Origin of the sequence: Yoonia sp. BS5-3 (assembly GCF_038069655.2) — a bacterium.
Lineage (GTDB): Bacteria > Pseudomonadota > Alphaproteobacteria > Rhodobacterales > Rhodobacteraceae > Yoonia > Yoonia phaeophyticola.
Window position 1 is genome coordinate 2,356,353 of record NZ_CP150951.2, and the last position, 228,420, is coordinate 2,584,772.

221 protein-coding genes, 4 tRNA genes, 1 other RNA gene, 3 pseudogenes and 1 riboswitch (2 of these 230 running past the window's edge) are annotated in these 228,420 nt (G+C 56.8%); of the genes and pseudogenes, 126 read left to right on the forward strand and 103 right to left on the reverse strand.

What is annotated here, in order from left to right:
* From nuoN to AABB29_RS11960, 11 genes are all read left to right on the forward strand, one after another.
* Positions 1–963, forward strand: the 3' portion of a protein-coding gene (nuoN, locus tag AABB29_RS11910) for an NADH-quinone oxidoreductase subunit NuoN (protein WP_341366701.1). 474 nt of this gene lie to the left of the window's left edge; the window shows 963 of its 1,437 coding nt (coding positions 475–1,437); its start codon lies beyond the left edge, outside the window; it ends in the stop codon at positions 961–963.
* A gap of 27 nt (positions 964–990) precedes the next feature.
* Entirely contained in the window at positions 991–1,755 is a 765-nt protein-coding gene (locus tag AABB29_RS11915) for a biotin--[acetyl-CoA-carboxylase] ligase (RefSeq protein ID WP_373636526.1), read from the forward strand.
* Between the two features lie 13 nt (positions 1,756–1,768).
* Positions 1,769–2,542 carry a type III pantothenate kinase gene (locus AABB29_RS11920; RefSeq protein ID WP_341366698.1) on the forward strand — a complete coding sequence of 258 codons (774 nt, stop codon included), beginning with the start codon at positions 1,769–1,771 and terminating at the stop codon, positions 2,540–2,542.
* On the forward strand, positions 2,539–4,203 hold the full coding sequence (locus tag AABB29_RS11925) for a ribonuclease J (protein ID WP_373636527.1): 1,665 nt from the start codon (positions 2,539–2,541) through the stop codon (positions 4,201–4,203). Before AABB29_RS11920 ends, AABB29_RS11925 begins: the two co-directional genes overlap by 4 nt.
* A 399-nt stretch (positions 4,204–4,602) precedes the next feature.
* Entirely contained in the window at positions 4,603–4,884 is a 282-nt protein-coding gene (locus AABB29_RS11930; RefSeq protein WP_341366697.1) for a hypothetical protein, read from the forward strand.
* Positions 4,881–5,252 carry a response regulator gene (locus AABB29_RS11935; protein WP_341366696.1) on the forward strand — a complete coding sequence of 124 codons (372 nt, stop codon included), beginning with the start codon at positions 4,881–4,883 and terminating at the stop codon, positions 5,250–5,252. Before AABB29_RS11930 ends, AABB29_RS11935 begins: the two co-directional genes overlap by 4 nt.
* The gene (locus AABB29_RS11940; protein ID WP_341366695.1) at positions 5,245–7,365 is read left to right on the forward strand and encodes a chemotaxis protein CheA; all 2,121 of its coding nucleotides are present in this window, start codon (positions 5,245–5,247) and stop codon (positions 7,363–7,365) included. The genes AABB29_RS11935 and AABB29_RS11940 overlap by 8 nt, the downstream gene beginning before the upstream one ends.
* Entirely contained in the window at positions 7,358–7,825 is a 468-nt protein-coding gene (locus AABB29_RS11945) for a chemotaxis protein CheW (protein WP_341366694.1), read from the forward strand. Before AABB29_RS11940 ends, AABB29_RS11945 begins: the two co-directional genes overlap by 8 nt.
* Entirely contained in the window at positions 7,822–8,694 is an 873-nt protein-coding gene (locus tag AABB29_RS11950) for a protein-glutamate O-methyltransferase CheR (protein WP_341366693.1), read from the forward strand. Before AABB29_RS11945 ends, AABB29_RS11950 begins: the two co-directional genes overlap by 4 nt.
* A 25-nt stretch (positions 8,695–8,719) precedes the next feature.
* Complete coding sequence (locus AABB29_RS11955; RefSeq protein ID WP_341366692.1) at positions 8,720–9,106, forward strand: response regulator; 387 nt, start codon at positions 8,720–8,722, stop codon at positions 9,104–9,106.
* The gene (locus AABB29_RS11960; RefSeq protein WP_341366691.1) at positions 9,103–9,453 is read left to right on the forward strand and encodes a hypothetical protein; all 351 of its coding nucleotides are present in this window, start codon (positions 9,103–9,105) and stop codon (positions 9,451–9,453) included. The genes AABB29_RS11955 and AABB29_RS11960 overlap by 4 nt, the downstream gene beginning before the upstream one ends.
* 900 nt (positions 9,454–10,353) lie before the next feature.
* On the opposite strand, the gene AABB29_RS11965 is transcribed toward AABB29_RS11960, so the two are convergent.
* From AABB29_RS11965 to infA, 4 genes are all read right to left on the reverse strand, one after another.
* Positions 10,354–10,539, reverse strand: a complete 186-nt coding sequence (locus AABB29_RS11965; protein WP_341366690.1) for a DNA gyrase inhibitor YacG — start codon at positions 10,537–10,539, stop codon at positions 10,354–10,356.
* Positions 10,539–11,573, reverse strand: coding sequence for a ribonuclease E/G (locus tag AABB29_RS11970; RefSeq protein ID WP_341366689.1), 1,035 nt, complete (start codon positions 11,571–11,573; stop codon positions 10,539–10,541). Before AABB29_RS11970 ends, AABB29_RS11965 begins: the two co-directional genes overlap by 1 nt.
* Entirely contained in the window at positions 11,570–12,175 is a 606-nt protein-coding gene (locus AABB29_RS11975; RefSeq protein WP_341366688.1) for a Maf family protein, read from the reverse strand. Before AABB29_RS11975 ends, AABB29_RS11970 begins: the two co-directional genes overlap by 4 nt.
* A 75-nt stretch (positions 12,176–12,250) precedes the next feature.
* Positions 12,251–12,469, reverse strand: a complete 219-nt coding sequence (gene infA / locus AABB29_RS11980; RefSeq protein ID WP_007205486.1) for a translation initiation factor IF-1 — start codon at positions 12,467–12,469, stop codon at positions 12,251–12,253.
* Between the two features lie 139 nt (positions 12,470–12,608).
* On the opposite strand from infA, the gene AABB29_RS11985 reads away from it, so the two are divergent.
* A complete protein-coding gene (locus AABB29_RS11985; RefSeq protein ID WP_341366687.1) occupies positions 12,609–13,397 on the forward strand; it encodes a DUF5765 domain-containing protein in 789 nt (262 codons plus the stop codon).
* Here AABB29_RS11985 and AABB29_RS11990 read toward each other — a convergent pair.
* The 3 genes from AABB29_RS11990 to AABB29_RS12000 form a co-directional block, all read right to left on the reverse strand.
* Positions 13,354–13,824: a low molecular weight phosphatase family protein gene (locus tag AABB29_RS11990; protein ID WP_341366686.1), complete on the reverse strand. Its 471-nt coding sequence runs from the start codon at positions 13,822–13,824 to the stop codon at positions 13,354–13,356. The two genes, AABB29_RS11985 and AABB29_RS11990, sit on opposite strands and share 44 nt — an antisense overlap.
* A 1-nt stretch (position 13,825) precedes the next feature.
* On the reverse strand, positions 13,826–14,305 hold the full coding sequence (locus AABB29_RS11995) for a UPF0262 family protein (RefSeq protein WP_341366685.1): 480 nt from the start codon (positions 14,303–14,305) through the stop codon (positions 13,826–13,828).
* A 68-nt stretch (positions 14,306–14,373) separates the two neighbouring features.
* Complete coding sequence (locus AABB29_RS12000; RefSeq protein WP_341366684.1) at positions 14,374–14,919, reverse strand: winged helix-turn-helix transcriptional regulator; 546 nt, start codon at positions 14,917–14,919, stop codon at positions 14,374–14,376.
* Positions 14,920–14,958: 39 nt separating this feature from the next.
* On the opposite strand from AABB29_RS12000, the gene AABB29_RS12005 reads away from it, so the two are divergent.
* Positions 14,959–15,327, forward strand: a complete 369-nt coding sequence (locus tag AABB29_RS12005; RefSeq protein ID WP_341366683.1) for a VOC family protein — start codon at positions 14,959–14,961, stop codon at positions 15,325–15,327.
* An 18-nt stretch (positions 15,328–15,345) separates the two neighbouring features.
* Here the strand turns inward: AABB29_RS12005 and hisD are convergent, their stop codons facing one another.
* Positions 15,346–16,656 carry a histidinol dehydrogenase gene (gene hisD, locus AABB29_RS12010; protein ID WP_373636528.1) on the reverse strand — a complete coding sequence of 437 codons (1,311 nt, stop codon included), beginning with the start codon at positions 16,654–16,656 and terminating at the stop codon, positions 15,346–15,348.
* A 153-nt stretch (positions 16,657–16,809) separates the two neighbouring features.
* Between hisD and AABB29_RS12015 the strand changes: the two genes are divergently transcribed.
* On the forward strand, positions 16,810–17,082 hold the full coding sequence (locus tag AABB29_RS12015; RefSeq protein ID WP_373636529.1) for a YrhK family protein: 273 nt from the start codon (positions 16,810–16,812) through the stop codon (positions 17,080–17,082).
* A 329-nt stretch (positions 17,083–17,411) separates the two neighbouring features.
* Complete coding sequence (locus tag AABB29_RS12020; protein WP_341366680.1) at positions 17,412–17,675, forward strand: hypothetical protein; 264 nt, start codon at positions 17,412–17,414, stop codon at positions 17,673–17,675.
* Between the two features lie 56 nt (positions 17,676–17,731).
* Here AABB29_RS12020 and AABB29_RS12025 read toward each other — a convergent pair whose 3' ends face one another.
* The 3 genes and pseudogenes from AABB29_RS12025 to AABB29_RS12035 all read right to left on the reverse strand — a co-directional run bounded on the left by AABB29_RS12025 (position 17,732) and on the right by AABB29_RS12035 (position 19,619).
* Entirely contained in the window at positions 17,732–18,211 is a 480-nt protein-coding gene (locus AABB29_RS12025; protein ID WP_341366679.1) for a DUF2948 family protein, read from the reverse strand.
* Positions 18,208–19,475: pseudogene (gene murA, locus AABB29_RS12030) on the reverse strand (UDP-N-acetylglucosamine 1-carboxyvinyltransferase). Before murA ends, AABB29_RS12025 begins: the two are co-directional and overlap by 4 nt.
* Before the next feature lie 6 nt (positions 19,476–19,481).
* Entirely contained in the window at positions 19,482–19,619 is a 138-nt protein-coding gene (locus tag AABB29_RS12035; RefSeq protein WP_341366678.1) for a hypothetical protein, read from the reverse strand.
* 87 nt (positions 19,620–19,706) lie between these two features.
* Here AABB29_RS12035 and AABB29_RS12040 point away from each other — a divergent pair.
* Positions 19,707–19,781 (forward strand) — tRNA-Thr (locus tag AABB29_RS12040).
* Positions 19,782–19,934: 153 nt separating this feature from the next.
* Here AABB29_RS12040 and AABB29_RS12045 read toward each other — a convergent pair.
* Entirely contained in the window at positions 19,935–20,453 is a 519-nt protein-coding gene (locus AABB29_RS12045; RefSeq protein WP_341366677.1) for a hypothetical protein, read from the reverse strand.
* Between the two features lie 226 nt (positions 20,454–20,679).
* Between AABB29_RS12045 and AABB29_RS12050 the strand changes: the two genes are divergently transcribed.
* The gene (locus AABB29_RS12050) at positions 20,680–20,913 is read left to right on the forward strand and encodes a hypothetical protein (protein ID WP_341366676.1); all 234 of its coding nucleotides are present in this window, start codon (positions 20,680–20,682) and stop codon (positions 20,911–20,913) included.
* Positions 20,914–21,020: 107 nt separating this feature from the next.
* On the opposite strand, the gene AABB29_RS12055 is transcribed toward AABB29_RS12050, so the two are convergent.
* Entirely contained in the window at positions 21,021–22,208 is a 1,188-nt protein-coding gene (locus AABB29_RS12055) for an NAD(P)/FAD-dependent oxidoreductase (protein WP_341366675.1), read from the reverse strand.
* Positions 22,209–22,424: 216 nt separating this feature from the next.
* Between AABB29_RS12055 and ileS the strand changes: the two genes are divergently transcribed.
* Both ileS and AABB29_RS12065 read left to right on the forward strand, forming a co-directional pair.
* The gene (gene ileS, locus AABB29_RS12060) at positions 22,425–25,352 is read left to right on the forward strand and encodes an isoleucine--tRNA ligase (RefSeq protein WP_341366674.1); all 2,928 of its coding nucleotides are present in this window, start codon (positions 22,425–22,427) and stop codon (positions 25,350–25,352) included.
* A 216-nt stretch (positions 25,353–25,568) separates the two neighbouring features.
* Complete coding sequence (locus AABB29_RS12065; RefSeq protein WP_341366673.1) at positions 25,569–26,027, forward strand: methylated-DNA--[protein]-cysteine S-methyltransferase; 459 nt, start codon at positions 25,569–25,571, stop codon at positions 26,025–26,027.
* A 53-nt stretch (positions 26,028–26,080) separates the two neighbouring features.
* Here the strand turns inward: AABB29_RS12065 and AABB29_RS12070 are convergent, their stop codons facing one another.
* The 6 genes from AABB29_RS12070 to fsa all read right to left on the reverse strand — a co-directional run bounded on the left by AABB29_RS12070 (position 26,081) and on the right by fsa (position 31,129).
* Complete coding sequence (locus tag AABB29_RS12070) at positions 26,081–26,815, reverse strand: DUF4157 domain-containing protein (RefSeq protein ID WP_373636530.1); 735 nt, start codon at positions 26,813–26,815, stop codon at positions 26,081–26,083.
* Positions 26,816–27,055: 240 nt separating this feature from the next.
* A complete protein-coding gene (locus tag AABB29_RS12075; RefSeq protein WP_341366671.1) occupies positions 27,056–27,754 on the reverse strand; it encodes a CDP-alcohol phosphatidyltransferase family protein in 699 nt (232 codons plus the stop codon).
* An 85-nt stretch (positions 27,755–27,839) separates the two neighbouring features.
* Complete coding sequence (locus tag AABB29_RS12080; protein ID WP_341366670.1) at positions 27,840–28,763, reverse strand: tyrosine recombinase XerC; 924 nt, start codon at positions 28,761–28,763, stop codon at positions 27,840–27,842.
* Positions 28,760–29,455 (reverse strand): DUF484 family protein, encoded by a 696-nt coding sequence (locus AABB29_RS12085; RefSeq protein WP_341366669.1) that lies wholly within the window; start codon positions 29,453–29,455, stop codon positions 28,760–28,762. Before AABB29_RS12085 ends, AABB29_RS12080 begins: the two co-directional genes overlap by 4 nt.
* A 139-nt stretch (positions 29,456–29,594) precedes the next feature.
* Positions 29,595–30,038, reverse strand: coding sequence for a hypothetical protein (locus AABB29_RS12090; RefSeq protein WP_341366668.1), 444 nt, complete (start codon positions 30,036–30,038; stop codon positions 29,595–29,597).
* Between the two features lie 437 nt (positions 30,039–30,475).
* The gene (gene fsa / locus AABB29_RS12095; RefSeq protein WP_341366667.1) at positions 30,476–31,129 is read right to left on the reverse strand and encodes a fructose-6-phosphate aldolase; all 654 of its coding nucleotides are present in this window, start codon (positions 31,127–31,129) and stop codon (positions 30,476–30,478) included.
* Between the two features lie 146 nt (positions 31,130–31,275).
* Here fsa and AABB29_RS12100 point away from each other — a divergent pair, with 146 nt between their 5' ends.
* Both AABB29_RS12100 and AABB29_RS12105 read left to right on the forward strand, forming a co-directional pair.
* On the forward strand, positions 31,276–33,492 hold the full coding sequence (locus AABB29_RS12100; RefSeq protein WP_373636531.1) for a primosomal protein N': 2,217 nt from the start codon (positions 31,276–31,278) through the stop codon (positions 33,490–33,492).
* Between the two features lie 154 nt (positions 33,493–33,646).
* A complete protein-coding gene (locus AABB29_RS12105; protein ID WP_341366666.1) occupies positions 33,647–35,194 on the forward strand; it encodes a methyl-accepting chemotaxis protein in 1,548 nt (515 codons plus the stop codon).
* Positions 35,195–35,486: 292 nt separating this feature from the next.
* Here the strand turns inward: AABB29_RS12105 and AABB29_RS12110 are convergent, their stop codons facing one another.
* From AABB29_RS12110 to AABB29_RS12120, 3 genes are all read right to left on the reverse strand, one after another.
* Positions 35,487–37,610, reverse strand: a complete 2,124-nt coding sequence (locus AABB29_RS12110) for a VWA domain-containing protein (protein WP_341366665.1) — start codon at positions 37,608–37,610, stop codon at positions 35,487–35,489.
* Positions 37,607–38,143, reverse strand: coding sequence for an RNA polymerase sigma factor (locus tag AABB29_RS12115; RefSeq protein ID WP_341366664.1), 537 nt, complete (start codon positions 38,141–38,143; stop codon positions 37,607–37,609). Before AABB29_RS12115 ends, AABB29_RS12110 begins: the two co-directional genes overlap by 4 nt.
* A 72-nt stretch (positions 38,144–38,215) precedes the next feature.
* Positions 38,216–38,686 carry a GNAT family N-acetyltransferase gene (locus AABB29_RS12120; protein ID WP_341366663.1) on the reverse strand — a complete coding sequence of 157 codons (471 nt, stop codon included), beginning with the start codon at positions 38,684–38,686 and terminating at the stop codon, positions 38,216–38,218.
* Between the two features lie 12 nt (positions 38,687–38,698).
* Between AABB29_RS12120 and AABB29_RS12125 the strand changes: the two genes are divergently transcribed.
* The gene (locus AABB29_RS12125; protein ID WP_341366662.1) at positions 38,699–40,396 is read left to right on the forward strand and encodes a hypothetical protein; all 1,698 of its coding nucleotides are present in this window, start codon (positions 38,699–38,701) and stop codon (positions 40,394–40,396) included.
* 10 nt (positions 40,397–40,406) lie between these two features.
* Here the strand turns inward: AABB29_RS12125 and AABB29_RS12130 are convergent, their stop codons facing one another.
* The gene (locus tag AABB29_RS12130; RefSeq protein WP_341366661.1) at positions 40,407–41,879 is read right to left on the reverse strand and encodes an NAD-dependent succinate-semialdehyde dehydrogenase; all 1,473 of its coding nucleotides are present in this window, start codon (positions 41,877–41,879) and stop codon (positions 40,407–40,409) included.
* 68 nt (positions 41,880–41,947) lie between these two features.
* On the opposite strand from AABB29_RS12130, the gene AABB29_RS12135 reads away from it, so the two are divergent.
* Entirely contained in the window at positions 41,948–42,736 is a 789-nt protein-coding gene (locus AABB29_RS12135) for an alpha/beta hydrolase (protein ID WP_341366660.1), read from the forward strand.
* Positions 42,737–42,833: 97 nt separating this feature from the next.
* Complete coding sequence (locus tag AABB29_RS12140; protein WP_341366659.1) at positions 42,834–43,145, forward strand: hypothetical protein; 312 nt, start codon at positions 42,834–42,836, stop codon at positions 43,143–43,145.
* 51 nt (positions 43,146–43,196) lie between these two features.
* Here the strand turns inward: AABB29_RS12140 and AABB29_RS12145 are convergent, their stop codons facing one another.
* Positions 43,197–43,826: a ribonuclease T gene (locus AABB29_RS12145; protein WP_373636532.1), complete on the reverse strand. Its 630-nt coding sequence runs from the start codon at positions 43,824–43,826 to the stop codon at positions 43,197–43,199.
* 136 nt (positions 43,827–43,962) lie between these two features.
* Here AABB29_RS12145 and AABB29_RS12150 point away from each other — a divergent pair, with 136 nt between their 5' ends.
* Positions 43,963–44,721 (forward strand): cell cycle transcriptional regulator TrcR, encoded by a 759-nt coding sequence (locus AABB29_RS12150; protein WP_341366658.1) that lies wholly within the window; start codon positions 43,963–43,965, stop codon positions 44,719–44,721.
* Between the two features lie 41 nt (positions 44,722–44,762).
* On the opposite strand, the gene AABB29_RS12155 is transcribed toward AABB29_RS12150, so the two are convergent.
* The 7 genes from AABB29_RS12155 to AABB29_RS12185 all read right to left on the reverse strand — a co-directional run bounded on the left by AABB29_RS12155 (position 44,763) and on the right by AABB29_RS12185 (position 51,941).
* A complete protein-coding gene (locus AABB29_RS12155; RefSeq protein WP_341366657.1) occupies positions 44,763–45,557 on the reverse strand; it encodes a hypothetical protein in 795 nt (264 codons plus the stop codon).
* Positions 45,554–46,870, reverse strand: coding sequence for a hypothetical protein (locus tag AABB29_RS12160; protein ID WP_341366656.1), 1,317 nt, complete (start codon positions 46,868–46,870; stop codon positions 45,554–45,556). The genes AABB29_RS12155 and AABB29_RS12160 overlap by 4 nt, the downstream gene beginning before the upstream one ends.
* Before the next feature lie 94 nt (positions 46,871–46,964).
* Entirely contained in the window at positions 46,965–47,558 is a 594-nt protein-coding gene (gene recR / locus AABB29_RS12165; RefSeq protein ID WP_341366655.1) for a recombination mediator RecR, read from the reverse strand.
* A gap of 77 nt (positions 47,559–47,635) precedes the next feature.
* The gene (locus AABB29_RS12170) at positions 47,636–47,980 is read right to left on the reverse strand and encodes a YbaB/EbfC family nucleoid-associated protein (RefSeq protein ID WP_341366654.1); all 345 of its coding nucleotides are present in this window, start codon (positions 47,978–47,980) and stop codon (positions 47,636–47,638) included.
* A gap of 58 nt (positions 47,981–48,038) precedes the next feature.
* The gene (locus AABB29_RS12175; protein WP_373636533.1) at positions 48,039–49,787 is read right to left on the reverse strand and encodes a DNA polymerase III subunit gamma/tau; all 1,749 of its coding nucleotides are present in this window, start codon (positions 49,785–49,787) and stop codon (positions 48,039–48,041) included.
* Between the two features lie 62 nt (positions 49,788–49,849).
* Positions 49,850–50,212: a DUF202 domain-containing protein gene (locus AABB29_RS12180; RefSeq protein WP_341366653.1), complete on the reverse strand. Its 363-nt coding sequence runs from the start codon at positions 50,210–50,212 to the stop codon at positions 49,850–49,852.
* Between the two features lie 46 nt (positions 50,213–50,258).
* Complete coding sequence (locus AABB29_RS12185; RefSeq protein ID WP_341366652.1) at positions 50,259–51,941, reverse strand: tetratricopeptide repeat protein; 1,683 nt, start codon at positions 51,939–51,941, stop codon at positions 50,259–50,261.
* Positions 51,942–52,169: 228 nt separating this feature from the next.
* Between AABB29_RS12185 and AABB29_RS12190 the strand changes: the two genes are divergently transcribed.
* A complete protein-coding gene (locus tag AABB29_RS12190) occupies positions 52,170–53,660 on the forward strand; it encodes an ankyrin repeat domain-containing protein (RefSeq protein WP_341366651.1) in 1,491 nt (496 codons plus the stop codon).
* A complete protein-coding gene (locus tag AABB29_RS12195; RefSeq protein ID WP_341366650.1) occupies positions 53,647–54,132 on the forward strand; it encodes a protein-tyrosine phosphatase family protein in 486 nt (161 codons plus the stop codon). Before AABB29_RS12190 ends, AABB29_RS12195 begins: the two co-directional genes overlap by 14 nt.
* A 290-nt stretch (positions 54,133–54,422) precedes the next feature.
* On the opposite strand, the gene AABB29_RS12200 is transcribed toward AABB29_RS12195, so the two are convergent.
* From AABB29_RS12200 to AABB29_RS12210, 3 genes are all read right to left on the reverse strand, one after another.
* On the reverse strand, positions 54,423–54,821 hold the full coding sequence (locus tag AABB29_RS12200; protein WP_341366649.1) for an HIT family protein: 399 nt from the start codon (positions 54,819–54,821) through the stop codon (positions 54,423–54,425).
* On the reverse strand, positions 54,821–55,852 hold the full coding sequence (rsgA, locus tag AABB29_RS12205) for a ribosome small subunit-dependent GTPase A (protein WP_341366648.1): 1,032 nt from the start codon (positions 55,850–55,852) through the stop codon (positions 54,821–54,823). Before rsgA ends, AABB29_RS12200 begins: the two co-directional genes overlap by 1 nt.
* A 392-nt stretch (positions 55,853–56,244) precedes the next feature.
* Positions 56,245–57,135, reverse strand: a complete 891-nt coding sequence (locus AABB29_RS12210) for a LysR family transcriptional regulator (RefSeq protein ID WP_341366647.1) — start codon at positions 57,133–57,135, stop codon at positions 56,245–56,247.
* A gap of 98 nt (positions 57,136–57,233) precedes the next feature.
* Between AABB29_RS12210 and AABB29_RS12215 the strand changes: the two genes are divergently transcribed.
* Positions 57,234–57,731: a lactoylglutathione lyase family protein gene (locus tag AABB29_RS12215; protein WP_341366646.1), complete on the forward strand. Its 498-nt coding sequence runs from the start codon at positions 57,234–57,236 to the stop codon at positions 57,729–57,731.
* A gap of 293 nt (positions 57,732–58,024) precedes the next feature.
* Here the strand turns inward: AABB29_RS12215 and ffs are convergent.
* Together ffs and AABB29_RS12225 are read right to left on the reverse strand one after the other, a co-directional pair.
* Positions 58,025–58,123: signal recognition particle sRNA small type (gene ffs, locus AABB29_RS12220), an RNA gene on the reverse strand.
* A 38-nt stretch (positions 58,124–58,161) separates the two neighbouring features.
* The gene (locus AABB29_RS12225; RefSeq protein WP_341366645.1) at positions 58,162–60,033 is read right to left on the reverse strand and encodes a bifunctional 2',3'-cyclic-nucleotide 2'-phosphodiesterase/3'-nucleotidase; all 1,872 of its coding nucleotides are present in this window, start codon (positions 60,031–60,033) and stop codon (positions 58,162–58,164) included.
* A 91-nt stretch (positions 60,034–60,124) separates the two neighbouring features.
* On the opposite strand from AABB29_RS12225, the gene nudC reads away from it, so the two are divergent.
* Positions 60,125–61,075, forward strand: coding sequence for an NAD(+) diphosphatase (gene nudC / locus AABB29_RS12230; RefSeq protein ID WP_341366644.1), 951 nt, complete (start codon positions 60,125–60,127; stop codon positions 61,073–61,075).
* A gap of 87 nt (positions 61,076–61,162) precedes the next feature.
* Positions 61,163–61,627, forward strand: coding sequence for an SRPBCC family protein (locus AABB29_RS12235; protein ID WP_341366643.1), 465 nt, complete (start codon positions 61,163–61,165; stop codon positions 61,625–61,627).
* Positions 61,628–61,652: 25 nt separating this feature from the next.
* Here the strand turns inward: AABB29_RS12235 and AABB29_RS12240 are convergent, their stop codons facing one another.
* Entirely contained in the window at positions 61,653–62,495 is an 843-nt protein-coding gene (locus AABB29_RS12240; protein ID WP_341366642.1) for a prephenate dehydratase, read from the reverse strand.
* 123 nt (positions 62,496–62,618) lie between these two features.
* Here AABB29_RS12240 and AABB29_RS12245 point away from each other — a divergent pair, with 123 nt between their 5' ends.
* From AABB29_RS12245 to AABB29_RS12265, 5 genes are all read left to right on the forward strand, one after another.
* Complete coding sequence (locus tag AABB29_RS12245) at positions 62,619–63,137, forward strand: c-type cytochrome (protein ID WP_341366641.1); 519 nt, start codon at positions 62,619–62,621, stop codon at positions 63,135–63,137.
* Between the two features lie 172 nt (positions 63,138–63,309).
* Positions 63,310–65,229, forward strand: coding sequence for an extracellular solute-binding protein (locus AABB29_RS12250; protein ID WP_341366640.1), 1,920 nt, complete (start codon positions 63,310–63,312; stop codon positions 65,227–65,229).
* A gap of 9 nt (positions 65,230–65,238) precedes the next feature.
* Positions 65,239–66,312 carry a microcin C ABC transporter permease YejB gene (locus AABB29_RS12255; protein WP_341366639.1) on the forward strand — a complete coding sequence of 358 codons (1,074 nt, stop codon included), beginning with the start codon at positions 65,239–65,241 and terminating at the stop codon, positions 66,310–66,312.
* Entirely contained in the window at positions 66,312–67,478 is a 1,167-nt protein-coding gene (locus tag AABB29_RS12260) for an ABC transporter permease (protein ID WP_341366638.1), read from the forward strand. The genes AABB29_RS12255 and AABB29_RS12260 overlap by 1 nt, the downstream gene beginning before the upstream one ends.
* On the forward strand, positions 67,475–69,076 hold the full coding sequence (locus AABB29_RS12265) for an ABC transporter ATP-binding protein (RefSeq protein WP_341366637.1): 1,602 nt from the start codon (positions 67,475–67,477) through the stop codon (positions 69,074–69,076). Before AABB29_RS12260 ends, AABB29_RS12265 begins: the two co-directional genes overlap by 4 nt.
* Positions 69,077–69,161: 85 nt before the next feature.
* Here the strand turns inward: AABB29_RS12265 and AABB29_RS12270 are convergent, their stop codons facing one another.
* The gene (locus AABB29_RS12270) at positions 69,162–69,416 is read right to left on the reverse strand and encodes a hypothetical protein (RefSeq protein ID WP_373636535.1); all 255 of its coding nucleotides are present in this window, start codon (positions 69,414–69,416) and stop codon (positions 69,162–69,164) included.
* Between the two features lie 248 nt (positions 69,417–69,664).
* Here AABB29_RS12270 and AABB29_RS12275 point away from each other — a divergent pair.
* Together AABB29_RS12275 and AABB29_RS12280 are read left to right on the forward strand one after the other, a co-directional pair.
* Positions 69,665–69,865, forward strand: a pseudogene (locus tag AABB29_RS12275) (nucleotidyltransferase domain-containing protein); the annotation flags it as partial.
* Positions 69,866–69,961: 96 nt separating this feature from the next.
* Complete coding sequence (locus tag AABB29_RS12280; RefSeq protein WP_341366636.1) at positions 69,962–70,264, forward strand: hypothetical protein; 303 nt, start codon at positions 69,962–69,964, stop codon at positions 70,262–70,264.
* 66 nt (positions 70,265–70,330) lie between these two features.
* Here the strand turns inward: AABB29_RS12280 and AABB29_RS12285 are convergent, their stop codons facing one another.
* A complete protein-coding gene (locus AABB29_RS12285; protein WP_341369095.1) occupies positions 70,331–71,761 on the reverse strand; it encodes a D-alanyl-D-alanine carboxypeptidase family protein in 1,431 nt (476 codons plus the stop codon).
* A 360-nt stretch (positions 71,762–72,121) separates the two neighbouring features.
* Between AABB29_RS12285 and clpS the strand changes: the two genes are divergently transcribed.
* Genes clpS through AABB29_RS12300 form a run of 3 tightly spaced genes read left to right on the forward strand, consistent with a single transcriptional unit; the run spans position 72,122 to position 74,283 of the window.
* Positions 72,122–72,463: an ATP-dependent Clp protease adapter ClpS gene (gene clpS / locus AABB29_RS12290; protein WP_341366635.1), complete on the forward strand. Its 342-nt coding sequence runs from the start codon at positions 72,122–72,124 to the stop codon at positions 72,461–72,463.
* A 21-nt stretch (positions 72,464–72,484) separates the two neighbouring features.
* Positions 72,485–73,456: a class I SAM-dependent methyltransferase gene (locus AABB29_RS12295; RefSeq protein WP_373636536.1), complete on the forward strand. Its 972-nt coding sequence runs from the start codon at positions 72,485–72,487 to the stop codon at positions 73,454–73,456.
* 20 nt (positions 73,457–73,476) lie between these two features.
* Positions 73,477–74,283 (forward strand): SDR family oxidoreductase, encoded by an 807-nt coding sequence (locus tag AABB29_RS12300; protein WP_341366633.1) that lies wholly within the window; start codon positions 73,477–73,479, stop codon positions 74,281–74,283.
* Between the two features lie 25 nt (positions 74,284–74,308).
* Here AABB29_RS12300 and AABB29_RS12305 read toward each other — a convergent pair whose 3' ends face one another.
* Complete coding sequence (locus tag AABB29_RS12305) at positions 74,309–74,695, reverse strand: hypothetical protein (protein ID WP_341366632.1); 387 nt, start codon at positions 74,693–74,695, stop codon at positions 74,309–74,311.
* A gap of 100 nt (positions 74,696–74,795) precedes the next feature.
* Between AABB29_RS12305 and hemF the strand changes: the two genes are divergently transcribed.
* Positions 74,796–75,674 carry an oxygen-dependent coproporphyrinogen oxidase gene (gene hemF / locus AABB29_RS12310; RefSeq protein WP_373636537.1) on the forward strand — a complete coding sequence of 293 codons (879 nt, stop codon included), beginning with the start codon at positions 74,796–74,798 and terminating at the stop codon, positions 75,672–75,674.
* Here the strand turns inward: hemF and AABB29_RS12315 are convergent, their stop codons facing one another.
* Positions 75,675–76,043, reverse strand: coding sequence for a hypothetical protein (locus AABB29_RS12315; protein ID WP_341366631.1), 369 nt, complete (start codon positions 76,041–76,043; stop codon positions 75,675–75,677).
* Positions 76,044–76,085: 42 nt separating this feature from the next.
* Positions 76,086–77,120 carry a uroporphyrinogen decarboxylase gene (gene hemE, locus AABB29_RS12320; RefSeq protein WP_341366630.1) on the reverse strand — a complete coding sequence of 345 codons (1,035 nt, stop codon included), beginning with the start codon at positions 77,118–77,120 and terminating at the stop codon, positions 76,086–76,088.
* A gap of 92 nt (positions 77,121–77,212) precedes the next feature.
* Here hemE and hemC point away from each other — a divergent pair, with 92 nt between their 5' ends.
* The gene (gene hemC, locus AABB29_RS12325; protein ID WP_341366629.1) at positions 77,213–78,148 is read left to right on the forward strand and encodes a hydroxymethylbilane synthase; all 936 of its coding nucleotides are present in this window, start codon (positions 77,213–77,215) and stop codon (positions 78,146–78,148) included.
* A 43-nt stretch (positions 78,149–78,191) separates the two neighbouring features.
* Here the strand turns inward: hemC and AABB29_RS12330 are convergent, their stop codons facing one another.
* From AABB29_RS12330 to AABB29_RS12345, 4 genes are all read right to left on the reverse strand, one after another.
* Positions 78,192–79,607, reverse strand: coding sequence for an FAD-binding oxidoreductase (locus AABB29_RS12330; protein ID WP_341366628.1), 1,416 nt, complete (start codon positions 79,605–79,607; stop codon positions 78,192–78,194).
* Between the two features lie 112 nt (positions 79,608–79,719).
* Positions 79,720–79,796: transfer RNA gene (locus tag AABB29_RS12335), tRNA-Met, on the reverse strand.
* Between the two features lie 108 nt (positions 79,797–79,904).
* Positions 79,905–80,915, reverse strand: a complete 1,011-nt coding sequence (locus AABB29_RS12340) for a cytochrome d ubiquinol oxidase subunit II (RefSeq protein ID WP_341366627.1) — start codon at positions 80,913–80,915, stop codon at positions 79,905–79,907.
* 5 nt (positions 80,916–80,920) lie between these two features.
* Positions 80,921–82,309 carry a cytochrome ubiquinol oxidase subunit I gene (locus tag AABB29_RS12345; RefSeq protein ID WP_373636538.1) on the reverse strand — a complete coding sequence of 463 codons (1,389 nt, stop codon included), beginning with the start codon at positions 82,307–82,309 and terminating at the stop codon, positions 80,921–80,923.
* A gap of 184 nt (positions 82,310–82,493) precedes the next feature.
* On the opposite strand from AABB29_RS12345, the gene uraH reads away from it, so the two are divergent.
* A complete protein-coding gene (gene uraH / locus AABB29_RS12350; protein WP_341366625.1) occupies positions 82,494–82,838 on the forward strand; it encodes a hydroxyisourate hydrolase in 345 nt (114 codons plus the stop codon).
* A gap of 6 nt (positions 82,839–82,844) precedes the next feature.
* Here uraH and AABB29_RS12355 read toward each other — a convergent pair whose 3' ends face one another.
* The 10 genes and pseudogenes from AABB29_RS12355 to AABB29_RS12400 all read right to left on the reverse strand — a co-directional run bounded on the left by AABB29_RS12355 (position 82,845) and on the right by AABB29_RS12400 (position 94,165).
* Positions 82,845–83,810 carry an aldose epimerase family protein gene (locus tag AABB29_RS12355; protein WP_341366624.1) on the reverse strand — a complete coding sequence of 322 codons (966 nt, stop codon included), beginning with the start codon at positions 83,808–83,810 and terminating at the stop codon, positions 82,845–82,847.
* Positions 83,807–85,711, reverse strand: coding sequence for a beta-galactosidase (locus AABB29_RS12360; protein ID WP_341366623.1), 1,905 nt, complete (start codon positions 85,709–85,711; stop codon positions 83,807–83,809). The genes AABB29_RS12355 and AABB29_RS12360 overlap by 4 nt, the downstream gene beginning before the upstream one ends.
* A 21-nt stretch (positions 85,712–85,732) precedes the next feature.
* Positions 85,733–86,554: an SMP-30/gluconolactonase/LRE family protein gene (locus AABB29_RS12365; protein ID WP_341366622.1), complete on the reverse strand. Its 822-nt coding sequence runs from the start codon at positions 86,552–86,554 to the stop codon at positions 85,733–85,735.
* A complete protein-coding gene (locus AABB29_RS12370) occupies positions 86,551–87,156 on the reverse strand; it encodes a 2-dehydro-3-deoxy-6-phosphogalactonate aldolase (RefSeq protein WP_341366621.1) in 606 nt (201 codons plus the stop codon). Before AABB29_RS12370 ends, AABB29_RS12365 begins: the two co-directional genes overlap by 4 nt.
* 4 nt (positions 87,157–87,160) lie before the next feature.
* Positions 87,161–88,060, reverse strand: coding sequence for a 2-dehydro-3-deoxygalactonokinase (locus AABB29_RS12375; RefSeq protein WP_373636539.1), 900 nt, complete (start codon positions 88,058–88,060; stop codon positions 87,161–87,163).
* Positions 88,057–88,815: an SDR family oxidoreductase gene (locus tag AABB29_RS12380; protein WP_341366620.1), complete on the reverse strand. Its 759-nt coding sequence runs from the start codon at positions 88,813–88,815 to the stop codon at positions 88,057–88,059. The genes AABB29_RS12375 and AABB29_RS12380 overlap by 4 nt, the downstream gene beginning before the upstream one ends.
* Positions 88,812–90,896, reverse strand: coding sequence for an alpha-galactosidase (locus AABB29_RS12385; protein ID WP_341366619.1), 2,085 nt, complete (start codon positions 90,894–90,896; stop codon positions 88,812–88,814). The genes AABB29_RS12380 and AABB29_RS12385 overlap by 4 nt, the downstream gene beginning before the upstream one ends.
* 3 nt (positions 90,897–90,899) lie before the next feature.
* Positions 90,900–91,747: pseudogene (locus AABB29_RS12390) on the reverse strand (carbohydrate ABC transporter permease).
* A 103-nt stretch (positions 91,748–91,850) separates the two neighbouring features.
* On the reverse strand, positions 91,851–92,807 hold the full coding sequence (locus tag AABB29_RS12395; RefSeq protein WP_341366618.1) for a sugar ABC transporter permease: 957 nt from the start codon (positions 92,805–92,807) through the stop codon (positions 91,851–91,853).
* A gap of 98 nt (positions 92,808–92,905) precedes the next feature.
* Positions 92,906–94,165 carry an ABC transporter substrate-binding protein gene (locus AABB29_RS12400; RefSeq protein ID WP_341366617.1) on the reverse strand — a complete coding sequence of 420 codons (1,260 nt, stop codon included), beginning with the start codon at positions 94,163–94,165 and terminating at the stop codon, positions 92,906–92,908.
* 175 nt (positions 94,166–94,340) lie between these two features.
* On the opposite strand from AABB29_RS12400, the gene AABB29_RS12405 reads away from it, so the two are divergent.
* The 3 genes from AABB29_RS12405 to AABB29_RS12415 all read left to right on the forward strand — a co-directional run bounded on the left by AABB29_RS12405 (position 94,341) and on the right by AABB29_RS12415 (position 97,637).
* Positions 94,341–95,144, forward strand: a complete 804-nt coding sequence (locus AABB29_RS12405) for an IclR family transcriptional regulator (protein ID WP_341366616.1) — start codon at positions 94,341–94,343, stop codon at positions 95,142–95,144.
* 3 nt (positions 95,145–95,147) lie between these two features.
* Entirely contained in the window at positions 95,148–96,209 is a 1,062-nt protein-coding gene (locus AABB29_RS12410; RefSeq protein ID WP_341366615.1) for a sn-glycerol-3-phosphate ABC transporter ATP-binding protein UgpC, read from the forward strand.
* Between the two features lie 279 nt (positions 96,210–96,488).
* Complete coding sequence (locus tag AABB29_RS12415) at positions 96,489–97,637, forward strand: CapA family protein (protein ID WP_341366614.1); 1,149 nt, start codon at positions 96,489–96,491, stop codon at positions 97,635–97,637.
* Between the two features lie 14 nt (positions 97,638–97,651).
* Here AABB29_RS12415 and AABB29_RS12420 read toward each other — a convergent pair whose 3' ends face one another.
* From AABB29_RS12420 to AABB29_RS12465, 10 genes are all read right to left on the reverse strand, one after another.
* Entirely contained in the window at positions 97,652–98,524 is an 873-nt protein-coding gene (locus AABB29_RS12420; protein WP_341366613.1) for a DmsC/YnfH family molybdoenzyme membrane anchor subunit, read from the reverse strand.
* The gene (locus AABB29_RS12425; protein ID WP_373636540.1) at positions 98,524–99,285 is read right to left on the reverse strand and encodes a 4Fe-4S dicluster domain-containing protein; all 762 of its coding nucleotides are present in this window, start codon (positions 99,283–99,285) and stop codon (positions 98,524–98,526) included. The genes AABB29_RS12420 and AABB29_RS12425 overlap by 1 nt, the downstream gene beginning before the upstream one ends.
* Positions 99,282–99,455: a hypothetical protein gene (locus AABB29_RS12430; RefSeq protein WP_341366611.1), complete on the reverse strand. Its 174-nt coding sequence runs from the start codon at positions 99,453–99,455 to the stop codon at positions 99,282–99,284. Before AABB29_RS12430 ends, AABB29_RS12425 begins: the two co-directional genes overlap by 4 nt.
* The gene (locus AABB29_RS12435) at positions 99,452–102,274 is read right to left on the reverse strand and encodes a molybdopterin oxidoreductase family protein (protein ID WP_341366610.1); all 2,823 of its coding nucleotides are present in this window, start codon (positions 102,272–102,274) and stop codon (positions 99,452–99,454) included. Before AABB29_RS12435 ends, AABB29_RS12430 begins: the two co-directional genes overlap by 4 nt.
* A 64-nt stretch (positions 102,275–102,338) precedes the next feature.
* The gene (locus AABB29_RS12440) at positions 102,339–103,100 is read right to left on the reverse strand and encodes a sulfite exporter TauE/SafE family protein (RefSeq protein WP_341366609.1); all 762 of its coding nucleotides are present in this window, start codon (positions 103,098–103,100) and stop codon (positions 102,339–102,341) included.
* Positions 103,097–104,161 carry an acetate kinase gene (locus AABB29_RS12445; protein ID WP_341366608.1) on the reverse strand — a complete coding sequence of 355 codons (1,065 nt, stop codon included), beginning with the start codon at positions 104,159–104,161 and terminating at the stop codon, positions 103,097–103,099. The genes AABB29_RS12440 and AABB29_RS12445 overlap by 4 nt, the downstream gene beginning before the upstream one ends.
* The gene (locus AABB29_RS12450) at positions 104,158–105,093 is read right to left on the reverse strand and encodes a phosphate acyltransferase (protein ID WP_341366607.1); all 936 of its coding nucleotides are present in this window, start codon (positions 105,091–105,093) and stop codon (positions 104,158–104,160) included. Before AABB29_RS12450 ends, AABB29_RS12445 begins: the two co-directional genes overlap by 4 nt.
* Positions 105,094–105,106: 13 nt before the next feature.
* On the reverse strand, positions 105,107–105,856 hold the full coding sequence (locus AABB29_RS12455) for a sulfite exporter TauE/SafE family protein (RefSeq protein WP_341369094.1): 750 nt from the start codon (positions 105,854–105,856) through the stop codon (positions 105,107–105,109).
* Positions 105,853–107,625, reverse strand: a complete 1,773-nt coding sequence (xsc, locus tag AABB29_RS12460) for a sulfoacetaldehyde acetyltransferase (protein WP_373636541.1) — start codon at positions 107,623–107,625, stop codon at positions 105,853–105,855. The genes AABB29_RS12455 and xsc overlap by 4 nt, the downstream gene beginning before the upstream one ends.
* A 155-nt stretch (positions 107,626–107,780) precedes the next feature.
* A complete protein-coding gene (locus AABB29_RS12465; protein WP_341366606.1) occupies positions 107,781–109,241 on the reverse strand; it encodes a PLP-dependent aminotransferase family protein in 1,461 nt (486 codons plus the stop codon).
* 177 nt (positions 109,242–109,418) lie between these two features.
* Here AABB29_RS12465 and AABB29_RS12470 point away from each other — a divergent pair, with 177 nt between their 5' ends.
* A complete protein-coding gene (locus AABB29_RS12470) occupies positions 109,419–109,739 on the forward strand; it encodes a hypothetical protein (protein ID WP_341366605.1) in 321 nt (106 codons plus the stop codon).
* A 79-nt stretch (positions 109,740–109,818) separates the two neighbouring features.
* Here the strand turns inward: AABB29_RS12470 and AABB29_RS12475 are convergent, their stop codons facing one another.
* Complete coding sequence (locus tag AABB29_RS12475; RefSeq protein ID WP_341366604.1) at positions 109,819–111,201, reverse strand: aminotransferase class III-fold pyridoxal phosphate-dependent enzyme; 1,383 nt, start codon at positions 111,199–111,201, stop codon at positions 109,819–109,821.
* A gap of 478 nt (positions 111,202–111,679) precedes the next feature.
* Here AABB29_RS12475 and AABB29_RS12480 point away from each other — a divergent pair, with 478 nt between their 5' ends.
* The 9 genes from AABB29_RS12480 to AABB29_RS12520 all read left to right on the forward strand — a co-directional run bounded on the left by AABB29_RS12480 (position 111,680) and on the right by AABB29_RS12520 (position 121,457).
* Entirely contained in the window at positions 111,680–112,687 is a 1,008-nt protein-coding gene (locus AABB29_RS12480) for an ABC transporter substrate-binding protein (RefSeq protein WP_373636543.1), read from the forward strand.
* 112 nt (positions 112,688–112,799) lie between these two features.
* Positions 112,800–113,603, forward strand: a complete 804-nt coding sequence (locus AABB29_RS12485; protein ID WP_341366603.1) for an ABC transporter ATP-binding protein — start codon at positions 112,800–112,802, stop codon at positions 113,601–113,603.
* Between the two features lie 104 nt (positions 113,604–113,707).
* A complete protein-coding gene (locus AABB29_RS12490; RefSeq protein ID WP_341369093.1) occupies positions 113,708–114,937 on the forward strand; it encodes an ABC transporter permease subunit in 1,230 nt (409 codons plus the stop codon).
* A gap of 130 nt (positions 114,938–115,067) precedes the next feature.
* Positions 115,068–117,296, forward strand: a complete 2,229-nt coding sequence (locus tag AABB29_RS12495; RefSeq protein ID WP_341366602.1) for a heavy metal translocating P-type ATPase — start codon at positions 115,068–115,070, stop codon at positions 117,294–117,296.
* A complete protein-coding gene (gene cueR, locus AABB29_RS12500; RefSeq protein WP_341366601.1) occupies positions 117,293–117,691 on the forward strand; it encodes a Cu(I)-responsive transcriptional regulator in 399 nt (132 codons plus the stop codon). The genes AABB29_RS12495 and cueR overlap by 4 nt, the downstream gene beginning before the upstream one ends.
* A gap of 62 nt (positions 117,692–117,753) precedes the next feature.
* On the forward strand, positions 117,754–118,431 hold the full coding sequence (locus AABB29_RS12505; protein WP_373636544.1) for a hypothetical protein: 678 nt from the start codon (positions 117,754–117,756) through the stop codon (positions 118,429–118,431).
* A gap of 216 nt (positions 118,432–118,647) precedes the next feature.
* Positions 118,648–119,301: a protein-L-isoaspartate O-methyltransferase gene (locus AABB29_RS12510; protein WP_341366599.1), complete on the forward strand. Its 654-nt coding sequence runs from the start codon at positions 118,648–118,650 to the stop codon at positions 119,299–119,301.
* 62 nt (positions 119,302–119,363) lie between these two features.
* Positions 119,364–120,728, forward strand: coding sequence for a TolC family outer membrane protein (locus AABB29_RS12515; protein ID WP_341366598.1), 1,365 nt, complete (start codon positions 119,364–119,366; stop codon positions 120,726–120,728).
* 69 nt (positions 120,729–120,797) lie between these two features.
* The gene (locus tag AABB29_RS12520) at positions 120,798–121,457 is read left to right on the forward strand and encodes a hypothetical protein (RefSeq protein WP_373636545.1); all 660 of its coding nucleotides are present in this window, start codon (positions 120,798–120,800) and stop codon (positions 121,455–121,457) included.
* A gap of 3 nt (positions 121,458–121,460) precedes the next feature.
* On the opposite strand, the gene AABB29_RS12525 is transcribed toward AABB29_RS12520, so the two are convergent.
* Complete coding sequence (locus tag AABB29_RS12525; protein WP_341366595.1) at positions 121,461–122,912, reverse strand: cobyric acid synthase; 1,452 nt, start codon at positions 122,910–122,912, stop codon at positions 121,461–121,463.
* Positions 122,913–122,964: 52 nt separating this feature from the next.
* Between AABB29_RS12525 and AABB29_RS12530 the strand changes: the two genes are divergently transcribed.
* Positions 122,965–123,546 carry a cobalamin biosynthesis protein CobQ gene (locus AABB29_RS12530; RefSeq protein ID WP_341366594.1) on the forward strand — a complete coding sequence of 194 codons (582 nt, stop codon included), beginning with the start codon at positions 122,965–122,967 and terminating at the stop codon, positions 123,544–123,546.
* Between the two features lie 58 nt (positions 123,547–123,604).
* On the opposite strand, the gene AABB29_RS12535 is transcribed toward AABB29_RS12530, so the two are convergent.
* Complete coding sequence (locus tag AABB29_RS12535) at positions 123,605–123,928, reverse strand: DUF6280 family protein (RefSeq protein WP_108385809.1); 324 nt, start codon at positions 123,926–123,928, stop codon at positions 123,605–123,607.
* 220 nt (positions 123,929–124,148) lie between these two features.
* On the opposite strand from AABB29_RS12535, the gene efp reads away from it, so the two are divergent.
* Complete coding sequence (gene efp, locus AABB29_RS12540; RefSeq protein ID WP_341366593.1) at positions 124,149–124,712, forward strand: elongation factor P; 564 nt, start codon at positions 124,149–124,151, stop codon at positions 124,710–124,712.
* Between the two features lie 44 nt (positions 124,713–124,756).
* Complete coding sequence (locus AABB29_RS12545) at positions 124,757–125,803, forward strand: serine hydrolase domain-containing protein (protein ID WP_373636546.1); 1,047 nt, start codon at positions 124,757–124,759, stop codon at positions 125,801–125,803.
* Between the two features lie 20 nt (positions 125,804–125,823).
* Here the strand turns inward: AABB29_RS12545 and AABB29_RS12550 are convergent, their stop codons facing one another.
* The gene (locus tag AABB29_RS12550) at positions 125,824–126,555 is read right to left on the reverse strand and encodes a folate-binding protein (RefSeq protein ID WP_341366590.1); all 732 of its coding nucleotides are present in this window, start codon (positions 126,553–126,555) and stop codon (positions 125,824–125,826) included.
* A complete protein-coding gene (locus AABB29_RS12555; RefSeq protein WP_373636547.1) occupies positions 126,548–128,338 on the reverse strand; it encodes an ABC transporter ATP-binding protein in 1,791 nt (596 codons plus the stop codon). Before AABB29_RS12555 ends, AABB29_RS12550 begins: the two co-directional genes overlap by 8 nt.
* 129 nt (positions 128,339–128,467) lie before the next feature.
* Between AABB29_RS12555 and AABB29_RS12560 the strand changes: the two genes are divergently transcribed.
* Complete coding sequence (locus AABB29_RS12560) at positions 128,468–129,643, forward strand: aminotransferase class V-fold PLP-dependent enzyme (RefSeq protein WP_341366589.1); 1,176 nt, start codon at positions 128,468–128,470, stop codon at positions 129,641–129,643.
* A gap of 61 nt (positions 129,644–129,704) precedes the next feature.
* Here AABB29_RS12560 and AABB29_RS12565 read toward each other — a convergent pair whose 3' ends face one another.
* The 4 genes from AABB29_RS12565 to AABB29_RS12580 all read right to left on the reverse strand — a co-directional run bounded on the left by AABB29_RS12565 (position 129,705) and on the right by AABB29_RS12580 (position 132,911).
* Entirely contained in the window at positions 129,705–130,376 is a 672-nt protein-coding gene (locus tag AABB29_RS12565; RefSeq protein WP_341366588.1) for a hypothetical protein, read from the reverse strand.
* The gene (locus AABB29_RS12570) at positions 130,366–131,448 is read right to left on the reverse strand and encodes a GSCFA domain-containing protein (protein ID WP_373636548.1); all 1,083 of its coding nucleotides are present in this window, start codon (positions 131,446–131,448) and stop codon (positions 130,366–130,368) included. The genes AABB29_RS12565 and AABB29_RS12570 overlap by 11 nt, the downstream gene beginning before the upstream one ends.
* Before the next feature lie 112 nt (positions 131,449–131,560).
* A complete protein-coding gene (locus AABB29_RS12575; protein ID WP_341366587.1) occupies positions 131,561–131,746 on the reverse strand; it encodes a hypothetical protein in 186 nt (61 codons plus the stop codon).
* Between the two features lie 49 nt (positions 131,747–131,795).
* Positions 131,796–132,911 carry a pyridoxal phosphate-dependent aminotransferase gene (locus tag AABB29_RS12580; protein ID WP_341366586.1) on the reverse strand — a complete coding sequence of 372 codons (1,116 nt, stop codon included), beginning with the start codon at positions 132,909–132,911 and terminating at the stop codon, positions 131,796–131,798.
* A 102-nt stretch (positions 132,912–133,013) separates the two neighbouring features.
* On the opposite strand from AABB29_RS12580, the gene AABB29_RS12585 reads away from it, so the two are divergent.
* The 3 genes from AABB29_RS12585 to AABB29_RS12595 all read left to right on the forward strand — a co-directional run bounded on the left by AABB29_RS12585 (position 133,014) and on the right by AABB29_RS12595 (position 135,482).
* Complete coding sequence (locus AABB29_RS12585; RefSeq protein ID WP_341366585.1) at positions 133,014–133,172, forward strand: Tat pathway signal protein; 159 nt, start codon at positions 133,014–133,016, stop codon at positions 133,170–133,172.
* 376 nt (positions 133,173–133,548) lie between these two features.
* Positions 133,549–134,760: a hypothetical protein gene (locus AABB29_RS12590; protein ID WP_341366584.1), complete on the forward strand. Its 1,212-nt coding sequence runs from the start codon at positions 133,549–133,551 to the stop codon at positions 134,758–134,760.
* Positions 134,761–135,008: 248 nt separating this feature from the next.
* A complete protein-coding gene (locus tag AABB29_RS12595) occupies positions 135,009–135,482 on the forward strand; it encodes a hypothetical protein (protein ID WP_373636549.1) in 474 nt (157 codons plus the stop codon).
* Positions 135,483–135,673: 191 nt separating this feature from the next.
* On the opposite strand, the gene AABB29_RS12600 is transcribed toward AABB29_RS12595, so the two are convergent.
* The gene (locus AABB29_RS12600; protein WP_341366582.1) at positions 135,674–138,835 is read right to left on the reverse strand and encodes a valine--tRNA ligase; all 3,162 of its coding nucleotides are present in this window, start codon (positions 138,833–138,835) and stop codon (positions 135,674–135,676) included.
* A gap of 156 nt (positions 138,836–138,991) precedes the next feature.
* Positions 138,992–139,369 carry a hypothetical protein gene (locus AABB29_RS12605; RefSeq protein ID WP_341366581.1) on the reverse strand — a complete coding sequence of 126 codons (378 nt, stop codon included), beginning with the start codon at positions 139,367–139,369 and terminating at the stop codon, positions 138,992–138,994.
* A 273-nt stretch (positions 139,370–139,642) separates the two neighbouring features.
* Between AABB29_RS12605 and AABB29_RS12610 the strand changes: the two genes are divergently transcribed.
* From AABB29_RS12610 to AABB29_RS12620, 3 genes are read left to right on the forward strand one after another with little or no spacing between them, the layout of a single operon-like run.
* Entirely contained in the window at positions 139,643–141,943 is a 2,301-nt protein-coding gene (locus AABB29_RS12610) for a xanthine dehydrogenase family protein molybdopterin-binding subunit (protein WP_341366580.1), read from the forward strand.
* Complete coding sequence (locus tag AABB29_RS12615; RefSeq protein ID WP_341366579.1) at positions 141,930–143,006, forward strand: DUF2235 domain-containing protein; 1,077 nt, start codon at positions 141,930–141,932, stop codon at positions 143,004–143,006. The genes AABB29_RS12610 and AABB29_RS12615 overlap by 14 nt, the downstream gene beginning before the upstream one ends.
* A 5-nt stretch (positions 143,007–143,011) precedes the next feature.
* Positions 143,012–143,386: a DUF4440 domain-containing protein gene (locus AABB29_RS12620; protein ID WP_341366578.1), complete on the forward strand. Its 375-nt coding sequence runs from the start codon at positions 143,012–143,014 to the stop codon at positions 143,384–143,386.
* Here the strand turns inward: AABB29_RS12620 and AABB29_RS12625 are convergent.
* Together AABB29_RS12625 and metF are read right to left on the reverse strand one after the other, a co-directional pair.
* Positions 143,383–143,868: a PaaI family thioesterase gene (locus tag AABB29_RS12625; protein WP_341366577.1), complete on the reverse strand. Its 486-nt coding sequence runs from the start codon at positions 143,866–143,868 to the stop codon at positions 143,383–143,385. The two genes, AABB29_RS12620 and AABB29_RS12625, sit on opposite strands and share 4 nt — an antisense overlap.
* Before the next feature lie 40 nt (positions 143,869–143,908).
* Positions 143,909–144,775: a methylenetetrahydrofolate reductase [NAD(P)H] gene (metF, locus tag AABB29_RS12630; RefSeq protein WP_341366576.1), complete on the reverse strand. Its 867-nt coding sequence runs from the start codon at positions 144,773–144,775 to the stop codon at positions 143,909–143,911.
* 93 nt (positions 144,776–144,868) lie between these two features.
* Here metF and AABB29_RS12635 point away from each other — a divergent pair, with 93 nt between their 5' ends.
* Positions 144,869–145,774, forward strand: a complete 906-nt coding sequence (locus tag AABB29_RS12635) for a LysR family transcriptional regulator (protein ID WP_341366575.1) — start codon at positions 144,869–144,871, stop codon at positions 145,772–145,774.
* Here the strand turns inward: AABB29_RS12635 and AABB29_RS12640 are convergent.
* The gene (locus AABB29_RS12640) at positions 145,716–147,725 is read right to left on the reverse strand and encodes an EAL domain-containing protein (RefSeq protein ID WP_341366574.1); all 2,010 of its coding nucleotides are present in this window, start codon (positions 147,723–147,725) and stop codon (positions 145,716–145,718) included. The two genes, AABB29_RS12635 and AABB29_RS12640, sit on opposite strands and share 59 nt — an antisense overlap.
* 162 nt (positions 147,726–147,887) lie before the next feature.
* Between AABB29_RS12640 and AABB29_RS12645 the strand changes: the two genes are divergently transcribed.
* Positions 147,888–148,676: an inositol monophosphatase family protein gene (locus tag AABB29_RS12645; RefSeq protein ID WP_341366573.1), complete on the forward strand. Its 789-nt coding sequence runs from the start codon at positions 147,888–147,890 to the stop codon at positions 148,674–148,676.
* Between the two features lie 2 nt (positions 148,677–148,678).
* Here AABB29_RS12645 and AABB29_RS12650 read toward each other — a convergent pair whose 3' ends face one another.
* Together AABB29_RS12650 and putA are read right to left on the reverse strand one after the other, a co-directional pair.
* Positions 148,679–149,413 carry a rhomboid family intramembrane serine protease gene (locus AABB29_RS12650; protein WP_341366572.1) on the reverse strand — a complete coding sequence of 245 codons (735 nt, stop codon included), beginning with the start codon at positions 149,411–149,413 and terminating at the stop codon, positions 148,679–148,681.
* Between the two features lie 31 nt (positions 149,414–149,444).
* Positions 149,445–152,903 (reverse strand): bifunctional proline dehydrogenase/L-glutamate gamma-semialdehyde dehydrogenase PutA, encoded by a 3,459-nt coding sequence (gene putA / locus AABB29_RS12655; protein WP_341366571.1) that lies wholly within the window; start codon positions 152,901–152,903, stop codon positions 149,445–149,447.
* 113 nt (positions 152,904–153,016) lie between these two features.
* Between putA and AABB29_RS12660 the strand changes: the two genes are divergently transcribed.
* The 6 genes from AABB29_RS12660 (at position 153,017) to AABB29_RS12685 (ending at position 156,570) form a co-directional block, all read left to right on the forward strand.
* Positions 153,017–153,481 (forward strand): Lrp/AsnC family transcriptional regulator, encoded by a 465-nt coding sequence (locus AABB29_RS12660; RefSeq protein WP_373636551.1) that lies wholly within the window; start codon positions 153,017–153,019, stop codon positions 153,479–153,481.
* A 45-nt stretch (positions 153,482–153,526) separates the two neighbouring features.
* Positions 153,527–154,066: a hypothetical protein gene (locus tag AABB29_RS12665; RefSeq protein ID WP_341366569.1), complete on the forward strand. Its 540-nt coding sequence runs from the start codon at positions 153,527–153,529 to the stop codon at positions 154,064–154,066.
* Between the two features lie 220 nt (positions 154,067–154,286).
* A tRNA-Leu gene (locus AABB29_RS12670) sits at positions 154,287–154,373 on the forward strand.
* Positions 154,374–154,815: 442 nt separating this feature from the next.
* Positions 154,816–155,448, forward strand: coding sequence for a hypothetical protein (locus tag AABB29_RS12675; protein ID WP_341366568.1), 633 nt, complete (start codon positions 154,816–154,818; stop codon positions 155,446–155,448).
* A 449-nt stretch (positions 155,449–155,897) separates the two neighbouring features.
* Positions 155,898–156,023, forward strand: coding sequence for a hypothetical protein (locus AABB29_RS12680; protein WP_341366567.1), 126 nt, complete (start codon positions 155,898–155,900; stop codon positions 156,021–156,023).
* A 58-nt stretch (positions 156,024–156,081) separates the two neighbouring features.
* Positions 156,082–156,570, forward strand: coding sequence for a hypothetical protein (locus tag AABB29_RS12685; protein ID WP_341366566.1), 489 nt, complete (start codon positions 156,082–156,084; stop codon positions 156,568–156,570).
* Here the strand turns inward: AABB29_RS12685 and AABB29_RS12690 are convergent.
* Genes AABB29_RS12690 through AABB29_RS12700 form a run of 3 tightly spaced genes read right to left on the reverse strand, consistent with a single transcriptional unit; the run spans position 156,567 to position 159,294 of the window.
* Complete coding sequence (locus AABB29_RS12690; RefSeq protein WP_341366565.1) at positions 156,567–157,169, reverse strand: hypothetical protein; 603 nt, start codon at positions 157,167–157,169, stop codon at positions 156,567–156,569. The two genes, AABB29_RS12685 and AABB29_RS12690, sit on opposite strands and share 4 nt — an antisense overlap.
* On the reverse strand, positions 157,169–157,741 hold the full coding sequence (locus tag AABB29_RS12695) for a TadE/TadG family type IV pilus assembly protein (RefSeq protein ID WP_341366564.1): 573 nt from the start codon (positions 157,739–157,741) through the stop codon (positions 157,169–157,171). Before AABB29_RS12695 ends, AABB29_RS12690 begins: the two co-directional genes overlap by 1 nt.
* Positions 157,741–159,294, reverse strand: a complete 1,554-nt coding sequence (locus AABB29_RS12700; protein WP_373636552.1) for a pilus assembly protein TadG-related protein — start codon at positions 159,292–159,294, stop codon at positions 157,741–157,743. The genes AABB29_RS12695 and AABB29_RS12700 overlap by 1 nt, the downstream gene beginning before the upstream one ends.
* A gap of 342 nt (positions 159,295–159,636) precedes the next feature.
* On the opposite strand from AABB29_RS12700, the gene AABB29_RS12705 reads away from it, so the two are divergent.
* The 8 genes from AABB29_RS12705 (at position 159,637) to rpoD (ending at position 171,012) form a co-directional block, all read left to right on the forward strand.
* A complete protein-coding gene (locus AABB29_RS12705; protein WP_373636554.1) occupies positions 159,637–161,076 on the forward strand; it encodes a Glu/Leu/Phe/Val dehydrogenase in 1,440 nt (479 codons plus the stop codon).
* Positions 161,077–161,208: 132 nt separating this feature from the next.
* A complete protein-coding gene (locus AABB29_RS12710) occupies positions 161,209–161,808 on the forward strand; it encodes a short chain dehydrogenase (protein ID WP_341366561.1) in 600 nt (199 codons plus the stop codon).
* A 98-nt stretch (positions 161,809–161,906) separates the two neighbouring features.
* On the forward strand, positions 161,907–163,160 hold the full coding sequence (locus tag AABB29_RS12715) for a sarcosine oxidase subunit beta family protein (protein WP_341366560.1): 1,254 nt from the start codon (positions 161,907–161,909) through the stop codon (positions 163,158–163,160).
* A gap of 11 nt (positions 163,161–163,171) precedes the next feature.
* Positions 163,172–163,435, forward strand: coding sequence for a sarcosine oxidase subunit delta (locus AABB29_RS12720; protein ID WP_341366559.1), 264 nt, complete (start codon positions 163,172–163,174; stop codon positions 163,433–163,435).
* A complete protein-coding gene (locus tag AABB29_RS12725; protein WP_341366558.1) occupies positions 163,432–166,332 on the forward strand; it encodes a sarcosine oxidase subunit alpha family protein in 2,901 nt (966 codons plus the stop codon). The genes AABB29_RS12720 and AABB29_RS12725 overlap by 4 nt, the downstream gene beginning before the upstream one ends.
* Positions 166,325–166,858 (forward strand): sarcosine oxidase subunit gamma, encoded by a 534-nt coding sequence (locus tag AABB29_RS12730; RefSeq protein ID WP_341366557.1) that lies wholly within the window; start codon positions 166,325–166,327, stop codon positions 166,856–166,858. Before AABB29_RS12725 ends, AABB29_RS12730 begins: the two co-directional genes overlap by 8 nt.
* 78 nt (positions 166,859–166,936) lie before the next feature.
* A complete protein-coding gene (gene dnaG, locus AABB29_RS12735; RefSeq protein ID WP_341366556.1) occupies positions 166,937–168,901 on the forward strand; it encodes a DNA primase in 1,965 nt (654 codons plus the stop codon).
* A 131-nt stretch (positions 168,902–169,032) separates the two neighbouring features.
* Positions 169,033–171,012, forward strand: a complete 1,980-nt coding sequence (gene rpoD / locus AABB29_RS12740) for an RNA polymerase sigma factor RpoD (RefSeq protein WP_341366555.1) — start codon at positions 169,033–169,035, stop codon at positions 171,010–171,012.
* Positions 171,013–171,059: 47 nt separating this feature from the next.
* On the opposite strand, the gene AABB29_RS12745 is transcribed toward rpoD, so the two are convergent.
* Positions 171,060–171,494 (reverse strand): hypothetical protein, encoded by a 435-nt coding sequence (locus AABB29_RS12745; RefSeq protein ID WP_341366554.1) that lies wholly within the window; start codon positions 171,492–171,494, stop codon positions 171,060–171,062.
* Between the two features lie 161 nt (positions 171,495–171,655).
* Here AABB29_RS12745 and AABB29_RS12750 point away from each other — a divergent pair, with 161 nt between their 5' ends.
* Positions 171,656–171,934 (forward strand): HlyU family transcriptional regulator, encoded by a 279-nt coding sequence (locus tag AABB29_RS12750; RefSeq protein ID WP_341366553.1) that lies wholly within the window; start codon positions 171,656–171,658, stop codon positions 171,932–171,934.
* Here the strand turns inward: AABB29_RS12750 and AABB29_RS12755 are convergent.
* Positions 171,931–172,317: a hypothetical protein gene (locus tag AABB29_RS12755; protein ID WP_341366552.1), complete on the reverse strand. Its 387-nt coding sequence runs from the start codon at positions 172,315–172,317 to the stop codon at positions 171,931–171,933. The genes AABB29_RS12750 and AABB29_RS12755 overlap by 4 nt on opposite strands.
* Before the next feature lie 294 nt (positions 172,318–172,611).
* Here AABB29_RS12755 and AABB29_RS12760 point away from each other — a divergent pair, with 294 nt between their 5' ends.
* The 5 genes from AABB29_RS12760 (at position 172,612) to ribD (ending at position 176,670) form a co-directional block, all read left to right on the forward strand.
* Positions 172,612–172,875, forward strand: coding sequence for a hypothetical protein (locus AABB29_RS12760; RefSeq protein WP_341366551.1), 264 nt, complete (start codon positions 172,612–172,614; stop codon positions 172,873–172,875).
* 44 nt (positions 172,876–172,919) lie between these two features.
* The gene (locus AABB29_RS12765; protein ID WP_341366550.1) at positions 172,920–173,324 is read left to right on the forward strand and encodes a secondary thiamine-phosphate synthase enzyme YjbQ; all 405 of its coding nucleotides are present in this window, start codon (positions 172,920–172,922) and stop codon (positions 173,322–173,324) included.
* A 7-nt stretch (positions 173,325–173,331) separates the two neighbouring features.
* Positions 173,332–174,954 carry a sulfotransferase gene (locus AABB29_RS12770; protein WP_341366549.1) on the forward strand — a complete coding sequence of 541 codons (1,623 nt, stop codon included), beginning with the start codon at positions 173,332–173,334 and terminating at the stop codon, positions 174,952–174,954.
* A gap of 160 nt (positions 174,955–175,114) precedes the next feature.
* Positions 175,115–175,582: a transcriptional regulator NrdR gene (gene nrdR, locus AABB29_RS12775; protein WP_373636555.1), complete on the forward strand. Its 468-nt coding sequence runs from the start codon at positions 175,115–175,117 to the stop codon at positions 175,580–175,582.
* On the forward strand, positions 175,579–176,670 hold the full coding sequence (gene ribD, locus AABB29_RS12780; RefSeq protein ID WP_373636556.1) for a bifunctional diaminohydroxyphosphoribosylaminopyrimidine deaminase/5-amino-6-(5-phosphoribosylamino)uracil reductase RibD: 1,092 nt from the start codon (positions 175,579–175,581) through the stop codon (positions 176,668–176,670). Before nrdR ends, ribD begins: the two co-directional genes overlap by 4 nt.
* A gap of 9 nt (positions 176,671–176,679) precedes the next feature.
* Here ribD and AABB29_RS12785 read toward each other — a convergent pair whose 3' ends face one another.
* Together AABB29_RS12785 and AABB29_RS12790 are read right to left on the reverse strand one after the other, a co-directional pair.
* Positions 176,680–178,692, reverse strand: coding sequence for a capsular polysaccharide biosynthesis protein (locus AABB29_RS12785; RefSeq protein WP_341366547.1), 2,013 nt, complete (start codon positions 178,690–178,692; stop codon positions 176,680–176,682).
* A 48-nt stretch (positions 178,693–178,740) separates the two neighbouring features.
* The gene (locus tag AABB29_RS12790; RefSeq protein ID WP_341366546.1) at positions 178,741–180,036 is read right to left on the reverse strand and encodes a capsular biosynthesis protein; all 1,296 of its coding nucleotides are present in this window, start codon (positions 180,034–180,036) and stop codon (positions 178,741–178,743) included.
* Positions 180,037–180,186: 150 nt separating this feature from the next.
* Between AABB29_RS12790 and AABB29_RS12795 the strand changes: the two genes are divergently transcribed.
* The 5 genes from AABB29_RS12795 to nusB all read left to right on the forward strand — a co-directional run bounded on the left by AABB29_RS12795 (position 180,187) and on the right by nusB (position 183,781).
* The gene (locus AABB29_RS12795; RefSeq protein WP_341366545.1) at positions 180,187–180,783 is read left to right on the forward strand and encodes a riboflavin synthase; all 597 of its coding nucleotides are present in this window, start codon (positions 180,187–180,189) and stop codon (positions 180,781–180,783) included.
* A 74-nt stretch (positions 180,784–180,857) separates the two neighbouring features.
* Entirely contained in the window at positions 180,858–181,415 is a 558-nt protein-coding gene (locus AABB29_RS12800; RefSeq protein ID WP_341366544.1) for a hypothetical protein, read from the forward strand.
* A 232-nt stretch (positions 181,416–181,647) separates the two neighbouring features.
* Positions 181,648–182,778, forward strand: coding sequence for a 3,4-dihydroxy-2-butanone-4-phosphate synthase (gene ribB, locus AABB29_RS12805; protein ID WP_341366543.1), 1,131 nt, complete (start codon positions 181,648–181,650; stop codon positions 182,776–182,778).
* Positions 182,778–183,317 carry a 6,7-dimethyl-8-ribityllumazine synthase gene (locus AABB29_RS12810; RefSeq protein ID WP_341366542.1) on the forward strand — a complete coding sequence of 180 codons (540 nt, stop codon included), beginning with the start codon at positions 182,778–182,780 and terminating at the stop codon, positions 183,315–183,317. Before ribB ends, AABB29_RS12810 begins: the two co-directional genes overlap by 1 nt.
* Positions 183,314–183,781, forward strand: coding sequence for a transcription antitermination factor NusB (gene nusB / locus AABB29_RS12815; protein ID WP_341366541.1), 468 nt, complete (start codon positions 183,314–183,316; stop codon positions 183,779–183,781). The genes AABB29_RS12810 and nusB overlap by 4 nt, the downstream gene beginning before the upstream one ends.
* A 368-nt stretch (positions 183,782–184,149) precedes the next feature.
* Here nusB and AABB29_RS12820 read toward each other — a convergent pair whose 3' ends face one another.
* Together AABB29_RS12820 and AABB29_RS12825 are read right to left on the reverse strand one after the other, a co-directional pair.
* The gene (locus tag AABB29_RS12820; RefSeq protein WP_341366540.1) at positions 184,150–184,650 is read right to left on the reverse strand and encodes an aggregation factor core; all 501 of its coding nucleotides are present in this window, start codon (positions 184,648–184,650) and stop codon (positions 184,150–184,152) included.
* Between the two features lie 256 nt (positions 184,651–184,906).
* Complete coding sequence (locus tag AABB29_RS12825; protein WP_341366539.1) at positions 184,907–185,056, reverse strand: hypothetical protein; 150 nt, start codon at positions 185,054–185,056, stop codon at positions 184,907–184,909.
* 350 nt (positions 185,057–185,406) lie between these two features.
* Between AABB29_RS12825 and AABB29_RS12830 the strand changes: the two genes are divergently transcribed.
* Positions 185,407–185,835: an MmcB family DNA repair protein gene (locus AABB29_RS12830; protein WP_341369091.1), complete on the forward strand. Its 429-nt coding sequence runs from the start codon at positions 185,407–185,409 to the stop codon at positions 185,833–185,835.
* Here the strand turns inward: AABB29_RS12830 and AABB29_RS12835 are convergent.
* Positions 185,822–186,013 (reverse strand): DUF6324 family protein, encoded by a 192-nt coding sequence (locus tag AABB29_RS12835; protein WP_341366538.1) that lies wholly within the window; start codon positions 186,011–186,013, stop codon positions 185,822–185,824. The two genes, AABB29_RS12830 and AABB29_RS12835, sit on opposite strands and share 14 nt — an antisense overlap.
* 169 nt (positions 186,014–186,182) lie before the next feature.
* On the opposite strand from AABB29_RS12835, the gene AABB29_RS12840 reads away from it, so the two are divergent.
* From AABB29_RS12840 to AABB29_RS12895, 12 genes are all read left to right on the forward strand, one after another.
* Positions 186,183–186,259: transfer RNA gene (locus AABB29_RS12840), tRNA-His, on the forward strand.
* A gap of 96 nt (positions 186,260–186,355) precedes the next feature.
* Positions 186,356–187,378, forward strand: a complete 1,023-nt coding sequence (locus AABB29_RS12845) for an RluA family pseudouridine synthase (RefSeq protein WP_341366537.1) — start codon at positions 186,356–186,358, stop codon at positions 187,376–187,378.
* Positions 187,379–187,416: 38 nt separating this feature from the next.
* Positions 187,417–188,049 carry a TerB family tellurite resistance protein gene (locus AABB29_RS12850; RefSeq protein WP_341366536.1) on the forward strand — a complete coding sequence of 211 codons (633 nt, stop codon included), beginning with the start codon at positions 187,417–187,419 and terminating at the stop codon, positions 188,047–188,049.
* Positions 188,050–188,245: 196 nt separating this feature from the next.
* Positions 188,246–189,142 carry an RNA polymerase sigma factor RpoH gene (rpoH, locus tag AABB29_RS12855; protein ID WP_373636557.1) on the forward strand — a complete coding sequence of 299 codons (897 nt, stop codon included), beginning with the start codon at positions 188,246–188,248 and terminating at the stop codon, positions 189,140–189,142.
* Positions 189,143–189,257: 115 nt separating this feature from the next.
* Positions 189,258–190,211, forward strand: coding sequence for a hypothetical protein (locus AABB29_RS12860; RefSeq protein ID WP_341366534.1), 954 nt, complete (start codon positions 189,258–189,260; stop codon positions 190,209–190,211).
* Positions 190,212–190,274: 63 nt separating this feature from the next.
* Positions 190,275–191,255 carry a Gfo/Idh/MocA family oxidoreductase gene (locus tag AABB29_RS12865; protein WP_341366533.1) on the forward strand — a complete coding sequence of 327 codons (981 nt, stop codon included), beginning with the start codon at positions 190,275–190,277 and terminating at the stop codon, positions 191,253–191,255.
* Positions 191,256–191,258: 3 nt separating this feature from the next.
* Positions 191,259–191,552, forward strand: coding sequence for a DUF4389 domain-containing protein (locus AABB29_RS12870; protein ID WP_341366532.1), 294 nt, complete (start codon positions 191,259–191,261; stop codon positions 191,550–191,552).
* A gap of 100 nt (positions 191,553–191,652) precedes the next feature.
* Entirely contained in the window at positions 191,653–193,131 is a 1,479-nt protein-coding gene (locus AABB29_RS12875) for a hypothetical protein (RefSeq protein WP_341366531.1), read from the forward strand.
* A 179-nt stretch (positions 193,132–193,310) separates the two neighbouring features.
* A complete protein-coding gene (locus tag AABB29_RS12880; protein ID WP_341366530.1) occupies positions 193,311–194,195 on the forward strand; it encodes an alpha/beta hydrolase in 885 nt (294 codons plus the stop codon).
* Between the two features lie 673 nt (positions 194,196–194,868).
* Positions 194,869–195,882, forward strand: coding sequence for a ligase-associated DNA damage response exonuclease (locus AABB29_RS12885; RefSeq protein WP_341366529.1), 1,014 nt, complete (start codon positions 194,869–194,871; stop codon positions 195,880–195,882).
* Complete coding sequence (locus AABB29_RS12890) at positions 195,879–197,468, forward strand: ATP-dependent DNA ligase (protein ID WP_373636559.1); 1,590 nt, start codon at positions 195,879–195,881, stop codon at positions 197,466–197,468. Before AABB29_RS12885 ends, AABB29_RS12890 begins: the two co-directional genes overlap by 4 nt.
* A gap of 337 nt (positions 197,469–197,805) precedes the next feature.
* A complete protein-coding gene (locus AABB29_RS12895; protein ID WP_341366528.1) occupies positions 197,806–198,147 on the forward strand; it encodes a hypothetical protein in 342 nt (113 codons plus the stop codon).
* A 194-nt stretch (positions 198,148–198,341) separates the two neighbouring features.
* Here the strand turns inward: AABB29_RS12895 and AABB29_RS12900 are convergent, their stop codons facing one another.
* A complete protein-coding gene (locus tag AABB29_RS12900) occupies positions 198,342–198,713 on the reverse strand; it encodes a VOC family protein (RefSeq protein WP_341366527.1) in 372 nt (123 codons plus the stop codon).
* A 214-nt stretch (positions 198,714–198,927) separates the two neighbouring features.
* Between AABB29_RS12900 and AABB29_RS12905 the strand changes: the two genes are divergently transcribed.
* From AABB29_RS12905 to AABB29_RS12920, 4 genes are all read left to right on the forward strand, one after another.
* Positions 198,928–199,905: a YHYH protein gene (locus AABB29_RS12905; protein WP_341366526.1), complete on the forward strand. Its 978-nt coding sequence runs from the start codon at positions 198,928–198,930 to the stop codon at positions 199,903–199,905.
* A gap of 148 nt (positions 199,906–200,053) precedes the next feature.
* On the forward strand, positions 200,054–201,871 hold the full coding sequence (locus tag AABB29_RS12910) for a M3 family oligoendopeptidase (protein WP_373636561.1): 1,818 nt from the start codon (positions 200,054–200,056) through the stop codon (positions 201,869–201,871).
* 205 nt (positions 201,872–202,076) lie between these two features.
* On the forward strand, positions 202,077–203,291 hold the full coding sequence (locus AABB29_RS12915; protein WP_341366524.1) for a threonine ammonia-lyase: 1,215 nt from the start codon (positions 202,077–202,079) through the stop codon (positions 203,289–203,291).
* A 3-nt stretch (positions 203,292–203,294) separates the two neighbouring features.
* On the forward strand, positions 203,295–204,413 hold the full coding sequence (locus AABB29_RS12920) for an aminotransferase (protein WP_373636562.1): 1,119 nt from the start codon (positions 203,295–203,297) through the stop codon (positions 204,411–204,413).
* On the opposite strand, the gene AABB29_RS12925 is transcribed toward AABB29_RS12920, so the two are convergent.
* A complete protein-coding gene (locus tag AABB29_RS12925; protein WP_373636563.1) occupies positions 204,410–205,282 on the reverse strand; it encodes an alpha/beta fold hydrolase in 873 nt (290 codons plus the stop codon). The two genes, AABB29_RS12920 and AABB29_RS12925, sit on opposite strands and share 4 nt — an antisense overlap.
* Positions 205,283–205,365: 83 nt before the next feature.
* Complete coding sequence (locus tag AABB29_RS12930; RefSeq protein ID WP_341366520.1) at positions 205,366–205,656, reverse strand: SCP2 sterol-binding domain-containing protein; 291 nt, start codon at positions 205,654–205,656, stop codon at positions 205,366–205,368.
* Between the two features lie 166 nt (positions 205,657–205,822).
* On the opposite strand from AABB29_RS12930, the gene AABB29_RS12935 reads away from it, so the two are divergent.
* The 6 genes from AABB29_RS12935 (at position 205,823) to AABB29_RS12960 (ending at position 211,288) form a co-directional block, all read left to right on the forward strand.
* Positions 205,823–206,290 carry a tetratricopeptide repeat protein gene (locus tag AABB29_RS12935; protein ID WP_341366519.1) on the forward strand — a complete coding sequence of 156 codons (468 nt, stop codon included), beginning with the start codon at positions 205,823–205,825 and terminating at the stop codon, positions 206,288–206,290.
* 29 nt (positions 206,291–206,319) lie between these two features.
* Positions 206,320–209,076: a helicase-related protein gene (locus AABB29_RS12940; RefSeq protein ID WP_341366518.1), complete on the forward strand. Its 2,757-nt coding sequence runs from the start codon at positions 206,320–206,322 to the stop codon at positions 209,074–209,076.
* Entirely contained in the window at positions 209,073–209,444 is a 372-nt protein-coding gene (locus AABB29_RS12945) for an RNA-binding S4 domain-containing protein (RefSeq protein ID WP_341366517.1), read from the forward strand. The genes AABB29_RS12940 and AABB29_RS12945 overlap by 4 nt, the downstream gene beginning before the upstream one ends.
* A 190-nt stretch (positions 209,445–209,634) precedes the next feature.
* Complete coding sequence (locus AABB29_RS12950; protein ID WP_341366516.1) at positions 209,635–209,985, forward strand: hypothetical protein; 351 nt, start codon at positions 209,635–209,637, stop codon at positions 209,983–209,985.
* 250 nt (positions 209,986–210,235) lie between these two features.
* The gene (fdxA, locus tag AABB29_RS12955) at positions 210,236–210,571 is read left to right on the forward strand and encodes a ferredoxin FdxA (protein WP_341366515.1); all 336 of its coding nucleotides are present in this window, start codon (positions 210,236–210,238) and stop codon (positions 210,569–210,571) included.
* Between the two features lie 210 nt (positions 210,572–210,781).
* A complete protein-coding gene (locus AABB29_RS12960) occupies positions 210,782–211,288 on the forward strand; it encodes a CarD family transcriptional regulator (RefSeq protein ID WP_341366514.1) in 507 nt (168 codons plus the stop codon).
* A 116-nt stretch (positions 211,289–211,404) separates the two neighbouring features.
* On the opposite strand, the gene AABB29_RS12965 is transcribed toward AABB29_RS12960, so the two are convergent.
* Positions 211,405–211,995: a hypothetical protein gene (locus AABB29_RS12965; protein WP_341366513.1), complete on the reverse strand. Its 591-nt coding sequence runs from the start codon at positions 211,993–211,995 to the stop codon at positions 211,405–211,407.
* Positions 211,996–212,005: 10 nt separating this feature from the next.
* Positions 212,006–213,268 carry a phosphoribosylamine--glycine ligase gene (gene purD, locus AABB29_RS12970; protein ID WP_341366512.1) on the reverse strand — a complete coding sequence of 421 codons (1,263 nt, stop codon included), beginning with the start codon at positions 213,266–213,268 and terminating at the stop codon, positions 212,006–212,008.
* Between the two features lie 171 nt (positions 213,269–213,439).
* Here purD and AABB29_RS12975 point away from each other — a divergent pair, with 171 nt between their 5' ends.
* Both AABB29_RS12975 and xseA read left to right on the forward strand, forming a co-directional pair.
* Entirely contained in the window at positions 213,440–214,030 is a 591-nt protein-coding gene (locus tag AABB29_RS12975; RefSeq protein WP_341366511.1) for a hypothetical protein, read from the forward strand.
* Positions 214,031–215,521: an exodeoxyribonuclease VII large subunit gene (gene xseA / locus AABB29_RS12980; protein WP_341366510.1), complete on the forward strand. Its 1,491-nt coding sequence runs from the start codon at positions 214,031–214,033 to the stop codon at positions 215,519–215,521. It begins immediately after the preceding gene.
* On the opposite strand, the gene AABB29_RS12985 is transcribed toward xseA, so the two are convergent.
* The 4 genes from AABB29_RS12985 to AABB29_RS13000 are packed head-to-tail and all read right to left on the reverse strand — an operon-like array spanning position 215,522 to position 218,142.
* Positions 215,522–216,346 (reverse strand): aminoglycoside phosphotransferase family protein, encoded by an 825-nt coding sequence (locus AABB29_RS12985; RefSeq protein ID WP_341366509.1) that lies wholly within the window; start codon positions 216,344–216,346, stop codon positions 215,522–215,524. It abuts the gene before it with no gap.
* Complete coding sequence (locus AABB29_RS12990; protein ID WP_341366508.1) at positions 216,343–216,753, reverse strand: hypothetical protein; 411 nt, start codon at positions 216,751–216,753, stop codon at positions 216,343–216,345. Before AABB29_RS12990 ends, AABB29_RS12985 begins: the two co-directional genes overlap by 4 nt.
* Positions 216,732–217,118, reverse strand: a complete 387-nt coding sequence (locus AABB29_RS12995) for a hypothetical protein (RefSeq protein WP_341366507.1) — start codon at positions 217,116–217,118, stop codon at positions 216,732–216,734. The genes AABB29_RS12990 and AABB29_RS12995 overlap by 22 nt, the downstream gene beginning before the upstream one ends.
* The gene (locus AABB29_RS13000) at positions 217,111–218,142 is read right to left on the reverse strand and encodes an alkane 1-monooxygenase (RefSeq protein WP_341366506.1); all 1,032 of its coding nucleotides are present in this window, start codon (positions 218,140–218,142) and stop codon (positions 217,111–217,113) included. The genes AABB29_RS12995 and AABB29_RS13000 overlap by 8 nt, the downstream gene beginning before the upstream one ends.
* Before the next feature lie 125 nt (positions 218,143–218,267).
* Between AABB29_RS13000 and AABB29_RS13005 the strand changes: the two genes are divergently transcribed.
* The 5 genes from AABB29_RS13005 to AABB29_RS13025 all read left to right on the forward strand — a co-directional run bounded on the left by AABB29_RS13005 (position 218,268) and on the right by AABB29_RS13025 (position 223,649).
* Positions 218,268–219,965: an NAD(P)H-dependent oxidoreductase subunit E gene (locus AABB29_RS13005; protein WP_341366505.1), complete on the forward strand. Its 1,698-nt coding sequence runs from the start codon at positions 218,268–218,270 to the stop codon at positions 219,963–219,965.
* Between the two features lie 70 nt (positions 219,966–220,035).
* Positions 220,036–221,232 carry a signal recognition particle-docking protein FtsY gene (gene ftsY / locus AABB29_RS13010; protein ID WP_341366504.1) on the forward strand — a complete coding sequence of 399 codons (1,197 nt, stop codon included), beginning with the start codon at positions 220,036–220,038 and terminating at the stop codon, positions 221,230–221,232.
* Complete coding sequence (locus AABB29_RS13015; protein ID WP_341366503.1) at positions 221,229–222,080, forward strand: hypothetical protein; 852 nt, start codon at positions 221,229–221,231, stop codon at positions 222,078–222,080. The genes ftsY and AABB29_RS13015 overlap by 4 nt, the downstream gene beginning before the upstream one ends.
* The gene (locus AABB29_RS13020) at positions 222,077–222,979 is read left to right on the forward strand and encodes a DMT family transporter (RefSeq protein WP_341366502.1); all 903 of its coding nucleotides are present in this window, start codon (positions 222,077–222,079) and stop codon (positions 222,977–222,979) included. Before AABB29_RS13015 ends, AABB29_RS13020 begins: the two co-directional genes overlap by 4 nt.
* Before the next feature lie 58 nt (positions 222,980–223,037).
* Entirely contained in the window at positions 223,038–223,649 is a 612-nt protein-coding gene (locus AABB29_RS13025; RefSeq protein ID WP_341366501.1) for an inner membrane-spanning protein YciB, read from the forward strand.
* Here AABB29_RS13025 and AABB29_RS13030 read toward each other — a convergent pair.
* On the reverse strand, positions 223,646–223,933 hold the full coding sequence (locus AABB29_RS13030; protein WP_341366500.1) for a hypothetical protein: 288 nt from the start codon (positions 223,931–223,933) through the stop codon (positions 223,646–223,648). The two genes, AABB29_RS13025 and AABB29_RS13030, sit on opposite strands and share 4 nt — an antisense overlap.
* A 102-nt stretch (positions 223,934–224,035) precedes the next feature.
* A complete protein-coding gene (locus AABB29_RS13035) occupies positions 224,036–224,743 on the reverse strand; it encodes a glutathione S-transferase N-terminal domain-containing protein (protein ID WP_341366499.1) in 708 nt (235 codons plus the stop codon).
* Between the two features lie 605 nt (positions 224,744–225,348).
* On the opposite strand from AABB29_RS13035, the gene AABB29_RS13040 reads away from it, so the two are divergent.
* From AABB29_RS13040 to folE2, 3 genes are all read left to right on the forward strand, one after another.
* Positions 225,349–226,266 (forward strand): type IV pili methyl-accepting chemotaxis transducer N-terminal domain-containing protein, encoded by a 918-nt coding sequence (locus AABB29_RS13040; protein ID WP_341366498.1) that lies wholly within the window; start codon positions 225,349–225,351, stop codon positions 226,264–226,266.
* A gap of 75 nt (positions 226,267–226,341) precedes the next feature.
* Positions 226,342–226,419, forward strand: a riboswitch (SAM riboswitch).
* Positions 226,420–226,473: 54 nt separating this feature from the next.
* The gene (gene metZ / locus AABB29_RS13045; RefSeq protein ID WP_341369090.1) at positions 226,474–227,652 is read left to right on the forward strand and encodes an O-succinylhomoserine sulfhydrylase; all 1,179 of its coding nucleotides are present in this window, start codon (positions 226,474–226,476) and stop codon (positions 227,650–227,652) included.
* A gap of 286 nt (positions 227,653–227,938) precedes the next feature.
* Positions 227,939–228,420: the beginning of a GTP cyclohydrolase FolE2 gene (folE2, locus tag AABB29_RS13050; protein WP_341366497.1), read on the forward strand. 622 nt of this gene lie beyond the right edge of the window; 482 of the gene's 1,104 nt are visible here — the first part of the coding sequence; its start codon is at positions 227,939–227,941; its stop codon lies beyond the right edge, outside the window.

The following is a 228,420-nucleotide window of genomic DNA, read 5'->3' on the forward strand; positions in this document are numbered from 1 at the left end:
AAATACTTTGTCCTTGGTGCCCTGTCTTCTGGTTTGCTGTTATATGGTGCATCGCTGACTTATGGTTTTGCGGGCACGACCCTGTTCAGCGGCATTATTGAGGCAACAGCCCATCACCCATCCATCGGTCTGCTTTTTGGCCTGGTGTTCTTGATTGCCGGTTTCGCCTTTAAGGTCTCCGCCGCCCCGTTCCATATGTGGACGCCCGATGTTTACGAAGGCTCGCCCACGCCGGTCACGGCATTCTTTGCGACAGCCCCTAAAGTGGCCGCGATGGGCCTGTTTGCCCGGGTCGTGCATGATGCCTTTGGCGGGATTGTCGGGGACTGGCAGCAGATCGTCGCCTTTCTGTCTGTTGCATCTATGTTCCTTGGCGCGGTCGCTGCAATTGGGCAGACCGATATCAAGCGCTTGATGGCCTATTCCTCGATCGCCCATATGGGATTTGCACTGATGGGCCTCGCCTCGGGGACAGCCTTTGGGGTGCAGGCCATGCTGATCTACATGGCCATCTATGTCACAATGAATATTGGGACCTTCGCCTTTATTCTGACGATGGAACGGGACGGCCGCCCAGTGACCCATATTGATAGTCTCAAGATGTATTCCAAACGTCAGCCCTTGCGCGCGCTGGCCATGCTGGTGCTGCTGTTCAGCTTGGCAGGTGTGCCGCCCATGGTTGGCTTCTTCGGCAAATTTTACGTGTTGCGTGCAGCCTATGATGGCGGGCTGGCTTGGCTTGCCATCCTCGGCGTGATCGCATCCGTGATCGGGGCCTTCTATTATCTGCGGATCGTCTATTTCATGTATTTCGGTGAAGAGGGTGAAGGCATCGATGGCAAGGCGACACCAGTGCTTTGGACATTCATGATGGGTGCTGCTTTGATGATGTTGCTTGGGGTGGTGAACCTGTTTGGTATCGAACCCGCTGCGGCAGCCGCGGCAGCAGCGCTTGTTAACTAAGCGTCCCGCCATAACAGGCCAGGTGTGATGGCCCTGCCAGACCAGACGGACCATGCGCAATGGCCGCAGGACTACGCCCGTGTTGTACTTGCTCGCACCGATAGCACAATGGCCGAGGCTGCCCGACGCGCCTCTGATCTGGTCCAGCCGACGTGGATTATGGCCGAAACGCAAACGGCCGCGCGCGGGCGACGCGGGCGCCCTTGGGTCGTCCCGCCGGGCAACTTGAATGCGACGCTGATCTTCAAACCGGATGTGCCACCAGCGGAGGCGGCAAAACGTTCATTTTTGGCGGCCAATGCGCTGTTTCAGGCGCTGTCCGTTTATGTCCCGGCTGAGAAGCTTGCCCTGAAATGGCCCAATGATGTGCTGCTGTCCGGCGGTAAAGTAGCGGGCATCCTGCTGGAAAGCAGTGGTCAGGGCCCGCGCGTTGATTGGCTTTCCATCGGGATCGGGGTGAACCTCATGCACGTCCCGGAAGGCGTCACGGGCGCAAGCTTTGCCCCGACCAGCCTGAAGGCGGCTGGGGGGTGGGATGTCACGCCGGAGGATTTTCTGAATGTCCTGGCTGCGGCTTATGCGCAGCAGGAAATGCAATTGGCCGCGCATGGTTTTGCAAATGTCCGCGATGCGTGGCTGTCCAAGGCCGCCCGCCTGGGTGAGCTGATTACCGCCCGGACCGGGCGCGACGACATCACCGGCATCTTTGAAAGCATCGACGATGATGGCAATTTGGTGCTACGCACAACGACCGGTATGCGGGCCATTGCCGCAGCGGATGTGTTTTTCTAGGGGGGAAGGGGCCATGCTTCTGGCCATTGATTGCGGCAACACCAATACGGTCTTTTCCATCTGGGACGGCGAGGCGTTTATCGCGACCTGGCGGACCAGCACTGAGTGGCAGCGCACGGCGGATCAGTATTATGTCTGGCTCTCGACCCTGATGCGCTTTCAGAACATGGATGCGCATATCGATGAGGTCATCATCAGCTCGACCGTCCCGCGTGTGGTTTTTAACCTGCGGGTCTTTGCGGACCGTTATTACAATTGTCGACCACTGGTTGTCGGGAAATCCGATTGCCTGCTGCCCGTTGATCCGCGCGTGGACGAAGGAACCCAAGTGGGGCCTGACCGGCTGGTCAACACAGCAGGGGCCTATGACCGGCACGGCGGCGATTTGATTGTGGTCGATTTCGGGACAGCCACCACCTTTGATGTCGTCGCCAGTGACGGGGCCTATGTCGGCGGTGTAATTGCGCCGGGGGTGAACCTGTCACTTGAGGCGTTGCACAATGCAGCCGCAGCACTACCGCACGTCGATATCTCTAAGCCGCAACAAGTGATCGGCACCAATACTGTGGCCTGCATGCAATCTGGAGTCTTTTGGGGTTACATCGGCCTCGTCCGTGAGATATGCGCGCGGATCAAGGCAGAACGCGGCGTGCCCATGCAGGTGATCTCGACCGGGGGGCTGGCCCCGCTGTTTCAACAGGCCGAGGCGCTGTTTGACGCTTTCGAAGACGATCTGACGATGCACGGGCTGACCGTCATCCAACAATATAACAAGGACAATGCATGAGTGACCGCCTGATCTATCTGCCTCTTGGGGGCGCTGGCGAAATTGGCATGAATGCCTATGTCTATGGCTATGGGGCACCGGGCGCCGAACGGCTGATTGTCGTTGATCTGGGGGTGACCTTCCCCGATATGGACGGCTCGCCCGGGGTGGATCTGATCCTGCCCGATATTGCCTGGCTCGAAGAGCGTAAGGCCCAGATCGAAGGTATCTTTATCACGCATGCGCATGAGGATCACGTGGGCGCTGTGGGGCATTGTTGGGAGCGTCTGGGCGCCCCTGTCTATGCCCGGCCCTTCACTGCCAACATCGCGCGGCGCAAGCTGGGCGAACATGGGCATCCCGAAGGCGTGGTGCAGGTGGTGGACACCTATCCGCATCAGATCGATTGCGGGCCGTTTAAAGTATCCTACCTGCCGATCAGCCATTCCATCCCGGAAAGTGCTGGGCTGGTGATCGACAGCCCTGATGGGCGCGTGCTGCACTCGGGCGATTTCAAGATTGATGAGACGCCTGTTGTCGGCGATCCTTGGGATGAGGCGCTCTGGACCGAAGTGTCCAAAGACGGGGTCAAAGCACTAATCTGCGACAGCACCAATGTGTTTACGCAGGCACCCGGGCGGTCCGAGACAACAATCGCAGAACCCATCACCGCCCTGATGGGCGAGGCCAAGGGCATGGTCGTCGCGACCACCTTCGCCAGCAATATCGCGCGGCTGAAAACGCTGGCATTGGCGGCGCAGGCGGCGGGGCGCTCTGTCTGCCTGCTCGGCCGGGCCATGCGGCGCATGGTCGAAGCGGCCACGCAAGAAGGCATATTGGACGGTTTCCCCGCAACGGTCAGCCCGGAGGATGCGCAAAATATCCCGCGCGAGAACCTGATGCTGCTGGTCACCGGAAGCCAGGGCGAACGGCGCGCGGCCTCCGCCCAACTGGCGCAGGGGTCCTATCTGGGGCTGAAGCTGAAGGAAGGGGATACCTTCCTCTTCAGTTCCAAGACGATCCCCGGCAATGAACGGGGGGTCATTCGGATCATGAACCAGCTGTCCGAGATGGGCGTTGATGTGGTCGATGATGCGGGGGGTAAATACCACGTCTCGGGCCATGCGAACCGGCCTGATTTGCAACGGATGCATCAGATCGTAAAGCCGCAGATTTTGGTGCCTATGCACGGCGAACACCGGCACCTGCGCGAGCATGTCAAACTGGGCAATGCAGGCGGGCTGACGGGTATAGTAGCTGTGAACGGGATGATGATCGACCTCTCTGGTAACCAGCCCACCGTCGCCGAATATATCGAAACCGGGCGGACTTACTTGGATGGATCGGTGCAAATCGGCGCGCTCGACGGGATCGTGCGCAATCGCATCCGCATGGCGCTTAACGGGCATATGATCGTGACATTGATCATCGACGAAGATGGTGATCCCCTGGGCGAGCCTTGGGTCGAAATCAACGGGCTGCCCGAGGTCGGCTCGTCGAACACGCCATTGGCCGAAGTGATCGAAGAAGACCTCAGCCAGTTCCTGGGGCGCGCAGATGACAAGACGCTTATAGACGACGACAAGCTGGAAAAAGAGCTACGCAGCATCGCGCGGCGGTCTGCACAGGGTGAGATCGGCAAGAAACCCGAAGTGACGGTGATTGTGAGCCGATTGGGCTAGGATCCGCGACTAAAATGCTATCTCGACTGTCTGCTCTCGTCTTGAAAGTCGGGCTGGATTCTGTTCGGCCAATCAGGTTTTTGGCTGGTTCGTCAACTGATTTTCCGAGGAACGATTTGTCAATGCTGCACGTCTGATTGCGCGTTAAGGCTCAAGCAGTGTGGAGGTGCCACATCGACACGAGACCCTCGAAGGCCTGAGATAGACTAAGCCTTTTCAGATCGTCGCCCACGGTGGCCGCGTGTATTTGGGGGGCTTCGTCATGCCGGACGCCCGCAAAATAGCTCAAATGCGAATAATTCCGAAAATGGAAGGGCTTTTTTAAGGAAGCTGCGCGTAAACCTGTGCCTACGAACCAGCCCGGGCCATTCGGCGTAAGTATCAAAGGCACTTTGACACATGACGACCACTTCGACATTTGAATTGGAACCTCAGCGCGGCAAAGACGCGCCTGACGATCTGCTGGCGTTTCTGCGCGACAACCAGGGTGGGTCCGTGGAAATAAACCTGCAGAATGTCACAACACTCTCCGGTCCCCAAATTGAACTGCTTCTCATTGGCCATCGTCAGTGGCAATCGGAAGGCCACGGATTTGCGCTGACCGACACCAGTCCTGAGTTGATCGCACGCATGATCGGTTTCGGTCTTCCACCGCAATTGTTTTCTAAGGAAATTGAATGAATACTAGTGTTCTTGCAATTGATGACTCGCGGACCATTCGGATGCTGCTCCAACAGGTTTTGGAGCAAGCAGGTTTTGATGTCGAATGCGCCGAAGATGGTGTTGAAGGGGTCGCCAAATTTGATGAGCTGAAGCCAGATGTCGTCATCACGGATATTAACATGCCGAATATGGATGGTTTCGGGGTAATTTCACGCCTTCGCGGCGACGAAGTGAAGACAGCTGTTCCGATCTTGGTTTTGACCACCGAAAACTCCGCAGAGCTTAAGACACGGGCCCGGGACTTGGGTGCAACTGGGTGGATTGTCAAACCTTTTGACGATGTTGCCTTGGTCCAAGTGCTGCATAGGGTGACCGGTCATGGGTGAGAGTGATGACATCCGCGCAATGTTCTTCGAAGAGTGCAATGACCTTATGGAAGCGCTTTTTGAAGGGTTAAAACTGCTGGAAGACAATACCCCGGAGCCGGACACGGTCAACGCGGTCTTTCGTGCGGTACATTCCATCAAGGGTGGCGCTGGTGCATTCAAACTTGATGATTTGGTGTCCTTTGCCCATAAATTTGAGACCGTCTTGGACGAGCTGCGCGCTGACCGATTGTCCCGCGACGATGCTCTGGTTCAGACGATGTTGCGTGCAGCTGATCATCTTGCCCATTTGGTGGAAGTGTCCCAGTTCGACGGTGAGATAAATTCTGAGCGTGGAGAGGCGCTGTTAGAAGAACTAGATTTCTATGTGGCAGGCGAAGAGGACGAAGAAGAGGTTGCCTTCGAGCCGATGACATTGAACTTCGGCGGTATTGATATCGAGGCGCCGTCAAAACCAACGGTAAGCGTTCGTTTTCAACCCTTTGAAAAACTATACTTTAATGGTCATGATCCGCTCTTGTTGATCGACGCACTGGGTAGTCAGGGCGAGCTGTCAATTGAGATCGATCTGGACGCACTTCCTGCTCTCGACGAATATGCATCGGAAACTCCAACGCTGACGTTTTTGTTAACGTTCACTGCTGACGATCCAGAAACCGTCGTCGACGAGGTGTTTGAATTTGTTGACGGGATTTGCAGGTTGGAGGTCGTCCGAAACGACGGTGATGACGGCGGCGACGGTGGTTCTTCATTAGAAGCGGATCTTAGTCCCGAACCGCCGGAACAAGACGAACCAGCGCAGGCGAATCCTACAGAGATAGAGCAAGGTTCGAAGGTTGCTGCTGAGCCTTCTACAAAGGCTAAAAATATCGTGCGGAACGATGCGGTCGCTGTCCAGCCCACGCTACGTGTGGAGTTGGACAAGGTGGATCGATTGATCAACACGGTTGGAGAACTCATCATCAACCAGGCAATGATCGCACAACGTATAGACATGCTTAATTTGCCAGGTGACGGTGATTTGGAATCCGACATGGCCGATTACAAATTGCTGGCAAGAGAGTTGCAAGAAGGTGTGATGTCAATTCGTGCCCAACCTGTCAAATCGCTGTTTCAACGTATGGCGCGCATTACTCGCGAGGCAGGAGATGCTACAGGAAAATCCGTACGTTTCGTCACCCATGGTGAAAATACTGAAGTGGATAAAACCGTCATCGAGCGTTTGGCGGATCCGCTCACACATATGATCCGTAATGCGGTGGATCACGGCTTGGAGGACCGTGAAGGTCGTCTCGCCGCTGGAAAGCCGGAAACCGGACAAATCTCTCTATCCGCCAGCCACAAGTCTGGTAACGTGATGATCGAAGTTGTGGACGACGGCGCGGGGCTGAACCGTGACCGGATATTGGATATAGCAATTAACAAAGGGCTCGTATCGCGCGACTCCGATCTGACCGATCCAGAAATCGACATGCTTTTGTTTTTACCAGGTTTTTCGACCAATGATGAAGTATCAGAGTTATCTGGTCGCGGCGTTGGTATGGACGTAGTTAAGACAGCGGTTCAGGCTTTGGGTGGGCGTATATCGATAAACTCCACGCCTGGGAATGGTACCAAGTTTTCAATTGTTCTACCTCTCACGCTAGCTGTCATGGATGGCATCGTGATTTCGGTGGCGGGTGAAACTATGATCGTCCCGATTACGGCCGTTGTCGAAACGCTCCGGCCTAAGGAGTCGGAGGTTTTTCGGATGGGGGTTGATCAAGATCTGTTGATGATCCGTGGTGAGTACGTACCTATTGTTGATGTGCGAAAGAAACTTGGTCTTGCTGATAGTCAAGACCAGCAAGAACAACTCGTATTAGTTCTTGTGGAAAGTGTTGATCATTCTCGTTGCGCCCTTTGTGTCGATGCAATTCACGATCAGCGTCAGGTTGTCATAAAAGCAGTTGGAGGAAACTACGGCGAGATCCCTGGCGTATCGGCAGCGACGATCTTGGGAAACGGAAGGATTGCTCTAATTCTTGATACTGACCATTTAACGAAAGTTGAAACGATATCGCCCCCCCTCCCGTCTAACAGCAAACAGGATGTGAAAGTAGCCCATGCTTGATACTGAAGGTAACCGCCGAGAGGGCGGTCTTGAATGCGTTTCGTTTACCGTTTGCGGCCAAGTTTATTGTCTAAATATTATGATGATACGCGAAATTCGCCGGTGGGCATCTGTGACGACGTTGCCACATGCCGACGCACATGTTTTGGGGGTAATCAACCTTCGCGGCAATGTAATTCCTGTTTTCGATCTGGCGGTGCATTTCGGTCTTGGGAGGACTGAACCTGGACCCCGTAACGTTGTCATTATTGCTGATGTTGAAGGCGCGACTTCGGGGTTGCTGGTTGAATCCGTTTCCGAAATTCTAACCGTGGACCCGATCGACATACAGGATCCACCGCGTTTCGAAAAGGACGGACATTCGAGCTTGATTGAAGGTGTCATCTCCGTCGGAGAAGAGATGGCACAGCTCATAGATTTACGTCATCTTTCGCATGCCCGAGGGGACGCGGCAGCATGAATGAACCAACGGTAATTCGTCCGCACGAAACCGACCTCGAACTACGGCAGGTTGACTTCGATGCTATCGCTGAAATCGCGCATCGAGAATTCGGATTGAGCTTATCTCCGTCGAAACGCCAACTGGTTCAGTCACGGCTCTCGCGGCGTGTAAGAGCGCTAGGTTTAGCTAATTTCGCAGACTATAGATCGTTACTTGAGGGCCCAAATAGGGGCACGGAACAGACTGAGTTACTATCCGCGCTCACAACAAATGTGACCAAATTTTTTCGCGAAATACATCATTTTGAGCGTTTGCGAGACGATATTATGCCTGATCTCGTCTTGCGAGCGCGGAAGGGTGAACGAATTAGAATTTGGAGCGCGGGTTGCTCGTCCGGGCAAGAACCATATTCAATTGCGCTAACAGCCCTAAAGTGCGATCCAAATATTGGTGCTACCGATTTCAAAATACTTGCTACCGATATCGATCCCGCCGTTTTGTCAAAGGCACAGGCTGCATTGTACCGTGACGAAGAAATTGAAGGAGTTCCGCAAAGTCTGTTCCGGCCGCAGGATATTTCACATAACCCAGACGGCAAAAGTGGCGAATTTACAGTTTCATCAGATGTTCGTTCCCTAATCACTTTTGGTGTAATTAATCTGATTTCTAAGCTGCCATTCTCAGGTGGGTTCAACGTGATTTTCTGCCGAAATGTTGCAATTTACTTTGATCGAAGGACGCAGCAAGAAGTATGGAGGAAGTTTGCAAATCTTCTCCCCGAAGGAGGCAGTCTCTTCATTGGCCATTCCGAACGCATCAATAAATCAGACAATGCAGATTTGGAAACAGACGGAATCACAATATATCGAAAGTTGAATGCGATCTGATTTCGCATGCAAAGGATACGAAAGAATGAGCCTAAAACAGTCACTGCAAATCATGGTCGTTGATGACATGGCGATTAGTCGTGCATTAATAACCAATGCGCTCGAAGAGATGGGCATTATGAAGTACCGCGTAGAAAATGACGGCATGACAGCACTGGAAAAACTGGCGGCTCATCCGTGCCATCTCGTAATTTCGGATTACAATATGCCAAAACTCGACGGTTTGGGCCTGCTGAAGGGATTGAGAGAATACCCAACCACAAAGGGCATAGGCTTTATACTGATAACTGGAAATGCGACCAAAGAAATTGTATCCACCGGACAGAAATATGGGATGAATAATCTGATCCGAAAGCCGTTCAGTACTGCACAATTGCAGCAATGCATCGAAAAGGTGGTTGGTCGACTATGATCGAAATCGGGCCAACAACCGACCAGCAAGAAAGTAGCTTTGTACCAGACACTTTACACCTGGACTTGTTGTTGGCTCGGGCAGCCGGTGAGTTGGAGCGCATGTCTTGGATAGTTGATGAGTTAGAAGACAACTTTCTTACTACTTCGAAATTTCAACCTGAGACAGATAAAATTAAGGCTCTGCAGTCCGTTGATATGTTGGTGCAATCCGTGAATGCTTTGGGAGCTTTTTTGACAGAGTTAGCACAAGGTAATGACCCGCACGACGTCAAAGTCGGCACTGCATTGTCATTGATCCCGCTGCAAGACATGCGGGAACGATTTATCAATGGAAACACCGGGTAGATTACAGTTGAGACCGGCGGCAACTTTCGCAGACTAATTGCCGACGAATGTAACATCAATGGAATCTCAGGCCAGTGGCGTCTTGAGTTTCAGGCTGGATACGGAGATATACGAAAAATAGACGTTCCGGTGGAGCTGTGATCCTGCCCACATCCTGTGCTGCAGAAAATATTTGCTTCAATTGTCTTCCGTTCGCAAGCGATAGAGTTCTTTAGGCCAAAGCAAAGTGCGGCCGGTTTGGATACATAAGTCGTGTATGCGTTAAAGGCTCGTCATCGCGGTTTTTGTTTGTTTCTCTAGGGTCAGGACCCATTAATCTTACACCGTCAGCGCCGATTTTACAAAATGTCAGTGGTTTGCGGCGTGCGGCCATAGTGTTCTACGGCCAAGCGGCGCACGCCGCTGAGATGAAGTGAAATCGCCGCCCTTCGGGTTTGCCGGATTTTCTCTCTGACCTGCGGCGCATCTGCTTGAAATAGAAACACTATTTTTGCGCAGATGCTTCTTGTCAGAGAAGAAATCTGATAGACTGGCGGTGCAAGATTAATGGGTCCTGACCCTAGACGTTGCACAGCAAATTCTGCCTTAACTGCCTTGAAGGATGTCTGGACAGCGTCGCCGTATCATTGATGAGTTCTTGGGTTCCTGCTCGATGCAACTGCGTACAATTTTGAAAGAATATCTGTCCGGTCTTGGTTTCTTTCTGACCCAGTCCCCAGAAGTCAGGGGCTGGGTCATCTCGTCGTGCTGAAGGGGATCAAGACGAGCAACTTCAAAATGGACCGGTCTATCCCATCTCGTCATCCTAAATTGTCTCAATCGAATTCGAAGAACTGGTCAGCCGCCAAGTTACTTTGAAACCAATTCAGGTATTTTGATGACGTTTGAAGTTGTTATGCGCTAGTGGGGTTTCTCACGCCGCTGTACCTCACTGCCGCCCTCAAGCGGGCCAGCATCGTTCGGATCATCTGACGGGATCGCATAAGAACCGCTTAGCCATTTGCCCAGGTCGACATCCGCGCAGCGTTTAGAACAGAAGGGCCGATAGGCCTTATCCGTCGGTTTATCGCAGATTGGGCAAGCCATCAGAGATCCCGAAGAAGTTCAGCAGGGAAAGGCGGGCGTTCGCGTTTGCGTTGTAGCTCAAACAGGCCCATCGTGGTCCAACCAACCAGCGACGTCTCAATGGGATCGGCTTTGAATGCCGTTCGAAGCGATTGCTCGACCTGTCTGCGATGCGCCTTTGACATCGATACAAAATCAATACTGATCTGCCCGGCCAAACCGCGCAAGCGCAAAGCGCGCGGTAAAGCCCGCGCTGCTGCGAGGTTGGTCTTCAACGCCGCTGCCGGTGACATGTCGTTGCCGGTGTTTACGTCAATGGCCACGAGCGCGCGCGTGGGTTCGACAAACATCATACCCTCACCCAGCGGCACCTGCGCATCGCCGAGCCGTGTCAATTGATCAAGTACGCCGTAATTTTCGAAGCCTCCCGGTTCAGTGACCACCTCGGCGGCCCCGTGCCATTCACGCCAGGCGATGGTATGCGGCCCGTCGCCTTCGGTCAGGGCCTCGGGGGCGTTACCATCTGCATCGTCCAAGACGGTGTCGGCCAGTGACACCATCGCAAGGATATCGTCGGCAATCTCATCATCAGCGGCGCCTTCGCAGGATGAGCGTAAGATCAGCCCATGCGGGCTATCGTAAACCTCATGGGCGATGGCGAGCAAATTGTCGCGCGCGTCGTCATCAGTGATCTGACGTGAGACATTCACACCAGGCTTGCCAGGGGTCACGATCGCGTAGCGGCTTTTGAACAGGACGCGGTCAGTGACCGGAATGGCTTTGCCATCTTCGGCATGGCCGGTGACCTGTACCAAGAGCGCTTGGCCCGGCCGTAGCCCTTTGCCGTGGCGCAGAAAAGCCGTCTCACCATCGGGCAGTCGCAGCATCATACCGCCTTGCCCCTTGATCGGTCGGTCGCAAATCCCGCGAAAGATCGCGCCGGGGCGGGGCAGCTCTGGGTCTTCGATCAGGATATCATCCAGAACTCCGTCTACCAGATACGCGGCGGCCTCACGCGCGCCAATGTGATCGAGGACGATCAAGCGGCCCTTCATGCGCGCTCTCCATAGATTTGGTAACCTGCGGCTGTCAGCAGGGCGGTTGTTTCTGTCAGGGGCAAACCCACAATGCCGGTATATGATCCGTTGATCCACGGAATAAACGCGCTTGCAGGACCTTGGATCGCATAGCCGCCCGCCTTGCCCTGCCAATCGCCGGAGGCCAGGTAGCTGCCCAGCTCTGCATCCGAAAGGGGTTTCATCGCGACGGTGCTTTGCACATCCTTGGTCCAGATGCGGGGGCCGCGCTTGACGGCGAGCGCCGTAATCACTTTGTGGCGGCGACCAGAGAGCGCGCGTAGAAACATAGCAGCCTCAGAGCGATCAGCGGGTTTGCCCATGATCCGCCGCCCAAGGGCTACGGTGGTATCGGCGCACAACACGATTTCATCGTCTGATGCGACCACAGCTGCGACTTTTTCAGCTGCGATCCGATTTACATAATCACGCGGCAATTCGGCGTTACGCGGATCTTCGTCGATATCAGGAGGGCGGATATCGGCAGGGGTCACACCGATTTGCGCCAAAAGCTCGCGCCTGCGGGGCGAGCCCGACCCAAGGATCAGCTTCAGCGATGGATCGGGGGGCAGGGTGCTCATGTTAACAAATGGCGGTATTGTCGCCATTGCCAACAGCAATCGCTTCCCCATGCTGGTCGCAACACGCGTTTCGACCTACTTGAAACGATAGTTAATCCGACCTTTGGTCAGATCATAAGGGGTCATTTCGACCTGTACTTTGTCGCCTGCCAGAACACGGATGCGGTTCTTGCGCATCTTACCTGCCGTATGCGCGATGATCTCATGGCCGTTTTCCAGCTCGACCCGAAACGTCGCGTTTGGCAGAAGTTCTTTCACGACACCTGGGAATTCGAGCAGTTCTTCCTTGGCCATGTGGTCTCCTACATATTTTCGCGCAATCGGCTGCGCGCCGCCTAGATGGGCGTCTGCGCCCAGAATATCAAGCAAAAAGACCAATTTACTGTTCAAATGACGCGACATATCACACAAATTCGGCAAGGAGGGTCGGATCATGTGTTGGAGTATGGGTGCATCACTGGCGATGGCCGGGCTCGGGGTGGGTGCAACCGGTTATCTTATTGTTAAAGGCAAGCCCGCAACGCTGTGGGCCCCGATGGGTTTTTTCACCGTGATGGAGCTGCTGCAGGCGGCCTCATACCCGGTGATTGGGCAATGCGGACATCCTGTGAACGAGACGCTGTCTTGGGCTTCTTTTGTCCATATCACGTTTCATCCGCTTGCCTTCAGTTTGATCTATCTGGCTTTTTTGCCCAGTGATTTCGCGTCGCGCATCAAATGGCCTGTGGTGGCGGTTTCGCTACTGGCGGGGCTTGCGACCTTGTCGATGATATATCCTTTTCCGGGTGCCGGGGCATGTGATCCAAGGCGGATGATGTGCGGCGAGAATGTCTGCACCTATATGGGCAATCTGCATCTGGCCTGGCAGTTCCCATTAAATGGATATGGGAATAGCTTTCGGGACAATGGAATATTGTGGTTGGCCCGCGACGGGTTGATCGCTTACCAATTGGTGGTTTTCTATATTCCTTTGCTTTACGGTGCCTGGAGGCTGGCAGCGTATTTTCTTGTCACAGGGCCATTGTTGGCGCGGCTGCTGACCGACAATGTGGACGAACAACCTGCGATTTGGTGTCTATTGTCTGTGGCGCTGTTGGTGGCGATCATCACCCCGCCGTTGCGCCGATTCTTGACCGTCAAGCAAGAGCCATGGTGGGTGCGTCGTTTTTGGCCTGCCGTCACAGACGGGCGGGGCCAAAGCGGCCCTCGAGTCGCGTCATGATCTGATCGCGTGCCTGGCGATAGGCGGCCAGCCGCGCCTCGCGTGCATCGCCTAGCCCGGTCGGGTCCAGAATGGGCCAATATTCAACGTCGATATGATAGAATTGGGTCAGATCGAGCGCCCGGCGTTGGCTGGCCGGGGACAGGGCAAGCACCAGGTCAAAGGATGATAGATCATCGCCCCAGTCCTCCATCTCGTCAAAGGAACGGGACCGGTGCCGTTCAAGTGCGACCCCGATTTCGGCACATACTGTTATGGCGAAGCCGTCGATCTCAAGGTCATTTTTGACGCCGACTGATTGGATGTAACATTCGGTGCCATAAAGCTTTTTCATGATGCCTTCGGCCATGGGCGAGCGGACGGCGTTATGATCGCAGCAAAACAGGACCGACTGCGGAAGGGTCTGATATTTGCCGCCATCCGCCATATCAGCCCCCGAAATGCAGCACACAGATCAAGGTGAACAGGCGGCGGGCGGTGTCGGTATCGACCTCTGCCTTGCCTTCCAGCCGTTCCTGCAACACACGCGCCCCTTCGTTGTGGATGCCGCGCCGGGCCATGTCGATGGTCTCGATCTGGCTGGGGGGCAGGGTTTTGACCGCGTCGAAATAGCTTTCGCAGATTTGAAAGTAATCTTTAACGACCTGCCGAAACGGGCCAAGCGAGAGGTGGAATTCTGTCGCCGGATCATCGCTTTCCTGTTTGATGTCAAAGACCAATCGACGCTCTCGGATGGAAAGCGCCAGCTTGTATGGCCCGCCGGGCACATCGCGGTCCTCGCGGGCAGGCAGGGCAAAGCTGTTATCCTCAAGCAGGTCAAACATGGCCACCTTCCGTTCCTGATCGATTTCAGGGGTGGGGGGCGGCAGATTGCGGTCATCAATCTCAATATGGACGATTCGGGTCATCGGTATCTGATCCAGACGTTGCCCATCCTTGGTAACGCAATGGCACGGGCCATCGCAACCGGGGCCTGTCAGGCGTTGAAGCGAATGTCGACAGCGGCCGCCTGGCTGATCAATTGGCCTGTGTTAATCGCAGTATAAAGCGCACGCGGCGGGCGGGCGGCATCATTGATGCGCCGGCTGACCCAGCATCTGTCCTCCATCGCGCGCAGTGATTGGGACAACGCCCGGTCGGTGATCCGCCCCAAGCCGCGCCGGATATCGTTGAAATGGCGGGGCTCATACAATGCGGCCAAAACCGGCAAAGTCCAGCTACGGCGCAAAAGGGCAGTGTCCTCATCTTGGGTAATACGGTTAATCTTATGGGCTAATGCGGCGGCCCGAATGCCGATCTGTGTCAGGCGGAATTCTGGGCGCAGCGGATGGCCATGGCCGGGATTGCGCTCAAGCAGGCCGATTTGGATCAGATGCTCCATGCTTTGGGCAAAGGCAGTACGGCTGGCCCCCGTCGCCGCGAGCAGTGGGGCCTGGCGCCCGGGCACCCCGTCATGCAAGCGCGCCAAAATTGGCAAAGACCAGGCGCGTGAGGTCATATTGACAAATAGACTTATGTCCATAAAGTATAGTTAGTATATTTTAAATCAAAAGGAAAGCACATGTCCCTCATTTCTCTGCAAGACACGATTACAATCGCCATGTCAGTCGCGGACCGGCACGCCAGTGCGGCATGGTATACTGATATGCTTGGGTTTGAGGTGATCTACCACGCGGATGAGGCGGGCTGGTCCGAAATGCAAACCAAAACCCCGGGCGTCACCCTGGGTTTGGGCGAACATACCAAACCTGCACCAGGCAACATGGTGCCGGTTTTCGGGATTGCGGATATCGATAACGCCCGGGCCAAGCTGGAAGGGGCTGATGTGAAATTCGATGGCGAAACCGAGGTGATCGAAGGCATGGTAAAAACCGCCACCTTCTATGACCCCGACGGGAATGCATTGATGTTGGCGCAGGATCTGACGTAGGGCTAAGGCCCGGGGCGATTACGCACCCAGGTTATTGATCCGGTCCAAACGGGCACGCACCGAAAGCCCATGCGCCTCCAGACTTTCCGACTGTGCAAGCCGCTCTGCGGCGGGGCCGATAGCGGCAAGCGCCTCTGGCGTCATGCGCGACAGTGTCGTGCGTTTGACGAAATCCATGACGGATAGACCGCTCGAGAACCGGGCAGAGCGGGCTGTCGGCAGAACATGGTTTGGTCCGCCGATATAGTCGCCGATGGCTTCGGGGGTCCAACCGCCGATAAAGATCGCGCCCGCATGGGTGACTTTTGTCGCCAGCGCATCGGCATCCGCCGTGCAGAGTTCCAGATGTTCAGGTGCGATCCGGTCGGACAAGGCAACGGCTTCATCCATATCGCGCACCGTTACAATCGCCCCAAAATCACGCCAGCTGGCACCCGCAATCGCGCGGCGTTCGAGCGTTTCAAGACGTTTTTCGACAGCTGCAGCCACGGCCTGCCCAAAACTGGCATCATCCGTGATCAGAAACGATTGCGCACTTTCGTCGTGTTCGGCCTGGCTCAGCAGATCGAGCGCGATCCAATCCGGATCATTATCCTTATCGGCAATGACCAAAATCTCGGAAGGACCCGCAATCATATCAATGCCAACCTTGCCAAAAACCCGGCGCTTGGCGGCGGCCACAAAGGCATTACCGGGACCGGTGATCTTATCCACCGGGGCGATCGTCTGGGTGCCATAGGCCAATGCGGCCACAGCCTGCGCACCACCAATGCGGTAAATCTCATCCACACCGGCGATCTTGGCGGCCATCAGCACGAGCGGATTAATCGCACCATCGGGCGTAGGCACTGTGATGGCCAAACGACCGACGCCTGCAACTTTCGCAGGAATAGCATTCATCAGAACCGAGGACGGATAGGTCGCAATCCCCCCCGGCACATAAAGCCCGGCAGCAGAGACCGGCGTCCAGCGCCAGCCTAGCTGCGCACCCACATCGTCGGTCCACATCGCATCATCTGGCATCTGGCGGGCGTGATAGGCGCGAATGCGATCTGCAGCCATTTGCAGCGCTGCGGTATCGGCATCACTGACCTTTGCGCATTGCGCGGCGATCTCATCAGGCGAAAACCGCATGGTTTCAGCCGTCAATTCCAAACGATCAAACTTCGCCGTCAGCTCCAGCACAGCCGCATCACCACGGGCACGAACATCGGCAATAATCTCGGCCACGATATGATCCACATCCGGGCTGTCTTCGCGCTTGGCGCCCAAAAGGGCCGTAAAGCGGGTTTCGAAATCACTGTCAGATGTGGATAAGAACTTTGGCATTGGGCACTCCTTCGGGAACGACATAGCGGCGAGCGTGGGGTGGGGCAACACATGCGACAGTGATCGGCTTGCCAGCTGGATCGCTCCGGGGGCAATCTGTGCAAAAGCTATTGAAAAGCAGTGGGGTCTTTCATGCCAACAGGGGTACACAAGATGAGAATTTTTAATCCAGACAATCACGCAAAGTCAGACCAGCACAAACGGCTCTATGCGATATGTGAAGTAGCCTATTCAGCGATTGATTTTTCAGCAGCACTTTTGTTCATCGTCGGAAGTGTTCTGTTTTTCGACGAAAGCACCACCTATATTGCGACGTGGCTTTTCCTTGTGGGATCCGTGTTGTTTGGCATGCGGCCCGCGGTGAAATTGTATCGCGAGATAGGATATCTGCGGTTGGGCGACTACGATGATATTGCGAGACAATAGGGGCCGGTTCTCGGGCATGGGGCGCGCATATTTATGCGATCACTGTGACGCCTGCATCAGACTGTATCAATGCTTTCCCGGACAGGGACCGGGGGGTGGGGGATAACACACAAAGATGCGCGCCGGGATTTGATCGCACTCTGCGCGATGAGCAGCGGTTTGATCGTCGGCTCGCCCCAGGCACCAGCGATTCTGGGCTTTTATCGGCAATGGCGGTTTTCTGCCCGTTTATGGAAATACGGTATGAGAACCCATTGCCTGTCTTAAGAATGTCATACTCACCTCAATATTAAACGACGTGGTTCAAGATTGGAGCGCCGCGGAAAATCATGAGTGTTCTCGCAGACCTTTCGATTGTCGTTGGTGTCGTATTGGCACCGCTTACTATAGCCATAGAGGGGCGGCGCGTTTCTGATCCGGCAAAACCCCTGTTCTTGCCCAATCACATAAGAGTTCCGCTCGGCTGCGCCTTGTGGGGTCTTGTGCTTGGAGGTTTCTATTTTCAGGACTACCCAATCCCAATGAGCGAAGAATTAAACCTGATGGGCCGTATCTTCACCGCAGTTGTGCGTACGCTGGCGGCTTTTGCTTGATAAACGGATGGATCGAAGACCGTATTTGGCACATGCCAAATCTGTAAACCAACCCATCACTCCGGATGGCGCGGCGCCTTACCAGATGGCGCCACATAAGGCCGTGTCACATCGCGCAACACCACTTCAAGCGCCTCAACATCCAAGGCAATCACGCCGTCACCTGCCAAGGTCAGCTCAATCCGGCCAGACCCGTCTTCACCCGGCGTAAAGGCGACCGACAGCAACGAAAACACCATGTCGGGGTCGGATTGGTCCACGCCTTGGCTTTGCACACGCATCACGTCCTCAAACGCCAAAACGGCCTGCACCCGTTCAAAACTGCGTTTTCGGGCCGTCGCATTGGACGCATCTTCCCAGCGAAACCGGTTCAGCAGTAGGGCAAAGCGGCGGGCCTTGCTGTCCCAGCGCATCTCGGTTGCCGGAAAAACGGCATCCTGGGTCAGCGAGGCGATCACCTGCAAGTCCTCTGCATCCAAAGCCTTCAGGCGCAGCGCCCGTTCGATCCCGTCTTCAAATCGTGCGTCTTCTGTCATGAGCCTTTGATCCGTTCAATCTGTGCGCCCACGGCGCCCAGTTTTTCTTCAACATGTTCGTAGCCGCGATCCAGATGATAGACGCGGTTTACCGTGGTTTCGCCCTCGGCAGCCAGCCCGGCGAGGATCAGCGAGACTGAGGCGCGCAAATCGGTGGCCATAACTGGGGCGCCCTTCAGACGCTCGACGCCGTGGACTGTGGCCGTGCCGCCCTGGACCTCAATATTCGCGCCCATGCGCACAAGTTCGGGGGCATGCATAAAGCGGTTCTCGAAAATCTTCTCTTCCAATACCGATGTGCCGTTCGCAGTGCAAAGCATCGCCATCATCTGGGCCTGTAGATCGGTGGGAAAGCCGGGGAAAACGGCGGTCGTGACATCGACCGCCTTTGCGCGGCCATTGGCACGGCTTACTTTCAAACCGCCCGGGGTTTCAGTGACATCAACGCCCGCTGCGGTCAGTTTCTCGACAAAAGATCCGACCAGATCCAAACGGCCGCCCAGACATTCCACTTCGCCGCCTGAAAAGACCGGGGCCAGCATGTAAGTGCCCAGCTCAATCCGGTCAGCCACGACAGCATGGGTGGCTGCGCCCAGCTTGTCGACGCCCTGGATGGTGATTGTCGGGGTGCCGTCCCCTTCGATCTGGGCCCCCATGCCGCGCAGGCAGGTGGCCAGATCAACGATCTCCGGCTCGCGTGCGGCGTTGTTGATCACGGTGGTACCTTTGGCCAGTGTGGCGGCCATCATCGCGTTCTCCGTCGCCCCGACCGAGGCCATGCGGAACTGAATATCCGCCCCCTTAAGCCCCCCTTTGCCTCTGCATGCAGATAGCCATCGCGCAGCTCAATGGTGGCGCCCATCGCCTCAAGCGCGGTGACATGCAAATCCATAGGGCGCGCGCCAATCGCGCAGCCACCGGGCAGTGAAACAACTGCCTTATGATGACGCGCCAACAGAGGACCAAGCACCAGGTTCGAGGCGCGCATTTTGCGCACAATGTCATAATCGGCTGTGGTCTCTGCCGCGTCATGGGCAGAAAGAACCTGCACATTGCCGCCCTTCATCGATGTAACCTCAACACCCAGCGACTGCAAAAGCTGGGTCATGGTGCGGATGTCAGACAGACGCGGGACATTGGTCAATGTCAGCGGTTCTTCTGACAGCAAAGCGGCAGGCATCAGCGTCAGCGCAGCGTTCTTGGCGCCCGCAATTTGTATTTGCCCGTTAAGGGGTGTGCCGCCCTTGACCACAATGGAATCCATGCCTGCCTACTCTTTCTCGTTGTTATCTGCCGCACGACGCCGGGCCTGCGCTTTGCGCTTGGCCATATTTGCCTTCAGAGCCGCCTTCAGGCGGTCTTCCCGTGTCGCTTGCGGCTTTGATTTATTGTTATCTTTGTCGCTCATGGGACTTGTGTTATCAACTGTCGGAAAAAGGGTCCAGTCAGGGCTTGCACCATGGCGCATTTGGCGCTAATTCCCCGATCCACGGATGCTGTGGTAGCTCAGTGGTAGAGCGCACCCTTGGTAAGGGTGAGGTCGGGAGTTCAATCCTCCCTCACAGCACCATCTAGGACCTGCGCTTGATGACATCGCGCAGATGCCCAGTTGGTAAGTCTTCCCCAAATTTCTGCCTGTTGAATTGGGCAGTCATCAGCGGCTGTGAACAGCTGTTTCTTCATTTGGACTGATGGTGACCTCGTTTTGGCAGTCCCGCAGGTGCTATCGTAAGGCGCGCCGGGTCTTCAGAGGCTCGCGCGAAATCGCCTCACGCTGCAGATAGGTAAGCTGTCCGGCGATCTTTTTGAAGCTCTGATGCGTCGGCTTCGGTTCGAGAAAATCAAATAGCCGCAACAAGTTGGCCGGATGTTTGACGACCAATTCGCCCAGCTTTCCCAAAGCTGTTTCCGCCGGGTAGGCCGTGATGATCTGCGCCGCCGCCTGGGTCGGGGTGAGTAGTGCATAGTCCTGCTCCCGCATGTCTGTATCCCGCAGAACATCAAAGGGCGACGCCCCAAGTGCCCGAAACTTAGGCATATGAATGCGTATGTCCTCAGCCGTATTTTCAATTACAGTGCCAGAGCGTTGCGCAAAGCCCAGCATAGCCAATTTGTCCAGTGCCCGGCGGCGCATTGGCCCCGAGAGCATATCCAGATCAGCCCGATCATAGTGCAATTCATCAAAGACCGAGATTAACCGTAATTCAGCATCGGCCACCATCAGATAAGGGTCGGCGTTCAACCCTCTGATCCTTTCATTGAACGGTGCCGTTGATGGTGTGCTTGCCGACGCCGGCGCATGTGCTTTGCGCGCGAACAGGGTAGCCAGGCGGTTGATCATCGCGATGTGTCTTCCTGGGCAGTGATGGCTTTCTAAGGACGTACATAGTGCGATTTTTGTCCAAAACAGGCTTCACCTGGACCATCCATGCCCTACCTGTACCGCGTCAAACAAACGCAGGTTCGCGATGTTACAAGATAAGAAGTCAGAAACAGATGCGGAAAAGCAAAAGGTGCTGCTGCGCCGATTGGTGACAGAAGTCAGCCGCGAGAACCCCGATTTGTATTACCAACCGACAAGTCAAGTGGCCCGGCTGATTGCCGACCACATCAAATCGGGCCGCACGCTAAACGGTGATGAGCGCAAGCTGATGGCAGGGCTCGGCACCCGAGATTTAGAGGTTTTGCTCAGCCTCCATTAAGCGAGAAATTGTATCGTTAAGATCATGTCCACACGACCTACTGCATTTGACGACAAACAACCGTCGCGGATAAAAACGTGTTTCGCAGTCCTTATGCCCGCTTGCGTTTATCTTTTGGGCCATTCTAACCGACCAAGTGGCGGCAGCATCGTGCCGCGTACGATTGCGCTGAGCAGTTTTGGTCCCGGCGGGATTTGTGAGATCGGGTAAAGCAGCCTGTCCCGTAAGATCGGCAGCCAGCGGCTGTCCGACTGATATTGCGGGGTGAAGGCCGCGCTCATCCATTGATAGCAGCGCACATGCCACCGCCGCGCTCGTGCATAAAGCGCCAATGCTGCGTCGCCTTGTGCGACCCGCAGCGCCTCTGCCAACGCCATCGCGTCCAGTAGCGCCATATTTGCCCCTTGCCCCAGCTGCGGGCTGGCTCTGTGCGCGGCGTCTCCGATATGCACCAGACCGGGCGACCAGGGTTTGCCCATTGTCCCATGCCCGTAGCGCGCCATCGTCATCTGATCGGGATCTGTGATTTGTGCGGCAAAGGGCGCAAAATCGGGCCAAAGCGCGATGGCCTCGCATTTCCAGGCTTCGACGCCGCCCGCCCGCCAATCATCATAACTGTTCCTCGGCATTGACCAGAAAATCGCAGCTTTCTGTGCGGCGTCGCCTGGCAGTTGTCCGATCGGCAGCGCCCCGATCATACGGTTGGCCTTTCGATAAGCCTGGCTCAGCTGGGTTTGTGGCAGGTCCGTTTCCGGCCAGTCAACCGTCCCCCAGATCGCCCCATAGGGCAGGGGGCGTGCCCCAAGCGGGCTGAGCGGTGAATGTGCCCCCGTTGCGTCGACGATCAGATCGAATGGCCCGTGCCTGTCTTGATTTTCAAGGATCAGCATCGCGTCATCCCGGCCGATCACCCGGGCGCCGGGATGTAGGCTGATGTCGCGCTGTATAGTTGCCTTGTGGATCGCGGCAAACAGGCTGGCCCGGTGGATCGCCAACCCGGTCTGTGCGCCGCTGCTTTGATCATACCAGACATTCAGCACTTTGCGGCCCCGATCCATCTCATGCCCCAGCATTCGTGTGATCGGGTTGCCCAAGGCGCGCGCCTGATCCCCGGCGCCTATCTGGTCAAGCACCTGTTGCCCAACCGGCTGGATCACCAGGCCGGATCCCACCGGCTTAGGCTGGTCAAATTGGTCGAAAACGCTGACCTGATGCCCTTGATCGGCCAAAAGCGCCGCTGCTGTCAGCCCGCCAATACCCGCCCCTGCGATGGCGATCTTGGTTGTTTTCTGCACCCGCCCCGTTCCTTTGTTTTTGCCCCGTTGCAAAGTGCAATGGGTGTCTTTACCCCGCGCGCCTGCCTGCCTATAAGCAGCCGCATGAAGTTGAGCCTGATGATCATAGCCATTATCAGCCCGGCGGTCTGAGGGATAGACCAGCCGGGAAAAGGTGCCCGCGTTTGCGCACCGCTCCTTACACTTGCCTGATGGATATGAAAAAGGACGCCTGACATGTGCGCCGACACCCCTGAATACAAAGACACGCTGAACCTGCCCCGCACCGATTTTCCGATGCGCGCGGGCCTGCCCAAGCGCGAGCCGGAATGGCTGGACCGTTGGGCGCGGATCGGTGTTTACGACCGTTTGCGCGAAAAGGAAGGCCGGACGCCATTCACGCTGCATGACGGCCCGCCCTATGCGAACGGCCACCTGCATATCGGGCACGCGCTGAACAAGATCCTGAAGGACATGGTTGTCCGCAGCCAGCAGATGATGGGCCGTGACGCCCGCTATGTCCCGGGCTGGGATTGCCACGGTCTGCCCATCGAATGGAAGATCGAAGAGCAATACCGCCAAAACGGTCAGGACAAGGACGACGTGGACGTCGTTGATTTCCGTCAGGAATGTCGCAAGTTCGCCCAAGGTTGGGTGGATGTTCAACGCGAGGAATTCAAGCGTTTGGGCGTGCAGGGTAACTGGGATGAACCCTATCTGACGATGAACTTCCACGCCGAAAAGGTCATCGCCGAGGAGTTCCAGAAATTCCTGATGAACGGCACGCTCTATCAAGGCTCCAAACCTGTGATGTGGTCGCCGGTTGAGAAAACCGCATTGGCCGAGGCCGAGGTCGAGTATCACGACAAGGAAAGCTTTACGATCTGGGTGAAATTCCCCGTCCGTGAAACGAACAACGACGCCCTAAAAGGCGCGTCCGTGGTGATCTGGACCACAACCCCTTGGACCATGCCGTCCAACCGGGCCGTGGTTTACTCGGATAGCGTTTCTTACGGTGTCTACGAAGTCACCGACGCACCAGAGGATAATTGGGTCTGCAAAGGCGAGCGTTATGTCTTGGCTGATAATCTGGCCGAGGGCGTGTTTGCCAAAGCGCGCGTTGATCAGTTCACGCGGGTCAGTGATGCGGGTGACTTGTCGGCCACGTCATTGTCGCACCCGCTGGCGGGTGCCGAAGGGAGCAACGGCGAATGGGACGATCCGCGTGACTTCCGCGCTGCTGATTTTGTCACCGACGGCGAAGGCACCGGCTTTGTCCATTGCGCCCCGTCGCATGGTATGGATGAATTCGAACTCTACCGTGATCTGGGCATGCTTGAGCAGATGATCACCTATAACGTCATGGAAGACGGGTCTTTCCGCGAAGGCTTGCCCTTCTTCGGTGGCAAGAAAATCCTGCGCGACAAGATCAACAAGAAGAACAAGAACAATCCGTGGGAAGGCGATGCCAATACGGCCGTCATGTCCAAACTGGCCGAGGTCGGCGGGCTGTTTGCGCGCGGCGTGATCAAGCATAGCTATCCGCATTCCTGGCGCTCTAAGGCCCCTGTTATCTATCGCAATACACCGCAGTGGTTTGCCGCTGTGGACCGTGCTGTTGGTGACGGCGAAGACACGTACGGCACAACGATCCGCGAACGTGCCCTGCGCTCGATTGATGAGCTGGTCACTTGGACGCCCAAGGCGGGCCGCAACCGCCTTTATTCCATGATCGAAGCCCGCCCCGATTGGGTGCTGTCCCGGCAACGCGCCTGGGGTGTGCCGCTGACCTGTTTCACCAAGAAGGGTGCTCTGCCCACGGACCCGGATTTCCTGCTGCGCAATGAGGCGGTGAATGCCCGTGTGCTTGCGGCGTTTGAGGCCGAAGGTGCCGACGCATGGTACGCGGATGGGGCCAAGGCCCGGTTCCTGGGCGATGATGTGGATCATGACGCCTATGATCAGGTGTTTGATATTCTGGATGTGTGGTTCGACAGTGGCTCTACCCATGCGTTTGTGCTGCGCGACCGCGAAGATGGCTCTGACGACGGCATGGCCGATGTCTATCTGGAAGGGACCGACCAGCATCGCGGCTGGTTCCATTCATCCATGCTGCAAGCCTGCGGCACGATGGGCCATGCGCCGTATCGCGCCGTTGTGACCCATGCCTTCACCTTGGATGCCAAGGGCGAGAAAATGTCCAAATCCTTGGGCAATACCATCGTGCCCGCAGAGGTGGTCAAGCAATATGGCGCGGATATCCTGCGTCTTTGGGTGGCCACGACCGACTATAAGCATGATCACCGGATCGGGGATGAAATCCTGAAAGGGGTGGCCGACAGCTATCGCCGTTTGCGCAATACGCTGCGGTTTATGCTGGGGTCGCTGGCGGATTTCACCGAAAGCGACCGGGTTGAACCGGCCGATATGCCCGAATTGGAACGCTGGGTCCTGCACCGCTTGGCCGAGATCGACGTGCAGGTGCGCGAAGGCTATGCGGCCTATGACTTCCAAGGTGTGTTCCGCGCGGTGTTCGAATTCGCCACGCTGGACCTGTCGGCCTATTACTTCGATATCCGAAAGGATGTGCTGTATTGCGATGGCGACACGGCCCGTCGCAAGGCGGCGCGGACGGTGCTGGATATCCTGTATCACCGCCTGACAAAATGGTTAGCGCCAATGCTAACCTTTACCATGGAAGAGGTCTGGCTGGAACGGTTCCCGGGCGATGACAGTTCGATCCATCTAGAGGATTTCGCTGAGACGCCGACCGATTGGGCGGATGAGGCGCTGGCCGCGAAGTGGACGACCATCCGCAAGGTGCGCCGTGTGGTGACCGGCGCGCTTGAGGTCGAGCGGACGAACAAGGTAATCGGCGCATCGCTTGAGGCGGCGCCAACGGTTTATGTCAGCGAAGAGGTGGCGGCGCTGCTGGGCACGGTGGATTTCGACGATCTGTGCATCACCTCAGGCATCACCGTGTCAACAGATGCGGCCCCGGCGGATGCTTTCAGCTTGGAGGATGTGGCAGATGTCGCTGTCGTCTTTGCGCGAGCAGACGGCGAGAAATGCCAACGTTGCTGGAAGATCCTACCAGATGTCGGCGAATACGCTCATACGGGCGTTTGCGGGCGCTGCAATGACGCACTGAACGATGTGGGCTGATCGGGTGTGTCGGCCTGTATCGGAGGCCTCTCCGATACAGGCTTTGGGAGGTGAGTATTTGACGCTAGTTAATCGCAGGTTGGCTGCGGGTGAAAGCGGAAAATCGATATTTGGTGCAAAAACCACGCTGGCTCAAACGGTTGGCGCTGCCAAATCGGGCGATCACCTGCGGACGCGACCACTCTTACAAGTGCAGCGCCGGATAGGCGTATCCCCATGCCGGGCTTGATCTGCGAGAGTTCGCCCGTTGGAGGCCTTGGGCTCGATGCGGCGGACGGTGCGATCACGCAGCTGCATTGGGGGCGGCCCGGCAATCTGACCAAAGGCGCATTGTTTGAGCGGGCCAAGGGTGAATTGACCGCTTATTTCGCCGGCGACCTGCGCGAGTTCACGCTACCACTGCGGTCTCGCGGGAGCGTGTTTCAACAGGCGTTCTATGCCGCGCTGTGCGCGATCCCATACGGCTACACACGCACCTACGGAGACTTAGCCAAAGAGCTGAGCGTTCCGGCGCAAGCCATCGGTCAGGCCTGCGGGGGGAACCCCATCGCCATTCTGATCCCGTGCCATCGGGTGCTCGGGGCAACAGGGCTTGGCGGGTTCTCAGGCGAGGGCGGGGTCGAGGCCAAGGTGGCCCTGTTGCGATTAGAAGGTGCAGCGGGGCTGTTAATCTAGCAAAAGCAAATTTATCTTGGAAATCCAAAGAGACACTGGAAATGTAGTGCAGTCTAACCGTGTGGGCCAAAATGCTTAACAAGCGTCCGCCCGCCACTAACCTCTTTCAATGAAATAGACCATTGCCGATCGGAGGTCGTGCCGTTGGCGCGACTTGTCTCATATGTACCAAGCTCCAATTGCCACCATTGGTCATATGGAGCATCATCTTGCACAAATCTGTCCCAATTATCCCTTACGTATTGAAGCAGTTGCGCCCCTGTGGTGGGTAGTTCTGCATCAAAGTGGTCACCATAGTGCTCTGTGGCCAGTTCTAGTTCCAGGTTATCGCGTGTGCATTGAATAACATCTGCGCGAAGTTGTCTTGCCCCCCCCTGGATGCCTTCGTTTGACACCTCTTTCGTCGGCAATTTTGTTGCGATCGCCCTCGCGCCCATAACATCGGCTTCTTTCTCAAGCCCGGCGTTGTCGTTGACTGAGACGCCGTTCACTTGCGTGGTCGGTTTGACGCGCCCTTGTGCCTGTTGCACCACGTGCCACGCTTCATGCGGTAGATGTTTCTCCTGACTTGGCCCGAGGTGGATATCACTGCCTTGAGCATAGGCATGGGCCTGAACTGCGGCGGGTTTGGATGAGTTGTAATGCACTTTGACATTGTCGAGGGACATGCCCGACAGGTTTTCAACTCCGGATTTCAACCCGTCTGGCAGTCCGGTTTTGTTAGGTTTGCGCGTCTCGGCCCGCTGCACAAACTTGCCCTGGCCGGCATCGTTCTCGATGCTTTGCAATTGCTGGACCTGCGGGCTTTGATTTGCAATGTCCTGCAGGTTTCGACCCGCGCTTGCTTTGGCGCTTTTTGTGGCGGCCTGTTGCAGTGGTGTTTGGCCGGTTTGCGGATGCCGCATTGCGGATTTGCTGGCGCGGGGCGCCTGTTGGAAACTGTACATTGAGTGGCCCTTAAAACCGGGAGTGCGTCATTGAATGACTCAACCCTTAGCACGAACCCCGCCGTTTTCCAACGGAGAAGATCAGCGCGTGCCCCTTTCGGGAAGGATTTGCTGCAGGACCCCAGCACAGAGCAAATAGATTGATGAGCCTACAAGCCCCCAATGTGCCCAGCTTTCCGGATGAAAATCGACCCATGCCGCCCAACCGGCAAAAAAGGTCCAGGCGAGCGCCATCGGTAGTGAAATGTTCCGCCAACGTTTGGTCCGGACGGGGTGCACGAATTTCAGCGGCAGAAACATCGCAACGGCGAGGCTGCCCACAAGGACCACCGATACCCAAAAACTGGGTTGCAGCGCAAAGATCACCAGAACCAGCATGTTCCAGCATCCCGGAAAGCCGGAGAAAGAGTTATCTTTGGTTTTCATCCGTGTGTCGGCGAAATACATCGCCGAAGTAAAGGTGATGATGATAATCGCAAACCATCCCGTCCACCCGGGCAAGAGCCCCGATTTGAACAGCGCATACGCTGGCACGAAGACGTAAGTCAGATAATCGATGATCAGGTCCAGCAGGACCCCGTCGAAGGTGGGTGCATTCGTCTTCACGTCATAGCGGCGTGCCAGTGGTCCATCGATCCCGTCTACGAAAAAAGCGACGACGAGCCAAAGGAACATCAGGCTCCATTTTTCTTCGACGGCGGCCAGCATCGCTAGCATGGCAAATACAGCGCCAGATGCCGTCAGAAGGTGAACGAAAAGTGCTTTGCTGCGTAATGTCATCGACACTTCATGCGGGAAAAGCTGTGCCGGGGCAATGGGGGCGTGCCCTGAATTCTCTGGGTTTGCGCAGGCAGGCGGGCCGGGTTCAGGGTCCGGCTGCTTTGGGGTGGGCTTTGTCGTAGACCTCCATCAGGCGGGCCGCGTCGACGGCCGTGTAGGCTTGTGTTGTCGAAAGTGATGCATGCCCTAATAGTTCCTGGATCGCACGCAAATCCCCCCCAGCTGCCAGCAGATGGGTCGCAAAGGAATGGCGCATTGCATGTGGTGTGGCCGTGGCTGGAAGGCCAAGTTGCATCCGGGTTTGCTGCATCACCTTTTGAATTGCGCGTGGCGACAGCGCACCGCTGCGCACGCCCCGAAAAAGCGGCTTATCCGCTTGGGCCGGGTAGGGGCAAAGCCGTAGATAGGCATCAACGGCGGCGCGCGCAGCATCAATCACGGGCACGATCCGTTCCTTGCCCCCTTTACCTGTGATCCGAAGCACTTCGGGCAGAGGTACATCAGCGCCCGTCAACCCCAGCGCCTCAGAGATCCGCAGCCCGCAGCCATAAAGCAGCGTAACGACCGCGCTGTCGCGGGCCGCGACCCATGGTTCAGGCGCTTGCAATTCGACCGTTTCGATCATGGCCGCTGCGGCATCGGGCGCCAGGGGGCGGGGCAATTTGGCCTGGAATTTCGGCGCGCGAGTTGACAGAACGGCGGTCGGTTCAAAATCTTCGCGGGCGGCCAGCCAGCGGTAGAAGGATTTGACCGCCGACAATGATCTGGCAAGCGACCGCGCGCTGACACCGCGTCCGCGTTCATTGGCCATCCAAGCCCGCATATCCCGGATGCCGATCTTGGCAATCGGCCCAAGGCCTTGGGCCTCGCCGTTATATTGCGTCATGAAGGATAAAAATCCCAGAAGATCAGCCTGATAGGCCTTCAGCGTATTTTCAGCCGCGCCAGCCAAGGCCCGCTCATGATCCAGCCAGCGGGCCAATGCATCGCTGAGAGCATCCGAAATCACGTCAGCCAGCGCCGCATTGTCCGCTCAAAAACACCTGCGAAGAACGCCAGCAGATCAGTGCCTTGCTGCGGTGTGAACAGCTTGGGGTCCTCGCTGCCCATGACCAGCATACCGGGCAGCCGGTCTTCGCCAAGATCCAGTTTCAGGCAGGCTTCGGACTGGATATATTCGGCCCGTTCGCCATAAAGACTGCCGCCAACCTTATGGAACTTGCGCAATGTGACCTGCCGTGCGGGCATGTTACGGCCAAGTGTGATGTAGCCTTCGATGAAATCTTCGGGCATGACGGCTAGCGTCGGGCGCATTTCATCGGCCGCGTTCGGATCGCTGCTTTCCAGCACCACGCGGATTGCATCAACCCGCAGAATATCGGCAACATCACCGGTTAGATCGGTCAGGAATTGATCAAAGCTTTGCGCATCCATCATCCGCAGAATGGCCCGGTGAACCTGATTGGTTCCGGCCAGGTTTTCATAGGCTGCCGCTACAACATTGCGATGGGTGTCCTCAAGCCGGTCGAACCGGGCCTCTAGCCGTTCCATAGCCACGCCGCGTAAATCTACAATATTGACGCCCGCAGCCTCTTCTTTTGCGCCCACAAGAGCGCGCATGACATCGTGGTCATCCAAGAGGACATCGGGATTTGCGATGATCTTCTTACGAAGGTCATCAGCCATGATCTGTTTGTTCATGTTGCCTGCTCTGCTTTTGTTTTTTTGACACTTTAGCAGAGGGTTGGACGCATTTCTTCAACTATTTTGAAGCAGGCCAAAGGCGCGTGGCTTTTTTGCCAAGACAGTGATGAGACAGCGGCCCCTGTTACGTGACTGATCAGATAAGGCGCAGGTGGCCCGGGCGCTTCTGCCGCTGGATTGGTCCGATTTTTGCTTCGAGCGATGTCAAGGCAACGGCATATTGTGCAAGATCTGGATGTGGTATCATCCCGGTTTGCGTTTGGGTCACGAACTCAATGCGATCACCTTTCAAAATAGCCACCTGCGCTGGCGCGTATTCTGCCATTGAAATCACACCATCCTTTTCTTGAGGTGTCACCAAAGGAAATGATGTCTGGTAGCAAGGATGAGGTCGTTGTGCCCGCCACAATTTGACAGAGCAGGTTTTCGCTGTAGGTGTCGCATAATATGCAATTTCGGCCATAATATTGGTCCCTTCAATCCGATGTTTGTCGGGGGTCCAAAGCAGCGCCTGATAGTTTGCGGACTGATAGTTTTCGATCGCCTGTGCGCAGGCGTCCTGAAGTGTTTTTTCATCCAACCGGGTGAAACCTGAACGGAAAAGCGAAACGAATAGGTCAGAAAGGGCCTCATCCGTTTCTGAACACTGCAGCATCTGGCTAAAATTTGCATCGACTTGGACAGAAAGAAATGTGCTGATCAAGTCGCGTTTGATGGCTGGGCTGTCTGCGTTTCCCTGTGTCGGTATGAACCGGATTTCTCGGTAGGGCCGCCTTAGCCGAAGCGCCCAGATTTCCCGACTGATATATATCGCCAAGGGAGTTTGCCGCTTTAGGAATGTTCTGACCCGTGCAGCGTAAGTCGGCACAAAACGCGCATCCGCCATGTCATAAAGGTCGGCAGGTTGATTGATCGCTACACTGTCGACAAACCACGTTTTCTGCTTCAATGACAATGGCCTTCGTGATCAGGAGGAGCCCGGTAGGGCGCCCAAAATGGGCACCCTAAAGCGCGGGTTCATAGAATTTTGATGCCGGCCTTTTCGACATCCGCCATGAAGCCTGCCAGCCCTTTGTCGGTCAGCACATGGTTTGCCATCGCCTTGATCACGGCGGGCGGTGCTGTCGCAACATCGGCGCCGATCTTGGCGCATTCAGACATGTGATTGGCAGAGCGGATCGAGGCCGCAAGGATTTGCGTGTCAAACCCGTAGTTGTCATAGATCGTGCGGATGTCCTCGATCAGTTCCAGCCCATCAAGGTTGATGTCATCCAGTCGCCCGATGAACGGGCTGATGAAGGTCGCGCCTGCTTTGGCCGCCAGTAGCGCCTGATTGGCTGAAAAGCATAGGGTCACGTTGACCATCGTGCCTTCATCGCTGAGCGCCTTGCATGTTTGCAGCCCGGCCCAGGTCAGCGGCACTTTGACCGCGATGTTGTCTGCGATCTTGGCCAGCTTACGCCCTTCGGCCAGCATCTGGTCGGCTTCCAATGCGACCACCTCGGCAGAGACAGGCCCATCAACTATGTCGCAGATTTCCTTGGTCACTTCCAAAATGTCTCGCCCGGATTTGGCGATCAGCGAGGGGTTGGTTGTGACCCCGTCCACCATTCCAAGGTCATTGAGTTCTTTGATTTGATCGATCTCGGCGGTGTCTACGAAAAACTTCATTTGTCTTCTCCGGGGAAGGGTTGGCGTTTGGTTGCGCCTCGTTTACCTCATGGGGTGCGTGGGGGGAAGGCCTCGTGCCAACCTGAGGGTGATCGTCGTCATGATACAGTTTTGCAGCGTGTTAGTCTTGCGACCTGTTGGTGGCGTTGCCCCATCTGTCTGTCTGCGCCGTGCCGCCTGATTTTTACCATGAGGGCGATCTGGTGGGCGTGTTGACGACCCAGCCGCTGGATCGCTTGCTGGACTACAAAGCCCCAGAGGGCGGTTGCCATCTGGGTGCATTTGTCGAGGTGCCGCTTGGCCCCCGCAAGGTGCTTGGCGTTGTTTGGGGACCCGGCCAGGGCGATTATGATCGCACCAAGATCAGATCGGTCATCCGCGTTCTGGATGTGGCCCCAATGCGTGATGAGATGCGCGCGTTCCTGAACCGCGCTGCTGATTACACCCTGACCCCTATGCCTGCCATGCTGCGCCTTGGCACCCGGGCGCCTGGCCTCGGTGATCCGCAGTCCATGCGTAAGATTTACCGGTTGGGCAGCAAGGACCCGGACCGAATGACAAGTGCCCGCGAAAAGGTGCTTGGGGTGCTGCGCGATTATGGCGGGCTGTCTTTTACCCTGCGCGAATTGGCTGAGATGGCCGATGTGGGTACCTCGGTGGTCAAAGGCCTCGTCAAGCAAGGGGCCGTCGCCGAGGAAGAGGCCCCGCGTGATACCCCCTATCCCCGGTTGGATCCGGACTATGGCGGTAAGGAACTGAGCGCCGATCAGGCGGCGGGGGCCGATGCTTTGCGGGCCGCCCTGCGCAAGGATGCTTACGGGACGACTTTGCTGAAAGGCGTGACCGGATCAGGCAAAACGGAAGTCTATTTGGAGGCTGTGGCTGAATGCCTGCGCATGGGCCGGCAGGCGCTAGTGTTGTTGCCCGAGATTGCCTTGTCCGGTGAGTTTATCAACCGGGTCGAGGCGCGCTTTGGCATGAAGCCTGCAGAATGGCATTCGGGCGTTACCATGACCGAGCGTCGCCGTTGTTGGCGTATGGTTGGGCAGGGGGATGCGCAACTGGTTGTGGGAGCCCGCTCGGCCCTGTTCTTGCCCTATCAGCACCTTGGACTGATCGTTGTCGATGAAGAGCATGATAGCTCGTACAAACAAGAAGATGGCGTGCTTTACAATGCGCGGGACATGGCTGTGCTACGGGCTGCGATCAACGGGGCGCAGGTGGTGCTGGCTTCGGCCACGCCTAGCCTAGAAAGTTGGGCCAATGTGGAGGCGGGTAAATATACACGTCTTGAGCTGACATCGCGTTTTGGCGCGTCGGTCCTGCCGAAAATGTCCGCGATTGATATGCGGGTGGAGGATGTCCCAGGGGGGCGGTGGGTTTCACCCACCCTACGGGCCGCAATTAGTGCGAGGCTTGAAAAGGCCGAGCAATCACTGATCTTCCTTAATCGCCGAGGCTACGCGCCGATTACATTGTGTAGGGCCTGCGGCCATCAGATCGGCTGCGATGATTGTGATGCCCGGATGGTCGAGCATCGGTTTCTCAAGCGTTTGATGTGCCATCAATGCGGCGAGACAAAGCCAATGCCCACGGTCTGCCCTTCTTGCGGCGCAGAGGATCGTCTGAGCGCTGTTGGCCCCGGCGTTGAACGCATGGGGGAAGAGATTGAAGGGCTGTTTCCTGAGGCGCGGATCGCGGTCTTGTCCTCTGATCTTTATGGATCAGCCCGCGCGATGAAGGCGCATATAGAAGAGATCGCATCAGGCGCTGCTGATATTATCATCGGCACACAATTGGTGGCCAAAGGGCATAATTTTCCTTTGCTGACCCTTGTTGGGGTGATCGATGCCGATCTGGGCTTGCAGGGATCTGACCTGCGCGCAGCAGAGCGGACATTCCAACTGATGCGGCAGGTAGCCGGCCGCGCGGGCCGGGCAGATAAACCGGGCGAGGCGCTGCTGCAGACTTACCAGCCGGAGCATGCAGTTATCCGGGCGATCCTGGCAGGGGATGAGGAAAGTTTCTGGAAAGCCGAAGCGGCTGAGCGTAAGGCCGCATCGGTGCCACCTTACGGGCGCATGGCCGGGATTATCTTAAGTAGCCCGAATGTGCAGGAAGTCTTTGATTTGGGGGCCGAAATGGCACGTCTGGATGCGCCTCTGCGCCAGATTGGGGCGCAGGTTTTTGGGCCCGCTCCTGCCCCGATTGCGCGGGTGCGTGGACGGCATCGCGTTAGGCTTCTGGTCAAGGCAGACAAGACAGCGCCGCTGCAGCAGGCGCTTGCAAAATGGGTAGGGCAGTTTCGGCTACCGACCAATTTGCGCATGGCGATCGATATCGATCCGCAGAGTTTCTATTAGAGGTTTTGAGCCTTTATCGTCGCTAGGATCAGGTCCGGTATTGCGCGATGAAACGGAAAAGCTGTGCGGCATAACGGTATCTTAATTTTGCCTGTTGTAGGTTTGCCAACGGGACTTGTAAGGCTCATGCGCAACTGTAATCAGGAATTGTACCTTGACGAACGAAATGGATGATCCGGCTGTCAACGAATCCGATCAGCAGGGTGTCAAACTGGCGCTCGTGGTTTTGGCGATACAGACGCCACTTGCACCGGTCGCCGCTGGCGTGATCGGGAATCCAATACTTGGTGTTGGATTGTTTTCGTTTGCGCTGGGTTTGGTTGCAGCGTTTTTTGCACTGCAAAGGCTATCCTGGAACAAACCGATGATCGCGGCTGCGCTGCTGTTGCAAACCATGGCGATTACCGCGGCGTTTGAAGGGCACCCGTGGCAAATCGATACACATATGATCTACTTCGCAGTACTCGCGGTCATTTCGGTGATGTATGAGGTGCGGGTTTTACTGGCCTCTGCCGCATTTGTCGCCATCCACCATCTTGCGATGAGCATTGTGATGCCGACAATGCTCTACCCCGATATGACGGAAGGGTTCATTGCACGGACAGTATTTCACGGCGCAGTGGTTGTGTTGGAAACTATTATCCTTGCGCTGTCCATTCAGCAACGTCACGAAATTTCTCAGCAAGTCAGTGCGCAACGTGATGAAGTCATGGCTTTGAGTGAGGCGAGCCAGGCTGCTGAGCGGGCCGCGCAAGAGGGTGAACGCGCCGTCACCGAAGTTGTTGAGCTATTTCAGGATCACCTGCAAAAGCTCGCCGCGCAGGATTTGTCACAAAAAATAGAAGGACAACTGCCCTCGCAATATGATGATTTGCGGAAAACCTTTAATTACTTGGTCGAAAACCTGGGTAGCGTGTTGCGGATGGCCACCGAAACCTCTGCAGATTTCAGTATCAGTTCGAAAGAGCTGTCGAGCTCTGCCGATGATCTTGCGCAACGGACAGAGCGTCAATCCAGTACACTGTCGGAGACTGCTGAACGTCTACAGGAACTGACGAAGGCGTTGCAGGAAACTGCTGACGGTGCCGGAAAGGCGAACGATACTGCCGCCGTTGCACGCAGTAATGCGCAAAAGAATGGCGATATTGTCGAGCAGGCCGTTGAAGCCATGAAGCAGATCACTGAGTCATCAAGCGAAATTTCGAGTATTATCAGTCTGATCGAAGATATTGCGTTCCAAACAAATCTTTTGGCCCTGAACGCCGGTGTGGAAGCCGCACGCGCTGGTGAGAGCGGACGGGGTTTTGCCGTTGTCGCGTCCGAAGTGCGGGCTTTGGCGCAGCGTACCTCTGAGGCTGCGAGCAGTGTCAAACAACTGATTGAGAAAAGCAGCCAAGAAGTGAAAAAGGGTTCTGGCCTTGTGAATGCGGCGGGTGAAGCCTTGGACGAAATTGTTGGCCAGGTTACCGATGCGAGCGCGATGATTGGCAACATTACGCAATCGGTTAATCATCAAGCTGGCGTGGTTCATAGTCTTAATGATGCGGTGCAGTCTTTGGATACTGCGACACAACATAATGCGGCTATGTGTGAAGAAATGACCGCAATGGGCCAGCAACTAGCCAATGGCGCAAATTCGATGAAGCAGGCCCTGTCCGGCTTTCAGTTTGAATCGGCGGTTGCCCAGCGATTGGCGGGCTAGCAAATGCGCCAGATGGCGAGGACTCCAGTATTTTTGGCTGAGCGCTATTTGAGGGGAAATCGCGTAGTTGCACTAAGCATGTGTGCCAGCGTCCAATAAGGCATGGCGCCTGCTTAAGGCGCTCTTGAAGACAGTCAGGAACAGGCAAATTCGGTGGAAGACGTTATGGGCGTATACTCGGCCCGCAAGGCCAATGTGGAGGCCAATTGAGTTTCATAATATTCGCCGACCGCATCTTCGTTTTTCTTTTATGTAGGATGGGCTTCAACCCAACCTACATTGTCACGACCAACTATTGGGCCAGGCTTTGTGCCAGCCGCATCAATTGCACTGCTTCAGTCCGGTATCCAAACGGGTCATCCCCTCGATTTGCATTGGCCAGGGCGATGGCGTCTTCATAACCCCAATCACCCAAATATTGCGGATTGCGCAGCAGCTGACCGAACCCGGCGATGGCTGCCGCAAAATGCGCCTCCGTGCCCGGAACGTTGCTGCCAATGATCGGGGTTTCAATCAATTGACTGACATCGTCGCCCGGGGCTTTGAAGCGCAGTTTAACATAGCCCAATTCATCCGAAATCGCAGCCACGTTGCTTTCGCCATATCGCAGCGGATCACTGCGCTGTGCAGGGCTGCCGACCGGTGTGACCTCATAGATCGCTGTAACCGTATGACCCGCCCCCAGCTCGCCTGCATCAACGGCGTCATTGTTGAAATCCTCGCGTGCGAGTGCCCGTGTTTCGTAGCCGATCAACCGATATTCAGCGATCTGGGCGGGGTTGAATTCCACCTGCACTTTTACGTCTCCGGCAATCGGGAACAGGGCACCCGACAGCTGGTCCACCAGCACTTTTTGCGCCTCTGATAGCGTATCTATATATGCGGCGATCCCGTTACCATTCTGTGCCAGCGCCTGCATCGTCCTATCATCCAGATTGCCCCGGCCAAAGCCCAATACCGACAGATATGTTCCTGTCTCGCGCTTATCTGCAATGAAATCTTCCAGCGCCGCTGGATTGCTGAGGCCCACGTTGAAATCGCCATCTGTTGCCAGGATCACCCGGCTGATTTCACCATCGGCCTGCATGGTCTCGGCTACCGCATACGCCTGTTCGAGCCCACCTTGCCCGTTCGTTGATCCGCCCGCCCCAAGCGATTGGATTGCGTTCAAGATCGTGCTGCGTTCCGAGGCTGCAGTGGGTGCCAGCACCTGCCCGGCGCTGCCTGCATATTCGACGATAGCGACCTGATCGGATGGCCGCAATGCACCCAGCATCAGCCGAAAGCTTTGCTTCAGAAGTGGCAGTTTGGAAGGGTCATCCATCGAACCTGATGTATCAATCAAGAATACCAGGTTCAGCGGCGGCCGATCATCCAACGCAGGCATTTGGCCTTGAAGGGCGATATGTACCAATTGTGTGTCTTCGTTCCAAGGGGTCTGGAAGGCGCTGACCGTCGGTCGGAAGGGCGCTTCGCCAGCGCCAGGTGCGGGGTAATCATATGGGAAATAATTGATCAGCTCTTCGATCCGAACCGCATTAGCTGGCGGCAACTGCGCGCGGTTCAATGATGAGCGCACCACCCCATAAGACGCCGTGTCCACGTCGATTGAAAACGTTGAAACGGGCATCTCTGATGTGATTTGTAACTGGTTGCTATCGGCATTTGCAAAGCTCTCGGTGTCTCGGGCTGTTGGGCGCAGAAGAACGGTTGGCGCCGGTGGGGAAGCTGTCATTGAAAGCCGGTCGGATGGCGTTGGCATGGCCTCGAGCATAGCGCTTGGTTCGGCTGCACCCCCCAAGATCGCTCCGTTGATATCAGCTGAGTCGGTCGTGCTCCGGGCCTGTGGGGTGACCATCGGCCGAATTTCTGCCAACTCTGCCTCTGCTGGCTCGCTCTTCTGCGGCGCGGCGGGGGCAGGCGGTGTTTGCGGGACACGCATTGCCTCATCACTGCTTGGCGGGATGCTCAGCGGGCCCCTTTGGATGTCGCCAAAAGGCGCGGTTGCGGGCTCTTGCAAGATCAGGTCATCCGATAGTTCCTCGGCCAAAAGCGGGCTGTCTTCGATCTGTGGTTCTGTGATGGTGCCTTCCAATTCGGTCATCGTAATTTGCGGCGGAGTTGATGGGCGCAGCATGTCCTGCACGCCGGGCGTCAGGAATAGAAGGCCGCAGGCCACCAGTGCGGTTGTCGCGCTGAGCGCCCCTTTGGATTTCAATGTGTTCAGCATGGTCATTACTCCTGTCCAGAGGCCATTTGGCCCGGTTACAGGGGTGGGACGCGCCGCTTGTTGCGATCCTTGGAAGGTTTCGAAATTTTTCCGCGCCAATGCCAGATTTTCTGCCCGCCGTGCCGGATCAGGTCGGGGTGTTGCGCTTTGCATCAGTGTTTTGAGGTCGTCCAGATCATCGCTCATGCGACGTCCTCCTTTTGTTTGATGGCCCGCAATGCCTTTTTCGCTTCCGATATCCGCCAGCTGATTGTGCCTTCTGAGACGCCCAGAATATCGGCGGTCTGCGCATGGGTCATATCATCCAGCACCAGCGCTAATGTATCGCGTAGATCTTCGCTCAGTTGGTTCATTGCTGCTGTGAGCCAATCGATTTGTTCGTTTGTGTCCCGGTTGGCGGCTGTGCGTTGCGTTTCCCAATCGCCCCAGCCTTCGGTGGCTTTGCGATAGGTGGACCGCTTGCGGCGCCGGTCATGGGCTGCGTTGACGGCCACCCGGTAAAGCCATGTCGTGACCTTGGCCCGCTTTTGATAGCTACCCAGTTTGGCGGGCAGGGCGGCGCAGATATCCTGGCACAGATCTTCGGCTTCGGCCCGGGCACCTGTCAGCCGAAAGCAAAAGGCAAAGAGCCGGTCATAATGCCGCTCAAGCAAGCTGGCAAAGGCCACTCCGTCACCATTTGCCGCCGCTTCTGCGAGGTCTTCATCGCTGGTTGTCATACGCATCACGGTGGTTAGACGGGCGTGAAAGGTCAATCCTTGGCACGGTTTTCGAATTTTTTTCCCAGAGGGTTAGGCAGCCCCTGTTGTCAATTCAAAGCACTTGCAGATCACACCTGGTTTGCGCCGGTAGGTTTCAAAGCCCATGGCCGCATAATAGCCCAAACCTTCGGCGTTTTCTTCACCAATGGTGGCATCCAGTTTTTCCAGCTCATAGGTTTGGGCGGCAACCCGCGTGGCCGCAAAAAGCGCTTTGCCCACACCCTGCCGTGCCACATCAGGGTTCACATGCGTGCCAATAATCCCCCAACCGGGCGTGACGTCATAGGTATTGCCGGGCTTTGCATAGATCAGCACCTGAAACCCAAGGACGATGCCGTCCTTTTCAGCCAATGCGCAGCTTAGCTTATCGGCCGAGGTGATATAGGTGTCGCGGACAAAATCTGGGTCAGCGGGCCGGGTCCGTTTACCCAAAGCCTGCAGGCGCTGTAAAAACGCGCTCATCTGCGGGATATCAGCGAGGCTGGCTTGTCGGATCAGCATGAAGGGTCCTCGATGCGCTGTTTGGAAGAATGCCGTGCCGGGGGGCGGGGTGCCATCAGACTGGCAGGTTTTGCTGCGTTGCAAAACCCCTGTCATGGGACAGATACCGCTGACGGCACGCCCTGCACGTTGAAAAGCTTTGCCGCCGTCTTTACGAGCATGGCCAACATGTTTCGCATTTTCAGACCCAAACGCCATTGGCCGCCGTCCGGCTTTCGTCCCCCTTGGGCCGCTGATTGTGTTGCGCTTTATGATCATCTTCGCCGCTTGCAAAAGGCGGGGCGCAATTCAGATACAGAACCATTGCCGGATGAAGCGCGGCTATCAAAGGACGCGGCCCATGGCAGTGCTGCGGTTCTCGACGCCTTCCAGCGGCTGGAACGGCATCGCAATGGTCCATCCTTTGATGCATTCTATGACGCGTCGTGCAGGACGACGCTTGAGGACATTTGGGAAGATGTGCTGAACCATTTCCAGGTGGTGGGCATTTCTGATCCGGGCACAGATATGCTTGAATGGGTCCTTCACAATAGCCCTGACCGCGAGCCGGTGAAATTGGCTATTTTCGTCCTTGGTGGTTTGGGTCGCCGCCACCTTGTGCCTGTCTTTGAAACGCTCGGACGTCATGGTGTCTTTGCCAAGCATGCGGGCGCTGCGCTGCTATGCAATTTGCCCGAAGATGACGCACGGGCTGCGATTCTGAAACTTGCCAAGATGCAAACGGGGGCAGGGCGCCTCGATTTGGTCGACTTGCTGACCGATAAACTTGATGAGCCGTTCCGCCGTTGGCTGCTCAGGGATGGTTTGCAGGCCGAGATTGGTAATCATCGGCTTGCCGTGATCGCCCTGACAAAGGGCCAGCCACTTGCGCAATTGCGCCAAGACGCGGCCCCATCAGATCAGGCATTGCTGTGTGGAACAGCCGATATGTTGACCATCTTGCTTGGGGCCGCGGGGTCCCGGATCGCACCGGGATATCACGCTGATATGTTGGCCATTGTGCGGCTGTGGCAGCAGTTGGTGTCAGCCCATCCGGCGACCTTGCAAAGGGTTGTTGCCGCCAAGGTGCTTTATGAACACATCGCTGGCGACAACGCTTTGCCAGAATGGACCGACGCAGACAGGGCTCAAATTCAGGAAGATGCCGTGCAATACCTTGCAGCAGCGGAAAATAGCATTTTGGATAAGGCAGGCCTTTCTGGGATCGGCCAAACGGGTTTTCCCGATGGTGCTGACATTTCAACGACTGAGAACCTCGATCCGTGGGAAGCCGCCTATCAGCGCCAATCAAACGACCCGTCACTGAACCTTTGGGCGGTTTTGGCGGAGGGGCAAAGCGCGGATCAGCAACGGCGCTGCATTGATCTTGCGATTGCGCAATCACCGTTGGATGACATTGCTACAGGTCCCGATAGCCGGATAGCAGATGGCAAAACCTGGGAGGATTATCCAGCCCTGGACCGGGTCTTGTCGCGTGTGGCAAGCGCGCATAAACGCGCTTGGCCATTGGTCAAAGCTGCGCTGCGGTCGCCGCACCCGCGCTTTCGTGTGTCGGCCTGCGATACGCTGCGGAACTGGGGCAAAAAGAACTGGCCGGGTGACGCAAACAAGGTGCTGATCCGTGCCATCGATGAAGAACCCGATCCGGATATACATCTGCGGATGGTTTTGCTCAGGCGCGATGATGCGATGTATGACCGTCGGTTTTAGACCCCAGACCTTAAACCGATGTGCAGATATATTTCATCTCAAGATACTCACCGATCCCGTGGCGCGACCCTTCGCGGCCCAGCCCCGATTGTTTGACCCCGCCAAAGGGCGCGACCTCGGTTGAGATGATCCCGGTATTCACACCCACGATCCCATATTCCAGCGCTTCGGCGACCTTGGTTACACGGCTGAGGTCTTTGGCATAAAAATATGAGGCCAGGCCAAAGATCGTATCATTGGCCTGGGCGATCACGTCATCCTCATCCTCAAATTTGAAAAGCGGGGCGAAGGGGCCGAAGGTTTCATCGGTACTGACCAGCATGTCCTTTTGCGCATTTGTAATGATCGTTGGTTCAAAGAACTGTCCGCCCCAGTCATGCGGCTTGCCGCCGGTCAGCACTTGACCGCCCTTGGCCAGTGCGTCGTCCAGATGGGATTGTACTTTGCTGAGCGCTTTGGGCTCGATCAACGGCCCCAGCGTGGTGCCGTCATCCATCCCGTCACCCACTTGCAATGCCTCAACGGCTGTTTTGAACTTGGCGGCAAAGGCATCATAGACCCCGGCCTGCACATAGATCCGGTTGGCACAAACACAGGTTTGCCCGTTATTGCGGAACTTGCAGGCAATCGCCCCAGTGACAGCCTCGTCCAGATCGGCATCGTCAAAGACGATAAAGGGCGCGTTCCCGCCAAGTTCCATGCTGCATTTCATCACTTGATCGGCCGCTTGCCCCAGCAGGATGCGCCCCACTTGGGTTGAGCCTGTGAAGGTCAGTTTGCGCACGGTGTGATTTTCGCAGAACTCTTTGCCGATAGCGCTGCTGTCGCTGCTGGTGATCACCGAAAAAAGGCCCGGCGGAATGCCCGCCTCTTCGCCCAGTTTGGCCATGGCCAAGGCGGAAAGCGGTGTCAATTCAGAAGGTTTGATCACAAAGCCGCAGCCCGCCGCCAGCGCCGGGGCCACTTTGCGGGTGATCATCGCGTTGGGGAAATTCCACGGTGTGATCCCGGCCACCACCCCGACGGGCTGTTTGATCACGGTGATCCGTTTGTCCGCCATATGGCCAGGGATCGTTTCGCCGTAGATGCGCTTGGCCTCTTCTGCGTACCATTCGACAAAAGAGGCCCCATAGGCGATTTCACCGCGTGCTTCGGCCAGCGGTTTGCCCTGTTCGGCGGTCATGATGATGGCCAGGTCCTTTTGGTTGGCAAGCATCAGATCGAACCATTTGCGCAAGACCGCGGCCCTTTCCTTGGCCGGTAAAGCAGCCCAGGGTTTTTGAGCGACCCGCGCCGCCTCAATCGCCTTGGCGGTCTGGGGCCGGTCCAGATCAGGCACGGTTGCGATTACATCACCTCGGGCTGGATTGGTCACTTCAAAGCTGTTTTCAGCGCTGATCCAGTTGCCAGCCACATAGCTGGCTTCGCAGACAAGATCGGGGCGGGTAAGCATTGACCTAAGATTGGTGATGTCGCGCGGCATGGCTGGCCTCCTTGTCATTTCGGGGCTATCTGAACCTAGCAGGCGAGCAGGGTAAAGGGGGGAACCGCATGGAATTGGATGATGCATATGCCAATGCGGCACATATCCCCGACGGGGCCAGCTATCCGGGACGTTGGGCGTGTGCTGCAGAAACGTTTCGGGCACAGGCTAAGTCCGAGATTGATCTGATATACGGCCCATCGCTAAGGCAGCGTTTGGACATCTTTTATCCCGACGATGCCGTGAAGGGATTGGTTGTCTTTGTACATGGCGGCTATTGGCTGCGCTTTGGCAAATCCGATTGGTCGCATCTGGCCGCAGGTCCGCTGGCCCATGGTTGGGCGGTTGCGATGCCGTCTTATGATCTGTGTCCGCATGTATGCATCGCCGAGATTGGCAGGCAGATTGCTACGGCAATTGATTTCGCCGCAGGCCGTGTTTCCGGGCCGATCCGGCTGGTTGGTCATTCCGCAGGTGGGCAGCTGGTGGCCCGAATTGGTGCGGCCCCAGGCATGGCGGTTTGGAAGGATCGTTTGGCCGGGATCGTGCCCATATCACCCGTTGCGGATTTGGCACCGCTGATGCGGACATCAATGAACGCTGATTTGCGCATTGATGCGGCGGAAGCTGCGGCCGAAAGCCCGCTACATCTGCCTGCGCCAAAGGCAGAGGTGACCGTCTGGGTTGGCGGCGATGAACGTCCGGCGTTTCTGGATCAAGCGAATGCGCTTGGTGCAGCTTGGGGATGCGCGCAAGTGATTGAACCCAAAAGGCATCATTTTGATGTGGTCACCGGATTGGAAAGGTCTGATAGCGGGCTCACACTGGCTGTGGTAGGCAGAAAAGACACCGTCTGATACAAGCTATCGGCTTGTTGTGGACCTAAACCCAATCTCAACATATTGTGCATCTAATCGAAAACGCGCGAATCGCGACAACAGATGGTAATTGGATATGGGTTTGACACGGGGTGTAGTTGTAATTTTGGCTGTTGGGGCTTTATCAGCCTGCGAACGTCTGGGGAACGATAATACGGTCACCGATGGCGGTATTGACGGCGGTTTCCTGCAAGACGGCGTCGCCAATGTTTGGGTCGATCCCGATGGTTGCCAGCACTGGTATATTGATGACGGTTTGGAAGGGTTCATGACCCCGCGCATCAACCGTGATGGCACGCCAAGATGTCAGGACACACGTGGTTACGTGACATTGAAAGACGGCACAACCGTTCCCACAGAACAAGAGCCGTCGGCGCCCGGCGCATAAGCTAGATTGAAATAGCGGTTTAGGCGGCCATGTTCTTGGCCGTCTGACCTTTTATCGCATTGGGCTGAACTGCGCGTCTGTCATTGTGCAGTCACGGATTACATCGTCTCCACAGGTCCGGAACTGCAGATCGGGGGTCATGCAAATGCGTGCCTCTTGGATATAGCCTGACTTGCAGGTGATCGTGATTTGATCCGCTGTCAGATCGTCATTTTCTGCCAGAAATGCCTCTTCCACGACGGTGGCGGGCAATGTGATCTCGCGTTCTAACTGGCGAAAAACAGGGGGGCGTGTCACGCGCCCATAAGCCTCACGGGATAGCGCGTAGTAATCATCAGAAGACAGGCCCGTGCAAACACCGTGTTTGCGCCATTGGTGCCAGGCCAGCCCTGATGTGCCCATGATATCAGCCATTTGCGCTGTATCCGACCTGCTGGGGGCCCGCCGCGTTGTGGGACAGTTGGCGGGGTAGCCACGCTCATATTGCGGCCAGAGCCCATGCAGAATCCAACCAAACTCAGCCGCGTCGTCGCATTGCGGTGAATTGCGCGCATCTCCCTCAAGCGCACACCAATTTGCCGACCATGAAAGCGACAGCACATAGTAGTCAAAGACACCCGCCTGGTCCTGGGCCAAACCGGGTGAGGCGAGAAAGCTGAGCAGCGCGATGAGCCTGTGCATTTTGATCTTTCCTAACTGTCCGATGCTCATTATATAAGCTGTAAGTTCCTCGACAATGCGAACCCGGCTGCAAATGCAGTCTGCCCAAATCAAGGGCGGGGGGAAGGCTTGTCTGCTGATAAGATGGAGACGAAAGATGTCCGATAAACCGATTATGGCCAAAGCGACCGCAGTTTGGCTTTGCGACAATACCACGCTGACATTCAAGCAGATCGCTGATTTTTGTGGTTTTCACGAGCTTGAGGTGCAGGGCATCGCCGATGGTGATGTGGCCACCGGCGTCAAAGGATTTGACCCGATTGCCAATAACCAGCTGACCCAAGAAGAAATTGACAAAGCCGAGGCCAGCCCCCTGCATAAGCTGAAGCTGAAATTCAACTCGGCTGCTGTGGGCGAAGAAAAACGTCGCGGGCCGCGCTACACTCCATTGTCCAAGCGTCAGGATCGCCCGGCCTCGATCTATTGGCTGGTCAAATTCCACCCCGAACTGAGCGACGGCCAGATTTCCAAATTGGTTGGAACGACCAAACCGACTATTCAGGCGATCCGCGAACGGACCCATTGGAATATCAACAATATCGATCCGATTGATCCGGTTGCGCTGGGCCTTTGCAAGCAATCCGAACTGGATGCCGCTGTCCAAAAAGCCAATGCCAAACGGGCGAAAGAGGGCACAGTGATGTCCGATGATGAGCGCCGTAAGCTTGTCAGCACAGAGCAATCACTTGGCATGCCCGCCGAGCCGAAGATGCCAAGTGCGATGGCTGGGCTTGAGACATTTAGCCTCTCCGACCCCCGTGATGAGGGCGAAGAAGAGGAAGATACCCGTGATGTGGGTGATGCGGACAGCTTCTTTAACCTGCCCGATGACAACACGGACGAAGACGACAACTAAGTTTGATGGGCCCGGTGCGCAGTGCTGCGTTCCGGGCTTTCTCAGGCCGGATCGCGCAGCGTTTGAATATGCTGTTGCAGACGATCCTCATCCAACGCGCCAGGCGCTGCGAAGACGGCAAAACGGGCCTCAACGGCCAAACGCTGCGGGTTGGTTCCGGCCGGCAACGCCTCAAGATCGGTGATCCATAACTCCTCGACCTTGAACATCACGCCCGTCAACACGCAGTTCCCATAGGCGTCTTTAAGCGCGGCGCAAATCGCAGCTGCCTGCTGCATCCCAGCGACACGTGTATCAGCTTCATTTGGTGGCAGCAGATCACCGCTATGGGGCAGCGCCACGCTGACTTCTGTTATTGCACCGTCTTCCATGTCAAATGGGGACCCCATGTCGAAATCGGGCAAAAAGGCCAGCTGGCCGGTCAACGCAAGTTTGCCCTCGCGTGTTTCATGCGTATGGGTATGCAGCACATCGCAAAGCGTGCCGATACTGCGCACAACCTCATCGCAATAGGGGATCAGCCGGGCCGGGGCGCGGGCGGCCGCATAAAGCGGCAAAAGCGCCGGATCAGGTGTGGTTTCCTGCGGCTGTAGCAGCGCGTCAGGGGGGATGATTTCGGTCACTTCGACGTAACGTGTCTGGTTCAAGTCGTCCGCGCTGAAGAGTGCCCGCAGCTCTGGCCTGTCGATCGGCGGCACGATTTCGGGGGCTGCGGCTGCCGTAGTCGTATCATCGCGCAGCCAAAACGCGATGTCATAGCCGTGGGCATTCAAAATGACCGTTGGCGCGGCGATCAACAATCCGAAGAAAACGGTGAAAATACGATAGAGGTTCATTGCAAATCTCTTCTTTCCACTGGCGCCGGGTTAAGTGCCCCAATATCAGCGCCTACAGCGGCCAGCAGCGTTTGTTGATGCAGCCGGTTGACTGCGTCGGTGCGCGATTGGGTGTCGCCAGTCAGCACATGATCGGTTCGCATCAGATGAATGTCTTGCCCCGCGAGCGATTGGTATGCGATCGGCTGCTCTGGAATGTCGCCGTAAAGCACATGGGCAGTTTCACGAAGCGCAATGACATCGGTGCTGGCATCAACCCCGAAATTTTCGCTGAACCAGCGATCATAGGCAATGTAACCGGCGGTGTAGGTCTGTAATTGATCAGCTGTAACGCTATCGCCGGCAGCTGCCCTTTCAGACCCGATCCAATCGGGTTGCGGGTTCCGCCAAGGGCGAACCATGCAGTCGCTTTGATCATCAGTGATTACCTGATCGGCCGGGACAAAATCGCTGACCAAAAGGGCATCAAACGTGGTTGTCGGCGCAATATTGGCAAGTCCGGAAATCTCTGATGAAACGATGGCCACATGCGCAACGGTCACGCCGGGCGCCGCGTGAATATTCCAGACAATGCCGTTCCCCATATTTTGCAGCGCAAGGTATAGTGGCGCGGTGTTATCGGTCAGGAAGACATCGATGCTGGACATGGCGCCCGTGACTTGGGCATTTTGATCATAGGCCGCGCCATTTTGTGTCACAGCGGTAACATTCCGCATCAACTGATCGGATAGCGCGGAGGCAGAAAAAGCCTGAAGCGGTGCAGGCAGGGTGCCGTTCTCGACGCGGATATTGACCAGTTTCTCATTGGGAAGTGGTCTGCGCAGGTTACAGCTTGCATTGCGCGCGAAGGGTCTGACTTGACCGATCTCAGTCGTATCGTCCGCAAATGATATGTTTGTCGCCACCTGCGTAAGATCGACTAGGTCGCCATTTAATTGCGCCACTGCCTGAGGTTGTGCGGTGGGGCCGAAAAATGACATAACGTCATTTTCAACGATATCAGCCAGCTTGTCTGCAATGATTTGGTCCTCAGATGGGGCCTCGCGCATCCCGGTTATGGTGGCGACGGTGTTCTTCAAATCATCAGGGAGCGCTTTGAAGCCTACAAAACTGCCAAAAGCCGCGCAGATTATAATGCCTAACCAAATCAGTGTATTACGTATGAATAGGCTGTCAGGTGCTGATCCGTCAGCTTGCGCATTCACCGGGCGGACCGCCTTTGGGGGAGTGGGCGCATCAGAGTCGCCCTGCTTACCGCTTTCGATCCGCTGAAGGCGGGCCGCAAAGCTTTCTTGTTGCTCTTTATCGGTCATCGTTACCCAAACACTGTTCGACAACCCTAAGTTATCGATAAAATTTGACCGATCAATTGCGAGTTTGTGGCAATACCGAGAAAATTTGTGTTCGTTACAGCGTTTTTCGGGCGTTTAGAGCGGCGCTAATGGTTCCGTCATCGAGGTAATCAAGCTCTCCGCCGACCGGGACGCCTTGTGCGAGGGAGGTCACATTTACATGGGGCAATTGATCGGCGATGTAGTGCGCCGTGGTTTGTCCATCGATTGTGGCACCAAGCGCGAGGATAACCTCGCTGATATGTTCTGATGCAACCCTGTCGATCAGTTTGGGTATGCGCAGTTCTTCGGGGCCGATTGCATCAAGTGCTGACAATGTACCACCCAAGACGTGATATCGGCCCTTGAATACGCTGGATCTTTCCATGGCCCAGAGATCTGCGACGTCTTCGACAACCGCGATTTGTCCGTTGGCCCGTTTTTCGGACTGGCAGATATCGCAGAGATCCTTTGTACACACATTGCCGCAATTAAGGCACTCGCGCACGGTGGAACCGACACGGTGCATCGCGTCGGCCAGTGGCATTAAGACAAGCGCACGTTTCTTGATCAGGTGCAGCACTGCCCGCCGTGCTGACCTGGGACCCAGCCCAGGCAGCTTGGCCATCAATGTGATCAATGTCTCAAGATCTTCGTTGTCGTTGCTCATATTTCTGTGCGGGGCGGCGAAGAAATTTCTAGAAATTTCTTCTGGGGCATGAATTTTCGTGAAAATTCATTTGCAGTTTAGAAAGGCAGGTTGACGCCGGGCGGTAGCCCCAGGCCTTCGGTAATCTTGGCCATCTCTTCTTGCGAACGTTCCGATGCTTTGCTTTGCGCATCTTTGATCGCAGCAAGGATCAAATCTTCGACAACCTCTTTGTCATCGCCGTTGAAAATCGACGGATCAATATCCAGCGCCTTTAGCTCGCCTTTTGCGGTCGCTGTCGCTTTTACCAGTCCAGCGCCGCTGACACCTTCCACGGTGATCGTATTCAGGTCTTCCTGCACCTGGGCCATCTTCGCCTGCACTTCTTGTGCCTGCTTCATCATCTTGGCCATATCGCCAAGCCCGCTAAGTCCTTTGAGCATATGACTTCTCCTATCGTTAATTCATGATCCAGTTAGGTCTTTTGACCGACGGGTGCAATCAGTCCTCATCAAACGGATCCCATTCCTCATCCACTTCAGGCAGCGCGTCAGTCAGTGCTTCTTGCGCTTTTTCTGCCTCTGTGCGGATGTCGGTGATCCTGGCCTTTGGGAAGGCAGCGATGACAGCTTGTACAAGCGGATGTGCTTCTGCCTCGGCCTTGACAGCGTTTTCTGCGGCATCGCGCTTTTCGGCTATTGTTGGCTCTCCGCCGCTGGCCACGCTGATCGCCCAGCGGTTTCCCGTCCAGGCCTGCAGCCGCGCGCCAAGCCGCCCGATCAGATCGGGCGCGGCATCGGCAGTTGGGTTTACCTCAATCCGTCCAGGTTGATAATTAACCAGGCGCAGCCCGGTTTCCACTTCCACCAGCAATTTCACATCGCGGTGGGTCCGGATCAGCTCAACCACATCCTCAAAGCGGGCGTAATGCTGTAAAGCGTCCTGGGCCAGAGCCGTCGCAGTCTGCGCGCCAGATGCAACCGGGCCGCCTGGGGCATGAGGCACGGGGGCAGCTTGGCTTGCATGGGCCTGCGTGCTGCCAGCAGTCGGTGCGGGGCGGCTGCCGGAGGGGCCATTGCCCGGCGGCGGCGCGCTATTTTCCAGTTTGCGGACCAATTCGTCCGGGCTGGGCAGGTCGGCGACATGGGTCAAGCGGATGACGGCCATTTCGGCGGCCATCATCGCGTTGGGCGCCATGGCGACTTCTTCGAGCGATTTGAGCAACATCTGCCACATCCGCGAGAGCACCCGCATCGGTAGGGCGCTGGCCATGGCGTGCCCGCGGGCACGCTCATCGGGGCTTATTGTGGGGTCTTCGGCAGCTTCGGGTGTGATCTTGACCACGCTGACCCAGTGACACACTTCGGCCAGATCGCGCAGCACAGCCATCGGATCCGCCCCATCAGCATACTGCGCCGAAAGTTCTGTCAATGCGGTGGCCGCTTCGCCCTTAAGGATCATATCAAAAAGGTCCAAAACGCGGCCCCGGTCGGCAAGGCCCAGCATGGCACGGACCTGTTCGGCGCTGGTTTCGCCTGCGCCATGGCTGATGGCCTGATCCAGCAAGGATTGCGCATCACGGGCCGAACCTTCGGCCGCCCGGGTGATCAGGGCTAATGCCTCATCGGTGATTTCGGCCCCCTCGGCGGTTGCAATTTTGCGCAACAGGCCAATTTGGGCTTCAGGCTCAATCCGGCGCAGGTCAAACCGCTGACAACGGGACAAGACCGTGACAGGGACCTGCCGAATTTCGGTCGTAGCGAAGATGAATTTTACATGGGCGGGCGGCTCTTCAAGCGTTTTAAGCAACGCGTTAAAGGCGTTCTTGGACAGCATGTGCACTTCGTCGATGATGTAGATCTTATACCGGGCCGAGGCCGCACGGTAATTCACACTATCGATAATTTCGCGAATATCGCCAACACCTGTTCGTGATGCCGCGTCCATTTCCATCACGTCGACATGGCGGCCTTCCATGATTGCTGTGCAATGCTCACATTGGCCGCATGGCTCCGTCGTCGGCCCGCCGTTGCCGTCAGGACCAATGCAATTCATGCCCTTGGCAATGATCCGGGCGGTTGTGGTTTTCCCGGTCCCGCGGATACCGGTCATCATAAAGGCCTGGGCGATCCGGTCGGCTGCAAATGCGTTTTTGAGCGTGCGCACCATCGCATCCTGCCCGACAAGATCGGCAAAGGTCTCGGGCCGGTATTTACGGGCGAGCACTTGATAGCTGGGTTGGTCGGTCATGGGCGCCTTTGGATTCGGATGCTGTGTCACAGTAGGTGGCAGAGCGGCGAAGGTCTACCAGATCAAAGCGACCACAGGATAATTCCGGTGCCGATGGTCGCGATGGTCATCGTGGCGGCAAATATGACAAAGCTGCGGCTTGGGGTGGCCTCAACATCGCGTTCGCGTAACCGGGTCAGTGTTTTATGTGCCTGCCGGCACGCGGACCAGAAAATCGCAATGGCCGCGAGCAGAAAAATAGTGGCCACCAGCTTAGCCGCCCAAGTGGGTTCAAATGCGCCAAAAACGGCCTTCAGACCAATAGCGACACCAACTGCGCCAAGCCCGGTGCCCATCCAGCTTGAGAAGGTGCGCTCATTGGCCATGATCGTGCGATCTTCGGCCCATTTGGTGCGCTCTTTGGCAAGGTCATTGTTATCCGGCATGACGCCCACTTAAACGATTGCCCGGAAAGCGTAAATGTTAAACGCCCTAACAGTCTGGGTCCGCTGCACAGTGCTGCAAGGCGGCCTGGGTCGCTGCATCATAGTTGCCGCTAAGCTGTCCCTGATAATAACCTGCTGACTGCATTTTTTGCTGAAAGGCGAGGATCAGCTCTGCGTTCTCACCTTGCAACGCGGCGTCAAAATCGGCCTGCGCGGCATCGGCCCGTGACTGAGATTGGTAAAGGGCGCCGCGCCGTAATAACGCGTTGGCGCGGGCTGAGTCGTTACTGGCCAGATCCCGGGTGCCGATTTCAGCCAGTCGAATTGCCGCACTGTAGCTTTCCAGCGCTTCACTTTCACGGCCCAGTCGTTCCAATATCTCGCCGCGCAATGACCAGTTGTTACTGTCATCGGGATCATGTTCCGTCATTGTTTCAACGGCGTCAAATGCCTCTTGCCAATGGCCGCGCCCGTGATGCAACTGTATTTTTGCGCGCATGGCGACGGCGTAAAGTCCGGCCAGATCGCCGACATTGCCAACCAGCTTGTTTGCCGCTTCATTTTGCCCTGCCTCTTCCAATATGCTGATCCGAGAGGAAAGCGTATTGATGGCATCCTGCGTCTGGCTTGGATCGGACGTCAGGTAGTCCAAGTCGGCGAGGGCAAGATCAAACTGGCCTTGCTGCAGATAAATCGCAGATCGCGCGAAGATGTAATCAAAAGGAAATTCCGTGGCCGCGATAATCGCATTCATATCATTGATCGCCCCAATGAATTGACCGGTTTGCGATTGGCCGATTGCCCTTAAATACAACAGGTCCAAATTCTGGGGTTCGTTGATCAAACCTGCATCTGCAAAAGCGATCACTCCACTGGGGTCACTGGAAAGCTGGTCTTGAATACCCTCAAGCAGCCGGCGCATTTCGCGTCTTGCTGGTCCGTAATTTGGATCCAAAGCCAGCGCCTCTTGCAAGTCGGTAAGCCCTGCGCTGTCATGACCCAGCCGGATGTTCAACCATCCCCGTTGATACCAAGGCCACATCGTTTTTGGGTCATTGGCGATGACGTGGCCGATATCGGTTACCGCACCTGCATAATCGCCAAGTTGCCGTTTGACCCAGGACCTTTCCTGCCACAGCCCCATAACGGCAGGATGTTTCTCAATCGCGCCGTCCAAAATGATTAGCGCAGCTTCATCATTCTCCAAATCCTGAAGCAAATCAGCCCGGGCGCGAAGCAGATATCGGTCATCTGGTGCAATAAGCGCGGCCCGGTTCAAATCCGCATCAGCAAGGTCATAACTTTCCATCAACCGATACGTTTCTGCCCGTCCAACCAGCCCATACAGATCATCGGGACGATGATGTAAAAAGATATCATAGTCGCGCAAGGCGGCAGGGAAATCGTGCTTATGACGGGACAGCAGCGACCCGCGCTCGTAGAATGCCGTGATTTTGTTTGGGAACAGTGCAATCGCATTGTCATAGTGACCCAAAGCGGTTTCCCAGTCTCCGCGTTTGTCGCTCAGCCTGCCAAGGTGAAAGGCGACGCGCCCGCGTTCTTCGTCTGAAAGACTGTCTGTTGCGTAGGCGCGCAGGCAGATATCCTCGCTGCCGTCGTCCAGTAAACAATCTGCGGCCAGCGGGTGCAGTCCTGTGCTGGTGCTGTAGACGTAGATCGCAGCGGCAGCTGCGCACAACAGCAATGTAAGAGCTCTGGTTTTGTTCATCAATTTCTCCGATGATGGGTTCTAGATATAGTGGCGGCAAACAATCAACCGTCGAAAGCTATTGCGCAGCTATATTCGTTGACATAGATTGTTGCTGCCGTGTTGGGCGGCAGCCAGGTTCGCGGAAAGCGCGCAGCACCCAATAACGACCTTTAGACGCCTCAGATTGGTGGTCTTTCTCATTTGCCCGGATTAGCGAACCGGCGGGTACATGTCATGAGGAAGCCAATGACAGATCCACTTGATACCTTGCGCAAGCAGGCAAAAATTCTTCACAAAAGCTATGAATCCGGCACGCCCGACGCGATTGCCCGTGTTGCCTTGGTAAATCCCCGGGCGGGTGATTTCAAACGCGCGGATTTTCTGCATGTCATCGCGCGCGAGAATAACTTCCCAAGTTGGCCGCAGATGAAAACAGCGATCGAAACCCAAGGTATGGATCGCGCAGCCAAACAGCAGCGGTTGAAGATCGCGCTGTATCACGGCCAGGTGCAGGTTGTGCAGCGCTTGATCTGGGAAACCCCTGATCTGGCCGATGATGCTTTTGGTTTGCAGGTCGCTTTATTCGATTGGCCCGCGGTCCGTGATGTCCTGGCCTATGATCCGGCGGCGGCGACCCGGACCTATGGCCCGCGCCGCCCAATCCTGCATCTGGCCTTTTCCAAGATGCTGAAAATCTGGCCCGAAAAACAGGCGGATATGATTGCGATTGCCGAGGCGCTTGTCGCCCATGGGGCGGATGTCAATGACGGCTACCCGGCTGAGCCAGGCAGCACCCACATGCTTTCTGCGCTCTATGGGGCGCTGGGCCATGCCGGGAATATGCCGCTGGCCAAGTGGCTGCTTGATCGCGGTGCAAATCCTGACGATGGCGAGAGCCTTTATCACGCGACTGAGCTTGGTCATCATGATGGTCTGAAGATGTTGCTGGCTGCGGGGCCCAATCCCAAAGGAACAAACGCATTGCGCCGGGCAATGGACTTTGACGATCCGGTCATGGTCAAAATGCTGCTCGATGCGGGGGCCGATCCGAATGAGGGCATGGGCACCGCGCTCCATCATGCCGCATTGCGTCGGTGCGGAGCGCCGATTTGCGCGATGTTGCTTGCGGCGGGCGCGGATCAGAACATTCTTCAAAACGGGATCACCGCTTACGGTGCTGCGCGGGTCTATCGCCACCCTGAACTGGCCAAACTGCTCACCCCGGTCGCCTTGTCGGCAGAAGAAGAATTGCTCGCCCTTGCTGCCGAGAACAATGTCCCCGCTGGCCGTTTCATCGACCCGGCGAAAGTTCCGCCTGCCTATGCCGATATTGTGCGGCAGATGATCTATCCTGATCAGGACTTGACCCATTTGAAAGCTCTGATCGCGCTTGGCATGCCGTGGGATCGGCCTGATCCCTCTGGTTTGCCGCCGGTTCAAATTGCGGGCTGGGAAGGTTTGCCAGAAACGCTGGCATATTTCCTCAGCTTGAGCCCCGATCTCAGTCATATAAACGGTTATGGCGGCACGCTTTTGTCGACAATCATTCATGGGTCTGAAAATAATCCATACCGGGCAGAGCGTGATTATTTGGCCTGTCTGCGTCTTGTTTTGAACGCGGGGGTGGCCTTGCCTAAACGCGCGATTTCATTTTCTGGCGTGCCAGAAATTAGCGAATTTCTGGCCGAGTGGGCCGCACAACATCCGGGGCAAGTTGTTAGCCATGGCGTCTTCTGATTTTGCAATCTACCCGCTTGCGGTCGGGGATGGTAAGCTGGCGATCAGCCCCATTCCCGGCCGTTTCGGATGCTATCAGACGGACCTGCGCATATTGCAATCCTGGGCGCCAGATCTGGTGATCACATTGACATCGCAAGATGAATTAGACGGCCAAGGTGCCGGTGCTCTGGGTGCTGATCTGGCTGAGAAGCGCATCAATTGGCGTCATCTTCCAGTGCGGGATTTTGACATTCCAGATGATCTGGATTGGCCCGCGCTGCGGCAGGAAATACTGGCTGTTTTAGCGGGCGGGGGCCGGATCCTGGTGCATTGCTTTGGCGGTTGTGGGCGATCTGGGATGCTTGTGCTGCGCTGCATGATCGCGGCAGGTACGCCACCGGATGCGGCCCTGCGGCGCTTGCGCGACATGCGGCCCTGCGCTGTGGAAACCAAGGCGCAAATGGATTGGGCTCTGCAGGATGGGGATTGATTGCCTGCAAATTCGCGTCAAAGATGGGCGGGGCGCAGCTGGAGGAATAGTGATGATCAAAAGAGCGATTTTGCTTGTCTGTCTGTTCAGTTTATCCGGCTGCATCAGCTATGCGCCGCCCTGCACAGACAGATATGACTGGACGGCTGTCGGGCAGGAACCGGCTTGCAGCGGCGGAAAAAGGCATTTGGTTGGTTTGAATTCGTAGGGTGGGTGCGAACCCACCTTGCGCGATAAAGATACCGTACATACGGCGTACAGAACCTGTACATACACCTAGGGTCAGGACCCTAAAGCTTTTGAGGGGTTTCCCGCTGCAAGGCCCCCAAGGCGGCGTGAATGCCGCGTCCGGCCCCCAGGGTGTCTTTGAAACGGGCGATCACATGCAGATGCGCGTGAAACACATGCTGCCCGGCGGCCGCCCCGACATTCCAGCCGATCGTGTAGCCATCAGGATTGGCTGCCGACAGATAGCTGCGCGCAAACTGCAGGGCATCGCCCATCTGCGCCCATTCCGCGGCGGTCATCGCGAACGGATCGGCGACATGCCGCTGCGGGATAATCATCACCGCATGTGCCCGGTCTGCCCCGCGCGATTTCAGGACGAAATGCGCGGGGTTTTGATAGATCGGAGCGTCCTCCAGCAAGCCATTCCCGAGGCAAAACCGGCACTCTGGCAGGGAGGCCATCACCGCCCCTTCTTTTTCATCGCCGCCTTTACCTTTTTGCCGAACTGGCGATGGCGTTCACGGGCCTGGGCGATGGTTTCTGTCGCATGCAGGTTTTCGCGTTTGAGCTTTTTGAACCGCCGCAGCCGCTCTGGATCGATCTGCCCTGCGGCGATGGCCGCCTGCACGGCGCAGCCAGGCTCGCTTTCGTGTTCGCAATCGCGAAATTTGCATTGGGTGGCCAGTTCCGAGATTTCGGGGAAGGTCGCGTCGATCCCATAGGCCACATCCGCCACCCCAAGCCCGCGCATGCCGGGTGTGTCAATCAGCCAGCCGCCTGCAGGGATCTGATGCAGTGACCGCCCTGTTGTGGTGTGCCGCCCGCGCGCGTCGTCCTCGCGGATGTCTTGGGTTAGGGCCTGTCCGCCAGTCAGCGCATTGGCAAGCGTCGTTTTCCCAACCCCGGATGAGCCGGTCAGCGCCACCGTTTGACCCGCCCCGCACCACGGGCTGAGCAGGGCAGGGATGTCATCCCCTTTGGCGTTCAGCGCCAGCACCTCCAGATCCCGGCCAAGGCCGCGCGCCTGATCGATATAGTCATCGGGCACCTCCGCCTGATCGGCTTTGGTCAACAGGATCACAGGCGTGATGAGCGCATCATGGGCGAGGGCCAGATACCGCTCAAGCCGGGCGACGTTGAAGTCGTTGTTGCAGGATGTGGTGATAAAGAGCGTGTCCAGATTGGCCGCGATCAGTTGTTTGTCGCCCGTATGATATTCGGTGCCGCGCGACAGTTCGGTCTTGCGTTCAAGCACGCGGGTCAGGCGGTGCTGTGTCGGGGCGGCCAGCACCCAGTCACCCACCGCAACAGCAGCGGTGGTGATCCCGGGATCAAGCGTTAACTCAAGCGGGCCGATTTCAGAAAGTGCATTCACCCGGTCACGGTGGACCGTTGTAATGCGGGCAGGGGTCAGGCTTTCCAGCTCTTCGATATCAAGCTGGGACATATAAAAAGGCGACCAGCCAAGGGCGTCGCGTGTCAGATTGGTCAATGGGGTGTCCTCGTCAAAGGCATCAGAATTGGCTGGTGGACCATGCCTACCAGCAGGAACCGGACGAGGGAACGGAAAACAGCTTCAGCGCACCCGGGCCGGGAGGGTGTAAAACGCAATCATCTTTGTCCTCCTGTTTTTGAGGGTTTCTCAATGAAGACGCTGCCAGCACAAAGGGGTGTTGTCAACAAAGAGCTCGGTGTTTGCGTTTGCTGAGGTCTCAACGCATCTGAAACGCCATATTGCGTTGTCTTTTACGCCATCGTCAATCACGTCTGTTAAAAAGCAGACCTCGTCATTGGACGCTGCGAATGACCGGAAAGAGCCGTTTTTGACAAATGCCGCAATATGAACTGACGGCGGCTTGCAGTAAGTGGAATCTATTGGAACCGTCAATTAAGCGCGAATACTTCCTTTTCAATTAACGAAATCACTGAGGCAATGCGGGCAAAATTGCTCCTGCCACTTCGAAAGGTCAACCAAAGGTCATGGTGATGTTTGATGGGTAAATCTACTATGTAGACATCACCGCGCCTTTCAAATGCATCGACCCCCGATCTTGGAAGTATCGCAAAGCCTAATCCCTCAGCGACCGGAGTTAGGATCTGCCCTATTTGGTTAACGGACGTCCGCATTCTCAGGTGATCGGAGCCCTGATACTCCTGTGCGAAATTTCGGCCCAGAAGCTCATCTGCATATTCATGCCCGTCGGGGTGAGCGACAAATCCTAGCTCGTTCAGCTCGGCCAGCCCAACCTCTTGGTTTCGCATGGGCTTCGGAACGACCAAACAAAGCTCCTCACGCATGATCATCTTGGCTTCAAGTTGCGGCTGACGGGGCTGGGTCGTAAGAATACCCAGATCTAAATCTCCGCGAATAAGACCGCGTGCCACATCGCCTTGGGGAGCGGCCGTCAGGTGAAGCGCAAGATCAGGGGCCGTTCGCAAACGTTCCAATAGATGTGGATACAGCCACATCGCAAAACTGCCCGAGCATCCGATCCTAACCTCGCCTACGTCGGGGTCATCCCGCTGCATCAATTCTTTAAGGTCTCGTTCCTGTCGACGACGAGCCAGCCCTACTTTAAACAGAGCTTCCCCGGCAGGGGTTGGCGTGAATGATTTTCCGTCCTTCACGATCAAGGGCTTGCCGACTTGCGCCTCCAATTTTCGAAGATGCTGCGACACACCAGGTTGGGTCATCCCCAACACGTCAGCAGACCTTGTGAAATGGCCAACCTCACAAAGTGTCGTGAAAGTATTCAGCCAAGTTGCATTCAGCACGATGATAAGTTTCCGTTATTTAAAATATACATATTGATAATTTCATAAATTGTCACCCCTGACCTATTCTTCGGAGAACGCAAACGAAAGGATACATAATGCAACCGACACCACGCACCTTCTCTCATATTGGGCTCTCTGTATCGGATCTGGACAAGGCCGTCGCATTCTACCGCGACATTTTAGGTTTCTACGTGATCATGGAACCGACCGAAATCACCGAAGATGACAGCGATATCGGGCAGATGTGCAGCGATGTCTTTGGAAAAGGCTGGGGTAAAATCCGCATCGCACACCTCGCGACAGCAGATCGCGTCGGGTTCGAGATTTTTGAATTTGATGGCCATTATCCGCCAGACAATAATCTGGATTTTCGGCGACACGGAACGTTCCATTTTGCCATTCAGGATCCAAATCTCGAAGATCTTCTGGCCAAGATTGTTGCAGCAGGAGGCAAGCAGCGCATGCCGGTCAGAGAGTATTTTCCCGGTGAAAAACCTTACCGCATGGTCTATGTTGAGGACCCCTTCGGGATTGTATTCGAACTGTACAGCCACAGCTATGAACTGACCTATTCGGGAGGGGCCTACACTTAGCTAAATACATTCAAAACGCGCAAACCGGACCTGCTCCAAGGCGTCTGAAATATCCGGTTCGTCCCGCATAGAAGACCTCGAAGTTGATTGCGCAGGCGTATTTGTATCGATCTCAACGACTTTCCTGAGACATGGGATTTATTCGTTGGAGGTAGACTGATCAGCTACGCATGCGCACATGGGCTTGTGTCAAAAAACCATCTGACTATTGTGAGGTCTTGCGGACTCCGCCAAACGGCTTTGCCGTTTCACTCTGTCCTTGTCCGCAATTTTGCCTTTGGCAAAATCGCGAGAGGTGAGAGGTTGGACAACGACCCAAGCGGGGCTCGTTATGGCTGCTTCCTTCCGGACCTGACCAGGTTGGCGAGGCGCTCGCCCGCGCCAACCTCTCACGGCTCATATAGGATGCTTGGCTTGCGGGTGCAAGCGTTCACAAATTCAAACGGTATCGGTCAAATCCATCGCTGTCGCCCCCCAGATGCGTCATCCGTTCTGTGAGCAGGCCTTGCGCCTTGGGCGATGATCTAAACATGCCGCTGGTCTGCGCGTAGCCTGTCAACCGCCATGGGCTGCTGGTCGTGATCGTCGCATCGCGCCGTTTGCGCAGGTCGTCGATCAGGATATCGCGCGTGCTTTGCGCGGACGTGTAAAGAATATTGTTGCTGTTGACCGTCAAAACGCCGCCACCGCCATAGGTTCGGTAGCTGTTGGTCGCCACGATGAATTGATCGTCTTCATCAACCGTTTTCCCTTGGAAATTCAGGCTTTTAATCCGTGTTGCATCGGGTTTCACTACCCGCCCATCACTGTCAAACCGTGCTGGTTTTGCCAGGTCGATTTCGTAGTTCAGCCCGAAAAGCGTGTCGAAATTGTATCCTGCGCTATGGGGATGCACGAGCGGTTGGTCTTGCCTCCCAGGCTGAATTTGCATGAAATGCGCGGCTGCCCGTTCCAGCCAGGTCCGCAGTTCTGCCCCGTTGCGCAGGACCGCGCAGAGCGTATTGGCAAAAGGGTAAATCGCCGCAGCGTCCCGCAATGTGATCGGCCCCGCCGGGATATCGATATAATGCCCGACCCCCGCCCGGTCGCCGAACCTAAATGGCGCCGTAGCCGCAATCACCGGCAGGTCCGCCCATTGGCTGTCTTGCATCGCGCTGCGGATATGACGCATTTTTGCGTTCGCCAGAAGCTGTTGGCTTGCATCCGGTCCGACCGTTGCGAAATAGCTGTGGATCCGGTTTTCCGTTGCGGCGATGGGCTGCCGGATATGTGCGAGCGTGCCTTGGTGGGCGGGCTCGGCTGATTTCAGGATTTTTTCGCGCAGCGCCGCCCCTTTGCCCGTGCTGCCCCCTTTTTGCAGCGTGGTTTGGTGTTTGTGAATGGACCAATTCTGGCCGTTCCAGCGGAGTTCCAGATCGATCACCCCAAGCCACCGTCCATAGAAACCGGGCATCACGGCCGGTTTGCCGTGCAATGTGCCTGCGACCGGATCAACCTCTGCCGTGCCGGGTTTGTCGGTGCCGGGGAATAATTCATGCGTATGCCCTGTCAGCACAACATCGATCCCGTCGATGGCCGCCAGTGGCACGGCTGCATTTTCCATGCCCGGCACCGCCTTGCTTTCCTTGATCCCCGAATGGCAGAGCGCGATGATCAGATCGGCCCCGGCGCTTTTCATATCGGGCACCAATTGCTGCGCGCTTTGCACGATATCCTGCGCTGCGATGGCCCCGGCCAGAACAGCCCCATCCCATTGCGTGATTTGCGGCGGGGCGAACCCCGTGACCCCGATTTTGATAGAACGCTCTTGCCCGTCACTGCAGGTCAGCATCCGATCCAGAATAACATAGGGCGCTGCGATGGCTGGCCCTTCTTTCACTGTCAGGTTGCCGCAAATGATCGGAAACGCTGCCCCCTTCAGGCTTTCGCGTAGAAAGTCCAGACCGTAGTCAAATTCGTGGTTCCCCAGCGCCATCCCGTCATATCCCAGCGCATTTAACGCGGCGATCATCGGGTGTGTTGTCCCGTGCAGACCGTGCGTCGCCAGGTAATCGGCAAGCGGGTTACCCTGCAGCAAATCTCCATTGTCGAAAAGCAGGCAGGCCGGTCCAAGCTCTGACTGGGCCTGTTTGATGCTATCGACCAATTGGATCAGCCCCGTCTCTGGGTCCGGTTTGTCCGAAAAATAATCATAGTTCAGAAGCTGCATATGCAGATCTGTTGTCTCCAAAATGCGGAGCGGTGCCGTTGTCATCTTTGGTTGATCAATGGCTGAGACATACGCGCCGAAATTACTATTCATGCCTCAACCATAGCGCGAAAGTCCGGGCGTGCCATCGGTTTCTGTATCCTCGTGAATTGAATTTGCCGTGGCGCCGTGTCATTGCGTCCTGATGAAAAATGCAGAGACAGTCACTTTTGGCGGCTCCGGTCTTGATCGTGCCGCTCTCTTACGGGCAGACATGCCGGCGGTGCAAGCCGATCCCGCGACCCGGGTTGTTCTTTTGTGGCGCGGCAAGCCGATGATTGATGCCGATGCGTTGGTCCGCGTTTCGCTGGATCATCCGGTGCTTGCCGATGCGCGCGATGACATGATCTTGCTGGGCCGCGATGCGGGCTTGCCGGTTTTGGCGGCTGATATGTCCGATTGGGAGCCTGAAGAGGTCGATCCTGATGTGTTGGACAGTTTTCTGGATAAGTCCGAGCAGCAGCATCCTGCGATGGCTGATGCGGGCGCCTTTGCTGAGCTGCGCAGTGTCATGACCCGCCTGTCCCCGCGTGATGCCGAATTGGCCGCAACCGCCAAGGCTGTTTTTGGCTGGCATGAAACCCATCAATTCTGTGCCCGTTGCGGCGCGAAGACTGACATGACCATGGGCGGTTGGCAGCGCGATTGCGCAGCCTGCAAGGCCCATCATTTTCCGCGCACCGACCCTGTCGTGATCATGTTGATCACCCATGGCAATGCGGTGCTGGTTGGCCGCTCGCCTGCCTGGCCTGAGGGGATGTATTCATTGCTGGCTGGGTTTGTTGAGCCCGGCGAGACCATCGAAGCCGCGGTTCGCCGCGAAGTGTTTGAGGAATCAGGCATCGAGGTGGGCGAGGTCACGTATCTGGCCAGTCAGCCCTGGCCATTCCCGGCCTCGCTGATGTTTGGCTGTGCTGGGGTTGCGACAAGCACCGAGATCACGATTGATCCCGATGAAATCGAAGACGCCCGCTGGGTCAGCCGCGAGGACATGGCCCAGATCTTTGCCGGTGAACACCCCGAGATCGTGCCTGCCCGTAAAGGCGCTATCGCCCATTTCCTACTGCAAAACTGGCTGGCGGATACGCTTGATTAGGGCATTGCGGCATAGTCTATTGGCGGCAGCGCGAAACGCCTTATCTACCCGATGCCGGGTCTTTGTCGTTGAAAACGGAAAATTGGTATGAAGTTCAGCACGCGGGAAGATATTGAAGCGCCCATCGACTTTGTTTTTGCGCAAGTGACGGATTTTGATGCCTTCACCCGCAGTGCCTTGCGTCACGGCGCCGAAATTACGACCGAACATAGCGGCCCGGCGGATGTGGGTGCCCAATGGTTTGTCAATTTCACCTTTCGGGGCCGTGCCCGCAAACTGACTTTACGGATGACACAGCTTGATGTCCCGGGCGGCTATACGATTGAGGCCGTATCGGATGGCATGACCGCAATTTCCGAGTTGACGCTGGTTGCGTTGTCGCCGCGCCGGACGAGACTGGCCTTTGCCATTGATGTACGCGCCAAGACACTCACCGCCCGCCTGCTTTTGCAGTCGATGAAACTGGCCAAGGGTAAGCTGACCAAGCGCTTCAAAGCGCGTGTTTTGGATTTTGCCGAGGATGTCGAGGACCGTTATCGCAAGGCGGGCTAGAGCCTTTCGCGCGGGACGAATGCCCTTAGCCTTCGTCGTGCCGCCTTGCTGCTGCCGGGTAGACGCCCATGACATGCAGATGATCGGTGAAATATCCGAGCTCTTCCATGGCCAGCTGCACGGGCCGGTCATCGGGATGTCCTTCGATTTCGGCGTAAAACTGCGTTGCCGTGAACGCCCCGCCGATCATGTAGCTTTCGAGTTTGGTCATGTTCACCCCGTTCGTGGCGAACCCGCCCATCGCCTTATAGAGCGCCGCTGGAATGTTCCGCACCCGGAAGACAAAGCTGGTCATCATTCCCAGATCGCCGCGCCGCCTGTAGTCCGGCTCGCGTGCCATGACCAGAAAACGCGTGGTGTTTCTGTCGTGATCTTCGATATGCCGGGCCAGAACCTTGAGCCCGTAGATCTCGGCGGCCAGTTCCGAGGCGAGGGCCGCACCGCTAACATCAGCGCGGGCGGCGACTTCGCGGGCTGCCCGTGCGTTATCGGTGCTTGTGCGGCCCCGGATGCCGTTTGCCCGCAGGAATTCACCGCATTGCGGCAGAATCACCGGATGACCAAACGCCTCTTTCACGTCAGATAGCTGGGCCTCTTGCGTGCCTAGCAGGTTCACATGCACCCGCACAAAGGTTTCATCCACGATATGCAACCCGCTTTCAGGCAAGAGCGAATGCACATCGGCCACCCGCCCATAGGTCGAGTTTTCGACCGCGATCATCCCCAGATCGGCGTCACCATCCCGCACAGCCGCAATCGCATCCTCAAAGGCGGCGCAGGGCAGGGGCGTGTAATCAGGACGTGCCGCAACGCAGGCTTCGTGCCCATAGGCCCCAAGTTCGCCTTGAAATGCGATTTTTTGTCCCATGCGGCTGTCTCCCTAACGCGATTATAACCAAAATAGCTATTTGGTCGCGGCAGTACACCTTGCAACCTTGTGTGGGAAGCGGATAGATACGCGCGAAGCACCGAAACTCAGATGGAACGCGACATGTTCGACACAATGACAACCACCAAGGCAATCGGCGCACTTTGCGGCACGCTATTGATTTTCATGCTCGGTGGCTGGTTGGCCGAAGAGCTGTACCATAGCGGCGGCCATGGTCATGGCGATCATGCGCAGGCCTATGTGATCGAAGTTGCCGATACCGGCGCAGAGGCTGAAGTTGTCGAAGAGGTTCCATTTGCCGAGGTCTATGCTGCCGCATCTGCTGCCGATGGCGAAGGCTTGTGGCGCGGTTGCCGGTCATGTCACGCGCTTGAGCCCGGCCAGCACGGCACGGGTCCGGCTTTGGCGGGCGTTGTTGGCCGTCCGGTCCAATTTTACGATGATTACGGCTATTCCGGCGCATTGGCGGAAGCCACAGATGTTTGGACCCCTGAAGCGCTGAACGCTTTCCTAGAGCGTCCATCGGCCTACGCCCCTGGCACAGCGATGAGCTTTAACGGGATGCGCGATGTTGAGGATCGCGCCAACCTGATCGCTTATTTGGCAACGATCGACGGGTAAACACCCCGTTAACCAATTGCATTTGATGATAGGCCGTCCTGTTTGGGCGGCCTTTTTCGTGTCGATTTAAGGGGTTCACTGGCTGATCACGCAAACTCAACTTGAAAGTTTGTTTGTCTGCCCCTTTATTTCATATAAGCACGATCTGAGATGTTTCAACCCGGAGAGCAAGATGCAAAATCGCCCCAATGTCCGCGCAAAGGCCGTTCAGAAAGATCATCGCGACCTGCAGCTAAGACAATGGGTGTTTGGATCACTGATCGGTGTTGCCGGTATCTGGGCCGGGTCCGCGCTTTTGGCGGAGGCGCATGAGACTGTTATTGAAAGCCACGGCTATACAAATTTTGGCGAACTGAAATACGCCCCGGACAGCGTGTTGGACTATGTTAATCCCGATGCCCCGAAGGGCGGCGAGTTTTCGCAATGGGCCATGGGCACGTTTGACAGTTTTAACCTATCTACCCGCAAAGGTGTGCCTGCGGCGCTGTCTACCATCGGCTACGAATCCATTCTGACGGCCACTTCCGACGATCCTTACGGCAGCTATTGCTACCTGTGCACGACGCTGGAATATCCGGAAAGCCGCGATTGGGTGATCTTCAATTTGCGTGATGACGTTCAGTTCTGGGATGGGACCTTTCTAACAGCTGAAGATATCAAATTCACTTTTGAGCTTTATCTGGAACAGGGCATTACCGAATATCGCAATGTCTATTCCCAATTCATCCAAAGCGTTGAGGTGCTGGATGAACACCGTATCAAATTTACCTTCACCGAAGAGGCCCCGCGCCGCGATGTTGTCAATTGGGTTGGCGGCACGTCTGCATTCTCAAAGGATTGGTTTGAGGAAACGGGCACCAGACTAGATGAGGCATCCGACGCGCCCTTTATGGCAACCGGTCCCTACCGTCTGGATGAGGTCGATATCGGCCGCCAGATCATCTATCGATACGATCCCGATTGGTGGGCCGCTGATTTGCCGATCAATCAGGGCCGCAACAATTTCGAAACGATCCGGGTTGAATACTTCGCCGATAGCGGTGCGGCTTTTGAGGCGTTTAAGTCCGGTGTATATGCCTTTCGCACTGAGAATAGTTCGATCCAATGGGCCACGGGCTATGATTTTCCTGCGCGCGAGGCAGGTTGGGTCAAGGCCGAGGAATTGCCGGACGGCAGTATCGGCAGTGGTCAGGGATTTGTGTTCAACCTCAATCAGGAAAAGTTCCAAGACCCTCTGGTCCGCGAAGCGATTGGCCTGATGGTCAATTTCGAATGGATGAACGAATCCCTGTTTTACGGGCTTTATGAGCGCCCTGAATCCTTCTGGGACAATTCTGATCTGAAAGCTGAGGGCGCGCCTTCTGAGGAAGAACTGGCCATTCTACAACCACTTGTCGATGAAGGCCTGCTGGATGCGTCTATTCTGTCCGAACCTGCGCTGATCCCGCCTGTGTCCAGTACCGCCGAACGCCCCCTTGACCGACGTCAGCTGCGGGCCGCCTCGGCCCTGCTGGATGAGGCCGGCTGGATTGCCGGTGACGATGGGCTGCGCCGCAAGGATGGTGAGGTTCTGTCGGTGACATTCCTTGAGCGTTCTCCGCAGTTCGACCGGATCATCAACCCAATTGTGGAAAACCTAAAGCGTCTTGGCGTCGAAGCTGAACTAGAGCGCGTTGATACCGCACAATTTATCGAGCGCAGCCGCGCTGGCACGTTTGATATTATCAATGCATCATTGGGTCAGGGCTATGAGCCCGGACAGCAATTGGCCCAATATTTTGGGTCCGCTGCTGCCGATGACAGTTCGCGCAACCGGATGCGCCTGAAATCGCCTGCAGTTGATCGGCTGATTGATCAGATTGTCGCAGCTGAGAGCTTGGAAGAGTTGACCATTCGCACCCGCGCATTGGACCGTGTTTTGCGAGCCGAGCGTTTCTGGATCCCGCAATGGCAAAAGAACGTCCATACGGTCGCTTATTACGATATGTTCCGCTTTGCGGAAATTCCGCCGCTGGCACTGTCCCCAATCGACAATTGGTGGATCGACCCAGAGGCCGAACAAACACTGCGCGCCGCTGGTGCGTTTCAGTAAGGACGCCCAGTGGGAGCCTATATTCTAAGACGATTGCTGCTTGTGATCCCGACATTGCTTGGGATCATGATCCTCAATTTTGCGCTGATCCAGTTTGTTCCGGGCGGTCCGATTGAACAGATCCTCGCCGAGCTAGAAGGCGGCGGTGACGTCTTTGAGGGGATCGCTGGCGGCGGCGGCGAGTTGGTCGAAGGCGGCAATAGCGACTACGCTGGCAGCCGTGGCTTGCCAGATGATTTCATCGCTGAGCTTGAGCGGGAGTTTGGTTTCGACAAGCCCCCGCTGGAACGCTTTCTGAACATGATGTGGAACTATATGCGCTTTGACTTTGGCGAGAGTTATTTCCGCTCAATCAGCGTATTCGACCTTGTTATGGAAAAGATGCCTGTCTCAATCACGCTGGGCCTTTGGTCGACTTTGATCGCCTATATGGTATCGATCCCGCTGGGCATCAAAAAGGCGGTGCGTGACGGATCGCCCTTTGATACCTGGACATCCGGCGCGATTATCGTGGGCTATGCCATCCCTGGCTTTTTGTTCGCGATCCTCTTGATCGTCCTTTTTGCTGGTGGTTCCTACTGGCGCATTTTCCCGCTGCGCGGACTGACATCGAGCAATTTTGAAGACCTCAGCATGATCGGCAAAGTGCTGGACTATTTCTGGCATATCACGTTGCCCGTGCTTGCATCGACCATTTCGGCCTTTGCCACGCTGACCTTGCTGACCAAAAACAGCTTTCTTGATGAGATCAAAAAGCAATATGTCATCACGGCCCGCGCCAAAGGGCTGGCAGAGTCCCGCGTGCTTTATGGTCATGTGTTCCGCAACGCGATGTTGATTGTGATCTCGGGCTTTCCGGCCCTTTTCATCGGGGTCTTCTTTGGTGGCTCGCTGATTATCGAAACCCTGTTTTCGCTTGATGGCTTGGGCCGCCTTGGCTTTGAGGCGGCCGTTGCCCGCGATTATCCCGTTGTGTTCGGAACCCTATTTGCCTTTTCGCTGATTGGCCTGGTGGTCGGGATCATCACCGACCTGACCTATGTTTTGATTGATCCGCGAATTGATTTTGAGGCGCGCAACTGATGGCTTTTCTATCCCCGTTGAACCGCCGCCGCCTACGCAATTTTCGCCGCAATCGCCGCGCCTATTGGTCGCTGATCATTTTTGGTGTCCTGTTTGGCCTGTCGCTTTTTGCCGAGTTTATCGCCAATAACAAACCCATCGCCGTCAGCTATCGCGGCGAGGTTTACATGCCGATATTTAACTTCTACTCCGAGCGCGACTTTGGCGGCGACTTCCCGACCGAGGCGGGCTATGGCGAGCCAGAGGTTGATTGTTTGATTGTCACGGGCGGTTTGGAGACCTGTTTTGACACCCCCGAAGAGCTGATTGCCGCCGTTGATGCCGGTGAGACCCTGGATGGTGATTTCCAAAAGGGGTGGATGCTCTGGCCCGTCATTCCATATGCCTATGATACCATTGTCGATGTGCGCGGCGTTGCCCCATCCCCCCCATCGGCTGAGAATTTGCTGGGCACGGATGATACCAAGCGTGATGTACTGGCCCGTGTTATCTATGGTTTCCGTCTGTCCGTTACCTATGCGCTGACCGTGACCATCGCCGCATCGATCATTGGCATCATCGCCGGCGCTGTGCAGGGTTATTTTGGTGGTTGGACCGATCTGATTTTTCAGCGCTTTATTGAGATTTGGACCGGCATTCCATCCCTTTACGTGATCATCATCGTCTTCGCCATTCTGGGCCGAAGTTACTGGTTGCTGGTTTTCCTGACCGTGCTATTCAGTTGGCCAGCTTTGGTTGGCGTGGTCCGGGCCGAGTTTCTGCGCGCCCGTAATCTGGAATATGTCCGCGCGGCCAAGGCGCTGGGTGTGCGCGACCGGACAATTATGTTCCGCCATATGCTGCCCAATGCGATGGTGGCCACTGTGACGATGTTGCCATTCCTGGTAACGGGGGCCATTGGCGGGCTTGCTGCCCTTGATTTTCTGGGCTTTGGCCTGCCGTCCTCGGCCCCTTCGCTGGGCGAGATGACATTGCAGGCCAAGCAGAACCTGCAGGCCCCCTGGCTTGGCTTTACAGCCTTTTTCACCTTCGCAATCATGCTGTCTTTGCTGGTCTTTATCTTTGAGGGCGTGCGCGATGCGTTTGATCCGCGTAAGACCTTTGTCGCCGATGGCGATGTTGAGGTGGACCAAACCCTGATTGCACAGCAAGGGGCTGCAGAATGACGACACCTGTGGTTCTTGATGTGAACGACCTGCGCGTTGGGTTTCGCCAGGATGGTGAGACCACCCATGCTGTACGCGGCGTGTCTTTCCAAATTCACAAAGGCGAAACTGTCGCGCTGGTCGGCGAAAGCGGGTCGGGCAAGTCAGTCACCGCCTTGTCTACCGTCCAATTGCTCGGTGACAGCGCCACCATGGCCGGATCGATCACCTATGAGGGCACAGAGATGGTCGGTGCCGATGACGCCACGCTGCGCCGTGTCCGCGGCAACGACATCAGCTTTATTTTCCAAGAGCCGATGACATCGCTGAACCCGCTGCACACGATTGAAAAGCAGCTTGCGGAAAGCATCGAGCTGCATCAGGGCCTGCGCGGCGCGAAGGTCCGTGAGCGGATTGTCCAGCTTTTGGATCGCGTTGGTATTCGCGACGCAGAAAGCCGGTTGGGCGCATATCCCCATCAACTTTCGGGCGGGCAACGTCAGCGCGTGATGATCGCCATGGCGCTGGCCAATGGACCCGAATTGCTGATCGCTGATGAGCCGACGACCGCCCTTGATGTGACCATTCAGGCCCAGATCCTTGATTTGCTGGCTGACCTGAAGCGTGACGAAGGCATGTCTATGCTGTTCATCACCCATGATCTGACCATCGTCCGTAAGATCGCGGATCGTGTTTGCGTCATGAAATCCGGCGAAATCGTTGAGACGGGGCCCACAGCTGAGGTTTTTGCCAACCCGCAGCACCCCTATACGCAAACGTTGCTTGCCGCTGAATCGACGGGCGGACCGGCCCCGGTCCCCGAGGACGCGCCCGTCATACTAGAGACTGACGCCACCCGTATCTGGTTTCCCATTCAGCGGGGTCTTTTGAAACGGACGGTCGGCCATGTGCAGGCCGTGAACGAGGCGACATTGACCATCCGCGCGGGCGAGACGCTGGGTGTTGTTGGCGAAAGTGGCTCTGGCAAGACCACTTTGGCCTTGGCGGTGATGCGGCTGATCAGCTCGGAAGGGCGGATCGTGTTTCAGGGCACCGACATTCACGGCCTGAACCCACGTCAGATGCGCCCCTTGCGCAGTGAGATGCAGATCGTTTTTCAAGACCCTTACGGATCGTTGAGCCCGCGGATGACTGTGGCCGAGATCATCGCCGAAGGGCTGGGCGTGCATGGGGTCGATCCGGGCCGAGACCGGCGCGATATGGTGTCTGAGGTCATGACCGAGGTGGGGCTGGACCCCGCCTGGATGGACCGCTACCCGCATGAGTTTTCAGGCGGGCAGCGGCAGCGTATCGCCATTGCCCGTGCGATGATCCTGCGCCCGAAATTGCTGATCCTGGATGAGCCGACAAGTGCGCTTGATATGACGGTCCAGGTCCAGATCGTCCATCTGCTGCGCGAGCTGCAGCAGAAATACGGGCTGGCATACCTGTTTATCAGTCACGACCTGAAGGTTGTCCGTGCCTTGTCCCATAAGGTGATGGTCATGAAGCAGGGTGATGTGGTTGAGGCGGGGGATGCAGATGTCATCTTTGACGCACCGCAGACCGAATACACCCGCGCGCTGATGGCAGCGGCATTTGAGGGCAAAGTGGCGTAGAGATGTGTGGTTGCTAGACGACCTGCCAGACCACAACCTTCAGATACGCGGCACTGCCGTTATATGCGTGACGCGCGGGGTCACTTTAGGTGCAAAACAATAGTGGAAGGCCAAGCGTCACAAGGGTCAATGCAAGGAATACGAACTCTGAAAATTCCAACGCAAACAGATAAAGCGGCGGTACGATTGTGAGGCCGAGCAGCCATTTTTTCGACAGAAGGACTGCAAGTAAAACAATGATCGCTACGACGACAAAGGCGAATGCACCAGCGATAAAGGATTCGAATGAATTGCTGCACTCCGCATAAAAATCAATGAACGTCACTTTTACCTCTTCCATTTCAGCAACACTTACGAACTAGGGTGCCAGATCGCCAAGTATGGGTATCCATACTTGAGCGACGTTCATAAAATATGTGTTTGTCAGATTTTACAGGGCAATATGGGCCACACCTGCTATTCGCCGAAATCGTGCTAGGGTCAGCTTCGCCGGGCACTCGCGCTGCAAAAACGGATGTTAGCTTTTGCAAGTTCCAACGACTGCCGTAAGATGTTTCGTATTACTGCACAGACCGGACACAAGAACCTATGACCCCACCCGACGAAAATGCTTGGGATGCTTGGTCTCCAGGGCAGTTGGCAACTAGGCTTACAGGCGTAAAGGCGGATTGGTATATCGTCGGTGGCTGGGCACTTGATCTTTGGCATGGTGCGCAGCGTCGCGCGCATGAGGATTTGGAGTTTGCGACAACCCCCGCAGCCGCTCCGATAGTTGCTGCCCATCTGAAAGAGCTGACGTTCTTTGAAGTAAGGAACGGACAATTGCATGAGTGCGATCCCAAAAGTCGGGTGGATGCAGATACATGGCAATTCTGGGGGGCGGATTTGAAAGATGCCCGCTGGCGCGTGGACATGATGATGGAACGGGGAACGCCCGATATCTGGAGCTACAAGCGACATCCTGATTTGAAGCAACCACGTGACCAAGCAATACAAATAACTGCTGATGGTATTCGGTATTTGGCGCCTGCCAATGTGCTTCTATTCAAGGCCAAACATTGCAGGGCAAAAGACGAAGATGATTTTGAAGCGGCGCTGCCAAAACTTACCATCAAAGACCGCGCCAATCTGACTGATTGGCTGGTGTCCTATCACCCAAACCATCATTGGCTGCATCGTTTGAGTTGACCAATCCCAGCTTTTGGTCGCGGATGCAGCACCACTCAGTTTGGGCCCACACCCGCCATTCGCTGCTTATCCCTCAGACCCGATCATAAAGCATGTCGTTCCGCGTGCCTGCAACCTGCGGCAGGCCAGGTCGGCCCCTTCGCGTGTTAGTCCCATGAAATTCGCATCGAACCCGCCAGAGCGTTGCACCACACGGCGCAGGGCGCCGTCGAGCGAGTTCGTTTCGTTCAATGCGACCTGCAAAAGCACCCGTTCCGCGTCATAGCGCGAATTGTACCGTCCCACATTGACGCCCCAATGCCGCCCGCCGGATGTTGAAATCCGTGTCACCACCTCTGGTTCCGGGTTGACCACGGGCGTCGGGGCAGGGGCCGCGGCTGCCACTTGGATGGCCGTCTCGGGGGCGGTCCGCGCTGTTGGTGTGACGGCTGGCGCCTCTGGCGGTGCGGCGGCAACCTGGGTTGGTCCCGATGCGGGTGTTTCTTCGGCGATCCCCAAGGCCTCGGCCAGGGCGGCATCCACCGCGCTGGTCAGCGCGGCATTGACGGCATCATTATCGACAGCCGCAACAAGCGCTTCGGGCGCAGGGGCGGCCGCAGGTACAGGCCGCATGATGGGCCGTAGGCTTGAGCTGACAACGCCGCTGAGCCGGATGATTTTGCCCGGATCGCCGGGGCCGGATGGGGCTGCGCCGCCGCTTGAGCCGGACAGCATTGCTGCTGGCGGGTTTGGCTGCCGGATCGTGGCCCGTGATGGCGCCCGGTTAAAGCCCATATCCATCAATTCGGTGATGCGTGCGTTACGTGCCGTTGTTGACGAGCCGCCAAAGACCGTTGCGATGATCCGTTCCTGCCCACGTTGTGCCGAGGCCACCAGGTTGTACCCCGCCGCCCGTGTATAGCCGGTTTTGATCCCGTCGCCGCCTTCATAGCTGTCTAGCCAGCGCCGGTTGGTATGGCGCACGGTCGCAATGCCCGCATCGGCCGTCCGCCGCGAGAAGAGGTTGTAATATTGAGGAAAATCGTAAATCACATGCCGCCCAAGAACAGACATGTCGCGCGCTGTCGAAAGGTGCCCTGATTGGGTCAGCCCATGAGCGTTGCGGAATGTCGTGTTCCGCATCCCCATGGCTTGTGCTGTCCGGTTCATCCGTGTGGCAAACGCTTCTTCGGAGCCCGAGATCGCCTCGCCCACGGCTGTTGCCGCGTCATTGGCCGATTTGACCGCAGCCGCCCGCAGCAGATAGCGCAGACGGATTGTTTGGCCTGCTTGCAGGCCCAGCTTTGAAGGCGGCTCTGCCGCAGCGTTTCGGCTGATCGTCACGGGTGTATCAAGTGTGATTTCCCCGCGTTGGATGGCCTGAAACGCAATGTAAAGCGTCATCATCTTCGTCAGCGATGCTGGATGTAGCGGTGTATCTGCATTGCGTGAATGCAGGACTTCACCCGTTCGCGCATCCATCACCATCGCCGCATAGGGCGCCGCGCCCGCGCGCATCGGCGCAAGCAGAATTGATACCAACAATACACATAGAAATAGCCCGTTGAGGGCCAATTGTCCCGGACGACTTGCCACGTCGCTTGCCTCTTTTTCTGCCTCAATGACCCCGAATTTTTTCGGTGGTCTTATTGTTATGACGCAACGCTAACACAAAGCCGGTTTTCGGAAAATACCCTAAATTCAAAGACTTTTGGGGCGTTTGTGAAGCAAATTTACTAGATATTGTGGTTTTACCGCCGAGCGCCACTACATGCCCGATTTCCGGCAAAGGTTGCTGCGCTGCCGATGATAAAATGATGGGGTTTTCACGGCCAATCTGTGCCTTATATACTACGCCAGAGAAATCAGGGCAGACGCATGGTATCACAGATCCATATGATGGCAGGCAAGGACGACGCCGATGACGGTGATCTTGGCGTTGCGCTTGATACCAAGCCCAAGACCAAACGCCCGCCTATGTATAAGGTGCTGATCTTGAACGATGATTTCACGCCGATGGAATTTGTCGTTCATGTGCTGGAGCGTTTCTTTGGCTTGTCCCATGCCCAGGCCTTTGAGCTGATGCTGACCGTTCACAAAAAAGGTCTGGCGGTTGTTGGCGTCTTTAGCCATGAGATTGCTGAGACAAAAGTAGCACAGGTGATGGATTTCGCGCAGCGTCATCAGCATCCTTTGCAATGCACCATGGAGAAAGAATAGCCGCGCTGCTATTCGCCCGCTATGCCCCAATCCCGGTTAAGCACTGCCCTTGATGATGGCCTATTGGCGTTGCCGGATGGCAATATTGCCGTCATGCGCCCCCCTGCAACCTACGACGTCGCCGCGTTGCCGCGTGCGCAAGTGCAGATCATGCACGGCTTCTATCCTGATTTTGAGGCCTGGAAGTCTGCAGGTTATCCCACGGCAGAAGAGTTTGAGAAAGCCGCAGTCGCCATCGTCGTCGTTCCCCGTGCCAAGGCATTGGCACGCGCGATGGTCGCGGCTGCCTGCGCAAAGGCGGATCTGGTCATCGTTGATGGTCAAAAAACCGAAGGGGTGGATAGCCTTTTCAAGGCTTGCCGTAAAATATTGGGCGATGTGCCGTCCCTTGCCAAGGGCCATGGCCGCATCTTTTGGTTCGCAGCGACCGATTTATTCGCTGAATGGGCCGCACCGCCCCCAGCAATTGGGCCGCATGGCTTTTTCACGGTGCCGGGGGTGTTCTCAGACGGGGCTGTTGATGCAGGCTCAGCCTTGCTGGCTGATGCATTGCCCCCAAAACTGCCTGCCCGCATGGCCGATCTGGGCGCCGGTTGGGGCTATTTGGCCGGGCCAGTGTTGCGCCGTGCGGGTGTTGAAACGCTCGACCTGATTGAGGCCGAGGCGCTGGCATTGTCTTGCGCCAAGTTGAACGTCACTGATCCGCGCGCTGCGTTTCATTGGGCCGATGCCACGGGGTTTGTACCCGCCGCCCCCTATGATGGCATCGTGATGAACCCGCCTTTTCATACCAGCCGCGCAGCTGATCCGGGCCTGGGCCGTGCCTTTATTCAGGCTGCCCGCCGCCTGCTTGCGCCTCATGGCAAACTGTGGATGGTTGCCAACCGGCATTTGCCTTATGAATCGACAATGTCCGAGTGTTTCCGCAATGTGGAGATCATTGGTGGCAATGGTGCGTTCAAGATTTTTCATGCGACCCGCCCTTTCCGGTAGCGGGCCAAGAGGAGAAACCGATGTCATTTTCCATTGCCGGTAAGACGGCGATTGTCACCGGGGCTGCAAATGGGGTGGGTTTGGCCATTGGTCGCCACTTTGTGCAGATGGGCGCAAATGTGGTCTTTGTCGATATGGACGAAAAGACCCTGTGCCATGAATTGGGCGATACCGCCAAGAAAGAAGAGAATATCCGCATTTTTGCCGGTGATCTGCGCAAGAAGCTGACCATTGCAAATCTGCTGTCCACGACAATTGATGCGTTTGAGCGTGTCGATATTCTGGTCAATGCCTCGCGGCAGGTGATGACAACCGATCCGCTTGATCCAGAGGATAATAGCGTCGAAGAGTTGCTGCAGCAAAACACCCTGACCGCTTTGCGTGTCAGTCAGACGGTTGCCCGCCGCATGATCAAACAGGCTGAAGACGATAATACGGGCGGTCCGATTGGATCGATTGTCAATCTCAGTTCAATCGCCGCCCGCCGTACCCATGCCGAGCTTTTGGCCTATTCGGTCAGCTCTGCCGCGCTTGATCAGATGACCCGGTCGCTGGCCGTGGCCCTGGCCCCCAGTCGTATTCGCGTGAATGCCGTCGCCTTTGGCAGTGTGATGAGCGCCAGTTTGAAGGGATCGCTGAAGGATCAGGATACGATCCGCGAGACGATTGTTGAGAATACCCCGCTGCACCGCATCGCCAGCCCGGGCGAGGTGTCGGATGCTGTGCAATATCTGGCCTCGGACGCGTCAGCGTTTGTGACGGGGCAAATTATTACCGTCGATGGCGGCCGGACGCTGATTGATCCGGCCTGTGTATCTGCACATTGATGCGCCCGGCCAGAGGGCCGCGCGCTTATTCTGGATGAACCGCAATACATTGCGCAACGGCCTGATTTGACCCAGCCTGCACCAATTCAAACCGTTCGCGGAGCGATTCAAGCTTGGCGGCTTCGGCCTCAAGATCAATGGCGACCGGCTGCGTAGTCGTGACCGTACGTGTATCTTTGCAAGGGAAGCTGAAGGCTTCACCTTCGCTTGTCTCACCCCGGCAGGTGCGCGTGATTGTGCGCACTTCGCGTCGTTCGTCCAGCGCGTAGCCGCGCGCCAGGTTCGCCTCAGTCTCATTGATCAGGCTGCTGAGTATGCGGGTATCGCGCGTGACATCCGCGATGCATTGCTCGCGCGGTGTCGCACAGGCGGTCAGCGCCACAAGGGGCAAAAGCATGAAGGCAGGACGCATGGCATTCTCCGGTGTTTGATATAGATCATGGTCGCAAGGACGCTATGGTGCAAAAAGACTAAAACAATGTGCTATTCAATAACAGAGGCAGAGAGCAGTTATGTCAAACGGGTTTGAGGCGGAAAAAAGCGCGGCATCCGCCTGGTTTCGCAGTTTGCGGGATGAAATCGTGGCGGCCTTTGAGGGGCTGGAAGACACGCATAAAGCAGACCAGCCTGCGGGCCGTTTTGAGGTGACCGAGACCAAACGCCAATCAGATGATGGATCGGATGCCGGTGGCGGTTTGATGTCAGTTATGCGCGGTGGCCGTGTGTTTGAAAAAGTGGGCGTCAATGTTTCGACCGTGTTTGGCCAATTGGGCCCTGCTGCGCAAAAGGCCATGGCTGCCCGCGGCGTGCCCGGCATGGCCGATGATCCGCAGTTCTGGGCGTCGGGTATCTCCCTGGTCGCCCATATGCAAAACCCTCACGCCCCGGCGGTGCATATGAATACGCGCATGTTCTGGACCCCGCATGCTTGGTGGTTTGGTGGCGGCTCTGATTTGAATCCTTGCATTGAGTATGATGCAGACACCGCTCATTTCCACGCCGTCCAAAAGGCGCATCTCGACCCGCATGACCCCGCCCTTTACCCAAAGCTGAAGTCTTGGGCGGATGAGTATTTCTATATTCCGCATCGCAATCGCGCCCGCGGTGTTGGCGGGATCTTTATGGATGATCATTGCAGTGGCGATTGGGAAGCTGATTTCAAACTGACCCAAGATATCGGCCGCGCGTTTCTACCTGCCTATCTTCCACTGGTTGAACAGCGTCGTGATACGCCCTGGGATGCCTCAGATAAGGACACCCAATTGGTGCATCGTGGGCTCTATGCGGAATATAATCTGGTTTATGATCGTGGTACGAAATTTGGCCTGGCCACGGGCCATGACGCCAATGCCGTCTTGATGAGCCTGCCACCTTTGGCCAAATGGGTGTAGCTAGTCGATCGTCACGAATTTAGCGTCACCGACGGATCGCGTGGTCGGTTCCTCTGTCACAACGGGCTGCATGGTTGGGCTACCATTTGCCAGATGGCGCAACAGCATCCCGGCATATTCAGGCGAGATTTCACCATTGCTCGCCCGGCTGATCATATTGGCGGCCCGTTCGGGGGCAAAATGCACCATCAGCCGCGCGACGCGCATCTGTGTCAACGCGAACCCACTTTGCGCGATGGGGCTGTCAGTCAATGCGTTCCGTTCGGCCTGCGTTGCAGGAACAAAGACCAGCCATATCGTCAGGGCCAGAAAAATCGCGATCCAGATGCTACGCAGCCCATGAAAAATAAGACGAAAGGTCAGTGGCAATGTAAATCTCGTTCGGTTTGACAGCGTGGTGATACCACAAAATCACTTGCCGCGCACTGTGTCGATCATCAACTGCACATTGTCGGGGTCGGCATCTGGTGTGATCCCATGCCCCAAATTGAAGATATGCGGACCGCCCGAGAACGCATCGCAAATCCGCCGCGTCTCATCCACCAACGCAGCACCGCCCGTTACCATATGCGATGATTTCAGATTGCCCTGCACGCAGCCGTCATTTTGGACATGGGTGGCAGCCCATGCTGCATCCACCCCGTCATCAATCGCCACGCAATCCGCGCCGGTCGCCTCATGCACCCCGGTATATTTCGTCCCCGCCCCACGCGGGAAGGCGATCACGGGAATGCCGGGGTGTTTTTCCTTTAATGCCGCTGTGATCTGTTGCATTGGTTTGATGGAATAGCGAGTGAAATCGTCATCTTGGAGGGATCCGGCCCAGCTATCAAAAAGCTTGACGCATTCCGCACCCGCCGCGATCTGTTCTGACAGATACGCGATGGTGCCTTCTGTGAGGCGCTGCAGGATCGCCTCAAACACCGGCCTGTTTTCAGACTTCAGTGCATGTGCCGGCCCTTGATCCGGTGTGCCGCGCCCCGCAATCATATAGGTCGCCACAGTCCAGGGCGCGCCTGCAAAGCCGATCAATGTTGTCTCAGATGGCAGTTCTTTGGAGAGGCGCTGCATGGTCTCATAAACCGGGTTCAGCGTCTCATGGATAGCGTCTGTTGGCCGCAGCTTGGCGACGTCATCTGCCGTTGTGATCGTCGACAGGCGCGGGCCTTCGCCGCTGACGAACCACAGATCAGCCCCCAGCGCCTGCGGCAAAAGCAGTATGTCGGCGAAAAGGATCGCCGCATCGAACCCGTAGCGGCGGATCGGTTGCAGCGTGACCTCGGCCGCCAATTCAGGGTTATAGCAGAGTGATAGAAAGTCACCGGCCTGCGCACGCGTTGCCTTGTATTCGGGCAGATAACGCCCGGCCTGGCGCATCATCCAAATCGGGGGCGTGTCCAGTTTTTCACCTGCAAGAGCCCGAAGAATTGTCTTATTTTGCACCATGATAAGCCCCTTTGATCCGCCCTGTCGTTCCAGTTGCTGCAGATGATGTCAAGGGAGTTGTCAGCCCAGACCGATGGGTCTAACAATCGCCTATGACCTTGCATTTGCCTTCAGCCGCGCAGCCTTTCAACATCGGGACCCGGGGGTCTCCGCTCGCGCTTGCGCAGGCTTATGAGACCCGGTCGCGTCTGATGGCGGCGTTTGACTTGCCCCAGGATGCTTTTGCGATTTGCATCATCAAGGTAACGGGCGATGCGATCCAGGATCGGCCACTCAAAGAGATTGGCGGCAAGGGGTTGTTCACCCGCGAGATTGAAGAGGCCCTTTTGGCGGGCAGTATCGATATTGCGGTACATTCCATGAAGGATATGCCGGTCACGCAGCCCGATGGTCTGGTGCTGGACACTTATCTGCCCCGCGAGGATGTGCGCGATGCATTTGTGTCGCTTCATGCGAATGCGCTTGATGCGCTCGCGGAGGGGGCGATCGTGGGCACGTCATCGCTGCGCCGCCGTGCCCAGCTTTTGGCCAAACGCTCTGATCTGCGCGTCGTTGAGTTTCGCGGGAATGTGCAGACCCGTCTGCAAAAGCTGGCGGATGGTGTGGCGGATGCCACGTTTCTTGCGATGGCCGGTTTGAACCGCCTTGAGATGCGCGATGTGCCGCGCTGGGCTGTGTCACCCGATCAGATGCTGCCGGCTGTCGCCCAAGGTGCCATTGGGATTGAACGCCGTATCAGCGATGCGCGCGCTGCGACAATGCTGGCGGCGATCCATGATCATCCGACAGGGCAGCGCCTCGCCGCAGAGCGTAGTTTCCTGGCGCATCTGGATGGGTCCTGCGAAACCCCGATTGGCGGGTTGGCCGAACTGGACGGCGCGAACATCCGGCTACGGGGCGAGATTTTGCGCCCTGATGGACGTCAGGTCTTTGCCGATGAGGCATTTGGCCCGATTGAGACGGGTCCCGCAATGGGCCGCAGCTTGGCCGAGACATTGCTGGCGCAGGCCGGTCCCGATTTTTTCTAACGGGCGGCGAAGGAATTTCGCGAAATTCCTTCTTTTTGGAGCCTCAGTCGGCGCTTGGGACCACTTTGCCGGGGTTGAGAATGCCATTGGGATCAAGCGCCGACTTGATCGCCCGCATTGCATCCAGCGCAACGGGGTCTTTGCGGCGTTTCATCGTCTCAAGTTTTGAAACACCGATGCCATGTTCGGCGCTAAAAGACCCCCCAAGTTCTTGAACCACATCTTCCACGGCTTCCACCAACGCGTCCATGATCGCCGGATCATTGCGGTTAATATAAGTGGTGTGGTGAATATTCCCGTCGCCCAGATGGGCCACGATCACCTCACTTGCCTCAGCGTCAATAGCTTTGATCCGTGGTGTCAGCCTGGCCTCAAAATCGGCAATCTTATCCAAGGGCAGAGCGACGTCCGTATTGACAAAAATACCGCAGAAAAAAGCAACTTCGCCCGCATCTTCGCGTCTTTTCCAAATCTCGCGCCGTTGCGTTTCGTTCTGGGCGATCACCGCATCCAGCACCGTTCCGTCTTCCAGCATTTGTCCCAGTGTGTCTTCCAGCAGCGCGTTCAGCGGCACGCTACCATCCTCGGCAGCTTGCGCATCTTCGGGCCGGGTTGCGGCGACCTCAATCATGATGTTGATGTCGTAATCGGTTTCAAAAGGGCCTGTGACATCGGGGAAGAATTGGCGGTGATGGTCGATATAGCTGCGCGGCATGTATTCGAAGGCTTCAACGCCTCCGCCGGTCTGCTCTTGCAGATGGTGCAACAAATCCAATGCCACGGGTAGCGAAGGAACAGCCACCATCGCTGTTGCGTAGGCCTGCGGTTTGGGCTCCAGCTTCAGCACTGCCGCTGTGATCACCCCCAGCGTTCCTTCGGCACCGATTATCAAATTGCGCAGATCAAAGCCTGAATTGTCTTTATGCAGCGCCGTCATCAAATTCATGATCCGGCCATCGGCCATCACGACCTCAAGCCCCAGGCAAAGGCCCCGCGTGCTGCCATAGCGCACCACGTTTGAGCCGCCTGCATTGGTCGACAAAAGCCCGCCAATCATTGCTGATCCGCGTGCCCCCAATGTCAACGGAAAGATCAGATCATGCGTTTCTGCGGCATCATGCAGGTTTGATAGAATAACCCCGGCACCGACAGTTGCGGTGCGGGCCTTCACGTTGATCTCAGAAATCGTATTCAGCCGTTCGACCGAAAGCATCAGAGCATCTTGCGCCAATGTGGCCCCGGTCAGCCCCGTCCGCCCCGATGCAGGCACGACAGGGGTGCCAGTTGCATTGGCGATTTGCAGAATTTTTGAGACGTCTTGCGTATTCGCAGGCCGCAATACTGCCAAGGGCGTTGATGTATACGCGCCCGTCCAGTCTTTGCCATAAGGGGTGGCCTCTTCGCCCGTTAGAACACGGTCCGCGCCGATTGCATTTGAAATTTGGGTGACGACGTCCATGCTGCCCTCTATCTTTGTTCAGAAGAGGTTAACGGCAAATCCAATAGCACGAAAGTAACATTCGAGCTGCCGGATGGATTGGTTTCAATTGATATCATGACGGGGTGATAAATGGTGGCGCGGGGGAGACTTGAACTCCCGACCTCGCGATTATGAGTCGCGCGCTCTAACCAGCTGAGCTACCGCGCCGCACCACAGCGCACCGATTACGCAAAGCATGTGGGGGTGTCAAACCGTTTTCTTTGCATTTGCCGGTGCGGCATGACGTAAGATGGGATTAACCCCATCTTATCCGTATTAATCGTAGCGCAGCTCTGTCGCTTTCCCCCGGAACACCGTGTAGGCGAGGATCGTGTACCCCAGGATTGTGGGCAGCACGATGCAAGTGCCAATCAAGATGATATAGAGGCTTTCGGGCGCGCTGGCCGCGTCGTAGATCGTCAGCCGTTCGGGCACCACATAGGGATAGAAACTATAGGCCATGCCCCCAAAGGCGGTCATCCATAATCCTGATGCGGTCGCGAAGGGGAGCCATGACAGCCGATCCCTTGCAAAAGGCATCCGCCGCAGCATCATCCACAACCCGATTACCAACGCCACCGAGAGCAGCGGGAGCGGTGCCAGATAAGCCGCCTCTGGCCAGCTGAACCATTTGTCAAAGATACGCGTACTGACCACTGGGGTGGCCAATGAAATCGCGCTGATACCCAACACCAAACCCCAAATGCCACCTTTGGCCCAAGCGACCGCTTTGCTTTGTAGTTCCGCATCGGTTTTGTGGATGATCCAAGTGGCCCCGATAAAGCTGTAGCCGACGGTTAAGAAGACTGCTGTCAAAAGCGCGAAACCGGCGTTTACCCAGGTCCATTCGAGCCCCATCACATACATGCCCAGCATGAACCCCTGGCTGAGCGAAGTCATCAGCGAGCCGGCGAAAAACGCGTTATTCCAGGCCCGCTTATGCGGCGCCGGCGCCTTGGCCCGGAATTCGAATGCAACGCCCCGCAAGATCAGACCGATAAGCATGATCGTCACCGGCAGATACAGCGCGGTCAGGATGATCCCATGAGCGGCTGGAAAGGCGACCAGCATAATCCCAATCGCAAGCACCAGCCATGTTTCGTTGGCATCCCAGAACGGGCCGATCGACGCGATCATCCGGTCCTTTTCGGCCTCATCGGCAAAAGGAAAGAGCAAACCAACCCCAAGATCAAACCCGTCCAGCACCACGTAGATCAGGATCGAGACCCCCATCAAGAGCGCGAAAACGAAGGGTAGCCAGAGGGCGGGGTCTCCAAAAGTGTACATTATTCTTACTCCGCCGGAATTTCGTGCCGTTTGGCAGCCGCAGGACCGATGATTTTCGGGTCAATCCTTTCCCCCCGCGACATCCGCCGCGCCAGAAAGAAGATCACATAGATATAGGCTGCGAGCAGTATGACGTAGATCGCCAGATAGGCCAGAAGTGAAGACAGTACCAATGGTGCAGGCACGTCAGCCACTGCTTCCTTGGTTGTCATTACGCCGTGAACCAGCCAGGGCTGTCGTCCGATTTCGGTTGTGTACCAGCCTGCAAGGGTCGCGAGCCATCCGCTGAAGCTCATCCCGACGAGTGCGTAAAGCATTGGTTTGGGCAGCCCTTCTACCCCCCGCCGTTTGCGCAGGATAAGATAGCTGGCGGACCAGCTGATAAGCAGCATCAACAGACCTGTCCCGACCATCACCCGGAACGACCAAAAAACAGGGGCCACGCGCGGATGCAGCACCTCGCCATCTTCGGTGACAAAGTCATTGAGCCCCTGAACGGTTCCGTTCCAATCATGGGTCAGGATGAACGAGGCCAGCTTGGGAATGGCAATTTCGAACCGGTTTTCCCGTGCTTCTTCGTCGGGCAGTGCGAATAGGACCAGCGGCACGCCTGCTTGTGTTTCCCAATTGCCTTCCATCGCGGCGACCTTTGCGGGCTGGTATTCCTTCGTATTCAGCCCGTGCATATCGCCCACAAAGATTTGGACAGGGATCAGCAATGCGGCAGCAAAGACAGCTGTCCGCAAGGCGACCCGCACCCCTTCGGTACGCCCGCCAATCAACCAGCGGAATGCGCTGACGCCTGCAATCAAGAAGCTGACGGTCAAGAAGCTGGCCAGCACCATATGCGCAAAGCGGTAGGGCATTGATGGGTTAAAGATAATCGCGGACCAGTCTGTCGCATATGCCACGCCGTCGATCATTTCATACCCTTGTGGCGTATGCATCCAAGAGTTCAGCACGATGATCCAGAAGGCCGACATCATTGTGCCGAAGGCCACAAGGAATGTCGCCACAGTATGTAGCCAGTTCGGCACACGGCTGAACCCGAATAGCATGATTCCGAGGAACACAGCCTCAAGGAAAAACGCGGTCATAATTTCGTAGGCCAGCAATGGTCCGGCGATATTACCAACCGTTTCCATGAAGCCCGGCCAGTTTGTCCCGAATTGGAAGGACATGGTGATCCCGGATACGACCCCCATCGCAAAAGACAGCGCAAAGATTTTGACCCAAAAGCGATAGGCCTCCATCCATCTGTCTTCTTTTGAACGGTTATAGCGCAGTTTGAAGTAAAGAAGCACCCAGCCCAAAGCGATCGTTATCGTGGGGAACAGGATGTGAAACGAGATATTCGCAGCAAATTGTATGCGGGATAGAAGCAGTGTCTCCATTTTAAACCTCTTCTCTTAAAGCCGTCATTTCAGCTTCTTACTGGAAGAACTAGTCCTCTCATGGCCATCTGGACAGGGGGTGCGACAGCGCATCGCGGGTACTCGGCGGCCTTCATGTCCCCAAAAACGGGGTGACATCCCGCAGGAATTCCGAAAGATAAGCCATGAGATCAAAGGAGACGGCATGAGCGGATTTCTGACAACCCATGTTTTAGACACAGCCAGCGGGCTGCCTGCGGCGGGTATGCGTGTTGATTTATACCGTCTTGCGGGCGAAACACGGGCGTTGATTGCCACAATGATCACCAACGATGATGGACGCACGGATCAGCCCATTCTGCCCACTGCCGATTTCGCTGTGGGCCGCTATGAGCTGCTGTTTCACGCAGGTGCGTATTTTGGTCGCAGCGAGGCACCCGTCTTTCTAGACGAGATTCCGATCCGTTTTGGCATCAATGATCCGGCCTCGCATTACCATGTGCCCTTGCTGGTCTCTCCCTTCAGCTTTTCCACATATCGCGGCAGCTAGGACCCCTTATCGTTGGAATGACCAGCGCGTCATTTGGCGATAGGGTTTTTCAGGTGTGATGATGATTGAGGGAAATGCCGGGTTATTTGGGGCATCGGGCCAATCCTGCGCCTCAATCGCGAGCCCTTCATATGTGGGCCGGCCGGGTCGCCGCGCGCCGCGTCCATCATAGATTTGCAGGCCAGCTTGCGTTGTGCCCAGACGCATCGTGATCCCTGATTGTCCTGTTAAATGCAGCACGTCGCGCAGGTCGCATTGTGCGTCGGACAGGCAAAAGTTGTGGTCAAGCGCTGGTTGATCCGGCCCCAACCGCTGCCCTTGCCGAAAGTCCATGGGGGTCCCATCAACTGCGGCAATTTCGCCCGTGGGGCAGGCATCATCCGTGATGGGCAGATAGTGATCTGCGTTTATCTGCAGATGATGCCCGGTATAGCTGTCGCCGCCGTCAAGGTTCCAATAGCTGTGATTGGCGAAATTCATGCAGGTTTTGCTATCCGTCGTGCCTGTGACCTCCATGGTCAGCGTCGCGGGCGCGCTGACACGATAGGTCACATCGATCTGCCGGTTGCCCGGCAAGCCGCAGGCACCGTCGGCCAGATCCAATGTCAGGGTGACCCGGTCGGCACTTTGATCACGTAGCTTCCAGACCTGGCGATGCGTGGCATCCGCACCTGAATGCAGATGGATGCGCCCGTCTTGGTTTCGTTCAAGCTCAAACATCATCCCATCAAGCCGCACCCGCGCAGTGCTAATCCGGTTCGCGATAGGGCCGATTAACGTGCCATGGTGGCCCATTGTCCCTTCATAATCCTGCAGCTTGTCTGACCCAAGCGTCAGCGACCGATCCACGCCATCGATCCGCACGTCTTGGATTGCCGCGCCCCATGTCAGCACATTTACACGGATGTCGCCTGCGCGCAGTGTGATGACATGCACATCTTGGCCGTCTTGGGTTTTCCCAAACAAGGTCATGTGAGCGGCTCCCAATAGACGCCAGCTGCGGGGATTTCGGTGCCGTTCCACATTTGTGTATGGGCGGCATAGTTAAAGACGAAACGGTGCGTGTCGGTATCGCGGATGCGCAGACCTTCGGGCAGTGGCAAAACTGGCAGGTCGCATGCGGCGCAGAGCCCCGCAATGATCTGATCAAATGTTGCGTCATCGGGCCATCCGGCAAGATAGCGGATATTTGCGCTGCCCATGATTGCCGGTTGCCCGGATGCGCTGCGCAGATGCACGGGCGCATCCCCTTCGAGATGTTCGAACCAATGTCGAAAACAGCCCCCATTTTCGAGCGCTACCTGATCCTGCGGCGGAATGCTTTCGGTGAGTGCGACAGTGATGTCGCAGCCGGGCAGGTCAGGACCCATGGGAATGGGAATTGCCAATTCATCCGTTTTTGTATCGGTCCGGGGACCAAGCAGGGCGATCCCTTCGAAATCGGACAAAGCTTGTCGCAGCGCTGCAGATAGCGTCATCAGGCCTGGGGCCATTACCAGCTTATACGCGCCAAGATCCGTGGTGTCGGGCGGCAGGATATCCACGTTCAATCCCGCCCTGCGCAGTGCGCCGTAAGTGGCAAAGGCGAGTCGGAACATGTCGAAATCCGCACCTTGTGGTTGGGCATCCCAGCCCCAGGCACTTTCATAGTCAAAGATCAGGGCGGCTTTTGCCTGCGCTGTGCCGCTTGGGGGCAGGGCGTCAATTTCTTCGGCCACTTGGCTTGCTTCGGCCAAAGCGGGCGCGGGCGCGCTGTCGGGCCGCAGCAATCCGGCATGCATTTGCTCTTGTGCAAAGGGCGCCTGCCGCCACCGGAAATAGCAGACAGTTTCGGCGCCATGGGCAAAGGCCTCCCACGCCCAAAGCCGTGCCATGCCGGGCAGGGGCGCGGGGTTATAGGGGGCCCAGTTCACGGGCCCGGGCTGCTGTTCCATCACCCACATCCGCCCCTTACCAACAGCGCGATAAAGATCGTGGTGAAAGGCCTGCATGTCTGGGTGTCCTTGCCGCAGATAGGCCTGCTTGAACGCCGTGTCACCTTCCAACCTGTCCGATAGGAAGCCAATTGGGTAACTATCCCAAGAAGCAATATCCAGATCGGCACCGACCTTCCAGTGGTCGAAACTTGTGATGCGCCCCATATAGTTATGGATCAAAGCTGCATCAGTATGTTGGCGCAATACGTCCACTTGCACCTTGTTAAACGCCACAACCTGATCCGAGCTATAGCGCCGAAACGCCAGCACATGCGGGTGGTTCGGTTCGGTCACGGTCAGATTTGGCAGGTCGATCTGGTCAAAATCATCGTACTCCATGGACCAGAATACATTGCCCCAAGCCCGGTTCAGCGCATCTGTGGATTGGTAACGCTGGGCCAGCCAATCCTGAAACCCGCGCCGCGCGGTGTCCGAATAGCTGAGCGTCGTATCGTGGCAATCATATTCATTATCGATCTGCCAGGCCGCGATATGCGGGTTTTGCCCATAGCGTTCACCCATCAGACGCGCAATCCGGCGGCATTCCTCCCGGTAGCCTTGATGACTGAAATCATAATGCCGGCGCGAGCCGAATTTGCGCGGTCGCCCTTCGGCATCAACGGCTAGCATGTCGGGATGTTTGTTGATCATCCAGCGCGGCGGGGTCGCGGTGGGCGTGCCAAGGATGATTTTCAGACCTGCGTTGCCCAGCACATCGATGGCCTTATCAAGCCAATCCCAGGTGAATTTCCCGGGCTGCGGTTCCATCCGCGACCACCCAAATTCACCAATGCGCACCCAGGTCAGGCCGGTTGCGACCATCTGTGCCGCATCACTGGCCCACATGTCTTCGGGCCAGTGTTCGGGGTAATAGCAAACACCAAGTGTACGTTTCATTTGTCGTCCTGCGTTCCGGGGCTAAAGCTGAACCCGATGTTCGGCCTGTCCCGTATAGTTTGTAGCGATTTCAAAGGTCTTGCCCTGATCTGCCCCCTTTAGCCCGACACCGGCGCTGGTGCAGTAAAGGTGGTTCAGATCCGCCCCGCCAAAGGCCGGGCAAGAGGTTTGATCGGCCGGAAAACTGAAGGCTTCGACAAAGCGCCCATCAGGGCCGTAGCCCGCGACACGCCCGGCCCCCCATTGCGCATTCCACAGGTTCCCATCCCGATCCACGACAGCGCCATCGGGGCGGAAATCAGTGTCGCTGAGGTCAATATGGCAACTGGCAACGCCGCTGGGCCAGCCATCATTGTCCAAGGCGATGCACATGATCTTTTGCGTGGGCGTATCGGTAAAATAGGCGGTCCTGCGATCAGGGGCGAAGCAAATCGCGTTAGAGACCGTGATGTTGCGGAACAGCTGGCGCAGCTCGCCTTTGTAATAGCGATAAATCGCCCCGGCACCCTCTTCGAGGTTCAGCCCCATGGTTCCGATCCAGAAACCACCCTGTGGATCCGCACGCCCGTCGTTTGAGCGTGTCACAGGGTTGTCTGCCTCAAGCGCGCAGATATCCTCAAACGCGCCGGTATTCAGATCAAAGCGGTGCAGCGCCCGTGCGGAGGCGATCATCAATGTGTCCGCATCAACCCAGCCTGCGGCGCTGACGAACGTGTCGAATTGCCATTCTTGCCCTTTGCGATGCAGTTTTTGGCCCAGGATATCGAACCAGAACAATTCCTGGCGCTGCGGGTGCCATAGCGGTCCTTCGCCAAGAGTGCATTGCGTGTGGTCAAATATCATGACGCGACCTCATCATAGGCGGCGACGATATCGCGGGCGCGGGCGGTCACCTCGGCCACTGAAAGGCCGGGTTTATAAAGCGCAGAGCCAATGCCAAATCCATCCGCGCTGGCCGCGATCCAATCGGCAAAATTGTCGGCGCCAGCGCCGCCCACGGCATAGACTTGCGTGCCTGTTGGCAGTACCGCGCGGATGGCTTTGACCCCATCTGGACCGATCAGGCTGGCAGGAAAGATTTTCAACCCATCCGCCCCGGCTTTGAGCGCCGCAAAGCATTCTGTCGGGGTCATGACGCCCGGCCAGCTTTGCATTCCGGCCGTTTTCGTTGCGACGATGACGCGCTGGTCGCAATTGGGGGACACAATCAGTTTGCCGCCAGCTTGTGCGACCCGGCCCACATCTTCGACCGAAAGGACAGTGCCCGCACCGATCAGCGCCTCTGCGCCGAAAGCATCGACCATGTTGCGGATACTATCGAACGGGTCGGGCGAGTTCAGCGGGACTTCGATCCGGGTGATCCCGGCATCGATGAGGGCTGCGGCCATTGGCGCGGCCTCCGGCGGGGTGAGCCCACGTAGAATAGCGATCAGGGGACGGGACATCAGGTTATCCTTTCAGGCGGCGATAGGCAGCTGTTAGCCCGGCAACAGTGATAGGGCCAGCATGAACCTGCGTGGCCGGGGCGGCTTGCGCCGCCAGCGCATCAACATACAGTTTCGATAACGCCCCTTCGCCAATCACGGCGATCTGCTGGCCCAGCCAATAGGGTTTGGCCGATGCCAGTTCAGCCCCGATCAAAAGCCCCGACAGCCGTGCCCGCGCGACCCCGTCAGGCAAGTCATTCAACAGCCCGTCTGCGCGCAGTGAAAACAAGCGCGCAGCCAGCCGTTCAGGGCGCGCCATGGCGTCACTCAGGCCGGTTTGAAACGCATCATCATCCCATTCAACGCCTGTGATCGAATGGCGCAGGATTGTCTGCGTGCTGATGGTGTCAAACAATTCACCGGTCATGAAAGTCTGGAAGCTGACGACCTCATCGGCGCTGATATGGACCCATTTGGTATGGGTACCGGGCAGGCAAATCACACCATCCCAATTGGGATTGCGCGCCAGAAACCCTGCGATCTGCGTTTCTTCGCCCCGCATCACATCCGCCGGCGTCGCTTGCTTGATCCCGGGGATCACAAAAACCTGCAAATTGGGATCGGACGACGGTGCTTGTACCAGACCGTTTGGCAGGGCGGGGCAAGGCACCGCTGCGTAGGGGGCTTCAACCCAGCCTTGGCGTGATCCGATCATGCCGCAGGCGATCACTTGCACAGGGCCATCAACCCAATCCCCGATCAGTTTCAGCAGAGCTGGTTCAAAACCATGGATGGTGAGCTTGCCCATCCCTTCGTTGCAGGCCGCTTCAGCCAGTACTGTGCCCGAGGCGGACATGGCCCATGCGCGCAGGTTGCTGGTGCCCCAGTCAACCGCAATCCAATCTGCCTTTACACCGCTCATCCTGTTGTCACCACGCCTGCATCAACCACCATGGTTTGTCCTGTCATCATCGCCGAGGCGTCAGATGCCAGAAAAAGTGTTGGTCCGACAAGATCATCTGGCCGCATATGCCGGGGCAGGCATTGGGTTTTGAGAAAATTTGCTTTCCCCTCGGGCGTGGCCCAAAGCTTTTCCTGTTTTTCAGTCAAAACCCAGCCTGGTGCGATGGCGTTTACCCGCATGCCCTTGCCCCCAAGTTCGCGTGCCAAGGACCGGGTCAGCCCTGAAATCCCTGCATTGGCGGTCGCATAGGGAATAAGCGACGGGGTTCCGACCATGTAGGAAATCGACGTGTAGTTGACGATCGATCCGTTTGGCCCCATGCGCGCGGCGGCCAATTGGCTTGAAAAGAAATAGGATTTCAGATTGACCGCCTGCACATCGTCCCAGATTTCCGGTGTGACGGCCTCGAGCGCGTAGCGTTGGTCATTAGCGGCGTTATTGACCACGGCTTTGAATGGGCCGTGGGCGGCAACTGCCTGATCCATTGCGTGTTCCAGCGCGCCTGTGTCGGTGATATCGCATTGCAGCCCGATGGGCAGATGCGTGGCCGTCGCTGACAAGGTCGCGACTTGATCTGCAGGGTCCAGCAAATCCACAAAGGCCACCTTGGCCCCTTGCGCCACAAATCCAGCGACAAGCGCAGCGCCAATGCCGCTGGCACCCCCGGTAACAAAGATGGATGCACCTGCAAGATCGGGGTGAATAGCCGTCATAATCTGGCTCCTTCCAGGACCCACATCCGGTCGGGGAATGACCATGGCAGGGTGACCCCGTGATGCATCAGATAGGTGCCTGACAATGCCAGTTCGTCCGTCTTCAGAGCGGTTGTGCCACGCGAAAGATGGTGCAGCGTATTGCGGTTCGCAAGGTTGATCCGGTAGGTCGCATCGGGCTCAAGCCCGGTCAGCCGCAAGGGACGCGGGGCGATCTGAGCGCTGGTTGCGGCCTTGCCTGCAAAGACGACGAAGCGGGACTTGTCTTGTGCCAATTGCTGCTCGGCTAGGATGGCAGGATCAGCACTGTCGAGCCGCAGGATATCGGCGGTTTGCATCCAGTCCCGGTTTTGTTTCCACCACCGCGTGACTTCTGTCAGAACGGCTGTTTCGGTATCGTCCAGCTCGCGCGGGTCCATCTCAAAGCCCATATGTCTTTGCGCGGCAACCCAGGCCCGAAAACTGATATCCAGATGCCGCCCCGATGTGTGGCAATGGCGCGGGCCCACATGGCTGCCGGTGACGACAAGCGGCAGGAAAAGCGCGGCATCATGCTGGATGCGCAGCCGTTCCAGCGCATCGTTACTGTCAGAAAGCCAGACCCGCTGGGTGCGTTGCAAAATGCCAAAATCGATGCGCCCGCCGCCCGATGCGCAGCTTTCGATTTCGACCTGCGGAAAGGCCTCGCGCAACCTGTCAATAAGCCGATAGGATCCACGGGTTTGTGCCGCATCCGGCATCGGCAGAACCCGGTTGTGATCCCATTTGATGTAATCAATCTGGTGATCGTTCAAGATTGCTGACATTCGTTCATACAGATAGTCGCGCACCTCTGGCAGCGCCATGTTCAGCGCCTTTTGCTGGCGGCCAAGTGTCTGATCTTCGCTGCCCAGCACCCAGTCTGGATGCGCCCTGTGGATGTCACTATCTTCATTGATCATCTCAGGCTCAAACCACAGGCCGAAGGTCATCCCAAGCCCGTGCACATGTGCGATCAACGGGTGCAGCCCATCGGGGTATTTGCGCGGATCGACTGTCCAATCGGACAGGCTGCGCGTATCATCATCCCGGTTTCCAAACCAACCATCATCAAGCACAAAGCGTTCGGCCCCCAGTTTGGACGCGCGTTCGGCAATATCAAACAGGACGGGTAGTTTATGGTCGAAATAGACGGCCTCCCAGCAGTTGTAATGCACGGGGCGGGGGGCGTTTGGCTTTGGCCAGGTGACGATCCGGTCCCGCAAATGCCGCTGAAAGGCGACGGCGCAGCCATTTAGCCCGGTGCCGGAATAGACGATGTAAAGCGGAGCGGTCTTGAATTCATGCGCGGCTTCGGTTTCCATCCGGGCGGCATGTCCCCATTGGATTTGGCGCCGGCCATCCTGCAGCTCTTCGGCGATCATCTTATGACCGCCGGACCAACCGTAGTGAAAAGCGTAGGCCTCGCCTTTGGTATTGGTCGCGCCGCGGCAGGGAATGATCAGGCCGGGGAAATGTTCATGCCCGGTCCGTCCGGTCCGGTTTTCGCGGTAGCGCATGCCCGGCGCCCAGCCTGTGCGGGACAGCTGGAATTCACCGCACCACCGCCCCGAGACGTCGATCATTTCGTCTGCATGTTGCGGGCCGGGCAGGACCGGGGCAGCCAGCCAATGCAGGTGCACGGGCCGATCAGCGTTCAACGTCGTTTGGCATTCGATGACATGGGTTTGCTTATCTGTACGAAAGCGAAACGCCAGATCAAGCCTGTTGTCCGTATCTCTGTAGGACAGCATCAGACTGTCGTGCGTTTGCGCGGCATCTGCAAAGTGAAATTTGGGCAGCAAAGGTGTGCCATCACTGTCGCGGATAATCAGCCCGGGCTGGCCGGGAAAGCTGCGCGTGGCTTCGGGGCACAAGGACAGGTCGGGGTTCTCATCCAGCATGCCGCCCGTGACATCAATGGCATAGGCCGCATGCAGCGTATCCAGATCGTCAGAGCCAGGCAGGGCAGCGCCCCAGTAAATCACTTGCGGCAGGCGGTCGTTTGTGGCGGCAAGCACAAGCGTTTGCTGCCCATCGTCAATGCGGTAGGTCCGTGTCATCGTCTATTTCACGGCCCCCAGGGTCAGACCCGCGATAAAATGCTTCTGCATCAGAAAAAACATCGCGACGGGGGGAGGGCTGCAACAATCGCGCCCGCGCTCATCAGGTGATAAGCGGCCCGATATTGCGCGTTAAAGCTGGTGATACCGGCTGTGACAGGCTGGCTTTCGGGGCCTTGGGTCAGCACGACCGCCCAAAAGTAATCGTTCCAGATAAAGGTGAAGATCAGTACCGACATCGCCGCCAGCGCGGGTTTCATCAGGGGCAGCACGACGAATAAGAAGATGCGCCATTCGGCGACGCCTTCGACCCGGGCCGCTTCTATTAACGGAAACGGAAGGGCCCGGATGAAATTGCGCATGAAAAGCGTGGCAAAGCCGGTTTGGAAGGCGATGTGAAACAACACCAACCCGGTTTTGGTGTTGTAGAGCCCCATATCGACGGTCAAGTCGCGCACAGGCACCATCAGGATTTGGAAAGGCACGAAGTTGCCTGCGATGAACATGAAAAAGATCAGCAGGTTGCCTTTGAACCGGTACACGCCCAGTGCAAATCCCGTCATGCTCGCCAGGATCACAGTGCCAATGACCGTGGGGACCGTGATCAGAACAGAGTTCCAAAGATAGCGCGGCATGTCACTGTCCAGGAACACCCGGCCATAATTGTTCACGGCCTCAAAGGATGACGGCACGCCCCAGTAGTTCCCGCTGGTGAAATCGGCATCTGGTTTGATCGAAAAGACCATCACTGCGATCAGTGGGAGCAGCCATAAGATCAACGCGATTGGCAGAAAGGTTTGGTATCCGATCTGCACCCCGCGGGAGGATTTTTCGATGGGGGTTGGAAACATCGTTAAGCCTCCACCGTCCCGGACGTGATCCGGGACCTCTTGCTTGCAGTGACGTTGAGGTCCCGGATCAAGTCCGGGACGGCGTTGCAAGGGGCAGCAGGCATCAGCGCGCCTCCTTTTCATCTTGGTACATCGACCATAGGAAATAGGCGATAAAGACGAGCATGATCAGGAACAGCACCACCGCAATCGCCGCCGCATAGCCATATTGCAGTCCGCGTTCGCTGAGTGATTTTTCAAAGACATAAAATGACAGCACACGGGTTGAGCCAAAGGGCCCGCCCCCCGTCATGATTGATACCAGATCAAAGCTGCGTAGCGCGCCGATGATGGTTACCACAAAGGCAATAAAGGTCGCAGGTTTAAGCTGCGGAAGGATCACATACCACAGCATTTTGCGTCCTTTGGCCCCGTCCAGCCGCGCGGCCTCGACCTGTTCAGGGTCCACCGCGTTCAACCCGGTCAGGTAGAGAATCATACAATAGGCCGCTTGCGGCCAAAGCCCCGCGGCAATGATCCCGTATGTCGCTGCCGTCCGGTTGCCAAGCACACCGCCCCGGATTTCCAGCCCAAACCAATCCAGGATCACCGTAAACAGCCCGCCATCGGGCAGGTAAAACCATGTGAACACCAGACCCACAACAACTTGGCTGATCACAAAGGGAAAGAAAAACAGGGACTTATAAATCCGTATGCCCCGCACCGTCTGATTGAGAAACAGCGCAATAAACAGCCCACCCGGAATAGCCAGCAGATAAAGCAAGAGCCATTTGAGATTGTTCCAAAGCGATATCTGGAAATTCCGGTCCGCCCGTTCCCCATTCAGGCCAAACAGCTTGTTGTAATTTTCCATGCCCACATAGGTGCCATTGGTCGCCACATCGCCCAGACCGTTCCAGTCATAAAGCGACAGGCTGAAGCTTTGGTAGATCGGGGCGATGACGTAGATGAGGAAGAAAAACACGCCGGGCGCCAGAAACAGCCAAGGCGTGATCGCGATCTCATTGCGCTTGTACCAACCGCGTGCGGGCCGGCCAGAGCTGTCAGAGGAGATAGACATATAAGGTCCTCATTCCCGTTGGGCGCATGTGAAAACGCCGCCTGTGGCGCTTTCAGATGGGCGGGGGAGGGTGCGCAAACCATGCGCACCCTATTGTTTTAGTAGATATCTTCGCGGGCTGCTTCGAGCCGCTCAAGCACATCTTCCAGCGCATCCGGGAAGACCATGAATTCCTGGAAGCCTTCCATAGCGACAGCCGCCATTTCCGCAGGTGCATCGCGGTCAAAGAACTGCGCAATCCCGCCAGGGGCCTTGTTGGACAGCATGTCAAAGCCTTCGTTCAGGAACTTGTCGTCATCAACCGATGACAGTGCGTTCACAGGCAACTGGCCCAGGTTCTCGCCATTGTTGATCAGCGTCTGGTTATCCGCTGAGACGACAAAGCGCAGGAATTCGCGCGCGGCTTCCTTGTTGGCGGCACCTGATGGGATGTGGAACGTATCCGTTGGTGCGTCTTCGCCCCGTGGGATGCCCGCCGTGATTTCTGGGAATTGGTAGAAATCAATCTGCTCATCGGTCAGCCCGGCTTCGCGCATGGGCGCCACCGCAAAGTTACCCATCAGATATGATGCTGCTTCGCCATTGACCATGAAGGGCAGGGCCTCTTGCCAGCTATATGTCTGATGGTCATCGATAAACGCGCCCATCTCGATCAATTGCTGCCAATTGGCAAAGGTCGCCCGGACTTCATCCGACAGCCAGCTTTCTTCGCCATTGGTCAGGCGCGCGTGGAAGTCATAGCCGTTTGTGCGCATGTTCAGATAGTCAAACCAGCCGCCTGCGGTCCAAAGGAATTTGGTGCCGATCGTGTAGCATTTGACCCCGTTATCCAGCAGCGTTTGGCAGTTCGCCAGCTCTTCTTCCCAGGTTGTGGGCTCGCTCAGGCCATATTGGTCGAAGATGTCTTTGCGATAGTAAACGCCCCATTGGTAATAGGTATAAGGGACACCGTATTGCGCATCGTCGATGGTCAGCGCGCCTTTGGTTGAGGCCAGCTCTTCGCTGATCTGCCCTTCCCACAGGTCCGAGATATCTTCGAACAGCCCGGCTTCGACATAAGGCAGCATGCGGTTGGCAGCGTACCAGTTGGCCACATCAGGTGGGTTGGCTGTCAGGAAGTTGCGGATTTGGGTCTTGTAAGCCTCGCGGTCGATGACCGTCAGTTCAATGTTCAGATCCGGGTGCATTTCGCCAAAACGCTCAACCATGCCTTCCATAACCGCGCGCGGCGCAGGGTTGGACATGTCCGAGAAAATAACGAGATCACCCGACAGCGCATGCCCTTCGGCATGGGCCGCAGATGCGCTTATGCCAGCGGCAACAAGCGCCGCAAGCGACGTCTTCAAAATGGAATGCATAGTATCCTCCCTCGATGCTTCCATGTGTAAACCAAGGCACAAATAAGTTTCATTATTTGAAACTTGGTTTTGGATGTTGATACTAAACCGCGAACCGGCTACCCTTGTCAATATCTCATGACCGCATCAGCTGGGTGTTTGGTGACGAGGCCCGAACGGGCAAAGGGGAGGAACAATGACGCGCGCTACTGGTGATGGCACCGTTGGGAAGGCGCTTGAAGTGCTTGATCAGGTCGCAGCTTTTGGGCGGCCTGTGCGTTTTAGCGAGCTTTTGGCCCAATCCGCATTTCCCAAGCCAACGCTTTATCGATTCGTGCAGACACTGACCAATCAGCAGATGTTGTCTTATGATCCCGACAGGCAGACCTATACGCCCGGGCTGCGCCTTGTCCGCCTTGCCCATTCAGCGTGGGAGCAAGCGACCCTTGCCCCGATGGCCCGGCCCTATGTTGATGCGCTTAGCCGTGCGGTGGGCGAAACTGTGCATCTGGCCCAGCTTGACTGCGGGCAGGTTCTTTACATCGACAAACGCAACGCGGCAGAGCCGATCAAGATGTTTAGCCAGGCGGGTAAAGTGGGCCCCGCCTATTGCACAGGTGTCGGCAAGGCGATGCTGGCGTTCCTTGATCCGACCATCGCAGATGACATTATTTCCCAGCAATCCTTTCATGGCTTTACCGAAACCACTTTGCGCGACGAAAGCAGCCTGCGCGAAGAACTGTCCGCCATTCGCACCGCCGGATACAGTTTTGACCGCGAAGAGCATGAACCGGGCATTATTTGCATCGCGATGCCGATTCTGTCCGATCAGGGTCGGGTGCTGGGTGCCGTGTCCGTCACAAGCACAACCGCCCGGACCAATCTGGCCGGTCTTGAACGTCTTGCCCCGGTGCTGCGCCAAACGACGGGCAAAATTGCCCAGGCCGCGCAGAACTGGACCTTTCCCGATCTTAACGCAAATGCAGAAACAAGGATCTAACCCATGTCAGGTGTCACGCTAAATAATGTGATCAAGCGCTATGGTGAGGTGCAGGTCATCCACGGTATTGATCTGCAGATCGAAGATGGTGAATTCTGCGTTTTTGTCGGCCCTTCGGGCTGCGGCAAATCTACCTTGCTGCGCATGGTGGCGGGGCTGGAGGAAACCACCGAAGGGTCCATGCAGATCGGCACCCGCGACGTGACCCGGATGGACCCGTCCGAGCGCGGTGTGGCCATGGTTTTCCAGACTTATGCGCTGTACCCGCATATGACTGTCAAAGATAACATGGGCTTTGGCCTGAAAATGAACGGCCATCCCAAGGCCGAGATTGCTGAAAAAGTGGCCGAGGCCACCCGCATTTTGAAGCTTGAGCAATATCTGGACCGTAAACCAGCGGCCCTGTCCGGCGGACAACGCCAGCGCGTGTCGATCGGCCGTGCGATCGTGCGCGGGCCCGAGGTGTTTTTGTTCGACGAACCCCTGTCAAATCTCGATGCCGAATTGCGGGTCGAGATGCGGGTTGAGATCGCGCGCCTGCATAAGGAAATCGGCGCCACAATGATCTACGTGACCCATGATCAGGTTGAGGCGATGACCTTGGCTGACAAGATCGTGGTGCTGCGGGCTGGGAATATTGAACAGGTTGGCCCCCCGATGGATTTGTATCGGGACCCGGACAATAAATTCGTCGCAGGCTTCATTGGCTCGCCTGCAATGAACTTTCTTGAAGGGGTGGCAAATGGCGGCACCGTCACGGTGCCGGGCGCGGGCGCGCGTTTCGAGGGTGTCATCGGCGCAGCTTATAATGGCAAAAAGGTCATCGTTGGGATGCGTCCCGAACATCTACGTGTCGATCCTGATGGCGATACCCACAGCGTTGATCTGACCGAAAGCCTTGGCGGCGTGTCATATGTCTATCTGATGTCCGACACAGGTGAGCGGATCGTCGCAGAAGAGCGCGGTGATCAACGTTCGGTCGAGGGCGCGCGGGTCGGGCTGTCGATTGAACCGTCTCGCATATTCCTGTTCGACGTCGAAAATGAGCAGCGGATCAGGGGCTAGGTGCCTGCACCTGGCAGGCGCAAAATAATTTGAAGCCGCGCCAATTGGTTGGGCTGCTGCCTCGGCTTTCGTTGACAGCTTGTTTACCATTTGTCAGGATCATCGCGACGATCTGCAGCGCCTGAAGGTGCGATGCTGTCGGATATCCTTCCGGCATGGTTTGAATGACGCGTGGCCTTGGGCTGCTGCGTTTTTAAGATGAAAGTTGCGCCGGTGTCATTACTCCCCAATCTTCCTTTCGAAACTCTCTCGATCTCCAATCCCGTTCTAAAGGGGATCATGTCGGCCGTTATGAAAATGGCGGATGTCTTTGGGTTTTGGAAAACACCCCGTAAAGGGGCGGCTAGCGATATGCCCGAGATGGGGCTGCTTGATAATCTCTACTGGGTCTACAAGTCGAACAACCCGATCACGTCTCCAGATACAGAGCTGGATATGTCAGGCTTTCTAACCGAGGCCGAAGCCGTATTAACGCCGCCACAGGAGGGTGGAACGAAGGCGCTGACAATCAGTTTTGCAGGCGACATCATCCGTACCCACAGGGCAGAACCTGCCAAGGATGTTGTCTATGAAGACATCAAAGATCTGCTGTTTGATGTTGATCTTTCTATCGGAAACTACGAATCGCCCGTCACGACCCAGCCGCTCGTTGATGAGGTGATCGGCGATGCGGGGCCGCCTACCGAATGCGCCTCTGCCGCCCATTTCGAGGCGCTGACCAGCCATGAAGGTAAGTTCATTGACGTCCTGAACCTGGCCAATAATCACGTCTTTGACATGGGGGTCGAGGGCATGGAGACGACCCTTGCTACCTTGAAAAAGCATGGCATTCAGCCAGTTGGCGTTTTTGATGATCCCGCGCAATCAAAACTGGCGACGATAGTGGACAAAAACGGGGTGAAGACGGGCCTGGCCAGTTGCACCTTTGGCACGAATGGCCACAGCCTGCCAGAGGGGGAAAAGCGTGGCGTGAACCTGGCCAAGCTGACGTCAAAACATCAAGCGCCCGATCTTGGGCTGCTCAAGGCGCAGATAACGCATGCGCAGGAAAATGGCTGTGATCTGATCATCGCGATTGTGCATTGGGGGCATGAGTTTGAGCTGTTCCCCCGCCGTGCGCAGCAATTGGCGGCAGAAGATCTGGCTGAATCTGGCGCTGATATTATCGTTTGCCACCACCCGCATGTTGCCCAGCCGATCCAGCTTTACAAAACCAAAGCGGGGGACCGGACGGTGCCGATTGCCTATTCGCTTGGCAGTCTTCTGTGGGGCTTTGCGCATGAAAAAATCGCCACTAGCACCATTCTACAGATCGATGTGCAAAAGACCCCGGAAGGGGCCGCGATTTCAAATCTGCGGGCAACGCCGGTGCGTTGGCATGCGGAAAAGCGCGATGGCAACGTGATCCAAAAGGTCAGCCGGGTTTAAACGCCCCAAAGCGCTTATCGCTTGCCGTAGTAAAGCCCAACAACATGTTCGGCTTGCGCGAAAAACAACCATCGCAGGGCCAAAACCCCTGCAATGTGGCTGAGCACGGCAAGCGCAGCAAAGAAATGGTTATGCGGCAATAGCAAAAATACGATGGGTAGCAAAAACGCCAGAGCGATCACGATGATCCGTAAATTCTCGGCATGTTTACGGCCCACCTGAAAGATAAATTCGCGCATCAGGTAATTGGTGCCGGTATGGGGCGGCTCAAAGGCGCGGACCTGTCCGATGCCCGCAAGCCCGGTTGCAGAGCCGATTGTGGTGTCCGAACCTGCCAGCTGCCCATCGCCTGTTCCCCAAGCATAAAGCTGCAAAATCCCGCCGCAAAGCAGCAGGACCGATGCGACCTTAACCTGTCCGCCCAATAGCGCGCCGCCGCTGATGGCCAGCAGCAGATACATCGCAGGCGTTGTCCAATGGCGCCAGCGGGGTACGGTCTTCATCTGCGTGTAAATCATCGAAGTCGTGAACACTACGCCCAAGGATGCCAGACCACCAATCCAGCCGACAAAGCCGAACCGTGTCCCGCCAAAGACCAGCCCCGCCCCATAAAGAGCCATCACCAGCAGGGCGAAAACGGCGCAGATCCCTTCGCGGCTGAGCCAACTGGTTTTCCATTGGGTGAAGGCTTTGAGCGCCCGCTCGGGGTGGCCCAGATGAAAGGTGGATGCAATCAAACCGCCAACAGCGAACAGATAGGCGATGGCAAACCAGATAAACGCGCTTAGCCCGGTCGGCACCAGCGCGCCAATGCCAAGCCAAAACAACAGGCCAAAGCCCAGGCCGGAAAAGGTGTTGAAGATGATCACACTGGGTGCTGGGTGCATTACTTCGCGCCTCCTGGCAGGGCGGAGAGGGCCTTGTCCAGCCAAACCACAAAACCTTTCCCATCTTCGGCAACGGGCTCAAGGTAGGGGGCAAGGATATCGATCTGGGGTTCGACGTCCTTCGGTCGTGGCGGCAGATATTTATTCACCGGCTTGGTGCCCTGTTCCGGCATCAGATCAAAGCCGCCTCGTTCCTTGACCAGCTTGCTGACATCGCTGTTGGGGTCACCTAAATTCCCGAAATGCCGCGCGCCAGCAGGGCAGGTGCGCACGCAGGCAGGCTGCCGGTCTTCTTCGGGCAGGTTTTCGTTGTAGATGCGGTCCACGCAGAGGGTGCATTTCTTCATCACCCCTTCGGCCGCGTCGAGCTCGCGCGCGCCGTAAGGGCAGGCCCAGGCGCAAAGGCCGCAGCCGATGCAGTCGCTTTCATTGACCAAAACGATCCCATCCTCAGCCCGCTTATAGCTGGCGCCGGTCGGGCAGACGGTCACGCAGGGCGCGTCTTCGCAATGCAGGCAGGATTTGGGGAAATGGATGAGCTGGGCCGCCCCCGCCTCGGGTTGGACCTCATAGGAGTGAACGCGGTTGAGGAAAGTGCCCGAAGGACTTGCGCCATAAGGGTCCTGATCCGACAGGGGCGCACCGTAGTTTTCGGTGTTCCACCCTTTGCAGGAAACCACGCAGGCATGGCAGCCCACGCAGGTATCCAAATCGATCACAAGGCCAAGTTTTTTGGCCGATGGCGGGGGGAGCTGGGTCATGACCTGGCTTTCGTGGCTGATGCCGGTGCCTCCGGCGGGAGTATTTTAAGAAATAAGAAACTGGTTTCCTGTTGCTCGCGCGCATCCCAGGTCGCCACATACCAGACAAAGCTGCCAATCGTCAGCGCAAGGAAGGCGGCAATCAACAGAAGGACCTGGCTGTTGCTCATTTTCCAACCTGCCATTTCAGTTTATCGGGTCCTTTTTCGACGGGGGATTTGATCGCCGGCATGGCGGGCTGGCATTCGTTGGCCACCTCCGATTTTTCGATCTTCACCCGCAGATCAAACCAGGCCGCTTGCCCGGTGATCGGGTCTGAGTTGGCCCAGCGGAGCCCGTCGCCCTTGGGTGGCAAAAGCTCGTGGATCAGGTGATTGAGCAGGAACCCTTTTGTTGCCTCCGGCGCGCCTTCCTCCAGAGCCCACGCGCCTTTGCGTTTGCCGATGGCATTCCAGGTCCAGACCGTGTTTTCGTTCAGGCTGGCCTGATGCGCCACAGGTACGACAATCGATCCATGGGCCGAGCTGACCTTGGCCCAGTCGCCTTCTTCAAAACCGTTCGCTTCCCAGATTTTTGTAGGCACATAAAGCGGGTTATGCCCGTGGATCTGCCGCAGCCAGGCGTTTTGTGTCCCCCAGCTGTGATACATGGCCATTGGCCGCTGGGTCAGCGCGTGGATCGGGTATTCATGCGGGTCCACATGCGCGTCCTCAAACGGTGCGTACCAGATCGGTAGCGGGTCCATTGTAACCCGAATTTGCCCGCGCAGGTGGTCCGGAGGCTGTCTGCTGCCGATCCCTTCGGCGGCGGCCTGGAATTTGCGCAGCGGTTCGGCATAGAGCTGGAAAATATAGGGTTGCACCACATCGTAGAACCCCATTTTCACGGCCCAATCCTGATAGGCGGCGTTGAAGGGTTTGTAATAGGCGGCCTCTTCCGGGACATGTTCCAGCCAGAAGCCGCCGTTGTCGATATAGGTTTGCAATTGGTCTTGGTTCGCGGTGCCGCGGCCCTGGCCCGCCCCATCGGCATCTCGCCAGCCCGCCAGAGGCCCGATGCCGGGGCGGCGGATATGGTTGGTGATGTAATCGGCGTAATCGGCGTATTTCTGGCTGCCGTCCTCGTTTACAAAGCCGGGCAATCTCAGCCGTGCGCCCAGGTCGCAGAGTACTGATTGAAAGCCGCGCACGTTCCGGTCCGGTTCGACCACCGGCCAGCGGATTGCGTCGGCGACGCCGTCAGCTTCGCAGATCGGGCGGTCGAGCAGGCTAATACAATCGTGCCGTTCCAGATAGGTCGTGTCGGGCAGGATCAGGTCCGCATAGGCCACCATTTCCGATGAATAGGCGTCGGAATAAATGATATGCGGGATCACATAGTCGCCGTTTTTATCCTTGTCCGTCAGCATCTTATGCACGCCGCCGACATTCATCGACGAATTCCAGGACATATTGGCCATATACAGGAAGAGCGTGTCGATCTTATATGGATCGCCCGCATGCGCGTTGGAGATCACCATATGCATCAGCCCATGGGCGGACATGGGGTTTTCCCAGGAATAGGCTTTGTCGATGCGTTTTGGGGTGCCGTCTTCGTTCAGCAGCAAGTCTTCTGGCCCGTGGGTATAGCCCAGATGCGGCCCATCCAGGGGCGCGCCGGGCGTGACCTTGCCATGCGGCTTGGGGTGGGCGGTCGCAGGTTTGGGGTAGGGCGGTTTGAACCGCATACCGCCGGGCACTTCGACCGAACCAAGCAGGATTTGCAGCACATGCAGGGCACGGCAGGTTTGAAACCCGTTGGAATGGGCCGAGATGCCGCGCATGGCGTGAAAACTGACTGGGCGTCCGACCATCTTGGGGTGTTTCTTGCCGCGGAAGTCGGTCCATTCGCGATCCAGCTCAATCGCCTCGTCAAAGGCAACGCGGGCCAGATCGGCGGCGATGGCCCGAATGCGGGTGGCAGGGATGCCGCAGCGGTCGGCCACTGCCTCGGGCGCGTAGGCTTTGGACAGATAGCGGTCGGCCATCAGGTGGAACACCGGGCGATGGGTGACGCCGCCCATCTCGTAGCTGCCAGAGAGGTCGGGTTCGACGCCAGCGCCATCCCATGGCGCAAGCGTGCCGGTCCGGCGGTCAATGACCTGCGGTTTTCCGTCCGCATCCTGGATGAACAGGCCGAATTGTTCAGAGTCCGGGTTTTCATTCACCAAGACTGAGGCATTTGTGAACCGCGCCAGATAGTCCAAATCAACCTTGCCAGCGCTCATCAGGCAGTGGATCAGGGCAAGGATGAATAGACCGTCGGTGCCAGGCGTGATCCCGACCCAATCATCGGCCACCGCGTTATAACCGGTGCGAATGGGGTTGACCCCGATCATCCGCGCGCCGCGCGCCTTTAGCTTGCCGATACCGATTTTGATCGGGTTGCTGTCATGGTCTTCGGCGACGCCGAACAGCATGAATAGCTTTGTGTGATCCCAATCGGGTTGCCCGAATTCCCAAAACGCCCCGCCCATCGTGTAGATGCCTGCGGCGGCCATATTGACCGAGCAGAACCCCCCGTGAGCTGCATAGTTGGGCGTGCCAAAGCCCTGCGCCCAGAAGCTGGTGAAGCTTTGCGATTGGTCACGCCCGGTGAAAAACGCCAGCTTTTCGGGTGCCGTTTCGCGGATGGGTTTGAGCCATTCGGTGGCTTGCTTTAGCGCGGCTTCCCAGCTGATTTCCTCAAACTCGCCTGACCCACGTGGCCCCACCCGGCGCAAAGGTGCGCGCAGTCGCGACGGTGCGTTGTGCTGCATGATCCCCGCGCTACCCTTGGCGCAAAGCACCCCCTGATTGACCGGGTGGTCTTTGTTGCCTTCGATATAGGCGACCTTCCCGTCCTTCATATGCACGTTGATCCCGCAGCGGCAGGCGCACATGTAGCAGGTGGTTTTGCGGACCTCGTCCGAGACAGGGGGCGAGGTGTCTAGCGTCGGCTGGGTTGTCATCACCATCTCTCCTCAGAATGGTGTATCAATAGTGAAGCAATATGTGGCATCGCGCAAGTCCGGGTCATGTCAGTACCGTCCTGATCAGGCTTAACCCGGCCAGGCCGACAAGCAGCGCCAGGCAGACGGGTTTGTAGTAGGGCTCAAACCTTGGGGTGAACATCCGCAGCCCGATCAGCACGCCGAGGGCGGTTGGCGCCGCAAAAACCAGTCCGCGGCTGACCCCGCTGAGGTCCATGACCCCGAAGGCCAGTTGCACAAAGAAAGAGACGAGTGAGCCGAGAAAGAGAAACAGAACGATAGAGCCGCGCATTTGCCGCGCGGGGCTATCGCTGGCCAGCACATAAAGCGCGACAACCATGGCCCCTACATGGGCAAGCCCGCTGACGATACCTGCCACAATTCCCGTTCCGTAAAGTCCCGGTTTAGTGGCCAGAAAGGCCAGCCGGATTTTTGCCAGTTGCGTTACCGCCAGCGTCACGATGATCGATAGCGCGATGATCTTTGACGTCTCAACCGGTAGCGATGTGGTCAGCGCCAACCCAATGGGCCAGCCGATGGACGAGCCGATGACCAATCCAAAGGCGGTGGGCCGATCCGCGTCCGCCCAACCCCCTTTGACCATCAAAAGCGAGGCGGCCATTTCCATCCACCAGAGCATGGGGATCAGCGCGATGGGGGGCAGGATGATCACGGCGGTTGCCATCACCAGCGCCGAAAGGGCAAAGCCCGAAAAGCCCCGCACGATGCCTGCCAAAACCACAATGACGGTGAGGATCAGGAACTCTTGCCCCGTCAAATTGGTGATGCTCAGCAGCCAGCTCATGCGGTGCCGCCCATCAGGGCCAGGGCGTCGCGGGCGATCTGCTTTTCTTCGTCGGCCTCAATCACATGCACGGGCAGATCACCCAGAAAGCCAAGGTGTTGCATGATCCGGTCGCGGATGGGCGCGGCGTTTTCGCCAATTCCGCCGGTGAAGGCCACGGCATCGATGCCGCCCATCGCAACAATGGCTGATCCCGCATGGCGCGCGGCCCAATAGCAAAAATGCGAGACCGCGAGGCGTGCAGCATCGTCGTCCCGCTCTAGCAGCGCTTTCATGTCATTGTCCCCGGCCAAGCCCTTAAGGCCCGATTGCTTGTTCAGCAGTTTATCGGTGGCCTCAATCCCCAGCTCGGCGGCGATGCGCAGCACTGCGGCCCCATCGATATCGCCGGACCGTGTGCCCATGGTCAGTCCGGCTAGCGGCGAATAGCCCATTGAGGTAGCCAGAGATTTGCCTGCCTTGATCGCGCAAAGGCTGGCCCCATTGCCAAGGTGAAACGCCAGCAGCCGGTCGGGCAGCGCGTCGCCGAAATCATGCACCATATTGGCATAAGACATGCCGTGGAACCCATAGCGCCGGATGCCTGCCTGATGCTGCGCCTCGGGGATGGCGTATCGGGTCGTAACCTCGCTGTTGCTGGCGTGAAAGGCTGTGTCAAAGCTGGCAAACTGCGGCAAGTCGGGGCGCTGGGCGGTCAGCGCATCGATGCCGGCCAGGTTCACCGGGTTGTGCAGGGGCGCAAGCGGGATGCAATCGCGGATCGCTTGCACCACATCGGGCGTCAGCCGCGCGGGGGCTGTCAGCTGCGCGCCGCCATGCACGACCCGATGAGCAGCGGCGCTGACATTGTCCATATCACGCCCGGCAGAGGCCAGCGCCGCCTGTATTTGCGTAAGCGCATCGGCGTGATCGTCTGAGGTTACTGTTGTGGCCACACCGTCCAGCTTTAAGGTGCCATTCCCGCCGATATTACTGATCGTTCCGTCCGCCAGACGCGTCAGGTCGGACCTGTAAAGGCTGACTTTCAAAGACGATGACCCAGCGTTGACGACAAAAATCATGCTGCAGCCGCCACAATAGCCCCAAGCGCGGCGGAACAGATGCGTGCCGGGGCCTGCTGGCTACGCGAGGTCAAGAGCAGCGGCACCTTCAGGCCCATGACAAGCCCGCCCGCGCAGCAGCCCATGCCCAGCACCATCATCTTGAACAGCGCATTGCCCGAGGTGATATTGGGCGCCAGCATGATGTCCGCATCGCCAGATACGTCCGAGGTATATTTCTTCACCTCAGCCGCGCGTTTGCTGAAAATCAGGTCCAGCGCCATGGGCCCTTGCACAGTGGCATTGGGCAATGCGGTCTTGGCCCATTCGGCGATTTCTGCCGCCTCGCCTGTGTTCGGGATTGAGGGGATTGGGTCCTCTGTCGGGGCCAGCAGCCCGGCTTTGACCTGTGTATCCCCAAGGATTTCGGCCAGCCGAACAGCGTGGGTCAGGCAGGCCTTGCGCGTGTCCACGGATGGGTTCACATTCAGCGCAGCATCGGTCAGCAAAAGTGGACGCTCAGACCCTGGTTTGGTGATGTGAAAGACATGCCCGCAGCGCGTTCCCTTCTCGCGTAGCCCAGCCTTGGATGGCAATAGCCCCTTTAGGAAGGTCGAAGTATGTAACTGGCCTTTCATGATACTGTCCGCCTCGCCATTCCGGGCCAGCTCTGCAGCCAGAGGGGCGGCTGTGTCATGGGGCGCGTTTTCAAGCCGGTAGGGGCTGATATCCCAGCCGATACGCTCTGCGCTGGCTTTGATCTTGGCCTTATCCCCGATCAGGATCGGGTTGGCGAGCCCTAATTCCGTCGCCTCACGCAGCCCGTTCAATGAGGTATCACTGCCTGCATTCACCAGCGCCACGCGGGGCGTTTTCAGCGCCTGCGCTTTGGTCAATAGCCCTGCGGGGCAATCTGCTGTGGTTTGGGCGAGGAAGGGGAAGGGTTCATTCATCTGCAAAGACCTTTCATGCGAATGCTGCCCGGATTAGGCCCGCCCCGGACAGGATCAGCAAGAGAAAAACCGCAAATCGACGAAAGGCGGCGGGCGGCGTGCTGAGAAACTGACGCCCGCCCAGCCAAACGCCAAGTCCCAGCAGCGGAAACGCCAAGGCTGCGCCGATGGCCGTCTCCCATGTGACCAAACCGCCCACCCACAGGAGCGGCAAGGTGATCAGATCGAGACCGGTAAGAAAAGCGATCATCGTGGCCCGGAATACTGCAGGGGGCATTGGTTGGGCGGCCATGAAAACGGCGACAGGCGCGCCGCCAACCCCGGCCCCGTTGCAGACTCCTGAAATTATACCCACGCCCAAATGCCCCGGTGCGTGGATCGCCCTTTGCAAGGTCCAGCCTGACAGCAAGACAAGCGACATGATCAGCACCAATGTGGAAACAATCAGCCGCACCATATCCTCGCCAACAGACAGGATGATGCCAACCGACAGGGGCAGCACAATGGCCGCGCCTGCCAGCATGGCCCCAACCCGGCGCCAGTCGATATCGGGCCGAATGCCGCGGGCTTGAAATATGGTCATCAGCATTTCGCACGCGAAGACCACGGGGATCAGCGGCAAGGGATTGGTGAAAATGGCGGCAAATGTGATGACAATGGCCGAAAATCCGAAGCCCGAGTAACCGCGCACAAATGCTGCCCCAATCAGGGCCAGCGCCAATGCTGCGGTTACGCCGGGGGTCAGATCGAAGGGCAAGCTTATTCAGCAGCCATGTCCGATTTGTTGATGCCCGCAACGCGGACGGGTTTCTTCATGGCATCGCGGCGGAACGGCTCGCCCAGTTCCTGGTTCAGGATAACTTCGATCAGGGTGGTTGTATTGTTTTCCATCTGGTCCTTGATCGCCTGATTAAGGATCTCAGTCAGCTCATCCATCGTCTTGGCCTGCACGCCTTTCAGCCCGCAGGCCTGCGCGATCCCGGCATAGGATACTTTCATATCCAATTCGGTCCCGACGAAGTTATCATCAAACCACAATGTAGAATTGCGCTTTTCTGCGCCCCATTGGTAATTTCTGAACACAATTTGGGTGATCGCAGGCCATTCCTCGCGGCCAATCGCCGTCAGCTCATTGACCGAGATGCCAAAGGCCCCGTCACCAGCAAAACCGATCACCGGCACATCTGGGCAGCCGATCTTGGCGCCGATGATGGAGGGCAGACCATAGCCGCAGGGACCAAAGAGACCCGGGGCCAGATATTTGCGACCTGTTGGGAAAGAGGGGTAGGCGTTGCCGATGGCGCAGTTGTTGCCGATGTCGGAGCTGATAATCGCATTTTCTGGCATCGCCGCCTGAATGGCGCGCCATGCTTTGCGCGGCGACATCCAGTCAGGCCGTGCGGCGCGGGCACGTTCGTTCCATGTGGTGCCGGGATCATCCTCTTCGTGATCCATTGAGGACAGTTCCTGCGCCCAAGCCGATTTGGTTTGGGCAATCAGCGCCTTGCGTTCATCGCGTCCGGCATCGCCTGCCGTTTCGGCCAATTCGGCGCTGATCCCTTTCGCGACCTTGGCGGCGTCGCCCACGATTCCGACGGCGACTTTCTTGGTCAGGCCGATCCGGTCGGGGTTGATATCAACCTGAATGACTTTTGCGCCCGTCGGCCAATAATCGATGCCATAACCGGGCAAGGTCGAAAACGGGTTGAGCCGCGTGCCTAGGGCCAGCACGACATCCGCTTTGCTGATCAGCTCCATCCCGGCTTTCGAACCGTTATAGCCCAATGGACCAGCGAATAGCGGGTGCGAGCCGGGGAAGGCGTCATTGTGCTGGTAGCCGACGCAAACGGGGGCGTCCAAGGTTTCGGCCAGCGCTTTAGAGGCGGCGATCCCGCCTTCGGCCAGCACAACACCGGCTCCGTTCAGGATGACGGGGAACTTGGCCTCAGACAGCAGTTCCGCGGCTTTGGCAATCGAACTTTCGCCGCCGGGGCTGGATTCGAATTCGATAGGCTCGGGAATTTCAACGTCGATGACCTGCGTCCACATATCGCGCGGGATGTTCAGCTGCGCGGGACCAGACAGGCGCTTGGCCTTGGCGATGACGCGGGCGAGCACTTCGCAGACGCGGGATGGGTCGCGGACCTCTTCTTGATAGGCAACCATGTCTTCGAACAGTTTCATCTGCTCGACTTCCTGGAAACCACCCTGACCGATGGTCTTGTTTGCGGCTTGCGGCGTGACCAGCAGCAAGGGCGTGTGGTTCCAATAGGCGGTTTTTACAGCGGTGACAAAGTTAGTGATGCCGGGGCCGTTCTGGGCAATCATCATCGACATCTCGCCCGTGGCCCGGGTGTAGCCATCGGCCATCATGCCCGCGCTGCCTTCATGTGCACAGTCCCAGAACATGATCCCGGCGGCCGGAAAGATATCAGAAATCGGCATCATGGCCGATCCAATGATCCCAAAAGCGTGGCGGATCCCATGCGTTTGCAGGGTTTTCACAAACGCTTCTTCGGTGGTCATTTTCATGGATCTGGTCCTTCCAGGTTGCAATGGACAATGACGTGGCCCAGTGCCCCGTTTCATTGCCCGGACATTATGAATAACGGCCGATCCGGGTTAGGTCCAGTTCGAACCCGTCCTTAAGGCCAAATGGGCCGTCTGTGACAATAAGGCTTGGCGGATCAATAATGCGCAATCGCATCAGCAATCAGACGAACGCCTTCACTTATGCGCGATGCGGGGATCGAGGAATAGGCCAACCGCAAATACTGGGTAGGTGGGGTGTCGCTGGCGAAAAACGGGGCGCCGGGCTCAACCAACACGCTATCAGCGAGCAGATGTTCGGCAAGTATGGCGGTGTCAACGCCGCTGGGCGCACGCAGCCAGATCGAAGAGCCACCATAGGTGCCTTGCCCGGCGACGGTCAGGTCGTGGTGATGCAGGGTCTCTTCCATGACACGGCGGCGTTCATGATACGTTTTGCTCATGCGGCGCACCAACGCATCGTAATGGCCCAATGACAGGTAGTAACTGACCGTCCGCTGAATATGTCCGGGCGGATGGCGCAAGACCGTGGCGCGCAGGGCGCGAGCTTCACGGATAAAGGGGGCAGGGCCAACCAAATAGCCCAAACGCAGCCCCGGAAAGATCGATTTCGAAAACGAGCCGACATAAATCACCCGCCCATTCTGATCGAGCGATTTGAGCGAGGGAGAGGGCGATTTGAGAAACGACATCTCAAATTCATAATCATCCTCGACAACAATGAAATCATCGGCTTCGGCCTTTTCCAGCAGGGCATTGCGCCGGGAAAGCGGCATGGTTGCTGTGGTTGGGCATTGATGGCTGGGGGTGGTGAAAACAACATCCGTATCATCGGGCAGCTTATCAGGTGGCAGCCCATCGCGGTCGACCTGTACCGGGCTGAGCTGGCAGCGTGATTGAGTCAGGATATTGCGCAAGGCAGGGTAGCACGGATCCTCGATCACTGCGCGTCTGCGGCTATTCAGCAAGACCTGCGCCGATAGCCATAACGCGTTTTGCGCGCCCATCGTGATCAGGATTTCATCGCTGTTGGCCAAGATACCGCGCCGAGGCAGGGTTTGGCGCGCCACGAATTCGACCAGTTGCGGATCGTCACCATCAAAATAATCGGCTGTCAAAGCCTCAAAATCGCGCATTCCCAGTGCGCGCAGGGCGCAAAGCCGCCAATTGGCGCTGTCAAAAAGTGTCCGATCTGTCTGCCCATAGATAAATGGATAGCGAAAGCGCGACCAATCGGCGGGTTTGTCAACGCTCAGCCCCGGGGTAAAGCGCTGGGCGATGGCACGGGGCCAGTCGACGGTGCCTTGATCTGCGCGCTGGGCAGGAAAGGCGGGGGGCTCGGGCGCGTTGTCGGATACAAAATACCCCGAACGGCCACGCGAGATCATATAATCATCGGCGACCAGTTCAGTATAGGCCAGCGTCACGGTGATCCGGCTGACACCAAGATGCTGCGCCATTTTACGCGATGAGGGCAGGCGCTCCCCGGGGCGAAAGCGCCCCTCTAGGATGCCTTGTGCGACCATTTGCTGAATCCGCGATTGCAACGTGCCTTCAGCGGAATGGTCGAGGAAAAAAGTTTCAGCAGAGATCGACATGTGGCTGGCCTTATGTTGCCAGAAGACTGGACTTAAGGCTGGGTGATTTCAAGCAGAATAGGGGGTTCGCGGATTTGACCATGCTCCTGACCTAACGTCACCTGATAAATTTCTATTTCTTGCGACGGAACCAATGCGGTGCGGCGTTTGAGGGGCATAAGCAAACAGGAGACGACCATGAATATGCTTGCCAAGACCTTCTTTGTGTCGATGCTCGGCCTGTCCGCCGCGACAGTTGCGACATCACAGACGATGAACAATGACGGTCCGCCGCCAATGGACGAGATTGCAGCTGATCTGGGTGTGACTGTTGCCGATTTGGAAAATTGCGGACCTGACGAAGCCCCCGCGCGCGGCGAACGTCCAAGCCGCGAGGAACATGAAGAACGCATGGAAACTTTGGCCACATGCTTGCAAGGCGCGAATGCCGCAATCACCGCCGAGATGATCCATGATGTTATGGAAGAATACCGTCCCGCCCCACCTGACCGCGGTTAAGCCGGTCAGGCCACTCACGGAGCATTCGCTCAGGCGTTCGGTGCAGAGGGCCCAGAGGTATATCCTCTGGGCCTTTATTTTATCCCAGGACGCGTGTGATGGCCTGGTCAACCGCATCGGTCACCTGATCAAGATCATCCTTGGTTGCGATCAATGGCGGCGCAAAGAGCAGGGTGTTGTTAAAGCCTGGCAAAGACCTGTTTGTGGCGCCGATAATCACGCCTTGGGCCAGACAATCGGCCACAATCGCCGCCATCTCTTTTTCGCCAACCGGGTCTTTGCTGTCGCGATCAGTGACCAGTTCGGCGCCCGCAAACAGACCCATGCCCCGTATATCGCCAACCCAGGCATGTTTTTCCATCAACGCAGACAGATTGCCCATCAGATGCGCCCCCATGGCGGTCGAGTTGCCAAGCAGGTCCTCTTCCTCGATGATTTTCATGTTCTCAATGGCCGCAGCGGGGCCCGAGGTGCAGCCCCCAAAGGTCGAGATATCGCGGAAATAGCTCAGCTTATCGGTCTCGTCTTTGAACATTTCAAAGACGGCGTCGGTGGTCACGCAGCACGATATCGCCGCATAGCCAGAGGCCACGCCTTTGGCCATGGTCACGATATCAGGCTGAACGCCAAATTGCTGATAGCCAAACCAAGTACCGGTCCGACCAAGCCCGCAAACCACCTCATCAATATGCAGCAAGATATCGTATTTCTTGCAGATTTCCTGCACGCGTTCCCAATAGCCCTTGGGCGGGACGATGATGCCGCCACCGGCGGTGATCGGTTCAAGACATAGCGCGCCGATCGTGTCGGCACCTTCGGCAAGGATCACATCCTCAATGGCCTGTGCGGCCTTCGCTGCGTATTCTTCGCCCACTGATCCATCTTGCGACCGGTATTCCAGGCAATGTGGCACCCGGACAAAACCGGGCGCAAAGGGGCCGTATTGGGCATTGCGTTCATCCTGGCCACCTGCGGACATCGCCGCAATGGTTGAGCCGTGATAATCGCGGTCGCGATACAGAATTTTCTGCTTCTTTCCGCCGTAATGTTTATGGCTGATCTGGCGGACCATCTTGAACGCCTTCTCATTCGCCTCAGAGCCGGAATTGGCATAATAAACGCGGTCCAAACCGGGCATTTTTTCGGTCAGCATCTCGGCAAAATGCGCGCCGGGGATTGTCCCGGCATTCCCGCCGAAAAAGCACATCTTGGTGACCTGTTTGGCAATGGCCTGACCAATACGTTCGCGGCCGTAGCCGACATTCACTGTCCAGACCCCGCCTGAAACCGCATCTAGATGCTCTTTACCGCGGATGTCCCAGACACGCATGCCCTTGCCTTCGACAATGATGCGCGGATCTGTCGTCTCAAACGGTTTGTGTTGGGTCAGGTGATGCCAGATATGCGCGCGATCCGCCTCGACAACGGTCTCGGGGTCATTTGCGAAGTGTTGGGTATCCATCTCGGACGCTCCGTCAAAATAAAGGGAAAGGCCATCCGAATCCAGCTTCGGACTGCCCTGATAACAAGCACTCTGCCTGTAGAGAATGCATTCCAGATAGGGCCAGATTGGCTGCAAGCATATATCCAGTGCTGTTTTGGTGCGCATGGTGCCTCGCGATCTACTCTACGCTAAGTCGTTGAATGCAAATAAAAATGGCGTGTTTTTCATATGCGTTTGCAGTGCCGCCCCTGTCGTTTCCCCCTATTTCTACCGATTGACCTATGGGCATGAATTGCCTTCGCTACGATCAGGCTTGCGACTGCGTCTAAAATGGGCGTTGCGCAAGGCAAATGGCCGTTCTTGGCCATGTTTGAGTGCAAGACGTGATTTGGGCTAGGAACCACTTCCAAATCATGGTCAGCTAACGCGAGTGAGGCGAGGCCAACCTTGTCCGAATACGGACCCAACCGGGTTCACAACACGGGAGACGAATAAAATGAAACTCAAGAATGCACTGATGGGCGCAGCGGCAGGCATCGCCATGCTGGGCGGCGCGCATCAAGCGGTCGCGCAAAGCGCTGATGAAATCACCGTGGGCTACTTCCTTGAATGGCCAATGCCTTTCCAGTTCGCCAAGGTGAACGGCACCTATGACGAGGAACTTGGCGTGACCGTCAACTGGGTCAGCTTTGACAGCGGCACAGCGATGTCGGCTGCAATGGCCTCTGGCGATGTTCAGATTTCTGTCAGCCAGGGTGTGCCACCATTTGTTGTCGCGACATCTGCAGGGCAGGATCTGCAGATCCTCGACGTGGCCGTGTCCTACGCGGAAAACGATAACTGCGTTGTCGCCTCTGGCTTGGAAATTGACCAGGACAGCGCGGATGAGCTGGCAGGCAAGAAAGTTGCCGTACCACTGGGGACAGCCGCACATTATGGCTTCTTGCGCCAGATGGACCATTTCGGGGTCGATCTTGCTTCGCTGGAAATCGTTGACATGGCGCCGCCCGATGGGGCTGCCGCGATTGCGCAGGGCGCTGTTGACATGGCCTGCGGCTGGGGCGGTTCGCTGCGCCGGATGCTTGAGCATGGCAACGTCCTGCTGACAGGTGCCGAAAAAGAAGAGCTGGGCATTCTGGTCTTTGACGTCACATCCGCACCAGCAGGGTTCATCGCCGAAAACTCTGAACTGATCGCCAAATTCCTGGCCGTGACTGCAGAGGCAAACGCTGCTTGGAATGACGGGTCCGGCGTTGAAGAAATGCTGCCTGTGATCGCCAATGACGCCGGTATGGATGTCGATGCAACGGCCGAGACAATGGCAACATTCGTCTTCCCAACTGTTGAAGACCAGCTGTCTGGCGCATGGCTTGGCGGTGCGGCACCGGCCTTTATGAAAGGCGTCGCTGATGTCTTCGTCGAATCCGGTTCGATCCCTTCATCGCTGAGCAGCTATGAAGGCAACATCAATATCGGCCCGCTCGAAGCTGCAGCCGATATGTAAATGATCAGACCCGGTGCGGGCCCCTTGGCGCGCACCGGGTTTCCTTTTTGCTCCTGACAATCCGTGCGGCTGTATCTTGCTTGGATTCTCTGGGACAAGAACGGGACGGGACATGCCAGGACTAATAATTGACAGACTATCGATGCGCTTTGACCTGCCCAACGGCGCGTCTGTGCAAGCGCTCAAGGATGTGTCGCTGAACCTCAAAGCGGGCGAACTTTTGTCGGTGCTCGGGCCATCGGGCTGCGGGAAAACGACCTTGCTGAACATTGTTGCAGGTTTTCTTGCGCCCACCGAGGGACAGGTCGTGCTGAATAACAAAGTCGTCGAGGGCCCTGGCCCAGAACGCGGTATGGTCTTTCAGCAAGGCGCCTTGTTCGAATGGATGAGCGTGCGGGAAAATGTCGGCTTCGGCCCTTCGATGAAAAAGATGCCCAGTAAAGAAAAGGCCCAGATCGTGGATCACCTGCTGGACGTGGTCGGCCTGCAGGATTTCAAAGAAAAAGCGGTCTATGAGCTTTCGGGCGGCATGCAGCAACGCGTCGCCTTGGCCCGTTGTTTGGCCAACGAACCCGATGTGATCTTGATGGATGAACCTTTGGGCGCGCTTGACGCGCTGACCCGCGAAAAGATGCAAGGGCTGGTTCTGAAACTGTGGAAAGAAACCGGCAAAACGATCATCTTGATCACCCACTCAGTGGAAGAGGCGCTGCTTTTGGGTGAACGCCTGCTTGTCATGGCGCCGCGCCCGGGCCGGATCCATACTGAATACCGATTGCCATTTGCTGAAATGGGCGTGGGCCAAGACCTGCGCGAGGTCAAGAAACACCCCAAATTCGGTGAAATCCGCGAGGAAATCCTTGGTATGATCTGGAATATGGAAGAAGAAATCATGGGCCGGCAGGAGGGCGCGTAATGGGTTTGCTCAATGATCTATGGGCAGAACTGCTCACCGTACTTGGCGCGCTTTTCGGGGCTATCCCCTATCTGATTGCCTATGTCGCCGTCATCCTGCTGACCATGACGATCTGGAACACGATCAAACGGTTCCTGACGCCGAAAAAAGACTACGGATCGCTCAAAACCGTGACGTTTGGCGATGAAAGCGCGGTGACCTCAAATACGGTTGCCTCAATCGTATCGGTCGTGCTGATCTTTGTCTTTTGGGGGGCGTTTACCGGCTCAAAATTGCTGCCCGGCTTCCTGCATGCGCCCGGTCCATTCGAGGGGACAGGCACATTCACCTACACAATCACCACGCCTGCTGGCGACACAGATGATGCAACGGTGACGGTCGTTGTGCATCCCGCATCCGAAGAGGCCGACGTGCCAGCAGTGGCCCCAGGCGAAGGGATCGCCAAGGATGATGCGACAACGATTGCAAGCTATCGCAGCAAGCTCTTACGCGTCGATGACAACGATGAAATGGGCCGGGATCAGGAAACCTTTATCACCGCCGTTGACGGGCAACCGATTGCGCCGGGCAGCGCTGTCGACGTGTCTTTTGGTGCTATCAGGATGTCCGACAAGGGCACGCTGAACATCGTCCCAGATACCGGTATCCAAATGGAAGAGATTTGGCTGCCCTCACCCGAAGCGGTGTGGAACCGGATGACCGAAATCGCGACGGTGGGGTTCCGTAACTTCACCCTGGCCGAGCATCTGGGTTTTTCACTGTTCCGCGTGATCGTCGGTTTCATTTTGGGGGCCATTGTCGGTATCCCGCTGGGCTATGCGATGGGCTTGTCCAACTGGTTCCGCGGCTGGTTTGATCCCATCGTTGAATTTATGCGCCCGGTGCCGCCGCTGGCCTTGATCCCGCTTGTGATCATCTGGTTTGGTATTGGTGAGGTTGGCAAAATCATCCTGCTGTTCCTTGCAGCGCTCTGGATCATGGCAATTGCGGCACGCTCTGGCGTGTCCGGGGTGCGGATCACCAAGATCCACGCGGCCTATTCGCTGGGTGCCTCGAAGTGGCAGATCATGCGCCATGTGATCATCCCGAACTCTTTGCCGGAAATCTTCACCGGGGCTCGGGTTGCGATGGGGGTCTGCTGGGGCACGGTTGTCGCAGCCGAGCTTGTGGCTGCCCAAAAGGGTGGCGGCATGATGATCTCGGTCGCGGCTGATTTCCAACAGACTGATATCGTGATGATGGGGATTATCCTGATCGGGATTATCGGTTTCACGATCGATGTGTTGATGCGGCAGGCCGAAAAGCTGCTGGTGCCATGGAAGGGCAAAGCCTAAAGCGGCCGTCATAGCTGCGACGAAAGGCGAAGGGTTCGTGCCCTTCGCCTTTTTGTTTTTGTAATCGACAGTATTGCGGCTTGACCTTCCTGTCACTGGAACCCCTATGTTGCGTGACAAAGAGGTGGCCATGACACAGATCAGCGAAATCAGATTCGACGTGCAAGGCATGCATTGCGGCTCTTGCGTGGGGCGGGTCGAGGCGGCCTTGCGTAAGGTGCCCGGTATTCAGACGGCAAGCGTCAATCTGGCCAGTGGGACGGCAGTCATTACCACGGCCAGCGGCGAACAGCCCGCACTTCAGGCGATGGCCGATGCGGGCTATCAGGCCGAGGTTGCGCGAACAGTTTCCGACGACACAGCGGCCCGGGATGCCGCGGCTGATCTGGCCTTCAACAGGTTCCGCAATGCAGGGCTGCTGACTTTACCGGTGTTTCTGCTTGAAATGGGCGGGCATCTCTTTCCGGCGCTACATCACCTGATCGCGCGCACCATCGGGACTGAGACCAGCTGGATCATCCAATGCGTTCTGACAACGCTGGTGCTGGCGTTTCCGGGGCGGGTCTTTTTTGCCAAAGGGATACCGGCCTTGATCCGCCGGGCACCGGATATGAACGCGCTTGTCGCGCTGGGGGCCGGGGCGGCATATGCTTTTTCTGGTGTTGCGCTGTTTCTGCCTGGGCTTTTGCCCGACGGAACACGCGCGGTCTATTTTGAAGCCGCAGCTGTTATCGTCACGCTGATCTTACTGGGTCGCTGGCTTGAGACGCGCGCCAAGGCCCGCACCGGGGTGGCGATCAAACGCCTTCTGGATTTGCGCCCGACCACAGCGCGGGTTTTACGAAACGGCGAAACGTTTGACCTGCCGATTGCCGAGGTTCTGGTGGATGACGTGATCCTGATCCGCCCAGGCGAAAGCATTGCGGCGGATGGTATTGTGATTGATGGGCATAGCCATGTGGATGAAAGCATGATCACCGGTGAGCCTATCGCAGTTGAAAAACAAGTGGGGGATCAGCTGGTCGGCGGGACCATTAATGGCAATGGCGCATTGAAAATGCAGGCCCAGGCGGTGGGGCAAAAGACCATGCTGGCTGCGATTATAACAATGGTGGCCGCGGCGCAGGATGCGCGCCTGCCAGTACAGGATTTGGTCAACCGGATCACCGCTTGGTTCGTGCCTGCCGTGCTGGCGATAGCGTTGATCACGGTTGCCGCTTGGCTGATTTTGGGTCCTGATCCCGTCGTCGCATATGCGCTTGTGGCGGGCGTGTCGGTTCTGATCATTGCCTGCCCCTGCGCGATGGGGCTGGCAACGCCGATGTCCATTATGGTTGGGATCGGGCGCGCAGCCGAGCTGGGGGTGCTTTTTCGTCAAGGCGATGCGCTGCAAGTGCTGCAAGGGGTTGATGTTGTGGCCTTTGATAAAACGGGCACCCTGACCAAGGGCGCGCCTGTCTTGGTTGAAACGCTTGCCTTGGATGGAGACAGCACCGGTTTGCTGCGGCATGTCGCAGCGGTTGAGGCAAAGTCTGAACATCCCCTTGCGGCAGCGATTGTTGCGGCGGTTGATGGGCCATTGCCCGAGTCCCGCGATTTCGCCGCGATCCCCGGACGGGGGCTGCGCGGCATTGTCGAAGACGCGCCGGTGTTGATCGGCAATGCCGCACTGTTGCAAGAGGCCGGCATCGATCCCGCACCGCTGGTCGCCAAAGCTGCCTCCTTTGCTGCTATGGGGCAGACCACCGTCCTGGTGGCAATTGATGGGCGCCCGGCAGGGGTGCTGGCGATTGCCGATCAATTGCGACCCAGCGCAAAAACCACGGTGGAGGCTTTGCAAAACAAAGGGGTACAAGTGGTGATGGTCACCGGCGACAGTCAGGCGGCGGGCGATGCGATCGCGGCGCAGCTTGGGCTGACAAAGGTGATTGCGGATGTCCTGCCGTCTGAAAAGGTCGCGGCGATTCAGGCCTTGCAAGCGGACGGCGCCAGGGTCGCTTTTGTGGGGGACGGGATCAATGATGCGCCAGTTCTGGCCGCAGCAGATGTCGGGATCGCGATGGGTACGGGGGCCGACGTGGCTGTTGAAACGGCGGATGTCGTGCTGATGTCCGGCGATCCAAAGGGGGTTTTGAACGCAATTGTGGTCAGCCGTGCCACATTGTCCAACATTCGCCAGAATCTGGGTTGGGCGTTTGGATATAATATCCTGCTCATTCCTGTGGCTGCTGGGATATTGTTTCCAATTTGGGGGCTTTTATTGTCACCTGCCCTGGCTGCAGGGGCTATGGCGTTATCCAGTGTCTTGGTCGTGCTTAATGCCCTTAGGCTTCGGCGGGTAGATGGTGGTATCGGATGAACATCGGTCAGATCGCAACACATACAGGTTTGCCGGCAAAAACAATACGTTATTATGAAGAAATCGGGCTGGTTACGCCGAAACGCGGTGAAAATGGCTATCGTATTTTCGCCGAAAACGACGCGCATAAGCTCATATTTCTGGGCCGTGCACGCGCCCTTGGCTTTTCAATAGACGATTGCCGTAACCTATTGAAACTATGGGAAGATAAAGATCGGGCGAGCGCGGATGTCCGCCATATTGCCACCCGTCATCTTGATGAAATTGATAATAAAATCAAAGACCTGCGCGCAATGCGTGACAGTTTGGCTGATTTGGTGCGCAATTGCGCCGGAGATGCCCGCCCCGACTGCCCCATTTTGACCGGATTGCAGGGGGTCACGAAATCGTCCTGATCCTGCCCGAGATTTGTAAATATTTGCTGTGATCAAAGTCTTGTCTAAGAGTGAGGTATGACATGGCGGCTTTGAAAACCCTTTGTATCGGTTTGATTGTTGTAATGGTTGTCGCGGGGGGGGTGCTGCCGGAAACAGCCGATAAGGCGCGTATTATCGATGGTATCGGTAAAGGTATTTTTGTCAGTTTCGGGCTTGTTGTGCTGGGCTACCTTGCTGGGATGACCGGGCTTTTGAAAAGCCGTGAAACGCAGGAAGAGGGCACAGCAGAGCAACCGGTTATGGCCGATGCGTCAGCCTCACAGTCAAAAGTTGAGATTACAGATCGCTCTGTTCTTGTTGATGGTACAAATGTCATGAATTGGGGCGGATCGCCTTCGTTGCAGGTCCTGACAAAGGTTGTCAGAGAACTGCAAATCCGCGGTCTTGATCCGGTGGTCTACTTCAATGACAATGTCGGCAAAGAGCTGACGGGCAAGCGCATGAAACCGGCCGCTCTGGCGACTGAATTGGGTCTGGGCAAGGACCGCGTGATTTTTGCGCCAAAGCAGGTGCCCGCCGATGAGATCATGCTGGAACACGCTGTGAATGATGGGCTGCGGGTTGTGACCAATGACCAATATGCCAATTGGACCGAGAAATTCCCGAAAGTCAGCGAAGCGGGTTTCCTGATCAAAGGGTTCTGGAAAGGTGGCGCAGTTATTCTGTTGGGGTTGGGCCGCAGCTCGGCCATGTCATAGGTTAATGCGGCGCTGTCCCATATGGCAGCCGTACAGATTCTGTACATATACTGTACATACAAAATAACACGGATCCGCATTTCTGATAGGCCCGTGCGTTGCGCGGCCCACACGCCTCAAACATAGGCGAACGGCAAAATGATGCGATCAATTGTTGCTGCGATGCCGCTTCTATGGCATGACTGCAGCAAACAACTGAACGAAAGAGTTTAGATCGTGTCTGACTTTGCTTCGCGCCGTACAATGATGGTTGATACGCAGATCCGTCCATCGGATGTGACGAAATTCCCGATCATCGACGCGATGTTGCATGTGCCCCGCGAGAACTTTGTGCCTGACTATCTGCGCGAGGCCGCCTATATCGGTGAGAACCTTGATCTGGGTGATGGGCGCGTCATGCTTGAGCCCCGGACATTGGCAAAGATGCTGGATGCGCTTGAGATTGAACCGGCGCAGGTGGCTTTGGATATTGGTTGCGGGCTGGGCTATTCCACAGCTGTTTTGGCGCATCTATGTGATTTTGTCGTTGGTGTTGAAGATGACGAAGCGCGCGCAGAAGAGGCGCAGGCGCTGTTGTCGGGGCAGGGCGTCGATAACGCCGCAGTGATGCATGCGCCGCTAATCGAAGGGTCTGCTAAGTCAGGCCCCTATGACATCATCATGCTGCAAGGCGCGGTCGAGGATGTTCCCGCCGCATTGCTAGAGCAGCTCCGCGAAGGTGGCCGGATCGCATGTGTTTTTGCCGAAGGCGCGCTGGGCGTTGTCAAGATCGGCCATAAGATCGATGGTGTTGTAAATTGGCGTTTTGGTTTTAATGCGGGCGCGCCATTGCTGCCCGGTTTCAAAAAACAGCCCGTCTTTGCATTGTAAGTGATCCTGGTGGGATACATCTACGTTCAAAGAAAGAGGCAAAATCGCGTGAGGGCGGGACGATGAAACGGCAGGCAATTTTCGTATTGGCATTTGTGACAGCCTTTGTTGGCAACACTGCCGCGCGCGCGGACAGCTTGGCCAGCGCATTGACATCCGCCTATAACAATCCAGGCCTTCTGGAACAAAACCGCGCATTGCTGCGCGCCGCTGATGAAGACGTTGCGCAATCGGTTGCGGCGACACGGCCTGTTATTGCTTGGTCCGCGAGCGCGGATCGATCAGGGACGAATGCCACTGGTGAATGGGTGCGGACAAATTCGGCCACGCTGAGCATCTCTGGTTCGCTGACGCTTTATGATGGCGGTGTGAACCGCTTGGCGATTGATGCGCAGAAGGAAGTTGTGCTGAGCACACGTCAAACGCTGCGCGGGATTGAGCAAACTGTCCTGTTAAACGCGGTACAGGCTTATATGGCCGTGGTGCGCGAGCGTGAATTTGTTCGCCTGCGCGAAAGCAATGTGCGGGTTATTACGCAGGAATTCCGTGCGGCTCAGGACCGTTTCGAGGTCGGTGAAGTCACACGGACGGATGTGGCTTTGGCCGAGGCACGGCTTGCCGCGGCACGCAGCTTACTTGCCGCGGCGCAGGGCAGTCTTGCGCAATCGGTTGAGTCTTATCGTCTGGCTATCGGCCGTGCCCCTGGTGCAGTGACAGCCGTAAGTCCGGCGCCAGTGTCTCAGTCCGTCGCTGAGGCCAAAGCCTTTGCGGTGCGCAACAACCCATCCGTGCTTGAGGGGCAACACTCGGTTGCAGCAGCAGAGCTGAGCATCCGTCGCGCTGAAGCCACGCTGAAACCGACAGTGACTTTGGATGGTTTTCTGGCAACCGATGAGGACTCGGACGAGTCCGCTCAGATTGGGCTGAGTGTTGGAAGCACGATTTATGCCGGTGGTCAAATCTCTAGTCAAATTCGGCAGTTGCGCGCGAACCGTGATGCGTCCCGCGCAGGTTTGCATCTTACACAGCTGAGCATTGAGCAAGAGGTTGGCAATGCCTATGCGTCGCTGCAGGTTGCACGTGCATCGCGTCAGGCATCTGATCAACAGATCAGTGCTGCGCGCGTGGCGTTTGAAGGTGTTCGTGAGGAGGCGACACTGGGGTCGCGGACAACCTTGGATGTGTTGAACGCCGAGCAGGAGTTGCTTGACGCTGAGGCGAACCGAATTTCGGCCCAAGCCGATGAAGTCATCGCCTCTTACGCTTTGCTGTCTGCAATGGGCCTATTGACGGCTGAGCACTTGCGTTTACCTGTGCAGCAATACGATCCAACCGAATATTATAATCTTGCGAAGAATGCACCAACCTATGATTCAGAACAGGGCGAGGCGCTGGATCGCGTGCTTGAGGCACTTGGTCGCGAGTGACTTGGGTTGATTTTTGCGGCGTGAATGGGTTAATATCCGCTTAGTGGGTGCCCAGAGGGTTGACGTAAGATGACAAATTCAGCACAGCCGGGTGATATTGACGCATTGGTTTCGTCCGTGCGCGATCTGGTTGCGCATGAAAAGCCTGTCGGCCGCCGTCGCCGCCGCACTCGGTCAGAGCTCTTGATCCTGACCCAGGCCTGCCGCGTGGATGACGAGGATGCACCTGCAGAATATATCTCAGTAGAAGAAGGCGATTCAACGCCATCTGAGGAGCCAGAGCTTGCCTCAAACGTGCTGCGTTTGAATGCTGCGGTGCAGCCAGAGCGCAAGACGCTTGAGGCAAAAATCGCCGAGCTTGAGGCCGCTGTGACGGCCCAGCCGGAAGATTGGGAGCCCGATGAGGGCGAGGCCTTTGCATCTGATGCGTGGGCTGCAAGTGCTTTCCAGACGCCAGCGGTTGATTCGCCAACACCGGCGCATGAGCCGACACAATCGCGCGCCGAGATGGTCGCCCAATTGGCCCGCGAGGTCGAAGAGGCGATTGGCATTGGTCAGCCCAAGCCTGCGCCGTCCCCTGAAATGGACATGCAAGCCATGCGCGCGATGGTCGTGCAGATCATTCGCGAAGAACTGGCGGGTGAGCTGGGCGAAAAGATCACGCGCAATGTGCGCAAATTGGTCCGCCGCGAGATCAATCGCGTTTTGGCTAGCCACGATCTGGACTAGCCGTTAAATTTCTTCTGCCAGGTTGAGAAGCTGATCCAAATCCATATGGGTTTCTAGATGCCGCGCGAGCGCATCCAGCGTCGCTTCAACGCTTGATCCGTAGTCGTAGTCAGCCACCGGTTTATCCAGATCGCGCAGATAGGCGCTGCGGAAGGCATCAGCGCTGAACAGCCCGTGCAGGTAGCAGCCCTTGATTTGCCCATTTGCGGATGACGCCCCTTCGGCCCTGCCGTCAATGGATAGCCATGCGCGGCTGCAATCGGGCCCGGTTGTCTCGCCGATATGAATTTCGTATCCGCTGACATCTGTGCCGCTGGCCAGATGGATCGCTTGGGTCCGCGCCAGCCGCTTTTGGGGTTTCATCACCGTTTGAATGTCGAGCAAACCCAGCCCCGCAACAGTTTGCGGCGCCCCTTCGATCCCGTCCGGGTCACTGATCTGCTGGCCCAGCATCTGATAGCCGCCGCAAATGCCCAGCACCTGTCCGCCGCGTCGCATATGCGCCTGCAGGTCGATATCCCAACCTTGCGCCCGGAAATGTGCCAGATCGCTGATCGTGGATTTTGAACCGGGGATGATTACCAGATCCGCATCGCCGGGCAGGGCGCGTCCGGCTTCGATAATCGCAACACTCACCCCGGGCGTTGCGGAAAGCGGGTCTAGGTCATCGAAATTGGCGATCCGGTTCAGGCGCGGGACTGCAATTTTGATGTCGCCGCCGGTTTTGCTGGCGATATCCATCACATCCTCGGCGGGCAGTTTCCATGCATCGCCGAACCACGGGATGATCCCCAGCGGGGCCCATTCTGTCGCCGCGGCGATCATCGTCATGCCTTCCGCAAAGAGCGTCGTATCACCCCGGAACTTATTGACCGCAAAGCCCTTGATCCGCGCCCGGTCATTGCCGGGCAGGACCGCATGGGTGCCAACCAGCTGCGCAATGACGCCGCCCCGGTCAATATCGCCGATCAGCGCCACGGGGATATTCGCAGCCTCGGCAAAGCCCATATTGGCGATGTCACCGACGCGCAGGTTGACCTCGGCCGGGCTGCCCGCACCTTCGATGAGGATAAGATCGCGTGACTTGCCGAGCCTGTAAAAGCTTTCCAGGACGCGCGGCAGAAGCGTTGCTTTTTGTTTGCCGTAATCGCGCGCTTTGAGGGTGGCAAAGCGTTCGCCCTGGACAATGACCTGTGCGCCGATATCGGTTTCGGGTTTCAAAAGCACCGGGTTCATATCGATCATCGGTTCTAACCCGCAGGCCAGCGCCTGTAACGCCTGGGCGCGCCCAATCTCGCCCCCATCGGCGGTCACGGCTGCATTGTTGGACATGTTTTGCGGCTTGAACGGCGCAACAGACAATCCGCGCTGCACGCAGGCTCGCGCAATCCCTGCCACAAGCATGGATTTGCCCACATTCGAGCCCGCCCCCTGGATCATGATTGCCTTGGTCATCGCGTCCCTTTCAGATAGTTTCATAGGCGCGCATGAGGCGTGAGGGAAGAGCATGAACACGCCAGCGCATTTGATTTTTGGACTGACCGCCTTTGGCCGCCCCGCGCGCCCGGCTCTTACTGCTGCCGCACTGGCCGGTGCGCTGATCCCCGATCTGTCGCTTTATCTGATGGCGGGCTGGCATTTATGGATCTTGGGCACATTGCCCGAGGTCGTTTTTGGCGAGCTTTACTTTTCGCAGGCATGGCAGCGGGTTTTCCAGGTCGATAATTCGATGATCCTTTGGGGGATCGCCCTGGCCCTTGGGTTGATGGCGCGCATCCCCGTAATGATCGCGCTTTGCGGCTCAGCTATGTTGCATCTGGTATTGGATTTCCTGATGCATCACGATGATGGGCGCGCGCATTTTTGGCCTGCCACCGATTGGATTTTCGAAAGCCCGGTCAGCTATTGGGATGGGGCGCATTTTGGTAATATCGTTGGCCCGATTGAGGTGCTTGTCGCCCTGCTGTGCTGCAGTTTGTTATGGCGCCGGTTTGCTGGGGCAGGCATGCGGGTGCTGATCGCGGCGCTGGCGCTGGCCGAGCTTGCCCCGATGCTGATCTTTTGGGTGATGTTTGGCGGCAACGCATAAAGAAACGCGGCCCCCGTGAGGGAGCCGCGCCTGTCGTAATCGCTATGTCCGAATGGCGTTAAGCGGCGCGTGCCTCTTGCTCGGCAGCGTTCCGGCGTTCGCTTTCTTCGCGTGACAGGGCAACGGATGTCCGTACACCTTTGCCGACGAAATCCATCAAACCTTCCACAACGCGTTCATTCGGGTCGATCCCGGCGCAAGACAACACCTCGCGGCCATCGCGCGAACGTGCCCAGCGGGCGATCTGTTCGGGGCCGTTGCCGTATTTCTTGTCATCCGCAATCGCGTCATCAAGTGCGGCGAGTACGACGGCAGCAAACAACTTGCGGGCACGGTTACCTTGTTCGTTGTTGAACGCTGTTCCGTCGACGAAATCTCTCATCTTATTTCCCTTTTTTGCTCTTGTAGTTCTCGCGTGCGCGCCTTTATGCCCGTTCTCAATCGATTCGGGGGGTCTCTTTTGGAATGGCAGCCATGCACGGAATGCATGGCTCGGCGCTCCTTTGTAGCCATGACGTGACCTTGTCACGTGCTAGCCAACCAGATATAGCGCTGGGTAACAATTCTTCAACCTTTTGCCACGATTTGGCCAGGAACTGCGCATGCCCAAAATTAACGGTAACGAAATCCGCCCAGGTAACACGCTTGAGCATGAGGGTGGCCTATGGGCTGCGGTCAAAGTGGACCACGTCAAGCCCGGCAAGGGTGGCGCCTTTGCTCAGGTCGAGCTGAAGAACCTGCGTGATGGCCGTAAGTTGAATGAGCGCTTTCGCTCTGCCGACAAGGTTGAACGTGTCCGTTTGGACCAGAAGGATCAGCAATTCCTGTTCGAAGATGGCGATATGCTGACCTTTATGGATAGTGAAACCTATGAGCAGATCGCCTTGCCATCCGATATTCTGGGCGACCGCCGTCCGTTCTTGCAGGACGGGATGGTCGTACAGATCGAATATTATGGCGAAGAGGCGCTGAATGTCAGCTTGCCCCAAAAGGTGACCTGCAAGGTTGTGGAAACCGAGCCTGTGGTCAAAGGTCAGACCGCGGCAAACAGTTTCAAGCCAGCCGTGCTTGATAATGGTGTCCGCGTGATGATCCCGCCTTTCGTTGGGCAGGATGAGGATATCATCGTCAATACCGAAACATTCGAATACGCTGAACGGGCCTAACCTGATTGTGCGCGCTGATCCGGATATGGTTGCTGGCTTTTGCCATGACGCTTTCCGGATGTTTTGCGATGGCTGAGGATACGCCCCTCGACCAACATTTTGCCGCGCAATTTGCCCGGTCGGGGCTTGTTGCGGCGGGCTTTGGTGTGCAAGAGGGGCAAAACCCGCCGGAAATCATGGTCGGTGGTACGCTTGCCAAGGGATCAGATACCCCGGTTCCGGTTGATGCGGCCTGGCATATCGGTTCGATCACCAAATCATTTACAGCTGCCCTGATTATGATGGCTGTCTCCGATGGCGTGCTGTCATTGGATCGCCCTTTGCCCGAACTGTTGCCGGATCAGGCTGGCCGGATGCACCCTAGCTGGCACAGCGTGAACCTGCGCCAACTCCTGTCGCATACTGCCGGGACACGGCCTAATCCGACGCAGCGCCAGATGCGCGCCCTATATAGCGGGGGTCTGGACCGGGACGCCCTGCTGACCAGCCAATTGGCCGAACCATTGCCAGGGGGGCAGGGCCGTTTTTCCTATTCCAATATCGGCTATATTCTGGCCCCCTATATCTACGAGGTCGCCACTGGTACCACGTGGGAGGCCGCATTGCGCGACCGGATCGTGGGCCCTTTGGGGCTGACATCGTTTGGTATCGGCCCGCCGGCGCAAATCCAGGGGCATCGGTCGATCTTGGGCTTTGGGGCGCGTCCCGTCGATCCCGCAGCACAGAGCGCCGATAACCCAGCTGTTTTTACTCCCGCCGGTCGGATGCATCTGTCTATTGCCGATGGGTTGCGCTGGGGCCGCTTTCTGTTGGATGCCTGCAAGGGGCAAAATGATCTTCTCAGCGCTGAGGCCTGCGCCGAAATGGTTGCCCCTGTGACCGATCAATATGGTCTGGGCATTGCCAGCTTCCCGATTGCGGGAACGGCAGGCGGGGCCTGGGGCCATGGTGGATCAAATACTATGTGGTACGCCATTTTGGCCATGCTGCCTGCTGAAGACATCGTGGTCTTTGCTGTCACCTCTGAGGGTAGAGAGAGGAAGCTGGCCCAGCTGGCCGAGAATATGATGCAGGCTGTGATGGCGCGCTAAGCCGCCCCAACCGCCACCAACTACACCCGTCTGATCGTCGCAGCGCCCGCTTGCATATCCCCGGTTGCCCTGTCGAACCGCAAATGGGCCAGTCCTTTGTCCCCAGCGACGGTGTGTAAAGTTCCAGCCGCTTTGCCATTGGCTGTGATCGCATCGCCCGGCGATGCCGCGCCTTCGACGCTGACTTTGACCAGCCCTTTCTTTAGCTCTGTCTTATGTTTCATCCGCGCCACGATCTCTTGCCCGACAAAACATCCCTTTTTGAAATCGACGCCGCTGAGCGCCTCAAACCCGGCTTCGAGGATATAACTGTCGCCGGTCAGTTCGATGCCGGTTTCGGGGATCACAAGATCAACCCGCAGCCTGTCCCAATCGGTATCATCACTGATATCTTCCGCACCATAGGCCCGCCAGCCCAGATCGGGGTGCCGCGGATCACGATAGGCCCCCTCTGGCATCGGGCAGGTCCCGCGTGAGACGATCATCTGGGTTTCTGCGATACTGACATCGGCCCGCAACCGGTACATCGTCAACCGCTGCGCCAGTGTGGCTGCGTGGCTGCTGGCCACGTCAATCAACAGTTCCGTATCCCGGCCCAAGACAAAGAAATCGGCGATAAATTTGCCCTGCGGTGTCAGCAAGGCGGTATAGATGATCCCATCCGCTGCCCGGTCGATATTATTGGTCACCAGCCCTTGCAGGAATGAGACCCGGTCGCCCCCTCGAAGAGCGAAGACGCTTCTGTCAGTCATTGCTGTCCTCCTCATTCCGTTTGAACTGCATGTTATAGAGATCGGCATAGATGCCGCCCCGTTCAAGAAGCGCGTCATGCGTACCTTGATCGATGACTTGCCCCTGATCCATCACAACGATGCTGTCTGCATTGCGAATGGTTGAGAGCCTATGCGCAATGACCAGCGTTGTCCGCCCTTCGGACAGCTGTTCCAGCGCCGATTGCACGATGGCTTCTGATTTGGTGTCCAGCGCGCTGGTGGCTTCGTCCAGCAGCAGGATGGGCGTGTCGCGTAACAGTGCCCGTCCGATGGCCACCCGTTGCCGCTGCCCGCCTGACAGGTTTGACCCGCGCGGCCCCGCCAGCCCATCAAGCCCCCCCGAAAGCTTGGGGAGAAAATCGCTGATATGCGCCGCATCAAGCACCGGCTGCAATGCGGTCTCATCCAGATCGGTCCGGCCCAGCACGATGTTATCGCGCACCGTTTCATCAAAGAGCGCCGCATCTTGCGACACCACCGAAAAGAGACCGCGCAGCTCTGCCAGGTTGAGCGTGTCGATTGCCAGATCGTTGATCTTGACAAGGCCGCTATGCGGTTCAACCAGCCGGGTCAGCACGTTGAAAACGGTGCTTTTCCCGGCCCCCGATGCGCCAACCAACGCTGTGGTTTTCCCCGCCTTTGCCACAAAGCTGGCCCCGTTGAGCACAGGCAGGTCGCCATAGTTCATATGCACGTCTTGCAAGGTTATTTCAGGCGCGCCCTTGGGGGCTGGCTTGGGTTGGGCTGGCGAGGTGATCGTCGGTTTGAGGTTCAGCACATATTGCAAACGCTCCACGCTGGCGGCGGCCATCTGCCATTGCCCGCTCATCGCGCCAAGCCTGCGTAGCGGATCAAAGGCAAGCCCCATCGCGGTAAAAAACGCCATGAATTCGCCATCGGTCTTGTCGCCAGCGATAATCTCGGAGCCGCCATAGATCAGCACACCCAGAAAGCCGATCCCTGTCATGATGTCGATCAACGCGGGCACGGCGGCTTGACCGGTGGCTGTCTTTACATTGGCGTCGATCCCTTCATCGATCAGGGCGTCATAGCGTTGTGCCTGATACTCTTCCAGGGCGTTGAGTTTGATCGGGTTGATCCCGTGAAAGACTTCATCCAGCCGTGTTGAAATCCGCCCGGCGATCTCGCGCGCGTTGCGCGCCCGGCGCCGGATATAGGCCTGCACCAGCAGTGATGGCAGCACCAAAAGCGGAATGCCCACAATGGCCAGCAGTGTCCAGCGCCAGTCGATCCAAAGGGCCACGCCCATCAAGCCAACAAGCGAGACTAGATCGCGCCCAAGCGCGGTGACGATGCTGCTCCAGACTGAATTGATTGAGCTGACATCGCCCTGCACCCGCTCAATCAGCTGCCCTGGCGGATTGGTCTGGTAAAAGGCACTGTCCAGCCCCATCAGATGCCGCAGCAGCGTGCGTCGCATCGCCCCGGCGGCCCGTTCCTTGACCAAGGTCATCAGGATTTTCTGCCCTGATGACGTGATCGCCCGCAGGATAAAGATCACCATGATCCCAAGGCCCACCCAGTAAAGCGCGGATGTGTTTCCGGCGTTGAACACGTCGTCAAACATCGGTTGCACCATCCGGCTAAGCAGCGCCAGGGTGGATCCTTCGATGGCCATCAGCAACATCGCAAAGATCAGTAACTTCTTGTGATGCCGCAGATAATCCTTCCACAGCCACCAAAACAGCGTGAAGGCAGATTGCGTGCTTTCTTGTCCAGGTTTTGGGGTAGGGGGTGCCATGCTGCGCCTTTTGCGTCGGGTCCCAATTTGTCTAATCGCAAATGGGGGGAAGGGCAAGTTGGCGGTGCTTGACCCCGGCTTTTCCCGCGTTAATGTCCGGCTAAGTCTCTAGCCGAAAGCCCCCCAAACATGTCCCTTTCAAACGGTCGCGCCTATCTTGCTATTCCTGGTCCTTCGGTCATGCCAGATGCGGTTTTGCAGGCCATGCACCGCCCATCGCCCAATATTTATGAAGGCGAATTGCATGATCTGACCGCCAGTTTGATCCCGGATCTGAAATCCGTTGCGATGACCGATCAGAATGTCGCTATTTACATCGGCAATGGCCATGCCGCGTGGGAGGCCGCATTGGCCAATGTGCTCTCACGTGGCGATACGGTGCTTGTGTTGGTCACGGGGCTTTTCGGAAATGGCTGGGGTGCGATCGCTGCCGGTTTGGGGGTGCAGATCGAAACCATCGACTTTGGCGCCCAATCCCCGATTGACCCGGATCGTGTTGCTGCACACTTGGCCGCTGACACCGAAGGGCGTATCAAGGCCGTGCTGGCCGTGCATGTCGATACGTCAACCAGTGTCAAAAGCGATATTGCCGCTTTGCGCGCCGCGATGGACAAGGTCGGGCATCCGGCGCTTTTGATGGCCGATTGCATCGCCTCGCTGGGCTGCGACCGCTTTGAAATGGATGCCTGGGGCGTCGATGTGATGGTCTCGGGCTGCCAGAAAGGGTTGATGACCCCGGCGGGGATCAGCTTTGTCTGGTTCAACGCCAAGGCCGATGCTGCCTGGGGGGATTGTGTGACCAATTATTGGGATTGGCGCCCGCGTATCGATCCGGCGGTTTATTATCAGTATTTTGCCGGTACAGCGCCGACCCATCATCTTTATGGTCTGCGCGCCGCCCTGGATTTGATCAAGGATGAGGGGTTGGATGAGGTCTTTGCCCGCCATGCCCAGCTGGCGCGCGCTGTGTGGGCGGCCTGCGACAGATGGGGCGCGGATGGGCCACTATCCCTGAATGTGGCTGACCCTGACAGCCGGTCTCATGCGGTGACATCGGTTGGTATTGGATCGCCCTTGGGAGATACGTTGCGCCGCTGGTGCGAGAGCAAATGCGGGTTGACCCTGGGCATCGGACTGGGCCGCGATCCGGCTGATGGCTATTTCCGCATTGGCCATATGGGCCATGTGAACGGCCATATGATCATGGGGGCGCTTGGCACGATAGATGCGGGGCTGAAAGCGCTGGCTATTCCGCACGGATCGGGCGCACTTGAGGCGGCATCGCAGGTGATTGCGGAAGGGTGAGCGGCACCCTCCTAACCGGGTGTTGCCAAGCCGTGGGTCCTTGTTGCGTTTGGCTCAGGGGTTAGGTGCTGAGAAATCCTTTTTGCTTCAATAACCTAACAACCTGGGCGCCGTATTCAGCATTCGCGTGCACGCCATCCTTTGCGATAAATTTATCGCCGAGGATACCATCGGGTTGGGCAAGATCCTCTACCGGGTCATACAACGATATGCCGCGTGTGTGGAATTGATCGACGATGTGCGCGCGAAACGCTGCATAATTGGCCCGACGAAACGTAACAGGTGACGGGATAACCATAAATCGGCCGTATTGATGCATCTTCTTTGCAATTTCAAAATGCTTTCGCCGATAAGTCTGTACGTATTCATGCAAGAATGCATCTGACGTAAATTTGGCGTCTGCTTTTTCCTCAAATTCTTCCGGCAAGGCGCGGTGTCCGTACCAGCCGAAAGGTGGGACCAATTGACCCAAGTGGAACCCGATTGTCGAGATCGTTGGAATAGCTCTCAACGAAAGGTCCTTTTGCTTTAACTCTTCATGGAGTTCCCGCATTTGTCTTTGTGGCGCTTTCGACCGCGTTGGCTGAAAGCCATTACGGGTAAAACGGAATTTCCCCCTGTGCCACAGAGCACCTGAATACGTGACCGTACGCACCTCAAGCCCCAGCTGAGCAGCGCCATTGGCGATCGCGCGGCCATGGCTGTCGCTGATCACGACCAAGTCAATTGTCATTGAATTTTTCCAAGAGAATTTCTTCACATACAAGATCTTCAGCCGCCATTTCGGCGAGGGACTGCTCTTCGACATCCGCGGTCGGTATGCCTCCGGCTTGTCGCGCAACATTTGAAAAGCTTAGTCCACCGAAGAAATGAGACATGACATATTCGACCCCTTGGGGTGCCACCGAACGCATGTCTGGTTCGAAAAACGCAGCGCGTGATGGCGGAGAGGCGATGATTTCGTAACTGGGAAAATAGTCGATATGGGCGTGTTCTTGTGCAAGGTCTCCTGCAACGGCCCGTAAGACTGATTTTGAATATTGCGTGGCCACTAAAACATGCCCACCCGAGGCTGTCGCAACCAACGGTACAGGGGAGACCGTCAAGAGGATGTGAATATCCGGGTTGATCGTCTTTAAGATATCAAAAGCGGTCACCAAATCAGCGTGGATTTCCGGGTAGGTGTAATTCTTGAACGCATGAACCTCCGGGTCAAATGCACCGACTGAAGTTCCCGGACAAAGGGTGTAGGCCTGGCCGGTTTGCTTATTGACCCATCCTTCCGTCAGCCCCAGCGTGAAGACGAAAACGTCAGCCTCTTTGATCGACCGTAAGAAGGCGCGCTGCGTTGATTGCAGCGATAGGCGCGTTGATGCATCGTCTTTGCACCCCGACGGTTCAATGCCTGGTCTAAGCATATCATGAACGCGGCCGTCCTTGTCCGTCCATAACTCAACCGTGTCTATTGATTCAATTTCAGCGGCAAGCCGCGCCCAGGTCAGCATTTGCGCTGCCGTGTAAATGTTTCCTGTGCGCGATGAGAAGATACCGTAGTTATATTTCTTGGCAATTGCTGTTGGTGTCCGCCCAGGTGCGGCTTCTGCATTGATCCAATTCATTTTCCGGGCAACCAGTGCACGGCTGATATGCTGGGCAAAACACGATCCATATGTCGCAAAGGTCGCATTCTTGGGCAGCGTCCATGGTGATTTCCAAAGGTCTGTCAGCCCAAAGATACCCGCTTCTGCCACGCTGTTTCGCCAGAATGCGGCAGGCGGCATTTTGCTATAGGGCGAGGCATTCATTGATTGATCCTTTGCGCGCGTGATCGTCGTGTTTCAATCGACTGTATGCAAGAATTCCGAACCATAGAAGCGCATAATCGACCAAAAATGGGATCGCCGAGAACGTTTGGTATTAGCTTCGTCGCAGGCGGCCAATCCATTTGAAGCACAGGTCAATCCCGTAGGCCGTGATCGCCACCCAAAGATATCCAAGCGCCGCTGCGATCATCCAGAACACCATGAACAAGAACACCCCGAGTGTGGTCAAAAACGCATCGGTGTAGTCTTCGACAGCATTGATCGGCGGGCGGTGGGACATGGCAGCTTCCTTGGTTGGTTGCTGAACCTTAGCAAGCCATCCCTGAAAATCATCCTAAATTATCGTGTGCCGCCTGCAATGCGCCGGGCAAGGCTGCGGCAAAGATATCCATTTGCGCAGCCGTCCCGCAGCTGATCCGGATGCAGCGGTTCTGCGGCGCCACAAATGGCATCCGTACAAACACCCCGGCCGTAATCAGATTGGCCAACACACGGCTTGCAAAATCACCGTTTCGCCCACAATCAATCGCGACAAAATTGGTCGCTGAGGGCAGGGTTTGCAGCCCGTTTTCTGCCGCGATTTGGATAATCCGTTCCCGCGATTTGCTGACCTCTTCACGGATATGCCCAAGCCAGCCATCATCACGAAGCGCGGCAAGCGCCCCCGCCTGGCTGATCCGTGACATCCCAAAATGATTGCGCACTTTGTTAAAGCCTTGGATGATGTCGGGCGCGCCAATCGCATAGCCAACCCGTGCCCCGGCCATCCCATGTGCCTTGGAGAATGTCCGCATCCGGATCACATTGTCTGCGCTGGTGTTGATGGCGGGTGCTGTCCCTTCGGGGGCCAGTTCGATGTAGGCTTCATCGAGTACCAGCAGGCAGCCCGCTGGCACCGCGTCGATCATCTGCTGCATGCGCGCCGCGTTGTGCCATGTGCCCATCGGGTTGTCGGGGTTGGCGATGTAGATCAGTTTTGCGCCGACTTCCCGTGCTTTGGCGATCAATGCGTCGGGGTCTTCATGGTCGTTCTTGTAGGGCACCGTGTGCAGCGTGCCGCCGAAGCCTGCGACGTGGTAGTTGAAGGTCGGGTAGGCCCCGGCAGAGGTCACAACCGCGTCGCCTGCCGTCACGTAGAGCCGCACGAGCACCCCAAGCAGCGTGTCGATTCCTTCGCCGATCATGATGTTTTCGGGGGCGATTTGGTGATGTGCTGCAAGGGCCTGCCGCAGATCGTGGCTTTCGGGGTCGCCGTACATCCAGACCTCGGAGGCGGCTTTTTGCATGGCGGCGATAGCTTTGGGGGAGGGGCCGAAGGTGCTTTCATTGGCCCCCAGTCGCGCCTTGAATGGGAAGCCTTGGGCGCGTTCCTGCGCCTCGGGCCCCACAAAAGGGACGGATGCGGGAAGCGATTGGGCGAGCGGTGTAAGAGCAACTTTGGTCATGCGCCTAGATAGGCCGGGTCTTGAATGCAGCGCAACCGTGCCTATATGAGAATCGTTCGCAACAAAGCGGTTGCCCGTCGGTCGGCCGCGCAGGAGGTCCCGGTGAAGGTAAGCAGACGTGGGTTTTTAGTGAGTTCCGGGGCCGCTGTTGCGCTACGCGCTGTGCCGCAGGTGGCCAAGCCGGGTGGGCGTCGGATTTTGACGCTGGTCTATGACAAAGGGCTTGGCATGATGCGGGCGGTTGAGCGGGTTGTGCGGTGACATTGCCGTTCGATCTGTGAAACAAACCGTAAAGTCATGATAAATGGGTTCTTGAATTGCGAACCGGCGTGTTTCGGTTAAGGTTAGAATACGGGATATCGTCCTGTACGCATTTGGTACAAGAGCCATAAAGATGGCGGATGAAGAACACGCGCATTTTGGCTTAAATTATAGACCTATTTCAGACCCTTACTGGAGATGATCTGACTTGGAAAATGTTGGATGGTGTTTTGGGGGCGCTGATTTCGGGGGCCGAACGACACGCATCAGGAGTGTTGGCAAGGCGTTGACATCCAGTTTTCTACGCAGAGCTCATTCACCTATGACCAACTTCAGAGACCTTGTTTTTTGTCTGTTGTCCGCACTGATAGTTTCCGTGGCTGCTGCTTCTGCTCAGCAGATCAATCCAACACTGGATGACTGTGTTCGGGCCAACAACAGCCTTGATGAGCAAATTTGGGCGTGCCAAGACTTTCTCGAGACAGGTGCTGCTACTACAACCCAAGTTGCGTATCTTGCACCGATCATCGCTACGTTGCGCGGTGAAGTAGGCGACTTCGCCCGGGCCGTTGAGATTGACGATGAAGCAGGGCTAGAGTTGTTGCTGACTATGGGTGAGGCACAGGTTCAAGCTGAGCGCTATGGACGCGCCATAGCATTTTTTCAGGCGGCTGAAACGCATTTTGAAGATTCTAAGGATGCAGTTTTAAGGCGGTACAGCTTTTTGGATCAGCTTCGCCAGAAATTCGCTGACCAACCGCAGAAACTGCTGAGCATAGTAGAGATCGGACTTCGATACGAAGTTGATGATCCTGCACTAAATGATCTTCAAGCTCTCAATTATGTCAGATTGAATAACGCCGAGATGGCAATCATGCATTTGGATATCGCTGTTGATGCCGTGGAATACCCTCAGGCGCAACAGATCCGAAGGGCGCAAGCTTACAGACTATTGGAAAGGCCGGAGGACGCTTTAGCCGATGTTTTGGACGTTTTCGCGTATCTCCATCCAAACAGTCATTACGTTCATGGTATTGAACATACATTGCCGCATGGCTCGGACTTTGCGGTGTCTCGGTACTTGGAGATGGTGAATGATATCCCGCCTGTGTGGGAGCAGGCCTTCAATATGCTAGTTGAAATTGCTTGGGAACTTGACAAGCCAGACGTCGTGCTTGCGGCTACGGCGACATGGCTGGAGCAGCGTCCTGATAGTGTGTTTGGCTTATTGGAAAGAGCCAAAGCGTTGGCCGTTTTTGATCGCGATGCCGAAGCGCGCACCCTACTTGATATGGCGCTTGAGCACGCGTTTGAGGCTGACGGTGGGATAGTTGGAGGCCGAAGTCGTATTGTACTATGGGCGCGCGGCCGCTTGTCAATTAAGCAAAAAGACACTGATCTTGCGATGGCCGATTTTGATGCATTTTTTGTTTCGATGAATGATGACCGTGCAGAAGATATAGAGAAACTCCAGCATCTACTTACAAATCTGGGCGCGTTTGATGGTGAGATAAGCGGGGTATTTGATCAAGAGACCAGAGGTGCGCTGCGACACTGTATCGAAATGAGAATGTGTAATGGGCTTTAGCTGTAGCATGTTGATAAATTGCACACCCAAAGCCGGATGTATGTTGTCTTGATGAAACCGTGATAGCTTTTGGCACTGGCCGTGTTTCTGGCCGCCAAGGCGTTGGATTCTTCATTCAAGCGCGCGGGCATTTCAGGACTTGGCCTCTTGATCTTGCAGCAGGTCTCCTTCCATTTGCAATCGGCGCTGTAGGTATTACAGATATTGACAAACCCGCCTCTATTTTTCGACGGAGAGTCTGTCCTAACATGATTAACTTTCGCCTTGCTTCATACCTGCGAATTCTGCTCGCCGCACATGTTTTCGGGTTGGGAGGCGCTTTGTCTGCGTTTGCAGAGGAATGCCCCGAGATCTGGGGACCCTACGAGGCCATGATAACGGAGCGTGTTCCAGAGGCATACCGCAAAACGATGCTGTTCGCCGACCCGCAACGCAATCTGTTCAACTGTATCTCGGCTGACGTCGGTGAGGATGCATTTGCAGATTTGGCACAATATATGCGATACGTACCGCTCGATTTTCCCGCTGAAAGGGCTCAAATACGCATTGAGGGATCGCTACTATTGCCGCATGCGGTTTGCAGTATTGGTGACGTCCAGTTTTTTGGACATCGTTATTTCTTAGTTGTGCTTCCAGTGCGTTCAGAGTTTTTGGAAACAGACTATTGCCGTGTACGGATCGATGCGGTGATTGATAACTTCGAAAATTGGGTTGTGAATTAGATGCCTCGAAACGCGAGTTTCCATTCAGATTTGAGTATTCGTGTAATGGGCCTTTGGGAAACGCCGCATTGCTGTGCCACAAAAACAGACCAATTCAGTCGCCCGGCTTGGACATGATGGGGCTTTTATCAGCTTTATCCCCGATCCGCTGATGCGGCTTGCGCGTCCACATCGGACGCGCACCGCTGTTTCTATCCAAGTTCTTGCAGCCGTGCCATCGCGGCCTTGATTTCGGCCTCTTCCCCTTCGCGCAAGCGCAGGTTTTTCTTGGCTTCCGCCACGACCTCATCCGGTGCGGAGGCAGCGAATTTGGGGTTGTTCAGCCGTCCGCGCAGGCCGCCCAGTTCTTTGCCCAGTTTTTGGAGTGTCTTTTCAAGCCGTGCGATCTCGGATGCGACGTCGATCAACCCTTCCAGTGGGATGCCGAAGGTGCCGCCGTCCATGGGGATCGTCACGCAGCCTTTGGGGAAGGCGTCGACGTGTTCGAGGCTTTCGATCCGGGCGAGCCGCTGGATCAGCACATGGTTATTGTCCCAAGCCGATTGCCCTTTGGCGTCCAGCCCGGTGACCAGCAGCGGCACTTTCGCCCCGGCGGGCACGTGCACCTGCGCGCGGGCGGAGCGCACGTTGTCGATCAGCCCGATCACCCAGTTCATTTCGCGGTCAGCATCAGCATCGACCATCTCGGCCCCATAGGTGGGCCAATCGGCGTGCACCAGCATTTTGGCGCGGCTGCCCGCGAGCCCCCAAAGCTCTTCTGTGATGAAGGGCATGATCGGGTGCAGCAAGATCAGGCATTGGTCCAGCACCCAGCGCAGGGTTTGTTCGGTTTCCAGTTTTGCGGCGGCGTCTTCGCCTTGCAGGATCGGTTTGGAGAATTCCAGATACCAGTCACAGACCTTGCCCCATGTGAAGGCATAAAGCGCGTCGGCGGCGTCGTTGAACCGGTAGGCTTCGAGGGCTGCATCGACAACCTCGCGCACCTTGCCGACCTCGCCGATGATCCATTTGTTTAGTGTTTGTGTGGCTTCCGGTTTGGCCGGGTCGCCGGGGTAGGGGATGGCGTAGTGGTCGGCGAAGCTGAAGGCGTTCCACAGCTTTGTTGTGAAATTTCGGTAGCCTTTGATCCGGTCCTCAGAAATTTTCAGCACGCCGCCCAAGGCCGCCATTTGCGCGTTGGAGAAACGCAGCGCGTCGGCCCCGTAGGCGTCGATCATATCCAGCGGGTCGATGACGTTGCCGGTGGTTTTGGACATTTTCTTGCCCTGCGCGTCCCGGACCAGCTGGTGCAGATAGACCGTGTGGAAGGGGATGTCGTCCATCACCGCCTCGGACATCATCATCATCCGGGCGACCCAGAAGAACAGGATGTCCTGGCCGGTGACAAGCACGTCGCCAGGGAAGTATTTGGCCAGCTCATCGGTTTGTTCGGGCCAGCCGAGCGTGCCGAAAGGCCAGAGGCCGGAGGAGAACCATGTGTCGAGGACGTCGGGGTCGCGCCACATTGGAGCAAATAAGCCGGGCTTGAGAGCATACTCGGGGACGTTAATGAGAGGCCACTCGCCGGGATCGCTTTCTAGTTCGACTAGTTCGTCAGGAAGATAGCCGGCCCGATCCATCCAAACCTTGGAGATTGCCTCTTTCGCTTCGTCAATGCTAGCGGCGCAAATTTCCATCGTGAGAATACCGCCTGGAGTATACTTGCCGCCCGCAGCCTCTTCATCAGGGCGGTTGGCGTCCAAAAAATCCTTTGCCCTTTGCCGAGAAATATTTCCACCAACGCTGACCTGGTGCGTCCCGACTGTACCATCTCGGTGCGGAACCATCGCTGTCCAAACCGGGATCTGGTGACCCCACCAGAGTTGACGCGAGATGCACCATGGCTCGATGTTCTCCAGCCAGTGATAGTACACTTTTTCGCCGCTTTCCGGCATGATCTTTGTCCGGCCTTCCTTGACCGCGTCCAGCGCGGGGCCGACGACCTTTCCGGCGTCTACGAACCATTGGTCGGTCAGTGCAGGCTCGATCACGACCTTAGAGCGGTCGCCGAAGGGCTGCATGATTTTTTTGTTTTCGACGAAGGGGATGAATTCCGGTTCGTCGGGTTGGTCTTCGCGTGGGTTGTCACCCACCCTACGGGGGTTGGGGATCATCACCGCGTTACCTTCGGCCGTGATGTCTGCGATCACCTTTTTGCGCGCTTCGAACCGGTCCAGCCCCCGGTATTCCTCGGGGACCATGTTCATAGCGGCGATCATATTCTCGTCGAAAGCCTGTTCACCGTTTGCGATGCGCTGGGCGGTGGCGGCTTCCTCGGCGTAGGACCTGCCGTCGGCCCGCATGTGCCCCTTGGTGTCCATCAGCGCATACATCGGGATGTTGCCGCGCTTGGCGACTTCGTAGTCGTTGAAATCATGCGCGCCGGTGATTTTCACCGCACCGGACCCGAAATCCATATCGGGGTAGGTGTCGGTGATGATGGGGATCAGGCGGCGCTGTTCTTTTGGCCCCACGGGGATTTCGCAGAGCTTACCGACGATGGGCGCATAGCGTTCGTCCTTGGGGTTCACGGCCACGGCCCCGTCGCCCAGCATGGTCTCTGGCCGGGTTGTGGCGATGGCGATATAGTCACGCGTTTCGCGCAGGGTCACGTTGCCGTCTTCGTCTTTCTCGACGTATTCGTAGGTTTCCCCACCGGCCAGCGGGTATTTGAAGTGCCACATGTGGCCGTCGACCTCGATATTTTCGACTTCGAGGTCGGAGATGGCGGTTTCAAAATGCGGGTCCCAGTTCACGAGGCGTTTGCCGCGATAGATCAGGCCTTTGTTGTACATGTCGACAAAGACTTTGAGCACGGCGTCATGGAAGTTGCCGGGCTTTTCACCCGCGGGCGCGCTTTCCGCCCCGGACATGGTGAAGGCGGACCGTTCCCAGTCCAGCGAATTGCCCAGACGCCGCCCTTGCTGCTCGATCATCCCGCCGTTGTCGGCTTTCCATTCCCAGACTTTTTCAAGGAATTTCTCACGGCCCAGGTCGGTGCGCTTGGGTTGCTGGGTTTCGGCCAGATGTTTTTCGACCATCAGCTGCACAGCAATGCCTGCGTGATCCAGCCCCGGCTGCCAGAGCGTGTCATAGCCTTGCATCCGTTTCCAGCGGGTCAGGATATCCATCAGCGTCTGGCTGAACGCGTGCCCCACATGCAGGTGGCCTGTGACGTTGGGGGGCGGCAGCATGATGGTGAAGGTTTCATCGCGCGTGGCGTTGGCCCCTGCGCGGAATGCTCCGGCCTCTTCCCACATCTTGTAGATGCGCGGTTCAGCTGTTTTTGCGTCAAATGTCTTTTCCATCGGCATGATGTGCAGGTCTCCTGGCAGTTGGACGTCAGATACCGGAGGCCGCGCCGAAGGAAAAGGGTTTGTGCGATGCATGATGCGCGCAGTGAAAAGGCCCGCTCGCGGATGCGGACGGGCCCTTTCTTCTTGGGAGGAGGGAAAACGTGAGTGGTGGTCTTATGATCGTGCGAGATGCCAATTGCCGCCAATGCCATCGCCGGTCGTCTCACCGGGCGCCCGGTCATTGATCCACAGATAAAGCGGCTGCCCTTCATAGGCCCATTGCTTGGATCCATCGTTGCGGGTGATGGTCGTAAATTTACCGGCCTCATCGGCGTTGGCAGGGGCCATGAGTGGTGGCCAGTTGGCTGCGCACCCGCCATTGCACGCCGATGAGGACGCGGTATCTGGATCGAATGTGTAAAGGCTCATGCCAGCCTGATCGACCAAGATTCCATTGACTTCCGAAACAGGCGCAGCGGCATGCCCACCTGCATAGGCCTCACAGGCGGATAAGCCGATGATGGCTGTAAGCGTGATGATCTGTTTTTTCATAATGATCTTCCTGAGATTTGTTGCTGTGCTGCCGGCCCATCCGTCAGTTGCAAGGGTTACGCCGGGGCGGGCGAAGTTATTCTCAGGCGGCGCGCATTATTTTGCGCGACTTGTGCTATGGCTTTGTTTTTCATGTGCTATTTTTTGAATTTGCGCTGAATAACGCAGCCTGGGGGATGCAGCGGTGCCATATCTGGGTGTTTATCATCCGATCCTGCTGGACACGGGCCGCGCCCCCGCTAGGCTTTCCCTTAAACGCGATGCGAGGTGCTTATGGAAAAGTTCGGCAAAAGCCAGTCTGTAACCCGGGTTGAGGACCTGCGCTTTTTGACGGGGCGCGGGCGCTATGTTGATGATATCGCGCCGGTTGGCGCGTTGCATGCCTATTTTCTGCGCGCATCGGTTGCGCATGGCCGGATCACAGCGCTTGATCTGGATGCCGCCAAAGCGATGCCCGGCGTCCATCTGGTTGTTTGCGCCGATGACTTGATCGCCGCTGACGTCAAGATCGCGATGGGTTGCACGACCGTGAAGAACCGCGACGGTAGCCGCGGTGCCGCTCCCGAACGGCCCATCCTCGCCCGCGATCACGTCCGCCATGTCGGCGAGGCGGTGGCGATGATTGTGGCTGATGATCTTTTGGTTGCCAAAGATGCGGCAGAGCTGATCACGCTCGAAATCGACGATTTGCCTGTCCATGTTGATCTGGCCATTGGCGGCCATGCAATACATGCCGATGCCCCTGAAAACCTGGCCTTTGATTGGGGCCTTGGCGACGAGGCAGCCACCCATGATGCCATTGCCACCGCCGCCCATGTCGTCAGATCCGAAGTGTTTGATAACCGCGTGATCGTTAACGCGATGGAGCCGCGTGGCTGTTTTGCCGAAACGGAGGACGGCCGTCTGCATCTGGCCTTCAACGGTCAGGGCGTTTGGGGTGCAAAAGATGATCTGGTGCATCATTTTGGGTTGGACCCTGCAGATGTGCGCGTGACCAATCCGGATGTCGGGGGCGGTTTTGGCATGAAGGGAATGCGCTATCCCGAACCGTTTTGCGTGGTCTTTGCTGCCCTGGCACTGGGCCGTCCGGTGCGTTGGATGTCAGAACGCACCGAGGCGATGCTGAGCGATAATGCAGGTCGTGATCTGACAACGACTGCGACGCTTGCCTTTGACGATGACTATCGCATTGTCGCCTATCATATTGATACGATTGCCAATATGGGCGCGTATAATTCGCAATTTGCGCAGGTCATTCAGACAGATCTATTCGCCAAAGTCCTAATGGGCACCTATGATGTGCAGACCGCGTATATGCGCACGCGCGGCATCTTTACCAATACCACACCAGTTGATGCTTATCGTGGGGCTGGGCGGCCAGAGGCGATTTTCATTCTTGAACGTATGATGGACGAGGCCGCGCGCACATTGGGTGTTGATCCCTGGCAGCTGCGGGAGAAGAATTTTATCGTGCCGGCTCAGTTTCCATATAAAACGGTCTCTGGTGTGACCTATGATGTGGGCGATTTCGCGCGCGTTCTGTCCCGGGTGGGTCAAGAAGCGGATCGCGATGGTTTTGCGGCCCGCAAGGCGGCATCGGCAGCGCAGGGAAAGCTGCGCGGGCAGGGGCTGTGTTATTACATTGAAAGTATCCTGGGCGATCCAGCTGAGACCACAAGCGTCGAATTCACCGAAGATGGCGCGCTGATTTACGTTGGCACGCAATCAAACGGGCAGGGGCATGAGACGGTCTATGCCCAGTTCCTGGCAGATCAAACGGGTATCCCCGCCGATCAGATCAAGGTGGTTCAAGGGGACAGCGACCGCATCGCAACGGGTGGCGGGACTGGCGGATCACGCTCGGTCACGGTGCAAAACACCGCGACATTGGCGACGGTGGATGTGATCGTGCAGGCGTTCAGCGCTTTCCTGGCCGAAACCGAAACGGTTGATCCGGCGGCTGTCAGCTTTGACGATGAACGGTTCCGCATCACCGGGTCAAACCTGACGCCATCCATGTTGGAGGTCGCTGAAATGGCCCGGAAGGCCGGGCGCGATGATCTTTTGCACCATTCGGCGCGGATCAAACTGGACAATCGCAGCTTTCCAAACGGGGCTCATGTTACAGAAATTGAGATCGATCCCGACACCGGTGCGCTGACCGTTGATCGCTATACGGTCGTTGATGATTTCGGCAATCTTATCAATCCGATGCTCGCCGAAGGGCAGGTGCATGGCGGGGTTGTGCAGGGGCTTGGCCAGGCGGTGACAGAGCATGCTGCCTTTGATGAAAACGGCCAATTGCTCACCGCAAGTTTTATGGACTACGGGATGCCGCGTGCCGATGATGTTCCCATGATTGGGTTCTCAACAGAATGCACGCCGTCGCTTTATAATCCCATGGGGATGAAGGGTTGCGGTGAGGCGGGCACGGTCGGCGCGCTGGCTGCAATAAGTAACGCGGTCATTGACGCATTGTGGGATGTCGGCGTGCGTGAGGTTGATATGCCTTTCACGCCGCACCGGATTTGGCAGGCCATTCAGACTGCGAAGGCACGCGATGCCGCTGCGTGACTGGCTATTAGGTCTTTTCGGGCGCCGCGCGCGGACCGAAGAAGGCGGGGGGCGCAAACGGGGCCCGGCCACGCATGTTGTCATTCTGGATGGAACGATGTCCTCGCTTGAGCCGGGGCGGGAAACCAATGCCGGGCTGACATTTAAGCTGCTGCGCGAGGTCGGGCGCAGCGCAAACCTGACTGTCTATTACGAGGCGGGCATCCAATGGCGCGACTGGCGCAGTACGTGGGATGTCATGACGGGAAAAGGGATCAACAGGCAGATCAAGCGTGCTTATGGTGTTTTGGCCTCGCGCTATCGGCCCGGGGACCAGATCGTTTTGATCGGCTATTCGCGGGGGGCTTATGCCGTTCGTTCCCTCGCAGGGGTCATTGATCTGGTTGGGCTGGTTCGGGCCGACTGCGCGACCGTGCGTGCCGTCCGCCAGGCCTATCGCCATTACAAAATCGGCGCGCGCGGCGCGACGGCGCAGGATTTTCGCGATATTTACTGCCACCCCGATGTCCAGATTGAGGCTGTGGCCGTTTGGGACACAGTCAAAGCGCTGGGGCTGCGCCTGCCGATTGCATGGCGCTGGGTCCAATCGCAGCATAATTTTCACAATCACAGTTTGGGCAGCCATATCCGCAATGGCTTTCATGCGGTGGCCGTCAATGAACGGCGCGAGGCGTATGCCCCCGTGATGTGGGATTGCCCGCCCGGATGGTCTGGGAACATGGAACAGGTTTGGTTTCGCGGCAATCATGCGGATGTTGGCGGTCAGGTTGGCGATTTTCCAGATGCGCGGCCTTTGTCGAATATCCCGCTTGTCTGGATGCTGGACCGGCTATCGGCCTGCGGTGTGCCCTTGCCCGATGACTGGCGGGGGCGTTTTCCGCAGGATGTGAACGCGCCCTCGATAGGGAATTGGCATGGCTGGGCCAAAATATTCTTGTCCCGCCGCAAGCGCATCATTGGACGGGACATGTCAGAGCGTTTGCATGACACAGTTGCTGATCTGGACAGCCCGAAAAGAGGATTTTCGTCTATCGTGGCCAGATTATCCTCGGCTGAGCAATGATATCCGTGTTGTCACCCGACGCATTGCTATCAACCCTCACAGATCTGGAAACAGGTGTTTGGCAGGCCTTGGTTGACGGGGATGCCGCAGCCGATGCGGCCAGCCTCGATGACGGTTTTCTGGGGGTCTATTGTGATGGTTTTGCGGGCAAATCCGATCATGTCCGTCAATTGGATGGTGGCCCCACGATCGTGTTTTTCTCTTTGTCGCAGCACCACGTGTTGCCGCTTGGAGATGCGCACACAGTGCTGTCCTATCGCGCTGATTTCACGCGTGTTGGCAGCGATGCGGCCGAAGCGATGTATGTCAGCTCAATTTGGAAGGTCAGCGGCCAGAGCTGGGTAAATGTTTTCAGCCAGGACACAGCTGTGATCCTTTAAGCGCTCGCAATCTGCATGATCAAACAGGTGGTTGATCCGGTGGCGTAAAGTTTGCCGTCGCTCGCCCCGCGGATTTCTCCATGCGCGACGCCGGTTGAGCGTCCAGCGTGGTCAATCACGCCGCTTGCCAGGATTTCGGTCCCCAAGGGGATCGCACGGGTCAGATTTACCTTATATTCCAATGTCGTATAGATGGCGCCCTTGGGTACCTTTGTCATCACCGCGCAGGCCATGCAACTGTCAAGCAACGTGCCGTACCAGCCGCCATGCACGCCGCTCAGCGGGTTGCTATGTACAAATTCCGGGGTGCCCCGAAAGACGACTTTGCCCGGCGCGACACTGTCCAATTGGTAATTGAGCAGGGCCGAGATGGGCGGCCGCGCGATTTCCCCGCGCAGCATGGCTTGCATGAATTCCAGCCCAGATAGTGACAAGACGGTTGCTTGATCTGGTAAATCAGCGGGGGATTTGGCGGTGAACATTGCAGGCTCCGGGGTAGGACGTTTCCCCGAAGCTGGCCGTTTAGGCGACGTTTTGCAACTGGCCTTTTGGCGTGATTCCAAAGGCATGGCAGACATCGCGGGTCAGCTCGGGGCGGTTGAGCGTGTAGAAATGCAGGTGATTCACGCCGCCTTGGATCAGTTCATCGCACAGCTCAGTCGCAAGCGCTGTGGCCAGCAATTCTTTGTTGCCATCGCGGTCTGCGTTGTCAAAGGCGTCGCGTATGATCTGCGGGATATGCGTGCCGCATTGTGCCGCGAATTTCTGTGTGCCCTTCCAGTTTTCGATGGGCAGGATGCCCGGAATAATCGGCGCATCGATCCCGGCTTTGACGCACGCATCGCGGAACCGGAAAAACGTGTCAGCCTCAAAGAAAAACTGTGTGATCGCCGAACTGGCGCCTGCATCGATCTTGCGCTTCAGGAACGCGATATCGGCGGCTTGGTCGGCAGCATCGGGGTGCTTTTCCGGGTAGGCGCCGACGCGGATGTTGAAATTCCCGGTGTCAGAAAGCGCTTCGATCAGCGCGACGGATGATTCAAAGCCCTCCGGATGCGGGGTGAATTTGCTGGCGCCTTTGGGGGCATCGCCGCGCAGGGCCACGATATCGCGCACACCTTCTTTGGCATAACCTTCTGCAATCTCAAGTGTTTCTGCCTTGGTCGCGTCAACGCATGTCAAATGCGCCGCAACTTTCAGGCCGCTGGTCCGGTGGATCGTGCCGACGGCCTCATGCGTCAGTTTGCGTGTCGTGCCGCCCGCACCATAGGTCACCGAGACAAAGCTGGGGTCAAGCGGCGCCAGCGTGTTCACGCAGTCCCAAAGCCGAAAAGATCCTTCCAGTGATTTGGGCGGGAAGAATTCGAATGAAATGGACGGTGTAGACATCAGCGGACCTCTCTCTTGCCAATGTCTTATCTCATCCCTATTGAGTTGAGGCAAATTCATAAACTTCAGCAAGGTCATGAGGGCCGCTCATATATGCATATTGAGTTTCGCCATCTACGCACGATCAAAGCCATCCATGATACCGGTGGTTTGGCCAAGGCTGCCGATCAGCTGAATATCACGCAGTCAGCTTTATCCCACCAAATCAAAGGGATAGAGGATCAGGCAGGGGTCGAACTTTTTGTGCGCCGCTCAAAGCCGCTGAAACTGTCAGCGGCGGGTATGAAAATGCTGGCCGCAGCAGAAGAGATTTTGCCCCGGGTTGCCGCCCTTGAGACTGAATTTTCAGGGTTGATCGCGGGCAGCGCTGGCCGGTTGCATATCGCCATTGAGTGCCATGCCTGTTTTGAGTGGCTTTTCCCGGTGCTTGAGCAGTTTCGCAAAGCCTGGCCCGAGGTCGATGTCGACATTCGCCCTGGTCTTGCCTTTGACGCACTGCCGGCGCTTCGCAAGGAAGAGGTCGATTTGGTCGTCACCTCGGACCCCGAGCCGTCACCGGACACTGATTACACGCCGCTTTTTGATTATGAACCCGTTTTTGTGGCCTCGTCGACGCATCCGCTGGCCCAAAAAGACTTTGTCGAGGCCGCTGATTTTCGCGGCGAGACCTTGATCACCTACCCGGTAGAACCCGCACGCCTTGATGTTTTTTCGCAGCTTTTGACGCCCGCCCGTATTGAACCGGCCGCTGTGCGTCAGGTGGAACTGACAGCCGTGATCCTGCTGCTGGTTGCGTCTAATCGCGGTGTTGCGGTGTTACCTGACTGGGTGGTCCGGCAGGTGCGCTATAATTCGGACTATGTGACCCGGCCCCTAACCGCTGATGGGATTACCCGGCGGCTTTATGCGGCGACCCGCAGCGATGAGACCAGCCTGCCATTCATGGCCCATTTGACGCGGCTTGCACGACAAGAGGCCGTGAAACTGCAACGTCATTGAACGCGCCATGTTGCCGCTGGTGATCGGCCGGATACCTGTAACCTTCGACTGTCAAACGCAGTTTTGTCTCAGAGATTGGTGCGGCCATGCCGTATAGATAACCTTGAACGATGCTGCACCCCATTTCGGTCAACATCTGTTCCTGCTGCGGGGTTTCGACCCCTTCTGCCACAACAACAACGCCAAGACCTTCCCCGATTGTCAGAAGCCCTTCAACAAGCACGTGCGCCGCAGGGTCAACGCCAAGATCACGTACAAAACCTGTATCGAGTTTGAGTTCATCGAATTCCAGATCTTTGAGATGCTGGAAAGACGCAAATCCGGTTCCAAAGTCATCAAGTGAAATCCGCACGCCCGCTTCTCTGAAATTGGCGATTGATCGTTGAATGATATCGCTGGATCGGGCGATAAAGATATCTTCGGTAATTTCGAATGTCAGATGTCGCCGCAAATGCGGGTAAAGGTCGATTTGCGCCAGAAGATCATTGTGACCTGAAACTGTCGCCAGTGTCGTCTCCGACACGTTGATTGAAACCTGACCCGGATCAAGCCCGTCGCGAACAAGATCATCTAGATCGCTGAGCACGCGTTCGGCGGTGTGCAGCGTGAATTCGCCCTGCAGCCCTAACTCATTGATTTGGGGAAGAAATGCGGCAGGCGAGAGGATGCCGCGTTCAGGATGTTGCCAGCGAGAAAGGGCCTCAAACCCGATGATCCGTTTGCTTTCCAGCGCGATTTTGGGTTGATAGAAGGGTACGATTTCGCCGTTGCGCATAGCGTCGACCAGAACCTTGCGGTCATCAAGGCTGGCCCGCACCGGGAATGCCGCTTTGTCAAAAATGACGGCGTCGTGATTTGCGTCATTCTTGGCCGAAAACATGGCCTGATCTGCGCCAGACATTAATGTCGCCAAATCGGCGGTGTCCGCGCCCTGGCGGGCGATCCCGATACTGGCACTGACCTGCAGCATTTTTTGTTCAAACGGAATAGGCCGGTCGATCACGGCAAGAAGGTATTCGCCAAAGTGTTTGGCTTGTTCGGAGGTCATAAAATCAGTCTTCACAACCGCAAACTCATCACCGCCAAGCCGCGCGACATGCCCATCTTTGCCGACAAGTTTGCGCAGCCTTTGCGCGATGGTGCAAAGCACCGCGTCCCCAGCGGAATGGCTGTAGCTGTCATTGATCGGCTTGAACCCGTCCAGATCCATTAAGAATACGGTCACGCCCAGCTTATCGGCATGTTGCCGCATGAGGCTTTCGACAATTTCATCAAAAGCCCGCCTGTTCATCAGATCGGTGAGCGCGTCGTATCGTGACAAACGCTCAAGCTCCATCAGGCGCAAATTGGCTTCCTCGCGGGCCCTTTCCAGGGCGCGGTTGGTGTCTTTCTGCCGGTTCATCGTATCGAATGTATTGACGATATAGACAACGCAAAGCGCTGCAACCACAGCCCATTCCAGATTGCTGGATTGATGGGCCGGGTTTGTGGAAAGGTTTTCAAACATCCAGAACGTCGTTCCGAATGCGGGCATCATTTGGGACCAGTTGTAGAATGGCAATTGCCCGAATGTGTTGCTGATATGGACCAAGATACCAAATATCCAAAGATATCCGGCCAAGATAAACGGCAGATTGTCACTGTTGGACAGGATGACCGAGAACGCCAAAAAAGGCAGCGTCGTTGCCCAATTCAGAGCAAAGACCGCCGTCGCCAGCATGACGCCAAGCGGTTTGTCAAATTGGCTGGCCCTTTTATTGAGTGGGTATGTCGTACACTCAATCGCGATCACGATGGCACCAGTGATCAACGCGGCCCGTTCAAACCCGGCCAGGTAGCAGACCATCACCATCATCATGGCTGTCGCGACCCGCTTGGCGACATCACGCCCCGAGATATGCCCGGCGATCTGCGTTTGATGCAAAAAATAGTTTAACTGACCACGATGCATTTGACTTTGGTATGCCTCCTGCAAAGGGTATGCTTTTTTCGTGGAAATAATCCGTTAAATCCCGACGTAGACTTTGCCTATGGTTAAGGAACACTTGCCCCTTGTTCCGCCGCCAGCTTGGGCCTATACGCCCGGCTTGACCCCCGCAAAAGGATCCTCGGCATGGCTGGCAGTGCAAATCTGAACGTGATGATGAAAACGGCGCGCAAGGCGGGCCGCGCGTTGCTGAAGGACTTTGGCGAGGTTGAGAACCTGCAGGTCAGCGCCAAAGGCCCCGGTGATTTCGTCAGCCGTGCTGACCGCACGGCCGAACAGACCATCCGCGAAGATCTGATGCATGCCCGCCCGACCTACGGGTTTCTGGGCGAAGAGGGTAAAGAGATTGACGGTGATGACCCGACCCGCCGCTGGATTGTCGATCCGCTTGATGGCACCACGAATTTCCTACACGGCCTGCCGCATTGGGCCGTTTCGATCGCGTTGGAACATAAGGGCCAGATTGTCGCTGGCGTTATCTATGACCCCGTAAAGGATGAGATGTTCTACGCCGAAAAAGGTGGTGGTTCCTGGCTCAACGAAGGCCGTTTGCGCGTTTCAAGCCGCAATCGCATGATCGAGTCCATCTTTGCGACGGGCCTGCCATTTGCGGGCCGTTCTGATTTGCCTGAAACGCTTCAGGATCTGGCCCGTATCTTGCCCGCCTGCGCAGGTGTGCGCCGTTTTGGGGCGGCGGCCTTGGATTTGGCCTATGTGGCCGCTGGCCGCTATGATGGCTTTTGGGAACGCCGTTTGAACATCTGGGATATTGCTGCAGGTATCATCATCCTGCGCGAGGCTGGCGGGATGATTGAGCCACTAAACCCTGAGGGCGATATCATGGATGACGGTGCGCTTATCTGCGCGAATGAGCCGATCTTTGACAGTTTCGCCAAGGTGATCCGCCAAAACTGATCTTAGCGCCGTACCAGGGGCACATTGCTGCGCGCGTAAACCGTTTCGGGATGCGGCGGGTGCCCTTCGGTGCGTTTCCAAAAGGCGGTGCTGCCGCGTTTGATCCAAAGCGGTATGGATGCGATAAATCCGATGACAAAGCCGCCCGCATGCGCCCAATAGGCCACGCCCCCGCCCGAGACATCCACCGAGAACCCGTTGAACAGTTGCAGTGCAAACCACAGCCCCAGCATAAGCCATGCAGGGATCGGGAAGATGCGGAAAAAGACGATGAAAAACACAAAAATATCGACCCGCGCTTTGGGGAATAGCAGCAGATAGCCGCCCATCACCCCCGCAATTGCGCCTGATGCGCCAACCGTTGGGATCGGCGATGTGGGCGCTGCAGAAAACTGCACCAGGCTCGCCAGTACACCGCAGATCACATAGAAAAGCAGAAATGGCAGATGGCCCATTTCCTCTTCCAGATTGTCACCGAAAATCCATAAAAACAGCATATTCCCAGCCAGGTGCATAAAGCCCCCGTGCAGGAAAATTGATGTAATCAAAGCGGGGTAGTTTTCCCCATGGGACAGGCGCAACGGGATCAGCGCGTAGTCATAGTAAAGCTGCCCAAGCGCTTGGTCATTTTGCACAAAAGCAATCCCCCACAGGAAGATCGCCACATTCACCACAATCAGCGTGAGGGTGACATAAGGGGTGCGCTCGGACGGGTTATGATCTCGGATCGGTAACATGCGCAAACCGTCTGCGATGTAGCCATGGGCGTCAAGCACTTGTCTCAATTGCGCTGCGCGCAAGCAATTCTGCGTTTCCTCCGGCGGCAGTGGTGTCGATGCAAATATGTCGCTCATGCAGAACATGCGCGGTATCGGGCGCGGTGGTGATCAGCGGGATGATCGGCCCGTGCCGCTGGCTAAGGGCGGTTTCGATCTGCTGCGCTGTCGCGGCATCGCCCCACCAAAGCACGCCGGCGATCGGCGAAAGCGTCTGCAGGGTATCGGGGGACAATACGCCGCCTGCGCTGATCCCGATCCCGCCAAGCTGTGTGACTGCATCGCGCTGCGCATCTGCGGCCGCCTCTCCGGGACCCAGGCAAAGGATCGGCCCACGCGCATGCAGGCTGTGCCGGTTGGATTCGCCGGTTGGCCCGGGCAGGTCCGTGGGCTGTGTTGGGGCAGGGTGCTGTGCGACGCGCAGCTGCTTTTGCAGCTTGGCGATGTCAGCTTCGCCCGTCCATGAGCCTGCAACTTGCGGATTGTCCTGCACGACAAAGCGGGCCAGATAGTGGGGTCCGCCGGCCTTTGGGCCAGTGCCGGAAAGCCCCTCGCCGCCAAAGGGTTGGCTGCCCACAACCGCACCGATCTGGTCGCGATTTACATAGATATTTCCCGCATGGACCTGTTCAACGATCATCTGCACGCGGTCATCAATCCGCGTGTGCAGCCCGCATGTCAGCCCATAGCCGGTGGCGTTGATGGATGCGATGACCTGCTCAATCTCGGTCGCGCGAAAGGTGGCGATATGCAGGACCGGGCCGAAGACCTCTTGTTTCATGTCGGCAATGCTATCGACCCGGATCGCTGTTGGCGGGACAAAGCCCGGGCGCGGGGCCGTATCTATTTGATGGATGATCCGACCTTCATTGCGGGCGGTCTCAATATGATCTGTGATCGATTGGAAGGCCGCATCATCAATCACGGGCCCCAGATCGGTGGACAGGTCCCATGGATCGCCAAGGGCCAGTTCATCCATCGCACCGAACAGCATTTCGCAAAGCTTATCTGCAATATCGTCTTGCACATAAAGACAGCGCAGCGCCGAACAGCGCTGCCCGGCAGATCGGAAAGCGCTGTTGATAATATCGCGCACCGCATGTTCGGGCAGGGCGGTGCTGTCGACGATCATCGCATTCAAACCGCCTGTTTCGGCAATCAAGGGCGTGCCGGGCGCGCAATGGGCTGCCATGCTTTGCCGGATGCGCAGGGCGGTGGCGGTCGAGCCGGTAAAGGCAACTCCGGCAATGCGCCGGTCTGCACAAAGTGCGGCGCCGATATCGCCTTCGCCGGGCAATAGTTGCAGCGCTGTGCGCGGCACGCCAGCCCCATGCAAGAGCTGGACAGCACGGGCCGCGATCAGTGGCGTCTGGCCCGCTGGTTTGGCCAGCACCGCATTGCCGGTTGCCAGGGCGGCGGCAATTTGGCCGGTGAAAATCGCCAATGGAAAATTCCAGGGGCTGATGCAGGTCCAAATCCCGCGCGGGGGATGGTCCTGCGGCGCGCCAGCTGCGTAATAGCGCAGAAAATCTACCGCCTCGCGCAGCTCGGCGACCACATCGGGCAGGCATTTGCCCGCCTCACGCGCGAGAAGCGCAAACAACTCAGGGGCATGTGCCTCATAGGCGTCTGCTGCGGCGTTCAGGATACGCGCCCGGTGCACCGCGCTGTCATCCCAAGGCTGGGCAGCGGCCAATGCGGTGTCAACGTCTTGCATCGTCGCGCATTGGACCTGTCCGACGATGTCATCGGGGCGGGCTGGATTGACGACCTGCTGGGTGGGGCCATCGCCGGTGTCGGTGGCAAGGATCGGCGCAGCCTGCCATTGATAGGGCAGGAACGCAGCGCGGCTTTTGTCGATGGTGGCAAGGGTCGGCAGGTGGCTTAGATCCCAACCTTTTGCATTAATCCGCTGCGGTTGAAAAAGCGCGGGGCCAGTGGGGAGGGGGCAATTGGATTGGGCCTGATCAAACGGGCAAGCTGCGATGGTTTCGGGCGGGATCTGATCATCGACAATCTGATTGACGAAACTGGAATTCGCGCCGTTCTCAAGCAAACGGCGGACCAGATAGGCCAGCAGATCTTCATGGGCACCAACGGGGGCGTAGATGCGGCAGCGGGTCTGTTCGGATTGCAGGATGATCGTATGCAAAGCCTCGCCCATGCCATGCAGCCGCTGGAATTCGTAATCGGCAGGCGTGCGGCCCACCTGCGCGGCCAGATCAAGGATCGCTGCGACCGTATGGGCGTTATGGGTCGCAAATTGGGGGTAAATCCGGTCGGTTAGGCCCAGCAATTTGCGAGCATTGGCGATGTAGCTGATATCAGTATGCGATTTACGGGTGAAAACCGGAAAGCCATCAATCCCTTCGACCTGAGCGCGCTTGATCTCGGCATCCCAATAGGCGCCTTTGACAAGGCGCACCATGATCTTGCGATCCAGCCGGGTTGCAAGCGCATGAAGATGATCGATGACAAGCGGGGCGCGCTGCCCATATGCCTGCACGACAACGCCAAACCCGTCCCAACCGGCAAGGGCAGGGTCACAAAGCACGGCGCCGATGACCTCAAGCGAAAGGGACAGGCGGTCAGCCTCTTCGGCGTCGATGTTAAAACCCATGCCCGCAGATTTGGCCAGCATGGCCAACGCGCGGACACGGGGGACAAGCTCGGCCATGACACGGGCGCGCTGGGCCAGCTCATAACGGGGATGCAGGGCGGATAGCTTGACCGAAATGCCGGGGTTCTCGGCGACGCTTTCATGCACGCAGTGATCGGCAATCACGCTGATGGCCCGCGAATAGGCCAGATGGTAGCCGCGGGCATCGGCCTCTGTGCGGGCAGCTTCGCCCAGCATATCATAGCTATAGGTGAACCCCTTGGCCTGCATCCCCTCAGCCCGTTTCATGGCCTTGTGAATATCCTCACCCAGCACAAACTGGCGGCCCATCTCGCGCATGGCGCGGGCAACCGCAGTGCGGATCACAGGTTCGCCCAGACGTTTGACCGCGCCGCGCAAAGCGCCTGCCAAACCGGGCTTGGTTTCTTCCAGTACGCGGCCGGTTAGCAGCAAAGCCCAGGTCGAGGCATTGACCAGCGAGGAGGAAGAATGCCCAAGATGCTTTCCCCAATCGGATGGGGCGATCTTGTCTTCGATCAGGGCGTCGATGGTTTCGGTATCAGGAACGCGCAAAAGCGCCTCGGCTAGACACATCAAGGCGATGCCTTCGTCGGTGGACAGACCGTATTCGGCCAAAAACACCTCCATCAGGCCGGGGGTGCCGCTGCTGCGAATATCGCGGATCAAGGTGGCGGCACGGGTGCTGATGCGGTCGCGGTCGGCGGTTGACAGGTTTGCGGCGTTTCGGAGTTCGGCGATGGCCGTGGCCTCATCCAGATAGGTTGCAGCGTCCATTTGCGCAGAAAGGCGGTTGGTATCGTGATGCGACATCTTCAGGCTCCTGATCAATAGGACTAGAATAATGGATATTTCGCGGTTAGTCGTGTTGTTCAATGTGCTCGCAAAGGTCGAATGAACTGAATTTGAGGTAAAGTATGGTCGAAATGGATAAACCGCTGGATTCCTTTGATAGCAAGATTCTTGATCATCTTGCGGTGGATGGGCGGATCAGTGTTACTGATCTGGCGCGGCGCATCGGGCTTTCAAAATCGCCAACCCAAGCGCGGCTGAAACGGCTTGAGGATCAAAAGATCATCCTTGGTTACACCGCCCTATTTGATCCAATCCGGCTTGGGCGGGACCATGTGACCTTTGTTGAGGTCAAGCTCAGCGACACGCGCGAGGCGGCGCTGGCAGCCTTTAACAATGCCGTGATCAACATCCCCGAGATTGAGCAATGCCACCTGATCGCAGGGGCGTTTGATTACCTTTTGAAGGTGCGCACAACTGGTATGACCGGGTATCGTGCTGTTTTGGCAGAGAAAATATCGACCCTGCCGCATGTGTCCAACACATCGACCTATGTAGCGATGCAGGCTGTCAAAGAAGACGGACCTACACCGCTTTGATACACGGACTTGACCGGGGCGGCGTGCTGGGCGCAGGCTGGCACCATGCGATTGATGACCTTGTTTTGTGTATTGGCGAGCCCGGCTTGGGCGGACATATGCCCGGCCAGCCCGGACCATAGCGCGCGGGTCCATGAGCTGTTTGAAGGCCTCGCCGTGGCGGAAAGCCAGGCGCAGGCCGATGGATTGAACGCTGAACTTTGGGCGCTCTGGACGGATGCGCCCGATGACAAAGCGCAGTTGCTGCTTGATCAGGGGATGCAGCTGCGGGCCATGTTTGATCTGCTCAACGCAAGAGATGTGCTTGATCAACTGGTCGAGTATTGCCCAGACTTTGCCGAAGGGTACAACCAGCGGGCCTTTGTCAGCTATCTGCGGCAGGATTATGCGGCGGCTTTGATTGATATTGATCGGACCTTGGCGTTGAACCCAAATCACACGGGTGCCCTATCGGGCAAAGCGCTGACTTTGATCGGCATGGGGCAGATGGACGGCGCACAAGAGGCGTTGCGCGCAGCGGTCGCATTGAACCCCTGGCTACAAGAGCGGGCGCTGTTGACCGAGCCGTTGGGGCAAGACATCTGAGATTTGGGCAGGGGATGAATGCCAAATGGCTATTGTGATCAAAGCCATGTGACTTTAGGGAGTATACGGGCTTTGGTTCTTTTCCCAGATCATGGGGCGTGACCCAAGGCTCTTGTTCCCCGTGCGGATATCTGCATTTGGAACAAGGCGTTGCGTTTGTTAGATCGCTTTCGGGCTGAAGACGGGTCCGGCGGCGAACATAGAAGACTGCGCCAAGGATGCGGGCGTGATGGAATGGTAGACATACCAGACTTAAAATCTGTTGGGCCTTGTGCCCGTGTGGGTTCGAGTCCCACCGCCCGCACCATAACTTTTAAGTATTTGTCTTTATTTACTTAACCGGGACGTCAGGATTTCGAGCCACCTTTCGGCCGGCCCTGTAAATTCAGTATTGGTTGCTCATCCACTGCTTTTTGGCGCGCGCTCTTCCCGGGCCTTCGCCATCCTCCGTTCCGGATCTGGAATCCCCCATGTGGGATGCGAAGGCTTTGGCGTACCTGACGCGCAGCGGGACGTTTTGGTGGTGCTGCTGGCGCGAAAATCATCGTACAGATTGCGTACAGAACCTGTACATACGGCGTATGTACAGCGGGGCGGGTTGTTGCCGGGATTGGGAGTATCGGAGGGGGGATTCTGGCTTGACTAAGGTAGTCAGGTATTTTGTGGATTCACCCTTTACCGGAGTGAGGCCCTTGGGTTTAAATCGCTAATGATCAGTTAACCCTTGTTTTGAGACGAGAAGCAATTTGATGACAGTTTCGAATGTGCGTACTTGGCTATCTGCTATCTTTTTAGTTTTCGCGACCACCGCGACACCGCAACAAGTTCAGCAGACACAAACGGCATCTGATCAACTCGTCTCTGCATTTGAAACGGTGGGCTATGAAAAGGTGGATCTTCGAGGTTGCGGAGTGGCGTTTGCGCGTCGCTTCGAGCCGACAGAACGTAATAACGGGTTCTTTGCATATTGGCGCTATTTGGATATCTCGACAATTCGAAGCCTTTCTGATGCCCGTGTCGAAGTAAAAGAGTTTTCTGACGGAACTGACTTCTTACTTACGCTTCAGTACAACGACGCCTATTGGGAGCGATATTCTCAGTTGCTAAGCTTTGACCGTTGGGTAGCTAGTGCCTACCCGCAATCCAATTGGCCCTATCAATTCCCTAGTTCGCACGATGAATATTCGTCTCTGATAGAGTATGAGCTACACCAAAGGGTTGATGTCGTTGGAAGCCTCAATCGTAGTATTGCATTCGGCAAATTTGGCCCTGTCAGCGTCATTGAAAGAGGTGCCTTTGGGATCGCGTCTTTCGACACTCAAAGTCTGTTAGATTTGCGGGCCAGTCTTTTGCAATACGCGGCTGAGAATAGTTGCATTTAGACAAATGAGATAATTGAGGGGGGTTCTTTTGGATGAACATGTCAGAAGCGGAACCCCGACAGCGGAGATACATGTGCCGTCTGACTGGCTGATACCCCGTGAACATGATGGTTTCACATTGTCAAATCAATCTGTAGCGGACAATTCCACTACTTTCCGAAGTCGGAGCCCTTGGGGCATTCGAAGCCTGTTGCGTAAGCTAGGGTTTCTGGCTCGTAGACTTTGAGGGTCGAAGGTGAGACAGCAAGCCGTGATACCGAAAGCAAGACTGATCAGATCCTGAAAAGCGTTTGACGTCAGACCAGAAGAAATATTCATCTGCGAACAAGATCAGGACTGTCCTGGAGGTTCTGTGTGGCGAAGACCGCCGCTTACGATAGTTTGGTCTTGTTGCGGGCCGGTATCGTCTCTCACAAGCCGGACCGATTGTGGCCGACTGGATCATATGAATGGCTGGATTTGGGCCTGTCCTGCGCGGTGCTGTCAATCAATGCGTGGATGACCGGGTTGCAACACGCCAATTGGCCAAATCATATGGGCTTTTCCGGTCGAACCCGATATGGACGGGTGGCTAGTCGGATGGGTTGCCTCCCATCCGCTTGCCAAAAATGATTAGTCGTAGGGGCCATCGAAATGTTCCATCCTGACGAAAACGGGGTTTATGCGGTTGTCGGCGCATCGCCGATCCGCCGGGCGTTTGCATATGTGATTGTCGTATCTTTGGGCGCGGTGGTGTTGCTGACAGTTCTGTCGGAACCCCCGGGCCTGTTTTGGATGATTTTCATGTTCATGTTCGGGATTGGGGCGCTGTGGCTGGCTGAGTTGCTGCGACGCGCCACGACGATGGTGATCGAACTTACAGAAACTGAGCTGCGGGACAGTAATGGGACGGTCCTGGCACATATGGATGACATCAAAGCCGTCGAGAGGGGCGTTTTTGCCTTCAAACCCTCAAACGGTTTTATCCTGGTGCTTGAAACGAAACAGCCCCGAAGCTGGGCTCCGGGGCTGTGGTGGCGCTTGGGGCGCCGTGTTGGTGTTGGTGGCGTAACCTCTGCCGGTCAATGCAAATTCATGGCCGAGCAGATCGCCTTTCGTGTCGCGCAGCGCCGCGCCGCTTAGCAGTCCATCACATTGGTGTCGGAACTCGGGATTTCGTCGAAGCAGAAATTGGGCGTGAAGCGTGGCTTAATCACGGTGAACGTGTTGAACTCAACATCGTTAAGGTCAGCACCGGTAAATGGCCCCATTGAGTAGGAAATCGGCTGGCTATAGTCGGTCCGGGTTTCGACGATGATCGCCCGGTCGAAATTACCCATAATCGGGATACGGTTTCGAAGTGTGGTCATATCGGCCGTTGTGTAGGGTGCATCATAGCCCCGGTGTTCAGACCATGACACCTCAAGGGCATCGGCATCTTCATCATACCATACAACGGTGACGCGCAGGTCGGGCGCATCGTCGGCCTCGGTCAGCAATTCGAGAAGCTCGACGGCCCCATCAATATAGTCATCTGTGATCGGGTTTTCTTCACGGCTGATCATATCTGCAAGTGTGATGCCGGCTTTGTTTGCGATCAGTTCAGTCCGGAACAGGTCGAGATAAACAAAGGTCGACAAAAGTGCCCAGACGAGGATTGGCACCGCAAACAGAAGCCCGAGTGACATAACCGCGCCGTCTTCATCGGCCCAAAAGTTGTTGATTGCTGTTTTTAAGTTCATCAGTCTGATCCAAATGGTTCAATAACAAAGGCGGCCGTTGAAACGAGCGCGTACGAGCCGGCGGCAGCACTACCTGAATTACCGTCGACGATGGCTTTACCAAGCCCGGTCGTTGGCATCAGCGGATCGATACGGGCGCAGACCCGCATATACATCAGCTCATTGTCACCACCGGTCGGGATTACACTATCACCTGAGGGTGGATCTTCACCGCGATCAATGCATTGAATTCGCCCATCCACTGCAGTCCAGTTCCGCAGATCATTCACAATCAGCTCGATCTCGACCTCTGCCTCACAATTTGGAATTGTTGCGGCGATGTCGCAGATGCTCTCAAGCATTTCCTGACGCGTTGGATTGCGCATTTCGCCAATCCGAATGTCGCGCACAGTCAGGTCGACAGCCCGCTCAAGCCGAAAATGCTGCAGCGAAATGATCCCGCTTTCGATGGTCATCAAGAAAAAGAAGAAGAACACCGGAAAGATGATGACGAACTCAAGCGTCACAACACCATCTTCGTCACGGCGGAAGTTGCGCAGCAACTCCCGCAGTTTGTTATGTTTCGACATCATCACAGGCTCAGACGCAGTTCGGTGATATTCGCTGCTATCTCTTCAAAGATATAGCTGATATCGCCGCCTTCGGTTGCGTAATAGTAGTTTTCCGATGTCGCGCATTCTTGCATCTCTGCCTCACCAGAAGCGCCAGCGCCCATCGCGATGGTAAATACGATCACCCCCGCATCCTTGGCCGCCGTGCAGCTTTGCTGGAGCCAAATGTTCATCTGAGCAGCCGTGTCCGGATATTCAGAAACATTGTTGAGAGTGGGTGTATCGCCACTTGGGTGATCGTCAATGTTGTTGCGCCAGTAGTTCCATGGGTTTTCGTTTGCGGCACGGCGATAATAGAAATCGTCACCATAATCGTCGTCGAGGCGGCGTCCGCGCACGTTCTGCCCGTCGGTCATCAAAACGATGTACTTCACGTTGTTTTCTTCATCATTCGTGTCAGTGTAATCCAGAGGGCGGACACCTGCGAAGGCTGGGTCCAGACCGCTGACAGTCGCAAGAAGCGGACGCATCGAGGGATCGATCAGTGCAGTTGCCCAACGCATGCCGATATGGATCGACGTGAAGCTTGTCGGTTGATACTGGCCGATGGCGGCCTGCAACTCAGCAACATTCTGGCTGAACGGAATAATTGCTTGGAAGTCTTCATGCGGGCACAACGGTTTGTTGAAAGTCTCACCGCTGTAGTTTGAATAATGCTCAAATGTTTCGACCTGCTCGTAAGTGCGCGCGACATCAAATGTCATGGTTGCATAGTCGTTCGCCTCGAAGTCGATGCAAGTTGAGTGGTTCGTCGTCACCAGGTCAGGATCGAGATCATCAAATCCTGGATCCGAAGAATCGATTTCTTCGACGGTCGTCCTGCGGCCGGATGTATTCAAATAGAGCGAGTCGGGCGTTGTATTGATCGCATCAAAAAGGGCCTGACCTGCTGCGACGTGCTGGGAGTAAGCGATGAGTGAGATTGACACCTCATCCTGATATTCAGGGCTTAGGATATCATCGACAAAGTCTGACGCCGCCGCTTTTAACAGCTCCATTTTCGTTGAACCAGCCACCGCGTTTGCCATAGAGCCGGAAATATCAAGTACCAGCGAAACCTCGACGTTGCTGGCGCCTTCGACCGCCGCAGACAGTGCTGGCGCATCCAATTGATCCATGCCGATTAAGCGCAGAAAAATTGTGTTTACGTCGATTTGGGATCGCACCTGCACAGACCGTGAGCCCGCCAGATTGACGATCTCGGGCTCACCGACAATCGAATCCTCATAACCAGCCGTTTCAAAATAGCTGACAACAACCTCTTTGGTGTCGAGTGACTGATCCAATTCAGCCGCTGCAAGAACCGCGCGATCAGACACACTTTGCAGGACGACGCGGCGCGCCTCGAACCGCATGAAGTCAACCCCCATGCCGCCCACGACAAGCATGATGATGAGCAGGATCAGTGTCAGAATGATGATCTCGCCATCTTCATCTTTCCCAAAGGCACGAAGGAAGCGCGCGCGAAGGTTCGGCGCGGCATCGGTGTTGGATCGAAATCTTGTAATCATCATGTTCCCCAATAGCGGCAGTAGCAGCTGCGCCACCCGTCGCGGCGCGATTGAATCCACATATCACGAAAAACATTACGCTGTGGCAAAATTTGGGCGTTTATCTGCGGGTGTGGCGAATTTCCTCTTGCGGGGTCGGGACATTACGTCAAATTGGGCATAACTGTCTGTGAGGCAGAAACAAATCGGCTTTGGAAAAGCACTTGGGCCTGTCCGATTAATAGAATCTTCACGTTTTTTCGTCGCACAAAAGATCTTTGCTAAGTTTTTGCGAATCACGTGCATGTTGCTGTCATCTGCCTATATGCCCCGAAAAGGGCATGTCTCTGCGAAAAAGGAACCACCATGACAGAGCCTGAAACACCGCAAGAACCCAGCTTTCGCGAATCCGTTGATTTGATGTTCAACAGGGCCGTCGCGCTGATGGATTTAAGCCCCGGTCTAGAGGAAAAAATACGCGTCTGTAACGCCACTTACACCGTCCGTTTTGGGGTTCGTCTGCGCGGGGCAATTCACACATTTACCGGCTACAGATCTGTCCATTCCGAACATATGGAGCCGGTCAAAGGCGGGATCCGTTTTTCCACAGCTGTGCACCAGGACGAGGTTGAAGCCTTGGCCGCTTTGATGACCTATAAATGCGCCCTGGTTGAGGCACCATTCGGCGGCTCGAAAGGCGGGCTGTGTGTGGACCCGCGTGCATGGGATGAACATGAGATGGAGCTGATCACCCGCCGCTTTGCCTATGAGCTGGTCAAGCGCGATTTGATCCATCCCGCCCAAAATGTCCCCGCCCCGGATATGGGGACTGGCGAAAGGGAAATGGCCTGGATTGCCGATCAGTACAAACGCATGAACACAACCGATATTAACGGCGCGGCATGCGTCACCGGCAAACCGCCCCATGCTGGCGGCATTGCAGGCCGGGTTGAGGCGACAGGGCGCGGCGTCCAATACGCGCTGCGGGAATTTTTCCGCTACCCCGAGGATGTCGCTGCCGCCAAGCTGACCGGCAATCTGGAAGGCAAGCGTATCATTGTTCAGGGGCTCGGCAATGTGGGCTATCACGCTGCCAAATTCCTGTCTGAAGAAGATGGGGCGATCATCACCGGGATCATCGAACGGGACGGCGCATTACACAACGAGGCTGGATTGGATGTCGAAGCTGTGCGCGCATGGATCGTCAAACATGGGGGCGTTACCGGGTACCCAGACGCCAATCACCACACGGACGGCGCGCTGCTGTTAGAGGCGGATTGCGACATCATGATCCCGGCCGCCTTGGAGGGGGTTATCAACCTGACCAACGCCGAACGGATCAAGGCCCCGTTGATCATCGAGGCGGCGAATGGGCCTATAACCGCCGGTGCTGATGATATTCTGCGGGCCAAGGGATGCATTATTATCCCCGACATGTATGCCAATGCAGGCGGGGTAACGGTTTCCTATTTCGAATGGGTCAAAAACCTAAGCCATATCCGGTTCGGCAGGATGCAAAGACGGGCCGAAGAAAGCCGGCATCAACTGGTCGTGGATGAGTTGGAGCGCCTTTCGGCGGACAAGGGGCTGGGTTGGGAGCTAAGCCCGGGGTTCAAGGAAAAATATCTGCGCGGCGCAGGCGAGTTGGAGCTGGTCCGCTCGGGGCTCGATGATACGATGCGGGCGGCGTATCAGGCGATGCGCGAGGTTTGGCATGGCCGCGACGACGTGCAGGACCTGCGCACAGCGGCTTATCTGGTTTCGATCCGCAAGGTGGCCGACAGTTATCAAGCGAAGGGGCTTTAGAAAGGAAAGCCGCAGTTCGGTCCTGAACCTAAGACTGAGGCGGAGCACCTTTGGGCGTGATCCGCCTTGAAAGGTTCCGGGCGAGTTGTGCTAACCCATTCTCAAAGAGATATCGTGGAAAAAGAGGTCAATATGAAGATTGTTCTAATCGGCGCGACCGGCGATGTGGGGCAGGCGGCCCTGGCCGCATTATCCCCAAGACATGACATTATCACCGTTGGCCGTACTAGCGGTGATCTGGCATGCGATATCGCCGATCCCGTCTCTGTTGCGGCGATGTATGATCATGTTGGTCAGGTTGATGCTGTCGTTTGTACCGCTGGAAATGTTCATTTTGGGCCCTTGGCTGAATTCACACATGATCAGTTTATGGTCGGTCTCAAGGACAAGGTGATGGGGCAGATCAATCTTGTCTTGGCGGGGCGCGATTATGTGGCTGATGGCGGATCATTCACGTTGACCAGCGGAATCCTGGATCAAGACCCCATCCGTATGGGCGCCGGTGCCGCGACGGCCAATGGTGCATTGGCCGGATTTGTCAGGGGCGCAGCAATCGAAATGCCCAAAGGCCAACGGCTGAACGTGGTCAGCCCGGGCCTGCTTGACATATCTGTACCGCGCTATGGGGAGTGGTTTCCCGGACACATAGCTGTGCCCAGCAAAGCTGTTGGTCTTGCCTATGTGAAATGCGTGGAAGGGCCGCAAACTGGACAGGTCATCACCGTTCACTAACATCACACGTCGCCGGTTGGTCGCTTTCTGTCGAAATGAGGATATGCAACAGCCCGGGTCTGTTGCTAGGCTTTGGCAGGCGGCAACAGGGAAATGCGATGCGTTACTCGGGCTTTGAGGTGATCAAAGAGGGGATTTTCGGCCAAAAGGGCTGGAGACCTGTTTGGCGCAACCCCGACCCCAAGCCTGCCTATGACGCGATCATCATTGGCGGCGGCGGGCATGGATTATCGACGGCCTACTATCTGGCAAAGGAACATGGGCTGACCAATATCGCGGTGCTCGAAAAGGGGTATATCGGCGGCGGCAATGTGGGGCGGAACACCACGATTGTGCGGGCCAATTACTTTTTGCCGGGGAACTCGGAATTCTATTCCCACTCGCTCAGGCTTTGGGAAGGGCTGGCCCAGGATCTCAATTATAATGTCATGCATTCCCAGCGCGGGCTGATCAATCTTTTCCATTCAGATGGACAGCGTGATGCCTTCGCCCGGCGGGGCAATGCGATGATCAATCAGGGGGATGACGCGATTCTGCTGGATTGCGACGGTGTGCGCCGGATCCTGCCCTATCTGAATTTCGACAACGCGCGGTTTCCAATTTATGGCGGTCTGTATCATCCGCGTGGGGGCACCGCACGGCATGATGCGGTGGCCTGGGGCTATGCGCGCGCGGCAGATCAACGCGGTGTCGACATCATTCAGAACTGCGAAGTGACAGGCATCGATATTGAAGGCGGTCAGGTAATAGGCGTGCAAACGACCCGTGGTGCGATCCGGGCCGGAAAAGTTGGCATCGTTGTGGCTGGCAGATCCAGTCAGGTCGCAGCCATGGCAGGAATGCGGCTGCCGATCGAAAGCCATGTCTTGCAGGCTTTTGTCACGGAGGGCCTGAAACCCTGCATCGATCACGTGGTCAGCTTTGGCATGGGGCATTTCTATATCAGCCAATCGGATAAGGGCGGTTTGGTCTTCGGGGGGGATATCGATTTTTACAGCTCTTACGCGGCACGGGGCAATCTGCCGATGCAGGAACATGTGATGGAGGCTGCAATGACGTTGATGCCGATGATCGGGCAAGCCAAGGTTCTGCGGTCCTGGGGCGGGATCATGGATATGACGCCTGACGGATCGCCCATCATCGACAAGACAGATACGGACGGGCTCTTTATCGATTGCGGTTGGTGTTATGGCGGGTTCAAGGCGGTGCCGGGGTCTGGCTTCAGCTTTGCGCATTTGATGGCGACCGGCCATCATCACCCGCCCGCCGCAAAGTTCAGGTTGAACCGGTTCCGCGATGGGGCGGGGTTGATGGATGAAGAGGGCACCGGCTCTCAGCACAATCTGCATTAGAGGAGGCAGCGATGCGGATCATATGCCCCAATTGCGGCGCGCGCGACCGGCGCGAATTTTACTATCAGGGCGATGCTTTGACGCTGCGCCGTCCAGCGCCGGATGCGGGGCCTGAGGCCTGGGATGATTACCTGCATATTCGGGACAATCCGGCAGGTCTTACGCGGGATTTGTGGTGCCACGAAGCTGGCTGCGGCGCCTGGCTGGTCATTGAGCGTAACACGCAGACCCATGCAATAGACAGCGTCACGCTGGCCGAGAAGGTCAAAAGATGAGGCTGAAGGCACCCGAAAAACTGGTCAGCTTTACCTTTGATGGCCGCCAGCTGCAGGGCGTGCCGGGCGAGCCTGTCGCTGCCGCTTTGCTGGCCAACGGGGTCAAACTGGTTGCGCGATCTTTCAAATATCACCGCCCGCGCGGCGTGATGTCCGCAGGATCCGAAGAACCCAATGCGCTTGTCACAGTGGGGCGCGGTGCGCAGCGGGAACCGAATATGCGTGCCACGACCCTTGAAGTGTCTGAAGGGCTTGAGGTGTTAAGCCAAAATGCCTGGCCCAGTCTGCGTTATGATCTGATGGCGGTGAATGATCTCTGCGCGCCATTCCTGGGTGCTGGGTTTTATTACAAGACTTTCATGTGGCCGAAAGGATTTTGGAAATCGCTTTATGAGCCAGTTATCCGGCGCGCGGCAGGTCTTGGCGCGCTTAGCGGCGATGCGAGCCTTGACCAAAATGAAAAAGCCTTCGGCTTTTGCGATATTCTGGTGATTGGTGCCGGACCAACGGGATTGATGGCTGCCTTGACTGCGGCCCGCGCCGGGGCTGACGTGATTTTGGCCGATGAAGATACGGCCATGGGCGGCCGCCTTTTGCGCGAGGTCGAAGAGGTGGATGGCCAGCCCGGCCCCGCCTGGGTGCAAAAGGTTCTCGGCGAGCTGAGCGCGATGAAGAATGTCCGCCTGATGCTGCGAACAACGGTAACCGGCGCTTATGATCAGGGCACTTATAGTGCGCTTGAGCGGATTGCGGGCCCTCGCCTGCCGGACAAGCCGGTCAATTGCTTTTGGCGTATTGCCGCCAGACATGCGATCCTTTGCACGGGGGCGCTTGAGCGCCCGATCGCCTTTCCAAATAACGACCGCCCGGGCATCATGATGGCAGGTTCTGTCCGGTCTTACATCAACCGTTGGGGTGTCGCGCCGGGTCAATCGGTGACGGTTTTTGCCAATAATGATGATGCCCATCGCACCGCACGGGATTTGCACGCAGCTGGGGTAAAGGTCGCGGCCCTGATCGACACGCGGGCGGATATCGCAGCGCAGGCTGACTATCCGGTTTTTGCCGGGGCGCAGGTTGTTGCCACCCAAGGCCGCCATGCCCTGAAAAGCATCACTATCGCGCAGCAGGGTGTCACGCACACTATAAAGACCGATTGCCTCGCTGTGTCAGGGGGATGGAACCCGGCGGTCCATTTGACCTGCCATATGAATGGCCGCCCGGTCTGGTCGCCCCGGATTGCATCCTTCGTGCCGACCCCTGACAGTGTCCCGGGTCTTGTGGCCGCAGGTGCGTGCAACGGGGTGTTTGATACGGCAGGCTGCTTGCGCGCAGGGGCCGAAGTTGGGGCCGAAATCGCAAAGGAACTGGGGCGAAAGCCGAAGATGTCTGTGCCCGTTGCGGATGATGCAGCCTACCGGATCAGTCCGTTTTGGGCCGTGCCCGGGCGCGGGCGCAAATGGGTCGATTTCCAAAATGATGTTCATGTGAAGGATATCGCCCTGTCAGCGCAGGAAAATTTCCGCTCTGTGGAACATATGAAACGCTATACGACACAGGGCATGGCCCCCGATCAGGGTAAGTCTTCGCATGTTGTGGCTCTGGCTATTTTGGCCGATGCGACCGGGCGCGGCATTGCCGAAACCGGCACCACAACCTTTCGGCCCCCTTACGTGCCGGTGCCGATTGCGGCCATGGGGGCAGGTGGGGAAGGCAAAGGCTTTGCCCCCGCGCGGTTGACCACATCGCATAGTGCCAGTATCGCGCGCGGCGCTCCGATGGTTGAAGCGGGGCTGTGGTATCGGCCCAGCTATTTCCCAGCGACCAGTGAGACGCATTGGCGGCAGTCCTGCGACCGTGAGGTGCGCCTCGTGCGGGAGGCAGTGGGGATTTGTGATGTCTCAACCCTTGGTAAGATTGATGTGCAGGGGCCCGGCGCCGCGGCTTTGCTGGACTTTGTTTATGCGAACACCCTGTCGACCCTCAGGCCGGGGCGCATGCGCTATGGGTTGATGCTGCGTGAGGATGGTCATGTGATGGATGACGGAACGGCCGCCCGCCTGACCGAGGATCATTTTGTGATCACCACAACAACGGCGGCGGCGGGCCAGGTGATGCGCCATCTGGAATTTGTATTGCAGGTATTACACCCTGATCTGGATGCGCGGGCCTTGTCTGTGACTGAACAATGGGCGCAATTCGCTGTCGCCGGCCCGCAAAGTCGCGCGTTGCTCGAAAGCGTTTTGGAGGTGCCGTTGATCGAATGGCCCTTCATGTCTTGCGGGGACATTGACCTGTCCGGCGTGAAGGGGCGTTTGTTCCGGGTCTCGTTCTCGGGTGAGCTTGGTTATGAGATCGCGGTGCCTGCGCGTTATGGCGAAAGTCTGTTTCGGATGCTCGTGGCGCAGGCTGAAACGTTTGGGGGTGGGCCTTACGGGATGGAGGCGTTGAACGTGCTGCGGATTGAGAAGGGGTTTCTGACGCATGCCGAAATGGACGGGCGGACGACGGCCTTTGATATCGGGTTGGACCGGATGATCAGCCGCAAGAAAGACTGCATCGGGCAGGCAGCTGCAAGGCGGCCCGGGCTGGTTGATCCGATGCGTGGGCAGCTTGTCGGGTTGCGCGCGATCGATGCAGCGCAACCACTTTGGGCCGGCGCGCATTTGTTTGGAACGGATGCCCAAGCGACGCGTGAAAACAGTCAGGGGCATCTGACCTCCGTTTGTTATTCCCCGACCTTGCAGGGCCATATTGGGCTTGGGTTTTTGCAATCGGGCAGAGATCGGCACGGCGAGACAATGCGCATGGTTGATCATTTGCGCAAAGCCCAGACCTTGGTTGAAATCTGCGATCCGGTGTTCTTTGATCCAGACGGAGGGCGCGCGCGTGGTTAAGCTGATCGCGAAACCGGCCTGCGTGCCGGGCGTGCCGCTTCGGATCGGGGATGTCGAAGCGGTCGAGGTGATCTATGATCAGCTTTTTTCGGTGGCGCCTTTTCAAATGCAGCAAAGCGCCGTGTCTGAAGCTTTGAAGGCGCAAATCGGGCTTGGATTGACGCCCTTGGGGCGGCGCAAGACAAAGGATAATGTGACCGTCCAATGGTTTGGTCATGGGGTTTGGCTGGTGACAGCCCCCGTTTCATTGACCGGGATGGCGGCGGTGACAGATCAGTCCGATGCTTGGGCCGTCGTCAAGATATGCGGGACGCAGATGATTGATGTGCTGGCCCGCCTTGTGCCGATTGATTTGCGGCCGGCCCATTTCAAAACCGGATATTCGGCACGAACAATGGCAGGGGCGCTGCATATCGCGATCACGCGTGTGGATGCGCATAACTGCGAGATTATGGTGATGCGATCGATGGCGGCGACGCTGATGCATGAATTGGAAACGGTGATGCGCAGGGTTGCGGCCCGTTAGATCAAAATTCTAGAATTTTGATCGCGCCCCAGGATAGCCCGGGTCGACATTCGGGACAGGCCGCCTGATAATGCGCCGATGAGCTTGCCCCCTGGTTTTCTGGATGAATTACGCAACCGGCTGTCCCTTGGGCAGGTCGTCGGGCGTAAAGTCATGTGGGACACCCGTAAGTCCAACCAAGGCAAGGGTGATCTTTGGGCCCCATGCCCCTTCCATCAGGAAAAGACGGCCAGCTTTCACGTCGACGATCAGAAAGGCTATTACTATTGCTTTGGATGCCACGCTAAGGGGGATGCGATTAGCTTTGTGCGTGAGACGGAAAATGTCGACTTCATGGAAGCCGTGAAAATTTTGGCAAGCGAAGCGGGGATGACCGTGCCCGAACGCGACCCGCAAGCGCAGCAAAAAGCAGATCAGCGCGCCGTCTTAACCGACGTTATGGAACAGGCGGTCAAATGGCACAGGTTGCAATTGCAAACTGGCGCGGCCTCTGAGGCCCGGGATTATCTTGAAAGGCGCGGGCTGAGCGCAGAGGCGCAGACCCGCTGGGAAATCGGATTTGCCCCCGCCAAAGGCGGGGTGCTTGCCAGCCTGACGGGCAAAGGCGTCAAACAGGATGATGTGATCGCGGCAGGTCTTGCCGCAGAAAGCGACCGGGGCGGTGCGCCTTATGACCGGTTCCGCGGGCGGATCATGTTCCCGATCCGGGATGCGCGGGGGCGGGCCATCGGCTTTGGCGGGCGCGCCATGGATCCCAACCACCCGGCCAAATATTATAATTCGCCCGAAACAGCGCTGTTTGATAAAGGGCGGAGCCTGTTCAATCATGGACCCGCGCGCGAGGCGGCAGGCAAAGGCAAACCGCTGATCGTGGCCGAGGGCTATATGGACGTGATCGCCCTGGCCGAGGCGGGTTTTACCGCCACGGTTGCCCCGTTGGGAACGGCCATCACCGAAGACCAGTTACGCCTTTTGTGGCGGATCGCACCCGAGCCGATCATCGCGCTTGATGGGGATACAGCCGGGCTGCGCGCGGCGATGCGCCTGATCGATATTGCGCTGCCGCTGCTTGAGGCGGGCAAATCCCTGCGCTTTGCCTTGATGCCCGAAGGGCAGGACCCTGATGATCTGCTCAAGACCCAAGGGGCCGGGGCGATGCAAAAACTGCTTGATCAGGCGATCCCGATGGTCGCACTGCTGTGGCGGCGGGAAACCGAAGGCAAGGTGTTTGACAGCCCAGAGCGCAAGGCTGCCTTGGATAAGGCCTTGCGCGACAAGATAAAATTGATCGCGGACCCGTCGATCCGCACCCATTACGGCCAGGCGATTAAGGATATGCGCTGGGCATTGTTCAGCAATGCAAAACCGGGACCGCGCAAAGGGCCACAGCGGGCCTGGAATGGACGACAAGAGGCGTGGAAACGCGATGTGAGCCCGGTTGCGACCAGCAAAAACTCGGCGCTGGGCACGGGCGCTGCCGCCGAAGACCACCTGCGCGAGGGGGTCATTCTGGCAACAATGATCGCAGCCCCCGCTGTGGCCGCTGAATTTGAAACGGCGCTTGAGCAGCTTGAATGCCGCGATCCGCTGCACCAAGAATTGCAAAACCTGATCTTGCGACATCTGGGCGCGGACGACTTGCGCGCCGTTATTTTGGGCGAATTGGGCGAAACACCCCTTGAAAAACTGATGTCGCAAAGCCATGTGGCAATAAGCCCCGCGATCCGGCGTCCGGGTGATGCCGAAATCGCGCGCCTTTGCCTGACCGAAGAATTCGCAAAGCTGATGGCCCGTCGCGGTCATGCGCGCGAGATTGAGGATGCGGTTGAAGATCTAACCGGTGTTGTGGATGAAGGGTTGACCTGGCGACTGGCGCAGGCCTCGGCCGCACTCGACAAGGCAGGGCGGGGCGATAATGAGGACCGGGCCGAATATGTGATCGGCGAAAATGGGGCGCGGATGAAAAAGGATGAACAAAATGCATTTGATCAACTTCTCGATCAAATCGGTTTTGCCAAAGGGACGGAGCGCCCTAAATCCTGATTCAGGCAACAATCGCTGAAAACTAGGCCTGACCTGCTTGCGAATCACCTCGATGCGAGGTTGATTCGATTTTAACCGAATCAGCCGAATCATTTCGGTGCTATATTCTTTGCTTTTATGAGGGGCCGCGCATGGCAAAAGATGGTGACGATCGTAAGGATGGCGACCAGGATGGCGACATCAGCCTGGATATGAGCCAAACCGCGGTCAAAAAGATGATCGCCGACGCGCGCGAGCGTGGCTATATCACCTACGATCAACTGAACGCCGTGCTGCCGCCTGATCAGGTGTCGTCTGATCAGATTGAAGATGTGATGTCGATGCTGTCCGAAATGGGCATCCAGGTCACCGAAGAAGAAGAAAGCGAAGAAACAGAAGAACCCCAGGGCGGCACCGAGGTGGCGACCGTCGCTGGCTCGCGCGAGGTGACGCTGGGCGGGGCCGAGGCTGAAAAGCTTGACCGCACCGATGACCCGGTTCGCATGTATCTGCGCGAAATGGGCAGTGTCGAACTGCTGAGCCGTGAAGGCGAAATCGCGATTGCCAAACGGATTGAGGCCGGTCGCAACACGATGATCCTGGGGCTTTGTGAAAGCCCGCTGACCTTCCAGGCGATCACGATCTGGCGCGATGAACTTCTGAACGAAGACATCCTGCTACGCGATGTGATCGACCTTGAAACCACGTTCGGCGACCAAATGGGCGAGGATGGCGAAGCGGCTGCTGTCGTTGTGCCGACTGCCGATGCGCCTGCCGAAAAGGTCGAAAAGGCGCAAGAGCTGGACGCCGATGGTAACCCGATTGCCAAAGATGACGACGACGATGATGAGGATCAGGCCAACATGTCGCTGGCCGCGATGGAGGCCACGCTGAAGCCGCGTGTGCTGGAAACGCTTGAAATCATCGCCCGCGACTTTGCGACCCTCTCTGATATGCAAGACGCCCGGATGTCTGCGACCTTGAATGAGGATTCCTCATTCTCGGACAAGGAAGAGAAGAAATACCAGCAGCTGCGCTCTGAAATCGTGGAATTGGTGAACTCGCTCCATTTACACAACAACCGGATCGAAGCGCTGATTGACCAGCTTTACGGGATCAACCGCCGGATCATGTCCATCGATAGCGCGATGGTCAAACTGGCCGACCAGGCCCGCATCAACCGCCGCGAATTTATCGATGCCTATCGCGGGCGCGAGCTTGATCCCAATTGGCTTGAGGAAATGTCCGAAAAGTCCGGGCGCGGTTGGCAGATGCTGATCGAACGCTCAACTGCCAAGATCGAGGAACTGCGCGGCGACATGGCCCAGGTTGGCCAATATGTCGGGGTGGATATCACCGAATTCCGCCGCATCGTCCAGCAGGTCCAGAAGGGTGAAAAAGAGGCACGTCAGGCCAAGAAAGAAATGGTCGAAGCGAACCTGCGTCTTGTGATCTCGATTGCCAAGAAATACACGAACCGTGGCCTGCAATTCCTAGATTTGATCCAGGAAGGGAATATCGGCCTGATGAAGGCCGTCGATAAGTTCGAATATCGCCGCGGCTACAAGTTCAGCACCTATGCGACATGGTGGATCCGTCAGGCGATCACCCGGTCGATTGCTGATCAGGCCCGCACGATCCGTATCCCGGTCCATATGATTGAGACGATCAACAAACTGGTCCGGACCGGTCGCCAGATGCTGCATGAAATCGGCCGCGAACCCACGCCAGAGGAACTCGCAGAAAAACTGCAAATGCCTTTGGAAAAGGTCCGCAAGGTGATGAAGATCGCCAAGGAACCGATTTCACTGGAAACGCCAATTGGCGACGAAGAAGACAGCCAACTCGGCGATTTCATCGAAGACAAGAACGCGATCCTGCCGCTGGATTCGGCTATTCAGGAAAATCTGAAAGAGACGACAACGCGCGTTCTGGCCAGTCTGACCCCACGCGAAGAACGCGTGCTGCGGATGCGCTTTGGGATCGGGATGAACACCGACCATACTTTGGAAGAAGTGGGGCAGCAGTTCAGCGTGACGCGCGAACGGATTCGCCAGATCGAAGCCAAAGCGCTGCGCAAGCTCAAGCACCCAAGCCGGTCACGCAAGCTGCGCAGCTTCCTTGATCAGTAAATGATGCTGATCGCCTTGGGCCGTTCGCCCAAGGCGATCAAGCAAATTCATGCGCTTTCCGACACATTGCAGGCCTGCAAGCCGCTTAGCCCGGCAAAAAGCAGGCCTTCATAAAGCGCCTCGTCGATACCTGCCTCACTTGCCAGGGCGGCCCAATCAGGTTCGGTTGGCTCATCCTCTGATAGCCAATTGATCATGTCCCGCACAACGGTCTGCCCCGCGACCATGTCATCGGGATATTCAGCCTGCACATTGCGGGCAATACAGCCGCAGCCATCCAGCGTGTCGCGGCCTGACGTGAATTCCTGGTCATGCCAATTCAATCTGTTCTCACAACTGATCGCGTATTCCAGTCCGTCTTCGGACAAGGCATATTCTTCGGCAAGTTCGGCATGCACTTTGCCAAAATACCACATCCCGACCAATTGGATGCCCCCCAGTACAAGCGCGATACCGATGATTTTCTTCAAAAAGTTACGCATTTATGCTCCTCCTCAGGACGCCATTAAGAAGATCAAATCTGGCCCGAGTATGGCGGGCCGATTTTTCGTTGAGAACGGGTAAGGTTGTAGTCTTCGGTCTTGAAAACCCTGCGCCATCCCCGCTACCCATGAATGGGCGTAGAAGCAAAAAGAGGGAAAACATGTCACTTCTTGCAAAACTGTTTGGGGGCGGGAAAGGGGCTGCTGCGCCGGAACCCGAAGACTACAAAGGTTTCCTGATTTTTGCCGAGCCGACACCGCAGGACGGGAAATTTCGGATCGGGGCCCGGATCGAGAAAGAAATCGGCGGAGAGCTGAAAATCCACACGCTGATCCGGGCAGACATGCTTGATGACATGGAAACAGGGCAAGAGGCATCAATCCGCAAGGCCAAACAGGTGATCGACGAACAGGGCGATGCCCTGTTCAGAGCCGGTTAAAGGCAGATACCGATTGCGGATTGTGTCGATTGCAGCAGCTGGCCCAAAGTCAGCTGATCCACACCTGCTTTGGTCGCGATCGAGGACCAGTCCGGTTCTTGATTTGCCTCGGTTGCAATGATTTCGCGCAGCAACACGCTGGTGGCCCGGAAATCCATATTTTCTTTTTCACCCAATGCGTTGGCAAAACAGCCGCAGCCCTCGGCAATGCTGATGCCGGCGGCAAAGTCAAAATCATTCTGCGATAAGGTCCGCTGGCAGGATACCGCAAAGGATTGTGCGGAAAAATCCTGCCCCGGTGCGTCAAAAGACGGAACACTCGTCAATCCGCCCGTGGCGGTTACAGCCAAAACAAGAATGGCACTCTTTACAACACTTAACATCGATAACTCTCCAACTAACTTTGTAATGAATACCGATAAAATTTGTCTCTATAAAGGAGCTATCAGGGCAAAATGACAGCAAGGTTAATTTACCCCAAGCCTTTTGACCGCGTTATTTGTAAGGGCCCCAAGGGGAAATGGCGCTGAAATTGGGGCGGGTTTGTGCCGGAACCGCGCCGGTTGAAATAACCGATCACGCAAACTCATCAGTCTTTACAAAACAGTGATAGCTGGTTTCACCGCATTGATTTGTCGGTCCGTCGCGCCATATCAGGCGGTGAAAGGAGAAAGCAGATGACCCGATTTTCGAAGACCGCCAGCGCAGCTTTGTTGATGCTCAGCATCGCCCCCGCTGCCCAAGCCTATGGCACTGACCCCGAAGCAGACGCACTGCGTAACATTGTGCAGCTGAGCTTTGAATTGCCGCAAGAGGCCGCACTTGATGGGACCTGCCAGATCAAAGTCACGCCGGAATTGGCCAGCGTATTGGGGCTGCCAGGCGATTGGCGCGGCGGCGACGCTGCAGAAAGCACAGCATTGGCCTGTAACGAAGGCTGACACACCCGCTTGCGCTTGCCCGTGCCGCCAGTCACACTTGGCGCATGCAGCAGATTTTTGATGTCCAAACAAACGGGCCCGGCCTTTACGAAATCACCGATCAACTGCGCCCATGGGCGCGTGGATCGGGGCTTTTGACGCTTTTCATTCAGCACACATCCGCCAGCTTGGTCATCCAGGAAAACGCCGATCCTGACGTGCAGACGGATCTGCAAAACTACTTTGCCCGTCTGGTGCCGCCGACGACCGACCCGTCCATGTCCTACCTGACTCATGTCTACGAAGGGCCCGACGATATGCCCGCGCATATTAAAGCCGCGCTACTGCCAACGCATCTCTGCATTCCCGTTACCGATGGGCGCTTGGCTTTGGGCACTTGGCAGGGCATCTATGTCTTCGAACATCGCGACAGGCCGCATCTGCGGCATGTGGTGGCCCATCTTGGCTAAGGCATCCATGAAAAAAACAGCGAAACCTGCGAGCAAAAAGGGCAATATGGGGCTTGATCAGGCGTTGGCGCTTGCGCGGTCTGGCAACATACCAGCGGCGGGGCAACTTTACGACAAGCTGCTGGCGGCCAAGCCCAAGAACATCGCGACATTGCGGGCGGTGATCCATTTCCACAACCGCTATAGCGCGCGGTTTCGACGCGCATTGCCTGCACTAGGGACATTGCTTGCGCTGCGTCCGAAATCGGCCGAGGCCCATGCCATGGCGGCCGAAACCCTTTGCAATTGCGCGCGGCTGCCACAGGCGCGACGCCATGCGGATCAGGCGCTTGACCTGGCACCCGATGACCCGGATGTCTTGTTTATTGCTGCCGTGGTCGCGATGGAGCAACGCGACTACCAACGTGCCTTGGGCTACCTTGCGCATGCGCGCGATCTGCGGCCCGATCATCGGCCGTCCTTATTGCAGACAGGGCGGGCGCTGGTTGCAACGGGTGAATTGGACCAAGCGCAAAACCTCTGCCGGACCCTGCTTGCGTCCGAGCCTGACGATATGAATGTTATCGGGCTATATATTCACGCATCGCGGGTGAAACCGGATGATCCGATATTCTTGCATTTGCGCGATCACATCCTGCCGCGAAGCGAAAAAATCGGCGGTGTACATCTGTCAAATGTGCTTAAACGACTGGCCAAGGCGCATAATGATTTTGGCGATTACGATGCGGCCTTTCAACTATTCGCGCGGGCTAAAGCTGTTTTGCCGATGAAATATGATGCGGCGCATTACAGTCATTTCGTCAACACAATCAGAACTGAGATCAGCGCGGCTGACTACACGGGCGGCGGTGATTTGACACAAACCCCTGTGCTGATCGTGGGGATGCCGCGCAGCGGATCGACATTGCTTGAGCAAATCCTGGCCAGCCATGCGCAGATTGCAAGTGCGGGCGAAAATCCCAGCCTGAATGTGATCGTCCAGGATACCAAAGCCCGCAAACATAATGGCCGTGACCTAGTGCAGGCGATCAAGCAAATCCCGGAACCTGCGGCACACAAGCTGGCTGCGCGGTATCTCAGCGAAACCGGGCAAGGCGATGCTCTGCGGGTATTGGACAAGTCGCTTCATAATTTTGAGCTGCTGGGCTTTTTCGCGCGGTTGCTTCCTCAGGCGCGGATTATCCATATGCGGCGCGATCCGATGGATACATGTGTATCATGCTATATGCAAAACCTGTCGGCCTGGCATAAATACACTCAGGATCTGGACGCTTTGGGACATGCCTATGTTCACTATGACAAGTTGATGGCGCATTGGCAGCAGGTCCTGCCAAATCCAATCCTGACCGTGGATTACGAAGAGGTGGTTGGCGATCTGGAAGGGCAGGCGCGCCGAGTTGTTGATTTCCTGGGGCTTGATTGGGATCCGGCTTGTCTGGACTATCAGACCAGTCAAAATCAAAGCCGCACCCTTTCTGCAGGGCAGGTGCGCGAGCCGCTTTATACCTCATCGATGCAGCGGTGGCGGCGATACGAACAGCATCTGGACCCGCTGAAGAAACGGCTGCAGCCGCTCTATCCAGACGGGTTTGATGCGCCTGCGCTCATGGCTTCATCTGGTGCAGGTTGAGGGGCCAGAACCGAGTCCCTTTGGCAACGGTTTGCCCCCATCATCTAGCGGCTGGAATTGCCCACTACCCAAGACCGGGGGGGCTGCCTATACTGCCTGTGAAAAATGGGGCGCCGGTCACAAGGCATAGACCCCCGCACAGGTAGAACAAGGACAAGACATGCGTTGCCCCTTTTGCGGAAATGTGGACACCCAAGTAAAAGATAGCCGGCCTGCCGAGGATCATGTGGCGATCCGGCGCAGGCGGTTCTGCCCGGCCTGCGGGGGCCGGTTTACGACCTATGAACGGGTGCAGTTGCGGGATCTTGTTGTGATCAAGACCAACGGGCGGCGCGAGGATTTCGATCGGCCGAAACTGGAACGTTCGATCCGGATTGCCTTGCAAAAACGCCCTGTTGAGCCGGACCGTATGGACCAGATGATCAGCGGGATCGTGCGGCGGCTGGAAAGCATGGGCGAGACGGATATCCCATCTGGAACAATTGGTGAGATCGTGATGGAAAGCCTCGCCCGGATCGATACGGTCGCCTATGTCCGGTTTGCGAGTGTTTACAAGAATTTCCAGGCGGCTGATGATTTTGATAAATTCGTCAGTGAGCTGCGGCCTGACACCCCCCTGGACGAGTGAGCAATCTCCAAGACGCCCGTTTCATGGCGCTTGCCCTGTCACTGGGGCGGCGTGGTTTGGGACGGGTCTGGCCGAACCCTTCGGTCGGCTGTGTGATCGTCAAAGATGGTGTGATTGTCGGGCGGGCGCGTACGGCTGATGGCGGGCGGCCGCATGCCGAAACCATCGCTCTGGCCCAAGCTGGGGCGGCTGCGAAAGGGGCGACAGTCTATGTCACGCTAGAGCCTTGCGCACATCATGGTAAAACCCCGCCTTGCGCGGATGCGCTGTCAAATGCGGGGGTGGCGCGGGTTGTCGTGGCTATGGGCGATCCGCATCCACGCGTGTCGGGACGCGGGTTGGCGATGCTACGCGCGGCGGGCATCACCGTCGATTGCGGCGTGCTGGAAGATCAGGCGCGCCGGGATCAGGCGGGCTTTTTGATGACCCAGGCCGAAGCCCGCCCCTTTGTGACCTTGAAATTGGCGGGCACTTTGGATGGGCGCATTGCAACGGCCTCGGGCGAAAGCCAGTGGATCACAGGCCCTGCCGCACGGCGCTGCGTGCATATGATGCGGGCCAGCCATGATGCGGTGATGGTGGGCGCTGGGACAGCACGGGCGGATGATCCGTCACTGACGGTGCGGGGGCTGGGGATCACCAAGCAGCCGGTGCGAGTCGTTGTGTCCCGCAATATGAAAATGGCGCAAACGGCGAAATTGGCGCAGACGGCTGATCAGGTGCCGCTCTGGCTGTGCCACGGACCGGATGCGGATGTGGCAGGATTGACAGGGCAGGGCGCTGTCAGTGTGCCGTGTGCGCTTGACGGGCCTCAGGTTGATTTGCGCGATGTTCTGGCCAATTTGACAGCACGCGGGATTACGCGCGTCTTTTGTGAAGGGGGCGGGATGATGGCTGCCTCATTGCTCCATGCCGATTTGGTGGATGAGCTTGTTGTGTTTTCTGCGGGAATGGTTATCGGCGCAGAAGGTACGCCTGCATTGGCAGCGCTGGGCGTTGCAAGGCTCGATGCGGCCCCCCGTTTTGTCCTAGACAGCGTGCACTCTGTTGGTCCTGATATTTGCCACCGGTGGCGAAGGAATTTCTAGAAATTCCTTCTACCCGCGGGTTTTGCGCCAAAGTGGCGCAAAACCCGCCAGCGCCCCTTGCAGTTTTGCAATGCTGCGGTTCATTCGGCCGGGGGCAGGGATATCGTCATTTTCCAGACGATCTACAATCACCTCGACTGGGCAGGCAAGGCCGGTCAGCGGATCATAATAGCGTGGATAAGCGATCAGGGTCGCATGGACCAACGCGGCCAGATCAACCCGCGCCTCGCGCCGGGGGATCGGGATGCTGCGGTCATCGGTCAGCCCCCAATGGGCATAAAAGGGCGCGCCAAAACAGGTCACCCGTTTGCCGCGTAACAAGGCCTCAAACCCGATCAGCGAGGTCATCGTCCAAACCTCATCCACATGATCAAGCGCCGCAATCGGGTCGGTCCGGGCGAGCACAATATCCGCCAGTTTGTCGGCATCGGGCACAGCGCCGGGGCGTAAGCCAGCCTCAACATCCGGATGGGGTTTGTAGGCAATGATGGCAGCCGGATTGGCGTCGCGCACGGCGCGCAACAGGGCAGCGTTGTTTGAAATATCGGTTGTGCCCAAACGGATTGAGGCGTCATCCTCAACCTGACCGGGGACCAGAATGCGGCGGCCCGCTGGCAGCGCTGCCAACCCTTCGACATTGCGCAGATTATATTTCGTCAGCCTTGCATCAATGATCCGCTGGGTCAGCGCATTGGCCCTTGCGCGGGCGCTATCGCTGAGCGTACCCGAGCTGTTGATCAGCGCCTCCAGCCTGCTGGGGCGGGTCGCATCGTAATAGATCCCGACATCATCCAAAACCAGGCTCAGCGGGGCAATCAGATCAGCGCCCAACCCGCGTGAGCGCAAAAAACCATCCTCAACCAAAACCGCATCACCGCCCGCCGCATGGCTGGCCCATTGCATCAGGCGGGCATTCCGCTTTTCGGCCTTGGCAGCAGCGCGGCCGGCCTTTGCAAACCGCACCGGTTTGATGCCGCCAAAGACCTGCTGCAGGGGCTTGCGTTTCCACAGGCGCATATCCGCCGCGACCCAACCGCGATAATCATCGCGCCAGGCGCGGGCCAGCGCAGTCAGTGTCGCGACCGCTTCCTCAAAGCTGCAAAGCCGGTCATGGAACGGATCATACCATTTGGGATAAAGGATCATGGCGCCAGCAAACAGCTGGGCCCGGGTCAGGTTGCGCTGACGGCGTTGCAGCGGCGTGCGATCATCAGTTAGCCCCCAGCCCATATAAAACGGTTGGCCGAAGACAACCGGCTTATGCCCGGCCAGTATGGCCTCAAACCCCAATTGCGAGCTGACGGTATAAACGGCAATCGCCCCTTCAAGCAGGGCCCAGGGCGATACCGGATCGGTACAAAGGCTGATCTTACCCCCTGCATTCTTGGGGCCGAAATAGCCGTCGCGATGGCCGGCGGCGGTTTCGGGATGGGTTTTGATGACAATCCTTGCGCCGGGATGTTCGGTCTGGGCAAAAAACAGCATCTCGCGAAAGCTGTTGCTATCCGCGCCCGAGGCCTTGATCGACGCATCCTTACGGGTCTGATCAATAACCAGCACATAGCCCGGCTCCGGGACAGGCAGGCGCAGGTCAAATGCGTTATATTTGGACAGATGCGCGGACCTAAGCGCCGCAATCCCCGCCTTGGCACGATCCAGCAGGGCGGTGTCGTCCAAAGGGTCTTCGCGCAGGATACGTTCCAGATCTGACGGGGTGCTTGGATCAAAATGCACGCCGCTATGATCGATATTCAGGCCCAGGGGCACGTCACCATCGCGGCCCAGCCCGACCGAGCGCAAAAAGCTGTCTTCGACCCGGATCACAGGGGTGTCCGTCCGGGCGGCGACAGCTTCGCCGCGCGGGGATGTGGGGCTGTGGCCCCAAACGCCAACCTTGTCGCCAGGGCCGGGGGCGCCCAGACGAATGTCAAAACCGGCCAGGTCCAGGATACGGCGCACCCGGGTTTCGGTCAGAAAACCGCCATTATAGACGTAAAGGTTTTGTCTGGGTGTATCGGTCATTTGGGGCACGCTACGCCAGACATCCCGCAATGGCCAGCGACGTTCGGATCAGCCATTCTGGGTGTCGCGACCGGGGACAACTTGCAACGCTGGCCGGGCGGGTGTTTCGGCATGGGCACCGTAGGGATCTGTCGCAGCAAGCATCAGATCGGGCAATTGGCGCATCAATTGGCGGCGGCCCTTGGCCGCATAAAACCCCCCGGCGATCTGGCTGGTTTGCAGCAAAAAGCGGCGATAATCGCGGTAATCGGCGCTTTGGGGCGGGTGCGGATTGGCCAGAAAGGCAGGCAGGGACTGGTCTGAGACAAATTCAGGCTTGTCATAAACGGCCGCGCCAAACACCTTCAATGGGATGCCGCGCCAAAGAACCTGTTGGCCGGCTGTGGAATTGACGGTGACAGCGCTGCGGGCCTGATCAAGAAGACGGGCCAGTTTGCCGCCACGCACATAATGGACGCGCGCGCTGATCCCTTTGGCCCGGGCCAGATCACGGATGGTACGGCGCAAGGGGGACTGCCCGCTTTCCAGCGGATGCGCTTTGAAAACAAGGTGATGATGGGCAGCGGCGCCTTTGGCAAAGCCATCAATGACGACCTGCAAAAATGCCGTCATATCGGCAAAGGGTGAATGGGCCTGAAAGCTGGCATCATGTTCCAGTTGCAGCAAGGCCAGATGATAGGGATATCCGCCCGCCTGAATGCGGCGGGTCGCGATGGCGCGTTGCATCGCCAGAAAGGGCATCAGGAACAGGCGTTTGGAATAAAGACGCGCTTCGCGGCGGACCGATAAGGCGCGATGCGGTTTGAACAGCGGATACCGCCCGTTGTGGAACATGACAAACCAATGATAGGCGGCGCCCCAGAAAATATGCTGGCGCATATCGCCCCAATGGGCTGGCGGGGTGGGGACATCTGCGGCATTCAGGGCCAGCTGGGCCTGCATATCCGCGACGGACAGATCCATCAGGCGCGAATGGCCATTGCTGCCGCCACGTTCATATGTGACCCAGTAGGGGCGCAGATACCCTTCTTCAAAGACATGGATACGCAGACCGGCGGCTTTCGCCTGACGCACGGCCTCGGCATGGATGGGGCGGGTGTCGCCATAGATCACGATATCGGTGATATGCCGCTCGCGCAAAAGGCTGGCCAGGGTTTCCGGCCATGCGGTGGGGGCACCTTGAAAGGGGATATACCCATCCTCGCGCCACCACATGGCGGCATCACCTGCGTTAAAACCAACACGCCACACCTCGGCCCCGGTTGCGCGCAGCTTGCGGGCCAAAAGCCGAAAGAACGGGCCATGCGGGCCTTGCAGAAACAGGAAACGGCGTTGGTCTTTCATCAGGGCAGGCCTAGCGGGAAGGGTTTTGGTTTTGGTTAACGACGCATGTTGGCGGGAATAACCAGCGCTGACAAGGGGAGCCGCTTGCCAGTTGTCCCCCTAGCCGCTACCTGCTTGATAACCAGCATCGCAAACAGGGGAAACGGGCCTATGTTCACCGGGATCATCACCGATATCGGCAAAGTCATGCAGCTTGAACAACGGGGCGACCTGCGGGCGCGGATCGGAACGGGCTATGATGTGGACGGGATCGATCTGGGGGCGTCGATCGCCTGCAACGGGGTCTGTCTGACGGTGATTGCGCTGGGACGGGAGCCGCAAAACTGGTTTGATGTGGAAATCTCGGCAGAAACCGTTGGCGCCACGAATGTGGGCGGCTGGTCGATGGGCACGCAGCTTAATCTAGAGCGGGCACTGAAAGTCGGGGATGAGCTGGGCGGGCACATCGTGTCAGGCCATGTCGACGGCGTGGCCGAAATTGTCGGGATGCGCGATGATGGCGATAGCACGCGCGTGACCTTCCGCGCGCCGCAAGCGCTGGCGCGGTTCATTGCGCCCAAGGGTTCGGTCGCGCTGAACGGGACATCGCTGACCGTGAATGAGGTGGATGGCGTCGATTTCGGGATCAACTTTATCCCCCATACCAAACAGGCAACGACCTGGGGGGATGCGGGCATTGGCGATAAGATCAATCTTGAGATTGACACGATGGCCCGCTACGTGGCGCGGCTGCGGGAATATGATTAAGCCCGGACGCTGTTTGACAATCTGTGCCTCTGGGGAAATGCTGCCCTTAGACGCTGATTTCAAAAGGGTAGGTTATGGCGGGTATCGGACATAATTCAGGCCGGGTGGATGAACCGGGCAAAAGCTGGCGCAAACATGTCTGGACCAAAGCCCGCCGGGAACTGATGCCGACCCTCCCGCTTGAGGTGGTGCGCCTGCGGGTGCGCCGCGCGAAAGAGCTGGGATTACCCTATAGAACCTATGCCGGGATCCGGGCCAGCAACGGGCATGATCTGGTGGGCTTTTTGTTTTCAAGCAATGCGCTGCAGGTGCTGCGCGATGGACAGGAGATGCCTGCGGATCGCGAAGCCAAACTGGGCCAGCTGGTGCAGACAATGCGGACGGGGCTGGCCCATGCGCCAGTAAGGCCCACGCATCTGGGCCGCTTGCCCGGGATCGACCAGGCTTTTGCGGCGCCCGGTTTTGCGCAAAGCTGGGCTGCAATGCGCGATCAGATGCAAGATGTGATCCGGGCGCAAGGCAAACCGGCGGATCGGTTTGTGATGATCGGCGATACCGCGTTTGAACGTGAATGGGCCGAAGCGGCCCGCATGGCGGGCTATCTTAGCGCGGGCGATTTTTTCGGCGCTTAAACCCAGTTTAGGGTCCGGTGCGATAAGGGCGCACTGGCCTGCAAAACATATGTACAGCTTATGTACACGTGCCATACGCCAAACATACTGGAAAATTTGACGGTTTTCGCCAGGTTAACCTTTTGATTCGTATGCATTTCACGCCACGTCCTTGCCGCGCTCTGTGCCCATCACCCTTTTCAAAGGCACAGCGCTGGGCTATCTGGCGTTGAGCATCAGATCGAGGGTCCAGATGAACCAGACATTCGAAACGCCGGGCCCCGTGGAACGCGACTGGTCCGACGCAATCAGCAATATCGAAGACATCATCGAAGACGCCCGCAATGGCCGCATGTTCATCTTGGTCGATCATGAAGATCGCGAGAACGAAGGCGATCTGGTGATCCCCGCGCAAATGGCGACGCCTGATGCAATCAACTTTATGGCCAAATATGGTAGAGGCTTGATTTGCTTGACACTTCCTGGCGAACGGATCGATGCGCTGGGCCTGCCATTGATGGCCTCGCACAACTCTTCCCGGCATGAAACAGCCTTTACGGTCAGCATCGAAGCCCGCGAAGGGGTCAGCACTGGTATCTCTGCGGCTGATCGCGCGCTGACCGTCGCAACGGCCATTGATGCATCAAAAGGGGCCGCGGATATCGCGACACCCGGCCATGTTTTTCCCTTGCGCGCCCGGGATGGGGGCGTTTTGGTGCGGGCCGGTCATACGGAAGCTGCAACTGATATCAGCCGCTTAGCCGGGCTGAACCCGGCTGGTGTGATCTGTGAGATCATGAAAGAAGACGGCGAAATGGCCCGGCTTCCTGACCTGATCGCCTTTGCCCAAATGCATGGCTTGAAGATCGGCACGATCAGCGATCTGATCGCCTATCGCCGCCGCCATGACAATCTGGTGCGGATGCGGGACAGCCGGGTGATTCAATCGGAATTTGGCGGCGAATGGGAGCTGCGGATTTACACCGATGAAACCCAAGGGGCCGAGCATATCGCATTGATAAAAGGCGACATTTCAACGCCCGAACCTGTGCTGGTCCGGATGCATGCGATGGATCCGATGCTGGATGTGGTCGGGGTTGGCCCGACGGGGCGGCGTGACGAATTTGGTGACGCGATGAAGCTGGTTGCTGCTGAAGGGCGCGGCGCGCTGGTCTTGCTGCGCGATGTCCATATGAAGCTGGAAACGGATGAGGAAGCCTCGCCGCAGACATTGCGGCAATATGGGCTAGGGGCGCAAATTCTCAGCTCGCTTGGCGTGCATGAAATTGAATTGCTGACCAATTCACCAAAGCCGAAAGTCGTGGGGCTTGACGCCTATGGGCTTGAAATCATTGGCACACGTAAAATATCGGAGATCGGATAATGGCCGGACCGTCGCACTATATCATGCCGCTGCCGGTTTTCGATAAGCCGGTGAAAATACTCATCGTGGCCTCCCCTTATTACAAGGATATCAGCGACAATCAGATTGCCGGGGCCAAGGCGGAAATCGAAAAAGCGGGCGCCACTTGGGAGCTTGTCGAAGTGCCCGGCGCATTGGAAATCCCAACGGCGATTGGCATAGCCGAACGGATGAGCAATTTTGATGGCTACGTTGCGCTGGGCTGTGTGATCCGGGGCGAGACGACGCATTACGATACGGTCTGCAATGACAGCAGCCGGGCGATCCAACTGCTTGGATTGCAAGGGGTTTGTATCGGAAATGGTATCCTGACGGTTGAAAATCGTCCCCAGGCAGAAGTACGGGCGGACCCGGCCGAGATGAACAAAGGGGGCGGCGCTGCGGCTGCGGCCTTGCACCTGATCGCGCTCGCTCGTAAGTGGGGCAAAGCCGAGAAAAGCGTGGGATTCACCCATGAGATTCTGATGGCGGGCGATACGGACAGCAAGACCACAATATGACCCTTTCGAACAATCAAAAACGCAAAATGAAATCGGCCTCGCGGCTTTATGCGGTGCAGGCGCTGTTTCAGATGGAGGCGGCTGGGCTGACCGTCGAAGCCGTTACGCGCGAATTTGAAGATCACCGCTTTGGCGCAAGCTATGACGAAGGTGAGATGTTCGAAGGCGATATCGACATGTTCCGGGCTTTGATGGAAAAAGCTGTGGATCATCAGGCAATTATCGACCAAATGACCGACCGGGCATTGGTTGCGAAATGGCCCATCGCGCGGATCGACCCCACCTGGCGGGCCCTGTTTCGTGCGGCGGGTGCGGAGCTGTCGTTGAAGGATACGCCGCCCAAAGTCGTGATCAGCGAGTTCGTCAAAATCGCCGAGGCGTTTTCAAGCGATGGCAAAGAGCCCAAGTTTGTGAATGCCGTGCTCGACCACATGGCCCGCGAAGCGCAGCCAGACGCGTTCTAGCAGGGCTCCGCAAGACGACGATTCCTAATATCGGCAATTACCGATTGGGTCGCGATGCCTGGATCAACCTATACTAATGTATATACACTTAACGCATAGTTTAGCACGCGGCGCCTTTTTGCTACCCTGAGGTGAGTGATGGTGCTGTTTGTTGGCTGGGAGTTGGTGATGTTGAGAAAAGAGTTTGGACCGATTGATGTAGATAGTCTAAGCCGCAAGGCCGCGCGTTTGTCGCGTGCGGACATCTCGTCTACGGCCCAACGCGGCGCAGACCAAACCACACGCCCCAGCTGGTTTGCTGGCGTGATCATCAATCCACGCAAATCAATTTCACGACGTTATAGGCTGGGCGGTGCCCCTTCGCGGTTCTAGCTGATGCAACCTGTTGGAACAGTTGCCACATCTGTATCGGGCGCGAAGACGCTGCTGGTGCTTTGCCCATCGATTGTCATCTGAACAGCGGTGCCTGACAGCTCATTATCTGCGACACGGATTTGCCCCAATGGGCTGTTCGCCAAAACATCATCCAAGTCTGCTGAGATGACGACCTCGGCGTTTGTTGCAAACCCATTGATCTGAAAGTTCAGCCTCTGATCGCCATCCGTGACGGCCGCAAGTGTGACAGCGCCGCCCTCAACCTGAACTGGTTGAAACACTTCAACACCAGCCCCGTCGGCTGTCACATCGAAAATCAGGCCACCTTGCGATTGGCTCAGATCGATTGCGACATCAACGGTCTGTAGCGGACAGCCGGTGTTTATCAAAACAAAGCGATCTTTGGGCGCGCTTTCGATGAAGCGGATTTGAACATCCGCAAGCGCGGGCGCGGCCAGCAGGCATGTCGTGATCAAAGCGAGAGAAAATTTCATATCTCGCCAAGTAGAGCGGGGCGGATGCAGGTCAATGCTGGGGTGACGGGAACCACGACGACCGTAGAGGCAACTAATCCCGAGGACCTGTATATACAGGTGGGCGCCAGGTAATCAGACCAGGGTCAGAACAGAGCCAGCTCCCTCGGATTTGCTTAAGGCCACTGGATTTGTGCCTATGGTATACAAGAAGCGCAGAAGCCCGTCGCCATCACAGGTAGGGGGCTTACGCCCGCTGGGCAAGTGGTGATTGCCGTTATTCTTGAACGTCGGCTTTCAGCAGCCAGCCATCGGGGCCCACCATTTCGATGGGTGCGTAGGCAAGCAGAACACGTTCGGTCATTCCGACCATCAACAGGGCCATGCAAATTTCGTAAAATGTGATCCCTGAAAACAACGTAAGCACTGGTCGCTCCTTTTTGGCGTCTAAAGGCAGTATCGGCGGCAATCCTGCCTAAATCGTGACGATCCGGTGGTTTTCGACCCAGTAACACTGCGTCATTTGCCCCCTTTGCGTCACAATACTGCGCGATTTCGATGAACAATCGTTAACGACGCTAGGGCTTGCACATTGATAACACGTAAAAATATTGTGGGCCGATGATGAACAGGCCGGTTTATGTTCAGCCAAGTTTTCTAAAATACGTGTCAAACTGATTAAGCCTTCGTAAATGCGTGATTCCCGCTATGTCTTGCATTTTGTTCACCTATTGTTCATGGTTCGGCCATGTCGACCGAACTTGCCCCCCGCAATTGATGCCCGGCCAGCTATTGGCGCGCGGGGTCGGACGGGCTTTGCGCAGCCATGATTTTGTCAGCGTTGAGGAATTGGTCCCAAGCGCGGGCCTGCGCGTTGACGTCATGGCGCTGGGTCCGAAGGGCGAGGTTTGGATTGTCGAATGCAAATCAAGCCGCGCTGATTTTCAATCCGACCATAAATGGCAGGGGTATCTGGAATGGTGCGACCGGTTCTTTTGGGCCGTCGATAGCGACTTTCCAACCGAATTACTGCCCGATGATACCGGGTTGATCATTGCCGATGCCTATGACGCCGAAATCATCCGGATGAGCCCTGAGACAAAGCTCGCACCGGCGCGCCGCAAGGTCATGATCCAGAAATTTGCGCGCCATGCGGCGATCCGGGCGCAGGCGGCCCGTGATCCGGCCTTTGTCAGCGGGTTTTGACTGCGCGGGCTGCGATGGCTGCGGCTTTGATCTCATCTGCGATTTCGTCGGCCTCTTCGGGATCGAAATCCATTGGGATTTCAGCACCATTGGCTTCAACAAAGATCCGCACCATGCCTTGATCCGTTGGGCCGATCTGAATGTTGGCCTCAATATCGCTTTCTGTGTTGATGCCCATGATGGCCCCCTTGCTGCGTTGCGCGATTCCCTACCGCGCGCAGGGCCGGATTGGCAAGGGTGCTGCTGGGCTTGATACGGGTTGCTTTATTTTCTGGCAAAGACAGGTGAATGATTGCCCTTTGGGGGACTTGCAATCAATGCGCCTTGGGGCTAAATCCCCCAGCAGTGCCGCCTTAGCTCAGTTGGTTAGAGCGCTTGATTGTGGATCAAGAGGTCCCTGGTTCGAGACCAGGAGGTGGTACCACCCGCAAAATTTCAACGAAATTTCGCGGCGCGCGGGGAAACGTTTGGCTTTTCCAAATGTGGCCGCGCTCATCAGAAAATTGAGCGCGAGACCAATATGACCACCATCACCTTCCAAATTGCCGAAAAACCGGCACCACGTCTCGACAAAGCGCTTGCACGCGACGTGCCCGAAGATGCCGCGCTGAGCCGTTCGCGCCTGGCCAAGCTGATTGCAGAGGGCGCGGTCCAGATCGATGGGACCATCGTGACCGACCCGAAATTCAAAGTGGGCGAGGGGGCCAGCGTCAGCATTGCCGTTGCTGCGGCTGAGCAAAGCCATATTGGCGCCGAAGATATCCCGCTGGATGTGATCTTTGAGGATGATGATCTGATCGTGTTGAACAAACCTGCGGGCATGGTGGTGCATCCCGCGCCGGGCACGCCGGGCGGGACACTTGTGAATGCGCTGATCCATCATTGTGGGGACAGCCTGTCCGGTGTGGGCGGGCAGAAACGCCCGGGCGTGGTGCACCGGATCGACAAGGACACATCAGGGCTGCTGGTCGCTGCGAAATCAGACAAGGCGCATCATGGGCTGGCCGATCAATTCGCGGCCCATACGGTAGCGCGGCGCTATCTTGCGGTTTGCTATGGCGCGCCGGATGCCAATGATCCGCGGTTGCGCGGGATCAAGGGCACGTCTTTTGAGCCGGGCAATATTTTGAAGGTGCAGACCTTTCTGGGCCGCCACAAGACGGATCGCCAAAGGCAAACAGTGTCCTTTACCGCCGGGCGGCATGCGGTGACCCGTTCGCGTATTGTCACAGCTTTGGGCCAACCGGTGGGGGCGGCACTGATAGAATGCTGGCTTGAGACTGGGCGGACCCATCAGATCCGGGTTCACTTGGCCCATTGCGGTCATTCGCTGATCGGTGATCCGGTCTATGGCGGCAAACGCAAATTGTCGCCCAAAGCCTTTGGCGCAGATGGCGTTGCCGCCGCTGCTGGGTTTCGCCGTCAGGCCCTGCATGCAGCCACTTTGGGCTTTGTGCACCCTGTGACAAAAGAAGCGCTCGAATTTTCGGCTCCGATGCCTGATGACATGAATAGCCTTGTTTCGGCCCTGCGGGGTTCGTAGCCTCCTTGAACGATTGATTAATCGGGGAGGAGAGAGGAATGTTTTTTATTATTTGGGGATGGCGTGGTCGCCAACGCGAGGTTGGCGCGGGCGAGTTCTATTGCCCCGATTGCCGTGACCGCCGGGGATATCGGCTGGTTGCGGTGGCGCGTTGGTTCACGTTGTATTGGATACCGCTATTCAAAACCAAAGAGCTAGGCCAGTTCGTTGAATGCACGACCTGCAAGTCCACGTTTAATGAACGCGTCCTGGAAATGGACCCGCAAGAAGATGCGCGCAAGTTTGAAGCGGCCTTTTCTGTCGCTGCCAAACGGGTGATGTTCAAAATGGCCCTCGCCGATGGTGATCTTGACCCGTCCGAGGTGGACCAGATCGTCAAAGCCTTCTCAAATATTGCAAAGCGCGAAATTGATCCGGCGGATATCGAGGCCGAGATCGAGGCCGCCCGCGATGATCAACGCTCAATCAGTGCCTATGTGGCTGAGGTTGCACCGGGTTTGAATGACACCGGTAAGGAAATCATCCTGCGTTCGGCGATTTCTGTCGCCAAGGCTGATGGGGTGATTGACCCAAGCGAAATTGCCGATCTGCACGAGCTGGCAAAGGCGATTGATCTGCCCAAAGCCTATGCCAATGGCATCTTTGCAGAAGAATCGATCCAGCAAATGTGATCGTGTACCCTTTGCAAAAGCAGAGAATGGGCTGAAATATTCAGTCCCATGTGCGTGAGCGCACGAAAATGTGGCTCGCGCAACTAAACCGAATAGTTCATAAACTGTTTACGGAAAGCGCGTAGCAACCCCTTGAAAGGGTGCTATCGCGCCCCCATATCGATGTTAAGCCTTTAAACATAGGAGGGCAATGACAGTGAGCAATTACAAGAATCTTCCGGCACCAACCCCAGAGGGTGGGCTGAACCGTTACATGCAGGAAATCCGCAAATTCCCCATGCTGGAGCCTGAAGAAGAATATATGCTGGCCAAACGCTGGGTGGATCATGAAGACACCGAAGCGGCGCATAAAATGGTGACGTCACACCTGCGCCTGGCGGCCAAAATCGCTATGGGTTACCGCGGCTATGGACTGCCCCAGGCCGAGGTGATTTCTGAGGCCAATGTTGGCTTGATGCAGGCCGTCAAACGATTTGACCCGGAAAAGGGTTTCCGTCTGGCGACCTATGCCATGTGGTGGATCCGTGCCTCGATCCAGGAATATATCCTGCGGTCCTGGTCCTTGGTGAAACTGGGCACGACATCAGCACAGAAAAAGCTGTTCTTTAACCTGCGCAAAGCCAAGAACCGGATTGGCGCGCTTGAAGATGGCGATCTGCGCCCTGAGAACGTCAAACAGATCGCAAATGATCTGGGTGTGACCGAGGATGAAGTGATCTCAATGAACCGCCGTTTGTCTGGTGGTGATGCGTCGCTTAATGCGCAGGTCGGTTCTGATGGCGATGGCGCGATGCAATGGCAGGACTGGCTTGAGGATGAAAGCGCGAACACGGCCGCCGATTATGAGGCCAGTGATGAGCTTGACGCCCGCCGTGCGATGCTGGCCGAAGCCATGGGCGTTTTGAATGATCGCGAGAAGGATATTCTGATGCAGCGCCGCTTGTCAGAAGAAACCGTCACGCTGGAAGAGTTGAGCGGCCAATACGATGTCAGCCGCGAACGTATCCGCCAGATTGAGGTCCGCGCCTTCGAAAAACTGCAGAAGAAAATGCAGGAAATGGCCCGTGACAAGGGGATGCTTACCCCCGCGTAAGTTACCGTTGTTAGAAATATTGAACTCCGCCCTGTTTGGGCGGGGTTTTTTTGTGGCTTTGCCATGATTTAGCCAAACTGCGCGGGATAAGTGGCCCTTAACAGGAGACACTGATTTGACCGACGAGACGGCTAAAAAGCTGCAAGTGCAAATTGACGACGACAGCCTGAAGATGCTGCCAGATCTGCCCGCTGATGCGGCACAAGAATTGCTGGCCCATGTTCTGACCACATTGGACACAGCGCAGAAGGATGCGGCGCCATCTTCCGCTGAAATGGAAGGCCATATTCAGGGGTTGCAGGACATGGCCGCCTTGATGGCGCAGGCCCAGGCGGCCGAGGCCGCGGGCGACACAAAACTGCTTGCAGCCTTGTCCCGGAAAATCAGTCAGGCCGCCGGGACAAACCGGGCGCCCGCACCGCACCCGCCGGTTTTTGATGCGGTCGATATGGGTGATTTGGATGCGGTGCTTGCTTGCCTTCAGACAACCGAAGTGAACACGCCCTATGGCGAATTTGGCGCGACCGTTCTTTATTATGCCGTTTCGACCAGCGGTATCCTTGTGTCATTTCCCATCATGCATGCGCTGTTGGATCATGGGGCCGATCCGTGCATTGGTTTGGCCGCAGGTGGCAGTGTTTTGCACGGGTTTGGTTTTGGGTCGTATCAGCCACATCAGGTGGATGACCTGGAAAAAGTCATCCGGCGCTGCGTGACATTGGGTGCAGATTTGGAACTGCACACAGGCCAGCTGCACTGGACCCCGCTGCATTATGCATTGGCCGAGTTGAACAGACCTGTGTGCAAGGCGCTGCTGCGTGTCGGCGCTGATCCAAATGCGACGGTTTCAACCAAGGCGGCAGGTGTGACGGCGGGGGTGACGGCGCTTGGCATGGCCGCCGGTTGGCCGGATATGTTTGCGTTGCTTCTGGCTTATGGGGCAGACCCGCACCAACCCGACGGATGGGGCCGGAGCCCCAAAGCGATGCTAGAGCAGCGCATTGCGGAAAGCAGTGATGCCGGGCACCGCGCCAAATATCAGGCCTGTTTGCAGCTGCTGCCGGGATAACGCGGCCTGCGGTCTTCCCCTTCGCGAACGTCAACGCTAGCATCCGGCCCAAGGGGGATGATCATGACAGCGTTGCGATGGGGTATTCTGGGGGCGTCCAACTTCGCCCGCAAACATATGGGGCCTGCGATCCATGCCGCCAAGGGGGCTGAACTGGCCGCGCTTGCCACATCCAGCCCTGAGAAGGCGGCGGGTTTTCAGGCTTTTGCGCCCGGGCTGATCGTGCATGACAGTTACGAGGCGCTGCTGGCCGATCCATCCATCCACGCGGTCTATATTCCGCTGCCCAACCATCTGCATGTCGCGTGGACGCTTAAGGCGCTGGAGGCCGGCAAGCATGTGCTGTGCGAAAAGCCGATGGCGCTAGAGGCCGATGCGTTTGATCAGATCATCGCCGCCCGGGACCGGACAGGTAAATTAGCTGCCGAGGCTTTTATGATTGTGCACCATCCGCAGTTCATTGAGGCGCGCAAGCTGCTGCAAGGCGGGGCAATCGGAAAGCTTGTCCATGTGGATGCGTCGTTCAGCTATTTCAACGATGATTTGCAGAACATCCGTAACCAGCCTCAGGCAGGTGGCGGCGGGCTGCTGGACATTGGCGTTTATACATTTGGGGCGGCCCGCTTTGTGACCGGGCAGGAACCGCGCCGTATTTCGCATGCGGATATACGATATGAAAACGGCGTTGACGTCTTTGCGCATGTGGCCGCCACGTTTGAAGATTTCACCTACGGGGCCACTGTTTCAACGCGCATGGCTCCCTATCAGAACCTGACCCTTCGCGGCGAAAAAGGCGTTCTGGAACTGACCTGCCCATTTAACGCCAACGTATTTGATGCCGCGCAGCTGGTGCTGGAAACGGATGGATCGACGGTGACAACCCAAAGATGGCCTGCCGTTAATCACTATGTTCTGCAGGTGGAAAACTTTTGCAATGCGGTGCAGACTGGGGCGGATTATCCGTGCCCGCTTGAATTTTCACAAGGCACACAGCAGATGATGGATATGGTGTTCAAGGCCGGCGGCCCGCCGGGACAGGAGTAGACGATGGCGCAAGATCAGGAACCAGTAGAAACGGCGGATGAGCCCGCATCTGATTTTGAGAATATCTGGCTGCGCCTCGTGCATATGGTCATCATCGCCGTTCTGATGAGCATGGCCAGCACAATCTTGGGTGTGCTGACCGTGGCGCAGTTTCTGATCATGCTGTTCAATGACCGTCAACCGAATGAGCAACTGGCCGAAATTGGCACCACGATGGGCGTCTGGATGGCCAAGGCTGCCCGGTATCAGACCGCCGCGAGCGAGGTGAAACCCTGGCCCTGGACCGATCTTGATTGATCACTTGCGGCGCCCTTGCGCCTTTGTTGGGTGATCGGTACTGATCTTCGCACGTAATTGCGCAGCGTAGGCGCTGACGGGACGAAATGCACTGATGGCCATGCTCCGATCTATTTCGCGGCCCACATTGGGTTATATCATCATCGCGACGCTGGTTCTTGGGCCTATCGCGCTTTTGGCCGCGTTCAACATGCAGTTGGAGCCGCCCGTTTCGGATATCTGGCAACATGCCGCTGCGATCCGGGCATTGATTGCTGATCTTGCCAATCCGGCAAACCCTTTTGTGGTCAGCGATGAAGGCAGCCGCCATTTCCAGCCCTTATGGGTCGCGGGCGCAGCTGTTGCGCAGTTGTTTGGCCTGACGGAATGGGACATCTTGCGCGCCGCTGCGATCCTGTCGATGTTTGTTTTCGGCGCGGGGATATTCCTATTCTCTAGGGCGTTTTATAGCGCGCCATGGGCGCCTGTTGCGCTGCTGCTGACGCTGATTTTCGCCTGGCTGATCCGTCCGCAGCACACCGGGCTGCATTCGTTCCATACGCTGGTTTATTCGGCCGCTTACCCGGCGACGTTTTTGATTGGGTTCAGTTTTATCTTATGGGCTTGGACGATCCGCACCGTTGAGGGGGCTGTCTCGCCTTGGCGGCTTGTTCTTCTCAGCCTCTTTATGTTGACCACCCATCAACTGGGGGCAGCGATTGGTTTGACCGTGGCCGGATGCTTTGCAGTTTGCTGGCCGGGGGCAAGCTTGCGGATCAGAGTGATCACGCTGGCGGCGATGGCTGCGGGCGTTTTGCTGTCCATGCTGTGGCCCTATCACAACCCGGTTTTGCAAATGATCGGCGGGGCAGGGTCCAGCTGGGTCGGGGGCACTGGATTTTACACAAGCCAATATATGGCAGCGGCTTTCCTGCCCGCAGGCCTGGGGCTGCTTGCATTCTACCAGCGAAAATATTGGGCCGTGGCGATGGGTTTTGTCATTCTGTCGGGGCTGTTCTTGTTGGGCCTTGTTGGTGTGACGATCGCAGGGCGGTTTCTGATGCCGATGATTTTGCTGATGCATATCGGGCTGGCGGGCCTGATTCTGCAGATTTTCGAGGATCCACAGCGGGACCGCAGCCAAAAGGGCCTTTTGGTTGGGATTGCGGCGCTGACAGTCGCGTTCTTGCATTGCTTTTACCTTTATTGGGCGATCGGGGTCGAACAAAGACAGCGCGCTGCCGAGACGCATGTCTTCGCAGCCGTGCGCGCGTTGACATCGGACATTCCCGACCTTGAACCAGTCGCCGCAATCAGCGGCACCGCATGGGAGACGGTCGCAACCGGGCAAAGGATCATCGCGATCCCATGGCCCGAACCTGAAATTCATGATCTGCAGGAAAGGCAGGCCGCCTTGGCTCGTATCGCTGACCCGCAGACATCGCTTGCGCAGCGGCGAAGCATCGCCGCGCAGTATGATGTGCGCGTTTTGATCGCAGACACGGATAACTTACCAGAAGCAACGGTTGCCCTTTTCCGCGAACAGGCGGTGCGGGTGCGTTCGGTCGGCAGTGTTATGCGTTTTGATCTGTTCGATTAAGTTTTTGCGCCGGAATATCGGTTCAACGACGTATCATACAAAGGCAAAAAGCGGGCAGGGCGATGACGCGAATATCTTTTCTTATTTCCGCCTGTGTTTTGATATCTTGCACATCTTTGCCCGACCGCATTGACTTTGCCGCGCCTCATCCAGACGCCCAAACGGAACCCATTTTTGTTGTGACACAGCAGCTGCCTGATAGTGAGTTTCGCTTTGCCGATGGCAATCGCAGCTTTGATGCCCATTACGCCGAGGTCGCCGTTTCCATTCCGCCCAGCCATGAACCGGGGCAGATAGAATGGCCGACCAATCGACCTGATCCGCTGGACGATTTTGCCGTTGTCAAATTCGATCCATCAGACAGCGCGGCGCAGTTCTATCAAGCGATCGCCGAGGCGCCGGGCGACACGGTTTATCTGTTTATCCATGGCTATAACAACACCACATCCGAGGCGCTTTACCGCTATGCACAGATCGCCACCGATTTTGATTTGCCGCAGGCACGGGCGATGTTTTCCTGGCCCTCTGCAGGGACGGGCGGGGCGTATATCTATGATCGGGACTCGGTGCTTTTTGCCCGTGATGGCCTGGCCGCGATGCTGACGCAGATTGCGCGGCGCACAGGCAAAGATATCAACCTGCTGGCCCATTCCATGGGCGCGATGCTGTCGATGGAGGCGATGCGCCAATTGGCCATCGCTGGCGATCAGGACGTGCTCCAGCGGATCGACGTCGTGACTTTCCTGTCCCCGGATATCGACCCGGATGTCTTCCGAATGCAGGCCAATGCGATCGGGACTTTGCCGCAACCTTTTGTGATCCTGACCAGCCGCTCTGACAAAGCGTTGCGCATTTCATCCCTGCTGGCTGGCGGGCGCGCCAAGGTCGGAAGCATCGAAAGCGCCGAGGATGTGGCCGATCTGGGTGTCACCTTTATCGATTTCACAAATGTCAGCGACGGGCAGCATATGGACCATATGGTTGCGCTGACCTCGCCCGAGGCGATCCGCATCTTGCGCGGGATGGTCGCGGTTGGCCTCACGACATCACTGGGCGATAGTTAAGCTTCCCAGTTGCGGCAGCGATGAGGCCGATAATCGCTGTGCGGGGTCATTGGCTCACCTCAGCGTCAAAGCAGCGAAAACGCGCGTCTGACATCTTATGCGAAAAATGCACGTGGGTTTGTCCGCTCTGTGCGTCAACAAACTGCAGATCACGGTGGCTGCCGCTTATGCGATTGACCCTGATACCTTCCGGTCTCTGCGCAAAAATTGGGCCCAAGCCCGGCGTTTCTGGTGGGTCAGCGGTTTCAACCGCGTCAGCCGTATAGATACGGCACGCAATCAATTGTCCGGGCGTCGTGTTTGGGATGACGATCTCGTAGGTGTGCGTCATCCGAAGTGGGAAAGACTTGACTTGGAAGTCGTCAATCTCTGCGTAGCTCACGGTGGCGTTTGGGTTATAGGGGCTAAGATCAGCAAGAGCTGACTGGGCAAATATTGCGCATAAAGCAGCCGCTAAAATGGTTTTCGACATCCTCAGTCTTCCCGTCAAATTGAGTGCCTTGATTTGGTCATCTTAAGGGCGAGACGTCAGAAAAACCATCATTTGCTCGCGCCGCCATCCGTATATGTACAGCTTATGTACGCCATCTGTACGGCAAACATACCGGACATTTTCGCCCAATCAGGGGCATTCACCATTTCCCGCGTGACCAGGTGATCTATACTTTCTTCCATGGCTGATATCCTGACCTTCACAGATCGCGGCATCTACTGCCCGGCGGGCGATTTCTATATCGACCCGTGGCAGCCGGTCCCGCGCGCCCTGATCACCCATGCCCATAGCGATCACGCCCGCCCCGGGATGGGCCGCTATCTGGCGACTGATGGAACGGCGCCGGTGATGCGCCATCGCTTGGGCGATATTGACCTTGAGACGATTGCCTATGGCGAGTTCCGGCAAATTGGCGGTGCAAAGGTTTCATTCCATCCGGCAGGCCATGTGCCCGGATCGGCGCAGATTAAGGTTGAGGTAAAAGGCGAGGTTTGGGTTGTTTCGGGTGATTACAAGACCATAGCGGACGGGCTGTCGGAACCATTTGAGCCTGTCCCCTGCCATGCGTTTATCACCGAATGCACCTTTGGCCTGCCGATCTTCAAATGGACGCCGCAAGATGTATTGACCGAGCAGATCAACGCCTGGTGGGCGGCCAATGCCGCCGCTGGCAAGACCGCGATCCTGGGGGCCTATGCCCTTGGCAAAGCGCAGCGGCTGTTGGCGACCGTCGATCCCACGATTGGCCCGATCCTGACCCATGGGGCGATTGAGAACACTAATGAGGTGCTGCGCGGCCAGGGCGTAAACCTGCCCCAAACCATCTATGCCGGGCCTGATATCAGCGCCAAGACCCACCCTGGCGCGCTGGTTTTGGCAACACCCAGCGCGCTTGGCACCGCTTGGACCCGCCGCTTTGGCCCGGCCTCAACCGCTTTTGCCAGTGGCTGGATGGCTCTGCGCGGTGTGCGCCGCAGGCGGGCGGCGGATCGCGGCTTTATCGTGTCGGACCATGCCGATTGGGACGGGCTGAATGCCGCAATCAAGGCGACGGGGGCCAGCAAAATATTTGTCACCCATGGGTATACGGCACCCTTTCAACGCTGGCTGACAGATCAGGGCTATGACGCCCATGTGGTCAGCACCGATTATCAGGGCGAGCAACTGGAACAGGCGGAAGCCGAAGAAGCATGAAGGAATTCGCCGCCCTTTTTTCCCGCGTCGATGAGACGACGAAGACCAGCGTCAAGACGGCGGCCCTGGCCGAATATTTCCGCAGTGCGCCGCCTGAGGATCGGCTGTGGACCATTGCCCTTTTCACTGGGCGTCGTCCCAAGCGGACGATCACCGCGACCCGCCTGCGCGAATGGGCCGCCGAGGTCGCAGGCTTGCCCGATTGGTTGTTCGAGGAAAGCTATAGCATCGTTGGCGATCTGGCCGAGACGATTGCGCTGGTCCTGCCCGAGCCGGGGCAGACATCCGACCATTCGCTGACCCATTGGATCACCACGATCAAGGCGCTATCGGCAGAGGATGACGACGCCCGTAAGGCGGGGATTTTGACCGCTTGGGATAGTCTCCCAAATGCTGAGCGGTTCTTGTTTACCAAACTGCTAACGGGCGGCTTTCGCATCGGTGTCAGCGCCAAGCTGATCACCCGCGCCCTGGCCCAGGCCACCGGCCAGCCGGAACCAGAGCTGACCCATAAGCTGATGGGCAATTGGACGCCCGAGACGGTGACTTGGGAAAGCCTGATCGAGGCGGATGATCCGACCGCCGATCTGTCGCGCCCCTATCCGTTTTATCTGGCCTATCAGATGGAGGATCTGGAGGCCCTCGGCCCGCCCGCCGATTGGAATGCCGAACGCAAATGGGACGGGATCCGCGGCCAGCTGATCATTCGCGGGGGGGCGCATTACCTGTGGTCGCGGGGCGAGGATTTGATGACGGATCGCTTTCCTGAGCTTGCGCAGCTGAAGGATTATCTGCCGGATGGGACGGTGATTGATGGCGAGGTTTTGGCGTTTGCCGATGAAAAACCCCTGCCTTTCAATCAGTTGCAAAAGCGGATTGGCCGCAAGACGGTGCCGAAAAAGCTGCTGGTTGAGGCCCCCGTGATCCTGATGGCCTATGATCTGCTGGAAGCGGATGGACAGGACATTCGCGACCTCCCCTTAGCCGCGCGCCGCGCGCGGCTGGCGGATTTGGCGGCGGGTGCGCCCGCAGATGCACCCTTGCGCCTGTCAGAGGCGCTGCCCTTCCAGACATGGAACGATCTGGCCAAGACCCGCGAAGCCTCCCGCGAGATTGGAGCAGAGGGGCTGATGCTCAAGCGGTTGGACAGCCCTTATCTGTCGGGGCGCAAGCGCGGGGATTGGTGGAAATGGAAGATCGATCCGCTGACAATTGATGCGGTGATGATCTATGCGCAGGCCGGGCACGGGCGGCGGGCGAACCTGTTCACGGACTACACATTTGCGGTGCGCAGCGGCAATGATCTGGTCCCCTTCACCAAGGCCTATTCAGGGCTGACCGACGCTGAATTCCGCGAGATTACGGCCTGGGTACGCAAGAACACGCTGCAACGTTTCGGCCCCGTCCGGCAGGTGCCGCCGACCCATGTGTTTGAAATAGCTTTTGAGGGCATCCAGGCCAGCCCGCGCCACAAATCCGGCGTCGCGCTACGCTTTCCACGCATGGCGCGGTGGCGGCGGGATAAGCCGGTGGAGGAGGCAAATACGCTGGATGATTTGAAGGAGATGTTGGCGGCTTATGGGTAAGTGTATCGAGGAATGAACTTGAGCGCCGAAATCTGTCCCCGTATGAGCAATCGATGTTCGTAAGGTTTGATGGCGGTCGACGAACAACACTACCATTGATTTAGACGGGGTAAACCGCCTACCAGACTGCATGCCATTGGAAACTAAAATTTGTGATGAGTGCGGAAGTGGCTACTTCGAAGGCACGTCCGAAATGAAAAGCCTTTGTGCAGAATGTGCATACATTTTATGTGGCTATCCTTCCTGCAACCACGCGTTTTCAAATGGGCGATGCAAAAAATGTGGCTGGGATGGTTCTCGCTCGATATTTACGGCGCATTTGACGAAGCGCCACAACATGTCAGATCAAGAGCTACGGGACGAGCTGGCTGAACTTAAAGTTAAAATGGAAAAGCTAGACAGGTATCAAGAGGTTATCGAGTTGGCGAACAACCTTATTTCAACCCCCTCAAACATCGTCGCTCTTAGCTGCGAATGGCGCATGGAAGAATATGCACATACGGATGATGGGTTGATTGACCTAAAGGTTCTTTTGAATGAAGAGTTGGTGGTCAAATTCAAAGTACCCAACAATAGCGAAGAAGAAGTCGAGCACGCTAGGCCAGCTCTTCTGGCGGATTATTTGGACCGAGCGAGCTCAAATATGTCGAGGCAAATCGAACAAATTCTAAGAAACTAGACATTCGACTTATATGGGAATTCTGCTTTCAAAGCGGGCGTTTCAATCCTTAGGCGGACCTAAGACTTTGCTTAGGTTATCAAGGCGAGCCGACAAACTATCCACACCGATCCCACAAACCGTTCCTCGCCTTTTACCCCCCTTCATCTCGCCTATGTTATCTCAAACAATACCAAGACGGGTCGCTGCGAACTCTATACGCTTGTTTGTAACGGTTCCCAAAGTTCGACGGGATTGCCCTCGGGATCAACGAGCCGTGCAAAGCGGCCATTGGGATGAAGTTCTGGATCGACATCCACCTCTATTCCGGCGGCCCTTAGATCGGCAATCGCATCATCAAGGTTGGCGACGCGGAAATTGATCATCCAGCTTTGCTCTTTCCGGCCAAAGTAATCGGTATCGCTTTCAAAAGGTGCAAAAACAGTTGGTCCGGCTTCTTGATTCCATTCCGGATCACCGTAGTTGCCCATCTTGGTCACCCCAAGATGTCGATCGTACCATTCCGCGAGTTTCGCCGGATCTTTCGCCCGAAAGAAAAATCCCCCAATGCCCAATACCTGAACCATTTGCCGCGCTCCCTGGCCGCCTGTGATGCGCGAAAGCATAGAGCGGAGGGGCCATTGGGATCAATGTCACTCGGGGCTGGAAGAGAACGGTGCATAACTTGAGGCGGATAGGCCTCTTTTCGCGGATTTCGGGTTTGGGCGACGGGAAAGGCAACATTATCCGTGTAAGGAAGTACACTCTCAATTGGTCGAACCCCGACTTCAGGAGCATCACATGTCGAAATTCCTTTGCCGACTGAGTCTTTTCTTATGTGCTGCGCTTTGCGCAAGTTCTGCCCTTGCTCATGGGGAAGAAGCCCATTGCGCTGCTGTCACCGCATCCGTTGAAGATGCTGGCTTTTCCGATGTTGTCACGGTGACCTGCCGGGATGGTCAGGCCCTTATTTCTGGCGATGTGCTGCCGGATCACGAGATGATGACAGGGATCATCGGAACCAATGAGCAAGTCCCGGTGCCTGCCTTGAACTATGCGTCGCCTGTTCAGCTTGCGCCAAATCTGGGGTCTGGGCCCCATACGCGCGACGCCGCTCTGGGTGTGGCGGTGAACGGTATCCCAATTTATGACTACACGGCGGGGGGTGAGATGTCGCAAGACGACCTGGCCTCTTATCAAGCGCATCTCGATACCGTAGTGACCGGGCAGCTTGATGTTTGCGGCGGCCATGCCGGGCGCGGTGATGACTATCATTATCACGCCGAACCGACCTGTATGATCGAACAGATGCAGAATGCAGGCCCCGACGCGATTATCGGTTGGGGGTTTGATGGTTTCCCGATCTACACAAAGACGAACCCGGATGGGTCTGACATTGCCCAAGGCGCTCTTGATGTCTGTAATGGGCAGGCCGATGATACATTTGGGTATCGCTATCACACCTCGGAAGGTGCCCCATACATCATCCAGTGCCTGATGGGCGATGTGCCTGACATGGATCGCCTGCCGCGGGTCGGACCGCTGGTCCCAGCCGGCGGTGGCCGCGGCCCCGAAGCGGGGAGACCGCCTCAGGGCGGCGTGGACGCGTTGGTCTTTGTTCAGGATGAAGTGACCGGTGAGAGCCTGATGTCCTATAGTTATGAGGGCAGCGATTATTACATCAAATACGCGCCTTCCGGCACAGACAACTGCTATGATTTCGAGACCCGTACGGTGACAAATGGTGGTGCGCTGTACCAAGCAGAGCTGTGCCGATAGTGAATGAGCTGCAGCCGTGTTTGGTGCCGTCGACGCGGCTTGAGGCTTTGAACTCTCAACCTTAACACCAAATTTACGATGCATTCATCGTCTTTTAAACCGCCGTTGACCCGCCTATGTTATCCCAAACAACACCATGAGGGTCCCCATGCGATTTCCACAGCCTGTCTTTGATGCCAACGCAAACGGAGGCAAGGACCTCGGTGCGCTGCCCGAATGGGATCTGTCTGACCTTTATCCGGGCACCGATGCCCCGGAGCTGGAGCGGGATCTGGCGTGGCTCGAGGGGGAGTGCGCCAGCTTTGCTGCGGATTATCAGGGCAAGCTGAGCGGCTTGGATGCTGCGGGCCTGCTGACCGCCGTGCAGCGCTATGAGCAGATCGATGTGATCGCGGGCCGTATCATGTCTTTTGCGGGTCTGCGTTATTACCAGATCACCACCGACAGTGAGCGCGCCAAATTCATGGCTGATTGTCAGGACAAGATCACCAATTTCACTACGCCTCTGGTATTTTACAGCCTCGAATTCAACCGGCTGGCGGATGATCATCTGGCCGGGCTTTTGGCTGAAAATGCTGATCTGGCCCGCTACAAACCCGTCTTTGACCGCATGCGCGCGATGAAGCCGCATCAGCTGTCGGATGAGCTGGAACAATTCCTGCATGATCAATCGACCGTGGGCTCTGCCGCCTGGAACCGTCTGTTTGATGAAACCATGGCGGGCCTTGAATTTGAGGTGGCGGGCGAGACCCTGAACCTTGAAGCCACGCTGAACCTGCTGACCGAACAGGATCGCGCCACCCGCGAGGCTGCTACCCATGCCCTGGCCAAAGTGTTTGGTGAAAACCTCAAGACCTTTGCCCGCGTTCACAACACACTGGCCAAGGAAAAGGAAATCGAAGATCGCTGGCGCAAGATGCCGACACCGCAAACCGGCCGCCATCTGTCTAACCATGTGGAGGCCGAGGTGGTTGAGGCGCTGCGCAACGCCGTTGTCGCCGCCTATCCGCGCCTGTCGCACCGCTATTACGCGCTCAAAGCCAAATGGCTGGGTCTGGACAAGATGCAGGTCTGGGACCGCAACGCACCCCTGCCGCTGGAAGATGACACGGTCGTTGATTGGGAGGCCGCCAAAGACACGGTGATGACCGCCTATGCAGAGTTCGATCCGAAAATGGCCGAAATCGCCGGGCCCTTCTTTACCGATGGCTGGATTGATGCGGCAGTGAAACCCGGAAAAGCCCCCGGCGCTTTCGCACATCCAACCGTGACCACAGTTCACCCTTATGTGATGCTAAACTACCTAGGTAAACCGCGCGATGTGATGACCCTGGCCCATGAGCTGGGCCATGGCGTGCACCAAGTGCTGGCTGCAGAACAGGGCGAATTGCTGTCTTCAACCCCGCTGACCCTGGCAGAAACGGCATCAGTCTTTGGCGAGATGCTGACCTTCCGCAAGATGCTGGATGGGGCAAAAACCCAAGCCGAGCGTAAGGTCCTTTTGGCCAATAAGGTCGAGGATATGATCAATACGGTCGTCCGCCAGATCGCCTTTTACGATTTCGAATGCAAACTGCATGCCGCCCGCGCCGAGGGCGAATTGACGCCCGAGGATATCAACGCGCTGTGGATGTCCGTGCAGGCCGAAAGCCTGGGCCCCGTGTTCGAATTTGCCGAAGGGTATGAGACCTTCTGGTCCTACATCCCGCATTTCGTGCATTCGCCCTTCTACGTTTACGCCTATGCCTTTGGCGACGGTTTGGTGAACGCGCTTTATGCTGTTTATCAGGAAGGCGACCCTAACTTCCGCGCCAAATATTTCGACATGCTGCGCGCAGGTGGATCAAAGCACCATAAAGAGCTGTTGGCACCCTTCGGGCTTGATGCCTCTGACCCGAAATTCTGGGACAAAGGCCTGTCGATGATCGAAGGGTTCATCGACGAGTTGGAGGCGATGGAGGGATAGGCGACAGCGTCTGATCTTGTGAATTCGAAATGCCTTTCAAATGGGCCGGGGGCTGCCGCCTTAATAAGGCGTAGGGTGGCCCCAATGGCCGCAAACAGTGTTGCCAACGAGGCCCCTTGAACGAATGCTCATTTTCGATGACCACAAGTGCTTGTCTTTTGGCCTGCAAGCGTTTTTGGTGCCGCTGAATAGATAGGGGTCGCAGATGAAGCTGAATTCTGACTTGGTCACAAGCACTTATGCGGCGATTAAATCTGCCACGATGCGCACGCCCACGGTCTATGCGTCGCGGCTTTCGCGCCATCTGGGCCTTGATCTATATCTGAAACTGGAAAACCTGCAGCATACCAATGCCTTCAAGGCGCGGGGGGCTTTGGCGAAGCTTTTGACCCTGTCCGAGGATGAGCGCGCCGCCGGCGTCATTGCGTGCAGCGCGGGTAATCACGCCCAAGGGGTGGCCTATCATGCCACCCGCTTGGGTATTCCGTCCGTCATTGTCATGCCTGAGGGCACCCCTTTTAACAAAGTCAAACGCACCAAGGATTTCGGGGCAGAGGTTGTTCTGCATGGCAGTGGCTTTGATGAAAGTGTGCAGTTCACCATGGACATGGCCGCTGAGAAGGGTCTGACCTTTGTACATCCCTTTGATGATCCTGTTGTGGCGGCGGGCCAAGGGTCTGTTGCGGTTGAGATGTTGGAGGATCAGCCCGATTTGGACGCCATTGTTGTGCCCATCGGGGGCGGGGGCCTAATCGCGGGGATGGCTGTGGCGGCCAAGGCGGCCAAGCCTGAGGTGCAGATCATCGGCGCGCAGGCCGAACGCTTCGATGCGGTGAAGGCCCGGTTTGACGAAGGTGCCACCCATTTCGGCGGCGCGACCTTGGCTGAGGGCATCGCCGTGCGCGCGCCCTCAGCCGCGAATATGGCGGTGATCCGGTCCCATGTGGACCGGGTCGAGACGGCGACAGAGCCAGAGATTGAGGCCGGTGTTTTTGATCTTTTGTCCTATGAAAAGCTGGTTGCAGAGGGGGCGCCGGGCGCGGGCCTTGCCGTGATCGGCAAGCTGGCGGATGAATTGAAGGGCAAGAAGGTGGGGCTGGTCGTTTGTGGCGGCAATATTGATAGCCGCCTGCTATCGACCCTGATCTTGCGCGGGCTGGTCCGCGATGGGCGCATCACCCGGCTGACCTTTGAGATTGATGATCGTCCGGGGCAACTGTCTGAAATATCGCGCATTATTGGCGAGGCGGGTGCCAATGTCGTCGAGGTGATCCACCAACGCATGATGCAGTCGGTGTCGCTGAAGCAGGCCGAGCTAGAGATCGTGATAGAGGCCCGCGATATGGATCATGTGGACGACACCGTGGCCGAGCTGCGCGCCGCGGGCTTCCAGGTCCGTACTGCCAGCGCTTTGGAGTAACCGATGCAGATCGATCCTTTTGCCGTCGAGATTTGGATGAATGAGTGGGAGACGAAGTGTACCCATAATTTGGCCGAAACCTGCGTTGAAAGCTTGACGATTGCGGAGCTGCTTCAGGTTGCGGGCCAGAATGCTGCCGATTTGTCGGCTCTTTTGCCGATGAAGATGACCTATGGCGATATTCGTGGATCGGACCGTCTTTTGACCGCTATATCAGGGCTTTATGCGGGGCAGGGGCCGGAAAATATTATCGTGACCCATGGCACGATTGGCGCGAATATGCTGGTGCATAAGGCGCTTATTGCGCCGGGGGATCGTGTGGTCGCGATCGTTCCCACCTATCAGCAGCATTATTCGATCCCGGCCAGTATCGGGGCTGAGGTCGTGCCGTTGAAGCTGTGCGCTAGGGACGGGTTCCTGCCGGATTTGGAAGCGCTGCGCGCCCATGTGACGCCGGACACCCGTATGATTGCCATCAACAACCCTAATAATCCCACCGGAGCCTTGATGGACCGCGCGATGTTGGAAGAGATCGCCGCGATAGCCCGCGCGGCAGATGCCTGGGTTCTTTGCGATGAAGTTTATCGCGGCACCGATCAGCAGGGTGACGGGATGACCGTTTCCATCGCGGATATCTATGAAAAAGGTATTTCGACGGCAGGCATGTCCAAGGCGTTCTCGCTTGCAGGCTTGCGCCTTGGCTGGGTTGCAGGCCCGGCAAAGTTGATTGAGGCCGTATCAATCCATCGAGATTATGACACCATTTCGGTGGGCAAATTGGATGATCATTTCGCCGCTATGGCCTTGGAAAACCGGGACCGTATTCTGGCCCGTTCACAACGTATCACCCGCGAGAATTTGGCGATGTTGTCTGCCTGGGTGGCAGCTGAGCCGCAGATCGATTGGGTAAGACCCGCGTCCGGGACGGTAACTTTGCTGCGGTACGATGTCGATCTGCCATCGCGTGTCTTTTGTGAACGGTTGATGGATGAAGAGGGCGTGTTGTTCACCCCCGGCAGCGCTTTTGACATGGAAGGCTATGTGCGCATTGGTTTCGCCAATCCCAAGGCGGATTTGAAGGCCGGGCTTGAAAAGGTATCGCGGTTTTTGGCGCGCCTTTAGGCGGCGTGGGGCACTTGCCCGTTGTTGTCAAAGAGCGTCGCCGTCTCATCAAAGATCATCTGGCGCATTGCCGGGTTGTCCATCAGCATTTCATGCCGTCCGTCCTTGATCACCCGCAGCGTGCCATTGGGCCATTTGGCCATCCGATCCCGGATGCGGCCGGGGTCAACGATTACCTCTTCAGTACCTAAGAAGGTCACACATGGCAGGTTCGGTGCGGGCACGTTGCTGAGCTGGTGCATTTCCATCAAGGACATGTTCAGCCAGCGCAGCGACGGTCCACCAAGCCCCAGATCGGGGTGCTTTTCCAGCTGTTTTTGCAGGAATTTGAACATTAGCGCATCACTCGTCAGCGTATTGTCTTCGGCTGTGCTGCGCAGCACGTAGAATTCCTCAGATTGGCCCGGCGCGAGCGTGTGATCGAAGCCGAGCGAGCGGCTCATCGCGGAAAGCCCCCAGGCGACGGGGCGCAGGGCAGGGGACATCTGGATGCCCCACATCGGGGCAGAGAACATCGCAGCATTCACATCCAGCCCGCGCGTCAAGGCGCGCAGCCCGATGCACCCGCCCATTGAGTGGGCGATCAGAAAATAGGGACGCGGCAGGTTCAGCGCCTGCGCATGGGCAAGCGCCGCATCCACATCATATTGATAATCGGTGAAATGGCCGACATGACCAATGGCCCGGTTCGGTGTCATCCGATCCGCGATGCCTTGGCCCCGCCAGTCAATCGCCAGGCTCGCGTAGCCGCGTTTGGCGAGCTCCGTGGCTGTTTTGCCGTATTTTTCAATAAATTCCGTGCGCCCCGGGAATATCAGGACAGTGCCTTTGGCGTGTGGCACTGTCCAATGTGCGACCCGGATGCGCAACCCATCAGCTGTTTTCAGCCAATGGGCTTCCCCCCTGCGGGACCTTCTGCAACGTCATCATAGAGGGGTGCTGTTTCCATGGCTTAAGACAACACGCCTGCGAGTTTCATCGCAAGCCCCATATCGCCATCAACGGTAAGTTTGCCGGTCATGAACGCAGCTGTCGGGTCCATTTCGCCATCAAGGATTGCTTTGAAAACCTCGGTCGAGGCCGACAGGGTCACATCGGCATCGTCATCGCCAGCACGGGCGCCGTCGGCGTCGATAATGATTCCGCCTTCGCCTTCGATGTCGAATTTTGCGGTCCCGTCAAAGCCAGCGCCATCCATTTTTGCGTTCAGGGCGGCTACGGCCTCGGTCACTACGTCGCTCATTTTTTCGTCCTTTATCGTTGATGTGACCATGCTGCCTCTGGTGTTGGCGGCACAGTGCGTTACATTACTGGTTATGGTTACGCTGACACATCCCTTCAAATGTACCGTTGCGGCACTTTTTTTGGCAGTGGGGTTTTCCTTACCTCTTGCAGCCCAGGAAAACCGTTTGGACGAGCTTTATCAACAGCTGCTTGAGGCAGATGAGCAAAGTTATTTGCGCATCGAAGGCCAGATTATGACCGAATGGGAGAAAAGCGGATCGCCCGCGATGGATCTGCTGCTGCGCCGGGGCAAAGAGGCTTTGAATGACGGCGCCCCTGAGGTCGCGGTTGAGCATTTCACCGCCCTTGTTGATCATGCCCCCAATTTTGCTGAAGGCTATTATGGTCGTGCCTCGTCTTATTATGATCTGGGCCTGCTGGGCCCTGCATTGGATGATATCCGCCAGACCCTTGTTCTAAACCCGCGCCATTTCGAGGCGATGCGTGGTTTGGGTAGTATCATGATGGAGTTGGACCGCACAGCGGATGCCTTGGAGCTGTTTGAGCTGATCCTGACCATCAATCCGCAATCTCAGGAAGCTAAGGATACAGTTGATTTCTTAGAGATTCAGTTGGAAGGGCAGGCGCTGTAGCGGCCTTTGCCCCCTGATCGGGGACGTTTATGATACCCTCGCGGATTGCGGCTGTTCTGGGCCCGACCAATACCGGCAAGACCCATTACGCGATTGAGCGCATGCTGTCTTATCGGACCGGTGTGATCGGTTTGCCTCTGCGCCTGCTCGCCCGCGAGGTTTATGACCGTATTGTCGCTGTGCGCGGCCCGTCCGTTGTCGCCCTGGTCACCGGCGAAGAGCGGATCGTGCCCCCTCGCGCCGCCTATTGGGTCTGCACGGTTGAGGCCATGCCCCAGGGTATGGGATGCGATTTTTTGGCCATTGATGAGATTCAACTTTGTGCCGATCCTGAGCGCGGGCATGTTTTCACGGACCGCTTGCTAAATGCGCGCGGTACCCATGAGACCCTTTTCCTGGGCGCTGAAACCATGCGCAGTGCGATTGCTGCCATGGTTCCCGAAGCCCAGTTCATGCGCCGTGAGCGGATGTCTGAATTATCCTACTCAGGTTCGAAAAAGATAAGCCGCATGCCTTCCAGGTCCGCAATTGTGGGGTTTTCTGTTGAAAATGTATATGCGATTGCCGAATTGCTTCGCCGTACAAAGGGTGGTGCAGCGGTTGTTATGGGCGCGCTTTCGCCGCGTACCCGTAACGCACAGGTCGAGATGTATCAAAATGGTGATGTCGATTATCTGGTCGCCACCGATGCTATCGGGATGGGGCTGAATCTGGATATCAGCCATGTGGCGTTTTCATCGCTGACCAAATTTGACGGGCGCCGCATGCGCCATTTGCAACCCGATGAGCTATCCCAGATTGCAGGTCGCGCTGGCCGCCACGTGCAGAACGGCACTTTTGGTGTGACGGGCGAGGCGCCACCCTTGGACGAAGCGGTCGCCGAGGCGATCTGCGCCCATCGGTTTGCCCCTGTCAAAAAGTTGCAATGGCGCAATAGCGATTTGCAGTTCGGTTCGGTCAAGCGGCTGATTGCGACGCTTGAAGACCGCACCGATAATCAATGGCTGACGCGGGTGCGCGAAAGCGACGATCTGCGCGCCTTGAAGGCGTTGAGCGACGATGCAGAGATTGCGGCACGCGCCAGCGATGGGCCTTCGGTTCGATTGCTTTGGGATGTATGCCGGATCCCCGATTTTCGCGGTATCTCGGCGGGGGAACATGCCAGTCTTCTACGGCAGATTTTTACCGACCTGCACCAGCTTGGGCATGTTGATGCCAATTGGTTTGCGTTGCAGGTGAAACGCATTGACCGCACGGATGGCGACATCGATACCCTGTCAAAACGGCTCGCTTATATCCGGACCTGGACATATGTGGCGCAACGCAAAGGGTGGTTGGTTGACGATTCTCATTGGCGAGACGAGACCCGCGCTGTAGAAGACCGTCTATCTGATGCGCTGCACGGCGCATTGACGCAAAGATTTGTGGACCGGCGGACCAGCATTTTGCTTCGCCGGCTCAAACAGAAGGAGAGCCTTGTGGCTGACGTGAACGATAAGGGTGAAGTGACCGTAGAGGGCGAATTCGTCGGACGGTTAGAGGGGTTTCGTTTCCGGATGGATAAGGCGGGCAGCCCGGATGAGGCCAAGACCTTGCGCCAGGCATCTGTTGCTGCATTAGTCCCTCATTTTCATTTGCTGGCCGACCGTTTCTACAATGCCCCCGATCCCGAGATTGATTTCACGGAACAGGGCGGCCTGATGTGGGGCGACCAGGCGGTCGGCAAGCTGGTTGCGGGTGATGACCCTTACAAACCCGGTGTTGAGGCTTTTGTCGATGACGAAGCTGGCCCCGATGTGGCCGCCAAGGTGCAGCGCCGTTTGCAGCATTTCATTGATCGCAAGATCGCGGCGGGTTTTGAGGGGCTGCTGGCCCTGAAGAATGACGACACATTGGAAGGTGCTGCCAAGGGCTTTGCTTACCGGATGGCCGAAGGCTTTGGCGTGATCCCCCGCGGCGAGGTTGCCGATGAGGTGAAGGCCCTTGACCAGGATGCCCGTGGTTCATTGCGCAAGCATGGCGTGCGTTTTGGCCAGTTCACGATTTTCCAGCCCTTGCTGTTAAAACCTGCCCCAACCCGCCTGCGTTTGGTCTTGTGGTCGTTGTCCAAAGGTCTGCAAGAGTTTCCCGAAAGCCCGCCCCCCGGTTTGGTCACCGTCCCAACCGCCAAGGATGCTGTCCCTGGCTATTATGCGATGGCCGGCTATCGCGCCGCGGGCGAGCGCGCCATTCGCATCGACATGCTGGAACGCCTGGCTGATATGCTGCGCGACAAGGACAGCCGTGGCGGATTTGAAGCCAACCCTGATATGTTGTCGATCACTGGGATGACCCTGGATCAGTTCGCCTATCTGATGACCGGTCTTGGCTATAAGGCCGAAAAGGGCGAGCGTGAGAAGGTCCGCGCCGTTGCAACCGAAGCTGTCAGTGCCGAGGCTGCAGCAGAAGCTGCGCCGGTCGAAACACCCGCCGAGCTTCCAGCAGAAACGCCCGTTGAACTGCCACCCGTAACAGATGCCGCCCCTGATGAGGCCGCGCTGCAGGCCCCCGACACTGGCCCCGAGATAGAGGTGTTCTACACCTTTACCTGGGGTGGTCGCGGTGCGCGCCAAAACCAACGCCCGCAGGCTCAGAATAAGCCTCGCGGCAAAGGTAAGCCCAAAGGCAAGGGCAAGCCAGGCGGCCAGAATAAGCCTCAAAGCTATCAGGCCAAGCCAAAGAAAGAAAAGGCGATTGACCCCGACAATCCCTTTGCTGCGGCATTGGCTGGGTTCAAGAAGGATTGACCGATCCGCGTCCGACAATTCGTCTGGACAAATGGCTGTGGCATGCGCGCTTTTTCAAGTCGCGCAGCCTTGCCGCCGGGGTGGTAAGCGCGGGGAAGGTCAGGGTCGATAGCCAGCCTGTTAGCAAACCATCCCGCGCTGTGGGTCCGGGCAATGTGCTGACGTTCATACAAGCTCGTGAAACGAAGGTCGTGCGGATCATTGCCTGCGGTGACAGACGCGGGCCTGCCCCTGAAGCCCAAGCGCTTTACGAAGACCTGACCCCAGCCCCCAAAATACGCCCGACTGAAGCACGCGGCGCCAATCCCAAATACGAAAAGGGCGGTCGTCCGACCAAGAAAGATCGTCGGGACATGGGGTTGGACTAACGATTTTCATTATCGCCGGATGCCGTTTTGTCAATATTTTTCAGGTGCTTAATGTTTGCGAGTACTTTGATCATTTTGGTCGGCTCTCAAAAAATCTGATTTTTGCGGAACCGTTCCGGGCAATGTCTGTTGGCTATCCAGAAGCAGGAAGCAACAAGCGCTTTTTGCAAAAGATAGAAAGGACTGAGTTATGAATACTCTTATGAAAACAACCGCTATTATCGCAGCTTTGGGTCTGGGTACCGTTGCAGCGGCAGAAGCAACCTTCGGCCTCCAAAACACTGTCGATGATGATGGCCTGATCACGATCGAGCTGGTGACAACACCGCAAGATGGTATCTTGGCGATTTACGATTACTCGACTGGTGAGTTTGGCGAATTGCTGGGTACTGCTGACCTGCATGCCGGAGCAAACACTGACGTGAAAGTCAGCTTGGATCCCAGCGGTGCCGTTGATATCGCCGCTGTCGTATATGAGGGCGACCTTCAGGAACCGACTATGGCCTCTGCCTGGATCGAGCTGGACGTCAACGACAGCTAATCAATGCCGGACAGCGAGTTAACGGGGCGGCCGCATGGCCGCCCTTTGTCATTGCCGCGCAGCAACATGGCGCGATATCGTCAATCTGAAGCTATGGAAGTCTAATTCAGCGTCAATTGCTGGAAAAAAGTTCTGATTGTCGGGCGATTGCGCTGATGCGCTGACGTATCGCAGCGTTACTGGTGCGATGATGCTTGAACCTAGGGGGGGAGTGGCATAGCTAGACCTCTGGAAATAATCGGATGGCCCCATGACATATGTTGTGACTGAGAACTGTATCGCCTGCAAATACACCGACTGCGTTGAGGTATGCCCCGTAGACTGCTTCTATGAGGGCGAGAACACTTTGGTGATCCATCCTGATGAATGTATCGATTGCGGTGTCTGTGAACCTGAATGCCCGGCCGATGCAATCCGTCCGGATACTGAGCCGGATATGGAAAAATGGGTTGAGTTCAACCGCAAGTATTCTGAAATGTGGCCGGTGATCATTTCGAAGAAAGACCCTCTGCCGACCGCTGAGGAAATGGACGGTAAGGAAGGCAAGCTTGAGCTGTTGTCTGAAGCCCCGGGAGAGGGCGGTTGATTCGCGCTTGATTGTGCGAAAAGTCGCCTTTTTTGAGATACTTACGGGGATTTATACACCGCTTTCGAATGTGACAGTTTTGTGATATACTCGCTTTGATGGCGCGAAAGAGTTGACCAAAACGAAAACTCGACATGTCCGACGGTGATGTGAAATTCACCGGCGGTTTTTTTGTCGTTTGTTGCATGTGGTCTCGATGAAAGGACGATCATGAGTAAGAAGAAAAACGAATTTAGCCCTGAGCAGTTTGTGGTGTACCCCGCCCATGGGGTTGGCAAAATTGTTTCGGTTGAAACGCAGGAAGTGGCCGGCTTTGAGCTGGAGCTGTTTGTGATTGCGTTTGAAAAAGACAAGATGACCCTGCGTGTGCCTACCCACAAGGCCACCGAGGTGGGCATGCGTGCCCTGGCCACACCGGATATCGTGTCTCACGCGATGAAAACCCTGCGCGGCAAGGCGAAGGTCAAAAAGGCCATGTGGTCCCGCCGTGCCCAGGAATATGAGCAAAAGATCAACTCAGGTGATTTGATTGCGATCGCCGAGGTCGTTCGCGACTTGCATCGCCATGATGATCAGCGCGAGCAGAGCTATTCGGAGCGGCAGCTTTACGAGGCCGCGTTGGAGCGTTTGACCCGTGAATTCGCTGCCGTGGCTGGGAATGACGAAACAGCTGCAGCGTCAGAGATTGAATCTGTCTTGGTCGGCCGCGCCGCCTAAATAAGTAATTTACGGATTGAAAAGGCCGTACCTGATAAAGGGTCGGCCTTTTTCGACACCCTAAGTCAATCATAACGAACTTATCGCGCGCAGATAGAAACATGCCAGCTTGGTTGTTATGGTGTCGTTGTGACGCGATCAATCAATGTCAGAACGTAATTTGCGAATGTATATTCCATTCGTTCGCCTTGCACATTCGACCAAGGGCTGATCATCGCCTTGGCAATGCATTCGTTGGTGGCTAAGTCATCCAGCTGTGAGGTGTCGATCGTATGAAGAAGCATATTCCCGGGGACCGTTGTTAGTAGCAATTCTTGGCTACAAGGTGATTGACCCTGTCGAACCTGGCTTAACCTTTGCACAAAACCCACGCCGTCAAAATCCAAGTACTGGTCTGTTAGCCGGTCTTGAATGAATAGGTCATTTCCCGCGAATATCAGTAGTGTAGCAACTTCAGGCGACGCGACTACCTCGCCGCCGCGGTCAAGGTTTTGTAAAAGGTTCAGCTGTGAGGCCAGCGTTGTCATCGAATGTTGATCGCTTGCTCGGATCAAAATGTTTAGACCTCCGATAGTGATTGCAGCCGTTCTGGTCTTGTCCTCGGTTTGAGCCTGTGCAGATGATCCGGCGATTGCCATGGAAAATAGGGCAATCAATAGAGCATACAGCTTTTTGAGTAAGCCTATGTTACGGCTTTCAATCGCCACTATCGCCATCCTAAAGCGCCCGCCAGCCGATGTCGGAGCGGTAGAACCCTTCCTCCCATTCGATCCCTTGTGCCATGGCGTAGGCTTTTTCATGGGCCTCGGCTAACGTGCCTCCGCGTGCGGTGATGTTCAGTACCCTGCCGCCATTGGCCACGATTTGCCCGTCTTTTAGGGCGGTCCCGGCGTGAAAGACTTTGTGAAAGCTGTCATCAGGTTGGCTGTCCAGCCCGCTGATTGGCGTTCCCTTTACATAGTTTGCAGGATAACCGTTCGCCGCCATCACCACAGTGAGCGCGTGATCTTCGGCCCAGTTTACTTGCGCCTCGTCCAGTCTTTGCTCGGCGCAGGCCTGTAGCAGATCAAGAATTTGCCCGCCCAGCCGCATCATCAGGCATTGGCATTCAGGATCGCCGAACCGCACATTGTATTCGACCAGCCGCGGTTGCCCGTTTTGGATCATCAGCCCGCAAAACAGCACCCCTTGGAATGGTGTTCCCCGTTTGCGCATTTCATCCATTGTGGGCTGGATGATTTCATCAAGTGCCTTTTGCGTGATTTCATCGCTCATCACAGGGGCGGGGGAATATGCGCCCATACCACCCGTATTTGGTCCGGTATCCCCGTCAAAGGCCCGTTTATGGTCTTGTGCGGTACCGACTGGCAGGATCGTCTTGCCATCACAAAGCACAAAGAATGAGGCTTCTTCCCCATCCATGAATTCCTCAATCACCACCTCGGCCCCGGCGGCGCCAAAGCTGCCATCGAACATATCATCAATGGCGGCGAGCGCTTCGGCTTCGGTCATTGCGACGATCACGCCCTTGCCCGCGGCCAGCCCATCGGCCTTGACCACAATCGGTGCGCCTTGGTCCCGGATATAGCTGCGCGCGGCATCTGCGTTCGTGAAATGCGCATAGGCCGCTGTGGGCGCGTTTGCGGCATCGCAGATCGCCTTGGTAAAGGATTTGGAAGCCTCAAGCTGCGCGGCGGCCTCGCTGGGCCCAAAGACCAGCAGGCCGGCGTTGCGCAGCCGGTCGGCCACACCCGCGGCCAGCGGCGCTTCGGGGCCAATCACAACGAAATCAATTGCGTTCTCTTCGGCAAAGGTGGCCACGCTGCCGCCATCAAGGATGTTGATCTCAGCGCATTCGGCAATCTCGGCGATGCCCGCATTCCCCGGTGCAACGATCAGCCGATCGCATTTTGGGTTCTGCTTGATCGCCCAAGCCAGACTATGTTCGCGTCCGCCGCTGCCTAAGATCAGAATGTTCATGGCGCTGTGCCCCTTCATCGCAACTGATGTTCTTGCGGCTTCGGATAGACGATTGCCCGCGTGGGAACAACACCACGGTTTTACGCAAGTTGGCGGTCATGTCAGGCTTGGCGTTTAGGTCAGACCCAACTAGACTGCCGATTGGGGGCTTGGGATGAACAGAGATCGCGCATGAAAAGAACAAAGACGGATCGGCGCCTGTGGCATCGTCTGGAAGGGTATAGTTTTCACGAGCGGCCGTTGACCCGCTCATTGGTTGAAACGCTCGAAGAGGTGACCGGCCATTCGACGGATGTCTGCTATACATTGGTCGAGGAATATCGCCGCTTTATGTATCTGGTCGGAAGTACTGGGGATACGCTGGCCCCGTCGCCTATTGTTGACATTGTCTGGCGCCAACATGTCAAAGACAAGCGTGCCTATTACGAAGATTTCTGCCCGCGTATCATTGGCCGCACCATTCATTACACCCCTGCTGCAGCCCCGGTTGAAGAAGACCCCGCCTATGAGCGCACGTTGGAATATTACACGCGCGAATTTGGTCGACCTCAGGTGCAATATTGGCCTGATCCTGACGAATCTGCGGTCACTTTTTCGACTGCCATGATGTGGATTGTTGGTTTGGCGGCCTGTGCTTTGTCCTTTTTGCTGGGGTCGGCCATTTTTGCCATTTTTGGCGCTTTGGTAATTGCAGGTGGCCTGTTTCTGCGTTGGAAATTTTCATCTTTGCCACTGCATAACCCCAAGATCGAGGCCGAATAAGTGGACGATCTGTTTGACGACCCGCCTGCGGATAACACGCCGGAGTTTTCGGTTTCCGAAATTTCGGGCGCCGTAAAGAAGGCGATCGAGGGCGGGTTTTCGCATATTCGTGTCCGCGGCGAGGTGGGCCGGGTGTCCCGTCCGGCCTCGGGTCATATTTATATGGATATCAAGGATGATCGTGCTGTTCTTGCTGGCGTGATCTGGAAAGGCCGCGCGCAGGGCCTTGCCCATCGTCCCGAAGAGGGCATGGAGGTTGTTGCGACGGGCAAACTGACCACCTTCCCCGGTCAATCCAAATATCAAATGGTCATCGAGGACATCGCGCCGGCAGGCGCGGGCGCCCTGATGGCCATGCTGGAAAAACGCAAGGCGGCCTTGGCTGCCGAGGGTTTGTTCGCGCCAGAGCGGAAGAAAGAACTGCCCTATCTGCCCCATATCATCGGGGTTGTTACCTCGCCTTCGGGCGCGGTGATCCGCGATATTTTGCATCGCTTGCGCGACCGCTTTCCGCGAAAGGTACTGGTGTGGCCTGTTGCGGTGCAGGGCCAGAAATGCGCCCCCGAGGTTGCCGCTGCGATTGCAGGATTTAACCGTTTGACCCCGGGGGGCGCGTTGCCTCGCCCCGATTTGTTGATCGTCGCCCGTGGTGGCGGATCGCTGGAAGACCTGTGGGGTTTTAACGAAGAGATTGTCGCCCGTGCGGCCGCCGCATCGGATATCCCGCTGATTTCTGCTGTGGGGCACGAAACCGATACGACCCTGATTGACTACGTTTCTGATCGCCGGGCCCCAACACCAACTGCCGCTGCCGAGTTGGCCGTGCCAGTGCGGATGGAGCTCATGGCGTGGGTGGATCAGCAAGGTGCCCGTTTAAGCCGCTCGCTGAGCGTCGGTGTGCAGCAGCGCCAACAGCGTTTGCGCGATTTGGCCCGGGCTTTGCCCCAGGCAGAGACACTTGTTGACGTTCCGCGTCAGCGGCTGGACTACCTGGCCGAACGCCTGCCAAGCGCCCTGCGTGCGGCGGCGGCTGCCAAGCGTCTTAAGCTGTCAGAGGCCGCGCTGCGCCCTGCAGTGTTATCCCGCCGCATTGCAGAAGACCGCCGGCGCTTGCAGACTTTGTCGGACCGTTTGGGTCCTGCTTTGCAGCGCAGAACACGCGACGCTGCGACGACGCTTGAGAATGCTGGCCGGGGCTTGCGCCGTGAGCTTCTACAAGCCCGTGTTGATCGTCAGGCGGAACGTCTTGATGCAATATTGCGACGCCTCTCTGACCGCGCATCCCGCCAGCAAGCTGAACGCCGTGCCCGGCTGGCGGCTTTAGAGCGTTTGCGCGAAACGCTTGGCTATGTCGAAACGCTGAAACGGGGTTATGCCGTTGTGCGCGGTGATGGCGGTGTCGTGACAACCAAAGCTGCGGCGACAAAAGTGGCCCGTCTTGAGATTGAGTTCGCCGATGGCCGTCTGCCGGTCGGGCAGAGCGAGGCCTGATCAGTCTGTCAGGCCCGCCACCGCACATAGCATATCGAGAATGCGCATATGCAACGGCTGTTCGAAATTGCCCGCCCAGGTCATCGACAGCGCGGAGTGGGCGGCGGCCCAAGACAGGATCCGATTGGGTGATGTACCCCAATGCTGCGCCCAGATCTGTGCCAATTGCCTGGCCCGCGCGGGATCTGTCACCAACGCATCCGCACCAAGCGGATTTTGGAAGGCGGCGGCAAGTTCATACGCGCGATCACCGATCAGCCCCTTGGCGTCATAGGCCAGATATCCGCGCGCGCTATCTTTGATGTTCTGATGATGCAGGTCCCCGTGTAGGGCGCGCATGTCTTGGCTATTGTCAAGCAGCGCCCGTGCGGTCTTTCGCCCGAAGCTGATATTGCGCTGTGTTTGGGCTGGCCAGGATGGATCAAGTTTCAGCTGTATGAGCGCCGCGAAGTTTTCTGCCAGCGAAGGCAGCGTAATCGGGGGCGCGTTGGCATGGATCTGGTCGGCAACCTTGATCAATGTGGCGGCGGCCTGCAGGTCATTGCCGTTATGGCTAAGCGTGTCCAAGGATGGCCCGTCAAGCCATTCCAGGATGGCGACGGCGTCTGCGTAGAAATGCACCCGCGCGGCGCCGTGCCCGTTCAGGGCGCTGGTCAGTCGAAAGCCGGTCTCTTCGCCTTTCGTGTCACCGTTTTTATAGATTTTGAGCGCGGCAAGATCGCCATTTGACCGGTTGACCCGCCAAACATGCGCTATGGCTGTTTCAGCAATATGTACCGGCTTGGACAGTTGATGCTGTCGCAGCACGGCCAGAGGCGGTGTCATGACGACAGATCGTGGCAGATCAGCGGATCTTCCCGGTCGAGGATTTCGTAGATCACCGTAAAAGGGGGCCGTGTTGTGTAAACTGCGCGTATGCCGTCTGGTTCATTGAAGATCGACCAGCATTTATGCTCAGGATCGTTTTCATACCGAAAGCAGATATCGCCTTTGCTTTCGAACCAGACGCCATATTGGCAAATACCTTCGGCCGTGGACCACATCACGCGGCGCCCTTGCAAATAGCGTTCGACCCCAAATGACGGGTTTTGCGCGGTTCGGTAGGTCACGGTGCGCCCGGTGACGTAGGCGTCAAACTCTTCCGCAGTCATTTTGTCCTGTGCCAAAGCTGGCCCGCCCAGCAGGCTAAAGGCGATGACGCAGGCTGCGCCTATGATGTTAACTGATCGCATGGGAAAAGCTCTTTTTCATCGATGATGTCGATATTGTAGGTGCTGGTGAGATTATTGTCGAAATACCCGATGAGGTTCTCACTCTCGGTGTGAAATTGCCAACAGGTGGGGGTGGCATCGTCGTCGTAGCGAAAGCAAATTTGTCCTTTGCTTTCGTACCAGACCCCTGTGGTGCAACGCCCGTCGATGGTCGTCCAGAGTACGCGCCGGTTTTGCATATACCGTTCGGTGCCGTAAAAGGTGTTGGACTGTCTGCGATACCCAAGCGTCTTGCCTTGTGCATAGGCTTCGAAATCGGCGGCGCTTAACGCGTCTTGCGCTGCAAGCGGTGTCGTAAGGGTTATGGCGATCAGGGCGCTACGCATCCTTCCACCGCTCAGCCAAAGGGTCCATAATCCGTCGCCAGAGGGGCGGGAGCAACGCGATGCTGGCCATCACCGGCAGCGGCTTTGGCAGCATGGGGGCATCCTTTGGAATGGTCAGGGCCGGGTAGGGCCTGCCGGGATGGGCATGATGGTCTGAATGCCGCGTGGCGTTCAACATCATCGCCGATGACAACCAGTGCGGGCTGTTCCAACTATGACGCCCCGCAACTGGTTCGGGTTTGCCGTTGTTGAATTTTCGGGTCAGTCCGTAATGCTGCACATAGTCAGACATCAGAAGCTGCATTTGTGCATGTCCTGCCAAAAGCACATAGATCAAAGCGCCCTTGAGCCCGGCGACCCATGCCGCAAGCGCGATGAACACCACTGCGCCGCCAACATAGATCAGATAGGGGTTGCGCCATGCAGCGCGGTTGATCTTGGCCAGTCTTGTTGCCTCGGCCAGATAGCCCTGCCAGAATGATCCCCACCAGGCCCGCGGTGCGTAGCGGTAAAAGCTTTCGCCGCGTCGCGACGTGTTTGGATCATGCGGCGTTGCCACATGGATATGGTGTACCAGCACATGGGCTGAGGTATGATGCCCGAACAGCATGGAAATATAGACCCACATGCCCAGCCTGTGCAGCGATCTTGCGCTGCGGTGGATCAGCTCATGGGCGTTGGCGTTGCTGACTTGCCCCATGAAAAGCCCGGTTGCGAAAAACAGCCCGATCTTTTCGATCAGCGATAGGGTGTCCCCGGCAATGGCGATCACCGCGATGGGCATCAGTGCCAGATGGACCAGCGCAAGGATCACATTTAGCGGGCGGCCTGAGGGAAATTCATCATGCGGGCTGATCCGCGCGATGATCCGATCAAGCGCACTGACAAACACTGTCATATAAAGCGCTGCGAGTCCGATCCAGATTCCGCCCGCAAATGCGCCGATCCCGATCAGCAGGGCGGGGGTCAGCGTTGCAATTGAAAAAAGGCGGAGCGTTCCTGTCATGTTTCGTATAGTTAGCATCGGTTTCCCGAATGGTAAGGGTTTATCGCAAAGACAAACGCATTGGCGGTGTCAGATGTCGCTTTTGCGTGGTTAGGTCTGATTGCGCGCGATATCTTGGCTGCAATCTGACGAAGGAAGATGCTGTGGCTTTGGACAACCGTGATGGTGTTTGGAAATCTGGCAAGGGCAAGGGCCGCCGTACGCCTAAGGGCCGCCAATTGGACGATACCGCCTGGGCTGACGTTCAAGCGTTGCTGGGTGATCGTCCGCGTCGCCGGGATCTGCTGATCGAATTTCTGCATTTGATCCAGGATGCCTATGGCTGTCTGTCCGCCGCGCATCTGCGCGCCTTGGCCGAAGAAATGCGCCTAAGTCAGGCAGAGGTTTACGAGGTGGCTAGCTTTTATGCCCATTTCGATATCGTCAAAGAAGAAGATGCGCCGCCCCCTGCGTTGACCATCCGTGTGTGCGATTCACTGTCTTGCGAATTGGCTGGTGCAGCACAGCTGAAGACCGCGCTTGAGGATGGGCTTGACCCCGCAAAGGTGCGGGTTTTGCGCGCACCCTGTATGGGCCGCTGTGATACCGCCCCGGTGCTTGAGATCGGTCACAATCATATTGATCATGCCACCCCCGAGAAGGTCGACGCCGCCATCGCAGCCGGGGACACGCATCCACATTTGCCCGATTATGAAACCTTTTCAGCGTACCAAAAGGCAGGTGGATATGCCGTGCTGGCTGACTTGCGCGCCAATGGTGATTGGGAGGCCGTGCAGGACACGATTCTCGCTTCGGGTCTGCGCGGGTTGGGCGGGGCTGGTTTCCCGTCTGGTAAGAAATGGGGTTTTGTCCGCGGTAATCCCGGCCCGCGTTACCTGGCCGTAAATGGCGATGAGGGTGAACCTGGCACGTTCAAAGATCGCTTTTACCTGGAACGTCAGCCGCATCTGTTTCTTGAGGGTATGTTGATCGCCGCATGGGCCGTCGAGGCCGAAACGTGTTTTATCTATATGCGCGATGAATACCCGGCTGTTTTGCAGATTTTGAGGCGCGAAATCAAAGCGTTGGAAGATGCGGGGATCGTCGCCCCGGGCTATATCGATCTGCGCCGCGGGGCGGGCGCGTATATTTGCGGCGAAGAATCCGCGATGATCGAGAGTATTGAAGGCAAGCGCGGAATTCCGCGCCATCGTCCGCCATTTGTGGCCCAGGTGGGCGTTTTTGGCCGCCCGACATTGGTGCATAATGTTGAGACATTGCTATGGGTCGCCCGCATCAGCCGCGAGGGCCCGGAGGTACTTAGTAGTACTGAAAAGAATGGACGGACGGGTCTGCGTTCTTACTCGGTCTCGGGCCGCGTTGCGCATCCGGGGGTTTATCTGTTGCCCGCTGGTTCCACGATCACGGATATTATCGATGCGGCGGGCGGCATGGCAGAGGGCCATGTTTTTAAGGCCTATCAACCAGGCGGTCCGTCCTCGGGGCTTTTGCCGGCCAGTATCAACGATGTCCCGCTCGATTTTGATACATTGCAGCCGCTTGGTACATTTATAGGATCGGCAGCTGTTGTTGTTCTGTCCGATCAGGATCGCGCCCGGGATGCGGCGCTCAACATGCTGCGCTTTTTTGAGGATGAAAGCTGCGGCCAATGTACCCCGTGCCGGGTCGGCTGCGAAAAAGCGGTTAAGCTGATGCAGGCCGATGCCTGGGATCAGCCCTTGCTGACAGACCTTTGCACGGCGATGGCTGATGCATCGATCTGCGGGTTGGGGCAGGCGGCCCCGAACCCGATCAAGCTGGTGATGACGCATTTCCCGGATGAGGTTGACGGATCTGCGTGATGCCCTTGGGCTTTTCAATTGCGCCGCCAGCCATTAGGTCATTCACAGCAATGATTTAAGGCAGGCGCGCATGGCGTTTTTCAAAAAGCTGAAAGAGCGGATGTTTAAATCCTCATCCAAGATTGATGAGGGGCTTGATGCGATCGTCAATGATGGCGGCGAAGAAGAGGAAGTGGTGACCGAAGCGCTTGCGCATACGCAACCCGCACCCAATCCAATTCCTGAGCCTGAGCCTGAGCCTGAGCCTGAGCCTGAGCCTGAGCCTGAGCCTGAGCCTGAGCCTGAGCCTGAGCCTGAGCCTGAGCCGTCCGTTTCGACGCCGGTGAAATTTGACGTCGATCTGGCTGGTCCCTTGACCGAAGAATCAGCGGCGCCCACTGAAAAGAAGGGTCTTCTGGGGCGCTTGTTTGGCGGCGGTGAGGCCAAGACGGTTATCCGCCGTACCCTGGATGACGAGATGTTGGAGCAGCTCGAAGAATTGCTGATTACCGCTGACATGGGCGTGGAGACAGCTTTGCGTGTCACAGCCAATATGGCAGAAGGACGGTTGGGCAAGAAGCTGTCTGTTGTCGAGATCAAGCAGCTGATGGCCCAAGAAGTGGCGCAAATTATGGAGCCCGTGGCCCGTCCAATGCCCTTATACGCGAAAAAGCCGCAAGTGGTTTTGGTTGTTGGCGTGAACGGGGCAGGGAAGACAACGACAATTGGCAAGCTGGCCAGTCAATTCCGTGCCGCCGGCAAAAAGGTGGTCATCGCAGCAGGGGATACATTCCGCGCGGCGGCGGTCGAACAATTGCAGGTTTGGGGCGATCGCGCCGGTGTGCCCGTTCTGACCGCGCCCGAAGGGTCCGACCCGGCCAGCCTGGCCTTTGATGCGATGACAAAAGCGCAGGAAGATGGCGCTGATCTGTTGATGATCGATACTGCGGGCCGTTTGCAAAACCGGACAGATCTGATGGAAGAACTTTCCAAGATCGTACGGGTGATCCGCAAAAAGGACCCCGATGCGCCGCATAACACACTGCTCGTACTGGATGCCACGACAGGGCAAAATGCGGTGCAACAGGTGAAAGTCTTCCAAGAGCTGGCGGATGTGTCAGGTCTCGTTATGACGAAACTGGATGGGACGGCCAAGGGCGGCGTGCTTGTGGCGCTGGCCGATAAATTTGGCCTTCCGATCCATGCCATTGGCGTGGGCGAACAGATCGACGACTTGGCCCCGTTTGACCCTGAAGAGTTTGCAGCAGCTTTGGTTGGTGCTGAATGATACGAACAGCCATTATTTTAAGTGCGTTGGCCGGTCCCGTGGCCGCCGATATGAATGTCACGCGCACCGAATGCGCAGGAAGTTGGCTGCGTTTCACGGATCTGTTGATTGCGCCTTTATCTACGCTTGCATACGCGGCGGACGCTGAGGCAGAAATGCAGGCGCTATTGACCATCAAGGTCGAGATGACCCCTGATGGCTGGTGCCAAATCCGACCTGGCGAATTTGCCGCGCTCGCCGATGCCGAGCTTGAAGATATTCAATGGCGTGCCGACGGGCTGGATGCCTTTGCCAATGGCACCGGTCTGCCCCGCCGTTTGCAAATGCGTTTGACGGGCAGCCAGGAAGCGGTCTCTGATCAGATTTCCTATGTAGCCTTCACATTACAGCATGTCCCGGACCAAGGTCTGCTGATTTTGGAGAATTTGGATATCGGCCACCCTGAACATAGACCGATTGCGATCAGTGCGGTCTTGGGCGGCGCATATTTTGATGATGTCGGCTCTGCCGCCATGAGCTTTGGCGGGCTCAATCTGCAAGAGCTGGTGGCATCCATCGAAACAACGCCAGACCTGATCGCCGAACTCGCCCCCGATTTGACCAGAACCATGCTGGAAGGCGCTATTTCGGGACTGAGCTTTGCGCAGCTTGATCGACCCGACCGGCGGGCCGTGCTTGATTTTGCCAAGGCGTTGCCGGATGCGGTTGGCACATTGGATGTAGAGCTGCGGTCTGAGCGGGGATTAGGAATGATCCAGTTGGGGATTGCGCAAACCAAGGAGGGCCCAGAAGTTGTCAGCTTTGCATTGTCTGGTGCAACTGTCAGCGCTGATTGGACCCCAGAGTGAGTGAATGGCTCGTGTCAATCGCGGGAACGCAGGAAGGCGCGCGTCTGGCAACATTGCTCGCACTTACATCGGCTGTCGCGCATGCCGCCTTTGGTGCCTTGCAAAAGGGGCGCCATGATCCTTGGATGTCGCGCGGCGCAATCGATGCATGGCTGCTTGTTCTTTCGGCACCGATTGCGTTATTCGTGGTGCCTTGGCCAAATCTGCCCACATTTGTCATTCTGCTGGGCGCGATTGTCATCCATTTTGCATATAAGCTGACGATGGCACTGGCCTATGAACGGGCTGCGTATACGGTCGTCTATCCGGTCGTGCGTGGCACCGGCCCGCTGGTCACTGTCCTGGCCGCAAGTGTGATTTTCGGCGAGCATTTTACGCCAGTTCAATGGCTTGGTGTGGCATGTTTGTCGGGCGGAATTCTGCTACTGGCCCTGCGCAACCTATCGGAAGAAACCATTGATCTACCGGCCTTGAAGATCGGGTTGATCTGGGCGGGTATCTGCGGCGGACTGGTCGCCGTGTATACGACCTATGATGCCTATGGCATTCGCCAATCCCCTGATCCGTTCACCTTTTTGGCTTGGTTCTTTTTCGTCACTGCCTTTGATTTCCCGATCCTTGCTGCTCTGCGCTACCGGCGCATGGCTGCACCCCCGGTGCTGGGCCCCTTGGTTTGGCGCGGGCTTGCAGGGGCTTTGATCGCCTGGATCAGTTTTGGCGGCGTGATGATGGCGACAAGGTTGGACAAGGTTGGCGAAGCTGCTGTTCTGCGCGAAACCTCGACCGTGTTCGCCGCATTGATCGGCTGGTTCATCCTGGGTGAAAAAGTGGGGCCCCGGCGCCTTTTTCTAATGAGCTTGGTTGCACTTGGCGCCGTCATCGTGGAAATGGGCGGTTAATGCATTTTGCCCTTAACTGGCTATGACAGTCAGGTAAAAATGCTGGAGGGAGACACCTATGACCGAAAAGAAGATCAACCCTTTTCTAAAGCAAGTCCTTGAATTGGGGCCGACATTGGCGTTTTTTCTGATCTATCTGCGGATCAAGGATGATACGTTCACGATTGCTGGAACGGACTATTCTGGCTTCATCATCGCAGCTTTGGTCTTTGTTCCGATCCTGCTGGTCGCGATGGGTATCTTGTGGATCATGACCGGCAAGCTGAGCCGGATGCAGGTCTTTACGGCTTTTATGGTTATCTTTTTTGGCGGTCTGACCGCCTATTTTAATGATGACCGTTTCTTCAAGATGAAGACCAGCATCGTTTATGCGGTTATGGCTGGCCTGTTGGGCATTGGCTTGCTGCGCGGCCAAAGCTATCTGCAGTTCGTCATGGAAGAGATAATGCCAATGGAGCAGGAAGGTTGGATGATCCTCACCCGCCGGGTGACGATGATGTTTATCGTCTTGGCCATCGCAAACGAAATTATCTGGCGCACCCAAAGCACGGAGCTTTGGGTAACCCTTGAAACTTTTGCCTTCCCAGCGGTTTTGTTTGTCTTCTTGATGGCGCAGATTATCGGTTTGCAGAAATATCTGATTGAAGTTCCTGAAAGCCCTGAAGACTAACGCATCTCGGCAAAGCCAAATCCGACTGTGGATGGGCGTCTGCCGGCGCGTGCATCACGGCGGAAGCGCAAAGTGTCTACCTGATCATCATTGATCTGCGGCCGGAACGTGATCCCCGAAAAATTGGTGCCTGTCCATTGTACGACAGCCTCAATATTCACGTTTAACACTTTCATGCCTACCTTATCGCCGCGTTTCAGGCCGCGAAGCCCTTTGATCCGTGCCCCGACATTGTTTACATCCATCACTTGGGCCTTTTGTGGCCCAATAGGTGTCTGTATCATTATGGGGAATTCCGTGGGGTAGCGATGTGGTCGATATTGCATGGCGGTAACCGTAGTCCTTACAAACAAGGACAAGGTTACGCCTATGCAACTAACAAATCGTTATGATCGCTTTTGAAAAAGTACGTTTTGCGCGTTGCTATCTTTACGAAAGTCGCCGCGTTTCTCGGCGGCAAGCGCCCGTCCACGGACAACACCTGGTCGTGCGCCCATCGTCTTGAGCCAGCGGGCCATGTGGGGCTTATCGTCAAGTGTTTGTTGTTGCCCTTCCCAAAGCGAGGCCCACCCCCAGATCGACATATCTGCGATTGAATAAAAATCGCCAGCTACAAATTCATGCTCGGCCAATTGCCGATCCAGAACGCCATATAGCCGCGCTGTTTCGTTACGATATCGGTCTTTGGCGTAGGGCAGATCGTTTGGTGGGTCCATTGCTGGCGCATATTTGAGGAAGTGATGCGCTTGTCCCGCCATTGGGCCGAGCCCGCCCATTTGCCACATCAACCATTGATCAACGCTGATCTGATCCCGTGCCGTATGCCCATAGAACTTGCCTGTTTTGCGGGCCAAGTACTGCAGGATTGCACCCGATTCGAATATGGAGATTGGCGCGCCTTCTGGTCCATCAGGGTCAACAATCGCGGGCATACGGTTGTTGGGCGCGATTTTTAGAAAGTCTGGCTTGAATTGATCGCCCGCGCCGATGTCGACGAGATGCAGATCATAGGGCAAATCCATTTCTTCGAGGGCAATTGAGATTTTCCATCCATTCGGAGTGGGCCAGAAGTAAAGATCGATCGGGGCGCTCATCAGAAATCCTTTGCTTTTACGCCCGCTTACAATGGCATGCAGACGAAAAAGGGCAAGGTTTCATAGACGTCAGTACGATGCTTTGGGAAAGGGTTGGTGGAGAAGTGAGGCCCGTCGTTTCATGTGCTTGGCCGACTTCAGGCGTGGATCGACGGGTCGGCGTTCTGACATAAAATGCTGCAAGACCCGGCCGCGTTGCTTAAATTTTAGTCTGAGGGTCGCAACAGTCGCGATTTTCTTGCGGTCTTAACTTTACGTTATTAGTTGATCTGGATCATCGCTGATGTGAAGGCGGCTGTCACGACGGTGTGATGTCCAAATAACGCGATGCAGCGTTCGTTTGTCAGTTCAAGGTCCGGCAATCTGTGTTGTTTGTTGTCGGGCAGTCTTGAAGCGGTGGGCCGCACAAACGCCACTCGTGAATAGTGCCTGGTTTCGAATAACAAACATGACGCTGTGGCGGCCTGGGGACTGCTGGCCGCTTGTCCGATTGCCCTGATCTCGCATTTTTGGGGCATGGTTCGCGCTGTCTGGATGGCAGCAATTCGATCAACAAGTGCGAAGATTGCTGCGGCACGCAATGTGCCTGCAATTGAGGTGAAACAATGACTTACAAGAACCTGGCAATGGCGGTTTTTCTTGCAGTAGCGGGGCCAGTGTCTATCTTGCCGGCCCACGCGGAAACCCAACCTGTTGCGTTTGTCCCAGACAATGCAGAACAACGTATCAATTTCTCGGGCAGATTGCGTATGCTGTCACAGCGTATCCCGGCGGCGGCCTGCCATCTGACCCAAGGCGTTGATGCTGAAGCTGCGACAACACTTCTTGCATCGGCCAGTACGGAATTTGAAAAAATCTTGACGGGGCTGGAGTTTGGCGATGCTGATCTGAATATTCAAGCCGCCGAGCAAAACCGGCGGACCCTGACAGCAATTGCAACTCTGCGTGAACGCTGGGAGCCGTTGAAAGAAGCCGCTGATGCGATGGCGGCAGGCGCAGCCACCGAGGCGCAACGCGACTATATTTTCAACGCGAACCTACAGGTTCTTGCTGCTGCGCAATCCTTGGTCGAGCAATTGGTGCGGCAGTATTCCAATCCAAACGCCATGACCTTTTCATCGTTGATGTTGATCGATATTTCGGGCCGCCAGCGCATGCTGACACAGAAAATGTCCAAAGAATCCTGCCTGATCGCAAGCGGCTCTGCATCTGAGGAATTGCAAGAGGATTTGCAGGGCACCATGGCTGTCTTTGAAACATCCTTGCACGCACTGCGCGACGGCATGCCGAATGTGGGTATTCAGCCGCCGCCCAATGATGAAATCCGCACCGGTCTAGAGGGCGTGACAGACGATTGGGAAACAGTGAAGCCGTATCTGTCCGATGTGCTTGCCGGTGTTTCATTGCCTGAAGACACCGATGCGCAGAAGTTCCATGGCCTTAACCAAACGATGGTCAATATGAATCGCGTTGTCGGGATGTATGCGGACGCGGCTCAGCGTCTGGTTCCGCTTACCCAGTAAACGGCCTTACGGTGCCAGGGGTATGCCCCTGGCATCGCGCGCCTGGATCTTGACCTTGGTCTTGGAGCGGCGTATTTGAACCTTCGTGGCGATTTGTTACCGGATTGCGGGCCACGTTAAACATGCCGCTAAAGAGGATTGCGGCTTTGACGCCCCGATGCCTTTTCCCGGTGTCGGGTTTTTTTATGCGTAACCGCGCGAAGGATGATGATGAAGACTTGGAATAAACGCACCAAAGCCGTGCATGCCGGTGCCCGCCGTAGCCAATATAATGAGCTGAGCGAGGCGATCTATCTGACACAAGGCTTTGTCTATGAGACTGCCGAAGATGCCGAAGCCCGGTTCATCAAGTCCGGTGAGGACGAATTCATCTATGCCCGTTACGGCAATCCGACAGTCGCGATGTTTGAAGATCGCATCGCTGCCTTGGAAGGGGCAGAAGACGGGTTCGCCACTGCCTCTGGCATGGCGGCTGTCAATGCGGCGCTGATGTCAATGCTGCGCGCGGGCGACCATGTGGTGTCGGCTCGGGCCTTGTTTGGGTCGTGTTTATATATCCTCGAAGAGGTCTTGACCCGTTTCGGGGTTGAGGTCACCTTTGTGGATGGCACCGATTTGGCCGCATGGGAGGCCGCGATCCGGCCTGATACCAAGGCAGTGTTCTTTGAGAGCATCTCAAACCCGACCTTGGAAGTGATTGATATCAAGGCCGTTTCGACCTTGGCCCATGCTGTGGGTGCCATCGTGATCGTGGATAATGTCTTTGCCACGCCTGTGTTTTCAGATGCTGTGGGGCAGGGGGCTGATGTGGTCGTCTATTCGACAACCAAGCATATTGATGGGCAGGGGCGTGCGCTGGGCGGTGTGATCTTGGGCACCAAGGAGTTTATTCGCGGCACTGTTGAACCCTATCTGAAGCATACCGGTGGCGCGATGTCCCCATTCACCGCCTGGATCATGCTGAAGGGGCTTGAGACCATGGATTTGCGCGTGCGTGCCCAGACCGCCAGTGCGCTCCTCATTGCCACGGCCCTCGAGGCCGACGGTATATTGCAGAATGTCATCTATCCGGGCCTTGCCAGTCACCCGCAGTATGACTTGACCAAGGCGCAGATGGGCCTGGGCGGCACCGTGCTGTCGATTGATACAGGCAGCCAAGCCGCTGCATTCAAGCTTTTGAACGCATTGGATATTATCACGATCTCGAATAACTTGGGCGATGCGAAGTCCATTGCGACCCATCCTGCGACAACCACCCATCAGCGCCTGTCGGATGACGTCAAAGCGATGCTGGGTATCACACCCGGGCTGATCCGGCTGAGCGTGGGTCTGGAAGATACCGATGATTTGATCGCAGACCTGCGCGGCGCGGTCGCTGCACAGTAGTGTCCTAGTCATATATCGCGACGATACCCCTTGGGTGTTGTCGCGATTTGAAAACGTGTCGCGGATTACGACCTCCTAGCTCAAAGCAGAAACGCGGGCTCCTCGCTTTGGTAGGAGTACAATTGATCCTTGCCGCCAAATGCGCCTAATGTGAGCGATCCCTTGCTGAGGTCCGATTATGACTGATCCGCGCCCCGAATTGTTGCGTATCTATGAGGATATTATTGGAAACTCCGATGATACGCCCCATCTAAGGGGTTCTACGACAGCTCAGGGGGGCGCAGATATGAATATTCATTCACCCGATTTGAACCGTGAACCAACGCGCGCGGAGGCCGAGGCGGCACTTGCGTTGCTCCGCCGTTGGGCTGGTGATGTGACTGCAGAAGAGGTCGCGACCCTTGATCCTTTGGTGTCTCGCCTGATCCCCGGCCAAGAGGTGTCGAATTATCCCGCTTTGGCCCGCGCGTATCCGGACGCGTTTGAAGTGGATGAGGCCTATAAGGAAACGATGCCTGATCTGCAAAATGGCCCGTCCAGCCTGATCAAAGGCGCGCAGCAGCAGATCCAGCATGTGGGCATCAGCAATTTCCGCCTGCCAATCCGCTTTCATACCCGTGATAACGGCGATCTGACCCTTGAGACCTCTGTCACCGGCACGGTGTCGCTTGAGGCCGAGAAGAAGGGCATCAATATGTCCCGGATCATGCGCACGTTCTACAAACACGCCGAAGAGACGTTTAGTTTTGAGGTGATTGAGCGCGCGCT

Coding starts and splice junctions, on each gene's coding strand:
- AABB29_RS12020 (WP_341366680.1), top strand. CDS start 17,412: ATGAGTGTTCTCGCAGACCTTTCGATTGTCGTTGGTGTCGTATTGGCA.
- AABB29_RS12795 (WP_341366545.1), top strand. CDS start 180,187: ATGTTCACCGGGATCATCACCGATATCGGCAAAGTCATGCAGCTTGAA.
- AABB29_RS13040 (WP_341366498.1), top strand. CDS start 225,349: ATGACTTACAAGAACCTGGCAATGGCGGTTTTTCTTGCAGTAGCGGGG.
- AABB29_RS12450 (WP_341366607.1), bottom strand. CDS start 105,093: ATGAATGAACCCTTCCCCTTCCTCGCCCAAACCACAGCAGATTGCCCC.
- AABB29_RS13030 (WP_341366500.1), bottom strand. CDS start 223,933: ATGATACAGACACCTATTGGGCCACAAAAGGCCCAAGTGATGGATGTA.
- AABB29_RS12760 (WP_341366551.1), top strand. CDS start 172,612: ATGACCCGATTTTCGAAGACCGCCAGCGCAGCTTTGTTGATGCTCAGC.
- AABB29_RS12875 (WP_341366531.1), top strand. CDS start 191,653: ATGCTCCGATCTATTTCGCGGCCCACATTGGGTTATATCATCATCGCG.
- AABB29_RS12145 (WP_373636532.1), bottom strand. CDS start 43,826: ATGCACAGGCTCATCGCGCTGCTCAGCTTTCTCGCCTCACCCGGTTTG.
- AABB29_RS12565 (WP_341366588.1), bottom strand. CDS start 130,376: ATGACAATTGACTTGGTCGTGATCAGCGACAGCCATGGCCGCGCGATC.
- AABB29_RS12710 (WP_341366561.1), top strand. CDS start 161,209: ATGAAGATTGTTCTAATCGGCGCGACCGGCGATGTGGGGCAGGCGGCC.
- AABB29_RS12245 (WP_341366641.1), top strand. CDS start 62,619: ATGTTCGACACAATGACAACCACCAAGGCAATCGGCGCACTTTGCGGC.
- AABB29_RS12330 (WP_341366628.1), bottom strand. CDS start 79,607: ATGGACGTCGTCACCCAAATTTCAAATGCAATCGGCGCGGACCGTGTT.
- uraH (WP_341366625.1), top strand. CDS start 82,494: ATGAGCGGATTTCTGACAACCCATGTTTTAGACACAGCCAGCGGGCTG.
- AABB29_RS12435 (WP_341366610.1), bottom strand. CDS start 102,274: ATGACAACCCAGCCGACGCTAGACACCTCGCCCCCTGTCTCGGACGAG.
- AABB29_RS12520 (WP_373636545.1), top strand. CDS start 120,798: ATGACAAATTCAGCACAGCCGGGTGATATTGACGCATTGGTTTCGTCC.
- AABB29_RS12375 (WP_373636539.1), bottom strand. CDS start 88,060: ATGAGCGGTGTAAAGGCAGATTGGATTGCGGTTGACTGGGGCACCAGC.
- AABB29_RS11965 (WP_341366690.1), bottom strand. CDS start 10,539: ATGGCTTGCCCAATCTGCGATAAACCGACGGATAAGGCCTATCGGCCC.
- AABB29_RS12005 (WP_341366683.1), top strand. CDS start 14,959: ATGTCCCTCATTTCTCTGCAAGACACGATTACAATCGCCATGTCAGTC.
- AABB29_RS12580 (WP_341366586.1), bottom strand. CDS start 132,911: ATGACCAAAGTTGCTCTTACACCGCTCGCCCAATCGCTTCCCGCATCC.
- AABB29_RS12650 (WP_341366572.1), bottom strand. CDS start 149,413: ATGTTACCGATCCGAGATCATAACCCGTCCGAGCGCACCCCTTATGTC.
- metF (WP_341366576.1), bottom strand. CDS start 144,775: ATGTCTACACCGTCCATTTCATTCGAATTCTTCCCGCCCAAATCACTG.
- AABB29_RS12600 (WP_341366582.1), bottom strand. CDS start 138,835: ATGCCGATGGAAAAGACATTTGACGCAAAAACAGCTGAACCGCGCATC.
- AABB29_RS12425 (WP_373636540.1), bottom strand. CDS start 99,285: ATGACCCAGCTCCCCCCGCCATCGGCCAAAAAACTTGGCCTTGTGATC.
- AABB29_RS12475 (WP_341366604.1), bottom strand. CDS start 111,201: ATGGATACCCAACACTTCGCAAATGACCCCGAGACCGTTGTCGAGGCG.
- AABB29_RS12785 (WP_341366547.1), bottom strand. CDS start 178,692: ATGACCGATACACCCAGACAAAACCTTTACGTCTATAATGGCGGTTTT.
- AABB29_RS11955 (WP_341366692.1), top strand. CDS start 8,720: ATGAGCCTAAAACAGTCACTGCAAATCATGGTCGTTGATGACATGGCG.
- AABB29_RS12995 (WP_341366507.1), bottom strand. CDS start 217,118: ATGCGTAGCGCCCTGATCGCCATAACCCTTACGACACCGCTTGCAGCG.
- AABB29_RS12890 (WP_373636559.1), top strand. CDS start 195,879: ATGAAGGAATTCGCCGCCCTTTTTTCCCGCGTCGATGAGACGACGAAG.
- AABB29_RS12885 (WP_341366529.1), top strand. CDS start 194,869: ATGGCTGATATCCTGACCTTCACAGATCGCGGCATCTACTGCCCGGCG.
- AABB29_RS12385 (WP_341366619.1), bottom strand. CDS start 90,896: ATGACACGGACCTACCGCATTGACGATGGGCAGCAAACGCTTGTGCTT.
- AABB29_RS12215 (WP_341366646.1), top strand. CDS start 57,234: ATGCAACCGACACCACGCACCTTCTCTCATATTGGGCTCTCTGTATCG.
- AABB29_RS12365 (WP_341366622.1), bottom strand. CDS start 86,554: ATGATATTTGACCACACGCAATGCACTCTTGGCGAAGGACCGCTATGG.
- AABB29_RS12595 (WP_373636549.1), top strand. CDS start 135,009: ATGATTAACTTTCGCCTTGCTTCATACCTGCGAATTCTGCTCGCCGCA.
- ftsY (WP_341366504.1), top strand. CDS start 220,036: ATGGCGTTTTTCAAAAAGCTGAAAGAGCGGATGTTTAAATCCTCATCC.
- AABB29_RS11960 (WP_341366691.1), top strand. CDS start 9,103: ATGATCGAAATCGGGCCAACAACCGACCAGCAAGAAAGTAGCTTTGTA.
- AABB29_RS12225 (WP_341366645.1), bottom strand. CDS start 60,033: ATGAATAGTAATTTCGGCGCGTATGTCTCAGCCATTGATCAACCAAAG.
- rpoD (WP_341366555.1), top strand. CDS start 169,033: ATGGCAAAAGATGGTGACGATCGTAAGGATGGCGACCAGGATGGCGAC.
- AABB29_RS12505 (WP_373636544.1), top strand. CDS start 117,754: ATGGCGGCTTTGAAAACCCTTTGTATCGGTTTGATTGTTGTAATGGTT.
- AABB29_RS12470 (WP_341366605.1), top strand. CDS start 109,419: ATGAATATGCTTGCCAAGACCTTCTTTGTGTCGATGCTCGGCCTGTCC.
- AABB29_RS12850 (WP_341366536.1), top strand. CDS start 187,417: ATGTTTTTTATTATTTGGGGATGGCGTGGTCGCCAACGCGAGGTTGGC.
- AABB29_RS12355 (WP_341366624.1), bottom strand. CDS start 83,810: ATGACCTTGTTTGGGAAAACCCAAGACGGCCAAGATGTGCATGTCATC.
- nusB (WP_341366541.1), top strand. CDS start 183,314: ATGACCCTTTCGAACAATCAAAAACGCAAAATGAAATCGGCCTCGCGG.
- hemC (WP_341366629.1), top strand. CDS start 77,213: ATGACCTTGCATTTGCCTTCAGCCGCGCAGCCTTTCAACATCGGGACC.
- AABB29_RS12870 (WP_341366532.1), top strand. CDS start 191,259: ATGGCGCAAGATCAGGAACCAGTAGAAACGGCGGATGAGCCCGCATCT.
- AABB29_RS12560 (WP_341366589.1), top strand. CDS start 128,468: ATGTCCCTTTCAAACGGTCGCGCCTATCTTGCTATTCCTGGTCCTTCG.
- AABB29_RS12125 (WP_341366662.1), top strand. CDS start 38,699: ATGCGCTGTTTGGAAGAATGCCGTGCCGGGGGGCGGGGTGCCATCAGA.
- AABB29_RS12300 (WP_341366633.1), top strand. CDS start 73,477: ATGTCATTTTCCATTGCCGGTAAGACGGCGATTGTCACCGGGGCTGCA.
- AABB29_RS11970 (WP_341366689.1), bottom strand. CDS start 11,573: ATGAAGGGCCGCTTGATCGTCCTCGATCACATTGGCGCGCGTGAGGCC.
- AABB29_RS12340 (WP_341366627.1), bottom strand. CDS start 80,915: ATGTACACTTTTGGAGACCCCGCCCTCTGGCTACCCTTCGTTTTCGCG.
- AABB29_RS12485 (WP_341366603.1), top strand. CDS start 112,800: ATGCCAGGACTAATAATTGACAGACTATCGATGCGCTTTGACCTGCCC.
- AABB29_RS12120 (WP_341366663.1), bottom strand. CDS start 38,686: ATGCTGATCCGACAAGCCAGCCTCGCTGATATCCCGCAGATGAGCGCG.
- AABB29_RS13035 (WP_341366499.1), bottom strand. CDS start 224,743: ATGAGCGCCCCGATCGATCTTTACTTCTGGCCCACTCCGAATGGATGG.
- AABB29_RS12085 (WP_341366669.1), bottom strand. CDS start 29,455: ATGAACAAACAGATCATGGCTGATGACCTTCGTAAGAAGATCATCGCA.
- putA (WP_341366571.1), bottom strand. CDS start 152,903: ATGTCGCATCACGATACCAACCGCCTTTCTGCGCAAATGGACGCTGCA.
- AABB29_RS12820 (WP_341366540.1), bottom strand. CDS start 184,650: ATGAAATTTTCTCTCGCTTTGATCACGACATGCCTGCTGGCCGCGCCC.
- AABB29_RS12910 (WP_373636561.1), top strand. CDS start 200,054: ATGCGATTTCCACAGCCTGTCTTTGATGCCAACGCAAACGGAGGCAAG.
- AABB29_RS12250 (WP_341366640.1), top strand. CDS start 63,310: ATGCAAAATCGCCCCAATGTCCGCGCAAAGGCCGTTCAGAAAGATCAT.
- AABB29_RS12865 (WP_341366533.1), top strand. CDS start 190,275: ATGACAGCGTTGCGATGGGGTATTCTGGGGGCGTCCAACTTCGCCCGC.
- AABB29_RS12160 (WP_341366656.1), bottom strand. CDS start 46,870: ATGACCGATAAAGAGCAACAAGAAAGCTTTGCGGCCCGCCTTCAGCGG.
- clpS (WP_341366635.1), top strand. CDS start 72,122: ATGGTATCACAGATCCATATGATGGCAGGCAAGGACGACGCCGATGAC.
- AABB29_RS12960 (WP_341366514.1), top strand. CDS start 210,782: ATGAGTAAGAAGAAAAACGAATTTAGCCCTGAGCAGTTTGTGGTGTAC.
- AABB29_RS12295 (WP_373636536.1), top strand. CDS start 72,485: ATGCCCCAATCCCGGTTAAGCACTGCCCTTGATGATGGCCTATTGGCG.
- AABB29_RS11950 (WP_341366693.1), top strand. CDS start 7,822: ATGAATGAACCAACGGTAATTCGTCCGCACGAAACCGACCTCGAACTA.
- AABB29_RS12545 (WP_373636546.1), top strand. CDS start 124,757: ATGACGCTTTCCGGATGTTTTGCGATGGCTGAGGATACGCCCCTCGAC.
- AABB29_RS11920 (WP_341366698.1), top strand. CDS start 1,769: ATGCTTCTGGCCATTGATTGCGGCAACACCAATACGGTCTTTTCCATC.
- AABB29_RS12195 (WP_341366650.1), top strand. CDS start 53,647: ATGGCGTCTTCTGATTTTGCAATCTACCCGCTTGCGGTCGGGGATGGT.
- AABB29_RS11990 (WP_341366686.1), bottom strand. CDS start 13,824: ATGGCGGATGGCGGCAAATATCAGACCCTTCCGCAGTCGGTCCTGTTT.
- AABB29_RS12285 (WP_341369095.1), bottom strand. CDS start 71,761: ATGCGCGCGGGCGCGGCGCCCTATGCGGCGATGGTGATGGATGCGCGA.
- AABB29_RS12990 (WP_341366508.1), bottom strand. CDS start 216,753: ATGCGATCAGTTAACATCATAGGCGCAGCCTGCGTCATCGCCTTTAGC.
- efp (WP_341366593.1), top strand. CDS start 124,149: ATGCCCAAAATTAACGGTAACGAAATCCGCCCAGGTAACACGCTTGAG.
- AABB29_RS12790 (WP_341366546.1), bottom strand. CDS start 180,036: ATGAAAGACCAACGCCGTTTCCTGTTTCTGCAAGGCCCGCATGGCCCG.
- AABB29_RS12555 (WP_373636547.1), bottom strand. CDS start 128,338: ATGGCACCCCCTACCCCAAAACCTGGACAAGAAAGCACGCAATCTGCC.
- AABB29_RS12370 (WP_341366621.1), bottom strand. CDS start 87,156: ATGTCCCGTCCCCTGATCGCTATTCTACGTGGGCTCACCCCGCCGGAG.
- purD (WP_341366512.1), bottom strand. CDS start 213,268: ATGAACATTCTGATCTTAGGCAGCGGCGGACGCGAACATAGTCTGGCT.
- AABB29_RS12490 (WP_341369093.1), top strand. CDS start 113,708: ATGACGATCTGGAACACGATCAAACGGTTCCTGACGCCGAAAAAAGAC.
- nrdR (WP_373636555.1), top strand. CDS start 175,115: ATGCGTTGCCCCTTTTGCGGAAATGTGGACACCCAAGTAAAAGATAGC.
- AABB29_RS12635 (WP_341366575.1), top strand. CDS start 144,869: ATGCATATTGAGTTTCGCCATCTACGCACGATCAAAGCCATCCATGAT.
- metZ (WP_341369090.1), top strand. CDS start 226,474: ATGATGAAGACTTGGAATAAACGCACCAAAGCCGTGCATGCCGGTGCC.
- AABB29_RS12345 (WP_373636538.1), bottom strand. CDS start 82,309: ATGGAGACACTGCTTCTATCCCGCATACAATTTGCTGCGAATATCTCG.
- AABB29_RS12525 (WP_341366595.1), bottom strand. CDS start 122,912: ATGACCAAGGCAATCATGATCCAGGGGGCGGGCTCGAATGTGGGCAAA.
- AABB29_RS12075 (WP_341366671.1), bottom strand. CDS start 27,754: ATGACATTACGCAGCAAAGCACTTTTCGTTCACCTTCTGACGGCATCT.
- AABB29_RS12900 (WP_341366527.1), bottom strand. CDS start 198,713: ATGGTTCAGGTATTGGGCATTGGGGGATTTTTCTTTCGGGCGAAAGAT.
- AABB29_RS12000 (WP_341366684.1), bottom strand. CDS start 14,919: ATGGACATAAGTCTATTTGTCAATATGACCTCACGCGCCTGGTCTTTG.
- AABB29_RS12680 (WP_341366567.1), top strand. CDS start 155,898: ATGGCTGGATTTGGGCCTGTCCTGCGCGGTGCTGTCAATCAATGCGTG.
- AABB29_RS12940 (WP_341366518.1), top strand. CDS start 206,320: ATGATACCCTCGCGGATTGCGGCTGTTCTGGGCCCGACCAATACCGGC.
- recR (WP_341366655.1), bottom strand. CDS start 47,558: ATGAGCAACGACAACGAAGATCTTGAGACATTGATCACATTGATGGCC.
- hisD (WP_373636528.1), bottom strand. CDS start 16,656: ATGCCAAAGTTCTTATCCACATCTGACAGTGATTTCGAAACCCGCTTT.
- AABB29_RS12610 (WP_341366580.1), top strand. CDS start 139,643: ATGGAAAAGTTCGGCAAAAGCCAGTCTGTAACCCGGGTTGAGGACCTG.
- AABB29_RS12810 (WP_341366542.1), top strand. CDS start 182,778: ATGGCCGGACCGTCGCACTATATCATGCCGCTGCCGGTTTTCGATAAG.
- AABB29_RS12950 (WP_341366516.1), top strand. CDS start 209,635: ATGAATACTCTTATGAAAACAACCGCTATTATCGCAGCTTTGGGTCTG.
- AABB29_RS12180 (WP_341366653.1), bottom strand. CDS start 50,212: ATGCCGGATAACAATGACCTTGCCAAAGAGCGCACCAAATGGGCCGAA.
- ribB (WP_341366543.1), top strand. CDS start 181,648: ATGAACCAGACATTCGAAACGCCGGGCCCCGTGGAACGCGACTGGTCC.
- xsc (WP_373636541.1), bottom strand. CDS start 107,625: ATGAAAATGACCACCGAAGAAGCGTTTGTGAAAACCCTGCAAACGCAT.
- AABB29_RS11985 (WP_341366687.1), top strand. CDS start 12,609: ATGTGTTGGAGTATGGGTGCATCACTGGCGATGGCCGGGCTCGGGGTG.
- AABB29_RS12645 (WP_341366573.1), top strand. CDS start 147,888: ATGGCTGGCAGTGCAAATCTGAACGTGATGATGAAAACGGCGCGCAAG.
- AABB29_RS12400 (WP_341366617.1), bottom strand. CDS start 94,165: ATGCATTCCATTTTGAAGACGTCGCTTGCGGCGCTTGTTGCCGCTGGC.
- AABB29_RS12015 (WP_373636529.1), top strand. CDS start 16,810: ATGAGAATTTTTAATCCAGACAATCACGCAAAGTCAGACCAGCACAAA.
- AABB29_RS12905 (WP_341366526.1), top strand. CDS start 198,928: ATGTCGAAATTCCTTTGCCGACTGAGTCTTTTCTTATGTGCTGCGCTT.
- hemF (WP_373636537.1), top strand. CDS start 74,796: ATGTCAAACGGGTTTGAGGCGGAAAAAAGCGCGGCATCCGCCTGGTTT.
- AABB29_RS12265 (WP_341366637.1), top strand. CDS start 67,475: ATGACGACACCTGTGGTTCTTGATGTGAACGACCTGCGCGTTGGGTTT.
- AABB29_RS12640 (WP_341366574.1), bottom strand. CDS start 147,725: ATGCATCGTGGTCAGTTAAACTATTTTTTGCATCAAACGCAGATCGCC.
- AABB29_RS12765 (WP_341366550.1), top strand. CDS start 172,920: ATGCAGCAGATTTTTGATGTCCAAACAAACGGGCCCGGCCTTTACGAA.
- AABB29_RS12110 (WP_341366665.1), bottom strand. CDS start 37,610: ATGAGCGATGATCTGGACGACCTCAAAACACTGATGCAAAGCGCAACA.
- AABB29_RS12130 (WP_341366661.1), bottom strand. CDS start 41,879: ATGCCGCGCGACATCACCAATCTTAGGTCAATGCTTACCCGCCCCGAT.
- infA (WP_007205486.1), bottom strand. CDS start 12,469: ATGGCCAAGGAAGAACTGCTCGAATTCCCAGGTGTCGTGAAAGAACTT.
- AABB29_RS12915 (WP_341366524.1), top strand. CDS start 202,077: ATGAAGCTGAATTCTGACTTGGTCACAAGCACTTATGCGGCGATTAAA.
- AABB29_RS11995 (WP_341366685.1), bottom strand. CDS start 14,305: ATGACCCGAATCGTCCATATTGAGATTGATGACCGCAATCTGCCGCCC.
- AABB29_RS12050 (WP_341366676.1), top strand. CDS start 20,680: ATGTTACAAGATAAGAAGTCAGAAACAGATGCGGAAAAGCAAAAGGTG.
- AABB29_RS12570 (WP_373636548.1), bottom strand. CDS start 131,448: ATGAATGCCTCGCCCTATAGCAAAATGCCGCCTGCCGCATTCTGGCGA.
- AABB29_RS12755 (WP_341366552.1), bottom strand. CDS start 172,317: ATGTTAAGTGTTGTAAAGAGTGCCATTCTTGTTTTGGCTGTAACCGCC.
- AABB29_RS12135 (WP_341366660.1), top strand. CDS start 41,948: ATGGAATTGGATGATGCATATGCCAATGCGGCACATATCCCCGACGGG.
- AABB29_RS12065 (WP_341366673.1), top strand. CDS start 25,569: ATGCCGGGCTTGATCTGCGAGAGTTCGCCCGTTGGAGGCCTTGGGCTC.
- AABB29_RS12845 (WP_341366537.1), top strand. CDS start 186,356: ATGACCACCATCACCTTCCAAATTGCCGAAAAACCGGCACCACGTCTC.
- AABB29_RS12660 (WP_373636551.1), top strand. CDS start 153,017: ATGGATAAACCGCTGGATTCCTTTGATAGCAAGATTCTTGATCATCTT.
- AABB29_RS13025 (WP_341366501.1), top strand. CDS start 223,038: ATGACCGAAAAGAAGATCAACCCTTTTCTAAAGCAAGTCCTTGAATTG.
- AABB29_RS12200 (WP_341366649.1), bottom strand. CDS start 54,821: ATGGCCTCCCTGCCAGAGTGCCGGTTTTGCCTCGGGAATGGCTTGCTG.
- AABB29_RS12535 (WP_108385809.1), bottom strand. CDS start 123,928: ATGAGAGATTTCGTCGACGGAACAGCGTTCAACAACGAACAAGGTAAC.
- AABB29_RS12360 (WP_341366623.1), bottom strand. CDS start 85,711: ATGAAACGTACACTTGGTGTTTGCTATTACCCCGAACACTGGCCCGAA.
- AABB29_RS13000 (WP_341366506.1), bottom strand. CDS start 218,142: ATGCTAACTATACGAAACATGACAGGAACGCTCCGCCTTTTTTCAATT.
- cueR (WP_341366601.1), top strand. CDS start 117,293: ATGAACATCGGTCAGATCGCAACACATACAGGTTTGCCGGCAAAAACA.
- AABB29_RS12190 (WP_341366651.1), top strand. CDS start 52,170: ATGACAGATCCACTTGATACCTTGCGCAAGCAGGCAAAAATTCTTCAC.
- AABB29_RS12405 (WP_341366616.1), top strand. CDS start 94,341: ATGACGCGCGCTACTGGTGATGGCACCGTTGGGAAGGCGCTTGAAGTG.
- AABB29_RS12395 (WP_341366618.1), bottom strand. CDS start 92,807: ATGTCTATCTCCTCTGACAGCTCTGGCCGGCCCGCACGCGGTTGGTAC.
- AABB29_RS12675 (WP_341366568.1), top strand. CDS start 154,816: ATGACAGTTTCGAATGTGCGTACTTGGCTATCTGCTATCTTTTTAGTT.
- AABB29_RS12140 (WP_341366659.1), top strand. CDS start 42,834: ATGGGTTTGACACGGGGTGTAGTTGTAATTTTGGCTGTTGGGGCTTTA.
- AABB29_RS12035 (WP_341366678.1), bottom strand. CDS start 19,619: ATGAGCGACAAAGATAACAATAAATCAAAGCCGCAAGCGACACGGGAA.
- AABB29_RS12705 (WP_373636554.1), top strand. CDS start 159,637: ATGACAGAGCCTGAAACACCGCAAGAACCCAGCTTTCGCGAATCCGTT.
- AABB29_RS12115 (WP_341366664.1), bottom strand. CDS start 38,143: ATGACAACCAGCGATGAAGACCTCGCAGAAGCGGCGGCAAATGGTGAC.
- AABB29_RS12930 (WP_341366520.1), bottom strand. CDS start 205,656: ATGAGCGACGTAGTGACCGAGGCCGTAGCCGCCCTGAACGCAAAAATG.
- AABB29_RS12975 (WP_341366511.1), top strand. CDS start 213,440: ATGAAAAGAACAAAGACGGATCGGCGCCTGTGGCATCGTCTGGAAGGG.
- AABB29_RS11940 (WP_341366695.1), top strand. CDS start 5,245: ATGGGTGAGAGTGATGACATCCGCGCAATGTTCTTCGAAGAGTGCAAT.
- AABB29_RS12725 (WP_341366558.1), top strand. CDS start 163,432: ATGAGGCTGAAGGCACCCGAAAAACTGGTCAGCTTTACCTTTGATGGC.
- AABB29_RS11945 (WP_341366694.1), top strand. CDS start 7,358: ATGCTTGATACTGAAGGTAACCGCCGAGAGGGCGGTCTTGAATGCGTT.
- AABB29_RS12615 (WP_341366579.1), top strand. CDS start 141,930: ATGCCGCTGCGTGACTGGCTATTAGGTCTTTTCGGGCGCCGCGCGCGG.
- AABB29_RS11935 (WP_341366696.1), top strand. CDS start 4,881: ATGAATACTAGTGTTCTTGCAATTGATGACTCGCGGACCATTCGGATG.
- AABB29_RS12410 (WP_341366615.1), top strand. CDS start 95,148: ATGTCAGGTGTCACGCTAAATAATGTGATCAAGCGCTATGGTGAGGTG.
- AABB29_RS12665 (WP_341366569.1), top strand. CDS start 153,527: ATGCGATTGATGACCTTGTTTTGTGTATTGGCGAGCCCGGCTTGGGCG.
- AABB29_RS12895 (WP_341366528.1), top strand. CDS start 197,806: ATGTCAGATCAAGAGCTACGGGACGAGCTGGCTGAACTTAAAGTTAAA.
- AABB29_RS12175 (WP_373636533.1), bottom strand. CDS start 49,787: ATGACCGACCAACCCAGCTATCAAGTGCTCGCCCGTAAATACCGGCCC.
- AABB29_RS12480 (WP_373636543.1), top strand. CDS start 111,680: ATGAAACTCAAGAATGCACTGATGGGCGCAGCGGCAGGCATCGCCATG.
- AABB29_RS12440 (WP_341366609.1), bottom strand. CDS start 103,100: ATGAGCTGGCTGCTGAGCATCACCAATTTGACGGGGCAAGAGTTCCTG.
- AABB29_RS12770 (WP_341366549.1), top strand. CDS start 173,332: ATGAAAAAAACAGCGAAACCTGCGAGCAAAAAGGGCAATATGGGGCTT.
- AABB29_RS12445 (WP_341366608.1), bottom strand. CDS start 104,161: ATGATTTTTGTCGTCAACGCTGGGTCATCGTCTTTGAAAGTCAGCCTT.
- AABB29_RS11925 (WP_373636527.1), top strand. CDS start 2,539: ATGAGTGACCGCCTGATCTATCTGCCTCTTGGGGGCGCTGGCGAAATT.
- AABB29_RS12235 (WP_341366643.1), top strand. CDS start 61,163: ATGAAGTTCAGCACGCGGGAAGATATTGAAGCGCCCATCGACTTTGTT.
- AABB29_RS12150 (WP_341366658.1), top strand. CDS start 43,963: ATGTCCGATAAACCGATTATGGCCAAAGCGACCGCAGTTTGGCTTTGC.
- dnaG (WP_341366556.1), top strand. CDS start 166,937: ATGAGCTTGCCCCCTGGTTTTCTGGATGAATTACGCAACCGGCTGTCC.
- AABB29_RS12720 (WP_341366559.1), top strand. CDS start 163,172: ATGCGGATCATATGCCCCAATTGCGGCGCGCGCGACCGGCGCGAATTT.
- AABB29_RS12530 (WP_341366594.1), top strand. CDS start 122,965: ATGAACACGCCAGCGCATTTGATTTTTGGACTGACCGCCTTTGGCCGC.
- AABB29_RS12695 (WP_341366564.1), bottom strand. CDS start 157,741: ATGATGTCGAAACATAACAAACTGCGGGAGTTGCTGCGCAACTTCCGC.
- AABB29_RS12625 (WP_341366577.1), bottom strand. CDS start 143,868: ATGTTCACCGCCAAATCCCCCGCTGATTTACCAGATCAAGCAACCGTC.
- AABB29_RS12420 (WP_341366613.1), bottom strand. CDS start 98,524: ATGCACCCAGCACCCAGTGTGATCATCTTCAACACCTTTTCCGGCCTG.
- fsa (WP_341366667.1), bottom strand. CDS start 31,129: ATGAAGTTTTTCGTAGACACCGCCGAGATCGATCAAATCAAAGAACTC.
- AABB29_RS12305 (WP_341366632.1), bottom strand. CDS start 74,695: ATGCGTCCTGCCTTCATGCTTTTGCCCCTTGTGGCGCTGACCGCCTGT.
- AABB29_RS12270 (WP_373636535.1), bottom strand. CDS start 69,416: ATGGAAGAGGTAAAAGTGACGTTCATTGATTTTTATGCGGAGTGCAGC.
- AABB29_RS12745 (WP_341366554.1), bottom strand. CDS start 171,494: ATGCGTAACTTTTTGAAGAAAATCATCGGTATCGCGCTTGTACTGGGG.
- AABB29_RS12240 (WP_341366642.1), bottom strand. CDS start 62,495: ATGGGACAAAAAATCGCATTTCAAGGCGAACTTGGGGCCTATGGGCAC.
- AABB29_RS12155 (WP_341366657.1), bottom strand. CDS start 45,557: ATGAACCTCTATCGTATTTTCACCGTTTTCTTCGGATTGTTGATCGCC.
- AABB29_RS12170 (WP_341366654.1), bottom strand. CDS start 47,980: ATGCTCAAAGGACTTAGCGGGCTTGGCGATATGGCCAAGATGATGAAG.
- nudC (WP_341366644.1), top strand. CDS start 60,125: ATGAAAAATGCAGAGACAGTCACTTTTGGCGGCTCCGGTCTTGATCGT.
- AABB29_RS12835 (WP_341366538.1), bottom strand. CDS start 186,013: ATGGGCATCAACACAGAAAGCGATATTGAGGCCAACATTCAGATCGGC.
- AABB29_RS12515 (WP_341366598.1), top strand. CDS start 119,364: ATGAAACGGCAGGCAATTTTCGTATTGGCATTTGTGACAGCCTTTGTT.
- AABB29_RS12550 (WP_341366590.1), bottom strand. CDS start 126,555: ATGACTGACAGAAGCGTCTTCGCTCTTCGAGGGGGCGACCGGGTCTCA.
- AABB29_RS13015 (WP_341366503.1), top strand. CDS start 221,229: ATGATACGAACAGCCATTATTTTAAGTGCGTTGGCCGGTCCCGTGGCC.
- AABB29_RS12700 (WP_373636552.1), bottom strand. CDS start 159,294: ATGATGATTACAAGATTTCGATCCAACACCGATGCCGCGCCGAACCTT.
- fdxA (WP_341366515.1), top strand. CDS start 210,236: ATGACATATGTTGTGACTGAGAACTGTATCGCCTGCAAATACACCGAC.
- AABB29_RS12800 (WP_341366544.1), top strand. CDS start 180,858: ATGGCGGGTATCGGACATAATTCAGGCCGGGTGGATGAACCGGGCAAA.
- AABB29_RS12025 (WP_341366679.1), bottom strand. CDS start 18,211: ATGACAGAAGACGCACGATTTGAAGACGGGATCGAACGGGCGCTGCGC.
- AABB29_RS12750 (WP_341366553.1), top strand. CDS start 171,656: ATGTCACTTCTTGCAAAACTGTTTGGGGGCGGGAAAGGGGCTGCTGCG.
- AABB29_RS12715 (WP_341366560.1), top strand. CDS start 161,907: ATGCGTTACTCGGGCTTTGAGGTGATCAAAGAGGGGATTTTCGGCCAA.
- AABB29_RS11975 (WP_341366688.1), bottom strand. CDS start 12,175: ATGAGCACCCTGCCCCCCGATCCATCGCTGAAGCTGATCCTTGGGTCG.
- AABB29_RS12465 (WP_341366606.1), bottom strand. CDS start 109,241: ATGTCGATCTCTGCTGAAACTTTTTTCCTCGACCATTCCGCTGAAGGC.
- AABB29_RS11915 (WP_373636526.1), top strand. CDS start 991: ATGGCCCTGCCAGACCAGACGGACCATGCGCAATGGCCGCAGGACTAC.
- AABB29_RS12685 (WP_341366566.1), top strand. CDS start 156,082: ATGTTCCATCCTGACGAAAACGGGGTTTATGCGGTTGTCGGCGCATCG.
- hemE (WP_341366630.1), bottom strand. CDS start 77,120: ATGGTGCAAAATAAGACAATTCTTCGGGCTCTTGCAGGTGAAAAACTG.
- AABB29_RS12920 (WP_373636562.1), top strand. CDS start 203,295: ATGCAGATCGATCCTTTTGCCGTCGAGATTTGGATGAATGAGTGGGAG.
- AABB29_RS12985 (WP_341366509.1), bottom strand. CDS start 216,346: ATGACACCGCCTCTGGCCGTGCTGCGACAGCATCAACTGTCCAAGCCG.
- AABB29_RS12690 (WP_341366565.1), bottom strand. CDS start 157,169: ATGAACTTAAAAACAGCAATCAACAACTTTTGGGCCGATGAAGACGGC.
- AABB29_RS12830 (WP_341369091.1), top strand. CDS start 185,407: ATGCCCGGCCAGCTATTGGCGCGCGGGGTCGGACGGGCTTTGCGCAGC.
- AABB29_RS12260 (WP_341366638.1), top strand. CDS start 66,312: ATGGCTTTTCTATCCCCGTTGAACCGCCGCCGCCTACGCAATTTTCGC.
- AABB29_RS12430 (WP_341366611.1), bottom strand. CDS start 99,455: ATGAGCAACAGCCAGGTCCTTCTGTTGATTGCCGCCTTCCTTGCGCTG.
- AABB29_RS12380 (WP_341366620.1), bottom strand. CDS start 88,815: ATGACGGCTATTCACCCCGATCTTGCAGGTGCATCCATCTTTGTTACC.
- AABB29_RS11930 (WP_341366697.1), top strand. CDS start 4,603: ATGACGACCACTTCGACATTTGAATTGGAACCTCAGCGCGGCAAAGAC.
- AABB29_RS12415 (WP_341366614.1), top strand. CDS start 96,489: ATGTCGGCCGTTATGAAAATGGCGGATGTCTTTGGGTTTTGGAAAACA.
- ileS (WP_341366674.1), top strand. CDS start 22,425: ATGTGCGCCGACACCCCTGAATACAAAGACACGCTGAACCTGCCCCGC.
- AABB29_RS12575 (WP_341366587.1), bottom strand. CDS start 131,746: ATGTCCCACCGCCCGCCGATCAATGCTGTCGAAGACTACACCGATGCG.
- AABB29_RS12605 (WP_341366581.1), bottom strand. CDS start 139,369: ATGAAAAAACAGATCATCACGCTTACAGCCATCATCGGCTTATCCGCC.
- AABB29_RS12495 (WP_341366602.1), top strand. CDS start 115,068: ATGACACAGATCAGCGAAATCAGATTCGACGTGCAAGGCATGCATTGC.
- AABB29_RS12185 (WP_341366652.1), bottom strand. CDS start 51,941: ATGAACAAAACCAGAGCTCTTACATTGCTGTTGTGCGCAGCTGCCGCT.